This window comes from Geomonas ferrireducens (genome assembly GCF_004917065.1).
GTDB lineage: Bacteria > Desulfobacterota > Desulfuromonadia > Geobacterales > Geobacteraceae > Geomonas > Geomonas ferrireducens.
In genome coordinates this window covers 1672829-1899106 of record NZ_SSYA01000001.1, presented here as the reverse complement: position 1 = coordinate 1899106, position 226278 = coordinate 1672829, and the positions used below count along the sequence as shown (strand labels likewise).

Annotated in this window: 219 protein-coding genes, 1 tRNA gene and 2 riboswitches (2 of these 222 only partly in view); of the genes, 93 read left to right on the top strand and 127 right to left on the bottom strand. The window is 60.3% G+C overall.

The genetic code is table 11. The features are described 5' to 3' along the window. Positions 1-60, bottom strand: partial view of a heat-inducible transcriptional repressor HrcA gene (hrcA, locus tag E8L22_RS08365; RefSeq protein ID WP_135869462.1) — the 5' end (the start) only. It extends 975 nt beyond the left edge of the window; only the first 60 of its 1035 coding nucleotides appear in the window; its start codon is at positions 58-60; its stop codon lies off the left edge, out of view. 111 nt (positions 61-171) lie between these two features. Continuing rightward, positions 172-1317: a radical SAM family heme chaperone HemW gene (gene hemW, locus E8L22_RS08360; RefSeq protein WP_136524705.1), complete on the bottom strand. Its 1146-nt coding sequence runs from the start codon at positions 1315-1317 to the stop codon at positions 172-174. A gap of 309 nt (positions 1318-1626) precedes the next feature. Between hemW and E8L22_RS08355 the strand changes: the two genes are divergently transcribed. The 8 genes from E8L22_RS08355 to E8L22_RS08320 all read left to right on the top strand — a co-directional run bounded on the left by E8L22_RS08355 (position 1627) and on the right by E8L22_RS08320 (position 7783). Continuing rightward, complete coding sequence (locus E8L22_RS08355; protein WP_136524704.1) at positions 1627-2406, top strand: carbon-nitrogen family hydrolase; 780 nt, start codon at positions 1627-1629, stop codon at positions 2404-2406. A gap of 390 nt (positions 2407-2796) precedes the next feature. Further along, positions 2797-3468, top strand: a complete 672-nt coding sequence (tolQ, locus tag E8L22_RS08350) for a protein TolQ (RefSeq protein ID WP_129124575.1) — start codon at positions 2797-2799, stop codon at positions 3466-3468. Positions 3469-3471: 3 nt separating this feature from the next. Further along, on the top strand, positions 3472-3891 hold the full coding sequence (gene tolR, locus E8L22_RS08345; protein WP_129124576.1) for a protein TolR: 420 nt from the start codon (positions 3472-3474) through the stop codon (positions 3889-3891). Next, the gene (locus tag E8L22_RS08340) at positions 3888-4643 is read left to right on the top strand and encodes a TonB C-terminal domain-containing protein (RefSeq protein ID WP_136524703.1); all 756 of its coding nucleotides are present in this window, start codon (positions 3888-3890) and stop codon (positions 4641-4643) included. Before tolR ends, E8L22_RS08340 begins: the two co-directional genes overlap by 4 nt. After that, complete coding sequence (tolB, locus tag E8L22_RS08335; protein ID WP_136524702.1) at positions 4640-5854, top strand: Tol-Pal system beta propeller repeat protein TolB; 1215 nt, start codon at positions 4640-4642, stop codon at positions 5852-5854. Before E8L22_RS08340 ends, tolB begins: the two co-directional genes overlap by 4 nt. Before the next feature lie 121 nt (positions 5855-5975). Then, positions 5976-6566 (top strand): peptidoglycan-associated lipoprotein Pal, encoded by a 591-nt coding sequence (gene pal / locus E8L22_RS08330; protein WP_136524701.1) that lies wholly within the window; start codon positions 5976-5978, stop codon positions 6564-6566. A gap of 76 nt (positions 6567-6642) precedes the next feature. Further along, positions 6643-7494: a tol-pal system protein YbgF gene (gene ybgF / locus E8L22_RS08325; protein WP_136524700.1), complete on the top strand. Its 852-nt coding sequence runs from the start codon at positions 6643-6645 to the stop codon at positions 7492-7494. A gap of 97 nt (positions 7495-7591) precedes the next feature. Then, the gene (locus E8L22_RS08320; protein ID WP_136524699.1) at positions 7592-7783 is read left to right on the top strand and encodes a hypothetical protein; all 192 of its coding nucleotides are present in this window, start codon (positions 7592-7594) and stop codon (positions 7781-7783) included. A gap of 14 nt (positions 7784-7797) precedes the next feature. Here E8L22_RS08320 and E8L22_RS08315 read toward each other — a convergent pair whose 3' ends face one another. Then, positions 7798-8217 (bottom strand): hypothetical protein, encoded by a 420-nt coding sequence (locus tag E8L22_RS08315; protein WP_136524698.1) that lies wholly within the window; start codon positions 8215-8217, stop codon positions 7798-7800. A gap of 101 nt (positions 8218-8318) precedes the next feature. Beyond that, positions 8319-8645: a Sec-independent protein translocase protein TatB gene (tatB, locus tag E8L22_RS08310; protein WP_129124583.1), complete on the bottom strand. Its 327-nt coding sequence runs from the start codon at positions 8643-8645 to the stop codon at positions 8319-8321. A gap of 200 nt (positions 8646-8845) precedes the next feature. On the opposite strand from tatB, the gene nadA reads away from it, so the two are divergent. From nadA to E8L22_RS08290, 4 genes are read left to right on the top strand one after another with little or no spacing between them, the layout of a single operon-like run. Then, positions 8846-9760, top strand: coding sequence for a quinolinate synthase NadA (gene nadA / locus E8L22_RS08305; RefSeq protein WP_136524697.1), 915 nt, complete (start codon positions 8846-8848; stop codon positions 9758-9760). Between the two features lie 14 nt (positions 9761-9774). After that, on the top strand, positions 9775-10332 hold the full coding sequence (locus tag E8L22_RS08300) for a gamma carbonic anhydrase family protein (RefSeq protein WP_136524696.1): 558 nt from the start codon (positions 9775-9777) through the stop codon (positions 10330-10332). A gap of 43 nt (positions 10333-10375) precedes the next feature. Beyond that, positions 10376-11065, top strand: coding sequence for an endonuclease III domain-containing protein (locus E8L22_RS08295; protein ID WP_136524695.1), 690 nt, complete (start codon positions 10376-10378; stop codon positions 11063-11065). A gap of 8 nt (positions 11066-11073) precedes the next feature. Continuing rightward, positions 11074-12282 (top strand): TraB/GumN family protein, encoded by a 1209-nt coding sequence (locus tag E8L22_RS08290; RefSeq protein WP_136524694.1) that lies wholly within the window; start codon positions 11074-11076, stop codon positions 12280-12282. Here E8L22_RS08290 and E8L22_RS08285 read toward each other — a convergent pair whose 3' ends face one another. Genes E8L22_RS08285 through rsmB form a run of 3 tightly spaced genes read right to left on the bottom strand, consistent with a single transcriptional unit; the run spans position 12283 to position 14935 of the window. Then, positions 12283-12885, bottom strand: coding sequence for an NUDIX hydrolase (locus E8L22_RS08285; protein ID WP_246043805.1), 603 nt, complete (start codon positions 12883-12885; stop codon positions 12283-12285). A gap of 26 nt (positions 12886-12911) precedes the next feature. Next, positions 12912-13577, bottom strand: coding sequence for a ribulose-phosphate 3-epimerase (rpe, locus tag E8L22_RS08280; RefSeq protein WP_136524693.1), 666 nt, complete (start codon positions 13575-13577; stop codon positions 12912-12914). Positions 13578-13585: 8 nt separating this feature from the next. Beyond that, on the bottom strand, positions 13586-14935 hold the full coding sequence (rsmB, locus tag E8L22_RS08275) for a 16S rRNA (cytosine(967)-C(5))-methyltransferase RsmB (protein WP_136524692.1): 1350 nt from the start codon (positions 14933-14935) through the stop codon (positions 13586-13588). Positions 14936-15086: 151 nt separating this feature from the next. On the opposite strand from rsmB, the gene E8L22_RS08270 reads away from it, so the two are divergent. Beyond that, on the top strand, positions 15087-15647 hold the full coding sequence (locus E8L22_RS08270) for a thioredoxin fold domain-containing protein (protein ID WP_136524691.1): 561 nt from the start codon (positions 15087-15089) through the stop codon (positions 15645-15647). A 79-nt stretch (positions 15648-15726) separates the two neighbouring features. Next, complete coding sequence (cls, locus tag E8L22_RS08265) at positions 15727-17154, top strand: cardiolipin synthase (protein WP_136524852.1); 1428 nt, start codon at positions 15727-15729, stop codon at positions 17152-17154. Here the strand turns inward: cls and E8L22_RS08260 are convergent. From E8L22_RS08260 to E8L22_RS08240, 5 genes are all read right to left on the bottom strand, one after another. Further along, positions 17151-18206, bottom strand: coding sequence for a GGDEF domain-containing protein (locus E8L22_RS08260; protein WP_136524690.1), 1056 nt, complete (start codon positions 18204-18206; stop codon positions 17151-17153). The genes cls and E8L22_RS08260 overlap by 4 nt on opposite strands. A gap of 96 nt (positions 18207-18302) precedes the next feature. Next, entirely contained in the window at positions 18303-19127 is an 825-nt protein-coding gene (locus E8L22_RS08255; RefSeq protein ID WP_136524689.1) for a metal ABC transporter permease, read from the bottom strand. A 55-nt stretch (positions 19128-19182) separates the two neighbouring features. Beyond that, on the bottom strand, positions 19183-19935 hold the full coding sequence (locus tag E8L22_RS08250) for a metal ABC transporter ATP-binding protein (RefSeq protein WP_136524688.1): 753 nt from the start codon (positions 19933-19935) through the stop codon (positions 19183-19185). Continuing rightward, positions 19932-20858, bottom strand: coding sequence for a metal ABC transporter substrate-binding protein (locus tag E8L22_RS08245; protein WP_136524687.1), 927 nt, complete (start codon positions 20856-20858; stop codon positions 19932-19934). Before E8L22_RS08245 ends, E8L22_RS08250 begins: the two co-directional genes overlap by 4 nt. Next, positions 20855-21289, bottom strand: a complete 435-nt coding sequence (locus E8L22_RS08240; protein ID WP_136524686.1) for a Fur family transcriptional regulator — start codon at positions 21287-21289, stop codon at positions 20855-20857. The genes E8L22_RS08245 and E8L22_RS08240 overlap by 4 nt, the downstream gene beginning before the upstream one ends. 310 nt (positions 21290-21599) lie before the next feature. Between E8L22_RS08240 and E8L22_RS08235 the strand changes: the two genes are divergently transcribed. After that, positions 21600-22331 (top strand): PilZ-like domain-containing protein, encoded by a 732-nt coding sequence (locus tag E8L22_RS08235; RefSeq protein ID WP_136524685.1) that lies wholly within the window; start codon positions 21600-21602, stop codon positions 22329-22331. A gap of 263 nt (positions 22332-22594) precedes the next feature. Here E8L22_RS08235 and cobD read toward each other — a convergent pair whose 3' ends face one another. The 12 genes from cobD to E8L22_RS08175 form a co-directional block, all read right to left on the bottom strand. Then, on the bottom strand, positions 22595-23677 hold the full coding sequence (gene cobD, locus E8L22_RS08230) for a threonine-phosphate decarboxylase CobD (RefSeq protein ID WP_136524684.1): 1083 nt from the start codon (positions 23675-23677) through the stop codon (positions 22595-22597). A gap of 55 nt (positions 23678-23732) precedes the next feature. Next, positions 23733-24698: an adenosylcobinamide-phosphate synthase CbiB gene (cbiB, locus tag E8L22_RS08225; RefSeq protein WP_136524683.1), complete on the bottom strand. Its 966-nt coding sequence runs from the start codon at positions 24696-24698 to the stop codon at positions 23733-23735. After that, entirely contained in the window at positions 24685-27048 is a 2364-nt protein-coding gene (locus E8L22_RS08220; RefSeq protein WP_136524682.1) for a cobyric acid synthase, read from the bottom strand. Before E8L22_RS08220 ends, cbiB begins: the two co-directional genes overlap by 14 nt. 16 nt (positions 27049-27064) lie before the next feature. Continuing rightward, positions 27065-28126: a cobalt-precorrin 5A hydrolase gene (locus tag E8L22_RS08215; RefSeq protein ID WP_136524681.1), complete on the bottom strand. Its 1062-nt coding sequence runs from the start codon at positions 28124-28126 to the stop codon at positions 27065-27067. A 52-nt stretch (positions 28127-28178) separates the two neighbouring features. Then, a complete protein-coding gene (cobM, locus tag E8L22_RS08210; protein ID WP_136524680.1) occupies positions 28179-28952 on the bottom strand; it encodes a precorrin-4 C(11)-methyltransferase in 774 nt (257 codons plus the stop codon). Positions 28953-29131: 179 nt separating this feature from the next. Then, the gene (cobI, locus tag E8L22_RS08205) at positions 29132-29842 is read right to left on the bottom strand and encodes a precorrin-2 C(20)-methyltransferase (protein ID WP_136524679.1); all 711 of its coding nucleotides are present in this window, start codon (positions 29840-29842) and stop codon (positions 29132-29134) included. Then, entirely contained in the window at positions 29842-31059 is a 1218-nt protein-coding gene (cbiE, locus tag E8L22_RS08200) for a precorrin-6y C5,15-methyltransferase (decarboxylating) subunit CbiE (protein WP_136524678.1), read from the bottom strand. The genes cobI and cbiE overlap by 1 nt, the downstream gene beginning before the upstream one ends. A gap of 141 nt (positions 31060-31200) precedes the next feature. Then, a complete protein-coding gene (locus tag E8L22_RS08195) occupies positions 31201-32271 on the bottom strand; it encodes a cobalt-precorrin-5B (C(1))-methyltransferase (RefSeq protein ID WP_136524677.1) in 1071 nt (356 codons plus the stop codon). An 88-nt stretch (positions 32272-32359) separates the two neighbouring features. After that, complete coding sequence (locus E8L22_RS08190) at positions 32360-33007, bottom strand: precorrin-8X methylmutase (protein ID WP_136524676.1); 648 nt, start codon at positions 33005-33007, stop codon at positions 32360-32362. Then, on the bottom strand, positions 33007-33390 hold the full coding sequence (locus E8L22_RS08185; RefSeq protein ID WP_136524675.1) for a sirohydrochlorin chelatase: 384 nt from the start codon (positions 33388-33390) through the stop codon (positions 33007-33009). The genes E8L22_RS08190 and E8L22_RS08185 overlap by 1 nt, the downstream gene beginning before the upstream one ends. Before the next feature lie 142 nt (positions 33391-33532). Then, the gene (locus tag E8L22_RS08180; RefSeq protein WP_136524674.1) at positions 33533-34828 is read right to left on the bottom strand and encodes a M16 family metallopeptidase; all 1296 of its coding nucleotides are present in this window, start codon (positions 34826-34828) and stop codon (positions 33533-33535) included. Positions 34829-34842: 14 nt separating this feature from the next. Then, positions 34843-35292 carry a YqaA family protein gene (locus E8L22_RS08175; RefSeq protein WP_136514848.1) on the bottom strand — a complete coding sequence of 150 codons (450 nt, stop codon included), beginning with the start codon at positions 35290-35292 and terminating at the stop codon, positions 34843-34845. A gap of 382 nt (positions 35293-35674) precedes the next feature. On the opposite strand from E8L22_RS08175, the gene aroF reads away from it, so the two are divergent. From aroF to E8L22_RS08145, 6 genes are all read left to right on the top strand, one after another. Beyond that, positions 35675-36694, top strand: coding sequence for a 3-deoxy-7-phosphoheptulonate synthase (gene aroF, locus E8L22_RS08170; RefSeq protein WP_136524673.1), 1020 nt, complete (start codon positions 35675-35677; stop codon positions 36692-36694). Between the two features lie 163 nt (positions 36695-36857). Then, positions 36858-37361, top strand: a complete 504-nt coding sequence (locus E8L22_RS08165) for a hypothetical protein (protein WP_136524672.1) — start codon at positions 36858-36860, stop codon at positions 37359-37361. Between the two features lie 89 nt (positions 37362-37450). Next, positions 37451-39829, top strand: a complete 2379-nt coding sequence (locus tag E8L22_RS08160; RefSeq protein ID WP_136524671.1) for a peptidase U32 family protein — start codon at positions 37451-37453, stop codon at positions 39827-39829. Between the two features lie 3 nt (positions 39830-39832). Next, a complete protein-coding gene (locus E8L22_RS08155; RefSeq protein ID WP_136524670.1) occupies positions 39833-40390 on the top strand; it encodes a hypothetical protein in 558 nt (185 codons plus the stop codon). Then, the gene (hslO, locus tag E8L22_RS08150; RefSeq protein WP_136524669.1) at positions 40387-41262 is read left to right on the top strand and encodes an Hsp33 family molecular chaperone HslO; all 876 of its coding nucleotides are present in this window, start codon (positions 40387-40389) and stop codon (positions 41260-41262) included. Before E8L22_RS08155 ends, hslO begins: the two co-directional genes overlap by 4 nt. Before the next feature lie 257 nt (positions 41263-41519). Further along, on the top strand, positions 41520-42200 hold the full coding sequence (locus E8L22_RS08145; RefSeq protein ID WP_136524668.1) for a cyclase family protein: 681 nt from the start codon (positions 41520-41522) through the stop codon (positions 42198-42200). A 58-nt stretch (positions 42201-42258) separates the two neighbouring features. Here the strand turns inward: E8L22_RS08145 and E8L22_RS08140 are convergent, their stop codons facing one another. The 3 genes from E8L22_RS08140 to E8L22_RS08130 all read right to left on the bottom strand — a co-directional run bounded on the left by E8L22_RS08140 (position 42259) and on the right by E8L22_RS08130 (position 44292). Further along, the gene (locus E8L22_RS08140) at positions 42259-42717 is read right to left on the bottom strand and encodes a hypothetical protein (RefSeq protein WP_136524667.1); all 459 of its coding nucleotides are present in this window, start codon (positions 42715-42717) and stop codon (positions 42259-42261) included. A gap of 157 nt (positions 42718-42874) precedes the next feature. Next, positions 42875-43774: an RluA family pseudouridine synthase gene (locus E8L22_RS08135; RefSeq protein ID WP_136524666.1), complete on the bottom strand. Its 900-nt coding sequence runs from the start codon at positions 43772-43774 to the stop codon at positions 42875-42877. Beyond that, positions 43771-44292: an NUDIX hydrolase gene (locus tag E8L22_RS08130; RefSeq protein WP_136524665.1), complete on the bottom strand. Its 522-nt coding sequence runs from the start codon at positions 44290-44292 to the stop codon at positions 43771-43773. The genes E8L22_RS08135 and E8L22_RS08130 overlap by 4 nt, the downstream gene beginning before the upstream one ends. A 191-nt stretch (positions 44293-44483) precedes the next feature. Here E8L22_RS08130 and E8L22_RS08125 point away from each other — a divergent pair, with 191 nt between their 5' ends. Further along, positions 44484-44936: an FKBP-type peptidyl-prolyl cis-trans isomerase gene (locus tag E8L22_RS08125; RefSeq protein WP_136524664.1), complete on the top strand. Its 453-nt coding sequence runs from the start codon at positions 44484-44486 to the stop codon at positions 44934-44936. Positions 44937-45013: 77 nt separating this feature from the next. On the opposite strand, the gene E8L22_RS08120 is transcribed toward E8L22_RS08125, so the two are convergent. Further along, entirely contained in the window at positions 45014-45490 is a 477-nt protein-coding gene (locus E8L22_RS08120) for a ferritin family protein (protein WP_136524663.1), read from the bottom strand. A 183-nt stretch (positions 45491-45673) separates the two neighbouring features. Here E8L22_RS08120 and E8L22_RS08115 point away from each other — a divergent pair, with 183 nt between their 5' ends. The 6 genes from E8L22_RS08115 (at position 45674) to E8L22_RS08090 (ending at position 49048) form a co-directional block, all read left to right on the top strand. Beyond that, the gene (locus E8L22_RS08115; RefSeq protein ID WP_136524662.1) at positions 45674-46561 is read left to right on the top strand and encodes a complex I NDUFA9 subunit family protein; all 888 of its coding nucleotides are present in this window, start codon (positions 45674-45676) and stop codon (positions 46559-46561) included. Between the two features lie 263 nt (positions 46562-46824). Further along, the gene (gene nikR / locus E8L22_RS08110; RefSeq protein ID WP_136524661.1) at positions 46825-47244 is read left to right on the top strand and encodes a nickel-responsive transcriptional regulator NikR; all 420 of its coding nucleotides are present in this window, start codon (positions 46825-46827) and stop codon (positions 47242-47244) included. A 111-nt stretch (positions 47245-47355) separates the two neighbouring features. Then, entirely contained in the window at positions 47356-47844 is a 489-nt protein-coding gene (gene tadA, locus E8L22_RS08105) for a tRNA adenosine(34) deaminase TadA (protein WP_136524660.1), read from the top strand. An 80-nt stretch (positions 47845-47924) separates the two neighbouring features. Then, positions 47925-48185: a hypothetical protein gene (locus E8L22_RS08100; protein ID WP_135869418.1), complete on the top strand. Its 261-nt coding sequence runs from the start codon at positions 47925-47927 to the stop codon at positions 48183-48185. Between the two features lie 90 nt (positions 48186-48275). Further along, positions 48276-48363, top strand: a tRNA-Ser gene (locus E8L22_RS08095). Positions 48364-48454: 91 nt separating this feature from the next. Continuing rightward, entirely contained in the window at positions 48455-49048 is a 594-nt protein-coding gene (locus tag E8L22_RS08090) for a hypothetical protein (protein ID WP_136524659.1), read from the top strand. Between the two features lie 49 nt (positions 49049-49097). On the opposite strand, the gene E8L22_RS08085 is transcribed toward E8L22_RS08090, so the two are convergent. From E8L22_RS08085 to E8L22_RS08070, 4 genes are all read right to left on the bottom strand, one after another. After that, positions 49098-49280, bottom strand: a complete 183-nt coding sequence (locus E8L22_RS08085; RefSeq protein ID WP_136524658.1) for a hypothetical protein — start codon at positions 49278-49280, stop codon at positions 49098-49100. Positions 49281-49394: 114 nt separating this feature from the next. Then, a complete protein-coding gene (locus E8L22_RS08080; RefSeq protein ID WP_136524657.1) occupies positions 49395-49751 on the bottom strand; it encodes a hypothetical protein in 357 nt (118 codons plus the stop codon). 504 nt (positions 49752-50255) lie between these two features. Next, positions 50256-50585 carry a hypothetical protein gene (locus E8L22_RS08075; RefSeq protein ID WP_136524656.1) on the bottom strand — a complete coding sequence of 110 codons (330 nt, stop codon included), beginning with the start codon at positions 50583-50585 and terminating at the stop codon, positions 50256-50258. 30 nt (positions 50586-50615) lie between these two features. Continuing rightward, complete coding sequence (locus E8L22_RS08070) at positions 50616-51446, bottom strand: TIR domain-containing protein (protein ID WP_136524655.1); 831 nt, start codon at positions 51444-51446, stop codon at positions 50616-50618. 184 nt (positions 51447-51630) lie between these two features. Here E8L22_RS08070 and E8L22_RS08065 point away from each other — a divergent pair, with 184 nt between their 5' ends. Both E8L22_RS08065 and E8L22_RS08060 read left to right on the top strand, forming a co-directional pair. Next, a complete protein-coding gene (locus E8L22_RS08065; protein WP_136524654.1) occupies positions 51631-52107 on the top strand; it encodes a hypothetical protein in 477 nt (158 codons plus the stop codon). Positions 52108-52337: 230 nt separating this feature from the next. Beyond that, positions 52338-52595 carry a hypothetical protein gene (locus E8L22_RS08060; RefSeq protein ID WP_136524653.1) on the top strand — a complete coding sequence of 86 codons (258 nt, stop codon included), beginning with the start codon at positions 52338-52340 and terminating at the stop codon, positions 52593-52595. A gap of 95 nt (positions 52596-52690) precedes the next feature. Here E8L22_RS08060 and E8L22_RS08055 read toward each other — a convergent pair whose 3' ends face one another. The 7 genes from E8L22_RS08055 to E8L22_RS08030 all read right to left on the bottom strand — a co-directional run bounded on the left by E8L22_RS08055 (position 52691) and on the right by E8L22_RS08030 (position 57881). Further along, positions 52691-53914 (bottom strand): hypothetical protein, encoded by a 1224-nt coding sequence (locus tag E8L22_RS08055; RefSeq protein ID WP_136524652.1) that lies wholly within the window; start codon positions 53912-53914, stop codon positions 52691-52693. Next, positions 53895-54602, bottom strand: coding sequence for a hypothetical protein (locus tag E8L22_RS08050; RefSeq protein ID WP_136524651.1), 708 nt, complete (start codon positions 54600-54602; stop codon positions 53895-53897). The genes E8L22_RS08055 and E8L22_RS08050 overlap by 20 nt, the downstream gene beginning before the upstream one ends. Further along, on the bottom strand, positions 54599-54901 hold the full coding sequence (locus E8L22_RS08045; protein WP_136524650.1) for a transcriptional coactivator p15/PC4 family protein: 303 nt from the start codon (positions 54899-54901) through the stop codon (positions 54599-54601). Before E8L22_RS08045 ends, E8L22_RS08050 begins: the two co-directional genes overlap by 4 nt. Continuing rightward, positions 54898-55065, bottom strand: a complete 168-nt coding sequence (locus E8L22_RS21380) for a hypothetical protein (RefSeq protein WP_162604797.1) — start codon at positions 55063-55065, stop codon at positions 54898-54900. The genes E8L22_RS08045 and E8L22_RS21380 overlap by 4 nt, the downstream gene beginning before the upstream one ends. After that, positions 55043-55783, bottom strand: a complete 741-nt coding sequence (locus E8L22_RS08040) for a hypothetical protein (protein WP_136524649.1) — start codon at positions 55781-55783, stop codon at positions 55043-55045. The genes E8L22_RS21380 and E8L22_RS08040 overlap by 23 nt, the downstream gene beginning before the upstream one ends. Positions 55784-55968: 185 nt before the next feature. Beyond that, positions 55969-56199, bottom strand: coding sequence for a helix-turn-helix domain-containing protein (locus E8L22_RS08035; RefSeq protein WP_136524648.1), 231 nt, complete (start codon positions 56197-56199; stop codon positions 55969-55971). Between the two features lie 275 nt (positions 56200-56474). Continuing rightward, positions 56475-57881, bottom strand: a complete 1407-nt coding sequence (locus tag E8L22_RS08030) for a tyrosine-type recombinase/integrase (RefSeq protein WP_136524647.1) — start codon at positions 57879-57881, stop codon at positions 56475-56477. A 392-nt stretch (positions 57882-58273) separates the two neighbouring features. Between E8L22_RS08030 and E8L22_RS08025 the strand changes: the two genes are divergently transcribed. The 11 genes from E8L22_RS08025 (at position 58274) to E8L22_RS07970 (ending at position 66762) form a co-directional block, all read left to right on the top strand. Beyond that, complete coding sequence (locus E8L22_RS08025) at positions 58274-59533, top strand: tyrosine-type recombinase/integrase (protein WP_136524646.1); 1260 nt, start codon at positions 58274-58276, stop codon at positions 59531-59533. 40 nt (positions 59534-59573) lie between these two features. Next, positions 59574-60005 carry a hypothetical protein gene (locus tag E8L22_RS08020; protein ID WP_136524645.1) on the top strand — a complete coding sequence of 144 codons (432 nt, stop codon included), beginning with the start codon at positions 59574-59576 and terminating at the stop codon, positions 60003-60005. A 117-nt stretch (positions 60006-60122) separates the two neighbouring features. Next, positions 60123-60371: a helix-turn-helix transcriptional regulator gene (locus E8L22_RS08015; protein ID WP_136524644.1), complete on the top strand. Its 249-nt coding sequence runs from the start codon at positions 60123-60125 to the stop codon at positions 60369-60371. Between the two features lie 42 nt (positions 60372-60413). Beyond that, on the top strand, positions 60414-60680 hold the full coding sequence (locus E8L22_RS08010) for a hypothetical protein (protein WP_136524643.1): 267 nt from the start codon (positions 60414-60416) through the stop codon (positions 60678-60680). Beyond that, positions 60677-61462 (top strand): hypothetical protein, encoded by a 786-nt coding sequence (locus E8L22_RS08005; RefSeq protein ID WP_136524642.1) that lies wholly within the window; start codon positions 60677-60679, stop codon positions 61460-61462. The genes E8L22_RS08010 and E8L22_RS08005 overlap by 4 nt, the downstream gene beginning before the upstream one ends. Beyond that, on the top strand, positions 61452-61697 hold the full coding sequence (locus E8L22_RS08000; protein ID WP_136524641.1) for a hypothetical protein: 246 nt from the start codon (positions 61452-61454) through the stop codon (positions 61695-61697). Before E8L22_RS08005 ends, E8L22_RS08000 begins: the two co-directional genes overlap by 11 nt. Positions 61698-62007: 310 nt before the next feature. Continuing rightward, on the top strand, positions 62008-62256 hold the full coding sequence (locus tag E8L22_RS07990) for a hypothetical protein (protein ID WP_136524640.1): 249 nt from the start codon (positions 62008-62010) through the stop codon (positions 62254-62256). A 126-nt stretch (positions 62257-62382) separates the two neighbouring features. After that, positions 62383-62928, top strand: coding sequence for a hypothetical protein (locus E8L22_RS07985; protein WP_136524639.1), 546 nt, complete (start codon positions 62383-62385; stop codon positions 62926-62928). A gap of 412 nt (positions 62929-63340) precedes the next feature. Further along, positions 63341-63703: a hypothetical protein gene (locus E8L22_RS07980; RefSeq protein WP_136524638.1), complete on the top strand. Its 363-nt coding sequence runs from the start codon at positions 63341-63343 to the stop codon at positions 63701-63703. An 811-nt stretch (positions 63704-64514) separates the two neighbouring features. Next, positions 64515-65537, top strand: coding sequence for a nucleoid-associated protein (locus E8L22_RS07975; RefSeq protein ID WP_162604796.1), 1023 nt, complete (start codon positions 64515-64517; stop codon positions 65535-65537). Beyond that, positions 65512-66762, top strand: coding sequence for a hypothetical protein (locus E8L22_RS07970; RefSeq protein ID WP_136524636.1), 1251 nt, complete (start codon positions 65512-65514; stop codon positions 66760-66762). Before E8L22_RS07975 ends, E8L22_RS07970 begins: the two co-directional genes overlap by 26 nt. A gap of 344 nt (positions 66763-67106) precedes the next feature. Here the strand turns inward: E8L22_RS07970 and E8L22_RS07965 are convergent, their stop codons facing one another. From E8L22_RS07965 to E8L22_RS07930, 8 genes are all read right to left on the bottom strand, one after another. Then, positions 67107-68645 (bottom strand): right-handed parallel beta-helix repeat-containing protein, encoded by a 1539-nt coding sequence (locus tag E8L22_RS07965; protein ID WP_136524635.1) that lies wholly within the window; start codon positions 68643-68645, stop codon positions 67107-67109. Between the two features lie 265 nt (positions 68646-68910). After that, entirely contained in the window at positions 68911-69810 is a 900-nt protein-coding gene (locus tag E8L22_RS07960; RefSeq protein ID WP_136524634.1) for a YceI family protein, read from the bottom strand. Positions 69811-69956: 146 nt separating this feature from the next. Next, positions 69957-70649, bottom strand: coding sequence for a VIT1/CCC1 transporter family protein (locus E8L22_RS07955; protein ID WP_136524633.1), 693 nt, complete (start codon positions 70647-70649; stop codon positions 69957-69959). A 156-nt stretch (positions 70650-70805) separates the two neighbouring features. After that, positions 70806-71417 (bottom strand): NAD(P)H:quinone oxidoreductase, encoded by a 612-nt coding sequence (wrbA, locus tag E8L22_RS07950; protein ID WP_136524632.1) that lies wholly within the window; start codon positions 71415-71417, stop codon positions 70806-70808. 566 nt (positions 71418-71983) lie between these two features. Beyond that, positions 71984-72835: a MetQ/NlpA family ABC transporter substrate-binding protein gene (locus E8L22_RS07945; RefSeq protein WP_198420127.1), complete on the bottom strand. Its 852-nt coding sequence runs from the start codon at positions 72833-72835 to the stop codon at positions 71984-71986. A gap of 32 nt (positions 72836-72867) precedes the next feature. Then, positions 72868-73536: a methionine ABC transporter permease gene (locus E8L22_RS07940; RefSeq protein WP_136524631.1), complete on the bottom strand. Its 669-nt coding sequence runs from the start codon at positions 73534-73536 to the stop codon at positions 72868-72870. A gap of 24 nt (positions 73537-73560) precedes the next feature. After that, on the bottom strand, positions 73561-74325 hold the full coding sequence (locus E8L22_RS07935; RefSeq protein ID WP_136524630.1) for a methionine ABC transporter ATP-binding protein: 765 nt from the start codon (positions 74323-74325) through the stop codon (positions 73561-73563). Between the two features lie 288 nt (positions 74326-74613). Then, entirely contained in the window at positions 74614-74907 is a 294-nt protein-coding gene (locus tag E8L22_RS07930) for a hypothetical protein (protein ID WP_136514863.1), read from the bottom strand. Positions 74908-75047: 140 nt separating this feature from the next. Between E8L22_RS07930 and E8L22_RS07925 the strand changes: the two genes are divergently transcribed. Further along, positions 75048-76226 (top strand): class I SAM-dependent methyltransferase, encoded by a 1179-nt coding sequence (locus E8L22_RS07925; RefSeq protein ID WP_136524629.1) that lies wholly within the window; start codon positions 75048-75050, stop codon positions 76224-76226. A 41-nt stretch (positions 76227-76267) separates the two neighbouring features. Here the strand turns inward: E8L22_RS07925 and mgtA are convergent, their stop codons facing one another. Beyond that, entirely contained in the window at positions 76268-78832 is a 2565-nt protein-coding gene (gene mgtA / locus E8L22_RS07920) for a magnesium-translocating P-type ATPase (protein WP_136524628.1), read from the bottom strand. Between the two features lie 335 nt (positions 78833-79167). Between mgtA and E8L22_RS21375 the strand changes: the two genes are divergently transcribed. Beyond that, positions 79168-79341 (top strand): hypothetical protein, encoded by a 174-nt coding sequence (locus E8L22_RS21375; protein WP_162604795.1) that lies wholly within the window; start codon positions 79168-79170, stop codon positions 79339-79341. A 60-nt stretch (positions 79342-79401) separates the two neighbouring features. Next, a complete protein-coding gene (locus E8L22_RS07915; protein WP_136524627.1) occupies positions 79402-80037 on the top strand; it encodes a TMEM175 family protein in 636 nt (211 codons plus the stop codon). A 54-nt stretch (positions 80038-80091) separates the two neighbouring features. On the opposite strand, the gene ftsH is transcribed toward E8L22_RS07915, so the two are convergent. Next, positions 80092-81942: an ATP-dependent zinc metalloprotease FtsH gene (ftsH, locus tag E8L22_RS07910; RefSeq protein ID WP_136524626.1), complete on the bottom strand. Its 1851-nt coding sequence runs from the start codon at positions 81940-81942 to the stop codon at positions 80092-80094. A gap of 208 nt (positions 81943-82150) precedes the next feature. On the opposite strand from ftsH, the gene E8L22_RS07905 reads away from it, so the two are divergent. Both E8L22_RS07905 and E8L22_RS07900 read left to right on the top strand, forming a co-directional pair. Next, positions 82151-82609: a hypothetical protein gene (locus E8L22_RS07905; RefSeq protein WP_136524625.1), complete on the top strand. Its 459-nt coding sequence runs from the start codon at positions 82151-82153 to the stop codon at positions 82607-82609. 19 nt (positions 82610-82628) lie between these two features. Next, a complete protein-coding gene (locus E8L22_RS07900) occupies positions 82629-82874 on the top strand; it encodes a hypothetical protein (RefSeq protein WP_136524624.1) in 246 nt (81 codons plus the stop codon). 124 nt (positions 82875-82998) lie between these two features. Here the strand turns inward: E8L22_RS07900 and rsgA are convergent, their stop codons facing one another. Then, positions 82999-84054 carry a ribosome small subunit-dependent GTPase A gene (gene rsgA, locus E8L22_RS07895; protein ID WP_136524623.1) on the bottom strand — a complete coding sequence of 352 codons (1056 nt, stop codon included), beginning with the start codon at positions 84052-84054 and terminating at the stop codon, positions 82999-83001. Positions 84055-84793: 739 nt separating this feature from the next. On the opposite strand from rsgA, the gene E8L22_RS07890 reads away from it, so the two are divergent. From E8L22_RS07890 to E8L22_RS07875, 4 genes are all read left to right on the top strand, one after another. Next, positions 84794-85537 carry a hypothetical protein gene (locus E8L22_RS07890; RefSeq protein WP_136524622.1) on the top strand — a complete coding sequence of 248 codons (744 nt, stop codon included), beginning with the start codon at positions 84794-84796 and terminating at the stop codon, positions 85535-85537. Between the two features lie 79 nt (positions 85538-85616). Then, the gene (locus tag E8L22_RS07885; protein WP_135869395.1) at positions 85617-86420 is read left to right on the top strand and encodes an amino acid kinase family protein; all 804 of its coding nucleotides are present in this window, start codon (positions 85617-85619) and stop codon (positions 86418-86420) included. Positions 86421-86521: 101 nt separating this feature from the next. Next, on the top strand, positions 86522-86737 hold the full coding sequence (locus tag E8L22_RS07880; protein ID WP_136524621.1) for a hypothetical protein: 216 nt from the start codon (positions 86522-86524) through the stop codon (positions 86735-86737). Between the two features lie 172 nt (positions 86738-86909). Then, positions 86910-87047, top strand: a complete 138-nt coding sequence (locus tag E8L22_RS07875; protein ID WP_136524620.1) for an entericidin A/B family lipoprotein — start codon at positions 86910-86912, stop codon at positions 87045-87047. 245 nt (positions 87048-87292) lie between these two features. Here E8L22_RS07875 and mobA read toward each other — a convergent pair whose 3' ends face one another. From mobA to E8L22_RS07750, 25 genes are all read right to left on the bottom strand, one after another. Next, the gene (gene mobA, locus E8L22_RS07865; RefSeq protein WP_246044577.1) at positions 87293-87955 is read right to left on the bottom strand and encodes a molybdenum cofactor guanylyltransferase; all 663 of its coding nucleotides are present in this window, start codon (positions 87953-87955) and stop codon (positions 87293-87295) included. After that, entirely contained in the window at positions 87952-88899 is a 948-nt protein-coding gene (locus tag E8L22_RS07860) for a formate dehydrogenase accessory protein FdhE (RefSeq protein WP_136524619.1), read from the bottom strand. The genes mobA and E8L22_RS07860 overlap by 4 nt, the downstream gene beginning before the upstream one ends. 13 nt (positions 88900-88912) lie before the next feature. Then, complete coding sequence (gene nrfD / locus E8L22_RS07855) at positions 88913-89815, bottom strand: NrfD/PsrC family molybdoenzyme membrane anchor subunit (RefSeq protein WP_136524618.1); 903 nt, start codon at positions 89813-89815, stop codon at positions 88913-88915. Next, positions 89805-90626, bottom strand: a complete 822-nt coding sequence (locus tag E8L22_RS07850) for a 4Fe-4S dicluster domain-containing protein (protein WP_136524617.1) — start codon at positions 90624-90626, stop codon at positions 89805-89807. The genes nrfD and E8L22_RS07850 overlap by 11 nt, the downstream gene beginning before the upstream one ends. Next, a complete protein-coding gene (fdnG, locus tag E8L22_RS07845) occupies positions 90626-93871 on the bottom strand; it encodes a formate dehydrogenase-N subunit alpha (RefSeq protein WP_136524616.1) in 3246 nt (1081 codons plus the stop codon). The genes E8L22_RS07850 and fdnG overlap by 1 nt, the downstream gene beginning before the upstream one ends. Positions 93872-94121: 250 nt before the next feature. Continuing rightward, positions 94122-94943, bottom strand: coding sequence for a mechanosensitive ion channel family protein (locus E8L22_RS07840; RefSeq protein WP_136524615.1), 822 nt, complete (start codon positions 94941-94943; stop codon positions 94122-94124). A gap of 359 nt (positions 94944-95302) precedes the next feature. Next, on the bottom strand, positions 95303-95485 hold the full coding sequence (locus E8L22_RS07835; protein WP_136524614.1) for a hypothetical protein: 183 nt from the start codon (positions 95483-95485) through the stop codon (positions 95303-95305). A gap of 54 nt (positions 95486-95539) precedes the next feature. Continuing rightward, positions 95540-96049, bottom strand: a complete 510-nt coding sequence (locus tag E8L22_RS07830) for a hypothetical protein (RefSeq protein ID WP_136524613.1) — start codon at positions 96047-96049, stop codon at positions 95540-95542. Positions 96050-96143: 94 nt separating this feature from the next. Then, positions 96144-96737 (bottom strand): porin family protein, encoded by a 594-nt coding sequence (locus E8L22_RS07825; protein WP_136524848.1) that lies wholly within the window; start codon positions 96735-96737, stop codon positions 96144-96146. A 270-nt stretch (positions 96738-97007) separates the two neighbouring features. Continuing rightward, on the bottom strand, positions 97008-97271 hold the full coding sequence (locus E8L22_RS07820) for a hypothetical protein (RefSeq protein WP_136524612.1): 264 nt from the start codon (positions 97269-97271) through the stop codon (positions 97008-97010). Further along, positions 97268-97558, bottom strand: a complete 291-nt coding sequence (locus E8L22_RS07815; RefSeq protein WP_136524611.1) for a hypothetical protein — start codon at positions 97556-97558, stop codon at positions 97268-97270. The genes E8L22_RS07820 and E8L22_RS07815 overlap by 4 nt, the downstream gene beginning before the upstream one ends. 58 nt (positions 97559-97616) lie before the next feature. Next, positions 97617-99089, bottom strand: a complete 1473-nt coding sequence (locus E8L22_RS07810; RefSeq protein ID WP_246044575.1) for an AgmX/PglI C-terminal domain-containing protein — start codon at positions 99087-99089, stop codon at positions 97617-97619. Positions 99090-99099: 10 nt separating this feature from the next. Then, a complete protein-coding gene (locus E8L22_RS07805; protein WP_136524609.1) occupies positions 99100-99594 on the bottom strand; it encodes an ExbD/TolR family protein in 495 nt (164 codons plus the stop codon). Next, the gene (locus E8L22_RS07800) at positions 99591-100091 is read right to left on the bottom strand and encodes an ExbD/TolR family protein (RefSeq protein WP_135869379.1); all 501 of its coding nucleotides are present in this window, start codon (positions 100089-100091) and stop codon (positions 99591-99593) included. The genes E8L22_RS07805 and E8L22_RS07800 overlap by 4 nt, the downstream gene beginning before the upstream one ends. Before the next feature lie 35 nt (positions 100092-100126). Then, complete coding sequence (locus tag E8L22_RS07795) at positions 100127-100762, bottom strand: MotA/TolQ/ExbB proton channel family protein (protein WP_136524608.1); 636 nt, start codon at positions 100760-100762, stop codon at positions 100127-100129. 63 nt (positions 100763-100825) lie between these two features. Beyond that, positions 100826-101347: a hypothetical protein gene (locus E8L22_RS07790; RefSeq protein ID WP_246044574.1), complete on the bottom strand. Its 522-nt coding sequence runs from the start codon at positions 101345-101347 to the stop codon at positions 100826-100828. Positions 101348-101349: 2 nt separating this feature from the next. Beyond that, positions 101350-102087, bottom strand: a complete 738-nt coding sequence (locus E8L22_RS07785) for a tetratricopeptide repeat protein (RefSeq protein ID WP_136524607.1) — start codon at positions 102085-102087, stop codon at positions 101350-101352. Continuing rightward, entirely contained in the window at positions 102084-105296 is a 3213-nt protein-coding gene (locus E8L22_RS07780; protein WP_136524606.1) for a tetratricopeptide repeat protein, read from the bottom strand. Before E8L22_RS07780 ends, E8L22_RS07785 begins: the two co-directional genes overlap by 4 nt. After that, the gene (locus tag E8L22_RS07775; protein WP_136524605.1) at positions 105293-107194 is read right to left on the bottom strand and encodes a tetratricopeptide repeat protein; all 1902 of its coding nucleotides are present in this window, start codon (positions 107192-107194) and stop codon (positions 105293-105295) included. Before E8L22_RS07775 ends, E8L22_RS07780 begins: the two co-directional genes overlap by 4 nt. Before the next feature lie 3 nt (positions 107195-107197). Beyond that, complete coding sequence (locus tag E8L22_RS21720; RefSeq protein ID WP_246044573.1) at positions 107198-107947, bottom strand: hypothetical protein; 750 nt, start codon at positions 107945-107947, stop codon at positions 107198-107200. Positions 107948-107976: 29 nt separating this feature from the next. Next, a complete protein-coding gene (locus E8L22_RS07765; protein ID WP_136524604.1) occupies positions 107977-113106 on the bottom strand; it encodes an OmpA family protein in 5130 nt (1709 codons plus the stop codon). 65 nt (positions 113107-113171) lie between these two features. Further along, positions 113172-121802: an SdrD B-like domain-containing protein gene (locus E8L22_RS07760; protein WP_136524603.1), complete on the bottom strand. Its 8631-nt coding sequence runs from the start codon at positions 121800-121802 to the stop codon at positions 113172-113174. A 152-nt stretch (positions 121803-121954) separates the two neighbouring features. Continuing rightward, the gene (locus tag E8L22_RS21500) at positions 121955-122116 is read right to left on the bottom strand and encodes a hypothetical protein (RefSeq protein WP_198419389.1); all 162 of its coding nucleotides are present in this window, start codon (positions 122114-122116) and stop codon (positions 121955-121957) included. Positions 122117-122232: 116 nt separating this feature from the next. After that, positions 122233-122311: riboswitch (cyclic di-GMP riboswitch) on the bottom strand. A 142-nt stretch (positions 122312-122453) separates the two neighbouring features. Beyond that, positions 122454-122873 (bottom strand): bacteriohemerythrin, encoded by a 420-nt coding sequence (locus tag E8L22_RS07755; RefSeq protein ID WP_162604793.1) that lies wholly within the window; start codon positions 122871-122873, stop codon positions 122454-122456. A gap of 116 nt (positions 122874-122989) precedes the next feature. After that, positions 122990-123066: riboswitch (cyclic di-GMP riboswitch) on the bottom strand. A gap of 107 nt (positions 123067-123173) precedes the next feature. Then, positions 123174-123461, bottom strand: a complete 288-nt coding sequence (locus E8L22_RS07750; RefSeq protein WP_136524601.1) for a hypothetical protein — start codon at positions 123459-123461, stop codon at positions 123174-123176. 332 nt (positions 123462-123793) lie between these two features. On the opposite strand from E8L22_RS07750, the gene E8L22_RS07745 reads away from it, so the two are divergent. Both E8L22_RS07745 and E8L22_RS07740 read left to right on the top strand, forming a co-directional pair. Continuing rightward, positions 123794-124036 carry a hypothetical protein gene (locus tag E8L22_RS07745; protein ID WP_136524600.1) on the top strand — a complete coding sequence of 81 codons (243 nt, stop codon included), beginning with the start codon at positions 123794-123796 and terminating at the stop codon, positions 124034-124036. A gap of 124 nt (positions 124037-124160) precedes the next feature. Beyond that, entirely contained in the window at positions 124161-124490 is a 330-nt protein-coding gene (locus tag E8L22_RS07740; RefSeq protein WP_136524599.1) for a hypothetical protein, read from the top strand. A 4-nt stretch (positions 124491-124494) separates the two neighbouring features. Here E8L22_RS07740 and E8L22_RS07735 read toward each other — a convergent pair whose 3' ends face one another. Both E8L22_RS07735 and E8L22_RS07730 read right to left on the bottom strand, forming a co-directional pair. After that, positions 124495-125757, bottom strand: a complete 1263-nt coding sequence (locus E8L22_RS07735) for a glycerate kinase type-2 family protein (protein ID WP_136524598.1) — start codon at positions 125755-125757, stop codon at positions 124495-124497. Between the two features lie 303 nt (positions 125758-126060). After that, on the bottom strand, positions 126061-126459 hold the full coding sequence (locus E8L22_RS07730) for a hypothetical protein (protein ID WP_136524597.1): 399 nt from the start codon (positions 126457-126459) through the stop codon (positions 126061-126063). 533 nt (positions 126460-126992) lie between these two features. On the opposite strand from E8L22_RS07730, the gene E8L22_RS07725 reads away from it, so the two are divergent. From E8L22_RS07725 to E8L22_RS07700, 6 genes are all read left to right on the top strand, one after another. Then, positions 126993-127751 carry a substrate-binding domain-containing protein gene (locus tag E8L22_RS07725; protein WP_136524596.1) on the top strand — a complete coding sequence of 253 codons (759 nt, stop codon included), beginning with the start codon at positions 126993-126995 and terminating at the stop codon, positions 127749-127751. A 46-nt stretch (positions 127752-127797) separates the two neighbouring features. Then, on the top strand, positions 127798-130248 hold the full coding sequence (locus E8L22_RS07720; protein ID WP_136524595.1) for a methyl-accepting chemotaxis protein: 2451 nt from the start codon (positions 127798-127800) through the stop codon (positions 130246-130248). A gap of 69 nt (positions 130249-130317) precedes the next feature. Continuing rightward, positions 130318-130995, top strand: a complete 678-nt coding sequence (locus E8L22_RS07715; protein WP_135869365.1) for a heavy metal response regulator transcription factor — start codon at positions 130318-130320, stop codon at positions 130993-130995. Then, on the top strand, positions 130970-132424 hold the full coding sequence (locus tag E8L22_RS07710) for a heavy metal sensor histidine kinase (protein WP_136524594.1): 1455 nt from the start codon (positions 130970-130972) through the stop codon (positions 132422-132424). The genes E8L22_RS07715 and E8L22_RS07710 overlap by 26 nt, the downstream gene beginning before the upstream one ends. Positions 132425-132426: 2 nt before the next feature. After that, entirely contained in the window at positions 132427-134646 is a 2220-nt protein-coding gene (locus tag E8L22_RS07705) for a hybrid sensor histidine kinase/response regulator (RefSeq protein WP_136524593.1), read from the top strand. A gap of 112 nt (positions 134647-134758) precedes the next feature. Beyond that, positions 134759-136663, top strand: coding sequence for an LTA synthase family protein (locus E8L22_RS07700; RefSeq protein ID WP_136524592.1), 1905 nt, complete (start codon positions 134759-134761; stop codon positions 136661-136663). 215 nt (positions 136664-136878) lie between these two features. Here the strand turns inward: E8L22_RS07700 and E8L22_RS07695 are convergent, their stop codons facing one another. After that, entirely contained in the window at positions 136879-137631 is a 753-nt protein-coding gene (locus tag E8L22_RS07695) for an SDR family oxidoreductase (protein WP_136524591.1), read from the bottom strand. Positions 137632-137772: 141 nt separating this feature from the next. Here E8L22_RS07695 and E8L22_RS07690 point away from each other — a divergent pair, with 141 nt between their 5' ends. From E8L22_RS07690 to ybgC, 26 genes are all read left to right on the top strand, one after another. Next, entirely contained in the window at positions 137773-138066 is a 294-nt protein-coding gene (locus tag E8L22_RS07690) for a BrnT family toxin (RefSeq protein ID WP_136524846.1), read from the top strand. Next, positions 138014-138319, top strand: a complete 306-nt coding sequence (locus E8L22_RS07685) for a BrnA antitoxin family protein (RefSeq protein WP_136524590.1) — start codon at positions 138014-138016, stop codon at positions 138317-138319. The genes E8L22_RS07690 and E8L22_RS07685 overlap by 53 nt, the downstream gene beginning before the upstream one ends. A gap of 195 nt (positions 138320-138514) precedes the next feature. Beyond that, complete coding sequence (gene larB / locus E8L22_RS07680) at positions 138515-139270, top strand: nickel pincer cofactor biosynthesis protein LarB (protein WP_136524589.1); 756 nt, start codon at positions 138515-138517, stop codon at positions 139268-139270. Further along, positions 139267-140424 carry a nickel pincer cofactor biosynthesis protein LarC gene (gene larC / locus E8L22_RS07675; protein ID WP_136524588.1) on the top strand — a complete coding sequence of 386 codons (1158 nt, stop codon included), beginning with the start codon at positions 139267-139269 and terminating at the stop codon, positions 140422-140424. The genes larB and larC overlap by 4 nt, the downstream gene beginning before the upstream one ends. Next, positions 140421-140873, top strand: coding sequence for a phosphatidylglycerophosphatase A family protein (locus tag E8L22_RS07670; protein WP_136524587.1), 453 nt, complete (start codon positions 140421-140423; stop codon positions 140871-140873). Before larC ends, E8L22_RS07670 begins: the two co-directional genes overlap by 4 nt. Next, positions 140870-142096 (top strand): competence/damage-inducible protein A, encoded by a 1227-nt coding sequence (locus tag E8L22_RS07665; RefSeq protein WP_136524586.1) that lies wholly within the window; start codon positions 140870-140872, stop codon positions 142094-142096. The genes E8L22_RS07670 and E8L22_RS07665 overlap by 4 nt, the downstream gene beginning before the upstream one ends. A gap of 46 nt (positions 142097-142142) precedes the next feature. Then, on the top strand, positions 142143-144116 hold the full coding sequence (locus E8L22_RS07660) for a sensor histidine kinase (protein WP_136524585.1): 1974 nt from the start codon (positions 142143-142145) through the stop codon (positions 144114-144116). A gap of 252 nt (positions 144117-144368) precedes the next feature. After that, positions 144369-145382: a recombinase RecA gene (gene recA, locus E8L22_RS07655; protein ID WP_129124682.1), complete on the top strand. Its 1014-nt coding sequence runs from the start codon at positions 144369-144371 to the stop codon at positions 145380-145382. A gap of 3 nt (positions 145383-145385) precedes the next feature. Further along, positions 145386-146543: a type IV pilus twitching motility protein PilT gene (locus E8L22_RS07650; protein ID WP_136524584.1), complete on the top strand. Its 1158-nt coding sequence runs from the start codon at positions 145386-145388 to the stop codon at positions 146541-146543. Then, positions 146544-147005, top strand: coding sequence for a regulatory protein RecX (locus tag E8L22_RS07645; protein WP_136524583.1), 462 nt, complete (start codon positions 146544-146546; stop codon positions 147003-147005). A gap of 274 nt (positions 147006-147279) precedes the next feature. Then, the gene (gene alaS / locus E8L22_RS07640) at positions 147280-149907 is read left to right on the top strand and encodes an alanine--tRNA ligase (protein ID WP_136524582.1); all 2628 of its coding nucleotides are present in this window, start codon (positions 147280-147282) and stop codon (positions 149905-149907) included. Between the two features lie 47 nt (positions 149908-149954). Then, positions 149955-151094, top strand: coding sequence for a hybrid sensor histidine kinase/response regulator (locus E8L22_RS07635; protein ID WP_136524581.1), 1140 nt, complete (start codon positions 149955-149957; stop codon positions 151092-151094). Between the two features lie 97 nt (positions 151095-151191). Further along, entirely contained in the window at positions 151192-152070 is an 879-nt protein-coding gene (gene argB / locus E8L22_RS07630) for an acetylglutamate kinase (RefSeq protein WP_136524580.1), read from the top strand. Between the two features lie 231 nt (positions 152071-152301). Continuing rightward, a complete protein-coding gene (locus E8L22_RS07625; protein ID WP_136524579.1) occupies positions 152302-153495 on the top strand; it encodes an acetylornithine transaminase in 1194 nt (397 codons plus the stop codon). Positions 153496-153691: 196 nt separating this feature from the next. Beyond that, on the top strand, positions 153692-154603 hold the full coding sequence (gene argF / locus E8L22_RS07620) for an ornithine carbamoyltransferase (RefSeq protein WP_136524578.1): 912 nt from the start codon (positions 153692-153694) through the stop codon (positions 154601-154603). A 59-nt stretch (positions 154604-154662) separates the two neighbouring features. Then, positions 154663-155880 carry an argininosuccinate synthase gene (locus E8L22_RS07615; RefSeq protein ID WP_136524577.1) on the top strand — a complete coding sequence of 406 codons (1218 nt, stop codon included), beginning with the start codon at positions 154663-154665 and terminating at the stop codon, positions 155878-155880. 61 nt (positions 155881-155941) lie between these two features. Next, a complete protein-coding gene (locus E8L22_RS07610) occupies positions 155942-156370 on the top strand; it encodes an NUDIX domain-containing protein (RefSeq protein ID WP_136524845.1) in 429 nt (142 codons plus the stop codon). A gap of 126 nt (positions 156371-156496) precedes the next feature. Next, positions 156497-157639 carry a hypothetical protein gene (locus E8L22_RS07605; RefSeq protein WP_136524576.1) on the top strand — a complete coding sequence of 381 codons (1143 nt, stop codon included), beginning with the start codon at positions 156497-156499 and terminating at the stop codon, positions 157637-157639. 295 nt (positions 157640-157934) lie between these two features. Next, positions 157935-159311, top strand: a complete 1377-nt coding sequence (gene argH / locus E8L22_RS07600) for an argininosuccinate lyase (RefSeq protein ID WP_136524575.1) — start codon at positions 157935-157937, stop codon at positions 159309-159311. Between the two features lie 2 nt (positions 159312-159313). Next, complete coding sequence (locus E8L22_RS07595) at positions 159314-160084, top strand: fibronectin type III domain-containing protein (protein ID WP_136524574.1); 771 nt, start codon at positions 159314-159316, stop codon at positions 160082-160084. 89 nt (positions 160085-160173) lie between these two features. Further along, positions 160174-160461 (top strand): Asp-tRNA(Asn)/Glu-tRNA(Gln) amidotransferase subunit GatC, encoded by a 288-nt coding sequence (gatC, locus tag E8L22_RS07590; RefSeq protein ID WP_136514922.1) that lies wholly within the window; start codon positions 160174-160176, stop codon positions 160459-160461. A 63-nt stretch (positions 160462-160524) separates the two neighbouring features. After that, positions 160525-161982 carry an Asp-tRNA(Asn)/Glu-tRNA(Gln) amidotransferase subunit GatA gene (gene gatA / locus E8L22_RS07585; protein WP_136524573.1) on the top strand — a complete coding sequence of 486 codons (1458 nt, stop codon included), beginning with the start codon at positions 160525-160527 and terminating at the stop codon, positions 161980-161982. Positions 161983-162100: 118 nt separating this feature from the next. After that, entirely contained in the window at positions 162101-163591 is a 1491-nt protein-coding gene (gene gatB / locus E8L22_RS07580; RefSeq protein WP_281282939.1) for an Asp-tRNA(Asn)/Glu-tRNA(Gln) amidotransferase subunit GatB, read from the top strand. A gap of 153 nt (positions 163592-163744) precedes the next feature. Beyond that, on the top strand, positions 163745-164785 hold the full coding sequence (gene mtnA / locus E8L22_RS07575; protein ID WP_136524571.1) for an S-methyl-5-thioribose-1-phosphate isomerase: 1041 nt from the start codon (positions 163745-163747) through the stop codon (positions 164783-164785). Beyond that, on the top strand, positions 164782-167997 hold the full coding sequence (gene glnE / locus E8L22_RS07570) for a bifunctional [glutamate--ammonia ligase]-adenylyl-L-tyrosine phosphorylase/[glutamate--ammonia-ligase] adenylyltransferase (RefSeq protein ID WP_136524570.1): 3216 nt from the start codon (positions 164782-164784) through the stop codon (positions 167995-167997). Before mtnA ends, glnE begins: the two co-directional genes overlap by 4 nt. 135 nt (positions 167998-168132) lie before the next feature. Continuing rightward, on the top strand, positions 168133-168543 hold the full coding sequence (ybgC, locus tag E8L22_RS07565) for a tol-pal system-associated acyl-CoA thioesterase (protein ID WP_136524569.1): 411 nt from the start codon (positions 168133-168135) through the stop codon (positions 168541-168543). 347 nt (positions 168544-168890) lie between these two features. On the opposite strand, the gene lspA is transcribed toward ybgC, so the two are convergent. Both lspA and ileS read right to left on the bottom strand, forming a co-directional pair. Next, complete coding sequence (gene lspA / locus E8L22_RS07560) at positions 168891-169391, bottom strand: signal peptidase II (protein ID WP_136524568.1); 501 nt, start codon at positions 169389-169391, stop codon at positions 168891-168893. 111 nt (positions 169392-169502) lie between these two features. Next, positions 169503-172280 carry an isoleucine--tRNA ligase gene (gene ileS / locus E8L22_RS07555; RefSeq protein ID WP_136524567.1) on the bottom strand — a complete coding sequence of 926 codons (2778 nt, stop codon included), beginning with the start codon at positions 172278-172280 and terminating at the stop codon, positions 169503-169505. A gap of 321 nt (positions 172281-172601) precedes the next feature. Between ileS and E8L22_RS07550 the strand changes: the two genes are divergently transcribed. Further along, positions 172602-174419 carry a KUP/HAK/KT family potassium transporter gene (locus E8L22_RS07550; RefSeq protein ID WP_136524566.1) on the top strand — a complete coding sequence of 606 codons (1818 nt, stop codon included), beginning with the start codon at positions 172602-172604 and terminating at the stop codon, positions 174417-174419. Positions 174420-174518: 99 nt separating this feature from the next. Here E8L22_RS07550 and E8L22_RS07545 read toward each other — a convergent pair whose 3' ends face one another. The 3 genes from E8L22_RS07545 to E8L22_RS07535 form a co-directional block, all read right to left on the bottom strand. After that, the gene (locus tag E8L22_RS07545) at positions 174519-174860 is read right to left on the bottom strand and encodes a hypothetical protein (RefSeq protein WP_136524565.1); all 342 of its coding nucleotides are present in this window, start codon (positions 174858-174860) and stop codon (positions 174519-174521) included. A 98-nt stretch (positions 174861-174958) separates the two neighbouring features. Next, on the bottom strand, positions 174959-175735 hold the full coding sequence (locus tag E8L22_RS07540; protein ID WP_136524564.1) for an endonuclease/exonuclease/phosphatase family protein: 777 nt from the start codon (positions 175733-175735) through the stop codon (positions 174959-174961). A 337-nt stretch (positions 175736-176072) separates the two neighbouring features. Beyond that, positions 176073-178535 (bottom strand): methyl-accepting chemotaxis protein, encoded by a 2463-nt coding sequence (locus tag E8L22_RS07535; RefSeq protein WP_136524563.1) that lies wholly within the window; start codon positions 178533-178535, stop codon positions 176073-176075. Positions 178536-178785: 250 nt separating this feature from the next. Between E8L22_RS07535 and E8L22_RS07530 the strand changes: the two genes are divergently transcribed. Continuing rightward, positions 178786-180015: a bifunctional alpha/beta hydrolase/OsmC family protein gene (locus E8L22_RS07530; protein ID WP_136524562.1), complete on the top strand. Its 1230-nt coding sequence runs from the start codon at positions 178786-178788 to the stop codon at positions 180013-180015. Positions 180016-180117: 102 nt separating this feature from the next. Then, a complete protein-coding gene (locus tag E8L22_RS21495; RefSeq protein WP_198420124.1) occupies positions 180118-180294 on the top strand; it encodes a hypothetical protein in 177 nt (58 codons plus the stop codon). 71 nt (positions 180295-180365) lie between these two features. Here E8L22_RS21495 and E8L22_RS07525 read toward each other — a convergent pair whose 3' ends face one another. From E8L22_RS07525 to E8L22_RS07495, 7 genes are all read right to left on the bottom strand, one after another. After that, entirely contained in the window at positions 180366-180491 is a 126-nt protein-coding gene (locus E8L22_RS07525) for a FeoB-associated Cys-rich membrane protein (protein WP_136524561.1), read from the bottom strand. A gap of 1 nt (position 180492) precedes the next feature. Beyond that, positions 180493-182703: a ferrous iron transport protein B gene (feoB, locus tag E8L22_RS07520; RefSeq protein WP_136524560.1), complete on the bottom strand. Its 2211-nt coding sequence runs from the start codon at positions 182701-182703 to the stop codon at positions 180493-180495. After that, positions 182700-182927 (bottom strand): FeoA family protein, encoded by a 228-nt coding sequence (locus E8L22_RS07515; protein WP_136514936.1) that lies wholly within the window; start codon positions 182925-182927, stop codon positions 182700-182702. The genes feoB and E8L22_RS07515 overlap by 4 nt, the downstream gene beginning before the upstream one ends. Before the next feature lie 4 nt (positions 182928-182931). Next, the gene (locus tag E8L22_RS07510; RefSeq protein ID WP_136524559.1) at positions 182932-183180 is read right to left on the bottom strand and encodes a FeoA family protein; all 249 of its coding nucleotides are present in this window, start codon (positions 183178-183180) and stop codon (positions 182932-182934) included. A gap of 45 nt (positions 183181-183225) precedes the next feature. Continuing rightward, complete coding sequence (locus E8L22_RS07505) at positions 183226-184659, bottom strand: carbohydrate porin (RefSeq protein ID WP_136524558.1); 1434 nt, start codon at positions 184657-184659, stop codon at positions 183226-183228. A gap of 266 nt (positions 184660-184925) precedes the next feature. Continuing rightward, on the bottom strand, positions 184926-185375 hold the full coding sequence (locus E8L22_RS07500) for a Fur family transcriptional regulator (RefSeq protein ID WP_246044572.1): 450 nt from the start codon (positions 185373-185375) through the stop codon (positions 184926-184928). Between the two features lie 262 nt (positions 185376-185637). Beyond that, positions 185638-186126 carry a DNA-processing protein DprA gene (locus E8L22_RS07495; protein ID WP_342792563.1) on the bottom strand — a complete coding sequence of 163 codons (489 nt, stop codon included), beginning with the start codon at positions 186124-186126 and terminating at the stop codon, positions 185638-185640. Between the two features lie 137 nt (positions 186127-186263). Here E8L22_RS07495 and E8L22_RS07490 point away from each other — a divergent pair, with 137 nt between their 5' ends. Together E8L22_RS07490 and E8L22_RS07485 are read left to right on the top strand one after the other, a co-directional pair. Then, positions 186264-186710, top strand: a complete 447-nt coding sequence (locus E8L22_RS07490) for an Hsp20/alpha crystallin family protein (RefSeq protein ID WP_136524555.1) — start codon at positions 186264-186266, stop codon at positions 186708-186710. 30 nt (positions 186711-186740) lie between these two features. Beyond that, the gene (locus tag E8L22_RS07485) at positions 186741-187139 is read left to right on the top strand and encodes an Hsp20/alpha crystallin family protein (protein WP_136524554.1); all 399 of its coding nucleotides are present in this window, start codon (positions 186741-186743) and stop codon (positions 187137-187139) included. Between the two features lie 74 nt (positions 187140-187213). Here the strand turns inward: E8L22_RS07485 and E8L22_RS07480 are convergent, their stop codons facing one another. The 5 genes from E8L22_RS07480 to E8L22_RS07460 all read right to left on the bottom strand — a co-directional run bounded on the left by E8L22_RS07480 (position 187214) and on the right by E8L22_RS07460 (position 191667). Then, complete coding sequence (locus E8L22_RS07480; RefSeq protein ID WP_136524553.1) at positions 187214-188212, bottom strand: YhdH/YhfP family quinone oxidoreductase; 999 nt, start codon at positions 188210-188212, stop codon at positions 187214-187216. 207 nt (positions 188213-188419) lie between these two features. Then, positions 188420-189700, bottom strand: a complete 1281-nt coding sequence (locus tag E8L22_RS07475; protein WP_136524552.1) for a diguanylate cyclase — start codon at positions 189698-189700, stop codon at positions 188420-188422. A gap of 398 nt (positions 189701-190098) precedes the next feature. Next, positions 190099-190413 (bottom strand): helix-turn-helix domain-containing protein, encoded by a 315-nt coding sequence (locus E8L22_RS07470; protein ID WP_136524551.1) that lies wholly within the window; start codon positions 190411-190413, stop codon positions 190099-190101. After that, positions 190403-190648 carry a type II toxin-antitoxin system RelE/ParE family toxin gene (locus E8L22_RS21880; protein WP_281282938.1) on the bottom strand — a complete coding sequence of 82 codons (246 nt, stop codon included), beginning with the start codon at positions 190646-190648 and terminating at the stop codon, positions 190403-190405. The genes E8L22_RS07470 and E8L22_RS21880 overlap by 11 nt, the downstream gene beginning before the upstream one ends. 47 nt (positions 190649-190695) lie before the next feature. After that, complete coding sequence (locus E8L22_RS07460) at positions 190696-191667, bottom strand: transposase (protein ID WP_136524550.1); 972 nt, start codon at positions 191665-191667, stop codon at positions 190696-190698. Here E8L22_RS07460 and E8L22_RS07455 point away from each other — a divergent pair. Then, a complete protein-coding gene (locus tag E8L22_RS07455; protein ID WP_136524549.1) occupies positions 191666-191998 on the top strand; it encodes a CARDB domain-containing protein in 333 nt (110 codons plus the stop codon). The two genes, E8L22_RS07460 and E8L22_RS07455, sit on opposite strands and share 2 nt — an antisense overlap. Before the next feature lie 185 nt (positions 191999-192183). Here E8L22_RS07455 and E8L22_RS07450 read toward each other — a convergent pair whose 3' ends face one another. From E8L22_RS07450 to trxB, 11 genes are all read right to left on the bottom strand, one after another. Continuing rightward, positions 192184-192819, bottom strand: coding sequence for a DUF4124 domain-containing protein (locus E8L22_RS07450; RefSeq protein WP_136524548.1), 636 nt, complete (start codon positions 192817-192819; stop codon positions 192184-192186). A 611-nt stretch (positions 192820-193430) separates the two neighbouring features. After that, positions 193431-194381 carry a hypothetical protein gene (locus E8L22_RS07445; RefSeq protein ID WP_136524547.1) on the bottom strand — a complete coding sequence of 317 codons (951 nt, stop codon included), beginning with the start codon at positions 194379-194381 and terminating at the stop codon, positions 193431-193433. Between the two features lie 349 nt (positions 194382-194730). After that, positions 194731-195213 carry a hypothetical protein gene (locus E8L22_RS07440; protein WP_136524546.1) on the bottom strand — a complete coding sequence of 161 codons (483 nt, stop codon included), beginning with the start codon at positions 195211-195213 and terminating at the stop codon, positions 194731-194733. A 493-nt stretch (positions 195214-195706) separates the two neighbouring features. Then, the gene (locus E8L22_RS07435) at positions 195707-195976 is read right to left on the bottom strand and encodes a hypothetical protein (protein ID WP_136524545.1); all 270 of its coding nucleotides are present in this window, start codon (positions 195974-195976) and stop codon (positions 195707-195709) included. A gap of 171 nt (positions 195977-196147) precedes the next feature. Then, on the bottom strand, positions 196148-196426 hold the full coding sequence (locus E8L22_RS07430; protein ID WP_136524544.1) for a hypothetical protein: 279 nt from the start codon (positions 196424-196426) through the stop codon (positions 196148-196150). 148 nt (positions 196427-196574) lie between these two features. Further along, complete coding sequence (locus E8L22_RS07425) at positions 196575-197168, bottom strand: hypothetical protein (protein WP_136524543.1); 594 nt, start codon at positions 197166-197168, stop codon at positions 196575-196577. Positions 197169-197446: 278 nt separating this feature from the next. Next, positions 197447-198205 carry a hypothetical protein gene (locus E8L22_RS07420; protein WP_136524542.1) on the bottom strand — a complete coding sequence of 253 codons (759 nt, stop codon included), beginning with the start codon at positions 198203-198205 and terminating at the stop codon, positions 197447-197449. A gap of 62 nt (positions 198206-198267) precedes the next feature. Continuing rightward, entirely contained in the window at positions 198268-198960 is a 693-nt protein-coding gene (locus E8L22_RS07415; RefSeq protein WP_136524541.1) for a hypothetical protein, read from the bottom strand. 1008 nt (positions 198961-199968) lie between these two features. Then, positions 199969-200406, bottom strand: a complete 438-nt coding sequence (locus E8L22_RS07410; RefSeq protein WP_136524540.1) for a hypothetical protein — start codon at positions 200404-200406, stop codon at positions 199969-199971. Between the two features lie 413 nt (positions 200407-200819). Further along, on the bottom strand, positions 200820-202346 hold the full coding sequence (locus tag E8L22_RS07405) for a YifB family Mg chelatase-like AAA ATPase (RefSeq protein WP_136524539.1): 1527 nt from the start codon (positions 202344-202346) through the stop codon (positions 200820-200822). Between the two features lie 123 nt (positions 202347-202469). Further along, complete coding sequence (gene trxB / locus E8L22_RS07400; RefSeq protein WP_136524538.1) at positions 202470-203423, bottom strand: thioredoxin-disulfide reductase; 954 nt, start codon at positions 203421-203423, stop codon at positions 202470-202472. Between the two features lie 208 nt (positions 203424-203631). Between trxB and E8L22_RS07395 the strand changes: the two genes are divergently transcribed. From E8L22_RS07395 to ilvA, 3 genes are read left to right on the top strand one after another with little or no spacing between them, the layout of a single operon-like run. Further along, entirely contained in the window at positions 203632-204309 is a 678-nt protein-coding gene (locus E8L22_RS07395; RefSeq protein WP_246044571.1) for a hypothetical protein, read from the top strand. A gap of 46 nt (positions 204310-204355) precedes the next feature. After that, complete coding sequence (locus E8L22_RS07390; RefSeq protein ID WP_136524536.1) at positions 204356-205357, top strand: cation diffusion facilitator family transporter; 1002 nt, start codon at positions 204356-204358, stop codon at positions 205355-205357. Between the two features lie 16 nt (positions 205358-205373). Beyond that, positions 205374-206582 (top strand): threonine ammonia-lyase, encoded by a 1209-nt coding sequence (gene ilvA / locus E8L22_RS07385; protein WP_136524535.1) that lies wholly within the window; start codon positions 205374-205376, stop codon positions 206580-206582. Positions 206583-206624: 42 nt separating this feature from the next. On the opposite strand, the gene recQ is transcribed toward ilvA, so the two are convergent. The 21 genes from recQ to thyX all read right to left on the bottom strand — a co-directional run. Then, complete coding sequence (recQ, locus tag E8L22_RS07380) at positions 206625-208436, bottom strand: DNA helicase RecQ (RefSeq protein WP_136524534.1); 1812 nt, start codon at positions 208434-208436, stop codon at positions 206625-206627. An 82-nt stretch (positions 208437-208518) separates the two neighbouring features. Then, the gene (locus E8L22_RS07375) at positions 208519-209190 is read right to left on the bottom strand and encodes a TIGR04282 family arsenosugar biosynthesis glycosyltransferase (protein ID WP_136524533.1); all 672 of its coding nucleotides are present in this window, start codon (positions 209188-209190) and stop codon (positions 208519-208521) included. A 126-nt stretch (positions 209191-209316) separates the two neighbouring features. Further along, on the bottom strand, positions 209317-210117 hold the full coding sequence (gene folE2, locus E8L22_RS07370; protein WP_136524843.1) for a GTP cyclohydrolase FolE2: 801 nt from the start codon (positions 210115-210117) through the stop codon (positions 209317-209319). Positions 210118-210136: 19 nt separating this feature from the next. Then, complete coding sequence (queC, locus tag E8L22_RS07365; RefSeq protein ID WP_136524532.1) at positions 210137-210814, bottom strand: 7-cyano-7-deazaguanine synthase QueC; 678 nt, start codon at positions 210812-210814, stop codon at positions 210137-210139. 167 nt (positions 210815-210981) lie between these two features. Then, positions 210982-212733, bottom strand: coding sequence for an RNA polymerase sigma factor RpoD (rpoD, locus tag E8L22_RS07360; protein ID WP_136524531.1), 1752 nt, complete (start codon positions 212731-212733; stop codon positions 210982-210984). A gap of 52 nt (positions 212734-212785) precedes the next feature. Beyond that, on the bottom strand, positions 212786-214540 hold the full coding sequence (dnaG, locus tag E8L22_RS07355; protein ID WP_136524530.1) for a DNA primase: 1755 nt from the start codon (positions 214538-214540) through the stop codon (positions 212786-212788). A 13-nt stretch (positions 214541-214553) separates the two neighbouring features. Further along, positions 214554-215114 (bottom strand): CvpA family protein, encoded by a 561-nt coding sequence (locus E8L22_RS07350; RefSeq protein WP_246044570.1) that lies wholly within the window; start codon positions 215112-215114, stop codon positions 214554-214556. Positions 215115-215231: 117 nt separating this feature from the next. Continuing rightward, entirely contained in the window at positions 215232-215675 is a 444-nt protein-coding gene (locus E8L22_RS07345) for a GatB/YqeY domain-containing protein (protein ID WP_136524529.1), read from the bottom strand. Between the two features lie 9 nt (positions 215676-215684). Beyond that, positions 215685-215882 carry a 30S ribosomal protein S21 gene (gene rpsU, locus E8L22_RS07340; RefSeq protein WP_011940832.1) on the bottom strand — a complete coding sequence of 66 codons (198 nt, stop codon included), beginning with the start codon at positions 215880-215882 and terminating at the stop codon, positions 215685-215687. 132 nt (positions 215883-216014) lie between these two features. Continuing rightward, positions 216015-216341: a phosphoribosyl-ATP diphosphatase gene (locus E8L22_RS07335; RefSeq protein ID WP_135869306.1), complete on the bottom strand. Its 327-nt coding sequence runs from the start codon at positions 216339-216341 to the stop codon at positions 216015-216017. A 139-nt stretch (positions 216342-216480) separates the two neighbouring features. Beyond that, positions 216481-217239: an imidazole glycerol phosphate synthase subunit HisF gene (hisF, locus tag E8L22_RS07330; RefSeq protein ID WP_135869305.1), complete on the bottom strand. Its 759-nt coding sequence runs from the start codon at positions 217237-217239 to the stop codon at positions 216481-216483. Positions 217240-217293: 54 nt separating this feature from the next. Further along, positions 217294-218022 carry a 1-(5-phosphoribosyl)-5-[(5-phosphoribosylamino)methylideneamino]imidazole-4-carboxamide isomerase gene (gene hisA / locus E8L22_RS07325; protein WP_136514955.1) on the bottom strand — a complete coding sequence of 243 codons (729 nt, stop codon included), beginning with the start codon at positions 218020-218022 and terminating at the stop codon, positions 217294-217296. Positions 218023-218079: 57 nt separating this feature from the next. Beyond that, a complete protein-coding gene (gene hisH, locus E8L22_RS07320) occupies positions 218080-218703 on the bottom strand; it encodes an imidazole glycerol phosphate synthase subunit HisH (protein WP_136524528.1) in 624 nt (207 codons plus the stop codon). A gap of 12 nt (positions 218704-218715) precedes the next feature. Next, positions 218716-219303: an imidazoleglycerol-phosphate dehydratase HisB gene (gene hisB, locus E8L22_RS07315; protein ID WP_136524527.1), complete on the bottom strand. Its 588-nt coding sequence runs from the start codon at positions 219301-219303 to the stop codon at positions 218716-218718. A gap of 43 nt (positions 219304-219346) precedes the next feature. Continuing rightward, complete coding sequence (gene hisD / locus E8L22_RS07310) at positions 219347-220636, bottom strand: histidinol dehydrogenase (protein WP_136524526.1); 1290 nt, start codon at positions 220634-220636, stop codon at positions 219347-219349. A gap of 35 nt (positions 220637-220671) precedes the next feature. Next, positions 220672-221310, bottom strand: a complete 639-nt coding sequence (hisG, locus tag E8L22_RS07305; RefSeq protein WP_136514958.1) for an ATP phosphoribosyltransferase — start codon at positions 221308-221310, stop codon at positions 220672-220674. Positions 221311-221398: 88 nt separating this feature from the next. Then, a complete protein-coding gene (murA, locus tag E8L22_RS07300) occupies positions 221399-222664 on the bottom strand; it encodes a UDP-N-acetylglucosamine 1-carboxyvinyltransferase (RefSeq protein WP_136524525.1) in 1266 nt (421 codons plus the stop codon). A 27-nt stretch (positions 222665-222691) separates the two neighbouring features. After that, positions 222692-223561, bottom strand: coding sequence for a peptide chain release factor N(5)-glutamine methyltransferase (gene prmC / locus E8L22_RS07295; RefSeq protein ID WP_136524524.1), 870 nt, complete (start codon positions 223559-223561; stop codon positions 222692-222694). A gap of 69 nt (positions 223562-223630) precedes the next feature. Next, positions 223631-224704, bottom strand: a complete 1074-nt coding sequence (gene prfA / locus E8L22_RS07290) for a peptide chain release factor 1 (protein ID WP_136524842.1) — start codon at positions 224702-224704, stop codon at positions 223631-223633. Between the two features lie 105 nt (positions 224705-224809). Next, on the bottom strand, positions 224810-225715 hold the full coding sequence (locus E8L22_RS07285) for a DUF1385 domain-containing protein (protein ID WP_136524523.1): 906 nt from the start codon (positions 225713-225715) through the stop codon (positions 224810-224812). 31 nt (positions 225716-225746) lie between these two features. Then, a protein-coding gene (gene thyX / locus E8L22_RS07280; RefSeq protein ID WP_136524522.1) for an FAD-dependent thymidylate synthase crosses the window boundary here: on the bottom strand, positions 225747-226278 show its 3' portion. Its footprint extends 158 nt past the window's final position; only the last 532 of its 690 coding nucleotides appear in the window; its start codon lies off the right edge, out of view; its stop codon occupies positions 225747-225749.

The following is a 226278-nucleotide window of genomic DNA, read 5'->3' as shown; positions in this document are numbered from 1 at the left end:
ATAATCCTCGATGACTGCCTCGAGGATGCGTTTGCCGCGATCGGAAAGTTGTTCTTCCATGGCTTGTCCCTCAAAAGCGATTAGCACTCAAAAACTCAGAGTGCTAACGCGCTTCAAGTTAGCAACGCCCCTAAGGTTTGTCAAGGGTTCTCTAGCTGGGAAAAAGGGGATTTAGAGAAAGCGGGAGAAGATGCTGTTGGCGATGATCACGCTGCTGTCGGCGAGCCTTATGGTGTCACCTTGGGCGACTAGAAGGCCGTCGCGCAAAAGCTCGTCCACCTGCGCCAGGCGGGGTGCCAGCAGCTCGGCATCGAAGGAGGCCTTGAGCGGGGCGAGACCGAGACCGGTCAGGACGCGCAAGCCCAGGAAGAAGCTCTCCGCCACAGCTTCGTCCGGCGCGAGCTCCAGCCGGTCGCGCTCAGGGAGGACGGAAGCGGAAACTTCTTCCCGGTAGGAAGCCGCATCCACCGCGTTACTCCAGCGCAGGCCTATCCCGTCGGGGTTCCAGAAGGAGTGGGCTCCGCTGCCGAAACCCAGGTAGCTTTGACGGCTCCAGTAGGAGAGGTTGTGGCGGGAAAAGAGTCCGGGACGTGCGAAGTTGGAGATCTCGTAGTGCAGGTAGCCAGCAGCCTTGAGCATCTCCGAGGTTGCCTCGAACATGCGCGCCGCCTCCTCCTCGCCTGGAAGAACGAGCGCCCCTTCGTCGTAGAGGCGCTCAAACGGAGTCCCCTCTTCCACCGAGAGGGCGTAGGCGGAGATGTGCTCGGGTGCGAGCTCGATGGCACGACAGAGGGCGGCGCGCCACTCCTCAAGCGTCTGCCCGGGGAGGGAGTGCATGAGGTCGATGCTCAGGTTGTCGAACCCGGCACGGCGCGCCTCGTCGAAAGCGGAGATAGCCTGCTGGCGCGTGTGTACCCTGCCGAGCATTTGCAACAGGCGCTCGTCGAAGGATTGTATCCCCAGGGAGAGCCGGTTCACCCCCGCGGCGCGATACCCCGCAAGCCGCTCCGGGGTTATCGTACCCGGATTCGCCTCCAGGGTGACCTCGGCGTCACCGGCAAGTCCGAAGCGCCGCGCCGCCCTATCGATGATGCGGCCGACCTGCTCCGGTGCCATGAGTGAGGGAGTGCCCCCGCCGAAGTAGAGGGTCGGGGCCTGTACCGCTTCCGGGAGCGCCGCATAACGCAGCTCCATCTCGCGCAGCAGAAACTCTACGTAACGCTCCGCATCCTCCCCGGATCCGGCCGCGGAATTGAAGTCGCAGTAGAGGCATTTTTTCAGGCAGAAGGGGAAATGTACGTACAGACCTGCTCGCATGATTGGGCGCTCCTTGATACGCCAGCTAACTTTCTAACAGAAGTGCCTTCTCCTTGTCACGTAAAAGCGCCGCAACCCCACGAAACTGCTTGAAATAGTTTAATGCTCGGATTACACTCCGCTTCGCCGGGGTCGCAGCCGTCCATCCCCTCTCCCGAGGGAGAGGGTGCCCGGAGAGCGGGGAGGACTTAGCTGATTGCGGCATGTTGCCACTGGCAACGCCCTCACCCCGGCCCTCTCCCGAGGGGAGAGGGTGAATCGGTACTGACTGTGGGTGGGCAATCATCAGCATGACAGGAGGACCTAAATATGAATAAAAGCATCAAGGCCGCTGCGGTGCAGTTTACCATCGCGCTTGGGGATATCGAAACCAACGTCGCGTATGCGACTGAGAAGCTCCGCCAGTTGGCCCGGGAAGGGGTGGAGCTCGCCGTTTTGCCGGAGATGTGGAGCTGCGGCTTCGCCTACCGGGAGTTGAACAACCTGGCGCAACGCACCCCGGAAGTGCTTGAAAAGATACAGGCCCTCAGCGCGGAACTTTCCATGGTTATCGTTGGGAGCCTCCCTGAGCCGCACGGCGACAAGGTCTTCAATACCTCTTATATAATGGACCGCGGCAGGCTCGCCGGGAGCTATCGTAAGATGCACCTCTTCGGCATGATGGGCGAGGACCGCCACCTGGACCGCGGCGACTCCGTCTGCCTCCTGGATACCAGCGTAGGCAAAATCGGCGCCATGATCTGCTACGATCTCCGCTTCCCGGAGCTCGCCCGTCGCCTCGCGGTGGACGGCGCCGAAATCATCGTAGTACCTGGCGAATGGCCCAAGCCGCGCGAGGAGCACTGGCGCACGCTGATCCGGGCACGCGCCATCGAAAACCAGCTCTTCGTTGTCGCCGCCAACACCTGCGGCATAGTCGGCAAGCTCGACTTCTTCGGCTCCTCCCTCTTGGTGGGCCCGAAAGGTGAAATCCTCGCCGAAGGAGGTTACGAAAACTGCGAACCGACCGCGATCCTTGACCCGGCCGAGGTGACGGCCTGGCGCCAGAGCATCAACTGCTTTCAGGACAGACGGCCGGAGTGCTACTAAACGCGAGTTCATCCGACAAAACGGCTCGTATAGGCGAGACGACATCTATCGACGGGCACGGCCGCCACTTCGGCGGCCAAATTCAACGAACCTATCACTTCATTCAACGAACCTATCACTTCGTGCGTCGAACCGAACCGGACACTCAAGTTTCCAAACCTCAACTTCGTCCTCCGGACCTACACCTTCGTGCAGCGGATGACGAGCGGCAGCGAGGCTGCAACCCGGCTGACGGAGGGGAAACGCGCCTTGTCCAAGATGAATCGGTGACTTCAGGAGAAATAAGAGGTGTATAGCCGGGGGGCGAGGCATGTCTTTCCTGTTGACTTCGCCGAAGGTAAAGCATATTTTTTGCTGATTGATTTCAACCCAAACCGCGGAGGTTGCTACGTGGGCATGCTTGCTTCGACCGGCCTGGTCGTAAAACTGGTTCTTATGCTGTTGCTCTATTTCTCGGTCGTTTCTTGGGGCATCATCTTCTACAAGCTGCTTCAGGTGTACCGCGCCAACGGCGCCTCCGAGCGCTTCCTCGAATTCTTCTGGAAAGCCAAACGTTTCGACGCCATCAGCTCCCAGTTGGACCGCTTCGAGCATTCCCCTCTCACCGTCCTCTTCCAGGAAGGGTACGGCGAACTGAAAAGACTGCAGGAAAAGGTAGAGGAAAAGGCAGATCCCAACATCGTCAGCACCGATCTGGGCGGGGTGGACAACATAGCCCGCGCCCTGCGCCGCGCCACCACCTCCGAGATCACCAGGCTCGAGAAGTACCTCACCTTCCTCGCCACCACCGGCGCCACCGCCCCGTTCGTCGGGCTCTTCGGCACCGTCTGGGGCATCATGACCGCCTTCGAACAGATCGGCAAGAGCGGCTCCGCGTCGCTCGCCGTAGTCGCGCCGGGTATCGCCGAGGCGCTCATCGCCACCGCGATCGGCCTGGTAGCCGCCATCCCTGCCGTCATGGGTTACAACCATTTCCAGCACAAGATCAAGGTGCTCATCTCCGAGATGGACAGCTTCTCCACCGAATTCCTCAACATCGTGCAGCGCAACTTCGGGAGATAAACCATGGAGTTCGGCAACAGGGAAAACGGCGATCGCGGCACCATGTCGCAGATAAACGTCACCCCGCTGGTCGACGTCATGCTGGTGCTCCTGATCATCTTCATGGTCACCGCACCGATGATGCAGCAGGGGGTCCAGGTCAACCTTCCCAAGGCGGAGACGAAGTCTCTCGCGCCCAAGGAGGACACCCTGGTGGTCTCGATCGAACAGTCGGGGAAGACCTTCATCAACTCCTCGGAAATCTCTCCTGACCTTCTGAAGGAGAAACTCACCACCATGCTGGCCGGCAGGGAAAAACGCGAGGTTTTCCTCAAGGCCGACCGTGCCGTCCCTTACGGCGACGTGGTCAAGGTGATGGCCCAGATCAAGGGAGCCGGGGTTGAACGCCTCGGCATGGTGACGGAGTCCCCGCAGCGGCAATGATAAACGCGTTAAGGCGCAACTACCCGGGACCGGGGGGGATGTTCGCACTCTCCTTCATCTGCCACCTGGTCGTGTTCCTGGTCATCGCCTACTGGCACATCCTGCCCCAGTTCCATGAGGATGAAACCCCGGTCACGTACGTCGACATGGTTACCCTCCCGGTAGCCTCGCCGCAAAGCGGCACACCTGCACCCTCCCAACAGGAGAGCAAGGCCCCTGCCGCACCGGCTCCGGCCCCTCCCGCACCGGCCGCTCCGGCCATGGCTCTGCCCACCAAGCCCGCCGCAAAAGCACCAACGGCAAAAGCCAAGGCGGAACAGCAGAAGGAGGCGGCCGAAGCCAAGGCGTTCAACGAGCGCATGGCGAAGATGGAACGGCAGGCTGACGACCGGCGTCAAGCCGCAGCGCTGGACGCGCTGAAGAAAAAAGGGAGTGCCCGGACCGGGATGCCCGGCGGCAAAGGAACACAGGCGGGAAGCGACTATTCCTCGTACCTGCAGTCCCGCCTGAAGGACGCGCTCAAAGAGACCATGGCGATGCAGGCCAAGGCGCCGCAGGTGATGGCGACCATCACCGTGTCGCCAGACGGGTACATCGACTACCACGTGGAGAAACCATCAGGAGACCCGCTTTTCGACGACGCGGTGCGGCGCGCCGTGACGCTCGCCGGAAAGACGCTGGTCCCACCACCGAACGGCGCTTATTTCAAGCGGGTGTTCCGTTTCAGGCCTGAAGGGGTCGGTATAAAATGAGAACATTTTTCCTTCTGTTTTTCCTCCTCCTGGCGCCCCGGCTCTTCGCGGCCGAGGGATACATCGACGTAACGGCTCCGGTCTCCGGGAAGCTGAAGCTCTTCATCGCCCCGACCGCGGTGCTCTCCGGCCAGGCGCCGGCCGAAACGGCGAAGGAGCTCCCGGAGCTCTTCGGCTTCGACCTTGCCATCGCCGGTCCCTTCGAGATCAGTGCAGACGCGACGAGCCCGCTGGTGTTGAAGAGTTCCGTCGGCGTGCAGGGCGAAACGGCCACCATCGAATGTCGCCTGGTGGACCAGGTGCTGAACCGCGAGGTGGCCGCCAAGCGCTACACCGGCAGGGCCAAGGACCTGCGCCGCATGGGGCATGCCTTCTCGGACGAGGTGTTGCGCGTCTTAACCGGCCAGAAGGGCCCCTTCACCGGCAAGATAGCCTACGTCTCCAAGGTCTCCGGCAACAAAGAGATCTACATCATGGACTACGACGGGCACAACGCCCAGCGGCTCTCCAACAACGGCTCGATCAACCTCTATCCCGACTTCGCCCCTTCCGGCAAGGAAGTCATCTACACCTCATATAAGAAGGGGAACCCGGACCTCTACCGTCGCGAGCTCTTCACCGGCCTCGAGGCACGCGTCTCCTTCCGCAGCGGCCTGAACGCCATGGGGGTCTTCTCTCCCGACGGCAACAGGATCGCCCTCGTGCTCTCCAAGGACGGCAACTCCGAGATCTACGTCATCTCGCGAGACGGAAAGGAAGTTTCCCGGCTGACGAAAAACCACGCCATCGATGTTTCCCCGGCTTGGTCCCCCGACGGCTCCAAGATCGCCTTCGTCTCCGACCGTCTCGGCAAGCCGCAGATCTTCGTGATGGACTCTAACGGCGGCAACGTAAGACGCCTCACCACGAGCGGCTCCTACAACGTGACGCCGCGCTGGTCGCCCAAGGGGGACCGCATCGTCTACGCCCGCAAGGAAGGCGCCTTCCAGATCTACGCCATCAATCCGGACGGGACCCAGGACACCCAGCTCACCAGCGCCGGGAGCAACGAGCATCCCCGATTCTCCCCGGACGGCCGCTTCATCGTCTTCAGTTCCACCCGGGACGGTGGCGAAGGACTCTACCTGATGCGCGCAGACGGCAGCACTCAGACCAGGATCTCCCCCAACAAGGGACAGAACACCCATCCCACCTGGTCGGTGAACTGGTAGGATATGCTTCTTTGAATGTTCGTTGATTAACCGGTAAAAGATGGGTATACTTCTGTCGTTTTTTCCAAGGCACGAGGCGGCAGCCTACGGCCATATTCCATATGAGTAAAAGGAGTGGGGAATGCGCAATAAAATCACCGGATGCCTTGTTGTTCTCAGTTTAGGAGCGCTGGTAGCGGGAGGCTGCGCCAAGAAAGAGATCGTGAAGCCCGAGGAGCAGGCTCCGGCTGTTACGGCCCCCGCCCCAGAAGTGTCCAAACCGGCCCAGCCGCAGGCACAGCCGCAGGCTCCGGTCACCGAGCAGACCCCGGTACGCGAGCCGGTAGTGGCCCCGGAACCGACCAGGCAGACGACTGGTTCCACGGGCACCGACTTGCAGGGGCAGTTGCAGAAGATCTACTTCAACTTCGACTCTTCGGACCTCTCCGAAGACTCCCGCAGCACCCTCTCGAAAAACGCGGAATACCTCAGCAAACAGCAGGGGGCTAAGATCCGCATCGAAGGGAACTGCGACGAGCGCGGCTCCGACGACTACAACATGGCTCTTGGCGAGAGAAGGGCCAAGGCCGCGAAGGACTACCTCGTCAACCTGGGAATCGCCACCGACCGGATCAGCACCATCAGCTACGGTGAGGAAAAGCCCGTAGACCAGGGACACGACGAGGCTGCCTGGGCGAAGAACAGAAGGGACGAATTCGTGGTAGTCAAGTAACGCGTGCGCGCACCGACAAAAGGAGCCTACGGGCTCCTTTTTTTATCTTTTGTGCAGCTAACCAGGAGGTTCTGACATGTCAATGACGAGGGTGGCGCTGGGTGCGCTGGTTCTGCTCACCTTTTTCGGCTGCGCCAGCCAGAGTGATCTGGAATCGGTCCGCCGCGACACGGACGAGATGAAGAACCGCATCTTCACCTTGGACAAAGGGCTGAACGAAGTCCGCGGCGAGGTGAAGGAAGGGGTTGAGAAGTCGCTGGCCGGTTACCGGCAGAGTCTGGAGACGCTCCAGGCCGACGTCGCCGGCTACCAGAAGGATATGGCCTCCATTCGCAAGGGTGGCGCCGACCTGCAGGCAACGCTCGAGAGCGCTCGGGTGGACATGCAGCTTCTTACCGGCAAGATCGATGACGTCCGCATCATGGCTCAAAAGCCCGCCGACGATATCGCCCTTTTGAAGGAAGACCTGAACAAGCGCCTGTCCGCCATCGAAGAGCGCATGACGAAGCTGGAGAAAGGGCTCGAGGAGCAGAAGAAAAAGCAGCTCCCCGCACCGGTTACCCCGGAGGTGCTCTACCAGCAAGGCTATGACGCGCTGAAGGGGGGGGAGAGGGCGAAAGCGCGCGAGATCTTCGCTTCATTCCTGCTCCAGTTCCCCAAGCAGCCCCTGGCAGCCAACGCACAGTACTGGATCGGCGAGAGTTACTATTCCGAGAAGAACTGGGAACAGGCGGTGCTGGAATTCCAGGAAGTGATCAAGAACTACCCTTCGAGCGAGAAAACTCCGGCGGCGATGCTTAAGCAGGGTATGGCCTTCAGGGAACTTGGCGACAACAAAAGCGCAGCCTACATCATGAGAAAACTGGTGGAGGAGCACCCAAAGAGCGAAGAAGCCAAGGTCGCCAGGGAGAAATACAAAATCAAGTAAGCCGCAACACAGGAAGGACTCCGAGAAGGCCCTCCTGCCAAAAACGGGAGGGCCTTCCCGTTTCGGCACCACACGTACAAGAGCAAAGGAGACGACGATGTTCCTGGCCAGAGACAAAAACAACGACCTTTACCTTTTCGACAAGCTCCCGACCAAGGGGAAAGAGTGCTGGTGGGCTGAAACCGGCGTGGACGGCACCTACCTGAAGCTGGACAAATCCCTCTACCCGGAGATCACCTGGGAGACGGAGCCGGTCCCGGCCGAGCTTAAGCTCATGCATAAGGGATAAAAAAGAGAGGGGCGCTACAGCGGCCTGAAGGCGGGCTTGATGTTCTCGGGGGTGAAGTTCTCTCCGACGGCCCACCCCTTCCCCGTGACGAGCACGGGCTGCAGACGGCAGGCGATGTAGCCGATCAGGTTTGCGGGCTCTGGGAGATCGGAGGCGATGGTGACCACCCGGAAGCCTACAAAATCCCCCTCCTCAGGGTATCCTTGGGCCCCCTTCAAGGTGCAGCTCCAGAGCTTAAGCTCCCCTTCCGGGGCGGCCAAGCTCACCATGAAGGTACGCTCTCCGTCGCAGTTCATCCCGCCGGATTCCTCGACCAGCGCGGGGACCAGTCCGCCGATGAGAGGGGTGTAGCCGATCGAGCAGGCATGCGCGAAGGCGCTCCGGGCGTCGGGGAACTGCAACACCTCTTGCTTTTTTCTGAACCAGTTGAGCATGGCGTCACCTGCGGGATTGGGATGCTAGAGTATACCGGGTTTACGCATACAAAAAAAGGCGGGTCACCCCGCCTTTTCCAGTACGTTTATTTCCGATACGGCTAAGCCTTCTTTTCCGGCTCGGTTGCTGCCGCGGCGGCCACCGGCTCGGCGACGTTTCCTTCCACCTTTGCCCTGAGTTCCTCGGCCTCCTTGGCCTTCTCCTCCTCGGCCTTCTTCTTGGCCTCGGCGAGCTTCGCCAGGTGTTCCTTCTCCTCGTCGGTCCTGCTGTCCGCCTCGATGGTCTGCTTGAAATCGTCCGTCGCCTTCTTGAACTCGGCCAACCCCTTCCCAAGGGACTTCGCCAGGTCAGGGAGCTTCTGCGGCCCGATGACGATGAGCGCTATAACCAAAATGATGACCAGTTCAGGCATCCCGATTCCAAACATACTATTTACCTCGTGTGTGCGGCGTTTAAACGCCCGTCAGATATGTAAAATTTCGATGAAATAATAGTGGTTTTGCCTACCGGTGTCAAGCTCGCAAAGCCGCGGTCTTAATTGGTTTGACATGGACTCTAACATTGTCTACTATCGGTGCTGTTTACCATATATTTCAAATGAGAAACATTGCTTTGGTGGTGATAAACATGACGCAGGAAACTTTAAAGTCAGATATTAAATCTTTGCTCAGGAAGCGCAATGCCGTGCTCCTGGCACATAACTACATGCGCGACGAGGTACAGGAGATCGCCGACATTACCGGTGACTCCCTCGCCCTCTCGATGGAAGCAGCCAAGACTGACGCCGACGTGATCGTCTTCTGCGGCGTCCACTTCATGGCGGAGTCCGCCTCGATCCTCGCACCGGAAAAGACCGTGCTGCTCCCCCGCCTCGATGCCGGCTGCCCGATGGCCGACATGGTCACCGTGGAAGGGCTCAAGGAGCTCAAGGCTAGGTACCCGGGCGTACCGGTGGTGACCTACGTGAACTCCTCCGCCGCCGTGAAGGCCGAAAGCGACATCTGCTGCACCTCGGCGAACGCGCTCAAGGTGGTGCAGTCCATGAGCGAGAACGAGATCATCTTCGCGCCGGACAAAAACCTCGGCAGCTACGTCGCCCGTTTCACCGACAAGAAGTTCCACCTCTGGGAAGGGTACTGCCCGACCCACGAGCGGCTGAGGCCCGAGGTGGTCGTGGAGCTGAAGGACCAGCACCCGGACGCCCCGTTCGTCTGCCATCCTGAGTGCAATCCGGCCGTGGTGGCGCTGGCCGACCACGTCTGCTCCACCACCGGGATGTACGACTACTGCCGCAAATCGAGCGCGAAACGCTTCATCATCGGCACCGAGGCGGGCATCCTCTGGCGCCTCAAGCGCGAGAACCCGGACAAGGAGTTCATCCTCGCCTCCCCGGCCCTCATCTGTCCGAACATGAAGCTCACCTCCCTGGAGGACGTGCACGAGGCGCTCGTCAACATGCGCCCGGTGGTGAAGGTCCCCGAGGAGACCCGTGTCCCGGCCAAGCGTGCGCTGGACCGCATGCTCGCCATCCCGAGGGACTAAAACAGGAGAGAAGCATGATCCGATCCTTCAAAGGCATGAACCCCAAGATCGACCCTTCCGCCTTCATCGCCGAGGGCGCCGTCATCATCGGCGAGGTGAGTATCGGCAAGGAGGCGAGCATCTGGTACAACTGCGTGGTGCGCGGCGACGTGAACTCCATCACCATCGGGGACCGGACCAACATCCAGGATCTCTCCATGCTGCACGTAACGCATAAAAAACACGCCGAGGACCCGGGCGCTCCGCTCGTCATCGGCAACGACGTGACCGTAGGCCACAGCGTCACCCTGCACGGCTGCACCATCGAGGACGGCGCCTTCATCGGGATGCAGGCAATGATCATGGATAAGGCGGTCATCGGCAAGGGGGCGCTCGTAGGTGCCCGGGCTCTCGTCACCGAGGGGACCGTGATCCCCCCCGGCACCCTCTGGGTCGGCTCCCCCGCGAAATACAAGCGGGACCTGACCGAAAACGAGATCGCCTGGCTTGGGCGCTCGGCCGGGAACTACGTCCGCTACTCCCGCGAGTTCATGGAAGACCCGGCGACGCCGCGGCGCACCGACAACGAGTAGAAGTTTCACCGGGGCCCACCGCGGCCCGGAGACGATGCATACGATGGAAAACGACACGGGCGGGGAGGCGACTCCGCGCCGGCGCGAACAGCTCATGGAGCTCTTCGACGCGCTCTTCAAGCGCTACGGCGCCCTCAACTGGTGGCCTGCCGACACCCCCTTCGAGGTCTGCGTCGGCGCCATCCTCACCCAGAACACCAACTGGGGGAACGTAGAAAAGGCGATAGCGAACCTGAAACGGGAGGGGCTCCTCTCGGTCGAGGCGATCCGGGATACGCAACCGGAACGGCTCGCCGAGTTGATACGCCCCTCCGGCTTTTTCAACGTGAAAACGGTGCGGCTCAAGGGTTTCGTGGAGTGGCTTGTAACGCGCCACGGCAGCCTCGACGCCATGTTCACCGGAGAGTGGCGTCCGCTGCGCGAGGAGCTCGTCAGGGTCCCCGGGATAGGGCCGGAGACCTGCGATTCGATCCTCCTCTACGCCGGGCACAAACCGTCTTTCGTGGTGGACGCCTACACCCGCCGCCTCTTCTCGCGCCTGGGGCTGGTAGGCGAAAGGGACGACTATCACGAGGTGCGCGCCCTGTTCATGGAGCATCTCCCCCCCGACGTACCGCTGTTCAACGAATACCACGCCCAGATCGTGGAGCACTGCAAGCGACACTGCCGGAAAACGCCGGCCTGCGACGGATGCCCGCTGAAAGCCGCCTGCTGCCGCGCCACACCCTTATAGAGAGACACATGAGAAAATTCGCCAACGTCTTCCTGATCCTCTTCTTCGCCGACGGTTTCCTCTCCGTTCTGGACGAGATTTCCTCGCTCTTCGGACCGGTGGAGCCGCTCTCCCTGTTCCGGATGCAGGTCGCAAGCACGGTGCTCTTCTTCGCCGTGCTCCTCTACCTCTGCATGTGGGTGGACCGGCGCATCCCCAAGCGGCTCTTCATCCCGCTGATCGTCTTCCCGTTCGCCGTCCCTATGCTCGCGTGGCTAATACCGGCGCTCGGCGAGTCGCGGCTCTACTCGATACTCATGTCCTTGATCCAGGTAGGTGTACCTCCCCTGCTCATCGCGCAGTACCGCGATGGCAAGGAGCCGGGACTTACCCTCCCCTCCTGGCGCTTCGAAGGCCCCGTGTTCGGCCTTAAAAACACCCTTTTCTTCACCGCGGCGAACGTGGTGGCGCTCCCGGTCTTTCTCACCCTCTTCACCCTGAGCAGCACCGACGCCTGGGCCAACCTCAACACCGGGGGCTTCGTGCGCGTGGCGCCGGGCGGCCTGTACATGACCGAGCGCGTCTACAAGCGGGGGAGCCAGACCGTGAAGCTTTCCGGGATGATCCACGTGGGTGAGAAGGGTTACTACGAGGACGTGACCAGGGGGCCGGTGCAGGGGCGCACTATCGTGCTGGCGGAAGGGGTGACCGACCGGAGCCAGGTGCTGAAAAACCGTTTCGACTACCGTAAGGTCGCGGACTTCCTGGGGCTCGCCTCCCAGGAGAAGATGCTCTTTTCCGGCAACGTCATCGATGACAAGGCGCTCGACGCCGCGCGCCGCCCCGCAGGCAAAGGACCCGACATCATGCTCGCCGACACGGACCTCGCCACCTTCCGGCCGGAGACCCTGCTCTTTCTGAACCAGGTCGGCAAGGAACTCGGGAGCCACGGCTCCGTCGTCGACGGGGTCCTGAGCCTCAACCGCTGGGCCGAAAAGAACGTCACCCCGAAGATGTACGAAGTCATCAGGGAGGACATCCTCACCCGCCGCAACGAGGTGGTCCTCAGCTACCTGGATCGGGCCCTGAAGGGGTACGACACCGTGGTTATCCCTTGGGGCGCGCTGCACATGAAGGGAATCGAGGCCGGGGTGAAAGAGCGTGGCTTCGTGCTGAAGGAAGAAAAGAAGCGCCTCGGCGTGGACTTCAAAACCATCGCCGAGGCGAATAAGAAGTAGCTAGAACTGTTCGGAATCCTCACCCGCCTGCTCCACTCCCCAGAGCACGTCAAGGAAGTTCTTGAGGATGCGCGCGGTCAGTCCCCAGATCTCGTCCTCGCCGTAGAGGTAGAAGTACATCGGGTAGTTCTCTATTCCCTTGTGGTTCCAGTATTCGACGCGGTAGACGCCGGGCTTCGAGAAGTGCGACAGCGGCACCTCGATCAGCCGCTCGATCTCGGCGTCGTTCACGGTGAGGAGGTAGTTTTCCGGGAAGATCCCGACCACCGGGGTGACCAGGTAGTTGTGGATGGAATGGCAGTCGTCGAGTTCCCCAAGGATCTCGACGTCGCCGGGATCGATCCCCACCTCCTCCCACGCCTCGCGCGTCGCGGTGTCGGCGCTGTCGCGGTCGCTTTCCTCGCAGCGCCCCCCCGGAAAGGAGATCTCGCCGCTGTGGTGCGTCAGGTGGGTGGTCCTCTTGGTGAAGAGGACGTGGTACTCGCCGTCTTTCATAAAAAGCGGGATCAGGACGGCGGCGGGAACCGGCCCGGCCTCCATCGGGACGCGCCGGCGCTCGGCGAGAGAGCGCTTCAGCCTCTCCCGCACCTCGGCCGGTTCCAACGCCCTGTCCTGACCGCTTCCCGCGGTCAGAGCACCGGCTCCTTGGCCCTTTTCTTGAGCTCGGCGATGGTGGCGGCGTAGTCGGGCGAGTTGAAGACGGCGCTCCCCGCCACGAAGACGTCGGCACCGGCGTGGGCGATGCGGGCGATGTTGTCGATCTTCACGCCGCCGTCCACCTCGAGCTCCGCCTCGACGCCGCGACGGTCCATGGTGGAGCGGAGCGTCTGGATCTTCGGGATGCACGCCTCGATGAAGGACTGCCCCCCGAACCCGGGGTTCACCGTCATGAGCAGGATCAGGTCGAGCTCCTCCATGACGTAGTCAAGGACGTTCAGCGGCGTCGCCGGGTTGAGCGACACGCCCGCCTTCTTCCCGAATGACTTGATGAGCTGGACAGTGCGGTGCAAGTGGTTGGTCGCCTCGGCGTGAACGACGATGATGTCGCTCCCCGCCTTGGCGAAGTCCGGGATGTAGCGGTCCGGGTCGACGATCATCAGGTGTACGTCGAGCGGCAGGGTGGTCGCACGGCGCGCCGCCTCCACGATGAGCGGGCCGATGGTGATGTTGGGGACGAACTGGCCGTCCATGACATCGACGTGTACGTAATCGGCGCCTGCCGCCTCGATGGCCTTGATCTCCTCGCCCAGACGGGCGAAGTCGGCGGAAAGTATGGAGGGAGCGATCTTTTTCATGGTTTCTCCTACTTGATTTTCTTGAGCCGGGCGGCGAAGAAGCCGTCCATGCCGTCGCGGTGCGGCCAGCTTCTGAAGAAGCCGCGCTCCGTGAAAAGCGGGGTCAGTTCGGGGAAGAGACCGCGCAGGTCCTCGGCGACGAATTCGGGGTGGTCGCGCAGGAAGCTGTCCACCACGAACTCGTTCTCCTGGAGGCTCGTCGAGCAGGTCGCGTAGAGGAGCGCCCCCCCCTTCTCGAGGTACTTGCCGAGGTTTTCCAGGATGGTGATCTGGGTCCGGGCGAGCTGCAGGAGATCGTCGCCGGATTTGCTCCATTTTCCTTCCGGGTTGCGCCGGATCACTCCCAGGCCCGAGCAGGGGGCATCCACCAGGATCCTCTGGAAGGTGACCTCCTTGATCGCGGGGGAGGGGGAGGTGGCATCCATGGTGAAGGTACGCACCGAGGCGATGCCGAGACGGTCGCAGGTGTCCTTGATGAGCCTCAGCTTCTTGTGGTTCACGTCGCAGGCGTAGATCTCACCGGAGTCCCCCATGAGCTGGGCGATCTGCGTCGACTTGCCACCTGGGGCGGCGCAGGCATCGAGCACCCGGTCCCCCTTCTCCGGGGAGAGAAAGAGCGGGGCAAGCTGGCTCGATTCGTCCTGCACGGTGAAGAGGCCGTCGCGGAAGGAGGCAAGCCTCGTGATCTGCCCGGACTGGTTCAGCCTGATCCCGTCCGGAGACCAGCGGGTCGCACTGCAGCTCACTCCCTCAGCGGCCAGGCGCTCCAAAAGCGCCTCGCGCGAGACGCGCAGCGTGTTGACCCTCACGGTCAGCGGGGGGGGCTCCGACATGGCAGCAGCCAGCGCCTCGGCCTCCTCCACCCCCATCTGCTCGATCCACTGCCGGGTGAGCCAGGCGGGGTGCGAGTAACGCACGGCGAGGTACCCCGCCGGGTTCTCGGCACGGTCGGGGTAGCTGATGTTGTCGCGGTTTCGGTCCGCGTTTCTGAGAATCGCGTTGATGAAACCGGACGCGCGCGGCGCGAGCTCCTTGGCGAGCTTCACCGTCTCGTTCACCGCGGCGGAAACCGGGACGCGGTCGAGGAAGAAGCACTGGTATAGCCCAAGGCGCAGCAAGAGGAGCACGTAGAGCTCGAGCTTGTCGGTCCTCTGCTTGGAGAACTGCCCGATGATGTAATCCAGGGTTCCCTGGCGGCGCAGGACGCCGTACACCAGTTCGGTCAGAAGGCCTCGATCGGCCCCCTTTATGATGTCCTTGGAGAGCTCGTGGTCTATGAGGATGTCTGCGAAGGACTTTTCTTTTTCGATCCGGAGCAGGATATCGAAGGCGGCGCGGCGCGGGTTTTTGCTGGACAAATTACTTCCTTTCAGGGGTGAAGATCTGGGCGAGGCCGGAATCATTATATGCATTTCGCCCAAAATCGCAAGCGGTTAGGGCACTTGACATAGGAAATCCAGAGGCTACCCTTTAGCCTGGGTTTAATGATAACCGAGAGGAGGGTTTACCATGATACCTTGGGAAACGGACATGGGAAAAGCGCTGGCTCGGGGGAAGGCGGAACAGAAGACACTGCTGCTGGAGTTCTTCAGCCCGGAATGCATCGGCTGCAAACAGATGGAGGCGGTAACCTTCGCCGACCCGCAGGTCGTCAACTTCATCTCGGACCACGTCATACCCGTAAGGATTCCGGTCAGTTCCGTCACCCAAACCGCCGACTTCCGGGTGAGCTGGACCCCGACCCTCATCACCCTCGACCTGTACGGCCGCGAACACCAGCGCAGCGTCGGCTTCCTCCCCCCCTCCGATATGATCGGCTCGGTGCTCCTCGGCATGGGTAAGGTCTGCCTGGACAACGGGCAGTTCAACGAAGCGGTGATCCAGTTCAACACCCTTTTAAACGGTTGCCCGAAGAGCGCTGCGGCGCCCGAAGCGGTCTACCTGCGCGGCGTAGCGCGTTTCAGTGCGAGCCACGACCCGGCGGCCCTCAAAGACATCTACCAGCAGCTATCCAGCCAGTACCCCGAAAGCGACTGGACCAGGCGCGCCGAACCGTTCACCCTGCTTTGATCTTTCCAGCCGCACCAGGTTTTTATTCCACGTGGGGGGCGGCAGCCATGCCGCCCCCTTTTCATGATGTGATTCTATGATGCATGCCCTGGACCACATTTTCACCGGACTTCTCTTCGCCTCGTTGGCCGCGCTCGCGCTCCTCTCGGCAGGGCACGCCCTCGTCAACAAGCGCGATCCCCGCTCTGCGCTCGGCTGGATCCTCACCTGCCTCGCCATTCCGCTTTTCGGCCCCATCTTCTACTGGGGCATGGGCGTCAACCGCATCTACAGCCGCGCCAAGCGCTGGCACCGCGAGTCCGGCGCCCTCCCCATAATCACCCCGACGGTGAAAGACATCCCCTCGGCGCGCCTCCCGGGGGAGCTCGCCTACCTTAGGGAATTGAGAAACCTCTCCGAGCGGGTGGTGAGCACCAGGCTTCTCCCGGGCAACCATCTGGTTCCCCTGGAAAACGGCGAGGAGGCCTACCCGGCCATGCTGGCCGCCATAGACGCGGCCGTCTCTTCGGTGCACCTCTCCACCTACATCTTCGACGGTGACGACACCGGCAGACGCTTCGTTGCCGCCCTCGCCCGGGCGGCTGACCGCGGGGTCGAGGTGCGGGTGATCGTGGACAGCCTGGGGGAAAAGTACTCAAGACCTACGGCGCGGGAGCTTTTGAAGGGGAGCGGGGTGAAATTCCGTCATTTCCTGCCGCTGCGTCCGGGAGGGTACCTGAACCTGCGCAACCACAGAAAGATCCTGGTCGTGGACGGGCGCATCGGTTTTACCGGCGGCATGAACATCGGCAGCAGGCACATGGTGACCACGCCCGCACCGGTGGTGAAGGACCTGCACTTCCAGGTGCTCGGTCCGGTGGTGGCGGACCTGCAAAGGACCTTCGTCGAGGACTGGCACTTCGCCAAGGGGAAACAACTGACCGACGCGCGCTACTTCCCCGAGCTCGAAGAGGCGGGAAGCGCCCTCGTGCGGGCGGTGAGCGACGGGCCGGACAAGGACTTCCGCAAGCTCAACTGGATCATCCTCGGCGCTCTTTCCTGCGCCCGCAGGACGGTGACCATCGTCACTCCCTACTTCATCCCGGACCGCCCGCTCATCTCGGCGCTGATCACGGCAGCCTTGCGCGGTGTCGAGATCACCCTGGTGCTTCCCGAGGTGAACAACCTTCCCTATGTGCAGTGGGCGAGCAGCTCCTACCTGTGGGAGCTGCTGCAGCAGGGAGTGCACATCTATGCCCAGCCCGCCCCGTTCGTGCACACAAAGTTCATGGTGGTTGACCGAAGCTGGAGCCTGATCGGAAGCGCCAACCTTGACCCGAGGAGCCTCCGGCTCAACTTCGAGTTCAACCTCGAAGTCTACGACCTGGAGTTCGCCGCCACCCTCGAGGGGCGCTGCATGGCCACCCTCGCCCTCTCCCGCGAGATCACCCTCGCCGAGATGGACGCCCGCCCGCTCGCCGTGAAGCTGCGTGACGCCGGCGCGAAGCTCTTTTCCCCCTACCTTTAACCCGTTTCCTTCCCCCCGCCACCCGCCAGGGAGACCCGATTCTTGCCCATGCGCTTGCTCCGGTACATGGCGAGATCGGCCTGTTTCACAACGTTCCTCAGGTCGCTGCCGTCCGCCGGGTAAGAGGCGATTCCCGCGGAAAGGGTGCAGTCTATCAGTTCCCCCTCGTAACTGAAGGGACAGTTGTCCATGGCCCGGACGATCCGCTCCACGGCGGGACGGATCTGGTCCCTGTCGTGGTCGTTGTACATGACGATGAACTCGTCCCCCCCAAAGCGCGCCGCGACATCGCTCTCCCTTATGTTGGCCTTGATGATGCGGGCGGTCCACTTGATGAGCTCGGTCCCGGCCAGGTGCCCGTAGCGGTCGTTGATCTGCTTCAGGTTGTCCGCGTCAAGCATGCAGATGGCAAAGGGAGTGCCGTAGCGGCGCGAGATCTTCTCCTGCTGCAGGGCGAGAGTCTCGAAGCTGCGCATGTTGTTGAGCCCGGTGAGGTCGTCGGTGAGCGACAGGCGCTCCACGTTGGCCCGTGCCCCTTCCGCCTCGCCGGAAAGCATCGCCCCCACGTGCGCCATGAGTACGAAGGGGACCACCCTGATGAGGTGACCGGTGATGTTGCCCGAAAAGGCGGGCGATGCGCCGGCTAGAAGCAGGAAATAGCAGGCGACCGCGAGCCCCGCCATGAGATAGGTGGTCCGTCTCCCAAGAATCAGCGAAGTGGCCATAAGGATCAGGTAGATGACCGGGATGAAGGGGCTGTCTGCCTTCCCGGTGAACCAGCAGACCGCCACCAGGTAGATAAGCAGCAGGGCGAGGTCGAGGGAGGCCTTCATCTGGAAGCTTTTCAGGAAGATGCGGGTTAGCGTGAGGCTGCTGATGAGGGTGAGTGAGAAGAGCGATAAGAGCAGATTACCGCGCCCCGGGAGGGGGACCAGGTAGGAGTCTAGCAGCACCAGCCCGACCAGGAGCCAGGCGATGAGGCACAGCACCCGATTGTGGCCTGTGTGCCGTGCCATGTCATCCGTGCTGATCCAACCTTTTCCCTCTACCATCCCGGCCGCCTCGGTCATCGGTGTTACTGCTTCACCTTGAGCTTATCGGCAGAGCGTCGGGAAAGTTGACGGCAATCTTGCGGCGTCGCGGAACGGTTAGGGATGGCGCATCAGGCTGCGCACGGCAAGCGCTAGGAGGAAGACGATGAAGTTGATGATGACGATGGTGGCGCCGGTGGGGAGGTTGAGGACGAAGGATACCGAGATGCCGCAGATCACGGTGCCGACCCCGATGGCGGCCGCGGAGATGATGGCCGCCTTGAACCCCTTGGCTACCTGCAACGCCGAGACGGCGGGGAGGATGAGCAACGCCGAAATCAGCATGATCCCAACCACCTTCATGGCGAGCACCACGGTGAGTGCGGTCAGGAGCACGAGGACGGCGTTGATGCGGTCCGTGTCCAGGCCGGAGCTTTTGGCGAGCTCCTCGTCGAAGGTGCTGGCGAAGAGCTCGTTGTAGAACATGATGACACCGGCGATGACGATGATGAAGAGCCCGGCCGCGATGGCGAGCTCGCTCCAGCTGATGGAGAGTATGTTGCCGAAAAGGTAGCTGAAGAGGTCGACGTTGAAGCCCCCGGCGACGCTGGCCAAGAGGACGCCGGTGGCGATCCCGATGGCGGAGACCATGCCGATGGCGGCGTCGCCGTAGATGCGCGCCTTCTGGGCGAGTTTCAGGATCCCGAGGGCCGAGGCGAGCACCACCGGGATGACGGCGAGGGTCATGTAGACCGATTGGAGGCGAAAAAGGAGCGTGAGTGCGACGCTTCCGAAGGTGACGTGAGCGAGGCCGTCGCCGATCAGCGATAGCCTGCGCAGCACGAGGAACACGCCGAGCACCGAGCAGAGGATGGCGATCAGCGACCCTCCGATGAGCGCCCTCTGCATGAAGCCGTAACTTAGCATCTCGTTCAGATCCATATAAACCTCAAAAGGAGGGACGAATGATCATTCGCGCACCCAGCCTGTGCCGCCATTAGTGCCTGTGGCAAACAAGGTGCTGACCGTGCTCGCCGAAGAACCCGGTCATCTCGGTGGAATTGCAGAAATCGTCGAAACTGCCGTAGAAAATAACCTTCTTGTCCAGGTAAAGCAGGTGCGAGGCGTACTTCCCGATAGTTGCCGTATCGTGGGTCACCAGGAGTACCGTGGCCTTTTTCTCCCGGTTCATCTCGAAGATGAGCTTGTAGAAGCTCTCCCTGGTCTCCGGGTCGAGCGCCGTCGTCGGTTCGTCCATCACGAGCAGCGCCGGGTCGTTCACCAACGCCCGCGCCAGGAGCACCCGTTGCCTGAGTCCCCCGGAAAGCTCGCCGATCATCTTCCCCCTGATGTGGGAGATCCCCATCCACTCCATGGTCTGCTCCACGGCCCGGGTATCGTCCTTCGTGAAGCGCCGGGGAAATTTCTTCGCGGAAAGCCGACCGAGCCGGATCACCTCGTCGACCGTGGCCGGGAAGTGCGGGTTGAAGAACTGCAATCCCTGCGGCAGATACCCGATCCGGCGCCAGTCGTGGAAGCCCCCGAGGGGCTTACCGAGGACGGAAATGGCGCCGGCGGTGGGAGCGAGAAGTCCCAGGATGATCTTTATCATGGTGCTCTTCCCGGAGCCGTTCGGCCCGCAGATGCCCACGTAGTCGCCCGGATTGACCGTGAAAGAGACGTCCTGCAGCACCTCGGTCCCGTGATAGCCGGCGCAGAGGTTCTGCACGGTGAGAGCTTTGTCTGTCATTGCAGCCCCGTCTTCAAGTTCTTGAGGTTTTCTTCCATTAGGGAGACGAAAGTGACGCCCTTTTGCAACTCGTCCTTAGTGACGTTGTGCCCGGCTCGCAGCATGAGGACCTTGGCCCCGGTCTCGCGCGCTATGGTCTCGGCGACGCGGGGACTCAACAGCTCTTCGGTATAGACGTAACCCAAATGCTCGCGGCGCATTACCTGCACAAGTTCAGCGAGCTTAGCCGGAGTGGGTTCGGCATCGGCGTTCACCGCGGAGGCCGAGATGTACTTCAGGCCGTACCTTTTCGCCATATAGCCGAAGGCATAGTGTCCACCATGCAGCAGCACCTTCTTAGGGCAGTTGGCGAGGGTATCCTTGAAGCGCTGGTCCAGTGCAGCCAGCTGCCGGTCCAACCCGACGGCATTCTGCTCGTAGTACGCCTTGTTCGCGGGATCGCGTGTGATGTAGGCGGCAAGGATGTTTCTCACGATGGTGCGCGCGTTGTCGAAGTCGAGCCAGATGTGCGGGTCGCCCCCCTTCCCGTCGTGGGCATCATCGTGCGCTTCGCGGTGCTGGTCCGATACCGGCCCCTGCATGAGGTGAATCCCCCTTCCTCCTTCGACCACCGCCACCTTGCCCTTATCCAGCCCCGAGATGATGTTAGCCGCCCACGGTTCCATCACCGCATTGGTGTAGACGAAGAGGTCGGCCCGGTTCACCCGCACCACGTCTTCAGGCCGCGGTTCGAAGCTGTGCGGCTCGACTCCCGGCGGAAGGAGCAGCGTCACCTGCGCCTTATCGCCACCGATCGTCCTGGCGAAGTCGTAGAGAGGGAACAGGGTCGTCACCACCTGCAGCTTTCCGCTTTGACTTTCCTGACGACTGCACCCCGGTAGCAAAAGAACCAGGGCCAGCAGCAACACCGTTAGCCATTTCATGCCTTTTCTCCTTTTTTGGCGCAACCGCCGCACAGACCGTTCAACTGCAAGATGTGCGACAGCACCTTCCCGCCGTTACGGATGCTCACCTCACGCTCCAACGCATCGATGCCGCAAGAAGGAATGTCCTCAACCTTGCGGCACGAAAGGCATACGAAGTGGTGATGGTGTTCCGGGTTTCTGCAAAAGTAGTAGTACAGCTGGCGGTTAGGATGGATCACCTTGGTGAGGACGCCGCTCTCCGAAAGTTCCTCCAGGTTGCGGTACACCGTTGGTAGCCCGAGACGGTCGAAGCGTCCCTTCAACGTCTTCCAGAGTTCCTCGGGACTCGCGTACCCCGACTCAGCCTCAAGCAGCTCGAGAATGGCCAACCGTTTGGGGGTCGCTTTCATACCAGCCGCTTTGAGTACCGCCGCGTGACGCTGCTCCATACCAGCCTCTAAATAGAAATGATTTCGTTTTAAAATAGCGGGCGGGGTCTCAAAGTCAAGAAAATTTATGCAAGAGGGGAGGGCTTTGTGCTACCTTTCCGTGGTTATGACGGACAGGTTCGGTCAAATGACACAGGGGGACCGGCCTTGCACGGGAACTGCGCCACCAACATTAATCCCTTCAAAAGCGACATCTGTGACAGATCAGGGGGTTGCTAGCTGGGCGCGGAGCGGGGCGGTTATTGGCTTTTGTATTGCATAAAATTCATGATTCATCAAAGCGGTTATTTCACCAGTCGGACGGCGTCGTATGCGAAGAGAAACGTACAACTATAAGGATTACTTCCATGCCGGGCAGAAGGCCCGGGTAGAGGTGTCATTATCAGGGGATACGGTTTTCAACGATGGCGCCGTGGTAACGGAGATCGACGACACCGGCATCCGTCTGCGTCTTTCCCGGGAGAAGCTCCCCGAGGGGGTGCTGCTGCGTCGGGAGTCCCCCCTGGTGGTTCGCGTAGGGGTGAGCGGCAACAGCTACCGTTGCAAGTGCGTAGTCCTCGACGATCACGCCGAAGAGGACCTGCGGGTGGGGGTCGTGGAAAGGGTAACTCCGGAAGACCAGCGCGAATATTTCCGCCTCGGTACCGACATCCCGGTTATCCTGTTCAACGTGACTGCCGGCACCGCCGAAGAGAGCGGTGCCGCCGGACTGCGGGTAGCTGCGCAGAACAGCCTGCCGCGCATCGTGAACATCAGCGGCGGCGGTCTGCGCACCGAGACCGAGATGGAGATGACCCGCGACGACATCGTCTATGCCACCTTCCACCTGCCGCTGCCGGAGCCTAAGATCGTGCCTGTCGTCGCCCAGGTGATGCACAGTGAGGAGTTGCGCCGCAACGAAGGGATCGTGTTCAGCGCGGGTCTGCGTTTCATGCACATCAACGAGCGCGACCGCGACGCCATCGTCCGTTACGTCTGCAACGAAGAGATCAAGCGCATCAGGATGTGCCGGAAGGACTTCTACTCCATCCCGACCAGCTAACGCTTCACCAGACTGAGATATAGAATAGAGTGCAGTTGCAATGAATAAGGCCGACGGATCTTCCGCCGGCCTTTCTTTTTTGGTGAATTCGGAGGAAGCAGGGTACAACTGCCCACGAAGCGCGGTCTGAGCCCTAACGTCCCCCCCTTTGCGAAGGGGGGACAGGGGGGATTTTGCCTCTGCCAAGGTGCCAAAAATCCCCCTAAATCCCCCTTCGCAAAGGGGGACTTCAAACCATCCTGCGTTCCTCAAGGAGGGGGAGCCTATCCCGCAAAGACCGCCGCGAGTTTTTTCACCAGCCGGTCGTTTTCCTCATCAAGCCGCACCGCAACTCTGAAATAGCAGTCACCCAGCCCCTGAAAGTTGCTGCAGTCCCTGATCAGAATCCCCTTCCCTTTCAACGCCTCACGCAGTTGCCCTGCGGTCATCCCTTCACGCGTGATCCGCACCAGCAGGTAATTGGCCCGAGCCGGAAAGACCTCGAGACCGGGAAGCGCGGAGAGTGCCGCGGCAAAGCGTGACCGCTCCGCGTCAATGTAACTCCTCGTGCGGTGGCAATATTCCGACGCGGCAAGCGACGCGATCCCCGCCACCTGTGCCGCCGTGTTCACGTTCCAAGGGTCCTGATGCGCCGCGATCGCCGCGATGGTCTCCGGGCGGGCGAGCGCGTAACCGAGCCTCAGCCCCGGGATGCCGAAGAACTTGGTCATGGAGCGCAGCAAGACGGCGCGCGGCGCGGTCCGAATCAGGTCTTTAGCCGACTCCTCCTCGCAGAAGTCAATGAAGGCCTCGTCCAAAACCATAAAGGTGCCGCACTCGCGGCAGGCATCGACGATTCTAGCGACTTCACCCTTCTGCACCAGGTTTCCCGCAGGGTTTCCCGGATTGCAGATGAAGAGCATGTCGTAACCATGCCCAAGCCGCTCTTTCAGCGCATCGACCGACAGCGCCAAACCGTTGTCTGGCGAGAGGGTGAAGTAATCTGTCTGCCATCCCGCCCGCTCCAGGGCGAGCGCGTATTCTGCGAAGGCGGGAGCAACAACGAGGGCACGTCTACCGGGAAAGACGCGCGGGAGCAGGTGGATCAACTCGGTCGAACCGTTGCCGACGGCGATCTCATCCGGCGCGCAGCCGTGGTAGGCGGCCAGAGCAAGCTTAAGCTCCGTCGCCCCCTTGTCCGGGTAGTGCAGCAGACGCTCATAGCTCGCCGTCAGCGCCTCACGCACCCCCGGCGCCATCCCAAGCGGATTGATGCTGGCCGAGAAGTCCAGGAGCTGCTCCGGCGCAAGACCGAGGTCCCTTGCTACGGCAAAAACGTTGCCGCCATGTTCGTGTGGGATAGCCATACCTTGCCTTTTCTGATGTCCGCCCCCCCTCCCGTAAGGGGGAAGAAGAACCTATCTACAGAGGTCTGCGCAGCGCCAGCACGAGCGCCAACCACCCAAGCACCAACAGCGCTTCGCTGCCGTACATGAGGCGCACCACACCCGCGTATGCCTCAAGGGAGAGCGCCCGCACCGGGTCCCCGATGGTCGGCTTCTCCACGATCCTGCCGAAGTAGCGGTTCGCCCCGCCGAGCCTCACGCCGAGCGCACCGGCCGCTGCCGCTTCCGGATAACCGCTGTTCGGGGAGGCGTGGTTGCGGCAGTCCCGGCGCAGGATGCGCCAGCTCCCAGCACCGCTTAACCCGCAAAGGGGCGCCACGAGCACCATTAGCAGACCGGTGAGCCGGGCCGGGATGAAGTTGGCGAGATCATCGAAGCGCGCCGATGCCCAGCCGAATTCCAGGTAGCGCTCGTTTTTGTACCCCACCATGGAGTCGAGCGTGTTGACCGCCTTGTACGCGATCGCCAGCGCCGGACCGCCCAGCATCAGATAGAAAAGTGGGGCGACGACGCCGTCGCCGGTATTCTCGGCCACGGTCTCAACCGCCCCCCTGATGACCTCCGGCTCGTCCAACTGCGCAGTCTCGCGTCCCACGATGTAGGAGAGGGCAACCCTCGCGGCGGAAAGATCACCCCGCTCCAGGGCCTTCGCCACCTTTGCCGACTCGAGGTGCAGCGAGCGGGCCGCAATGGAGACCCAGGCGAGGTAAAGTGCGACCAGGAAGCCGACCGCCGGGGCAACCAGCGTCCCCAGGTAGATGAGCCCGGCGGCAACGAGATAGCTGACGCCGACGGTGATGACGAGCAGCGCCACACCTGCCAGGCGTGGATCGGAGATCCTTTGGCGCAGCGCCCCTTCTAGCCACGAAATCAACCATCCGATGATGACCACCGGATGCGGCAGGGTACGCGGGTCGCCAAGAACGAGGTCCATCACCACCGCGCCGAGCACTATCGCTATGTGCGGGTCAAGGAGCGCCATCACCGGCCGTACTGCTCATGGCGCGCAGTGGCGAGATGCCGCAGATCCGGAAGATCCTCTCCAGATCCAGGTGCCGCTCCATGTGCGCCGCAAGGGCATCGAATGGGTCGGGCATCTGGGCCGCTTCCGCCTGCTCCGGCAGTCCTTTCGCACGCCTGATTCGGTTCAAGAGGGCCGTCCTGAAACCGTGGTTATCGAAGATGCCGTGCAGGTAGGTACCGAAGACCCGTCCGTCGGCGGACACGGCGCCGTCATCCACGGTGACGCTCTCTCCTGAACGGCTGGTGATACGGGCGAAGGGAGTGACGCCACGTCCGAGGACGCTGTCGCCCATGTGGATCTCGTAGCCGGTCACCGAGGCTTTACAACCGGGTGCTACCGACTCCCCTGCAGCAAGGAGTGTGGCTTCCGCCTGGTGGGTCTGTTTCTCCTTCAGCATCGTGGTCACCACGTCGAGAAGTCCCAGCCCCTCGACGCGTTCGAGATCCGACTCCACCCTTTCCGGATCGAGCACAGCTTTCCCGAGCATCTGGTATCCGCCGCAGATGCCGACGACCGGTCCCTCGAAACGGGCGACCGCCTCAGCGATCCCCTCATCCCTGATCGACTCGAGATCCGCGAGGGTCGCCTTTGTACCCGGCAGGATCAGGAGGTCCATGGTCTCTACGAGCCAGGGGGAGCGGATGTAGTAAAGCTCAACGTCCGGCTCCGCCTCCAGCGCAGCGAAATCGGTGTAGTTTGAGATACGCGGAAGACGCAGTACCCCGACGCGCAGCTTGCCCCCCTCTTCCTTCTTTTGGGGACCGCCGTCTTTCCTCTGCAGGGCGACGCTGTCCTCCTCGGGAAGAGCCAGCCCTTTGTACCAGGGAAGCACCCCCAGCACGGGCACGCCGGTCCGCTCCTCGACGTACTTGATGCCAGAGGTCAGCAGCGAAGCATCGCCCCGAAACTTGTTGATGATGACACCCTTGACGAGCGCCTTCTCTTCCGGCCGCAGAAGTTCAATGGTGCCGACGATCTGTGCAAAGACGCCGCCCCGGTCGATGTCGGCAATGAGAATCACCGGAGCGCCCGCCATGCCCGCCACCTTGAGGTTAGCGATATCATGGTCGCGCAGGTTGATCTCGGCGATGCTGCCGGCGCCCTCGATGACGATGAAGGAGTAGCGGTCGCGCAACCTGGCGAAACTCTCCCGCGCCTTCAAAAAGGCCTTCGGCTTGTAGGCGTTGTACTCTTTCACCCCCATGTTGCGCACGACCTTGCCCTGCACGATCACCTGGCTTCCGGTATCGGAGTTGGGCTTCAACAGGATCGGGTTCATGTCGGTATGAGGTGCGATGCCGCAGGCGTCCGCCTGTACTCCCTGGGCGCGGCCGATCTCCCCTCCCTCGGGGGTGACCGCGGAGTTGAGCGCCATGTTTTGGGACTTGAAGGGTGCCACCGAGATGCCGCGACGCTTCAGGATGCGGCAGAAACCGGCCGCGAGCACGGACTTGCCGACGTCTGAGCCGGTGCCGCAGAACATCACCGCATGCGGGTCCTCGCTTACCTCTCCCAGGGACGCCACGGCGCTGCGCTTTTTGCGGTTGGGGTTCTGGTCCTCGCCGCGGGTGGCATAACCGCGCGGGGTGACGATCCGTCCATCACGGCAAAGGCGCGTCGAAGAATTCCCGATTATGACAAGGGAAAACATGTCGATGGGGTGCTGCAGCATCTCGCCGAGCGTGGTGATGATGCACTCCTCACCGTCGCGGCAGGCGTTGCGGACGATGCCGACGGGAACCTGCGGACCGCGTGCCGCGATCAGGATGTCCCTGGCCTCTTCGATCTGAGTGACGCGCCCCTTGCTGCGCGGGTTGTAAAGCGCCACCACGAAATCAGCACTCGCGGCGGCCTTCAGACGTTTCCGTATCTTCGGAAGCGGCGTGAGCAGGTCGGAGAGCGATATCACGGCGAAATCGTGCATGAGCGGCGCGCCCAGCACCGAGGCTGCAGCCTGCACCGCCGAGACGCCGGGGACCACCACGATCTCGACGTCCTGGAAGGGAGCGTCCGGCTCGTCGGCGAGCTCCATGGCGAGGCCGGCCATGCCGTAGATCCCCGCGTCGCCGCTGGAGATAAGGGCAACGGTCTTACCCGAAGCGGCGATGGCGAGCGCCTGGGAGCAGCGTTCCACCTCGCGCATCATCCCCGAGGAAAAGAGGGTCTTGTTGACAAGAAGGGGTTCGATGAATTCAAGGTAGGTCCGGTAGCCGACCACCACGTCCGCTTTCTCGATCGCCTCGCGCGCCTCGAAAGTCATGTGGTTGAGCCCGCCCGGGCCGATACCTACTACGAAAAGTTGTGACATGAAACGTGGTCCTCTATTACGAAATGCAGCGCAAGGCGCAGCGTGCGATGGCGATGGTGACGTTGCCGTCCTTCACCTTTTTCAAAATCAGCGCCCCCCCGTCCGAGGCGAGCAGCGCGGCCGGTTCGGCGACGCCGCGAGCCCCTATCGCGGCAAAGGCGTGCTCGGACGGCGGCGAGGGAACTGCGACCTTGTTCAACTCGTCGCTGCTGTAGAAAAGAAGCGGGAGGCTCTTACTTTTCGCGTAGGCCAGCAGCCCTTCCTCATCCGCCTTCGCCTCGGCGGAAGCCAGGCAACGGACGCTTTTGAGCGAAAGGGAAAGCTGAGCCAGATATCGATCCACCACCGCATCGATCTCGTCAGCGGAAGTCCCCCTGTTACAGCCGATGCCGAGGCAGAGTTCGACAGGGCGCAGCACCAGGGTCTGTGCAGCATCGAGCCCATGCGGCAGCGCACCGCTGGTGACGACGACCATGCCGTCCGCGCCGGCGGCAAGCGCGTCATCCGTGTCGCGGCAAAAGAGCAGGTTCCCCTTCCCCCCGCAGTAGTCCGCCACTTTGCCGGTCGGGTCGAGAACGGCGATGCGTTTTCCTTCGAGCAGCAGGGAGTTCAGCACCTTGACCCGGGAGAGGTCCTCGATGCACCAGCCGTTTTCCTTGGCGAGCATGTCGAAGGAGGGGAGTTCGTTCGCGTCGGTTGCGGTGGTGATCACCGGCGTGGCCCCGGTAAGTTCGGCGCAGCTTGCGGCAAGCGCGTTGGCGCCGCCCAAGTGACCGGAAAGAAGAGAGATGGCGAAGCGTCCTGCGTCATCGATCGCCACCACCGCCGGGTCCTCGTCCTTCCCTTTCAGTAGCGGCGCGATCGATCGGACTACGATTCCCGTCGCCATGAGGCAGACAAAGCCGTCGAAGTTAGGCCAAAGCCGCGCCATGAGTGCCGGCAACCGTTCCGCAAAAGGCACGGCCTCACCCGTCGCATGCTTCTCAAGGACGAAGAGCGAGCCAAGCGGTAGTCCGCTCTTAAGCGTCGCCCCCAGCTTCGCGCCGTTGGCGGTTATGGCGATAATGGCAACGCGCATGGTTTTTTAACCTAAAACGTAGAACGTTGAACGCAGAACGTTGAACGTGGTTTTACCCCCTGCACCCGTGCGTGAACCCCTTGTCGTAGAGAAGCGACTTTGCCTTCATCCCCTCGCTGCGGGCGCGTAGCACGTCGCCCACCACGATGAGGGCCTGCTTGACGATCCCCGCCTCAGCCACCTTCGCGGCGATGTCGGCGAGAGTCCCGGTGATCACCTGCTCGTCCGCCCAGGACGCCTTCGCCACCACGGCCACCGGCGTCTCCTCCGTGTAGGCACCGGAAAGAAGCTCCTCGACCACCTTCCCTATCATGGAGACGGAGAGGTAGATGACCAGGGTGGCGCCGATCCGCGCGATGCTGGAAAGCTGCTCCCGCTCCGGCACCGGCGTCCTTCCCGCGAGACGGGTGATGACCACCGTCTGCGACACCTCCGGCAGGGTCAGCTCCTGCTTCAGCGCGGCCGCAGCCGCGAAGGCGCTCGTGACGCCGGGCACGACCTCGTAGCCGATGCCGAGCCGGTCGAGTTCCTCCATCTGCTCCTGGATGGCGCCGTAGATCGAGGGATCGCCGGTGTGCAGCCGTACAACGCGTTGTCCCTCCACGATGGCTTCCGCCAGAACGGCGGTGGTCTCCTTGAGATCCATGCCGGCCGAATCCCAGACGCGGGCGTTCGGCGCGTAGGTGCGCACCAGTTCGCGGTCGACGAGGCTTCCGGCGTACACTACGACATCCGCTTCGCCCAAAAGGCGCGCTCCCTTAACGGTGATAAGCTCAGCGTCGCCGGGGCCGGCGCCGACAAAATGGACTATGTTCTCTTTCGACACGGGATACCTTTCAAAAGGGATCGTCCTTCCAACCCCAAATTCATTTAACGCAAAGCCGCCAAGCCGCCAAGAAAACCTTAAACAGGGACAAGACAAAGGCCTACACCCTTAGTATCGGTTACCTTTGCGCCTCCGCGCCTTTGCGTCTTTGCGTTGAAGATTCTTAGATTTACATCCGGTTACAGCGGGCTCTTCCTGACAATCAGCATGGAGAGGTAATCAAGCTTCTGCCCCAGGAGCGCCTCCAGGTCGTGGTGCACCTCTTCATCGGCGGAGCCGACCCGACGCACGAAGACGCCGCTTTTCTCGCGCCCCAGTTCCTTCAACGCCGCGTACACGGCATCGAAAACCCGACTTACCTTCATGAGCACCACGGTGTCGAACTCATCGAGGGTCCGCTTCAACTCGTCCTTCTCGTAGGTGGCGGGAAGGATGGCGATCCGCTCCGCCCCAAGCCCCAGCGGCAGTCCGGAAACGGCCGAGGAGGCGAGGATGCTGGAAATCCCCGGCACCACTTCTATCTTAATTTCGGGATACTTGGCGAGGAAGATCCGGTGGATGTAGAGGTAGGTGGAATAAAGAAACGGGTCGCCGATGGTGACGAAGGCCACGTCCTTCCCCTGGGCGATGCGCTGCGCGACCTGGTCCGCGGCCTCCTCCCAGTAGGGATCGAGCCCCTTCATATCCTTCACCATGGGGAAGAGCTGAACCAGCACCTCCTGCCGGCTGCGGTCGATGAACTCCTCGACGATGGAAAGCGCGTAGCTCCCGCCTTCCGCCGCCCCGGTCGGAGCGCAGATGACATCCACGCTCCTCAAAATCCGCTCCGCCTTCCTGGTCAACAGCTCCGGATCGCCCGGCCCTACCCCTACCGCGTAGACAACCGCCACTACTCCTCCCCTTTCCAGGCCGCGATGACGTAGACCGGGTTATGGGCGGCGAACATCTTGTACTCGGTGAGGCTGCGGGTCTTGGAGATGTTGACGCAGGTGACCTCGACGGTGTAGCCGTGGTCCTCGAGGAATTCCACCGACTTGGTGAGGGTGTCCAGGGTCACCGCGTTCAGCACGATGAAGCCGTCCGGCTTCAGGCGTTTGTCGACCGCCTCGATGATCTCCTCCAGCATACCGCCGGAGCCGCCGATGAAGACGCGGTCCGGGTCGGGGAGATCCTCAAGCCCTTCCGGAGCGTAGCTTTCCATAACGGTGACGTTTCTGGCCACGAACTTTTTGAGGTTTTCCTTCAGGAAGCTCAGGTACTGCGGGTTCTTTTCGAGGGCGAAGATGCGCCCGTTGGGCATCAGGTTCCCCGCCTCGATCGATACCGAGCCGCTCCCGGCGCCGATGTCCCACATCACCAGGTCGTCCTGGAGCTGCAGCTTGCCGAGCGTGATGGCGCGCACCTCTTCCTTGGTGATCAGCTTCTTGGCGGTGGCGAACTCGTCGTCCCTGATGCCGATCATCGGGTAGTTCTGGAGGTTCGGCTCCCAAGTCTTGATGAGGATGAGGATGTTGAGCGGCGAGCAGGAAACTTCAGCCAGCCCGCGGATGTCCGTTTTGGTGAACTTTTCGGTGGGAAGCCCCAGGTCCTCGCAGACCCAGGCCTCGTACCCCTCGGCGCCTCGCCCGATCAGCTCCTTGGCGAGGACGGCCGGGGTGTTGACGCTGTCCGTGAGGACGGCGATCTTTTCCGAGGCGATGATGCGGTCAAGGGCGGGTTTGATCCCCCTGCCGTGCACCGAGACGAAGGTCGCGTCGTCCCAGGGCTCCTTGATCCTCGCGAAGGCGTACTGGACGCTGGTGACGTTCGGGTAGATCTCGACCCGCTCCTTGGGGAGGTTTCTGAGCAGGAAGCGCGCGACACCGAAGAAGTTGGGATCGCCGGAGCCGAGAACGACGGTCCTCTTCTCCGTGTGCTTCAGGTACTCCAGCATGATGGAGAGGTCTTCCAGGGGACGTTTCTCCCCCTTGAAGTCGGGGAAGATGTCGAGGAGACGCTTGTGGCCGATCAGGACCTCGGCCTGGTCGATCACCTCGAGTGCCTGCTTGCCGAACCCTTCCCATCCTTCGATACCGGCGCCGACAAGATAGATCTTTTGCTCTGCCATGGCCCGCTCCTTTTTTCATCGCAATTCAAAGGTCTAACTTCATGCCGCTCCAGATGCCCCCTCCCCTTCGGTCACTCTCCCCTCCGCCGCAAAGCGAAGAGAGGAGAACCGACAGAGGGAAGCCGTACTGCGAGCGAAAAATCATTTGTCGAGGTAGAGTACCTCGCCCTGGTAACCCGCAAGGAGCACCCGGGCCTTCACCCAAGGCGCCAGCTCGGAGCAGGCCTGCGCCACCTTCCCGCAGACAAGTTCGATCAGCGCCGGGTCGCTCCCCGAAGCCTCGAGAACGTGGCGCGCCGTGTTCGCTCCGTGGGCCAGATGCTCTAGGTGCGCCGTCCGCGGATCAGCTTTCATCCACGATGCCAGCGTGACTAGGTCAAGCTCCGACGAGGTAACGTGGGTCTGTTCGTGCCCGCAGGCGATCTTCACCAGCTTAGCGAACTGCCCCGCAACCACGACTTCGGGCACCCCTTTCTTGGCACAGCTTTTCAACGAGTACCCGAAATGATCCCCCATCATGATGAAGGATTCCTCGGTGAGTTTAAGCTGCTGCTGGGCCACGAGCTCGGAGGTGCGACCCGTTGATAGGACCACGAGACGGGAGCCGCAGGCAAGCGCGACATCTATGGAGGCATCGACCGTATCGGTCCAGGCCCTGGTGGAAATAGGCTTGACGATCCCGGTGGTGCCGAGGATGGACAGCCCCCCCACGATTCCCAGCCGCTCGTTGAGCGTCTTCTTCGCGAGTTCCTCGCCGTTGGGGATGCTGATGGTGAAGGTGAGCGTCGCCGGAACGCAGCGCAGGGCGAACACCTCCTTGATCACCTCCATGATCATGCTGCGCGGCACCGGGTTGATGGCCCATTCACCCACCGGGACTGCGAGTCCCGGCTTAGTGACCTTCCCGATGCCGACGCCCCCCTTGACGACGATGCAGTTCTTGGTGAACATGTCCGCCTTCGCGGTGACATGGATCTCCGCGCCGTTGGTCACGTCCGGATCATCGCCGGCATCTTTCACCACGTAACAGGATGCCGTGTTGTCGCGCAGTACACCCCCGTGGATCCGGAAACGCGCCCCCTTGCCGCAGGGGAGCGTGAGCTGAACCTCCTCGATCAGGGTCTGATCGCGCAGCATCTGGGCGGCGCCCTTAACGGCAGCAGCGGCACAGGCTCCTGTCGTGTAGCCGTATCTCAATTCTTTCCCGCTCATATTTCATCCCATGTGAAGACGAAAAAATTTCAATTGAATTACATGGCAAATGCAGGCCGGTAACGGGTCCCGGCAAACTGCATCAAATTCACGATCCGGATACTTCCGCCTGGATCAGTATCGCATTCATCACCGCAGCGGCCACGTTGGAGCCCCCCTTGCGGCCGGTGTTGGAGACGAACTGCAGCTCCGGGAATTCCCGGGCCAGTTCCTTCAAGGCTTCCTTGCTTTCCGCGGCGCCGACGAAACCGACCGGCAGCGCCACGATTAGCCTAGGGCGAACCCCTTCCTCGCGCACGAGCCTGATCAACTCGAATAGTGCGGTCGGCGCGTTGCCTATGACGAAGATGCCGTTTGCCGCATCCCTTGCCGCCTTGCGCATGGCGAGGATGGAACGGGTGACACCCTGCTCTTTCGCTTCCTTCGCCACCTGCGGGTCCGCAACGAAGCAGGAGGCCTGCACCTTGAAGCGTCCGAGCCGTTCCTTGCTCATCCCGGAGATGATCATGTTGGTGTCGGTGACCACACCGAGTCCGTCGCGGAGCGCCGCGATGCCGCTTGCCACCGCCTTTTCTGTGATCACCATGCTGCGGGCGTAATCGAAATCGGCGCTCGTGTGGATGGCGCGGCGCACGAGGGGCCACATCTGGGCGTTCCAGTCGTGCTGCCCCAGTTCCTCCTCGATGATCCGGAAGGATTCCGCCTCGATCTCCTCGGGGCGCAGGTGCACCGACATCAGTGCCACCTCTGCTCGGTGAGGCTTTCCGCGACGCGCTCCACCACCACCTCGGCCAGCTTGTCGTGCACGCCGAGATGTTTGCCGAGCACCATCTCAACACCCGGGTGGCGCTTTCTCGCTTCTTCCAGTTCTTCCGGGAGGTCCTCCTGTACGTGGGCGCCCATGTAGAGGAAATAGGGGACGAGGAGGATGCGCTCCGCCCCTTGAGCCACGCAGGCATCGACCCCCTGCTGGATGTTCGGGAGGTGCTGTTCGCGGAACGAGACCTCGACGATCTCGAACTGGGTCATCTTCTTAACGCGGGCCGCGATCTCGTGTACCGCGTTGTTCGCCTCGGCGATCCTGCTGCCGTGCGCCATCAAAAGTAATGCCGTCTTCATATCTGCTCCATTCAAAAAGCCTTCAAATCCATAACGCAAAGTCGCCAAGCCGCAGAGGCGCAAAGAGACCGTTCAGGAATGTTTGGTCTCTCTTTGCGTCTTGGCGCCTCCGCGCCTTTGCGTTAAAGCTTTCGGGGGTTACCTAACTCCTCCAACCCTTCTGGTACTCACGGACCAGCTTCTCCACGGCGCGCTTCGCGCCGGCTTTCCACGGCCCGACCGCGGCCAAGGTCAGGTTCTTCGGCGCGAAGAGGGCGTGCGCTGTGTGCATGAGCTGCTCGCCCCCGATGGCACCGGCCTCGATGCGATCCTCATCGATGCTCCGGACAAGCGACATAAGCTCGCCCCAGCCGTAACGCACCTGCATTTCATAAGTGGAATCGGCACTGTACTCGAGATCGTAGAAGTATCCTTCCTTGACCCGCGCGAGCTCCGCCTCCCCAACTTCCTCGAAGGCAAGACTCTTCACCTCGCGCAGCACCTCGGATACGGCAAGCACCAGGTTCTCCGGCGCGGTGGCGAGCTCGATGGCGAACGCGCCGGTCTCCTCGTAGGCGGAAAGCGAAGCATCCACCGAGTAGACGATGCCGAGCTTCTCCCTCAATGAGAGGTGCAGCCGAGAGGTCCCGCCGCCGCAGAGGATGCGCCGCATGAGCCTTAAGCCCATGAGCCGCTTGTCCTGCCGCGCGAAACCGCGGAAGGCGATCTGCAGGTTCACCTGGCTGTCGGAATCCTTCACGAAGAGCGAGCGCGGCTCGTCCTGCTGCTCGACGGGCGGCAGCAACGCGGGAGGCCTGCCTCCTCCCCATCCTGCGAAGTGGCTATCGCAGGCGGCGAAGAAAGCATCGGAATCGTGCCTGCCGGCCGCGACAATCAAGGCGTTCCCCGGCACGTAATGGGCGGCGAGATAGGCGCGCAGGTCCTCGACTGTGATTCCCTTGATGCTCTCGAGATAACCGATGGTCGGGGTGCCAAGCGGATGGTCCGGCCACAACAGCTTGCTGCAGAGGTTGCTGGTGTTGGTCTCCTCGCCGCGCTCGTTGATGTCCTCGAGCGCCTCCTCGGTGATGATACGCTTCTCGATCTCCAGCCCCTCAAGGGTAGGAGTGAGCAGCATCGAGGAGAACAGGCGAATCCCCTCGCCGATCTGGTCGGGATGCACCCGCGAGAAGTAACAGGTGGTCTCCTCGTCGGTCGCCGCGTTCACGCTGCCGCCGATCGCCTCAAAGGCGATCTCGAGTTCGAGATTGGAGGCGAACTCGCTTGAGCCGCGAAAGAGCATGTGCTCGAGGAAGTGGGAGATACCAGCCTTGCCGGGAGTGTCGTTGCGCCCTCCCGCCTTAATGTAGATGGCGATCTCCGCGCTGTGCAGGTGCGGCATCTCGACCGAGACGAGGCGCAACCCGTTGGGGAGAACCTTCTTGGTACAGCTGAACATCTAACCTCCGAACTTCAGAGTGCCGCCCCCTTCAGGGTAAGCCAGGCAACCGCCGCGTAGCGGGCAAACTTGCCGGTCAGCACCAGTAGAGAAAAGCGGATAAAACCGACACGCAGCACGCCGCCGACCAGGCAGAGCGGGTCGCCGATGACCGGCAGGAAACTGAGGAGTAGCGACAACGAGCCGAAGCGTCGGTAGAACCGCTCCGCCCTGCGCGTACTCTCCTCGTCCATGCGCAACACCCGGTGCGTCAGGAAGTCGCCGCCGTAGATACCGATCCAGTAGGTGCTGAGCGCCCCGAGGTAGTTCCCGGCGGTGGCTACCAGCACGACGGCCGGCGGATTTTCCCGCGCGAGGAGGAGTGCAACCACCAGCCACTCGGAGCCGAGCGGCAAGAGGGTGGCGGCCAGAAAACTCAGCAGAAACAGGGAATAAAACCCGTAATTGACCAGCCACTCGTGCATTCCGGTCAAATTAGCGGAAAGGGTGCTGATTGTCAAACAGCATTCCATTAGAATGTGGTGGCAATGTATCGAAATTAATCAGGGTGACATTTTTGTGTTGACATTAGAGTCACGAGGTGGCATTTACGCTGACATGATCAACACCGGCTACTTTACCTTTACTAACTTTTACTTTTGGTACGGCTTTTATTTTAGGCCGTCGCCCCGGGTAGAGGTGTAATTTAGGTAGCAGGTACTAAATTCCGAACCGAAAGCTGGGGTGGCAGGACTCTCCTCCCCCTTTACGGTTCGAAGCAGATCAAAGTAAACATCGAACATCATACAAGGGCCGGGGGAGCAATCCTCCGGCCCTTTCGCTTTCGGGGACCAAAGGAGCGTGAGTATGATCGTGGTAATGAAGGCAGGAGCGGCCAAGAAGGACAGGGATGCGGTAACGAAGAGGATCAAGGAGCTGGGGTACACCGCGCACATCATCCGCGGTACGCTGCGCGACGTGATCGGCGCGGTCGGGGACGAGCGCGGCAAGAGCGTCCTGCAGACCATCGAGTCGATGCAGGGCGTGGAGAGCGTGGTTCCCATCCTGCAGCCGTACAAGCTCGCGTCGAAGGAAGTGAAGAAAGAGCCGAGTGTGGTGCGCATCTCCGACACGCTCGCCATCGGCGGCAAGGAACTGGTGGTGATGGCCGGTCCCTGTTCCGTGGAGAACGAGGAGCAGATCATCGAATCCGCCATCGCCGTCAAGGCGGCCGGAGCGCAGATGCTGAGGGGCGGCGCCTTCAAGCCGCGCACCTCCCCCTACTCCTTCCAGGGGCTTGAAGAAGAAGGGCTCAAGCTTCTCGCCAAGGCCCGCGAGATCACCGGGCTTCCCTTCGTCACCGAAGTCATCGATCCCGACTCCGTCGATCTCGTCGCCTCCTACTCCGACATGCTCCAGATCGGCGCCCGCAACGCCCAGAACTTCGCCCTTCTGAAGAAAGTGGGGCAGATCAACAAGCCGATACTTCTGAAGCGCGGCATGTCCATGACCATCCAGGAATTCCTGATGAGTGCCGAGTACGTGATGAGCGAGGGGAACCAGTCCGTGATCCTGTGCGAGCGCGGCATCAGGACCTTCGAGACCGCCACGAGGAACACCCTCGATCTCTCCGCGATCCCCGTGTTGAAGTCGAAGACCCATCTTCCCGTCGTCATCGACCCCTCCCACGGCACCGGGCATTACAACTACATCGCCCCGATGTCCTACGCAGCGGTAGCCGCCGGAGCCGACGGGCTCATCATCGAAGTGCATCCCGATCCCGAAAAAGCCTCGTCCGATGGTCCGCAGTCGTTGAAGCCGAAGAAGTTCCACGCCCTGATGGACCGCTTGAAGCTCTTCGCCGAAGCCGCCGAGAAGACGCTGTAAAACAGGAGATGGGGGCAGGAGGGGCCGTATTCCCCCTCCCAGCCCCCCCTCCGGGGGAAGGAGTTTCACACCCCCATCAGCACCGGGTCCACAGTTTTGGCCGGCGCTGGCGCAAGTTCCCATTCCGTGTATGCTTTCGGAGAACTTTGCCCGGAGGTGAACCATGTTACTGCGCCCCTTGACGCTTCTTGTGCTGGTCGTCTTCATGCTCGCCGCCGTCCCCGCCGCCGAAGCAGCAAGACGCGGCACCGGCTCCGCCGGTCAAACCGCAACCATCGGCCAGGCCGAGGTGCTCAGCGACTTCGAAACCATCCTCGACCTCTGGCGCGACGGCAAATACGAAGATCTTTACCAGCGCACCACCGGCGGCAAGGACAGCAAGGAAAAGTTCACCGCCAAGCTCTCCTCAGCGCCGCGCAAACCCGCCTGCTGCTGGGAAAAGATCCAGGAACCGCGGGTGACCATGAAAAGCGCCCATAGCGCCGTGGTGCACGCACGTCTGGGCTTCGAAGCGAGTACACCCGGCACCGAGTTCGTCACCAAGGGGATCAACCTCAAGAAGGAACCCTCCGGCTGGAGCATCTCGCAATCCGACCTCTACTCCCTGGCCGACCTGACGGGCAAGAAGCGCCGCTACCGCTACATCCCCGTCCAGCCCGTGAAGTGATCGCATTCGGCAGCCACTTGAACGGCTAAACGCCCGTCAAACTGATGATCCCGCTTGACCCGTGCCACCCCTTTAGGTACTCTAGGCGGATGTCATTAAAACAGAATAGCAACGTCACCAATAAACCCGAACTTCTCTCACCCGCCGGCTCCCTTGAGGCCTTTTTCGCAGCCATGGAAAAGGGAGCCGACGCGGTCTACGCAGGTCTCAAGGACTTCTCGGCACGCGCCAAAGCGAAGAACTTCAGCCTCTCCCAGATGGAGCGCATGACCGCCTACGCCCACGGCAATGGCAAGAAGGTCTACGTCACCCTCAACACGCTGGTAAAGGAAGCGGAGCTGCCGCTTCTCGTCGACAACCTGGCCGCCCTCGAGGCAATGCGGGTGGACGGCGTCATCCTGCAGGACCTGGCCGTTGCGCGTATCGCCCGTGAATACTTCCCCGGCATCCCGCTGCACGCCTCGACCCAGATGACCATCCACAACTCCCTCGGGGTGCGCCAGTTGGAGGAGCTCGGCTTCGAGCGCGTGGTGCTCGCCCGCGAACTGCACATCGACGAGATAAAGCACATCGTCTCCACCTGCAACGCCGAGATCGAATGCTTCATCCACGGCGCCCTCTGCTTCTCCATCTCGGGACAGTGCTTCTTCTCCTCCTTCCTCGGTGGCCACAGCGGCAACCGAGGACGCTGCGCGCAGCCCTGCCGACGCCAATATAAATATAAGGGGAAGGAAGGGTACTACCTTTCCACCAACGACTTCTCCAGCATCGAAATGATCCCGCACCTGATGGACGCCGGGGTCCACTCCCTGAAGATCGAGGGGCGGATGAAGTCAGCGGAGTACGTGGCGAGCGTCATCGGCGCCTACCGCATGGTGCTCGACGCGGCGCCGGGCGAGCACGCGGCGAAGGTCGCCGAGGCCAAGGAACTCTTGAAACGCTCCTTCGGACGGGTCCCCACCAAGGGGTTCCTCGCCTCGCAGCATCCGACCGACATCTCCACCCCTTCCATCAAAGGGGCGACCGGCCGCTACCTGGGGGACATCCGCGAGATCCGCGGCAACCGGATCAGCTTCGACACCCGCGACCGTCTGCACGTGGGGGACCGCATCAGGGTCCAGCCCAAAAGCGATATGGCGGGGCGCGCCTTCACCATCAAAGAGCTCTACCTGGGCGGGAAGAAGGTCATGAACGTGAAGGAGAACACCATGGTCTCCACACCGTCCCCCTTCCCGTTCAAGCTCGGCGACTCGGTGTTCAAGGTTTCCTCGGAGACCGCCTTCACCATGAGCGAAAACGCCTGCCTCAAACGCCTGGAGAACGTCAAGGGTGACAGCATCTCCTGTAAGCTGACCCTCTCATACGCGGACCAGAAGATGCGGGTAGACGCCCAGGTGCTGGGAAGCGAGCTCACCACCGAGTTCGAGCTGGGCGAACTGGAGCCTTCGCACACAAGCGACATGGAGGGGGTCCTGCGCGCACAGTTCTCAAGGTGCGGAGAAACGCGTTTCACCCTCGCCTCGTTCGCGGCCCCGGACTTCCCTGCGCTCATGATTCCGCCGCCCAAGCTCAAGGAGATCCGGCGCAACTTCTACACCTGGCTTGCCGAGCACGCACTCGGCTCCTTGAAGGAAAGAAGCGCCAAGGGACGCGAGCGGGCGCTCGCCGCGCTGGTCGCCAGACGTCCGGGACCGGCGCGGGGCAAAGAGGAACTCGCAGTCAAGGTCGAACAGGTAAAGGACTGGCACGAACTGCATCGCGACATGGTCGACGCCGTGATCCTGCCGGCGTCCAAGGCAAACATGCACCAGTTGGGCCCGTTCTCGAGAAAACTGAAGGGGAGCGAACAGAAGGTGATCTGGCAGCTTCCTTTCATCATCTTCGAGGCGGACGTACCCTTCTACCGTGAAGCCGTAGAGGCGATCATGCGCGCCGGGTTCCGCCGCTTCGAGCTGACCAACATCTCCCAGTTCCAGTTCTTCAAGGGGACCGACGCCGAGTTGAACACCGACTACCGGCTCTTCTCGCTGAACAGCCAGGCGCTTCTTTCCTGGCAGGAGATGGGGGTCACCCGCGCGACGCTCTACATCGAGGACGACAAGGAGAACCTCGCCCGGCTCCTGGCCTGCGACCTCAAGGTGAACCGCGCCGTGCTACTCTACGCGCCGGTCCCGGTGATCACCTCGAAGATCTCCATCAAGGATGTGAAGGGGGACGTCCCCATCGCCTCGGACCGCGGCGACCTATATTCCGTAAAAGTGAAGGACAACCTGACCGTGGTGAACGCGCAGACGCCGTTCGCCATCACGCAGCACCGAAACGAGCTGCGCCAGTTGGGGTGCGCAAGCTTCGTCCTCGACCTTTCGCTCTTGCAGCAGCAGGAGCGGGACCGTGTGCTGGAGGCGTTCCGCAAAGGTGTCGCGGTCCCCGGCGCTTCCGAGTTCAACTACACCGCGGGGCTCGTCTAGGCGATGGGGATCATCGACCGGATCAAGGGACGCATCCAGGACCGGCTCAACGATCCCGCTTTCATGGGGCTCGTCCAGGAGCAGAGCCTGAAAGATCTCCTGGTCCGCCGTGAATTCCGCATCACCGAAGAGTACCTGCAGCGCGAGTTCATGAAGAAGGCGCTCGACGACGAGCTCGTAGAGTTCAACCTCACCATCGGCGATGGCTACGGGGAGTTGTCCGGCAGGCTGAAGAAGCGGCTCGTCCCTTTCGCCATCCCGTTCTCGGTGAGCTTCACCATCGAGGGGCTCGAATTCAGCGCCGCGCGCAAGTGCGTCTTCCTGAAACTGGGACCGGTGGCACCGCTGAACCTCGAGTGGCTGACCAGGAAGGTGGTGGAACGGATTCCGTTCATGAGCCTGTCCGGTGAGATGCTTGTCTGCGATTTGAACCGGGTGCCCCGCCTCGCCGAGCTTTTCGCCCAGCGGGTCAAGGGGATCAGCATCTGGGATTACATTACATTGAAAGAGCTCTGGCTTAAGCGGGGCGAAATAGGAGGAAGGGTGGGGGTGGTTTTATGACGGATTATCTGGTACGGGCCATGGCCAAATCGGGGACGGTGAGGGCGTTGACCTGTGTCACAACGGCAACCGTAAGCGAGGTCTGCCGTCGTCACGGCACGCTTCCCACGGCCACCGCCGCCCTTGGGCGTGCGCTCACCGCGGGTGCCATGATGGGAGCGCTGATGAAGACCGGACAGCGGGTCGCACTGCGCTTCGAAGGTAACGGTCCCCTCAAGAAGATCGTCATAGAGGCTGACGCGAACGGCAGCGTGCGCGGCTATGTGGGCGACCCGCAGGTGCACCTGCTCCGTCCCGACGGGGCGCTCGACGTCCCCAACGCCCTCGGTCGCGCCGGCTTCATCACCGTTGCCAAGGACCTGGGTCTCAAGGAGCCGTACCGCGGCATGGTGCAGCTCTACACGGGCGGCATAGCCGAAGACCTGGCGCTCTACCTCGTGGAGTCCGAACAGATCCCGTCCGCCGTCGGTATCGCCGAGTTCATCGAACAGGACGGCGAGGTCGCCGCATGTGGCGGCTTCCTGATCCAGGCCATCCCCCCCATCGATCCGCTCGTGATCGAGGAACTGATGACCAGGATCGAGCAGCTCCCTTCGTTGAGCGATCTGCTGCATCAGGGAAAGACCCCGGAGGAGATCATGGCACTGCTTCTCGCCGGGATTGATTACGAGATCCTTGAGAAGCGCGCCGTCGGCTTTGCCTGCAGCTGTGACCGCGAGCGCATCGAGCGGGTGCTCATCTCCATGGGGAAGAAGGAACTTTCCGCCATGCTCGTCGAACAGCACGGCAGCGAGGTCACCTGCGAATTCTGCGGCGAGAAATACATCTTCAACGAGAGCGATCTCGAACGGCTCATCGACGAAACGGCCTGAAAGCCTGAAAGCTTTAACGCAAAGGCGCAAAGGCGCGGAGACGCAAAGAGAAGTCTCACCGCTTAATCCAGATGCACAATCCCTCGCTACCGATATACACACCCCTCTCCCTCCGGGAGAGGGGCAGGGTGAGGGAAGTTTACTTCGCGCCTTAGCGCCTCTGCGTCTTTGCGTTAATAGCCTTTCGGCTGCTCTTTTATTTTTGCGTTATACTTTCGCGGTACCGCCACACATTAAACCGATCCGGGAGGTGTTCCATGAGAATCCACGACATCACCGTCGCCCTGTCCCCCGATCTCCCCACCTATCCCGGTGATCCCCCCATGACCGTCGATCCTTGGCACCGCATCGCCAAGGGGGACGACGCTAACGTATCCCGCATCACCCTCGGTACCCACGCCGGAACACACATCGACCCCCCGCGCCATTTCAACGACACCGGCATAACAGTGGACGAAATCCCGCTCGACCTCCTGATCGGAAAGGCGCTGGTCGTGGAGATCAAGGGTGTGAAAAGGATCGGGGCGGAGGAACTGGAGAAGGCGGGCGTGAAGGGAGTGGAACGGCTTCTCATCAAGACCGACAACTCCACTTTCTGGGAAGATAAGAGGTTCCACGAGGATTTCGCTGCACTCACCGCGGACGGCGCCCACTACCTGCATAAGCACAAGGTGAAACTGGTGGCGGTCGACTATCTCTCCGTCGAACCGATGGACGGCGACGGCGAAGTGCACCGGATCCTTTTAAACGGAGGCGTCCCGGTGATCGAAGGGGTGAACCTGACCGGCGTAGCACCGGGAGAATACCAGTTGATTTGTCTGCCGATGAAGATTAAGGACGGGGACGGGGCGCCGGTACGGGCGCTTCTGGTAGGGAACCCCGCTGCGGCGTCACAGACGGAATTCGATCCGCACACAAGCAGGTGGCCCCTTTCGTAGGAGGGTGGACTGATGCAGGAGAAGGGGGACCATTGGTCCCCCTTCGTGTTTCCAAAAGTTACATAGCCTTCTTCTTGCAGCACTCCTTCGGGGCCGGCTGGCCGGCCGACTGATCGGGCTGCTGCATCTTGGCGCACTTCGCGCAACCGGCGGCCGTGGGAGCAACCTCGGCCCCTTTCATTTTGGGGCACTTGTCGCACGCAGGCATGGTCGCAGCACCCTTCGGGCATTTGTCACACGCGGGCTTCGCGTCGGCACCCTTCAACGGACAATTGGGGCACGGCGCTTCCTTGTCCATATTGGCCGTTTTCGGGCAGTTCGGACACGGAGCGGCGGCACCCTGCTCGATGGCGCCCGCCTTCGGGCAATTGGGGCACGGAGCCTGCTGAGCCTGGGCCATCTTCGCGCACTTGTTGCAGCCCGGCTGCATCGTACCCTGCTGCTCACCCCATACCGCGAAAGCCCCGGCCACCAGCAGCACGACCGGCAACAGCACCAGCAAAATTCTCTTCTTCATGTAACCTCCATTTTCTTATTCTTTCGCCTCGCAGGAGGCTGTCCTTATCTAACTCTAACAGCGGTCCCCTCTCCCTCGCCCCCCGGGAGAGGGAGAGGGGTGAGGGCTTTGGTCCGGGCAATGATTATTCGCCCCTACAGGCTGTCCACCTGGACCTTCACTCCGCCGGCTGTTCCTGCTGCTCGAAGACACCCTGCGGCGCAGCCTCTAGGAAATCCGCGTCGAGCGGCGCCACCGCCTCGATGACCTTCCCCTTGGGACCCGTGAAGCGCATGGCCCGGCAGTGCAGCATCATGCGTGCGGCCGGAACCCCGCCGTAGCTCTCGTCGCCGATGATCGGGAAACCGGAGTGGGCAAGATGCACGCGGATCTGGTGCGTGCGCCCGGTAAGCGGCTTCGCCTCAATGGCGCTCACCCCGTTACCTTCCCCCAACACGTAGAAGACGGTGCGGGCCGGCTTACCCTTCAGCGACACGCCGTAACGGAACTTGCTCACCTTATCGAGCGACGCATCCACCTTCCAGCTCTGCTCGTCGGGTGACCCGGAAACCAGTGCCCAGTAAGTCTTCTGCACCTTCCCCTCCTTCAGGAGGTTCGAGATGAGGGTCGCCGCCTGCTTGTGCTTTGGGAAAAACATGACGCCGCTCGTCCCACGGTCCAGCCGGTGCACCACGCGGGAAGGATCGCGCAGGCCGATGCTCTTCATGTAGCATTCGACCGCGTACTCCACGGTCCCCTTCAACTGGTACGGGGTACGCTGGCTGTTTACCCCGACCCCCTTGTACACGGCAAGGAAGTCCTTGTCCTCGTAGAGCAGCTCGTGCTTTTGATAGACGAGATCGATGCAGCGCTCGGCATCCATGATCCCCAGGGCAAGTTCCTCCCCTTCCTTCACCTGGCGCGACGCCACGCGGACCAGCGTCTGGTTCAGGTTGCAGCCGCCCCAGTCTATGACGCGGCGGATCTCCCCCTTGGAGAGTTGCGGGAAAATCGCCTTCGCGGCGTCATCGAGCCTCAGCCCGGCCTGTTCTGCATCTATGCGTGCGGTAAGTATCATTCGATATGTCTCTGGGCGCGCAGCAGCGCGGCTATGGTCTTTCCGTCGGTGATACGGCCGTCCGCCGCCATCGCCACGGCTTCGGCAAAGGGAACCTTCTCACAGGAGATTTCCTCGTAATCCTCGGGCTCGGCGTCACCTTGGGTAAGACCGGTGGCGAGGTAGAGGTGGATCTTCTCGTCGAACACCCCGGGGGATGGGTGCAAAAGGCCAAGCGATATCAGCTTCTCCGCCTTGAGACCCGTCTCCTCGAGGAGCTCGCGCTCCGCGCACAGTTGCGGGTCCTCTCCCTTGGAAAGTCGCCCGGCGGGGATCTCCAGCAGGAAGTCACCCACCGCTGGGCGCAACTGGCGGATAAGCGTGATGCAGCCGTCGTCGTGCAAAGCGAGAACGGCCGCGCCCCCGGGATGGCGCACGACCTGATAGGTGTACCACCCCTGGTTGCCGATCAGGACGTCCATCTGCTCGACATCCACAACGAGGCCGGTGAAAAGAAGGGATCGGTTCTTGGTTTCCATGGGCACCCCCGGGAAGATACATACCATTTCCCCGGGATTTTGGCCACGCAGAAATTGTGAGCCAGCGGCGGGAGTTTTGTTGCAGGCACGGCTGTCACTTCCCGAGTGCAGCGATGGAAGAAACGGTGGAAAATATCTTGGGCATCTGCTATCCTTTGGACTTTATCCAACAATATCAAGGAGAATAGAAAATGGCACAAGCTAAAGAAGGGGACCGCGTAAAGGTTCATTATACGGGCAGGCTCGATGACGGCACCGTATTCGACAGCTCCGAATGCGGCGAGGGCGAGTGCGGCCACGACCACGGTCCGTTCGAGTTCACCGTCGGCGCCGGCCAGGTCATCCCGGGCTTCGACGCAGGCGTTAAAGGGCTCGCCGTCGGCGAGAGCAAGACCGTCCACATCCCGGTCGACGAGGCGTACGGCGAGAGGATGGAAGAGATGATCGCGGTTGTGCCGCGCACCGAGCTTCCGCCGGAAATGAATCCGGAAGTGGGGCATCAGCTCGAGGTCACCCAACAGGACGGCCAGATCTTCAACGTAATAGTAACCGAGGTGACCGACGAATCGATCACCATCGACGCCAACCACCCGCTGGCAGGCCAGGCGCTCAACTTCGACATCAAACTGGTTGAGATCCTCTAGGCCCACCGGCCAGGCAATAAAAATCCCCTCCCCTTTACGAGGAGGGGATTTTTTTATCCCGTTTATCCCGGTGCCGCCTAGTTCTCGGTCATGAAGTACCGCTCGTAAAGGTCCTCGAGCTCCTGCAGGTGGCGGGATTCGTCGGCAAGCATCTTCTTGAAGAGCACCGCCATGGGCGCCCCTTCGCAACCGCGGGACATCCTGTCGTAGAAGTCGATGGACCCCTTCTCCAGATGGATGGCGTAAGCCATAGCGTCGCGCGCCGTCGACCCGGGGTGGAGTTCCTTCTTCGGCAGGACGTAGTCAAGGTTCATGGTAGGCACCGGCTGGTGCAGCCCATCCCCCCCCCTCATCTCGCCTTCCACGAGCGCCTTTTCCAACTGGTGCTTGTGCTCCAGTTCGTCGAACGCCGCCTCCTTGATGATTTCGCGCGCAGCCTTGTCTTTCACGACTTTCAGTGCGGCAAGATACGCACGGTACCCTTCGTTTTCCATCTGGGCGGCCATTTCTATCGCTGCTTCGAATGTGTAACAGACATCACCTTGCTCAGCCATGGACGGTCTCCTGTAGCGTTTGTTTGTGAAAGGCTTTTTAACACAAGAAACTCCGAAGCACAAGATCTTGTATACACTTTCCCCACCTAAATGGAGTTTGGAGAAAGAGCTGTTACACTAACGACGGTATTATGACTTTGAAAAGGGGAGCCTACAGCACTGTTCCCCGTACCGGAGGGGCATATGTTGATCTTTTTGACTGGTGGTACCGGCTTTATCGGCGGACACGTACGGGAGGCGCTGCTCGAGCGCGGGCACAGCATCCGGCTTCTCGTGCACCGTAGAAGTCCCGCCGCCGTCGAACCCGGTGTCGAGGAGATCGAGGGGGACGTGACGCGCCCCGAGACCTTCGAGGACGCGGTACGCGGCTGCGACGCCACAATAAACCTGGTCGGCATCATCCGGGAGTTCCGAGGGCGCGGCATCACCTTCCAGCGCCTTCACGTCGAAGCCACCCGTAACGTCATAGCCGCAGCCAAAAAGGCTAAGGTGCGCCGTCATCTGCAGATGTCCGCCCTCGGCACGCGTGCCGACAGCACCGCCCACTATTTCAAGAGCAAATACGAAGCGGAAGAAGAGGTCCGCCGCTCCGGACTCGACTACACCATCTTCCGGCCCTCCATCGTCTTCGGCCCGAAGGACGACTTCATCAACAAGCTCGCCGGATACCTGCGCAGTTTTCCCGCCATGCCGGTGATCGGCGACGGCGAGTACCAGTTGCAGCCCATTGCCGCCGACGACGTCGCCCGCTGCTTCGCCGATGCCCTTGAGCGTCCCGACGCCATAGGGCATGAGTACGACCTCTGCGGTCCGGACCGCTACACCTATAACCAGCTTCTGGACACCATCGGCAAGGTAATGGGGAAAAGTCACGTCGCCAAGATAAACAACCCGCTCCCACTCATGCGTCTCATCGTTCCCTTCTTCGAGGGGTTCTCCTTCTTTCCCGTCACCTCCGATCAGATCGCCATGCTCGTGCAAGGAAGCACCTGCGACGGCAGCTGGCGTGGCACCTTCAACTTCGAGCCGATAAGGTTCGAGCCCGGCATCCGCAGTTACCTAAGGCCATAGCCCCCTCAGGCCCTCTTTAGCCCTCTCCGCTTGCCCTCCTTCACAGGAGCGTCTTCGAAAAGAGCGGGCGAGCATTGAGTACGACCTCCCCACGAAGCACTGCATGCCCCCTCAGGTCCCCCCCTTTGCGAAGGGGGGACAGGGGGGATTTGCTTCTTGCGCCTCTCCTGTCACCCCAGTCCCGTCCCATAACTCCGCCGCATCTTTACTCCGCAGCCCCTTTCACGTATAGTGAGTCACCCTCATCAAGGAGAGTGCAACGCATGGGCGAGACAGTCAGATTCGGCATTTCCATGGACGACCAACTGCTGGAGAGCTTCGACCGGCTCATCGAACAGAAGGGGTACGCCAACCGCTCCGAGGCGATCCGCGACCTGATCCGGGCCGCCCAGGTCGAGCTCGACTGGGAGGAAGGCGAGAAGGAAGGGGTCGGGACCGTCACCCTGGTTTACAACCACCACGTGCGCGACCTCTCCGACAAGCTGACCGAGCACCAGCACGCGCACCACGACCAGATCATCTCCGCCCTGCACGTCCATCTCGACGCCCACAACTGCCTGGAAGTCCTGGTGGTCCGCGGCAAGGCCCGCGAAGTGCGCAGGATCGCGGACGAACTGATCGGCGTGAAAGGCGTCAAACACGGCAAGCTCGTCATGACCACCACCGGAGAAGGGCTGCACTAACGCTCAAACCGTTCAACGTTCTACGTTCTACGTTCAAGGCTGGCCTTCCTTTTCCGCGTCCGTTTTCGCGGCGGGGAAGGAAGTTTTGCACTCGTGGTACAAGAAGGAACCATGCTGAAAGACGATCACTACTGGATGGGCAAGGCGCTGGAGCAGGCCGGCAAAGCGGAATCGATAGGCGAAGTCCCCATCGGCGCCATCATTGTTAAAGATGGCGCCATTATCGCGCGGGGGCACAACCTGCGCGAGAGCAAGCAGGATCCCTCGGCACACGCCGAGATGATCGCCATACGCAAGGCCGCCAAGAAACTCGGCAGCTGGCGCCTCACCGGCGCGACCCTCTACGTCACCCTCGAACCCTGCACCATGTGCATGGGGGCCATCATCCTCTCCCGAATCGACCGCGTCGTCTTTGGAAGCTACGACCCCAAGGGAGGGGCAGCCGGCTCCCTCTTCGATTTTTCCGACGACAAACGACTGAACCACAGCGTGGTCCTCACCCCGGGTGTCCGCGGGGAAGAGACATCCTCCATCCTCTCCAGTTTTTTCGCCAAGTTGCGTACGCAGAAGAAAAAGAAAAAGGTCATCCCCGCCTGCTGAGAAAAAAAGTCTAAATCTCTGGTGCAGTTGAGCCGAAACTAAGAGTATTGAGATATTTTCACTCGCTCTGAGAGGGGCTTATGCAACTAGAAGAAATCACCCCCGACTCCATTATGGCGACCCATCACGAGATCTCCCGGCTGGCCGCCTATACGGAAGAACTCCTGCAGGGGACCATTGCGTCCGAGGAGCACGCCCGATACAAGCTGACCGCCGTGCTGCGGGTCTACAGCGAGCTCGGGCTCATCTGGCGCATTCTGTCCGAGATAGACACGAGAGGCGTACTCACAAAGACCCAGCGTCAGTATCTGCAGGACTTCTACGCCGGTCTCACATACTGACGAGGGTGCCAAACAAGGCTTGAATTTCTGTTTGGAATAAGGTATATCTTTCTGCTCCGACGAACACGAGTCGTCTGAAAGAGCATATCCGGAGAGATGTCCGAGTGGTCGATGGTGCCTGACTCGAAATCAGGTGTACCGAAAGGTACCTAGGGTTCGAATCCCTATCTCTCCGCCAACTTACAAAAGGGCCAGTCATTGCGACCGGCCTTTTTGTCTTTTTATGTAGCAGATATGTAGCAAGAGCAGACAAGGCAGGGGGGGCAGGGATGGCGGCAGTATCATTAGACTGGTTGGAGATCGGGAAGGTAGCGTTAAGCTCCGCCTTTGCTTCGGCACTTTTGACCGAAGGGCTTAAGGTGTGGCATGACCACAACAAGGAAAAGGCTTCTACAGCTAAGGCAGCCACCTATTCCGCCCTGAGACTGGCTGTTTTATTCGAAGAGTTTTCTATAAATTGCGCAGATGCGATTTACGATACTAAAAGGTATTTGACCTCAGACGGGCATACCGGGACCCGTCACAGCAAACTTCCAACTCTTCACCCCTTTCCGGACGACGTTGACTGGAGAGCGTTGGATGTATCTCTCAGCGCAAAGGCACTAGCGATTCGGAACGAGTTTCTTATGGAACAACAGGGAATCGACTTCTGGTACGATGAAGACGCTGATGAAATTCCCGCTGCCTGCCTTGAACGACTTGGGCTTTGTGGCTACCACGCCTGGGAGATGGCGTTTGAACTTCGCGCACACTACAAGATCCCCCCCTTTAACGTTGAGCATGTTGGTTGGGACTTTGAAGCCTTTCTAAAGGGACATCACGCTACCGCCATAAAAATGAGAGCAGCAATGAAGGGGGCGTAAAGCAAAAGGGCCAGTCTCCCGGCCCCCTTCCCCCTTGCTTGATCCGACGTCACCTCCGTTTTTTCTTTCGACTTGGATCAACCTCTGTCATCCTCCGCTTTACCTCTACAGACCATTCGAGCTTTCTGCTGATATCGCGGTGGTGCTGGTAGATTTCCTTTCGCACCCTCAAATATTCCTGACGAAGTTGCCACCAGTTCAGGCCCTCCAGCATATCAAGCCCTGCTTCCATGCTCCCCCTCCTGTCGAAGTTAACACGGCGATCAACCTGCGCCGTCGTAGCACCAAAGGAAAAGGCCGAACATCCACGCCCGGCCTTCCTCCATTCATTTCTTCGCCGCCTTGACTACGCTGCGGCCAGCGCCCCGACCCGATCCAGACAGTAGCCCCTTACCCGGTGCGCATCGCTGATCCTTTGACGGGCAACGTTCAGGCGGTCTAGCACGTCTCCCTTGGTTACGTTCTCCAGGTAGAAGCGGCCTTCTACAAAGTCCATATCTCTGCCCTTGCTGTGGCCTCCGTCCAATCGACGCATAAGGAAGCGTATCACGTGGAATTCATCAAGCATCGTCCGCCGCGCTCCCCTCGCCCGCGCCTTCAGTTCTCCAGTGGTCACTTCTGCACCGAGATAAGGCCCCTCTACGAAGTCTTCATTGAACGCTGCCCCTACCAACTGCTTCCCGAAGTTCGCTGTCTCTTGCATGGTCGCCCTCCATCACCGTAGTAAGATATGCTGCTCATGTGGGGAACGTATACCATCGAGTCCTTTGCCTTGCAAGAAAAAATTATCAATAATTTCAATTGTTTAGACAACTAAGTTGTAAGGGGTTTGCAACCAAGTTGGTTGTCGTCGCCATTGCTCCCCACCCTCATCGCCTCGCTCGTACTCTCTCCAAGGCCCCCGCCCCCCTCCCCCCCCGTACCCCTAGACCCCCTGCGCGGCATCGCGGTTACTCACGAGTCCTGCCCTCCAATAAGAGGACGTCCATTTTCAAAACTGGAACAGTCTCGCATGAGGGCACGCCCAGCACCTGAAAGCTATAGCGGCCCAGTTAATACCCCGGCATGGCTCCCTGATAGGCCGATCTCGATTTTTCCGGGCGGGTATTTCTGAAACTGGCAAAGGGGGGACGCAAAAAGGAGGGGCAATTGCTGTGGTTTTTCGAGAAACGGGGCGGCTAACTATCTGAATCCTCTTAAATCAGCTTCAAAAAACTTGCAAGTTACTTGTCATTCCCTTGCAAGTTATGACCTGCCCGGACAGGCTTGCCGCCAACCCTTCCAGCGTCTCGCCGTCCAGGTCGAACTTGTCCATCCGTAGCAGCATTTCCTTTGCCGCCTCGTCCTTGCTTGCTGTTTCCAGTAGGCCGTCCACTCTTCTCTTCAGCTCGCGGGCCGTTGTCGGATACGGGGTGTCCATCCCCGGCTGGTCGTTGATCATCTCGGCCATTTGATTCAGAAGGTCTGCTCTCTCCGGCCCCTGGTGCTGGTCCAGGAACCTCTGACACAGAGTTAACATCGCTTTGCCCGGATTCATCGGCCTACCTCCACTATTTGAGATTCAGCCTCAAACTAAGGGCTTGTACCACTCTGGCTCTGCTTGGGGTTCCCTGGTAACGAATAAAGGGAAATCAAAGGACCCAATTGGCAAAAATAATCTCAGTGTACAGTTTGTTTTATCTATAGTCCTCCTGTCCACACAATACTCGCCCCACTCATCAGGATAAATTTCTTCCTTGTAAGAGCCAATGTTTAAAACGGTTCCATCTGGCTGAGGTATCTGTTTTCTTTCAGACGAATAATAATCGATCTTACGATCACTGATGAACCCGATTCGTATTTGGTTCTTTGAGTATTTTTTATTAGATCTATTGTGGATATTAACATCTAAGGATTCAAAAGACCGAAGGTGTACATTGTTTATTTCATCGAGGGTTAGCTTTTGTCCGCTAACATATAATTCTATTGGACATGCAGTTTGATTAACCTCCATCTCAGGAGTTAGGATACACCACTTTAGCTTTTTAGTTAAAGGCTCAATTAAATCCACGACACGACCATTGTAAATAATGTGAGGGTAATCTTTAAGGTCAAACGGAATATCATCCGTGTTCTTGGTCAAAAGTATTACTCGCTTACCTAGACCATGTGAATACCCTGCTTCATAAAATACATTCGCATTACGTCCGCTCATATCTGCAACTATGATGTCAGCTTTAGATATTTGATTGTATATGCGGTCAAGGATTCTTTCGTTGAAAAGTTGTTCATCGACCCGCTCACAGTACATTCCAGCCTGCTTGCACGCTTCTTTAATTCCCAGCTGATATACATCATCAAAGGATGGATCGAAGGGCATAAGAACAAAGACAAAAGGTTTCGGTTTATTTGATGGCACCAGTACTCCCCCCTAGTGAAGCTACCGACAACAGTCCAGCTAACCCTGTGTCTCAATGGCAATACATAACATAACTAAGTAATTTGTAAAGCATAAACGTAGCACCACAATCATACTTCCCTTACTGGATTAAACCTGATACAAAACATAGCCGAGTGGGGCACGTAACCAAGGAGGGGATGCAATGCACAATAAAGAGTTGGCTCAAGAAGAATTGTTGCAGCTATTCCGCATGGACCAGGAAGTGATCGACGTTGAAGAACAGAATGGCCAGATTTTTCCTGTTGTGCGGACGTACGACGACGAAGAGTATCATCTGCGGTTCTGGTGTATTCATTGCCGGACGTGGCACCTTCATGGCCGTGGTGGCCCACAGGCTAAGTATCAGGAAGGACGCGGCGGAAATGCTGGACACAGATCCGCACATTGTACCACTGGCAACTCGCCATTCAAGGCGAATGGTGTCGTACTCCATGTTGTTGGTAAGTTCAGTGAGACGATAAGAAAGCAATACAGAAAGGGAACCTCGCTGTTTTGCCCTGTATGTCGCAATAGGTATTCGGCTGCTCTCAACGCCTGTAACTGCGGTGGATGCTTCATAAATAAAAAGCGCAGATCGAGCCACCCCGAGCTTGCCGAGAAGTACCAGAGCTTTTTATGAGCAACCGTTTTGCTGTCACATAGCAACAGAGTCGGTTAGCAGCGGATAGCATAGACCTAGAACCTGCATTGGCGTGGCTTTACGGGTAATCAGTAAATACGGGACATTCTAAAAGGGAAACTAAAGTGAGGGTACTGTTGGGGAGAAAGAAAGACTACAAAAGCCGCCCTCTGTGATAAACGACAATCGCTTTCGAAACTACAGCGGGCATTGCAAAGGAGAGTGGACGGTTGGACTACGACAAGGTGAAAATGGTTCTTATGATAGCCACTGCCGGGGCGGCCTTTTTCAGCGTGCCCTCAATTTTCTTCTTTGAAGACGCTTCTCTTGCCCGTCTCGGGAGGCGAGTGCGGGAAAGCGTGGTGGGATTCATCGGCCTGTTCGTTTTGATCGCCCTGGTTGCATCTGTTTCTGTGTTTTTCTGCCGACCAGACAGCATGACGGACGAGGGAGCCGACAGATACGAGCGGGCATCAAGCGGGCGCTAAAGGAGGGGCAGGTGTCCATTTCCCTCGAACACCTGCCGCTTTCCTCAGTAGCGCCCCCGCAGCCCTGTAGCGGCAGGGGCGGGTGGTCTCTCCGCCTACAGTTCGTCGGCCTCGAACCATTGGCCCTTCGAGTCCTTAAAGTAAGGGCGGTTTTCGAAGACCTTTGTTGCCCTGATGGGGCCGGGTGCAGGTTTGAGCGGGGCCTTCGATTGTTTGGTGTCCTTTGATGCTGGTACGCGGGTGCTTCCTTCGCTGCCGGGATCGAGGACGGTGATCGCTGAAGGTGCCCCCTCGACGCCGTTCCCGTACTTAAGAAGCGGGATAAGGGAGGATGAAAACACATCCTGCGTATCGGCGATGCTCGGCTTCGCTGTCGTGATCGCAGAGGGCTCCCCCATCGCCGATACCTTCTCTACCATAGAACGAGCTTCTTCCATGATCTCTTTTTCGGTCTTGTACCCCGGCATACCAGGGCGGAGGTAGGCGGCGGCCTGTGCCTTCATGGCAGCGGTGGCAAGCTTTGAAATCACCTCTACAGGGTTCTCCCTGCTCCGCTTAACCACGCCGTATGCTGTCTTCCGATCCGGTGCGATGCCACTAGCGACCAGATACTCCACCATCTGAGCATCAGCGGGTAGGTGGCCGATGCCGCCCCTGCCGCCCCCTCTTTCGGGCTTGATGTAGGCCGGGTCGTAGGTGGTCTTGTCACCCTTGGTCGTCATGTAGACGAGAGTGCCAGCCTTGACCGGGTTGCCCTGCGAATCCTTCGCCCCCTGCGGAGCCTTGGTAATGTTGGGGCTCGTGTGGATCGCGGCCTCTTTGGGCTCCCGTATTCCAAACTGCAAGATCGGCGCAAGCTCCCTGCCGGAGTCGCCGGTTTCGATAGCCGCCGCTGCCATTGCCGCCTTGTTTGCGCCGTATTCGTCGCCGGACGCCTTGAGCTGGGCGGCTTGCTTCTTGAGTTGTTCCACGATGGGCTTGTTTCTCGCTATCGCCTGTGTCCGGTCCCGCTCTTCGGCGGTCAGCTTGTCCATCCGGGAGATAACTTCCTTGTCGCCATACTTCGCCCGCGCCGCATCGAGCCCGGCAATCAGCGCCCGCTCCGCCGTGATGTGGTTCATCATCGCGTCAACGGGAAGGAACTTCACCCGGTCGTTCGGGTCGGCGCTCCTGTTCTCTGTTAACGGCGCATTGTAGGTAGTTCCGTCCTGCCGGGTGAACTCCGCTTCCAGCGCGACGCCCTTGCCGTCAGGGGAAGGGTGTATGTCCACAATCCGCGCATCCTTGGGCGCGTTGCCGTCATCCAGCTTGCCCTTCATCAGGTCTTCCCTGAAAAGCTCCGTCATGGAGGAAAGTAACTGGTTCTTGGCTACGACCTGGCTTCCCGGTTGCGGGGCGGATTCGGCAGCGGGCGGCAGCGGCAGCGGGCGGCAGCGGCGAGCGTCGGCGCTCCACGTTACTCAGGGGCGGTTGCTGGCTTGCGGCAATCGCAGACTGCTGGGGCTGCTGTTCCGCCCCCTGCGGCCCGAGAAGATCCCCAAGCGCAACCATCGCCTTGTCGATCTCGGCCTTGCGGAGGTCGGTGAACTTGGGGTCGCGGTAGATCTCCGGCACCGTCCCGGTGGCAAACGCCCTGTCAATGATGCCCGGCGTAGGGGCTCCGGCAGAGTAGGCGAGCGCCATCTTTATGCCAGCGTTCCCCAGGTGCTTCTGAGCGCGGTCAACAACTTCGTCCGGGATCGGCATACCCTGTGCCTGATAGGAACGCATTTCTGCCTGGAGAGCAGCCCCCTCGTTGACAAGGCGGGAGTCGTTGAACTTGGTAGCCTCCCTGTCGTTGGCCTCCTGGCGCAAAGACATCTCCTGATTGGCGATAGCCTTGCGCTGCTGGAACTCTTCGTCTTGCCTTTCCTGTTCCTTGTCTGCGCGTTGAGAAGCCCTGATCGCTGTGTAAGCGCCAATCGCCGACCCTACCGGGTTGCCGTAATCTAGTCCGTAACCTGTCATTGCTTCTTCTCCTTCGAGCCCTTGGCCCTTTGTTTGCTCTCCGTGTTAACATGGGTGGCTTGCTGTACAGTCGCTTCAGTCGGTCCCTCGTCTTCGATATCAAGCAGCCGCTCCAGTTCCGGGAGGATCTGCCGCCACCTCTGGACTGAAAGGTTGATTCCCTTCGTAGTCGGAAACCACTTTTGCTCGTAGGCGTTGAGGAACCACTTGCGGATTGAGAGAATTTCGACTCCCCTGTATTTCTTCACCCCAACCTTGATTTTCTCCCCGCCGTTTAAAGGCAGCTCAAATGCCGTCATTGTTTCTTCTCCTTATCCTGGTATGCCTTGTCCGGCGACAGTCTGTTAACTGCAGCCCTGATCGCCCCTGAACCTATTGGAGTAATCGCGTGCACCCTCTTCGCTCGTATCGCCTTCGCCAGTGCTTCGAGTTGAGCTTGCCTATCCAGTTTGCTGGTCTCCATCCGCCACCTCCTTGGGAATCCAGTCAGCCCAGTCATAGAAGAACGCGGCACCGCCTTTTATGTACTGTGGCTCCGTCTTGTTGACCTTCAGGTATTCGAGGTAGTCGCCGAGAGCGAAATCGATCAGGTCCATGTCGCTCTTGGTCTTCACGCTGGACCTGTAATACGCAAGTGCCTGCGCCTTTGTGCTCTCGTCCTTCTTTGGGTACACGTCCCAAAGGGTCTCAAAAAAAGCAATCCGCTCTCTATCACTCACGCCCCGCTTGGGGCGGGGAGGGTTTGTGTGTTTTTTCTTGTTGCCTTCTTCACTTCTTATTCCAGGTCCGTCTTCAGGTCCGTCTTCAGGTCCGCTTCCTTGGTATCTGGCGTAATTTGTCATTGTAATTAAGGATGTTACCTTGACGTTTTTCAGGACCGTTTCGATGCTAATTCGCCCATCAATCTTCATTTCCTTCAAGAAGCGCTTAACCTTGCCTACGCTCCACTTCCACCTGACCGCAAGTGCCTCTTGTGACCATCCTACCTGACCTCTGTGCACTGTTACCGGAATCCCACGCCGACGAATCTGCCCCGCCTGGTAGTTTGCTAGCCCGATAAGATCGAGCCATGCCTGCCCCCTGGTGAACGGTTCAGCGAGCCACATGTCGCTGTGGATAAGCGATCTATGTGCCTTGAACCATCCCCCCGAGTTTGCGCCTGCTTGTTCGTTGCTATTCACTGCGGCCCCCTTTCCCAGCCCGGCCAAGAATCCACAATGCAACCGGGAAAGGTAGAATATAAAGCCGGTGAAGTAGCAAGGTGATTGGCTTGACCCACTCACTACAGTTGCGTATTGTCATCTCACACCCCTGATAGTTGCACCCTGGAGCCCCCTGCCATTGCCCGTGGTTGGGGGCTTTCTCTTTATGCAGCCTTCTGGACGGCTCCCTTGTCGCTTCCCAACTCGCCAGCCATCCAGGCGTCAAATGCAGATTCCTTACAACGGACACTTCTACCAATGCCCACCATGGGCGGTAGTGATGCTGCCTTAAGCCCTTGATTAGCCAAGGAGCGGTTGCAGTAAAAGAAGCTCTTAGAGAACCCGCTTCTTTCCGCCATTTCCGAAATAGTCAGCCACTTTTCTACCGTTGCCATTTTGCTTCTCCTTTTCTCGTTGCCCTTGAGGTAAGTCCAGGGGTTGGTCGCCTATCAGCCCGAAACAAAAAATCCCGGACCAATAGAGCCTTTATCAGGTCTATCAGTCCGGGATTCAGTAACCCATGCAGGGATGAACTAACCGGGTGTGTAGCTGTTATTGAATGTTCTACAGGAGATTATTTCTGTGTTCAAGGCGTTTGCCATTTCTCTAAAAAAAGAAACGCCCAGGCAGGTAGTAACCGGGCGTTTCGAGGGGGATTTACAAATGCGGCTTATGCAGCCTTGCTCTTTCGGCGTTGTTCCAAACGCACGACCTTTGCTGTAGGCGCGGCAACTGTTGATAAAGGGGAAACAACCAGCTCTGCATGATCCAAGATGAACTTTGCCACGGATTCAACGTCACGCCGCAGGAATTCGATCTCATGTTGAACGTATCCTTGCGTCACATCATCCGGCTTCGCATGATTTACAAGGCGCTTCTGCGTCCACGCTGGAATCTGGATCGCATTACAGAAGGTCAAGAAGCTCCGCCGGAAGTCGTGCAGCATGAAGTTAACGCCGCTCTCCTGTGTCACCTTCTCAAGAGACTTGCGGGGGTCGCGTAGGTGGCCGGTCTGGCCGTGGGAGGGAAACACGTAGCCATCGGGGCCGGAGTATGACTGCGCTTGATACTCCTTGAGTGCGGCCACGGCATACTGTGCGATAGGCACCACCAGTGTCTTTCCGTTCTTCGTCTCCCTGAATGTGCCTATGCCCGTCTCAAGGTCGAGGTCGGACCACTTGAGCCGCAGTATCTCATTCTTCCGCGCTCCAGTGAATAGGCCAAGGATTAGGACGGTGCGGCTCGCCGGGCTGTCGAGTTTATCCAGCCCCTCGAACCACGCCTTGAGCTGGTCAGTGGCGATATAGCTCTCCCGGCGGTCAAGCTTGTACCATCCATCTGTTTTTGACAAGATCCCCACCGGGTTCTTGAGAAATACATCGTCATAAACGGCTACGCCATAGGAAAGGACCGCACGTAGTACCCGCATTGCAAGGTCAGCGGCACCCTTCCCGCCCCGTTGCCCTCTCCGTTCGTTCCCCTTCTTGGTCGTGTACTTCTGCGCGGTTTTCCCCTTGCCAATTTCAATGTGTCGGTCTTCAACCATTCCTGCCGTAATCTCTCTCGCCGGACGCTGGAGCCAATCAGCGAAGTGCGTCTCCATACTCATCTTGTACTGTGCGGCAGTTGATGCCTTGAGCTTCCCCTTGGCCGTCTTCATCGCAATGTAGCGTGTGAAGAGCGTTTCCAAGGTGATGTCCTTCTCCTCCTCAACCTTCCGCGCCCGTTCCTCTTGTTGGCGTTGCTCCCGCGCTTCTCTTTGCCGATCATCTGGCGTGATGCCACGCTCTGCATCTTTGATGATCTGCTGCGCCTGCTCTAAAGCCGCTTCGAATCCCTTAACGTCAACCTTGCTATTTTGGATCTGCACCTTCCCCAGCGACTCCTTGATTTCTAAAGGCCGTCCACTGGAGTTAACACGCCCCCTCACCCTGGTCTGGACAAAGTAGGTTTTCGAGTTAGCCGACACCCTGACGCCGAATCCGGCAACACGGGTGTCAAAGTAAACTTCCTGCTTCCCCTGCGGGGCGTAGGGCAGCTTCTGGATGACTGATGCTGATAGGGCTTTCTTGGGCATGGCTTCCCCCTTCTGGAAAATATGTAGCACATATGTAGCAGACAAGGGAACAATACCGTATAGAGCAGTATAAGTCAATCAACTAATAAAAGTAGCAATTACAGCTATTTGAACAGAGTGTGATATGAATATGTAGCAGCATAGAGGTTGGCACGTTAAACTCGAAATCAGGTGTACCGAAAGGTACCTAGGGTTCGAATCCCTATCTCTCCGCCACCTAAAAAACCAACGTCCTTCAACGTTGGACACGAAGCCCTGAGAAATCAGGGCTTTTTCTTTTTGGGTTGTTCAGCAACATTCATTTTGCTATGGTGTCATTCATCTATTTTGACGGCAGCCTTGGCGGTATCCCGCCAAAATCGCACCTCCGGTACCGTCAAAAAGGAGATCTGATGCCAAAACGGATTCAGCCGCTATCGGACATGCAGATTAGAAGCGCAAAGCCAAAGGAAAAGGATTACAAGCTCGCTGACGGCTTCGGCCTGTACCTCCTCCTCACCCCCACCAACGGAAAGCTGTGGCGCCTCGATTACCGCTTCGACGGAAAGCGCAAAACTCTAGCTCTCGGCGCCTACCCTGCTGTCTCCCTCTCCGACGCCCGCAAACGCCGGGATGATGCAAAAACTCTACTCGCCAACGACATTGACCCTTCGGACGCAAACAAAGCAAAGAAGGCTGCCCGCCAGGAGGCCGGAGCAAATAGCTTCGAAGTTGTCGCCCGGGAGTGGCATACCAAGTTTTCACCTACCTGGTCGGAGTCTCACTCCTATTGGGTCTTGCGTCGACTTGAGCAGTACGTCTTTCCCGATATTGGTGCAAGGCCGATCGCAGAGCTGAAGGCACCAGACGTGCTTAAGGTTCTTCGGAGGATAGAGGCGGTTGCGCTCGAAACGGCCCACCGGGTAAAGTTCATGATAGGGCAAATCTTCCGCTATGCTGTTGGAAGCGGTCGGGCGGAACGTGATCCGACAGCGGATCTCAAGGGATTACTGCCACCACGGAGCCAGAAACACCATGCGGCGATTACCGATCCTAAAGAGGTTGCCGGCCTACTCAGGGCTATCGATGGCTTCAACGGTACCTTTACAGTACAGTGCGCCCTGCGACTCGCTCCCCTTGTCTTCCTACGCCCGGGAGAGCTTCGGCAAGCTGAGTGGTCGGAGTTCGACCTGGAGGCGGCAGAGTGGAATATCCCGATCGAGCGCATGAAGCTGAAGAAGCGCGTAAAAGAAGATAGGAAGGGTGAAAAGCACCTCGTTCCCCTTTCAGCTCAGGCTGTGGCGATCCTGCAGGCCCTTCATGCGCTAACGGGACATAGCCGTTACGTCTTCCCTTCTGCACGCTCCTTTACCCGGCCGATGAGCAATATGGCGATCAATGCGGCCCTTGACCGCATGGGGTTCAAAGGCGAGATGACGGCCCACGGGTTCCGGGCCCTAGCGCGAACCATTCTCGACGAGGTCCTGCAATGCCGTGTCGACCTAGTGGAGCATCAGTTGGGGCACGCAGTCAAAGACCCGAACGGAAGGGCTTACAATAGAACCGCCCATCTCTCAGAGAGACGGAAGATGATGCAGACCTGGGCAGATTATTTGGATGGGCTGAAAGTCGGTGCCAAGGTGCTGCCACTTAAGAGGGTGGAAGGAGTGTAGCGAACAGGATTCGAGCACACCCTACAGGAGACACAACTCGATGAGTATTGATGACTTGAAAAAACTGGGCACCAAACTTGACTGGCAGAAAGCAATCATTGCCAACAAGATACTGAACGGCGACCAGCTAACACAGCAAGAAAGATTGAAGGCTGCGGAATGGATCGTCTGCAGGCCGCTTGATCTGCCAGAGAAGAAGGAAACACGAGGTAGGAAGAAAGGGGCCAAAGACGAGACAATAGAGAACGCCCTTCTGTTTCAAGAGTTGGCGTCAGAGTGCAAGACAAAGGATGAATGCTATCGAAAAATCCTAGAGCAGAAGGGAGAAGACAATTCCCCTGATAAAGTCGAAAAAATCCTGAAGTCAGTAAAGGCTGGGAATAAGGCCTTGGCAACTGCAGACGAAGAGGCTCGCACTGAAATAGGTAAATCCCTTGCCCGTATCTTCATAAATTCTGTGATGAAAGACTGAAGCACCGCCCCCCTTGCATCCCCCCACCTAGAAAACAATTCCCCACTTTTTCATTTCCATACTCACCTAAGCCTCCTTGCGGTATCAAGATTCAACCACGCGCAAGGAGGTACAATCATGAACGCATCGCTGTCCACGGACAACACCTTGTTGAGGCTCTCCCAAATCGTTGGAGACCCGAAGGCTAGCCCGCCCATCCCTCCGATCATCCCTATTTGCAAAACATCTTGGTGGAATGGCGTGAAGAGCGGGAAGTACCCGCAGCCGATCAAACTCGGCCCGCGCACCACCTGCTGGAGGAAGTCCGAAGTTCTTGCACTTCTGAACAAGAATCAAGAAGGAGGTGATAACAGCGTAACCAATTAAATCCAACGGTTTTATGTGCAAACGACTAAAACGAGGTGAAGGATGGTTCCGAGGATAACCACAAGGCAGATCTGGCACGCTGCAATATTGCAAGCGGCCGGGTTAAGCGTCGTTGTCGAAAAGCAGCCGTGCTCGGCCCGCTGTGTGATGTCAACTGAAGACACTCCGGAGGCGCGACTGCTAATTGACAACTTCGACAAGGGGAAAAGGCTGGACATTCCAGCCAAAAAGATCACTAACGTCTACATCAATATCGTGGGGGCGTGCCGTGCGCTGCAGGTCGAGCGGGTCAACGGAGTTGCAGAGTGAACCGCGGGGGATGGATCCCCATTTCGAAGGTGCTCGTCAAGGACCTCCCTCGCGACCGCCCGTTCACCCGACTGGAAGCGATTTTCTCTCTGACTTGCGACTATGACTTAGAAAACCCAGTCTCTGTTTGCGGCTATTCAAAGCTCTGGAGGTGGTCGGAAGGCAGAGTAAAGAGGTTCATAGAGGAGATTGGAGCCCACATCGAATACCCTGAAAACACTAGGAAGCGGCAAAATCAACGCGGGGTGATCGCGCTAGTGATAACGGAGGGATCGCAGAGGGATAGCAGAGGGATAAGGCTTATTGATTCTAAGCGGTTACCAGAACGGCCAGAGGGATCAAGAAGTGATAGTAGAGGGAAGCCGAAGGGATCACGCACGTCTACTAAAGAACCTAATCCAGATCCCAATCCAGAACCTCTAAAAAAACCTTTGCCGAAGCCGAAGAAACAGACTTTTGACTCACCGCTCTTCGCTCAATTCTGGGAGGCATACCCCAAAAAGGGGGCAAAGCTAGCAGCCCAAAAAACCTGGTTGAAGATCAACCCTGACGAGCATTTACTCGCCGGTATGCTCTCCGCTTTGGAACGGCAAAAACGCTCCGCCGGCTGGCAGAAGGACAGAGGCCAGTACATCCCTCTTCCGGAAAAGTGGCTGAACGGGCACAGGTGGGAGGATGAGGAGCCAGCGATGGAATCAGAGCAATACGATTATGCCGATTTTTTCGATCTTAATCGACGTATAGGAACCTATCAGGACAAGGAGGGCCACAATGAGGGCTGAAGTTGTGATTGAATCAAGCTACGAGGCTGCATGGTGTGAGCTTAAAGGGCTCAGTTGTCGGATGGTTCCCAGTCTCAACAGCCAAGAGACGGAATACATTTTTACTGACAACAAGACCCTGCGGGAGACCCGGCGCCAGTTCTCGGAGGACGTGGACCTACAGGAGTTTATTGAGGTGCACCGGCGGCTTAAGTGGAGTGTCAAAAAGGCCCTTCAGGATCGGGCTAGAAACTAGGCAGCAAGGAGCAGGTGATGCAACCGAAAACAAAAGCCACCCCTATGGGTAAAACCTTACCAGGCAAAGGAAAGTCGGGTAAATGCCTCAGCACCCCCCTCCCCCCTAAAGCAAGGAAGGCTCTTAGCAAGGTGGAACATTGCCGAGCAGAACTCGCGGCTGTGTACCGGGAAGCGAGAGCGGGGCGCCTTGATATAGCTGACGCCTCCAAGCTGGGCAACATTCTAAGCCTCTTGGCGCGAATGATCGAAAGTGGAGACGTGGAGCAGCGAGTCGAAGCACTTGAGCAACTCCTGAAGGGGGGAGATAAATGAGAAAAAGACTGCAGCGGCTGGAAAGAGGCCGGGAGAAACTCCTCGAAGCCACATTGCGAAACATCACAAACGGCGAGCTCGCCGCGCTGGCTATTCAGGCGGGCCTTGCCCCGAATGAGTACGAATGGCTCCTGAGGCATCCTGACGTGCGTGGGGTAAATTACGACTTTAGCAGCATGAGTGATAAAGAACTGTTGGCCGAATTGGCGGCGATGGGGCTGGATGATCGCCCCGCCTACAACTGAGGAGGGCATGCCGGAATTAATGGCCGCCACCACATGGGCCAGGGAGCCCCGTAGTGTCAGAACACCAGAAGAGTAGAACAGGGAGAGCGCAGACCAGACAACCAGAAAGTAGAGGAGACTGAAATCATGGAGAAATCTAGGCAGGAAAATTTGATGGCCCGCGGTCGTGCCTTTGTAAAAGCTGGGTACCCCCCACGTGAGGCGGCTAAACTGGCTCTAGAACTAGAGCAGAAAACAAGTCAAAATCGTCAGTCATCAACACCGCCGGCACCAAAGGCGAAGCAACCAGCTACACAGCCAGAGAAGCACCTTCGCTGGGGGGCCAAGCCAAGTGCTTGGGGTAACGAACGCCTGATGGTTGAGGATTCTTCCCCCATCATGCCGCGGGCTGCGCAGCCCCCCCCGAAAAAGCCGACTCATGGAATGGGTCCCACAGCCTGGAGGTCCGAGAAGAAGGATAATTCGAAGCTGACAGGGCATCAGCAGGCCGCCCTAAAACTCGGAGTAGACATCGACCGGGTTTCAACGACGGAGCTGGGCCGGATGAACAGTAGCGAGATGGCAGCACTGGCCCAGCAGCAAATGCTTGAAAAGGTCGCTGAACAGCTCACACCACAGCGGGTATACAATGTGTGGCGGTGGGGTGTCCCCAACGGTTTAGGCGATAGGTGATTCTCTTTAGGGGACGGCAGAGGGGCAGCAAGCAGAGCCAGGGTGAAACTTACCCTGGCTCTCGTTTTCTTAGCATCTGGAGGAGCCGTGGCATGATGAAAAAATAACAGTATTGGTACAGCCAAGTTGAATGACGATAGCATCCTGACTGCCCGTGGGAAGACTGGTGCCTGGACCGGACCTCGGTCAAAAATCTTATTTCTAGGCTCTAGTCGGGCCTCTCAGGTATCATTCTGTGCCGGCGTCTTTACCATCTAAGGCTCTGGTCACTAGTCGATGTCCCCTGGCTCAAGCTTTTCGCTGCTAGGACGGAGTGACCTACTTGGTCACGTGGAGCGGCGACAGTACACTTTAACCGACTGCGAGGGTGACGACCTTGCCAGGATCATTACCCAACCTTGAAGGAGGATCTATGCGTTTTCTGGTGTTTGCTGCCGTACTTTTATTGCCAGTTGTAAGCAATGCTGATCGCATCTCTGTCGCTATGTATGAAACGGTCCCACAATCTGAGGATCTGGTGACTGCCTATGTCCAGGGTGTAGGCGTAGGCTTAGAAGATGCGAATTATTATCTTGAAGTGTCACATCAGAAAAAGTTGTTTTGTGTGCCAGAAGGAAAAGATTTGAAATACAGAAAGATTCTAGATGCGTATTTGGCTTTACATGAAATGAAAGAGGATGCAAAACCATTATTTACAATCGATTCGGTATTATTCCTTGCTCTCAAAAGCATGTATCCATGCACAACCGCCAAAAAGGATAATAAAAGGAAGTAGTCGCTTCCTAGAATGCAACAAACGCACGCATTGCATGCTAGTTTGCTCAAGTTTGCCGCCTTTCGGGCCGTCGTCTATTCGTCTGCAGTCGGTTTTTCAGCGTTGGTGGGGACGCCTTTGACTGATCCAAGTCTTCTGCAAACCGGATCGCTTGCTTCAGTAGCGCTGCCTTCTGTAGGAACTTCTCCTCTTCGGTCATAATCGCTCCATGGCTGTCTACCAACGATCTCCTACTTGGTACTCTTCCTCTGTAAAGCCAGGGACCCTGGTACCGTCCCGGTGGTGGGTGCCGCGCCAAAAACCCGGCGGTGGCATTACTCCGTCGGAGAGGTCCCAGTCCGTATCAAGAGTATCCTCGCCCAGCAAAGCTTCGGTGCCATCGACCGTGGCGCACCCCACTGGAATCCCTTCATAAATTACCCTCGGCGTTTTGGCAGCGCAGCATTTCTTATTTTGGGTAGTCATGATGTTCACCACAACAGAACGATTTTCCGCTGACAATGCTTCTCCTCACGCCGTCCTAGTTTTCATGTATGAGAAGATAAAGGCGCCGCCACAGAATGATTTAGCGAGGTGCATGCCGGGCATCCACAAAGGGCTCTTCCACGACTTATTGTGTCCGTAGTCGGAGGTAGCTTGTTAAAGTGGTGAGAACCAAAATTAGTCGAGCTCAACGAAGATTCATTGCCATTTAACAGCCTGCATGCTACAAGCGTTTGTTCAAATGTTCCCCAGCGCGGCCAATCCGCTCAATCTAGGCTTGCAGGAGGGGAGCATCATTTATCCGACGTTAAGCGATGAGGAGACGGCTGTGATTGAAAACTTTATTATTCACAGAGTATTAAAAAAAGCAGGTGCGACAGAAGCAAGCATTAAGACCAGGGAAGAGGTTTTAAACGTTTCTGTAGAAGTCGAAGATTTAGTAAGAGATATATTGAACGTGTACAACAGTAAAAGTGCAAGGGCTTACGGAATTTTCAATCCTGACACTGAAAATTATCCCTTTTCCAAATATGTAAAGAGCTATTTATCTGACCAAGCTTTGTTTGTTAAATTCACACATAACTCAATGGTCAGATTGCAGAATAGAATTAAGGATGCTACACTTGCCACCGGTGGATATATAGCATTCATACACTACAAAACTGAGATGAAAAATTATGTAATGGTAGTGATGCTCAATGATAAAGGTGGCACAGCAATAGATGAAGCAACCTTAGAAGTAAACAAAACAATGCATCTGGACCTAGATAAACTACATTTTGCTGCTAGACTTAATGTAACCGACTGGGAAACTGATACCTCCAGTAAATATTTATCATTTATTAAAGGCCGGGGCACTGAAGGTATATCGAAGTATTTCAGAGAATTCCTAGGGTGCGATGAATTCACCGAGTCAAAGAGGTTAACCGAAAAACTTGTCCAAGCTGTTAAGGACTTTGGTGATGCCAAAAATCTTCTAGAAGAAGACAAACAGGCATTAAAAAAATTGTGCTTCGACTACTGCGAGAAGAAGAGGAAAAGCAGGGAGCCGGTCCTCTTAGACGAGTTGGCAAATCACGTATGGGAGATCGTCCCAAATGAATTCCTTGAATTTGTGAACGATGAGAAGTATCAGCTAACCAGCGGGTTCGAACCCCATGCCGGCAGCTTAAGGAGATTGTACAGATTTTCAGGGAAAGAGAAGGGACTAACTATTAGTTTTGACTCTGAGTTGCTTGGGAAACGGGTCCATTATGACAAAGCCAAACAGACCTTGACGATTAACGGACTACCACAAGATTTAAAGCAGGAACTGGACGATATCCATGCTGACAGCACAACAGAAACTTAAGCTTCTTGCGGTCGTTTACCGATCCATGGGCGACTCCAAATGGGGGCCGAGAACCGTAGCAGGATACCTGCCCCCCTTGACTCCGAACGTGCTCACGCAGCTTTCAGAACTTGAGGCTGCGGGCCTTACGGAGAGTGTTCACCTTGACGATCGCAGCATCCTTGTATCTGACATCAACCTCGACTTGCACAGCGGGAAGACGTTTCACATAGAGCTCAATACAAGCAATGGCCCCACCATCCCTTTTGTACGGACATTCCAGGAGCTCCTTGATCTCCCCACAGCTTTAACTAAAAAACCCATCGCGTTCTTTGTCGAGGATATCAACTACTGCTCAGAAGACGACGGAGCCCCACCCCAGATCGTCTCGAAATATCTCTCGATTCTCTCCTTTGTCCAGACCCTGCAACGACTTTCTGATTTTGCGGACATGTCAAGCTCGGGCGTCCTTACTTTGGTTTTTCTTTTGAAAGAGAAATATGAAGTGCGTGTAGAGTACGGTGCTGCAGATGTGGAAAAAGCATCTCAGTCTGAAACGCTGCTCCATTTTCTCGAATCCACGCCGCACGAGGCAAACAAGAGGGATATCCTTAAGGGAGTAGTGGTCGACACCATTAAGAGCAGCAGAACCCCATTCACATCCTTGATATCTTCGCTAGATGATGTTACCAGGAGAGCAACTGACAATTACGCAGTATTCGTCAGCGAGTTCTCGTTTGACAAGATTAGGGATGAGATCGAAAAAAGGAAATCCGAATTTATCCTCAGAATAAACAAGGTATTCTCCGACATTCAGGACAAACTTTTGGGAGTGCCACTGGCCCTCATAATCGCATCGACACAACTGGATACGAAGGGCGATTATGGTAAAAACACTTCCATCATCTGTGGTATATCCATTTTCACGATCCTGATGGCGTTGCTGCTCAAAAATCAAGTAGCCAACCTGGAAGCCATAAAGGAAGAGTACGCCTACCAGGAAGGCTTGCTGGAAAAGGAATACTCATCACTTCATGCAAAAATTGAGAAGGCTTTTAAAGTAATCCAGGGGCGTTGGCTTTACCTAGACCGGAAACTTCAGTTTGTCGCTGGGCTGGTGCTGGGTAACTATGCTTTTGCATGCTTTCTGTACTACCAATGGACCCCGCAATTCCGCGACACATTTGACGCTATATGTTATCTGTCGAAGCATTATTTTTTGTGGGGGTGGGCGTTGATAAGGTAAGCCAGAAAGATGGAGGTATTTTTGGAGGTTTATACTGAATCGCACCTCAAAACATACTCACACAAACAACTACTTACAGCGCCTGTTATACCGACTATCTCGCCAACTTACAAGGGCTTACAACTAATCACTGTGGGCCCTTTGTTTTTATGCAACCTCTGGTGCAACCTCCAAGCGTGAAATGAAACGTGTTGCGGCGCGGTGGTTTGGCACCAACTCGCGTGCAATTTGGCACTGAAAAGAATACCGACCCGACCTCGAAAACATCTACCAAAAACAATGCGGGTTCCGCCTCCTAAATTTTGAGTAAAACCCGCATCCACCACACGTTAGTTATAATCCATCTAGTACAATAGGTTTACAACCCCACCACCATCTTTGTATTTCAACTTCCCATCTGCTGAGTCTACGAATATCGAGTAGTTTGCAGCACTACCAGCAGGACACATGCCCATCTTTATCTGATTTCCGTTGTTTGTCCCTGGTGTACCGTTGGTCAGTGTACCGTTCATAAGAATGTGGGTAGCTGCTGTAACAGCACCTTTGGATGTCACCGAAGGAAACGTGTAATTCCCAGATATGTCTGCAAAAGTAGTTTCTGCGGTTCCTAGAGAGGAGTATGTTGCAACAGCATTACTGATGTTTGCTAAGATTCTGCTACCAGTATAAATTTGCCCCCTTGAGCCGTTATATATGCCGATCGATCCGGCCGGAGTAGAGCCATTAAAGGCATTATTCTCAACAATGGTAAAGCTTTCATAGTGAATGCACCTGATATTCTGTGTAGCATTAATTGCGAACTTACAGCCAGACACAACCGTCCCATATCCGGCTACTCGAAGCATAGCATTATTACCATACCCTACCGGGCCTTTTGACTCTTCAAAATAAACGCCCATAAGGGTAGCCGTACCATGCAGATACATCTCGTTGATAACGTTTGTCTCATACACCCCACCTATGATATTCAGCTGAGACGATGACCATTCTATTCCAATAACATTACTTTCCGCTTGGCAGTGAATAAATTCAGAAGCAGGGTTCGGATTCCCTGTAGTGTTTTCGTAGAACCCGTTGCCGTAGTTAGCCTTAGCGTAACAATTCACGAAACGCTGTGAGAAAGCAGTTCCATCCGTGCCATCGCAGTAGTAGCCGTGGTGGTTACCTGTCAAATAGACGTTTTCAAAATGCATCCAAGCTGCGGAGTTATGGACCCATATCCCATGACCGGATGTAGTACCATTGCCCTCTATCTTGAAGTTTGACAGTACTGACCTATTACATCCCGGCCAAGCACTCCCGTTGAAATATAATGCTGAACTGTTAGCACCTGTCAAATTATAAATACCAGAGTTCATCCCAGCACCGACAATCCTGATCGTTTTGGTTACAGTGATCTGTTTTGATACCGTATAGAAACCAGAGAGCCTGACATAGGCTGTCGTGCCCTCTGCAGCAGTAATTGCGGCCTGTATAGCTGGCGCACTTTCGGTGCCAGATGCAGCCCCCCACCATTCTGGGCGGACCTCGTTAACTGAACCTGAACTAAAAGTAACCGTTCCGGTGCCTCCAAAGGCCGAATGGTTATCGGCTAAAAAACTGGAATCAGAACTAAAGGTAAGAGTCTTGCCTGCGGCAATATCAATCCTACCTCCTGCAATCACTTTGACGGCACGGCTACCGCTTACGGTCATACTATTAATCGTCATCGGTTTAGAAATCACAATGGTTTTGCCAACAGTGCTCGGTGAAGCCAGCGCAGTGGAGAGATCCTGGAAACCCGCGGCGTCGATTCCCCAGGGGCCGCTAGTATTGGATGGCGCAGCAAAAGCACCTCCACTGGTAAACATGACTAGGAACAGAATCAGCGCTATTTTTCTCATTTCAATTTCTCCTCTTAAATTGTCTGCCAGTTAGTGCCGCCTTTTACTATTTCGGCCCTATCCCCGGGGAGCAAAGAAATACCTGCAACGCCATCTATCATAAGGACATCGGCCGCATCAATTATAGCTTCTCCTGGCCTATGTTTTGACTTTGTAACGCTTAAGCGCCCCGACTGAGCCATACACCGGGAGGTGATAAATCGTGGCACCTGCGGGTGATGCCTCATGGGCGAATTTATCCTGAGCGCTCCCCTAAAAGCCGCTATCACCATGTGCCCGCCACTACAAACAGTTCAAGACTGATCAAGTCATCCACGAAATGCATGCCAAGTCGCTCGAACAGCCTGCACGATCCGTAGCAGGCATTCCAGAGGGTACGATCGAGATCGAAGGCTGCATGAGCCTGGATGCCGCCGTCATCTTGCGGAGCGATCATCGCAGGGATGCGGATCTCTCGGGTGACATCTCTTATTTTCAACTTTCCTGTGACAATCCCTTTGACTGCGTTTAACGAATTCTCTTCCCTGGTTTCCCATCCCGTCGAGGTGAACGAAGCTGTCGGAAAACGATCCACAGCGAAGAAATCGTCAGATTTAAGGTGGCGGATCAGCATGTCGCGCCAACCATCATCCTGCAGATCCAGATTGGAAATGCTGGTCATGTCCAGTTCGATATGCCCTCGGGAGAGCTTTCCGCCTATGATGGACAGTTCTCCCCCCTTGATGCCGATGCGGCCGTAGTGCCGTTTGTTCAGGTTTCGGCCGATCCACTCCATGGTGCTTTTTTCTGTGTCGATCCGGTAGGTGCCATCCCGCAACCCCAATGGGGCCGCCTTTTCTTTTACCTCGAGCGGCAGTCCTTCCCTGCGCCAAGCGGCAAGCCCGCCGGCAAGCACCGAGACCTTGGCGTAACCGGCTTGCTGCAGCCGCTCATAGGCCAATTCGGCGGATCGGGTCGTGCCGGTAGCGTCGTAGAGGATCATTTCCTGATTTCGATCAGGGACCAGTTCGGCGATCTGATCGAGAAAGGCAACCTCATAGACACAGGCGTTCAGGGCGCCGGTCACATGACAGGCGGCATAATCCTCCGGCGTCATCACATCTATCACCACGGCACCGTTCTGGAGGCTCAGCATCATTTGGTTGGATGACAAGGTATGGCTCATAGCACTAGCTCCTTCTCGCGATGTTCAACTAGAACCTGCAGGTCAGTCGGGTCGTCACATAGTCAACATCCTCTCCGGGGCCCGTCTGTTTCAGGAAGGGGCCCGCAAAAAAATGACCGTGAATTGCTGCGAACAGCAGGTGACAATCAGACCACCGTACCGAAAAGGGCGCCTATTGCCGCGGTGACCGCCATTGCCAGGGCTCCCCACAGAGCAACACGAACTGCCCCGACAACAACGCTTGCCCCCCCGGCTCGTGCGGCCAAAGCGCCCAGAATCCCCAGACACAAAAGTGAGCCGCCTGCCACCACGGGAATGAAATAGGCAGATGGACTGAACAAGGCGATGAGTAGCGGCAAGGCGGCCCCCACTGAAAAAGTTACTGCAGATGCCAGTGCCGCCTGCAGGGGACGGGCGATGACTATTTCCGAAATTCCCAGTTCATCGCGCGCATGTGCCTCTAGCGCATCGTGTGCCATAAGCTGCTCGGCGACCTGCATGGCGAGTGAGGGATCAAGTCCTCTCCTGACATATATGGCCGCCAGCTCCCGGCACTCAGTCACAACGTCCGTCTTAAGCTCACGTCGCTCACGGTCAAGGTCGGCCTTCTCGGTGTCGGACTGTGAACTGACGGACACATACTCTCCCGCCGCCATTGACATGGCACCAGCCACCAAGCCCGCTACCCCCGCTAAGAACACATTACCGCGCACTGCGTTGGCGGCTGCCACCCCCACAACGAGGCTTGCAGTCGAAAGGATTCCGTCGTTTGCGCCAAGTACCGCTGCCCGCAGCCAACCGATCCGGGTTGCGTAGTGCTGCTCCAGATGTTTAGGCATCCTCCCCACCTTGGTTTTGTTATTGGTTCCATCGCACGCCAGGGTCCCGGAGTTTCCAAGCGTTCCTGCCGTGCTTTCGAGCCGGAACATAATAGGGGGGCAGGCCGGGCGCCTATCCCCCCACTGGGGACACATCTGACATTGGCGAAATACTAACTACGCGGAAAGCTTTGCGGCGATTGTGGCCACGTTTTTACCTTGGAAGCGCGCCGCGGCCAGTTCGTTGTCGGTCGGAAGCCGTTCTCCCTGCGTCCCAGCTATCGTGGAAGCCCCATAGGGAGAGCCGCCGGTGATTTCATCGTTGCGCATCTGACCGCCAAACGCATAGGGAAGACCGACGACCACCATACCCTGGTGGAGGAGGAAGGTATGGAACGTGAGAATGGTCGATTCCTGACCGCCATGCTGGGTAGCCGAGCTGGCGAAGACGCTTCCCGCCTTCCCGACCAGCTTCCCTTGCAGCCAGAGACCGCCAGTGGCATCCAGGAATTGCCGCATCTGTCCGCACATGTTGCCAAAACGGGTCGGGGTACCGAAGACTATCGCGTCGTAGTCGGGGAGTTCCTCGACGGTGCAGACCGGCACATGAGCAAATGCCTTCTGCGCCTCAATTGCTCCCATTTTCTCCAACACGTCATCAGGGAGGGTTTCAGGCACACGCTTTAACACTGCCACCCCTCCGGGCAATTCCCTGACCCCTTCGGCCACAGCCTCTGCCATCCGGTGTATGTGACCGTACATTGAATAGTAAAGCACGAGTACTTTCATAGTGTCCTCCGATCGTAAGATGTTTGATTGCAAATACGGATAAAACATAGACGGTTAACGGATATGGATTATACCATCCATAGACCTGCAGTCGAGGTGGGTATGGATTCTGGACTCCGGGTTTTGTAGCGATTTCTGACGAATGCTGCATAGCCCAAAGATCTGTTTGACAGCGTAACTAGGCACTGGAACAGTTGTTGCGGTGGCTTCCCTTTGGAAGCCAGTCACTATGACGTGATCTGGACGCAGATCGTCAAACTTAAACTGAAAACAGGCATAGCCACCAGCCGTTTGCCGGTTCAGGCGGACCGTGTGACCCGAACTCCGGACACCATTACCAGCGGCGCTGAGGCTGACGACACGGCCTGAACCATCCTCGGTGCACTAGGCCGTGCCGACATAAAAAGAGCTATAGACATAGAAAAGCCGGTCCCGGGTGCTCAAGCAGTTGCTCCCAGGGACCGGCTTTTGTCGCAATCTTTCAACTGTCCTTCACGGCCTTGACGAACCGGCCGAAGGCCTTGTTCTTCTTCCAACGACCAGACCGTACCTGCTCGCCAGTTGAGCTAGAACGCCGGGATGATCGCAGCCCCGTATTTCTCTTTGAGGAATTGCTTCAGCTCGGGGGACTGCAGTGCGGCAACCAGCTTCTTGATATCCTCGCGCGCCTCCTCTCCCTTGCGCACCACGATGATGTTGGCGTAGGGAGACTTGGCGTCCTCGCGCACGACGGCACTCTGCGGGTCGATCTTGGCGTCGAGGATGAAGTTGGTGTTGATCACCGCGCCGTCGACATCAGGAAGAGTCCGGGTAAGCTGCGCGGCCTCTACCTCGACAAACTTGATCTTCTTCGGATTCTCCACGATGTCCTTCGGCGTCGCCTGGAAGTTGGAGATGCCCGGTTTCAGCTTGATGAGCCCCTGCTTCTCCAAGAGTGCCAGGGCGCGGTACTCGTTGGAGGGATTGTTGGGAACCGCGATCTGCGCGCCGGTTTTCAGTTCGGCGATGCTCTTGATCTTATTCGAGTAAAGGCCGATCGGCTCCACGTGGATGCTGCCGGCCACCTGGAACTGGTACTTCTTCTCCTTCACTACGGCCTCCAGGTAGGGGACGTGCTGGAAGTAGTTGGCGTCGATTTGCTTCTCGGCGAGCGCCGGGTTTAGCTGCACCTCGTCGTCGAAGGTCACCACTTCGAGATTCACGCCCTGCTCCTTCAATTTCGGTACGACGAATTTGAGGATGTCCGCGTGCGGAACCACCGCCGCCCCTACCTTCAGGGTCTTTCCTGCCGTCGACGCCGCACCTTCGGCGCCCTTACCGGCCTCTCCTTCCTTTTTCTTGCAACCCGCCGCAGCCACTACAACCAGGGCCAGGGCGACCAAGGCAAGGCTCAGCCTGCCGTTAAATCTGCTCATCATCTTTGTGTTCCTCCGTTTGGATATAAGGCCCTTTAGCCGAGCCGGTGTTGGTTTCTATTGATCCGTCGCGCCAGTCGATCGCCGCTCCACTGCACCCCCTGGACAAAGATGACCAGAATGAGAACGGTCGCAAACATGACGTCTTCCCGATAGCGCATATAGCCGTAACGGATGGCGAGGCTGCCGAGCCCGCCGGCCCCGATCGCTCCTGCGGTCGCCGTGAACCCGGTTATGGTGATCACCGCGAGGGTCAGACCAAGCACAAGCGAGGAGAGCGCCTCGGGAATCAGTACCTTTCGCACGATCTGCAGCGGCGTGGCCCCCATGGCGAGGGCCGCTTCCACCTTGCCGCGATCAACCTCCTTCAGGCTGTTCTCGATGATGCGGGCGAGAAAAGGGGCTGCGGCGATGGAGAGCGGAACGGCAGCGGCCGTAGCCCCCAGCGTGGTCCCCACCAGAAAGCGGGACAAAGGCAGCAGCAGCACGATCATGATTATGAAGGGGAAGGACCGGGTGATGTTGATCACGGTGCCGAGGATGCGGTTCAGTCGCGGTGACTCCATGACGTGGCCGGTCGAGGTGATGACAACCAGCACCCCGAGAGGGAGTCCCAGCACGACGGCCGCGACGGTGGACAACACCACCATGTAAAGGGTTTCTCCGAAACCGGTCAGTAGCATCGGAATCAGGTCTTCATTCATCTTTACCACCTCCTCTCTCCTGCTCTAGATGCCGGCGCCGGATCCCTGCAGCAGCGTGCTGTGCTCCAGGAAAAGTCTCATGGTCGCGCTGGAGGGCGCGGAGAATACCGCATCTACGGGCCCGGACTCGACGATCTCGCCGCGGTCCAGGACCGCTACCTTCCCGCAGATCTGCCGGATCACGCTCATTTCATGGGTAATGAGGACGATGGTGAGGCCAAGTTTGCGATTGATGTCGGCCAGCAGCTCGAGGATTGCCCTGGTCGTCTGCGGGTCCAGCGCCGAGGTGGCCTCATCGCTTAGGAGCACTTCAGGGTGGTTGGCGAGGGCGCGGGCGATGCCGACCCGCTGCTTCTGCCCGCCGGACAACTGCGCCGGATAGCTGCCGGCCTTGTCTGAGAGCCCGACTAGATCAAGAATCTCCGCGACCCGCCGCGCGATCTCCTTGCGGGGGAAGCCGGCCAACTCAAGCGGGAAGGCGACGTTGCCCTGTACCGTCCTCGAATCGAGCAGATTGAAGTGCTGGAAGATCATGCCGATCTTCTTGCGGGCCTCCCGCAACTCGTGTGTTGCCAGCCCGGTGATCTCCCTTCCGTCGATGACGATACTACCGCTGTCCGGCTCTTCGAGGCGGCTCAGGCAGCGGATCAGGGTGGACTTCCCCGCTCCGCTCAGTCCGATGATGCCGAAGATGTCCCCTTTTTCTACCTGAAGGGTCACGTCGCGTAGCGCGTGATACGATCCTCGCGGCGTATGGTACTGCTTGTTCAGGCTGTCGATGGTAATCACTTGCCCCCCGTGACCGCGGGCTGACACAAAAAAGATGCCGAGGGAGGCTTTCTTCCACCTCCAGCTCTCTGTCCAGCTTCCGGCGTCTCCGACTTAAACTTTTAACTTCGGAGACTTATATCAAATTTGACAGAAGAACTCAACTTTTAATCAGAGCATAGTCCCTCTTCAGCGGCGTGATTTAGCGCCGTCCCGCGAAGGCGCGCCCGCGGCTCGACCACGTGCAGCATCGTTTGGCGGCAAAAACGGCGCCCCAAAGGCGTGACAGCCGCGATGACTGCGGAGCGGTTATCCAAATCCTCCCGCTTTGGTCTCCTTGAATTCTCTGTACTTAAAAACCCTACCATGGACATCAACAATGGCGGTAAGTTTAATATCACAGTGCATCTCGAGTTCTTGCAGTTGTTCGATCGCATAGTCTCCTACCGCGTCCTGCAATTCACTTATCGTGAAAAACAATGACAAACCTTCATCAAATTCTTCATTCGTTACACTATCAGACCATTTCATAAACTTCCGGCGCTCGCTTGGCGGCAGCTTCCTCGCCATGATTTCCGTGAGAATGGATTTGCTTCCTGCCATACCGTCCTCCCCTAATATTCAGTTGACTTCCGCTGTTTGATACGGTGCCCGCTTCCGAATCGACTGTGACGGGTCGCCATGGTGGAAAACCGCACTTCTCACGTTAAACTTTAACAACAATTTCATTCCAGGAGGATGCCATGCTCAAATCTTCCTCAGCTTCATACATACGGAGCTATGACAGGGCAATCAGACTGATTCAGAGGCATCTGGGCGACAGAATCAGTATACCATTCCGCCTCCAACTGCAGGGTTGTTCTTACCAATTCGGCGACGCCCCCCCGTTAATCTCATTCACGATCAACGACCGCAACGGGTTGGCTGCGCTTTGCAGTTTCGATGAGCTTAAGTTCTGTGAAGCATACATGTCCGGCAGCATCGATATCGAAGGGGACATGCTGCAGCTCCCGGGTTTCAGAAGCATCTTGACCGACAGGCATGTACTCGACTATCTGTTGAGCAGGATGCTTCCATTGTTCATCGGCCAGACGCACACAAACCAAAAGGCCATTGCACGCCACTACGAGCGCGATGAGGACTTTTTCCTTACCTTCATGGACGCAACCCGCTGCTATTCGCAGGCGGTGTTCGAGCGGGATGACGAAAAACTGGAGACCGCCCAGTTACGAAAACTCGAATTTGCCCTTTCCTCCTGTCTTGTGAAGCCGGGGGATCGGGTCCTCGATGTAGGTGGAGGATGGGGAACCTTTACGGAATATGCCGGCAAACGCGGAATCCGCGTCACCTCGCTGACAATTTCCGGACAGTCCGAGCAGTATATCAAGGATGTAATCCTGAAGTTCCAACTCCCCTGCAAGGTGATTTATCAGGATTTTTTCGACCACGCAGCAACCGAGCCCTACGATGCCATCGTCATTCTGGGTGTAATGGAACACCTCTCGGATTACCATGCCGTTATGCGGCAGTTCCGGAAGTTGCTGAAGCCTGGTGGAAGGGTGTATCTGGATGCCAGCGCCTATAGGGAAAAGTATTCAAAGCCTACTTTCATCTCACGGCACGTTTTCCCGGGCAATCACTCCTATTTCTGCTTGCGCGAGTTCATAAAGGAAGTTGATAAAACCGAATTTGAGGTCATGTCCGTCCACAATGATCGTCATAGCTACTACCTTACCTGTAAGGCATGGGCGGAAAACCTTGATGCTGCCAAAGATGTCATTGTGGAGCGCTGGGGAGAAAGGCTCTACCGTACGTTCAGACTTTACCTATGGGGCTCCGCTCATTCTTTCTTAAACCACGGATTGGAAGCCTACAGGGTGGTGTTGGAACGACCGGCCGAGGCGAACTTGCGTCGTCAGTAGCGTGCCCCCCCGGTTATGAGGAGCGTTGGCGCACCGGGGCGTCACACGGCGGGGCTTTTCAAGTTCCTGCCCATGTGGCGGAAAAACAGCCTCTTCACTACTTCCACAGACAGAAGATAGGCGAGCAATATGGAGGTCAGGATGAGAAAAAAGAACGCCGGCGGCGCCACAAAGCCAAGGTGAACCCCCATGGGGGTGAACGGCAACATCACGGCCACCGTCACCGTCATCAGCGCGAAAAACACGAGCCATGGATTGGGCCGGCTCAGGAAAGGGTTTTTGCGGGTGCGGATAATGAAGATAACCAACACCTGAGTGGCCATGGACTCCACGAACCAGCCTGTATGGAAGAGCGCTTCCCCGGCATGGAAAACTTCGAGCATCACGTAAAAGGTTAGGAAGTCGAAGATCGAGCTGACCGGTCCGACGGCCAACATGAAGTTGCGGATGAAGTTCATGTCCCAATGGCGCGGATGGCTCAGGTCGTCGTCATCCACCCGGTCCAGTGGAATCGGAAGCTCCGATACGTCGTAGAGGAGGTTGTTGAGCAGGATCTGCACCGGCAGCATCGGGAGGAAGGGGAGAAAAAGCGAAGCCCCGGCCATGCTGAACATGTTGCCGAAATTGGAACTGGTGCCCATCATGATGTATTTCATGATGTTGCCGAAGGTGCGGCGCCCTTCCAGGACGCCGGCGTGGAGGACCCCCAGGTCCTGCTCCAAAAGGATCATGTCGGCGGCCGCTTTCGCCACGTCCACGGCGCTTTCCACCGAAATACCGACGTCGGCGGAATGAAGCGACGGGGCGTCGTTGATGCCGTCCCCCAGATAACCCACCACATGCCCGCGCCTCTTCAGGGCGAGGATGATGCGGTTTTTCTGAGCCGGTGACACGCGGCAGAAGAGGTTCACCTGCTCCGCCCGAGCGGAGAGTGCCGGATCGTCCAGCCGCTGCATTTCCGCCCCGGTAAGCACGCCGGTTACGGGCAGCCCGAGTTGGGAGAAGATGTTCTGGGTCACCAGTTCGTTGTCGCCTGTTATGATCTTGACCGAGACGCGATCTGCCGCAAGTCCCGCCAGGGCAGCTTTCGCGCTGACTTTGGGCGGGTCGAGAAAAGCTGCGAACCCCGCAAAAACCAGTTCCGATTCATCGCCTACCACCGCATGAGGATGGTCCGGACCAACCTGCCGCGAAGCGATCCCCAAAACCCGGAACCCCTCCCGGCTCAGCGCCTCGAACTGCGCGTCGATGCCGGAGCGTGCCGCCGTATCGAGGGGATGCGACTGCGTCCCTCCATCCGTCTCATATCGCACCGAAAGCCGCAGGATATCCTCCGGGGCCCCCTTTACGACGAGCAGCCTGTTCGCGCCGTTGTCAAGGAGCACCGAAATCCGGCGACGCTCGAAGTCGAACTGCACCTCATCGATCTTCTTCCAGCCGCTGACCACGATCTCGCCATGCTCCAGGATGGCGTCATCCAACGTGCTCTTAAGCCCGGTCTCGAAATAACTGTTGTAGTAGGCCAACTCCAAAACCCGCTGGCTTTCTTTTCCAGATGGATCCAGATGGCGTTCCAGGTGGATTCGGGCCTCCGTCAAAGTGCCGGTCTTGTCGGTGCAAAAGACATCCATGCTCCCTAAGTTGTGGATCGAGCCGAGCCTTTTCACTATCACCTTGTTGGCCGCCATACGCAGCGCACCACGCGACAGGGTCACCGATACGACCATGGGCAGCAGTTCGGGGGTGAGCCCCACCGCGAGAGCCACGGCAAACAGGAACGATTCAAGCCAGGGGCGGTGGAAGTAGGCGTTCACCAGCAGCACGAACAGTACAAGAAGTACCGTCATGCGCATGATGAGGATCCCGAACCGGTGGGTTCCCTCCTCGAAGGCGGTGGGTGGCGCCTTTGCCAGCAGGGTATCGGCGATCCCGCCGAGCTCCGTCTCCTGTCCGGTGCTGCAAATCAGCACCTTGGCGGTGCCGCTTACAACCGACGTCCCCATAAGCACGCTGTTTACTGCGGCGAGCACTTCGGGCTCATCCGGCAACTCGGCCGGGGATTTTTCCACTGGAAATGCTTCCCCGGACAAAAGCGCCTGGTTTACGAAAAAGTCCTTTGCCTCCAGCAACCGCCCGTCACCCGGCACCAGATCCCCGGCGGCAAGCAGCACCACATCACCCGGCACCATCTCGGCAAATGCGATATCAAGCACCCCACCGTCGCGCAGCACCTGTCCGCGCACCGTCACCGACTGGCGCAACCGATCGGCCGCCTGCCCGGCCCGGTACTCCTGGACGAAGTCGAGCGTGACGCTGACAAGGACGATGATGCCTATGATGATGAAGCTTGTTGCGTCGCCGGTGAAGGCGGAGAGGGCGCTGGCGGTAAGGAGGATTATGACCAGGGGGTTCTTGAACTTGGAGATGAATTGCAGGAACAACGCCTTTTTGGGCTCACCATGGATGAGGTTGGGGCCGAACCGGGCCAGGCGTAAGGACGCCTCGGCGCGGTCTAGTCCGTCAGGGCTCGAACCCAGCGACTCTAAAAGCACCGGGATCGATAGTTGCCAGAAGGAGGGAACCGCTTTGACCGTAGGTGCAGGCATGATGAGTTTCTCCGTCCATCAAGGCTTCCACGCTCTTAAGACCGGCTGCGCTGCCACCAAAGTTTCGCCTTCTCGTCCCGGCGCTCCTGTAAATCGACTGTTCGGAGATCACTTACCGGGTAGCGCCTGCTCGTGAAAGTGTGCGCTCTTGTCACATTGAGAGCCCGCCACTCTCACGGCAGTCGCCGTGTACAATTGTAACATGTTCGCCGGCAGGTATAATCTAGTGAGGGTACAGTACATGAAAGCTTCACCCAATCGTACCACCACCTCTGCCTGCAAAAGCCTCCTGCAAATCCAAGCAGCACTACCGGCAATGAGAAAGGGGCCTCGAAATGACCAAGATCGAATTAACCGAGACGGAAGCCGGCATTCTGATGGAAATACTGGAGTCGTCTCTCTCAGAACTGAGAACTGAAAAGATCGGCACCGACAACAGGGCGTGGCACGTGGAAATGGCCGAACGCGAGAAATTCCTGATGCATCTTATCGATCGCCTCCAAAACTAACGATGAAAAGGGTGATCAGACCGGACAAACCGGAACCGTCCTTACGTGCAGTGAGGGCAAATGTCGAAATCGTCTGAAAGAAATGAGACCGGACGTCTTGAGGCCTTCAGCGATGGCGTCTTCGCTATCGCGATAACGCTTCTGGTTCTGACCATACAGGTGCCCAAGCCTTCCGCCCTGCATGCCGGCGACAGCCTCGGTTCCGCTTTGTTGGCTTTGTGGCCTCACTACCTCGCCTTCGTAACGAGCTTTGCCACAATCCTTGCGAAGTGGGTCAATCATCACCGCATCTTCACCTTTGTAAAACGAAGTGATCATACTTTCTTGTACTTGAACGGTTTAACACTTCTGCTCATCACGTTTCTCCCTTTTCCTACGGCTCTGGCCGCCGAGTACCTGCTCCATCCCGAAGCAAAAGTCGCCTCGGCGTTTTTTTCTGGGACTTTCTTCGCGATAGCGCTGGCCTTCAAGAGCTTGTGGCATTATGCGTCAAAAGGCGGGAGGCTGATTGGAACAGGTCGAAGCGCCGACGCTGCGCACGTCGAGCAAATCAGGAGGCAGTTGAGCTTCGGGCCTACCATGTATCTTGCGGCTTTCTCTATTTCTTTCGTTTCGGCGACGATGAGCGTTTTGTTCTGCCTCTGCATTGCGGTCTTCATAGGTTTCAAAGGGTGGCCCCAAAATATCCCCCCCTGATCCATGCACGTCTCGAACAGCGTGCCCGACCTACCTATCCGTTTTACGCCCGCCTCAAACCGACCTGATAATCTCCTCGACCCGTGCGCCATCGAGCGTTTCCTCTTCCTGCAATGCCGCCGCCAGAGCGTCAAGTAGAGCCCTGTTCTCAGACAAAAGCCGGTCGGCAAGTTTTTCACTGTTGCGGATGATGGCGGTGATCTCCTGGTCGATCTTCCAGGCCATCTCTTCAGAGAAGCCCTTCTCTTCGGCGAGTTTGCGTCCCAGAAAGGGGTGTTCTTCCCCGCGGGTGAAAGCCACCGGCCCGATCTTTTCACTCATGCCCCACTGGCAGACCATCTTTTCGGCGAGGTCGGTGACCACCTTCAGGTCGTTTTGGGCGCCGGTCGAGGCTTCGCCAAAGACCAGACGCTCGGCAGCCCTCCCCCCCAAGGTCACACAGATGCGGTTTTCCAGATAGCTGCGCGGGTAATAGTACCGGTCATCCTCCGGAAGTTGCTGGGTGACGCCCAACGCCATGCCGTGGGGGATTATGGTGACCTTGTGAATGGGATCGGTGCCCGGCAGCAGTTTGGCAAGCAGGGCATGCCCCGACTCATGGTAAGCGGTGAGTCGCTTCTCTTTCTCGGAAATGACCATTTTCCGTTCCCCCCCCATGAGGAGCTTGTCCTTCGCCTGCTCGAAATGGACCATGGCAACCGCCGGGGCCTTCTCCCGCGAAGCCAGAATGGCCGCTTCATTCACCAGGTTTTCCAGATCGGCTCCGGTCATGCCGGGGGTACCCTTGGCGATGGCTATGAAATCGATCCCCTCTGCCATGGTGATTTTGCGCGCATGAACCTTGAGGATCTTCTCCCGGTCACGCCAGTCCGGCCGCTCGATCACCACATGCCGGTCGAAGCGACCAGGCCGCAACAGCGCGGGATCAAGCACGTCCGGGCGGTTCGTCGCCGCCAGCACGATCACCTCTTCGTGCCGGTCAAAGCCGTCCATTTCGGAGAGGAGCTGGTTCAGTGTCTGCTCCCGTTCGTCGTGCCCACCGCCAAGGCCCGTGCCGCGGCTGCGACCCACCGCATCGATCTCGTCGATGAAGATGATGCTTGGAGCACCTTTCTTGGCATTGGTGAACAGGTCCCTGACCCGGCTGGCTCCGACTCCGACAAACATCTCGATAAACTGGGAGGCCGAGATCGTGAAGAAGTTGACCCCCGCCTCGCCTGCCACCGCCCGCGCCAGCAAGGTCTTGCCGGTACCGGGGGGGCCGACCAGGAGGATCCCTTTGGGCACCTTTCCACCAATTTTGCGGAACTGATCAGGATTTTTCAGGAAATCGACGACCTCCTTTAACTCGATCTTGCTGTTTTCCATGCCGGCGACGTCCTCAAACGTGACATCGACCTTCTCCCCGGTGCCGTACACCTTGGCACCTGATTTGGCGAAGCTGCCGAACATGCCTCCTGTCCCCATTTGCTTGCCGAGTTTGCGGGAGACGTACCACCAGACCCCGATGATGAGCACCCAGGGCAGCATGGAAATGAGAAATGTAACGAGCAACGATGACTCCTGAGAAACGGCACTGATTTCAACGTTGCGTGAGGCGAGCTCGCCAAGCAGCGCCGGATCAGCTACAGCAGGCATCGTAGTGGTAAAAGCGCCCACCTCCCGAGCGACCTCTTTACCTTGCACCATTTCAACAATCTTGATCTTGCGCAGGAATTCCCCGCGAACGCCGGTCCCCTTGAAGCTGACCTTCTTGAGGTTATTGCCGGTCAGTTCGGCACGAAAGCGGCTGTAGCTGATCTGGGCTGTCTGTCCGGCATCACGCAGCATGTAGCTGTAAAAGATGTTAAACAGCATGAAAACCGAAATTATGTAGATAACCGTGCGCCAGGATTGCTGTTTCATGGGCTTTCCTTCGGATGGCCAGTTTTTCTGTGTATGAAATTATATACCTACACATTCAATAAAACAGGGCTTTGTGAGAGAAGCGCGACAGAAGGAGCTGGACAAAGAAAATCAGCACCACCTGCAAACTGTGGCATTTCAGTGATTGACACAGGCACTTTTGGTATAATGAAGGCTTGGGACAGCAGTACTACGATGGAGGTGGGACATGAACATAGCCAAGACAGTCATCCGTTCGCTCTGTGTCCTAACGCTCGTCGCAAGTCTTTCAGGCGTGACTCCCGCACTTGCGGCTGAGGAGAACCCAGCGGGGGATCTCTCCAAGGACCTGAAGGAGATGCCGGTTCTTACCGGAGAAACGTGGCAGACCCTTCAGCCTGAGGCTAAGATCACTTTCGTATGGGGCATCGGACACGTGGTGACCATCGAGGAAAACGTGAACCAGCGGCACCCTGAGCTCAAAAGACAGGGATTCGCTGCAAAACTGGCTGAAGGTCTCCGTGGCGTCCCCATGGAGACCATCATCAAGGACATCGACGGTTACTATCTCGCAAATCCCGATGATCGCGATCTTCCGGTCATGCGGGTGATCTGGACGCAGATAGTCAGACCTAAACTGAAAACGGGCATAGCCGACCAGCCGTTCGCCGGTTCAGGCGGACCGTAGGCCGGCGAGGAGGCAGCGCATGAGAGCTATGAGATATCTGGCCGTCGTGCTGCTGGTGGCATTTAGCTTTGGGTGTGTGGGAATGTCGCGCCAGCAGCAAAGTACATTAAGCGGTGGCGCCATAGGTGCCGGCGGCGGCGCGTTGTTAGGTGGACTCTCGGGCGGAAGCCCCGCAGTCGGTGCGATTCTTGGCGGCGCAGCGGGCGCCCTGACAGGGTTCATCCTCGGAGACCCCAACTCCGGACACCGTTACCAGCGGCGCTGAGGCTAACGGCACGGCCTGATCCATATCCGGTGCATGCGGCCGTGCCGACATAAAAGAGCAACACACATAAAAAGCCGGTCCCGGGTGCTCAAGCAGTTGCTCCCCGGGACCGGCTTTTGTCACTTCAGTCTTTCAACTGCTCCTTCACCGATTTGATGAACCGGCCGAAGGCTTTGTCCTTTTTTCTCTTCTCTTCGTACGACATGCCGTAGAAGTCAGATTCCTTCTTGAGCTTGAAGTAACTTGCATAGCGCTCTTCACTCAGGTCACCGCGCTCGACGGCAGCGCGGACGGCACAGCCCGGTTCGCGCTCATGGGTGCAATCCGCGAAACGGCAAGCTCCAGAGAGGGATTCGACGTCGGCGAAACCTCCGGCCACCCCGTCGTCGGCACCTAGAAGCCCCAGTTCGCGCATGCCGGGCGTGTCGATGAGCATGGCTCCTCCGTCCAGAAGGATTAGCTGCCGTCGCGTGGTGGTGTGCCTTCCCTCCCCCGTACCGCTGACCGTTTTCGTGTCGAAGGCCTCCCGCCCCATGAGGTTGTTGATGAGCGTAGTCTTCCCGACACCGGATGAACCGAGCAGGCAATAGGTTTTGCCGGGAGTGAGCATCTGCCGCAGTTCGTCCAGGCCGGTGCCGGTGATGTTACTGAGGGGGAACACCCGTGTCCCGGTTTCGGCTGAAACCGCCTGGAGTTTTTGCTCCAACTCGTCCTGGGGGACCAAGTCAGCCTTCGTAAGCAGGATAACCGATTCGACGCCGCCGTCTGCGGCCATGACCAGGTACCGGTCCAGCCGACGCGGGTTGAAATCGAACCGGCAGGACTGGACGATGAAGGCAATGTCTATGTTGGCTGCGATCATCTGGAAGTCGGCACGGGTGCCGGGCGCCTTGCGCCGCAGGAAAGTCTTGCGCGGAAGGACCTCGTGGATCACCGCCGAGGCACCGTCGTCATAGTACTGCACGACCACCCAGTCCCCCACGCACGGCAGGTCGACGGTGCTCTCGACTTGGTAGGAAAGCTTGCCGGTCAGCTCCGCAGTCGCTTCCCCCGCCTGGCTTCTGATCATGTAGGAACCGCGGTCCACGGCCGTGACCCTGGCGAAGCTCCATCCGTCGGGAAGAGGACTTCCGTCGTGAGTTTCCAGCCATCCTGCTGGTCCCATAGGGTTGCTTTCCATAAAAACCGCCTCTTATCGTTAACTTTCCGGCACTTTAGACCAGTTGCGTTGGCCTATCAAGTTGATTTCGTCGCCCTACCCTCTCCTTCCAATGCTTTCCCCCGAGGCTGCACAGTCACACCACCACGATGATGACCTTCCCGAACACTGCATTTTTTTGCAGGTTAAACCAACTTTTATTCTTGTTATCGCGACTTCAAGCATGATTTTCCCAAAATCACGCGTGTGAACGCGACTTCAAGCATGATTCTGCAAAAATCAAGCATGAGATCGCGTTCTCAAGCTTGATTTTGAGGCTCGCAAGCTCGTTTTTGGACGTTTTGCACATTTTTCAGACCAGAACCGTGCCAACAGCCCTTAAAGCTGCCTTGATTTCCTCTTTTTCATGCTTGTTGAAGCAACGTTTACGCTTGTTTCCCCGATTTCATGCATGATTTTCAGAAAATCACGCTTGAGATTGCGACATCAAGCATGATTTTGCCAATAACAAGCGTGAAGTCGCGTTCTCAAGCTTGAAATCGCGTTCTCAAGCGTGAAGGCGGCCTGCTCCTCGGTGCCAAGGACGCAACCCATATCGGGTTCCGCGAAAAACAAGTTCACAGAGATGAGAGAAGAAGACGGGGAATGAAAAACACAATTCCAATCTTGAACCGACATAGACAGCCAGACTTTCTCTTAGAGACTTTCATGCTATAGTTTGTGCGTCAAACACACTCATCCTGCCGCCAGCAAGGCTCACATGCGCATTCTCTTAGCCATCGACGATACTGACAACGCCCACAGCAGGGGAACTGGAGAACTAGCGGCTCTGATCGCGGACGCCGTGCTGACGAACCGCTGGGGGAAACCCGGCTTCGTCACCCGCCACCAGTTGCTCGTTCACCCGGACATCCCATACACCTCCCACAACAGCGCCATGTGCTTTCCCGCCGAGATACCTGAGGGGTCTCTGGATCAGGTCGTGCGGTTTGCCTGCGACTTCCTGGAGCGGGAATGCGCCGAAGGTTCCGATCCCGGGCTCTGCGTCGCCGTACCGGACCGCATCGGGTCCACGGCCGACCTCATCGCCTTCGGGCGGCAGGCGAAGCTCCAAGTCCTCGACAAGGAGCAGGCGTTGAATCTCGCGCGGAGGCTCGGCATCCACCTCTCCGAGCACGGGGGGACCGGCCACGGCATCATCGGCGCCCTCGCGGGAGTCGGACTCAGGCTGTGGGGAAACGACGGGCGCATGCGGGGGAGTCTCGCAGGCGTCCTTCCCGGGCAAAGGCTGCGGGTGCGCGAGCTACTCGACCAGCCCGACGTGGATGCTGTGCAGACCGCGGACGGCTCCGCCCCGGATGAAGAGGAGTCTGTATTGATCGGAGACAAGCCCAAAACGGTCATGCGCGACGGGCTCTCAGTGCTGCTGGTCTGCGCCGCCGTGGACGACGGCGGAACACCGGCCTGGCATACCCTGCCAAGAAAGCTTCTGCGTGATTACTGAACGATGGATGGGACTGGCTCCGCAGTGCCTGTCCCCTTCACCGATGTGTTGTTATGCCCAATTCCTAGGAGGTCGTTGCATGAATTCCAGACATGAAATTGAATCGCACCTGAAGGGGGAGACCCTGGTACGCAAGGGTCTGAAGCACAGGCACGCGGGAGGCACGTTGCGGCTCGTGCCCGAGTTGAACGTAGTGAAGATCGGGGGGCACGGCATCATCGACTACGGAAGCCAAGTGGTCCTGCCGCTTCTCGAGGAGATCGGCGAGCTCTCCAGGGAAAACCAGATCATGGTGGTCACCGGCGGCGGGGTGCGGGTGCGCCACATCCTCGACATCGGCATCGACCTCGGCATGCCTACCGGGGTGCTCGCGGAACTGGCCGGTAAGATCAGCGAGCAGAACGCCGAGATCGTCACCCTGCTTCTCTCCAAGTGGGGCGGCAGCCGGGTGAAGACGGGAGATCTCCTCGACCTTCCCACCATGCTCCACCTGAAGCTACTCCCGGTGATCCACGGCACGCCGCCGTATGGCCTTTACGAACACCCGCCGGAGACCGGGCTCATCCCTCCGCACCGGACCGACACCGGGGCTCTCCTCATGGCGGAGGTGTTGGGGGCCAAGAGCTGCATCCTCGTGAAGAACGTGGACGGGCTCTTCACCGAGGACCCGAGGATCAATCCCGATGCCGAACTGATCGAGGACATCACCGTGGATGAGTTGATAAAGCTCGACATGGAGGACCTGGTCCTGGAAAGAAAGATGCTTTACCTTATGCGCGACATGACCAACGTGAAGGAGATACGCATCGTGAACGGCCACAAGCGCGGCACGGTCGGGATGGCGATCAGGAAGGAGAAGGTTGGCACGGTGATCCGGGTGTAAGAAAATCACCTGACGTGACTGGCAGTTATCCGGGTCAATCTGTATAATGAAAGTGTACCCCCTCCACCAGGGAGGAATAAAAGGAAAGGAGGCACCCTTTCATGGCAGGAAAGATCTTTTATCGTCACAGGACCAAGATGCAGGATGGAGCCCACCAGCCGCGCCACGTACTGGTGGCGGTAGCCGACCTCGATCTCAAGGTGTACGGCCAGCACATGCGTATGTGCGAGCTTAAGTGCATCGCAGAGGCGCTGGGGGCTGAGTTGGTCGAGTTGCCCCGCGGGCCGAAGCACCAGGGTGAAGAGGACGAAGACTAGCGGTTCGGGAACGGATCGCCGACGCAGTAAAGAACGGGGGCTGGCAACAGCCCCTGTTTTGTTTATATGGCCACATGATGCGACGTCTCCTCATACTGTTTGCAGGCTTTTTGCCTATCGGTTACAATGCAATAAGTAGCAACCAATAAAGCCGACCCAAAAGGAGGACGATATGAAACGTCGAATTGCTGCTGCAGTGGTCGTTGTCATGGCATCCATGTGGGCTCTGGCTGGCTGTCACACCGTGAAGGGCGTCGGTGAAGACATGCAAAGCGGAGGAAAGGCAATAGAGAATTCATCGGGGCGGTGAGTGGAGCCGTACCCGATAAAGGTATCCAACTGGGAAAAGGGGCAGATCCGGGCGACCGACGGACTGCCCTTTTCTGTGGTCACGCAACGGCAAATCCCCCCTGTCCCCCCTTCGCAAAGGGGGGAACGTCGCGGCTCATGCAGCGCTTCGTGGGCGGCTGCGCTCCGCGTTCCCTCTAATTCCCGGATCAACCCGCGCCAATGGGGAGGGGCGTCTGGTCTCATCTTCGGTAGAGGGAGTGGGAGCTATGGCGTCGCTTCAACGGAAAGTCCCGTCGTGAGCGGTTCGGGCCGAGCGGTTCGGCGCAGGGTATGGTATTCGGCGGGGGTATTGACGTTGCGAAAGCAGGTGAAGCACGGGTCAAACGCGGCAACCCAGGCGGGAGAGAGGCGAAGCACCTGCACCCGCGGAAAGAAGGAGACCAAACGGCAGTGGCTCTCATTGAGCGCGGCCTCGATGTGCGGCAGACAGGCCGTCGAGTAGGTTGCGTGCAGCGGCTCCACCCCCTTGTCTCCTTCCGGAATCACGACGTCGGCGCGGTGGCGCAGGGCGACCTGCTCGCGGATCAGGGCGAGGTTCAAGGAGGGCATGTCGCAGGCGACGGCGAATATGTACGGGGTGCGGCTTCCGGCAAGGGCGGCATGGAGCCCGGCAAGAGCACCGGCGCCGGGATAGCGGTCGGTTACCACCCGCCCCCCGACGAAGCCGTAGGTCGCCGGATCGTTCGCCGCGATGATGATCTCGCCGAAAAGCGATGCGAGCTGACGGTAGATGATCTCGATGAGAAGTCCGTCGCGATACGGCAGCAGTGCCTTGTTGCTTCCCATACGACTGGAGAGTCCGCCCGCCAGGATGACGCCGGTCACGTCGGGAAAGGGGATATGCCCCGCAAGCGCCTTGCTTCTCACAGGGCTACCCCACGGCACGGCCTGCAGTACCCTTTGTGCTGCGCCAGGAAGTCGAGGTCCAGGGTGGCAAGGTCCTCGACCACGAGCAAGTCGGTGGAGGTCGGGGTGAAGGAGGCGATCACCTTTAGGTAACTGCGGCAGACGTCGCAGACCTCCACGCGGCGGTGGTCGCTTCCGTCGACGTAGAGATACCTGAGGGTCGCATGGTCCTCGTTGCCGCAGTGATGACACTGCAGCCGCGGGTGGTGCCAGTCGGCGCCGCACTCGGTGCAGCGCAGGTGCTTCACCTGGTCGTCGTCCTGCAGCTCCGCGAAGGTGGCGGCAGCGCCGCAGACGTAGCACTCGCCGCGCTGCCACACCCCGATCTCCACGAGGGGAGCCCGGCTGCGCACTTCGTGCAGGAAGGGCCTCAGAGCGTGGTGCGCCACAGTCCAGGGTAGCTCCCAATCCGCAGTTCCCCTGGCAACCCGGGCGCTGAACCCTGCAAGATCGCCCGACGCCGCCAGTGCAAGCAACTCAGCAGGGTCAATCTCTCCCGCGTCGATGCCGCCAAGCAGCTCCCGGGCTGAACGGCGCAGCGCCGCCAGAGACGCCGCCTCACTTTCGCTCCACACCTCGGCAGGCCGTCCCCAACGACGCCAGATGCTCCGCCGCACCGCAGGCGGTTCCAGTTCCCCGACGGCACGCAGCATGGCAAGCAGCACCGCCGCCCCGCCGTCTAAGTCCACCTCGATGTCGGCGGCGGCAAGCAGCGGTGTCCCACCTTTCAGCACTTGGCCCAGTTTGATTCCGTCGAACGGCGCGACGGCACCGGCCACCTCCGCCTTCTGCCACGCGGGAAGCAACGCCTCGTACAGTCGGGCCGTGACCCGTAGTTCCGGCGACTTCGTCGCTATCTCTTCCAGGCGCCGCAGCACTTGGTCGGCGTTTCGTTCCGCAGTCATGCCCCCTCCGTACTCACAACTGTCCCGCCTGCAGCAGGCTGATCCTCAAAAGGAGCCCTCCCGCCAGGATGCACAGGTAATGCGCCAGCACCGGTGCGTCCCCGAAGGGATGCCGGCGGAAGCGGTACTTGAACCACAGAGGCGCCACGATGCCGAGCGCCACGGTACCCAACCAGAACATGGCCACGAAGGGGAGCGTCATCAGCGGAAGCGCGGTGCGACCGGCAAGAATCAGGAGCAGCGCGATGAGCACGAGCTCGGAGACCATGACGACGCGGTCGAACGCCTCCAGTCTTTCCACCTCGCCGCCGGAGTTGCGCCTGCGCCAGATGAGGTAGAGCGAAATGGCGGCGGCCCCGGTCGAAGCGCCGGAGACGATGAAGAGTGCCCCCATGAAGGGTGAGGTGGCAGCCCAGAAGGGGCTCGCGGTGACGTTCAGGAGAACGCCGGTGTACCCCGCGATGAAAAAACCGGCCAGGGAGCCGAAGACGGCGTAGAGGCGCCTCGGGATGCGGTTGTAGTACCTGGAGAAGAGGGGGAAGGAGATCACCCGGTCTGCCACCAGGTTGTCCAGAAAGGAGAGCAGGGTGCAGACGCTGAAGATCAGCAGGACCCAGGACCCCACCGACATGGGGGAGATGAGGTTCAGGTACGGGTATCCCCCCTGGTTGTAGATGAACAGGTGCCAGAAGCGCTCCGGCCGTCCCAGGTCCGCGATGAGCGGGATGGGGACGAGGATGAGGAGCGGGAAGGCGATGTAGCAGGCGGCGCGGCTCACCTCGCGCTCCCTGCCGCTGCCGAACAGCTCCTCCATGGCGCCGATGAAGTAGGCACCGGCCGAGGTGCCTGCCACGAAGAAGTAGACCGCGATGTAGTACCAGGCCCATTCCGGGGGCTGAATGATCTCAGGACTCATGGTTTTCCTCCTCGTCTCTGCCGTTCAGCCTTTCCCTGAAGCTCACCAGGGCGGCCGCCCCCACGCCGAGCGCGGTGAGGATGGTCACCAGGGAACAAAGCACCAGGCGGCGCTGCGGCACCACCGGGTCTTCCGGCTGCCCGTAGACCTTCGGGCGGTCCGCGAAGAGGTAGAAGACATTGAGTCCGTCCGCCTCCTCGTAACCGTAAATGCGCGCCTGCTCCCCTTTCCCCTTCAACTGGGCCAGGCGCGCGTCGGCCCTCTTTTTCAGGTCGGCGAGTTCGCCGAACCGGATCGACCCGGTAGGGCACGCCTTGGCGCATGCGGTGCCGAGGCCGTTGTGGATGCGGTCGTTGCACAGGGTGCACTTGTGCGCCGTCCCGGTCTCCTCGCTGAATGAGATGACCCCGTATGGGCAGGAAGGGATGCAGAACTTGCAACCGATGCAGGTTTCCTGCTGCACCACCACGTTGCCGAGGTCGGTGCGTACGATCGCCTTCGTGGGGCAGGCGTTAAGGCAACCGGCATCGCTGCAGTGCTTGCAGGAGTCGCTCGAGAAAAGCCAGCGCTTCTCACGGCGCGACTCGTCGATCTGCTCGATGAACCGGACGTGGCGCCAGTCGGTGGCGCTCAGGGTCCCAGTGTTGTCGTAAGAATCGCCGGTGAAGTTGTCGGCGACGGGGTAGGGAACCCCGGGCCTCTTCCCGAAGTGCGCCGGCTCTGCGGAGAGGCCGTTCCACTGCTTGCAGGCCACCTGGCACGCCTTGCACCCGGTGCAGATGGTCGTGTCGACGAACATGCCCTTTGCCATCAGCTCCGCCCTCCTTTCCTGCCCGCCCTGATGTCGCAGGTGAACACCTTACCCTCGTGGATGGAGACGTTGGGGTCCCCAACCATGGCGCTCAGGTCGTTGGCGACGTCCCCTTTCGCGTTCCCCTGCCACCCCCAGTGCCAGGGGAGGCCGATCTCGTGCACCTTCTTCCCGTCGATGACGAAGGGCTTGATGCGCCGGGTCACCAGGGCGCGCGCCTCGATCTCGCCGCGCGCGGTGACGATGGTCACGTAACCCGCGTTCTTGATCCCCTTCTCGGCGGCAAGCTCAGGAGAGACCTCGCAGAAGAGTTCCGGCATCAGTTCGGCGAGCCAGGGGAGCCAGCGGCTCATGGTGCCGCTTAGGTGGTGTTCGGTCACCCGGTAGGTGGAGACGACGATCGGGTACTTGGGATCGGCGACGCCGTGGTAGACGTTGCCGTCGGTGCGCCAGACCTTCGCCACCGGGTTTGACTGCTGCCGGTAGACCCGGTTCGCCACCGGTGATTCGTACGGCTCGTAGTGGGCGGGAAGCGGGCCGTCCACAAGCCCTGCCGGCGCGAAGAGCCAGGCCTTGCCGTCGGCGCGCATGATGAACGCGTCGTTGCCGCTCAGCCAGTCGAAGCCAAGCGCGGCGTCCTTCCCGACCATGGCGGGAGCCTTGGTCGGCTGGAAGTCGATCCCCTCGCCGGAGGGGGCGACCCACTTGCCGCGCACCGGGTTTCCGGCCGGATCCTTGGTGCCGCTGTCGGCGTCCGGGTCCCACAGGACGAGCTTCTTGGCCTCGGACCACGGACGTCCCTGGCTGTCCGCCGAGGCGCGGTTGTACATGATGTGCCGGTTCGCCGGCCAGGCGAAGCCCCAGTTGGGGGAGATCCACTCGTCGGGCTTTCGGCGCGCCGCGTTGTTCTTCCCCTCCTCCGGGACGACGCCGGTGTAGATCCAGGCGCCGCAGATCGTGGTACCGTCCTCCTTCAGATTCGCGAAGGTGGCGAGGGGCTTGCCGTCGGCTACCGTGTAGCCGTTGATCTCCTTCAGCACCCGGTAGGCCGAGGGCTCGTCCTTGATGCGCCAGGGAGCGACCTCCTTCGCATCAGGCTCGTAATCCCAGGCGAGATTTTTGATGCCCCAGTCGAGGGTGTTCGCCGAGTCGCGGTACATCGCCTGGAGCCTCTTGCCGAGGTGATAGGTGAACCAGCTGTCGCTGCGCGCGTCCCCGGGGGGATCGGCGGCCTTGTCGTGCTGCTGCAACAACCGCTGCGTGTTCGTGAAGGACCCCTCCATCTCGGCAACGGCGGCGGCCGGGAGGAAGAAGACCTCGGTCTTTATGTCGGCTGACTTCAGCTCACCGGAGAGGATCTCCGGGGAGTTGCGCCAGAAGGAGGCGGTTTCGGTTTCGAAGTAGTCCCGCACCACCATCCAGTCGAGCTTCGCCAGGGCCTTGCGCTGCAGGCGGGCGTTCTGCCCCCCCACCGCCGGGTTTTGCCCCATGACGAAGAACCCCTTTATCTTGCCGGCACCCATGTCGAGCATCATCGGCATATGGGAATGGTCGCCGGTGATCTTGGGGTGGTAGTCGTAGCCGTAGTCGTTTTCCGCGGTGGCCGCGGCGCCGAACTGGGCCTTGAAGTAGGAGACTGCGAACTTCGGGTAATTCCCCCAGTAGCTCGTGGCGACCGGCCCCGCCTCGGTCAGGATGAAGTCCTTGAGGGAGTCGTGCTTCTTGCGGCCGTCCGGCATGTTGAGGTATGCGGGTAGCGAGTGGTACAGGGTGGCGATGTCCGTTGACCCCTGGATGGTGGCGTGACCGCGCAGCGCGAGCACCCCTCCCCCCGGCCGGCCGATGTTGCCTAAAAGCGCCTGCAGCATGCCCGCCGCGCGGATGATCTGCACCCCGACGGTGTGCTGGGTCCACCCCACGGCGTAGGTGATGTTGGCGGTCCTGTCACGCCCGGAGTTCTCAAGCATGGTCTGCGCCACCTTGGTGAACTGCTCGGCGCTGCAGCCGCAGACCTTTTCCACCAGGGCGGGGGTGTAGCGTGCGTAGTGCCTTTTGATGATCTGCAGCACGCAGTGCGGGTCCTGCATGGTGGGGTCCGTTTTGGGGCGCCCGGGGAGTTGCTGCAGCAAAAGGTCGCTGAAGGGTCCCAAGCCCCCCTTTCCCTTGCCGGGGGCGGGGTTTCGCTGATAGGACCAGGTCGCGTTGGCATAGGATTTACCGTCCGGGGCGAGACCGGAGAAGACGCCGTCCAGTTCCTCGGTCCCCTTGAAGTCCGGGTTGACCAGGGTGGCGGCGTTGGTGTAGTTCACCACGAACTCACGGTAAAAGGGATCCTCATTCCAGCGCCTGCTGTTGATCACGTAGTTTATGATGGCGCCCAGGAAGACGATGTCGCTCCCGGCGCGGATCGGGACATGGACATCGCAGGCGGCCGAGGTGCGGGTGAAGCGGGGATCGACGTGCATGAGCACGGCCCCATGGTCGGTCTTCGCCTTGAGCGGCCAGCGGAAGGCGACGGGGTGGCACTCCGCCATGTTCGAGCCCATGATGAGGACGGCGTTGGAGCGCTCCAGGTCGCGCGGGAAGGTGGTGGAGCCGCCGCGGCCGAACGTGGTCCCCAGACCGGGGACCGTCGAGGAGTGTCAAATGCGGGCCTGGTTTTCCAGGTAAACGACCCCGAGCGCGTGCATGAGCTTTTGGTGCAGATAGTTCCACTCGTTGTCCATGGTGGCGCCGCCCAGGGAGGCGATGGCGTAGGTGTTCATCACCCGCTTCCGGATGGTCCCCCCCTTGCCGTCGGGCATGTCCTGGAACTCATTGAAATTCGCGTCGCGGGTTTTCTTCGTCAGCTCCGCGATCCGGCTCATCGCCCAGTCGAGTGGCTTCTCCTCCCAACGGTCGCTCCCCGGAGCGCGGTATTTCACCGTGTTCCAGCGCTGTTCGTTCTTTACGAGCTGGAGCGTCGCGGCGCCTTTGGGACAGAGGGTCCCCTGGTTGATCGGGGAGTCGGGGTTGCCCTGGATGTCGACGATGACGCCGGCATCGTCCACGGTGACGATCTGGCCGCAGCCGACCGCGCAGTAGGGACAGATGCTGGGTATCTGCCTGCCGCTTTTTATCGGCACCTTGCCCGCTTTTGCCGCGGCAGCGGCCGTATCGACGTTCAAGATTCCGAGTTCCGCGGCGACACCGCCGCCAACGATGCCGGAAGTGACCTTCAGGAACTTGCGCCGGCTGATTCCCATATAGCGACCTCCTGTTCTCTTACAGCGATCCATTTTTGGCTTAAACCGTGCCAATAACTGTACAAGCTCGTAGGAGATTTTCCAGCCACTGTCATAAATTTACTCATAGTAATTTTGTGACAGGGAGGTGGGTGGCAAAAGGGGGAGCCTAAGGCTCGGGCAGCGCTTTGCAGCTACAACAAGAAAGCCCCCGGGATCGGGGGCTTTCGGTGCGGCGCTTGGGTTACGGGTACACGAAGGGGGAGAGGTTTCAGGGGAAGGTTTTCTGCACGAACACCATCTGCGCCGGCATCGGTGCCGGGAAACCAGCTTCCGCCAGGCTCTCCCGTATCACCTTGTTGCCGTCGAAGTAGACCTGCCAGTAGTGATCGTTGTGGCAGAACGGACGCACCGCCAGCACCGGCCCTGCCGCGACGAACTCGAGGATCTCCACCTGCACCGACGGCTCGGCAAGAACGTTGGGGACCCCGGCAATCTTCTCCCTTAACAGTTGCATCGCCGCCACGTGGTCCGCACCGCCGGCCAACTGGCACTTGAGCTCGACTCGGCGAAAGGCGTTGGCGGAAAAGTTCTGGATGGTGTCCCCGAAGATCTTGCTGTTGCCGACCATGGCCAGTACGTTTTCGGGGGTGTCTATGGTGGTGATGAAAAGGCCGATCTCCTTGACCGTTCCGGTCACGCCGCCTGCACTTATGAAGTCTCCCACCTTGAACGGGTGCAGCACGATGAGGAAGATACCGGCCGCCAGGTTGGAAAGAAGTCCTCCCCATGCGGCGCCTATCGCGATGCCGATGCCTGCCACGAGGGCGGCGAAGGTCGTGGTCTGGATGCCGCAGTAACCGAGGATGGCGACGACGAGGATTATGTTCAGGGTGACAGAGAGGAAATTGCCGATGTAGCGCATGAGGGTGGGATCGACTTTCTGCCTCTCGAGCACACCATGCAGCATGCGGCCAACCAACCCGATGAGCCAGCGTCCCACCAACCAGAAAAGAATCACCGCCAGGAGCTTGGTTCCGTACTCCGTTGCATAAGCGACCGCGAGCTTGTTGAACTCCGCCATGTTGTCCATGCTTTCCCTCCCGGTTAAGACTGGTTGCACAACGTTGAGTTAACCTCTCTGTCATCTCGGCATTTCACAACTTTACATCTATTCTTACATAGTGCCAGCTAGGACACTCATAGATGATGTAGGGGGACTGTCATAGAGGGATTTGAGGCATTTTGAGACGGCAAATCCCCGCCTTCGCCAAGGAGTCCCAACTGTCGGATCAAGGCAAATCCCCCCTGTCCCCCCTTCGCAAAGGGGGGGACGTAGGGCCTCATGCAGTGCTTTGTGGAGAACAGCACCCGACTTCCGAGGAATTTCCGAAAGACCCCACGAAAAAGGGGCGCCGCTTTTGCGGCGCCCCTTGGCGCTTTACTTCGTGGTCACCGGTCCAGCTTCTTGACCACCTCTCCCATTCGGTCACCGGCTTTTCCCAGCTCGATGCCGACCCGCTCGACCGCCCGGTCGACATCCCTGCCGGCTCGCTCCGCGGGCCCTTCCTTGCGACAGCCGCAGATGCCGGCAAGGCTGCCGAACACCACTACTGCAACGATACCTTTGCTCATGTTCACCCTCCGGCATCTCCTTCAGCGAACGGGAAGCGCCGCCCGCCGTCAGCTTCAGGACTTGTTGTGCCCCTTGCCGTGTCCGCCGCCATGGCCGTTACCACCACCATGTCCCTTCCCACCGCCGTTGCCGTGGTCGCTCCCCCCAACCTCGCCGCGATCTCCGCCGCGACCGGCGTTACGTCCGGTGAAGTGCAGGTCCCCGTTCTTGAGGGCGTGGAATTCGGCGGAACCGGGCTTTATCCCCAGGTCCTTGGCAATGGCTCCCCATCCCTTCTTCCGGTTGGGCTGGTACACGGCAAGGACGGACTCGGGCGGGCGGTGTGACATCTGACCGAGTTGCAGGACCATGAAAGCGTCGGCAGGTTCGTGAACGGTCCGGAGCACCGCCTGGACCTGGGTCACCGGGACGCCGAACTGGGTGCTGAGCCCGACGGAAAAGCCGGGCATGTCGGCCCGGGCCTGTACGTTCACGTTGGAGAGGAAGACTTCGAGTCCCCCGGCAAAGGCGGCAGCGGGGACAAGAAGGGCCACTACCGCGAGTATCGACAAGATGCGTTTCATAAAATGCCTCCGTTTTGATTTCTGGTCAGGATAATCTCCCGCCGGGAGAGGGAACCGGCGGAAGATCATCGGTGCTGCAAGTGACGCGGCTCAATCAGTTGAAGAAATAACGTACGCCGACGGTCCCGGAAAAGCTCGAGGGATCGAAATCGCCGGTGTGGATCCCCTGGTAGGTGATGTCGGTATCGGGGGCGAACACGAACTTCGCCTCCGCGTTGAGGGCCAGGTTCTTGGTTACGAAGTAGTCGAGTCCACCTTTCAGGTGGGCGCCGAGGGCGGTGTCGACGTCGAGGGAGGCCCCGTCGTAGGGATCGTAGTCGGCTACCAGGATGTCCAGCCCGGCACCGAGGTAGGGAACACCCCTACCGGGGACCCTGAAGCGGTACTGTGCACCTAGGGAGATATCGGTGACGTTGAAATCGCCGGTGTCCGATTCGAAGCTTGAGTGGGTGACGTCGAACTCCATCGCCCAGTTGTTGTCGATGCCGTAGATGAGCCCGACACCGCCTACGAAACCGGCGTCGGTCTTGTTGTTCCCCCAGCCGAATTCGGCTTCGTTGTCCGCTGGAATCTGGAAACCGACCCTGCCGGTGACGCCTACCCGTCCCTTGATGCTTTCCGCCATGGCGGTTCCCGATGCGAGCGCTATGATCGCCGCAAGGACTCCGCAAACTATGATCTGCTTCACTTTCATCTGTTTTCCTTCCTCCTTCGTTGTTTCCGTAATTCGCGGCTTTAAAAGCCGCGTTTCCCCCTTCGCCAAGGCTACGGGGGACAAGCCCCTAACGGCCTTCGCCAAGGCTGCGGGGGACAAGCCCCAAGCGGCCTTCGTCAAGGCTACGGGGGGCAAGCTCCCCCTTCGCAAAGGTGGGAAAGTCTGGGCTCGTGCTGTGCTTCGCGGGGAGGGTACGCCACGTTCCCGGTATTGGGCGCACCCAGGGGTCCCCGGAAGTCCTGGTCAGACGAGCTTTCTCTTCCTGATCCTTTCCGAAAAGATCTTGTCGATCTTCACCCTGTAATAAAAGTTGTGCGACGACATCGCCATGCGGTTATCCAGCAGGAAGTTGTAGTAGGAGCTCTCCTCTTCCAGTTCGAATGTGATCCGGTACTGCTGGATCAGCGTGTCCGAACTGCTGAGCCTATCTACCTTGCAATCTGGGAATTCTTCGCACACGATCTGGAGCTCTTCGGGCCCCAGGATCAGTACATCGGTAAGCTTCATCGCATCCTCCCGCCGCTTCTGACGCCGGCGAGTCTCGCCTTCATCCTTTCCGCAAAAACCTGATCGTTCTTCATCCTGAAATAGAACCTGTTCGACGTCATCGCGATGCAGTTGTCCTGGAGGAAATCGAAGTACCGCTCCTCATCCTCGCTTTTGAGGGTGACCCGATACCGCTGGAGCATTGCATCCCCCCTCGTCAGTCGTGTGATCTCGCAGGCCGGAAAGGCCCTCGACAATATGGTCGGTTCGCCCAGGCCGATTATCAGGGTGTCGATGATTACGCCCATCTGGTGATCCTCCATGTCGTTTTATTCATCTGCTGCCATTTCAGTCCTTTGAGCCTTCTCAGCGCGCCGGGAGGAAGTCTATCGGGTACAGGATGGTCGTCTTCGGTACCCCGTCTTTGGGGCCAAAGTTGAACTTCCTGACCCGGTCCACGATCTGCTCGCAGAACTCGTTTGCGTTGATGTTGGTCGAGTCCACGGAGCAGGCGGAGACCGCGCCGTTTGGTTCGATGGCGATCTTCAGCACCATCTTGCCGCGCAGGGTGGGGTCCTTGCGCAACTGGGTGTTGTAGATGCGGTAGAGCGCCGCCTTGTAGCGGTCGAAGAGGATCTGGATCTCCTCGTCGGTGCGGGAAGCGCGTGCGTTCGAGCTGAGCGGCCTTCCTTCTTTGGCCCCTCCCGCCCCGGCGATGCCGCTTTGCACTTTAGAGAAGCCCGCGTTGCCGCGCCCGAGCCTACCCTCCTTGCCGCCGCCGACACCCCGGCCGACTGCGGCGCCGCCGATCCCGCCGCTGCCGCCGTTACCGACGTTGCGACTCACGGCACCGTACCCGCCGCCTCCCGCGCCGGCCTGCATCGCCACCAGCGAGCGGCTGGCGACGGCCTGTCCGGCGGCGTTCGCGTTGCTGAGGCGCGCCTCGGCGCCGAGTTTGGGGACCGGCGTCTCGTCGATCAGGTCCTTGAAGCTGTCCTTGAAGGCAAGCACCCCGGTGTTGCGGGAACGCGTAGGTGCCGCGGCCTGTTCCGACGACGCCTGGGCCGGATGTTCCTGTGCGCGCTCCTGCTGCGCCACGGCCTGCTTTTTCTCCGTCTTCTCGGTGGCGTTTTCCTTCTTCGCCTGCTCCTTCTCCTCTTTCTTCTCTTCCCGCGCCTTCTTCGGCGGGACCGGCTTCGGGATCTCCTTGCGCACCATCATCGCAAGCCTATCCGGCACCTCGGCAATGACCGGATGCACCGGCGGCGGGAGGGTCACCAGCCTGGTGATGATGAAAAGCAGAAGACTCAGGAGCATGGCGGTGGACATGGTGCGGCGGTAGCGTCGCTCCACCTCGGGCTCGTTGCTCCAAGGCATCACCGGGACGTGCTCCGGCACGCAAAGTTCCCGCTCGACGAGGAATTCCTCCTCGCGCCGCTCTTCACGCGCATGCGCGTCGTGGATCGCTTCGTAGAGCGACTCAAGATCATCGTGGCGCCGGTCCAGCTGCGCCTTGAGCCCCGCCCTTTTCTCGAGGGACCCGCGGATCTCCTCGTCGAACCTGTCGACGCTCTCCCTGATCTTCGTAAGGCGCGCCTCCGGGTCGCCGACCTCCGGCATTGCCCCCCAGAAGAGACCGCCGACCTCGAGCTGGGCGAGCCGGTCGAGGGCGTTGCACGCGTCCCTCAAGGCATCGAAGCGGAGCTGGTCCGTGGAGAACATGTCGAGCTCCGACTGCGCCACGCTCATCTGCATATCGAGGTCGTTGATGGCCGTCTTGACCTCTTTGACCCTGGCGTTAAGCGGCGCCAGCTCCTGTTCCAGTAACGATGTATTCACAGTGCACCCGCTAGGCATGCGAGGCCTTCTGGATGACGGCGAGAGAGATCCTGCCGTAGCCGGAAGCCGTGCAGCTCGTCATTATTTTTTTAAGCACCTTGAACGGTATGTTCTTGTCCGCGAGAAGGGTGACCTCCCTCGACTCGCTCTCCGCAACCGTTCCTCCGCTTGCGGCGATCCGGTTCTGGATCTCGTTCAGCCGGTCCGTCACTTCGCGCACCGTGGCTACCTGGTCGTCGTAGAGCTCGGCGGTCCTCGCCACCGGCTGCCCCTGTACCACGATCGCCTCCGGGGTGACCGAAACCACCACGGTCCCCCTAGGCTTCGTCTCGACGACGGAGTTCGGGAGGGTGAGGCGCTGTTCGGGCATGTCGCCGTTGAACGAGTGGAAAAGGAGGAAGAACACCAGGACCGAAAGTACGTCCAGCATCGGTATGAGGTTCAGATATGCCTGACGGCGATGGTTGTTGCGCTCCAGCCGCTTCATGCGCCTGCTCTGTCTCATGGTGCGTCTCCTATCGATATCTTCGGGAAGAGGGTCACCCTCGCCCCCAGCGTGCTCCCCGGCGTCTTGACCACGGCGCTGCGCACCACGTCCATCACCTGGACCAGGTAGTCGTATTCGACCTTTGGCTCCATGAGGACGGTGGCGTCCTCCTTGTCCGGGTACTGGGCCTTGATGCCGCGCATCACCTCGGAGAGCTTCTCAAGATCGTACTTGTCCCCCTTTTTCGGGATGACGGCCTCCACCGACTTGCCATTGGCGATCTCGAGCCCCGCCTTGCGGACTATCACCTCGATGGCGAAGTTCGGCTTGCCGGCGGCGGCCGCTCCCGCCCCGGTCGGGACGCTCAGTTCCATGATGGTGATACTCGTGAAGACCGCGGTGATGAGCAGAAAGACGACGAGAACGGTGAACACGTCCATCATAGGGGTGAGGTTCAGAACCTCCATGATGTCCATGTCCAGTTCTTCCTTCTGCCTTCTTTTACGTCTTGCCATAACCGGCTCCTGTCAGTTTTCTCGTGTTCGGGATCTCAGTACGCGCGCTTGGCGAAGGTGGAGATGCTGTTCAGCGCCTTCACCGAAACCATCTCCAGGCTCCCGACGATCTGCCCTGTGGTCGAGGTGAGGCGGGCGTGGATCAAAAGAAGCGGAATGGCGGACATGAGGCCGAAGGCGGTGCAGTTCATCGCCTCGGAGATGCTCGCGGCAAGGAGCGCAGCCTTCTCGGCCGGGCTCGCCGTTGCGACCGCGGTGAAGGCCGCGATGAGGCCCATGATGGTGCCCAGAAGTCCGAAGAGGGTGGCGATGTTCGAGAGAAGCGCGAGGTACGGGGTGCGCTTCTCCAACTGCGGGATGATCTCCATGAGGCTCTCCTCCATGGCGATCTCGATGTCCTCACGCCTTCTCACCGCACCCTGGCGCGCAAGCCCCATGGAGAGCATCTGCGCGATGGTTGAGCCGTCCTCGTTGACCATGTCGCGCGCCCGGTCGAAATCCCCCGCCGCCAGCACCGGCTGCAGTTGATCCCAGGTCTGGCTGTTGTCCTTCTTGACCCGGGTCAGATGGAGCCAGCGCTCCACCGAAATGGCGATCCCTGCCGCCAGCACCATGAGAATCGGGAACATGAAGAACCCACCCATCTGGAAAAACCTTACGATTGTGTGCATCACTTGCCTCCTTGCCTGTAGACCTTAAGGTCGATTGATCCGCTATCGCGGTATTTGATTAACTTACGGCGTGCCGGAACCCGCCGGGACGTCCGACTTGCCGGTGCTCACCTCATAGAAGGCGACCTCGCGACGAAAGACCTCCCGGTCCACCGCCGCCGGACGCTCGTTCAGGGTCCTCGTGAGGCTAGTCTCCGCCCCGAGCTCCGAGACCTTCCACGGCACGATGAAGAGGGACATGGGCGCCTCCTTGTTCCCGAGTACCGACATCCCCGAGACCATCTTCGGCTCGGCGTCGCCCGGGTCGGCGGGCTTCGCCGCCGCCACGTTCGCGTTCGGATCGTCGGGCGCCGCCGGTTTATCGTCCTGTGCTAGAACGATGGCGACGGGAAAAAGGACCAGAAAGATGAAGAAAACCAGTTTGGGCCACATGCGCTCCTCCTTGTGACGGCGATGCCTCAGGCAAAACGTGATCTGCCGGTAACGGTGGTGCCTCCATGCCTGAGAAGGGGTTCCCGCCTCCTGCATGGAAAGCCGCTCCCTTCTTTCTTCCGGAACGGCAATGTCGGTGTAGTCGAACTTCATGGCTACTGCCCTGCCTCCTTGTGCATCGCGAGATGGCCGGTACGCCCCTGCAGGTCGGCGATCCAGAGTTTCACCTGCTTGTCCTCGGGCATCGCCTTGCTGTAGGCCTCGTAATGGGCCTGCGCGCAGGAGAGATCCTTCAGGTACAGGTCGCAGAGAATGGCAAGGTTGCGCTCCAGCGGGTGATACTCGGGGAACAGGGCGAGCGATTTTTCGTAGACCTCGCGGGCTTCGGCGAAGCGCCCGGCCTTGCGCAGCTGGAGGGCATACTCGTTGCTCACCGCCGGATGGCCGGGAACGGCCTTGAGCGCCGCCTTCAGATGTGCCTCTGCCAGTTCGGGCTTTTTCAAGGCAGCGTACGCCTTGGCCGCGTTGATGCGCGGGGCGGTGAGCGAGGGGGCCGCGGCGATCACCTTTTCAAAGAGCTCCGTGCTTTTCTGGTATTCCCCATCCTTTAGCAGGGCGGTCCCCTTCTCGAAATCGCGGCGCGCATCGGAGCCGACCTGGGCGGGCTCGCTGATGACGAAGCCGGTTTTCTCACCGGAGAGGTGCGTGACCGACGGGGTCGTCGGTGCGGCCGCCGGGGCGGGGGAAGCGGCCGCGGCGACGGGCTTCTCAACTCCCGCGTTCTTCACTCCCCCTCCCGTCGCGCAACCGGCAAGGGCCAGAAGGGCTGCGGCCAGAACGAACCGACCGGTGTTGCTCGCTACGCGTGAACACGTTTCAGGCTGTCGCTTCATTTCTTCTCTCCTTTCGCACGGCGTTTCGCTTTTTTACCCTTGGAGGTACTGGTCGTTTTCTTTTTGGTCGGAGCGGGTGCCGCCTCCGGCGCCGGTTTCTCCTCAGGAGCAGGTGCCTTGGCCGCCGCGTCTGCCTCGGCCGGAGCGCCTTCTACCTTCTCCGACTTTTCCGCCTGTGGCGCGGGGGTCCCTTCGCCCGGCTGCGCCACGGCATCGCTTACAACCGGGGGAGGAGCCGGGGCGGGCGGCGCCGCCACCGGGGTCGCTATCTCGTAGCCGAAGCTGTCCAGCGAGGCGACGATGTCGGTCGCGGCCTCCGGCTTGTCGTAGCGCGCGGGGAGGAGCTTCGCGAGCCGCCCGAGGCTCTTGTCGACCCAGTCGTTGTAGATGCCGACGGAGATGAGCTCCATGTTCTTCTCGTGCACCGAGATCGCCTTTTCCTCGAAGGGGAAGGCCTGCTCTTCCAGGGCCATTTCGTACTCCTGCAGCTCCTGGGGGTTCAGGTCGCCCGGGCGCTCCGAGCCGGTGAGCGACTTGCTGAACTCGCCGTAGATTTCGGCGAGGTAGAAGGTGGCGGCGGCGGTTACCTCGCCCACCTCGTACTCGGGGAGCTTGCCGAAGGACTGCATGGCGACCTTCATGAGCTCCTTTTTCCGGCGCAGCTTCTCCTCGAACGGCTGCACCAGCTTGACCTCGGCGAAGCGCTCGTAGTCCCCTTCGGCGAACACCAGGGCGCCCTTGCCCGCGAGGTAGCGGGTGCGCGGGGTGCGCTTGTCCCCGGCGGCGGCGTCGATGGCGATGATCTCCTTCAGCTCGTTCAGATAGGCGGCACGGTCCTCGTCCTTCACGAAGGTGCAGATCTTGTCGCGCATCTCGAGGTTCACCTCCACCGGCTCGGGGAAGTAACCGACGTAGCGGCGGTACACGGCGAGGGCCTGCTTTTTGTTGCCGCTTTGCTGGTGCAGCTCGGCCGCCAGCATGAGGGCTTCGCGCCTCACCTCCTCGTCCTTGAACTCGCTCTCCACCCGCTCGTACTCGCCGGCGGCCTCGGACAGGCGGCCGTCCTCGCGGTAGACGAAGGCAAGCTTCCTCGTTACTTCGGGCTGCAGCTCGTGGCCGGGGAAGAGTTCGCGGAAGGAGGCAAGCACGGCGGTCGCTTCCTTCCACGCCTTGAGCTGGATGAGCGCGACGGAAGCGTCGTACTCGGCGTTCACCCGGATCTTCGAGCCTGCGGCGACCCGGCCGACGCGCAGGAAGTGATCGGCGGCGGCGCGGTAGTTGGCCGCGGCGTTCGCCTCCTCCCCCTGCTTGTAGATCGAGGCGGCCAGGTTGTCGGTGAACCCGGTGCGGCTTGCGTCCCCTTCCGGGATGAGGGCCAACACCTGCGCGTATCCCGCTTCCGCCTCCGGGTAGCGCTTCAACTCGTAGCAGGAGTGCCCGACCACGATCCAGGCCGACTTGAGCACCTCCTTGTCGGCGGCGGGAAAGGTCGCGATCAGCTTGCGCGCCACGGTTAGCCCCTGTTCGTAATCCTTCAGCTCGTAGAGGTCGTCGGCCGCCGCTCCCATGACGACCGCCGCCTTCTCGTGTTCAGGGAAGGTCTCGGCGAACTTGAGCGAGCTTCTAACCGCCTCGCGCTTCACCGGGTCCTTCTCCTCCGCCTTTGCCTCGCGCAACTGTTCGCGGTAGGCGAATACGGCGGCGTAGCCTGCGGCGGAGGACTTCTCGTAACGCGGGTATTCGTAGGCGGTCCGCTCGTACTCTTTCGCCGCCCGCGCAAAGGAGCGGTTCTCCATGAGGAGGTCGGCCATCTGGTAGTTGATGCTCGCCGACTCCGCCTCTTTCGGGAAGGAATCCAGGAAGTCGCCGTACCACTGCAGCGCCTCCTTGAAGTTCTCCTCCTTCTCCTTCACGTGCTCCGGCGCCTGGTACAGGGCGTGGTAGTGGTGGGCTAGGTCGGTCAAGTTGGTCTTCAGGAAACCGAGCACCTCGGGACGGGAGGCGGGTTCGAAGTGCTTCCAGTACTCGGACTTGAGCCCGTAGTTCCTGGCGAACTCCTTCTTCGCCTCGATGACGAGGGTCGGGAAGCCGCCGGCTATGTGGATCTCGATCACGCGCATGCTGAACTGCGGGGAGGCGCGGTGGAACGGGTTGCGGGTCACGAAGGCGTTGTAGGCCGCCGCGGCGTCGCTGTAGCGGCGCTTCTCGTAGTAGAACTCGCCCAAGTTCGAGTAGACGCGGTCCTCGTAGCCGCGCTTGCCGTTCTTCTCGAAGTACTCGACGGCCGAGGCGGCGCCGTGCAGGTAGGAGAAGCTCTGGCTGATGACCCGGAAGGTGTCGTCCACCCGCTTTCTCTCCAGGTCGTCACCGGTGGCGGCGAAGTCGTACCCGGCCGCCACCTTGTGGTCCAGGAGTGCGATGAAGCGGTCGAGCCCTTCCTCGTAGAGTTCCTGCTTGTAGAAGGTCCAGCCCAGTTTGTAGAGGGCGAGCTCGTAGAAGGAGGTCTCAGGGCCGGCTTCGACGAGCCCCTTGTACACCCCTTCCGCCTCGATGTACTGGCGGTGCGTGAAGAAGTACTCGGCGCGGCGGAACTGGACCTCGTTCATGTAGCGCGATCCAGGATAATCCTTGACCATGCGCTGCATGACCGCCATCGCCTCCTCGGTCTCGCCCAGTTCCTCGTAGGCGCGCGACATCTGGTAGAGCACCTGGTCGTTACCCTGGTAGTGCGGGTACTTGTCCAGGAGCTTGCGGTAAAGGGCGATCGCCTCGCGTGCCCCGGCCCGCTCCTCTCCGTCATGTCCCTCTTTCGCCTTCAGGGTCCTCTTCTCGAAATCGGCATCGGACTCGCCCGGCGCGCGGCTCGGGACAGCCGCGGCGGCAGACGAGGCGACCTCGGCGCGCTCCGGAGCGGGAAGCACCGCCTCGCCCCCCGGCACACGGGGGGTGGCGGCGACATAGCCGTATTCCTTTTCGATCTTCAGGTCGGCCAGGCGACGGATCGCGGCCGGGGTGAGCGACGACTCCGGCGTCTCGTCGAGGAAGTGCTGGTACCCTTCCATCGCCTTCTCGAGGCCGCCTTCGATCGGCACTTCCTTGATCTCGACCTTCACGTCTTTAAGCTGCGCGATGGTCTCCCTGCCGCCGCCGGACTGGCACGCGGCGAGGAGCGCGAAAAGCGCCATGAGCAGGAATCGGGTCCGTTTCATTCTCCCACCTTCTTCTGTGCCTGGGCCTTGTTGGCCCGGTCGTAGCTGTCCGCGATGGCGAAGCGCGCGGTGACCTGGAAACCTTCGAGGCGCGTCCGGCGCTTCGACAGCTCATCCACCGCCATGGCCTCGAGTACCTTTCCCTGGCGCGGCATGAGGGCCGCCACCTTTTCCCGTGCCGTCGCGATCTCGGCGCGGCGGGCGCGGATCGCCTCGTCGTAACCCTGGTAGCTCTGCGTCGCCGCCTGTCTCGTGCGGACGAAGGAGTCGTATTCCTCTTTCATGCGCCGCATCTCCTCGTTCAGGCGATCGAGATCGTCGAAGGTGTTGGTGAGGCGCTGGTGGTAGCCGGTGGCGATGTTCCAGGCGATGACACCTTTGAGGCGGGCGATGCGCCGGGCAATTTCCTCCTCACCGGGGGCGCCGGCGGTGATCGATTTCTCCAGGCGCGCGAGTTCCTCCTTGGCGAGGCGCTCGTCCGCGGTGGCGAGGTGCTCGGGGCGCGGCGAGGTCAGCATGGCGTGGAGCCTTTTGCCGATGCGGTCGCGCTGCTCGCTGCGCAGACGTATCTGGGAGTCAAGCTCCTTGAAGGAGGCGTCGACCCCGGGGAGCAGCGGCTCGTAGTAGGCGCGACGCAGCCCGATCATCTCCTCGAAGGCGTTCAGGTCCCCCTCCCAGGTGGCGAGCTTCTGCGCGAGATCCCTGAGGTCGAGGTAGTTTTTCAGCGCCTCCTGAAAGTCGTGCGAGGCCATCAGGTCCATAAGGTAGTAGGTCTCGGGCGCCTTGGGGAGGTTGCGAAGCTTCACCACCCACTCGGCGTCCTGCTTCAGTTCCTCTTGTTCCAGCGCCTTCAGAAGCCTCCCCTCCTTCACCGACGCGATGGAGCCGGAAAGCTTCTCGATCTCCTTGCCGAAGGACTCCAGGGCGCTGCCGTACAGGAGTGCGGCTTTGCCGTAGGCCTTGAGCTTGCCGTAGGCAAAGGGAAGCGCGAGCATCGCCTCCTGCACCGCGGGGTCGGTCACCTCGCGCCCGGCGAGGATGCTCCAGGGAACGAGGGCGCGTTCGAAGCTCCCCTGGTTCGCGTCGGCCCAGCCGGAACCGAGCAGGGCCCGGTTCGAGAAGGGGCCGGAGAGGCGCACACGGTCGAGGGCGAGCTTCGCCTGGTCTGCCGCGTTGTCGTCCAGAAGCCGGTACCCTAAAACGAGGTTCGCCTTGTCCCTGATGGCCATGATCTCGGCTGCGGTTCCCGGCATCTGCCCGGTGCGCTCCAGGTATGCGCGTCCGTCCTGCACTTTGCCCTGCTGCATGAGCGACACCCCCAGGTTGTAGCCGGCGAATCCTTCCACACCCTTCTCGTCCCGGATCTCCTTCAGCACGACTGAGGCCTCCTCGAAGCGGCCGAGGGCCATGAGGAGCTGCGCGCGCAGGAACTCGACGTCGACGCTGAGCGTCCCGGGGAGCTTCCCGCTGATGCGCTCCAGGGCCTTGAGGGCCTCCTGGGGCTGGTCTTTGCGGAAGTAAAGCCGCGCGAGCCGGTAGATCGCGGCGTTGCGCTGCGGCTCGTCGACCTTCCCGTCGATCACCGCCTTGATGGAGCGCCCGGCGCGCAGGTGCATGCGGTAACCGAGCTCGAAGTCGCCGACGTTGAACTCAGCCTGGCCCACGTACGGGTAGAGCGGGTCGAGGACGGGCTCGTCGAGTCGACGGTGCTGGCCGAGCTCCGTGTCGAGCCGCGCCACCGCCTCGAACCACTCCCCCTGGTAGGCGTGGTAGAGCGCCTCGCCGAAGTAGACGTCCGTCGGGGAGGAGGCTGCGGGACCGCCCCCGCCGGATCTCTCGGCGGCCGGGGCCTGCGTCGCCATCAAGAGGCAGAGCAGTATGAGAAGGGGCCTTAGCATGGCTTACCAGTCCTTGACGGTGATGCTCTTGCTGCCGGAAAGGACGACGCCGACGAGTTTCGGCCCTACCCCCTTGGCTACCTTGAAGCTCTCATCCTTGCGGAAATCGGTTCCCCCCTCGGTCTTGCCGGTGACGGTGACGTGCAGCGGGTGCTCTCCTGTCATCGCGTTGCCGACGTGGATGCGTTGCACGCCACCCTTTCTGAGCGCCTCGATCTCGTTGTAGGTGTAGAGGTGATGCGCGACCTCCTTGCCGTCGAGCTCCACGGAGACCGAGTCGAGGCGGAACTTCTCCTCGCCCGCAAGCGAAACGAAGAGGGCGACCTGGGTGTCGGACGGGTACAGGAGCTTCTCCTCGAGACGGCTCAACTGCGCCGCGATGGAGAGGACGTCCGCCTTGATCTCCTGGACCTGCTCGTCGAGCCCCTTCACCTGCTCCGCAGTCTGCCGGGCCGCCGCCGTCTCCGGTTTGGCCACTGCCACCGCTGCCGACGCTTCAACCGGTTTGGCCGCCTGCACCGCTTCGGCCGGCTCCGCCGCGTCAACGGCGTCCGCCGGTTCCGCCGCGTCAGCCTCATCCGACGCTTGCGCGAAACGGCAGTCCGCGCCGTCGACGCAGACCGTCTCCTCGCCCGTCGCCTGCCGTGAAGCCTCCGTTTCTACCTGCACCGGGGCCGCTTCCAGCCCGAACGCCGCGCCGGTCATCAAAAAGAGCGCGATCCCTGCGATGACTGCCTTAAGTAATTTCCCCATACCCCCCACCTCTCCTTGGTTTTCCATATCTAGATCATCCCCACCATGTTGACGAACACCCCCTGGCGCCGGTAGCTCAGGTCGGTCAGATCGTCGGAGAAATCGCTGAAGTTGTAGCCGGCGCCGATCTTGAAGTGGTTCCCGAGGTGACGGTAGACCCCGAGGAGCACGCCGGTGCGGCTGTCCTGGGCGTCCGGGAGATCGAGCCACCGCCCCTCGACGAGGGCATCCCACTTGTGCAGGAAGCGCCAGTCCACCCGCGCCACCACGAGATGGGCACGGCTGTCGAAGTACTCCGGGTTCACCCGGTCCATGCTCACCTGCCCGAGCCGGTAGGCGTACTTGCCCCCGACGGTCCAGCGCGGGGTCAGGTCGTACATGGCGTCGATGGAGGCGATGTGGCTGCGCTGCATGAAGCTAGCCCCCGTCGTCGTGCCGGCGATCTGGTCCGCCGACGGCATGTTGTAGAAATAGGTGTACTTGACGAGGGCGTTCAGCCGGTCGTTCATGACCGGACGATAGGCGTAGCCGACCACCGCCTCGGTGTATCCACCGTCGCGCAAGTCCCCCTCGGAGCTCGTGCTCTTCGAGTAGTTGAACTTGCCGATCAGGCGCCAGTCCGGGGTCATCTGGTACTTCAAGCTGTTCTTGAAAAGCCAGGTGGTGCGCTTCTCGCGGCTCAAATCGGTCTGCTCGGCGTCGTCCTCCCGGTATTCCACGGCGCTTGCGAGCTTTACCTTGTCGAAACCGTAGCCTGCGTTCACACCGACCGCCGTTCTTTTGAGTTCGGCGCCGGTCAGGTTGTCCGTGAGGGTCCCGACTTCACCCTTGGCGCCCAGGTTCAGGCGGTCGGTGGGGGTGAGGTCGACGCCGTAGGAGTGCAGAAGACCGCTGGGGGTGTCGCCGTGGGTGTAGCGCTCCTCGCCGTAGACGCTCGTCGTGTCCGAGTAGCGGGAGCGGAACCCGGAGGTCATGGTCCCCTTTCTCGCCTGCACGCCGTTGTCGCTACGCTCGTTCTCGAGGGCGTAGTTCATGTAGAGGGTGGTCCGATCGCTGTAGAGGTACTCCGCGCCGAAGCGCCCGGCACCACCTTGGTCGCCGGCGGAGAGTTCGCCGTTCACCTTGAAGCGGTCGGTCACACGGTAGGTGCCCCCCGCGCCGGTCCGGGCGTTGTCTTCGCGGTTCCCAGAGGTCTGCACCGACTGCTGGGTGAAGAGGTACCCCATCCATCTCGCCTTCGAGTCGTAGGCGACCTTCCCGACGAGGTCGGTGCGGGTCCCGGTTTCCTGGGTGAGGGGAACCACGAGGGACTCATCCCTTCTGTGATCGACGCGCCCCCCGATCGAGGCCGTCCAGTGCTCGTCCACCTGGTACTGGGCATCCGCCTCGGCGGCCGTGGTCTGAAGCCCCTGGTCCACCTCGCGACGGTCTCCCTTGAAGGTGAGCTTCACGCGGTCGTTCACCGGGATTTCTGCGCTTCCACCGACCTGGAGCGTCTCCCTGTCCGCGACCTGGCCGGGAGCGGAATAACCCGCCTCGAGGAGCTGGCTGTACAGGGTGATCCGCCCGCGCCAATCCTTGCCGAGGTCGGCAAGCCCCAGGCTCGCATCCACCCGGTAGGCACCCGCGCTGACCGCCGCATCATCCGGCGTCTGCACCGTGCCGTACTTGAAGCCGCCGTCCTGCGAGGTCGAGGTGAAGAGCCCGGTCCCCTTGCTGCGCCCGGTCTCGAGTTTCAGCCAGGTGGTGGCGGACTTGCGCAGGGTGAGGTCCGCACCGACGAGGCTCTCCCCGGCGTCGCCGTCGTCTCCCTTGCTGCCGGTGACGCCGAGCTTCACGTAGTCCCCGAACCAGTAGTGGGCGTGCCCGCCGAAGGTAACGGAATCGAGCTCGGCCACCCCCGGGGTGTACTCGTAGCGGGCGACCAGGTAGACAGGGTTCCCCCCGATGGCGTCACTGTGTACAAGGAGGTTGTCCGAGGCGGTCGACTCAAGGGGCTCCCTGAGCACCAAGCGCCCCTGCAGGTAGTCGACGTCGTAGTCCTGCACCGCGGTCAGGTCCTTCGCGGCGAGGACGATGCCGCTGTCCTTGTCCCTCACCTCGACGCGCACCCGCTCCGAGCCCTGCAGGACGTCCTGGCGGCGCAGGTAGTAGAGCGATCCCCCGGTGCCGCGGAACTCGTCGCGTCCCGCCATGGTCCCCGGCTCGGCGGCGAAGCCGTCCACCACGAAGCGTTTCTCGCCGAAGCCGGTCACGCCCGGAAGCTGGTAATGGAGGTTTCCGCCGTAGAGGCCGCGGTCCACGTGGGCGAGATCGTTGTCGGTGTAGCCGACCCTGAAGTTCCCCCACAGACCGTAGTTCTGGTTTTTGGCGAGCTTCGCGTAGAACTTGCCGCTGGTCGGCGCGTCCTCGGTCACCGTGCCGTCGTCGCCATAGGTCGGGAAGTGGTAGTCCTGGTCCATGCGGCGGAAAAGCGCCTCGGGGGACTTCTCCAGGAAGTTGGAGAAGATCTCGTTCAGCGGACCCTCGCGGGTGTCGGCGCTGGCGGTGAGCCCCCAGCCGTCGCCGAAGCTCCCTTTGGTGTAGAAGGCCAGGCGCCCTTCGGCGTCGAGGGTGCGGCCGTACTGCGGCCGGTCCGGCGCGAGGAGTTCGGCCGGGCCGCTCGTCTTGTTGGCGGAGAGGGTCAGATCGGCGATCCCCACGGTGAACCAGTCGTTTTTCTTCATGGCGAGGTCGCGCAGGTAGAGCTGGCCGTTCCCCGCCTGGTCGAGCACCGCCACCTCGACGGTGTGCGTCCCCTTGGGAAGGATCTCCTCGGCGATGAAGCGCCCCTTGGCGTCCACCGGTGCCGGGTAGCCGGCAAGCCAGACGCGGTGCCCCGCAGGAATCGCGCTGCCGTGGGCGAGGACGCTGCCGCCGGCGACCGGGATGTTCTTAGCCGCGATGCGGCTTCCCCCGTATCCCGCCAGAAGCTCGCGCTCCGGGTCCGCCTTCGCGGCGGCGGGGTCGGCATGGTCGATCACCCAAAGCGGCTGGGGGACCGTCTCGTCGAAGTTCCCCTCTGCGTCGTAGACCCGGACCAGGTACTTGAGCTCCCGAACCGGTGCGGCAAGGGTGTCAAACGATGCGCGCCACTCCCCCACCCCTTCGCCGTCCAGGGGAACCACGGCGAGCGGCAGGTCGCGCTCCGAGACGGCCGCGTCGAAGATGCGCACCTCGCCCCGCTTGATGAAGCTGTGGTAGTTCGTGTAGAGGCGGAAGCGGACCAGGTTCCCGTCGCCCTCCCCCCCCTCTTCCCGGTAGGCGATGCTGCGCGGCCAGGCGGTGACGTTCAACCTCGGCTCCGCCTTCAGGTCGTCGTAGCGGAACTGAATCTCGGCGCGGTCAAGCGCCAGGTCGGTGCAGCGCTGCAGGTCGGGGACGCTCTTGTTCAGGTCGTCGACCGGTTTTCCGTCCACCGAGATGCGCATGAGGTTCAGGGCGAGGGGATCGACGGTGTTCACCTCGCGGGTCATGCGCAGGATGTCCACCCCCTCGTAGTCGTTCACCGGGACCTTCTCGTCGTAGATCACCTGCACCTCGACGCGGGAGGCGCCGGTCCCGGTGAAGCCAGTGGCGACCACGTCGTCGGACTGGACATAGCCGCGCCCCTCGAACTCCGCCCTTGCCGGGGGGAGTCCCATCTTCTCGCTCACCGAGAGCATGCTGCGGCGGGCGCGCGCCGTGGCCCAGCCGACGTCGTCGCCGTAGATGGCGGCGTTACGCCGGTCGAGCCGCTCGTTCTCGATGTAACCGGTGAAACGAAGCCGTACGTTGGCCCTCTCGCGGATCTGCGCCATCAGCTCGGTCAGGTGCTCGGTGTAACCCGCCGGGAGGACGGGGTTGCCGTCCGCAAAGAGGATCGGGGCGACCGGGCCGGAGGGGGGATCGTAGACCCGCGTCACCGTCTCGCTTCCTGCGTCCTCGGGGCAGAGCTGGGGCTCGTCGGGAAGCTCCTGCAGGGGGTCGTCGTGCAGGAACTCGACCTCGACGCGCCGGTTGAGCCCCCTCCCCTGCTGGGTGTCGTTGGTGGCGACCGGCTGCACGCTCCCCTTGCCGTCGCTCTCGAAGACCGTCTTCTTTTCCTTCAGGGTGTCCTGGACCGCTAGGGCAACGCGCCGCGCCACCGCCCGCGAGAGGCCGATCTGGTCGCCGTAGATGCGCTCGTCGCGCGCCTCCAAGGGTGCCGTGTCGCTGTAGGCGGTGAAGCGGACCACGACGTTTTGCTTGTCCTTCAGGTTGTCGAGTCCCTGGCGCACCTGCCTTAGAAACTCCTCCGGGACGGTGACGAGCGCCGCATCGTAGTGCATCGGGGCCACGAGGTGCTTTAGCCTCACCCGGTGCGCAAGCCCCTCCTTGTAGCGCATCTTGCAGACCGTTTCGGTGCGGCAGACCTTTACGCGGTTCACCGTGGCGGGAACGATGACCTCCTTCTCCACCATCTTCTCGCCGATCTCGTCGTACCAGACCTCCACCTCGACGCGGCGGTTCTGGGCCCGCCCCTCTTCGGTCAGGTTCGAGGCGACCGGGCGGGTGTCCCCGAGCCCCTCGTAGGAGATCGCCTCGGGGGGAAGCCCCAGGGCGCGCTGGCAGTATTCGGCCGTGGTCCCGGCGCGCTCGCGGGATAGCCCGGTGTTGTCGGTGAATTTCCCCTGGAGGGTGGGGCTCAGCCGCTGGCTGTCCGCATGTCCCACGAAGTGGAGCCGGACGTTCTGGCGCCCGCGCATCTTCTCCAGCACGCCGCGCAAAAGGTCGAGGTATTCCCTGGTGATCTCCGCGTCGCCGGTGCGGAAGTGGATCGGCGGGACGAGGTTCGCCACCTTGACCGTCTTCACATCCTTCTCGGGGACCTGGCGCTTCTCGGTGCGGTCCCCCTGGTCCTCACCGAAGACGGCGGGGTCGAGGAGCCACGGCGTATAGCTCACGTCCTTCGGGAGGTGTCCCTCGGTGGTCTCGCCGGGGCCGGCTGCCTCGCGGACGCCCGGGGCGGCACCCGCCGGGGCGGATGCGGCCGGAGTCGGCGCCTTGGTCGCGGCGGTCGCAACGGTCTCTTGCGCGGCGGCGGAGCCTGCCATGCAAACCAGGAACAAGCATGTAAGGGCGATACTTTGCTTCACCATTTCTCCCATCCATCCGGTCCAAAGGGTCGGGTTGCCTTGTTCTCTTCTCTTCCAGTCGGCAGGCATCACGGCGGTGCCCCCCGGCGCCAGAAGACCTCGGTTTCCACGGTGAGGGGATAGCCGTCGCCCCAGCGTTCCGTGATCTCCTTCTTGAGCGCCTTCAGGCGGCCCTGCACCAGCGAATCCTTCTCGATCTCAGCCAGGTAGGAGAGGCGCAGGACGGCCGGAGACTTCTCCAGTTCCTTCATGAGAAGCTCTATGCGCGGCCGCCACTGGCGGCGCAGTTCGGTCTTGCCCGGCTCGAAGGCGCCGTCGGCAACGTCCATGGAGATGACGCGGTGGATGGCGGCGCCGAAGTTGAAGCGGAGCATCTTGCCGCGGGTGGCGCGCTCCACCTGCGGGTTCTCCGTGGTGACCCGGTAGCCGGTGGGGAGGGTGCGCTCGTCGAGTTTCAGGATGAAGTTGCTGCCGCGCTCCTCGTCCGGGACGACGGCGCAGGTGATGTGGAAGCGCCCGAACTGGTCAGTGCCGGCGATGAGCCCTCGAGCGGTAACGATGCGCACGCCGGCAAGCCCCTTCTCCCCCTCGTCCTGGTAGCCGTTGCCGTTACCGTCGTCGAAGACCTTGCCGATGACGTCGGTGCAGTCGAGGTCGGCATCCGGGACGACGCGCACCGTGGCGGAATCCACCAGCGAGGCGACGCTGTCGGTGACCGTGCTGAGCACCTGGGCCCGGTTCACGTACTCCCCTTCCGAGACGCCGGAGCCGACGATCATGAGGAAGGTGATGCTGTGGCTTGTTTTCGTCGCGAGCTCGCCCACGTTCCAGACCATCTGCCGCGCGTTGAGCGCGGGCTCCGCCTTCACGCCGTCCATGCGTGCCGATCCGGCGACGTATTTGAAGCCGAGCGGGAAGGTGTCCACCACGGTCAGTCCCCTGAGTGCCGCGCCGAGCGTGTTGCTCAGGGTGATGGTGTAGGGGACCAGCTGGCCGCGCGTCACGTTGGTCACCGACACGCTCTTCTTGATGGTGATGGCGGTGTCGAGGGTCGGGTCGACGGCGATGTGGTTGTTGTAGATCTGGCCGTAGCCCGGCTGCTGGTTGTCCAGGGTGAGGCGCAGGTAGTAGGCGGTCGCCGGACCCGCAAGCACCGAGACACCAGGCGCCAGCTCGGAGGACTGCGCCTCGCAGTACCCCGGGGGAGTTGGGACGGCGTCCAGGCCGCTTCCCGGGCAGGCGGGGACCGAGAAGGTTGCCGTGGTCTCGCCAGAGGCGGGAGGAACGAGCCTCGACTCGCCGGTCATGTACCCCGAGGCGGGCGGGGTCACCCGGATCAGGTATTCACCGCCGGAGGGGCAGGAGGGATCGGAGAAGTTCAAGTCGAACTTGTAGAAGCCCCCCGCCGGGGTGACCTGCCCCTGCTGGGCGGGATCGTTGAAGCAGGCGCTCGAGACGGGGGTCATCCCCTTCGCCTCCACCATGACGAGCGTCGCGCCCGGCACAGGTGTGCGCACGACGGAGTTGTAGACCACGCCGTTGGGGGTGAGCGGGAGGTCGAGCCCCCCGAGGAGCGTCCCGCCGTCCGCCACGATGGCCGAGATGCGCTGCATCGCGTTCGTGAAGGGGGAGTTGCACCAGCCGAGCATCGCCGTGGAAGCGGTGGCACCGGGCGCGGTGAAGCGGAGCTCGTAGGCGGGGACCCCTCCCGGGTTGGGGGCGACGCCGCTGAAGCGGTAGGAGCCGTCGGCGGCGCTTTGCACCGTCCCGACCACGCGGCCGTCCTGGTAGAGGTCGACGGACCAGCCGGCAGCCGGGGTCTCGCCGCCGTTCATCGTCTTGTCGTGGTTTGCGTCCTGCCAGACCGTGCCGGCGAGGGTGGCGCTTCCCGGCGTCCCGCCGACGGTGACCGAGGTCCCCGCGTTGGCCAGTTGGGACGGGGTGTCCCAGGAGGCCTGGGCGGTGTTGGCGACGACGCTTCCGCTTGGGACGGTCGCGTTCAGTTTCACCTGGAAGCGGAGCACGACGGCGGCGCCGGGAGCGAGCGCCCCGTAGGCGGTACCGTAGTCGGCGAGGAGGACCGGAGCGGTGTAGCTCACCCCGTTGGCGGAGCCGTTCATGAGCGCACTCCCCGCCACGTAGCTTCCTTTCCCGGAGAGCTGCGTCAGGTCGTCACTCAAGACCACGGCGGTCGCCGGGACGAGCCCGACGTTCGCGGCGCGGATGGTGTACTCGAGGACGCTTCCGGCAAGGGCGGCGCCACCACCCACCACCGCGACCGACTTGGTGAGCGTAAGCCGCTGCGCGTTCCCCACCACGATCACGGTCGGCTGGTAGCCGTTGCTCGGATTGCCGTCGGCGTCCGTCTTCACCGCGGGGAGCTGCGCCGAGGCGACATTTCCCTGGTTGCTGATCACGGTCCCGGATGCGACGCCGGGATCGACCAGGACTTTGAAGGTGACGACGCCGGTGCCTCCAGCCGCGAGGGTGCCACCGGGGGAGGAGGACACGGAGAGCCCCGCGGAGTAGACACCGACGCCGTCGGTAAGCGGTGAACGGCCGGCGGGGGGATCCGCCATAGCCTGACCGTTCAGCCGCGTGGAACCCGCAACGTAACTCGTGTTGGCGGGGATCGCATCGGTTAAGACCACACCGGTCGCGTCGACGCCGCCGGAGTTGGTCATGGTGATGGTGTACTGCAGCTCGTCACCCGGATCGACGAGGCCGTTGCCGTTGCCGTCCGTTGCAAGCCGCACCGTCTTCAGCGCGTAGATGAGCGGCAGGCTCCCCACCACCACGGTGGTCGGGTCGTCCGCGGCCGGGGTCGCCGGGTCGTCGGAGACCTCCTCGGGGAAGGCACCGCTCGCGGCGCCGGTTCCGTCCACCACGCCCTGGTTCGAAATGAGGGTTCCCGCGACGACGCTCTTGTTCACCTGCACCTGGAAGGTGACGGTGGCGACGTTGGTCGCGGTTCCGGCTGCCGCGGGCATCGTACCCGGGGTGAGGTTCGCCGGGGAGTTAACAGCGATCCCCCCCTGCAGCGGGCTCACCCCGGCGGCGGGATCGGCGACCGGCTTGCCGTTCAACGTGGTGGAGTTCGGGAGATAGGTGGTGTTCGCCGGGACCTGGTCGCGCAGCGTCACCCCTGTCGCGTTCTCGGTGCCGTCGTTTTTCAGGGTGAGGGTGTAGCTGAGCGTGTCACCCGCCTTCACGATGCCGGTCCCGGAGGTTACGTCCCGCACCGTCTTCTGGAAGGTGAAGGAGGGGGCGGAGGCGATCACGGTCCGGGTCGGATCGGTGCTGCCGGAAAGGGACGGGTCGTCGCTTAGTTGGACAGGAAGAAGCGGCGAGGCGATCTGCGCCTGGTTCGCAACGAGCGAGCCGTTGTCGAGGACCGGTGCGAGGGTCGCCTGGAACTCAACCACCACCGTGTCTCCCGCCTCCCCCTGCGGTGCTATGTTCAGGTTGCCGATGCTCACGACGCCGGTTCCCTTGAGGCCGCCGGTCGCCGAGGTCGCGGAGGTCGTCGCACCGGCCGGGACGGTGAGGAGCTTCAGGCTCCCCGGCGCGAACATGGCGCTCTGGTTCAGCCTGTCGAGCTCGTCGGTCAGGGTGAAGTTCGCCGATCCCAAGGCACCTACGTTCTTCACGGTCAGCGTGTATTTAAGGATGTCGCCCGGCTTCGCGGTGGCGCCCGTCCCGCCGGTGGTCGCGTTCGCCACCGTCTTCGCGAAGGTTAAAAGCGGCGCCTGGGTGGTCACGGTGAAGGCATCCTGGGTGTCGACGACCCCGGGAGTGCCGTTGGTGAGCGCTCCGGTCAAGGTCTGGATGTTCCCCGGTGCGGTGACCGCGGGGTCGGCGCTCAGCCAGCTCGCGGCTCCCGCGACGTTGGTGAGGGTGATGCCACCCGCGGTGTACGGGTCGAGTGCGGCGGCATAGGTGACGATCAGGCGCTGGTTCGGCGCGAGCGCCGCCTGGGCCGACTTCATGGTGACGGTCATGGTGCAGGCGGGCGCGGGCGCGAAGCTCACCGTGAAGTCGGTGCCGTTCACAAGCGTCCCCGAGACCGGGGTGACCCCGTCCGCCTGGTAGATGCGCGCCGTCACGTTCGTGGGGGCCGAGCCGCACATGCTCCCCGGTGCCGGGGTGGTCACGTTGGGGAGGACGTCGGAGATGACGGTCTGCCAGGCCGTGCTCCCCCCCATATTCTTTATATCCAGGGTGAAATTACCCGGGGCGAGCGCGTTGATGGTGGCGCCCCCGCTCTTTTGCAGCGTGAGTGCGGGGGCGACGATGGTCACCGCGCCGCTGGCACCCGGAGCGCCGTTGGCCCTGGTCGCCGGGGTGGCGTTCACACCGTTGTAGGTGTAGCTCGCCGTATTCTGGAACTGTTTGCCCGGCGCGTTCATCGCCGCGTTGGTGAGCACGACGGTGACGTCGAGGACCGCCTGCTGACCGGCAGGGATGTCGATGCCTGCGGCGGCATCCTCGATGACGAGGCTCGTGGCGCTCCCCGTATTCACCGGGGTGAAGGCGGGGCCGGAGACCCGCTGCGCGCTGACGAAGCGGAGATCGACGCCGGTCGCCGCGGAACCGAGCTCGTCCAGGACGCGCACGTCGTACATGGCGGTCGACTGCGGCACGGCGGGGACGGTGATCCGGTAGGTGAAGGGCTGGCCGATGGCCGCCTTGTCGACGAGTGCGCTCTTGCCGAGGGCGGTCGCCGCCGCCGTGGTGAGCTGCACCGTGGCCGGGGGGGTGGCCTGGTAGGGCTGGCGCTGGTCGAGAACGCTTCCCGCGGGGACGTCCTGGCTGTCGAAGGAATAGTAGGTGGTGACCTGCGCCTGGTTGTTGAGGGTCACCCCGGCGCCAAGCCCCGCGTCAGCCTTCAGGGTGTAGACCACCTGCAGCGTCTTGCCGGCCGGGATGGCGTAGAGCGAGGCGGAGCCCGCGACGTCGAAGTTCCAGGTCGCGACGCCGGTGGCCTGGTTGTAGCTCGGGGGGAGGATCGGGAGCGTAGCGCTCACCGCACCCGTGGCGCTGTCGACAAGGGTCACCGAAGTCGTGCTGACACCCCCCTGGCGCAGACCTAAGGGGAGCGTGTCGGCAAGCACCGCGTTGTAGGCCGGGGCGGTGCCGGCGTTCACCAGCTTGACCGTATAGGTGACGTTTTCTCCGGCGGCGATCACCGTGCCGCCGCTTGCCGTCGCGGCGCTCTTGGAGACGCTCAAAAGCGGTTGCCAGAGGTTAAGGGTCGCCTCCGATTTCCTCGGCGTCGCGGCAACGCCGTTGATCGCGTAGGAGAGGGTCGCTCCGTTCACGAGCTGCTGCGCCGTCGGGGACTGCGCCAGCGTGTTCTTCAGGACGCGCGCACGGTACTGGATGGTCAGGGTGTTGTTGGCCTGGTTGTTGTCGGCGAGGTTGGTCACGTTACCCAGGTTCCAGGTGACGCTGCCGGTGGTACCAGGCGCGGGCTGGGAGACGAGCGTATAGCTGAAGTTCCCCCCCGAGGCGGGGGCCACGCTCACCAGCGAGTCGAAGGCGAGCCCCGGCGGGAGCAGGTCGGTGAGCACCACGTTTCCGGTCACCCCCTCGCGCAGGTTAAGCGCGAGGTTGTAGACCACGGTGTCCCCCACGCGCAGGGTCGCGTCGGTGGCGCTCGCACCCGCACCGCTCCAGGAGTCGGAAACGACGCTCTTTACGAGGGTGGTGGGGTCGAACGAGGCGAGCTCTGTGGTGACCGGGCCGGTGCAGTAGTTGTTGGGCGCGGTGACGTTCGGGCACCCGGCGCCGGTGCGCTCTGCCGCGACGGCGCCGGAGAGAGAGGTCCAGTCGGCGTAGACGCGGTTCACGATGGGGGCGCCGTCGGTCGCGAGCACGGTGGCCAGGTAGCTTATTACCAGGGTGCCGCCGGCGGGGATGTCGAGGCTCGCGTCGCCGTTTTGCGCACCCCATACCACCTCTCCACCGGCGCGGGCCGCTGGCGTGGTGACGAAGCCGCTCACGGTGGCGCCGTCGATCTGGGCCGAGGCGGAGCCGGGGACGAGAGAGAGGTTCGCGGGGAGGAAGTCCATCACGTCGGCGTCGTAGGCCCTAGAGGTGCCGTCGTTCTTGACGGTGACCGTGTAGCGCACCACGTCGCCCGGCACCGCGGGCGCCGAGGCGTCCTTCCCGGCCGGGGAGGCGTAGGTCGCCGCCTTGGTCGCGGTGAGATGTGGTTCGACGACGGTCATGGCGGCCGTGGTCGCGGCCCCTCCCGCCGCCTGGCTCAGGCTGTCGCCGTTAATCTTGTTGTAGGTGTAAGACGCGGTGTTCGCGAAGCCGAGCCCGTTTTTGTTGGCGGCGGCGTTTTGCAGCGCGACCGTCACCTGGACCACCACCTGTCCCCCTGCCGGTATGTCCACCCCGGTGGCCAAGTCCTGGAGGATGACGTTGCCGGCCGTTCCCGTGTTGGTGAGGTTCCACGCCCCTCCCGAGATCACCTCGGCGTTCACGAAGCTCATCCCGGCGGCGGAGAGTCCCAGGTTGTCCAAGATCCTCACGTCGTAAAGCGGCACCTCGGCCGGGACGGCAGGGACCTTCACGAGGTAGCTGAACTGCTGGCCGATGGTGGCAGTTGCCTGGGCGGGGTTCGCCTTGGAGAGCGCCCCCGGCGCCTGGACCGTCACCCGGGTCGGGTCCCCCCCGGAACCGAGGAGCACGGTGCCGTTCACGTAGGGGTCGTCGGACACCCCCGCCCATCTGGTCGCCGGGACGGTGGTGTTGTCGATGCCGGTGACGCTCGCCTGGTTGGAAAGGACGGCGCCGTTTTGAAGTGTCGCGTCCACGGTGGCGTCGAACTCGATCATGAGCTGAGCGTTGGCGGTGGCCCCGCCGGGGAGGGTGAGCCCGGTCACGGTGATCGCACCCTGGGAGGTGCCCGAGGGCTGGAGGACCCTGGTGCTCCCTCCGGCCGGGGTGACGGTCACGTTGGCGATGGAACCGAGCCCGACGGGGAGGACGTCACTTATGCTCACGTTGGAGAGCGGGGGCCAGGTGAAGTTCTGCAGAAGAAGCGTATAGTGCAGCCGATCGCCCGGGAAGGCGGCGGCGGCCGGGTTGGTCCCGGTGGTTGCGTCGCGGACCGTCTTCTGGAAGTAGTAGCCGGCAAGCGCCGCGGTCACCGTGTAGGCGTCCTGGAAATCGATGGTACCCGGGGTGCCGTCGGTGATGGCGCGGTCGTACTCGCGGCGCCCGGCGAAGCTGCTCCCCGCGCTGTACCACCTGGTCGCGCCGGCGATGTTGGTGAAGGTAGCCCCCGAGGCGACGCCGGTGGAGTCGACCTGGGCCTGGTAGTTCACGATGAGTCGCTGGGTGGGGGCGATCTTCACCGTGTCGAGCAGGGTCAGGGTCAAAAGCCCCGGGTTGCCGCTTCCGCCGCTCCAGGTGAATGTGTAGTCGGTGCCGCTCACAAGCGGTGCGGTAACCGGGGTGATCCCGTCGGAGGCGTATATCCGGGCGGAGAGAGTTCCCACTGGGGACACCCCCGCCATGCCCGCCGGGATGCGGTCGGTGATGGTCGCGTTCCAGGCATCCCCCCCGCCGGTGTTCTGCACGTTCAGGGTGTATTGCACCTGCGAGTCGACGTTCACCGTTGCGGCCGAGCCGGTTTTCACGAGGGTGAGTTCCGGCTCCACCACGGTCATCGGCGGGGTGGTGCCGGGCCAGGCCTGGAGGTCGACCATGCTCGTCGTGTTGATCGGCTTGTCGAACCACATCTTCGCCGTGTTGGAGAACTGGGTCCCGGCGAGGTTCGCGTTCGCGGGGGCGTTGTCGAGGACGACGGTGACCTGGATCTCCAGGTTGTAACCCGCCGGAAGCGACGCGAGTGCCGCGTTGTTCTCGTAGGAGAAGACCAGGTGCTTTCTGCCGTCGGAGAGGATGCCGGGGTGGCTGGAAAGCCAGGAGGCGCTGGCACCCGGCACAAGGGGGGCGCCGCCGTTCAGCAGGGTTCTTGCGCCGGTCGACGGGTTCACCAGGTATGCGGTGTTGGTCACGTAGCTGAGTGCCGCCCCGGTCGCGGTGAGATCGTCCGGGATGACCACGTTGGTGACCGTCGCGTCGTCGGCGTTGGAGATGTACTGGAAGGTGCCGGAGGCGTCGAGTTTCCCGAGGAGCGGCACGCTGATGGTGTAGGTGAAGGGGGCGCCGACCGCTGCGGTGGTCTGCCCCAACGGGTTCTTCTTGGAGACCGCGTCCACCGGCACCATGAAGGCCTGGCAGGAGGGGCTTATGTTGTTGTACCCGCCCGGCGCCCAGTAGATCCAGAAGTCGGACTGGGTCGGGTCGTTGCACGACATGTTGCCGTAGTAAAAGACGTCCAGGAAAGCGATGTAGTAGGACTGATGCTGCGGGAAGTTGAAGTTTATATTGGTGATGGGGAAGCCGCCGATGGAATCGGGGAAGTTCTTGATGGTGCAGTTCGTGTCGATCCCGAAGGTGGAAGCGCCGCGCACCGCCGCCAGGGTGGCCGGGTTGTTGCCGTCGACGACGCCGCCGAACTGGGAGCAGAAGATCCCCGCGGCGAAAGCGGTCGAACCCGTGCCGAGTGCGGCAAGGAGCAGGAGCGCGGTTAGAGTCAGGCGGAGACGGGAGGAAGTCCGAAGCAGCAGCCCTGCGACCATCGATACCGTCAGCTTTATCCGGATAAGATTTCTCACTTCAGCCCTCGACGAAGAAATTGCACCACATCACGTAAAAAATAAAAAAACCCGCGCCACAGCCGTGCTTCGGCTGTTGACGCGGGTTTCACTTGCCCCGTAGGGATGAGACTTACCGCTTTTTCGATTTTATGGCGGCCCGAAGGCCGGTGTTACTTCATCCGCTCGTTTCTCACCGCATCGCAGACGCGGTAATCAGCGATGTTCACCGTGACCTGCAGATGCGGCGCGGAGAGAAGGCCTATCTCCTTCATGCACTCGGTGAGCTTCTTCTTCCACTCAGGATCGAGGGTTCGTATCGTCATCTCTTTCATCGCATGCCTCCCGGAACTGCCATAACACAAAATAAAAAAAGGGCGCTCACATCTGCCAAAGATGAGAGCGCCCCTTGAGTCGGTATAAGCCGGATGCCAAGATGGTAACTCATCTCTTCGGCAACCCGGCTATCCTTTATGTCAGGACCCGTGGCTTTGCGTCACCAGATCACTCTGGTTTTGCCCGTTCGGAGAACTTTACTTAAAGTTTTGTAACGACGGGTCACCTTTTAGCAGATGACTTTATCGATTGCAACATTTTTTTTACATACCTTTACTTTTTTTGCCTCCCCTCTTTTGCCTACGCAGCACAGCCCGCAGCACCCTTCTCCCCGTTTCACGCCGTACGGCACATCCCTTCAGGCGCCGAGAACTCCGCCACATACTCCCCGAGCTTCGCGTCGCACTCCCTTATATGACGGTTGACCCAGTGGTCCAGGATGACCAGCAGGTCGATGGTCAGGTTCCCCTCTTTGTTGCGGCGACTGTGCACGTCTATCATCCTCTGCCTGAAAAGCTCGTGCTCGTCCCGGTGCGCGAGGAAATCTGGATAACAGTTCTCCATCATCAGCATCTGCTCGTAGTCGAAGCACTGTGACATGCAGACCAGGATCTCATCGAGGATGTAACTCTCAGGGTTGATGCCGACCACGAAGCCGTCGTACGCGTCGTTTATCATCCTGACGATGTACTGGTGACACTGGTCGACGTCATCGATGCCGATCACCAGATCTGGGGTCCATTTCGTGTTAAACATAAGCCCTCCGTACATGGCGTCATGCCAGTCACCGGAATGTTAACGCTGCAAGCTTGATACGTTTCGCACGCCCCATGAACGCAAAAAAGCCGGGGCCTCGATATCTTAAGTGATATTTCGGCGACCCGGCTGTCTCGGTGAGACCCTGTAGGCTTTCCGTCCCATCCTCGCGGATGGTTTAGTATTGTCGTCTATCCTTCTCTGGTATTGCGAACGAAAACATATCTCACGTCGAAAAGCATGTCAATGAGATTTCCTGCATATGTTGATACGTCCGGCGAACAGGCAGGCGTGCCGCTCCTATTTGCCCCCCAAAGCCGCCTTCACCTTTTTCAGGGTGTCGATGTTCTTCTGCAGACCGCTCACGTTCTTCTCCATGTCGGAGATGGTGGTGCCCAGTTGCGCGACGCTGCCGATCACGCCGCCGCTGCCGGCGGCTCTTTGCAGCAATTCCGAACCGAGGTCGCCCATCTGCGCGTCGGCCCTGTGCTCGGTAACCGAACCGCACAGATAGCCACCGGCGAATACGAGGGCAAAAGCTGCAACGCGCAAGGTTAAGACAACGTTTTTGTGTGCTATGAGTTTCATCCTGTTCCCTCCTTGAGTTCTTTTGACTGACAAACGTCTTATTGAATAGCACCTTGCAGCCCCAAGTCAAACGTGTCCCCTGCCGGTCCCCTCCGGGCTGCCGCCACGGCACAGTCCGTGGCAGGGAGCGACTGACTCATTTGCGAGATACTATGCCTCATTTGAGGTATCGCCCGAGGCTCCCGGCATCGCTGCGCGCTCCCCGTTCTCGCTCTGGATGAGATCTATTGTTGCAATTTCTGCAACTTGCATCACGGCTGCAAGACTTGGCACGGGGAATGCTAAGGGAGAAGACAGAAGTTCAAACCACAACAAACTTTAGGAGATCCACAATGAAAAAGATCGTTTCCTCCGTAGTCGCTGCTCTCGTTGCTGTTGCTTTCGCTGGTGTTGTTTTCGCTGCTGACGCTGCTCCGGCTGCTGCTCCGGCCGCTCCGGAAGCTAAGAAAGAAGAAAAAGCTCCGGCTAAGAAAGTTGCCAAGAAGAAAGCTGTTAAGAAAGCAAAGAAAGCAAAGAAAGCCGAGAAAAAAGACGAGAAAGCTCCGGCCGCTGAAGCTGCTCCGGCTGCGAAGTAATCAGGTCTTAACCTGTAACGTTAAAGCCGCCCCTTGGATTACCATCGGGCGGCTTTTTCAGTTGATGCCGTGCCGTAAACCTGAGCCCGCTCGGGCGGGAGTGCAATGACAACACGGGGGGCTGATGCGCAAAGTCGCTTACAGCTGGGAAGGGCTGGTAACCTGCGGGTATCTGCTGGTGATCGTCCTTGGCTACGTCGATTACGTGACGGGGGACTACTCGCTGCTTCTTTTCTACCTCGGACCGGTCGCCCTGGTCTCCTGGCTTAACGGCGCGCGCGGCGCCGTCCTCGTTTCCCTGTTGTCCGGCCTTGCCCGCTACTTCTCCGACTACTACAGCCATTCCGCACTCACCTTCAAGCCATGGAACTCCCTCGAGGACATGGCCCTCATCGCCGCGGTCGCCTTCCTCGTTCTCGTGATGAAAAAGATGATGACCGAACCGCAGCGCTGACCTGCTACCCGGTCACCAGTATCGCCCTGAAGTCGTTCACGTTGGTGAGGGTGGGGCCGGTGACCAGACTTTCCCCCAGAGCCTCGAAGAAACCGTGTCCGTCGTTGTCGTCCAGGCGCGCCCTCGGGTTGATCCCCAAACTCCATGCCCTTTTAAGCAGTTCCGGCGTCACGAATCCCCCCGCGACCTCCTCCTGCCCGTCCACACCATCGGTGTCACCGGCGAGGGCATAGATCCCTTTCGCGCCATCAAGTGCCACCGCCAGGGCGAGCAGGAACTCCACGTTGCGCCCGCCGCGCCCTTTACCCTTCACCGTAACCGTCGTTTCGCCTCCGGAGAGGAGCACGCAGGGGGCTTGAAAAGGTTCGGCGCGACGCGCGACCTGCAGGGCAAGCCCGGCCATGACCTTGCCGACCTCGCGCGCCTCCCCCTCTATCCTGTCGCTCAGGATGTACGCGGCGACCCCCTCCCGGCGCGCCGTTTCCGCCGCTGCTTCCAAGGCGCCCTGCGGCGTGGCGACGAGCCGGAATTCCGCGCGCGCAAGGCGCGGGTCCCCCGGCTTGACCGACTCGCCGCGCGCGGAGCCGAGGCATTGAAGCAGGTGGTCGGGCAGCTTGATGCCGTAGCGGTCGATGACGGCAAGCGCATCGGCGCAGGTGGTCGGATCTGCAACGGTGGGGCCGGAGGCGATGTCGGTCGGGCCGTCGCCCGGCACGTCGGAGATGGCAAGGGTAACGACGCGCGCCGGATGACAGGCGGCGGCAAGCCGTCCCCCTTTGACGGCGGAGAGATGACGCCGGACGCAGTTGATCTCGGAGATGCTCGCGCCGCAGGCGAGCAGGGCGCGACCCAACTCCTGTTTTTCCTCGAGGGTCACGCCCGGGAGGGGGAGCGGCAGGAGCGCGGAGCCGCCGCCGGAGATGAGGCAGACGACGAGGTCGTCGGGGGTAAGGCGGTCCACCAGTTCGAGCATGCGCCTTGCGGCGCCTCGGCCGGCCTCGTCCGGAACGGGGTGTGCGGCGCTCACGATCTCGATGCGGAGACAGGGGACCTCGTAGCCGTAGCGCGTGACCACGAGGCCGGCGGAGATCTCGCCGGGCCATGCCTCCTCGAAGGCGCGCGCCATGGCGGCGGACGCCTTGCCGGCACCGATCACGACAACTCTCCCGCGGGGAAGCTCGGGGAGATGGGCCTTCAGGCAATGCTCCGGCAGAGCGGAACGGACGGCGGCTTGGAACATCCTCTCAAGCAGTTGGCGCGGCTCCATCGTCTCCTCCTAGGGTCGGATTGAGCATAGATACAACAGCGGGGCGCGCTGTGCAACTGCTAACGCGCTGCCGTGGCGCGCTGCTACCCGTCAGCGGCGTGCCTCTGCTTGTGGACCTTATGGACCTTGTGGACCTTGTGGACCTTATGGACCTTGTGGACCTTGTGGACCTTGTGGACCTTGTGGACCTTGTGGACGGTGGACCAGGTGCAGGTGCGGGTGCAGAGTGCTGGGGGGGGGGGGAGGCGGAGAAGAGGCCTGCCGCGCTTTCGGCAGGCCTCGCGCAAGGGGAACACTACCGCGTCAGTAACTCTCCTTCCTGATCCAGCCGTACTTCTCGCCGGCGTAGAAATGTCCGTGGCAGGAGCACGGCCCGTTGTCGTAGATGGCCACCACCTGCACCTCGCCGCATACCGGGCATGGGGGGGTAGGACGTTCTCTTCTTTTCGCCTCCTCCCTGAGTCCTGCAAGCTGCCCCTCCAGCATCTCGATACGAGTAACCAGCTCCCGGTCAAGCAGGTGTTCCAGACAGCCCTGCACGCCGCATATCCCCTCTTTGCCGTCGATCAGAACGGGATGCGGGCAATCGGTACAGGTGCAGTCGGCCCTGAAGTTCCCGCACAGAGGGCAGCGGTTTTCCTTGATCTCCGGCAAGGAGAAACATCCCGCCGGGTAGATCCAGCTCATTATGGAACGGCTCATGGCTCTCCTCCTGGCCTAAAGGGCATCCGTCAACAACATTAGAATCCTTGCATAAAAACACTTAAATGCAACCAGAGCCTGCATCGACAGCATCAAAAGCGGAACTCGACTCGTCCCCGTACCCAGGCACGCAGCAATCGCCCGCTTTTTCAGCCATGTCGCAGATACACGATTGACGCCTGCAGGTCGAGATAAAGTGCTGCAGCGCTGTCAGTTTCAGGCGTCTGAATAAAGAAGTCACCCTCCCCGCTTTGCCGCATCACCGTATACGCTATCAGATGATATTAATATTTCTAAAGTCTCACTATACCAATGACGAATAGCTTTTAGTCATCCCGCTGGCGGCCTCATTCACACACCGCACCAAATCATTCAGAGAGAGGAGCAGCTATGAGAACAAAGCCAAACCGGCAGTCGTGTTGCCTTCCGTGCCGGCCGCCCTCTCATGATCATCAAAGTCAGGCCATCGGACAAGATCCGGCGGCTCGAGGAGCAGCACACACCTGCAATACAAAACCATAAGGAGGGAAGCGATGAAGAAAAGGTTGATCAGTCTCACTGTCGCAGCATCGATGGTCTTTTGCGGAGCCGCCTTCGGCGAGGAAATCAAGGTGGGTGGAGGGGGCGCCCCGATCGACGGCTATCTGAAGCCGGTGAAGGAGGCCTTCGAGAAGAGCACCGGCATCACCATCAACCTGAACTTCAGCAGCGCAACCCTCGCCTTGAAGCAGTTGATGGCTGGCGAACTGGACGCTTCCGCAGCCGGGCTCGCCTACGAAGACCTAGTGAAGACAGCCGGTAAGGAGAACATCCAGGTTCCCCAGCCCTCCGCGTACGTCGCGAGCGTGATCGGCGCAAGCAAGATCTACACGGTCACCCACAAGGACAACCCGGTCGCCGCCCTTTCCATGGAGCAACTGAAGGGGATCTTCACCGGCAAGATCACCAACTGGAAGGAGGTAGGGGGCAACGACGCCCCAGTGCTGATCGTACTTTCCTCGATCAACCCCGCCACCAACGCCGCCTTCAAAAAGCTCGCCATGGCAGACGCCCCGTTCGCCGCGGACGTGGTGGATGCGGGGCGTTTCGAGGACGTGCGCGAGAAGGTTGCCGCGAATCCCGAGGCCATAGCCTTCGGACCGGTCACCATGGTGGACGCCACCATCAAGACGGTGAAGACCCCAGACGTGGCGCGCCCGGTCATCCTGGTCACCAAGGGGGAACCGACCCCGAAGGTCCGCAAGCTCATCGCCTTCATAAACGGCGAGGGGCAGAAGTACATCAGGCAGTAGGGTGATGCACCAGGGAGAGGACTTCAGCGCAAGGACGGAGTGAATGATGACCATCAAGACCAAACTTACCCTCAACGTAATCATCGTGATCCTGATCGTCGCCGGGGTCGCCATCGCCAGCATCGTCGGCATGCGCTTCGTCGATAGCAAACTGAAGGACCTCACCCAGCGCAGCACCCCGTTCCAGATGAGAACCGTGGAGTTCCAGCGCCAGATCCAGGAAGCAACGGCTGACCTCATCAAGGTCAGCGCATCCAGAAACCGCAGCGAGTTCCAGAACGCGAAGGCAGAGGCGGAGAAGACGCTCGCACAGGTGGCGACCGGGCAGGAGGCGCTGCAGGCCCTCTCCGGCGACGTGAAGCTGGAGGCTCACGAGGCCTTGGCCGGCATAGCCACGGAACTCTTCACGGTTACCTCTGGGAAATTGAAGGCAGAAGAGGACGCCACCACGGCCAACAAGGCGATAAACGATCGGCTCCTTGAGGCAACTACCCGCCTCAAGGAGCTCGATGCCAAGATCAAGGGGCTACAGTCGACGAGCTCCAGTTCCTACAGCAGATCGGTGACGGAAACAAAGAACGTCTCGGACCGCGCCCGCAGCGTGGAGGCGCTGAAGCTTACCATGAAGGACTTCCACCTCGGGCTTTTGGAAGTCAGCAAGGCGTCCACCAGAAAAGGCGTCCTCATCTCCCAGGCAAAGTGCAACACCGCCATGAGCAAGGCCCTGCAAAACGAAGCCGCCAAAAGTTCCAGCGGCATCTCGAACGACCTCAAATACCTGAACGCCAGGATCGTCCCGTTCGGCAAGGCCCAAGGCGCGACCCTCGACCCCGGCGTCACCGATACCTCGGCGCGGGACCAGCTCTTCTCCGAGATTATCCAGAAGATGAATGCGGTGAACCTGGTGCTCGAGCAGGAGTCCGCCATGGCCACCGATACCCTCGGCTCGGAGACACGCAAGCAGGCCTCCTATTTCGGTAACTCCACCGTCGCCACCGGGGTGATGGCGAACAACTCGGAACTCCTTTCCCTTGGCCTCAAGGTGGACGGCCTCGCCTCGCGCCTTTTCACCGCGACGAGCGCCAAGGACGTCGACGCGATCGAAGGCGAATTGAACGGGCTGTTCAGCCGCATAGGACAGGTGGACGCCCAGCTCTCCCGGTCGCTCGTAAAACTGAACGCGCGCACCGAGACCGCGCTGCTGCACCAGGCGGAGGGGGCCCTCGGCACGGTGAAGGGACTCCTCTTCGTGAAGGACGGGGTGCTCTCGAAGATCCGCAACCGCCTGGACATGGAGGTAAAGGCGACGGCCGCCATGGGCAAGCTGCGCGAGATCGTTCAGAAACAGGCGGAAAGCGGGCAAAAGACGGTGAGCGTGGCCCAGGTGGACCAGGAAAAGGCGATCACGACGGTGAACAGGATGGTCCGCTTCTCGACCCTGCTGATCGGCGCCATCAGCCTCGGGGCCATCCTCTTCGGGATCGTCTTCGGTGTTTGGGTCTACCGCTCCATATCGCAGCCGCTCGCCCAACTGCTCGGGGTGTCTCAGGCGGTGGCCAAGGGTGACCTGTCGGTCCGCATCGACACCAACAACGGCGACGAGGTGGGCAAGGTCCAGCTCGCCATGGGAGAGATGGTGAACAACCTGCGCGGCATGGTCGGGAAGATAAAGGACGCGACCCAAAGCCTCGCCAGCAGCTCCGAGGAACTTTCCGCGACGGCCGTTGCCCTCGAGCGGGGCGCCGAAGAGCAGAGCACGCGCATCGACCAGTCCGCCACCGCCATGACCGAGATGACGCAGACCACGGTGGAGGTGGCGAAGAATTCGACGGATACCTCCGACGCCGCGGTGCAGATGAAGGGGATCGCCGACCGGGGCAAGGTGGCGATGCAGACAACGGCGCGGGAGCTCGACCGGTTCGCCGAATCGGTGAAGGAGGCCGCCCAGAAGGTGGAATCTCTCGGCAAACAGTCCGAGGAAATCAGCGACGTGGTGACCCTCATAAACGACATCGCGAACCAGACGAACCTCCTTGCGCTCAACGCGGCGATCGAGGCGGCGCGCGCCGGCGAACAGGGGCGCGGCTTCGCGGTGGTGGCCGACAACGTGCGCGAACTCGCCGAACGGACCGCGACGGCGACCCAGGAGATATCGCAGACCGTCAAGACCATGCAGAACAGCGTCAGGGACTCCGTCGCCTTCATGCACGAAGAGCGGGAGTCGGTGGTGACGGTGCAGGGGCAGGTGCAGCAGACCCTGGTCGCCATCGGGGAGATCGTGAACTACGTCGAGCAGGTGGCCGACATGGTGCAGAGGATCGCCGTAGCCGCCGAGGAGCAGTCGTCGACCAGCGAGGAGGTCTCGAAAAACATGGACGGCATCCACACCATCGCCAGGGAGCTCAGGAGTTCCTTCACCGACATAAGCCATTCGTCGGGGGGGCTGTCGCAACTCGCCACGGAGTTGAACGGCATGGTGGGATGGTTCAGGGTGTAAGAAGTTATCGCTCTCCGCGCGCCGATGATATATACTCGACCGGCAAACTCATGAAAGGCTGGGAGTAAGATGCGCATCCTCATCATCGAAGACGAGCAAAAGGCCGCCAATTACCTCAAGAAAGGCCTTACCGAAAACGGCTTCAGCGTCGACATCGCCAACGACGGCGAGGACGGGCTGCACCTCGCCATGACGGAAAGTTACGACCTCATCATCCTGGACGTCATGCTCCCGGTAAAGGGTGGCTGGGCCATCATCGAGGAGCTGCGCGCGGCGGGCAACGACGTCCCGGTCATCTTCCTTTCCGCGCGCGACGCGGTGCATGACCGGGTGCACGGCCTGGAGCTCGGGGCGGACGACTACCTGGTGAAGCCGTACGCCTTCTCGGAGCTGCTTGCCCGCATCAGGATCATACTGCGCCGCCACCCGCTGCAACAGTCCGAACTTTTGAGGATGGCAGACCTCGAACTCGACATGGTACGCCACAAGGCACGTCGGGCGGGTCAATCGCTCGACCTCACCGCAAAGGAGTTCCAACTGCTTACCCTTATGCTGCGGCGCCGCAGCGAGGTACTCTCGCGCACCACGATATCGGAGCAGGTCTGGGGGATCAATTTCGACAGCGACACCAACGTGGTCGACGTCGCCATCAGAAGGCTCAGGAAGAAGGTGGATGACCCCTTCACGCTGAAGCTCATCCACACCATCAGGGGGGTCGGCTATGTCATCGACGAAGAAGCGTCCTGACCGCCCCCGCGCCATCTCGCTTACCGCCCGCCTGGTCGGCTTCTACTTCGTCGCGACGCTTTTGATCCTTTTGTGCACGAACTGGTTCCAGTTCAAGCGGCTATCCAAGGACCTCGACTACGAGGACAACGACTTCCTTGTCGAGCGCATCGTCAACTTGAGGGACATCATCGCCCGTCATCCCGACGCGCTCAAAGACCAGATGCCCGCCAACAAGCCGGGACAGCAAAGCCACCACCTGGTGCGCATCCAGGACGCGGAGGGGCGTACCCTGCTGCAGTCCCACGGGATAGAGACCATTCCGGTGGACCTCTTCCCGCCTGCGGTGACCAGCAGCGAGAAGATCGGCCGCGGCGTCAAGTATCGCGCCGGGAAAAAGAAGCACTACCTGCTGAACGCCGCCTGGGCCGGGCGCAACGACGACCCACATTACCGGCTGGTACAGGTCGCCCTGGACATCACCGAGGACGACGCCCTCATGTCCAAGTACCTGATCCGGACCGCGTCTTCGGTGGTGATCGGGCTGGTGCTCGCCGCCGTGCTCGGGGTCATCATCGCGCACAGGGGGCTCAGACCTCTCAAGGAGATGGCGGACAAGCTCTCCGGCATCACCGAGGCCGACCTGCACCAGCGCACCCGGATGGTGGGCTCGCCGCGTGAACTGGAAGAACTTGCGGTCGCCCTGGACGCGATGCTGGAGCGGCTCGAGGAATCCTTCGGCCGCCTATCGGAATTTTCCGCCAACCTCGCCCACGAACTGCGCACCCCGATCAACAACCTGCGCGGCGAGGCGGAGGTCGCCCTTTCCCGTGCCCGCTCCGAGGACGAGTACCGCCGCATCATCGAGTCCGCCATTGAAGAGTACGAGCGGCTCTCCCGCATGGTGGTGGACATCCTGTTCCTGGCGCGCCCGGACCGTTCCTATCAGCCGGAGCTGATCGACGTCCGCGCCGAGGTGGAGCGGCTGGCAGACTACTACGGCAACGTGGCGGACGAGGATAACACCGTCATCGTCATCGAGGGGGAGGGGGAGGCCTGCGTCGACCCGCACCTGTTCCAGCGCGCCGTGGGGAACCTGATCTCAAACGCCCTGCATTACACGAAGAAGTTCGGCGAGATCAGGGTGATGCTAAGGCCGCTCTCCGACGGGGGGCTCGAGCTGATCATCGAGGACGACGGCATGGGAGTGGACCCGGCTGAGCTCCCGCGCGTCTTCGACCGTTTCTACCGCTCGCCCCAGGCACGCCAGGTCTACAACCAGGGAAGCGGGCTGGGGCTCGCCATCGTCCGCTCCATCATGAGCCTGCACGGCGGCACCGTCTCGATGGCGAGCGCTCCCGGCAAGGGAACGGCGGTTACCCTCGGCTTTCCTCCTCCCCGCCCGGGGTGCCGCGCGCATGAATGCGCACCGGCAGCACAGGAAGTATGACGATGTTCACGCGCCTGCGCCAAAATCGAAGGGAAACGGTACGGATCGTCGCCATCTACGCCGTCTTCGGCCTCGCCTGGATCTACGGATCGGACACGGTCCTTGACTGGCTCTTCGACGACCGGCAGATGCTGATGCGGATCGCCGTCGCCAAGGGCTTTCTCTTCATCCTCTGCACCGCGACCCTTCTCTACGTCTTAATCGACCGATACCTCAACGCCGTGGCTGCGGCCGACGGCGCCCGCCTGCAAAGCCTGGAAACCCTGAACCAGAGAAACGCCCACCTGCGACTGTTCTTCGAGTACGCCCCGGTGTCGCTGGCGATGTTCGACCGCGAGATGCGCTACCTGCAGGTGAGCCGCCGCTGGCTCGCCATGTACGGCCTGGGTGACGGCGACGTCCTCGGTCGCTCGCACTACGAGGTGTTCCCCGAGATCTCCGAACGCTGGAAGGAGTTCCACCGCCGCGGACTCGCCGGCGAGATCCTCTCGGAGGAAGCTGATGAATTCGTCAGGGGGGACGGGGCGGTACAGTACGTGAGGTGGGAGATCCGCCCCTGGTATGACGCGGCCGGAGAGGTCGGCGGCATCCTCATCTTCACCGAGGACATCACCGAAAGAAAGCGCTTCGAAAACGCCCTGAGCGCGAACGAGCGCTTCCTGCGCCTTATGACCGAGCAGTTGCCGGGCATGGTCTGCTACTGGGACAGCGATCTCACCTGCCGCTTCGCGAACCGCGAATACCGGCAGTGGGTCGGTAAAGACGCCGAAGATATCATCGGCAAGGGGATGAACGAAATCCTCGGGCCGGAGCTCGCCGGGCAGAACGAGCCGCATGCGCGAGCCGCCCTCGCGGGGGAGCCGCAGCACTTCCAGAGGACCACCGTCCGGGGAGGGGAGACCTGGTACCACTGGGCCCATTACATCCCCGACACCGTGGATGGGAACGTCCGCGGTTTCTACGTTTTGATCTCGGACCTGACCGAGCTGAAACGCGCCGAGAAGGAGAAGGCTGCCCTGGAGGCGCAGTTGCAGCAGGCCCAGAAGATGGAGTCGGTGGGAAGGCTTGCAGGCGGTGTGGCCCACGACTTCAACAACCTCCTTACCGTCATCATGGGGCTCGCCCAGTTGGGGGCACGGGAACTGCCGCCCGAGCATCCGGCACGGTCCCGCTTCGAAGGCATCCGTCAGGCCGCGGACAAATCGGCGGCTCTTACCAGCCAGCTCCTCGGTTTCGCCCGCAGGCAGACCATCGCGCCGAGGGTTCTGGACCTGAACGGGGCCGTGGAGCAGATGCTCAAGATGCTGAAGCGCCTGGTGGGTGAGGACATTGACCTCGCCTGGGGACCCGGGGCGGAGCTGTGGCGGGTCTGCATGGACCCTTCCCAACTGGACCAGATTGTCGCCAACCTCTGCGTCAACGCCCGCGACGCCATCGTCGACGTCGGCAAGATCACCATCGAAACCCGCAACGTCGTCTTCGACACCGACTACTGCAACGCCCACTTCGGCTTCGTCCCCGGCGACTACGTCATGCTCGCCGTGAGCGACGACGGCTGCGGCATGGACCACGAGACCCTCTCCCACATCTTCGAACCGTTCTTCTCGACTAAGGACGTGGGACGCGGGACCGGGCTGGGCCTCGCCACCGTGTACGGCATAGTCAGGCAAAACAGCGGCTTCATCAACACTTACAGCGAGCCGGGCAAGGGAACCACCTTCAAGATTTACATGCCGCGGCACCGGGGGGACGAGGCGGGACCGCTCGCCGAGCCGACCGCCGCCAAGGAGACCCGGGGGAACGAGACCATCCTGATCGTGGAGGACGAGCCGAGCATCCGCGACGTGGCGGTGTCGTTCCTCGCCTTGCAGGGGTACCAGGTCATCTCCGCCAAGACCCCTTCCGAGGCGCTGGAATTAGCCGGCGAGAACGGGCGGCAGATCGACCTCATCGTCACCGACGTGGTCATGCCCGAGATGAACGGGCGGGAGCTGGCGCGCAGGCTGCAGCCGCTCTGCCCGAAAGCTAAGTGCCTCTTCATGTCCGGCTACACCGCCAACGTGATTGCCCACCATGGCGTGCTGGAGAAGGGGGTGAACTTCATCTCGAAGCCTTTCTCCATGACCGACCTCGCCGTGAAGGTGCGTGAAGTGATCGATGCGTCCCCGCCCCCCCCTGCGGATGCCCCTTCGCTGGGCGAGGGGCCGGAAGGGGAAGCATAAGGGCGCAAGGGGCCGCACAGATGACAAAAATGTCATCTCTCTGCAATCTTTCGGAAAGGCGCCTTGTCGTATGCTTTGTGGCGCAGTATCACGACAATTGTGAGGTTAATACATGCCGCAACGCCGACTGGGCCTTGTCGCCCTTGTCTCCTGCACCTTCCTTTCAGTAAACGCCGCTATCCGCATCATGCTCCTCAGCATGGCCCCCAAAGGGTCGGGCCTGAAGCTTTCCCTCATCCTCAAGGCCGCCTGCACCGGGTTCTACTTCGACCTGGCTACGCTCGCTTACGCCCTCATACCGCTGGCGCTCTACTTAATCGTCATGCCGCGCCGGGTGACGACGCACCGCTGGCATGTCTGGGGCGTGCGGGTGCTCTTCGCGCTGTTCGTAAGCGTGCTGGTCTTCGACATCTGCGCCGAGTACCTCTTCTTCGATGAATTCGGTACACGCTTCAACTTCATCGCCGTCGACTACCTGCTCTACACCACCGAGGTTATCGGCAACATCAAGGAGTCGTATCCCCTCCCGGTGATCTTCTCGGGCATCGCAACGGTCGCCGTTGCGGCTTCCTGGTTTCTGCGCAGGGCCATCGCCCGTGGCGCCGAGGTCACCTTCAACGGCACATACCACAAGATCGGCGCCGTGCTGCTCATCGCTCCGCTTCTCTCCTACGGCGTGGTCAACATCTCGCAATCGGCGATCTCACAGAACAACTTCGCCAACGAGATCGCCGGCAACGGGGTCTACAACCTCTTCGCCGCGTTCGTGAACAACGAGCTTTCCTTTACGAGGTTCTACCGCACCCTGCCTCAGGACAAGGTGAACGCGCGCTTGAGGACCCTGGTGGCCGAGAGAAACAACCGCTTCGCCGACCCTAAGTCCGAGCGCTTCACCAGGGAGATCCGCGGCGAAGGTCCGGAAAAACGGCTTAACCTGGTGGTGATCACCGAGGAGAGCCTCTCCGGCGAATACCTGGGCGTCTTCGGCAACAAAGACCACCTGACGCCGAACCTGGACCGCCTTGCCTCCCAGTCGCTTCTTTTCACCAACCTCTACGCCAACGGCACCCGCACCATCCGCGGCCTGGAGGCGCTCACCCTCTCCATCCCCCCCCTGCCGGGGACGTCGATCGTCAAACGTCCGAACAACGGCGGGTTCCGCTCCTGGGGTGAAATCCTGAACGGCAAGGGATACGAGTCCAAGTTCATCTACGCGGGGCACGGCTACTTCGACAACATGAACGCCTTCTTCTCCGGCAACGGTTACTCGATCGTGGACCGTCAGGACTTCGCCAAGAACGAGGTGACCTTTTCCAACGTCTGGGGGGTATGCGACGAGGACCTCTTCCGCAAGGTGATCCGCGAGGGGGACAAATCTTACGCCGCGAAGAAGCCCTTCTTCTCCATGGTGATGACCACCTCGAACCATCGCCCCTTCACCTACCCCGCCGGCCGCATCGACATCCCTTCGAAAAGCGGTGGCAGAAAGGGCGGGGTCAAATACGCCGATTACGCGATCGGCAGGCTCGTGGCCGAAGCGAGCAGCAAGCCGTGGTTCAAGGACACCGTCTTCGTCATCGTCGCGGACCACTGCGCGAGCAGCGCGGGGAAAACGGACATCCCGATCAAGAAGTACGAGATCCCGCTCCTCGTCTACTCCCCGGCCCACGTGAAACCCGCGCGCGTCGACAGGATGATGAGCCAGATCGACGTGGCACCGACCGTCCTCGGCCTGATGAATATGAGCTATAAGAGTGACTTCCTTGGGCGGGACGTACTGAAGGATTCCAAAGAGGCCCCGCGCGCCTTTGTGTCGACCTATCAGAAGCTTGGGTACCTCACCGAGGACAGGCTCCTCGTGCTCGGCCCCCAGCAGTACGCGGCACAATACAAGGTGGACAGAAAGAGCGGCAAAGCGCAAGCAGAGCCGGTCTCGGACGCCATGCTGACCGACATGCTCGCCTACTACCAGGGGGCGGATTACCTCTACCAGCACAGGCTGAACCGGATACGCTAGCGGAATCGAAACTGGATGGAAACTTCTGGGTACGGCATCTAGCCGTACCCTTTTTTCTTTTCCTCGGCACCGCCATTTATTGTGAAGTTACCGACGTGGACCTCGGTCTCGCCGACCGCTTCTTCGATTTCTCCGCCGCCCCTGTACCTGCCGTACGGGTATCTGCCGACCGCACCACAGGCTAAAGTTCCCCTTGCTGCGGCGCCACTGAGGCGCTAGTCGGCGTAGATCATCTTGCGGGTCATGCCGCCGTCGACGACGAAGTTCTGGCCGGTGATGAAGCCCGCCCGGGTCGAGGCAAGGCAAGCGACCAGTTCCGCGATGTCGTCAGCGCGTCCCACCCGGCCGACCGGGTGCTGGGCGTGATCGGCGGGGCTTAGCTCCGACTCCGCACCGTTGTGGATCCACCCCGGACTGACGCAGTTCACCCGCACCTCCGGCCCGAGGCTCATGGCAAGGGCGTGGGTGAGCGCCACGACGCCCCCCTTGCTTGCCGAGTACGCCTCGGTGTCCGCCTCCGACTGCAGGGCACGGGTCGAAGAGATGTTGACGATGCTGCCGCGGCTTTTCTTCAAATGCGGCACCGCGTGCTTCGCGCAGAGGAACACGCCGGTCAGGTTGGTGGCGATGACCCGGCTCCACTGCTCAAGCGGTAGCTCGTGCACGGGAGCGGCGTGGGCGCCCGCGAGCGCGGCGTTGTTCACCAGCAGATCGAGCAGGCCGAAGCGGGCGACGCTCCGCTCTACCATGGAGAGCACCGACTGCTCGTCCGAGACGTCCGCCTGCAGGGCAAGCAGACGCTCCGGCGCGGCGAGGCCATCCGCGGCAGCATCCGCCGACGCCCCGTCGATATCCGCCAGCACCACCGCATACCCCTCCGAAAGCAGCTTTTTAGCGATCCCGTAACCGATACCGCGCCCCGCACCCGTCACGAGCGCCACCTTCATCCCGTTTTCCTTGTCTCCCATATCCCTCCTCCTTTCCGGCTCAAACAGGCTCAAAAGCTACAACAGGGGGAGCCGGTTCGCAAACATAAATGCGATATAACCCCTTCCCAGGGTAGCCGCCACTTGACTGTAATTACACACGTACATACAATAAGGCAGGGAATGAAGCTCGATTGGGATGAGAGAAAAGGCGCGCTAAACCTGGTGAAGCATGGCTGCGACTTTGCCGACGCAGCTGAGATCTTTCAGGGAAACCACCTCGAGATCAGGGATGAACGCAGAGACTATGGAGAACCCCGCTTCATTGTCATGGGCTGCATCAAAAACCGCGTAATGGTTGCCGTGTACACTTGCAGGGGCACCGACACCATACGGATAATTTCACTGAGAAAGGCGAACATACGTGAAAAAGAGAGATTCGAAAACGCCGTCGCAAACAGACTGGGCAAGGGTTGATGCAATCAGGGAAGAGGAAATCGACTACTCGGACATTCCGGAACTGGGAGATGATTTCTTCGAGAAAGCTACCTTGACCCCCGCCAAGCAGGCCATCACGATACGGCTTGATTCCGACGTGGTGACATGGCTCAAGGAAGGCGGAAAAGGGTATCAGACGCGGGCCAACCGGATCCTGCGCAGCGTGATGGAGGCACAGAGAAAGAGAGACGGCGTGAGTGCGCCTTCCAGGAAAGGAACAAGGCCTTCCTGAGTCTGGCATCGGCCCCATCCCCATAGGCATTTCCCCTTTTAGCACGGCGATTTGTCACACCACCCCCGTATCAGCGGCCTGCTTTGTCAGAAAAATCCCCCATCCCTGCCAAAATCACATTTTTTAGCAGCGTAGCGGCAGTTTCTATGCTAGCCTTAATGCTATTTTCCAACCTGCGGAGGCAGTACCAGATTCATGCAAAGCAAAACGATTGAGAAGATACTGCAGGACGTGCGAGACGGCTCGGTAGACGTAGCGAACGCCCTGGAGAAACTGAAGCACCTCCCCTTCGAGGACCTGGGCTGCGCCACGGTGGACCACCACCGCACGTTGCGCCAGGGCTTCCCTGAAGTCATCTTCGGACAGGGCAAGAGTATCCCCCAGATGCGCACCATCATCCAGGCGCTGCTCGAGAAAGGCGGCAACGTCCTCGCGACGCGGGTGAACCGCGCCAAAGGGGCGAAGCTCATGGAGTCCTTCCCCCAGGCGGTCTACCATGCCGACGCGCGCGCGCTCACCATCGAGCAGCACCCGGTGGAGCGGCGCGGAAGGGGCAAGGTGCTCGTGGTCTGCGCCGGCACCTCCGACATCCCGGTGGCGGCCGAGGCGGTGCTCACCGCAGAGCTCATGGGGAACGAGGTGGAGAAGGTCTACGACGTGGGGGTGGCCGGCCTGCACCGGCTGCTGGCGCGCCGTGGGACGCTCTCCGAGGCCGCGGTGATCATCGTGGTGGCCGGCATGGAGGGGGCGCTCCCCTCGGTGGTGGGTGGGCTCGTGGACAAGCCGGTAATCGCCGTCCCTACCTCGGTCGGCTACGGCGCCTCCTTCGGCGGGGTCGCCGCCCTGCTCGGGATGCTGAACTCCTGCGCCGCCGGGGTGACCGTGGTGAACATAGACAACGGCTTCGGGGCGGCCTACGCCGCGAGCCTCATGAACAGGGTGCACGGATGAGGGTTCTATATTTCGACTGTTTCGCCGGTATCGCAGGCGACATGACCGTGGCCGCCATGATCGAGCTCGGGCTTCCCCTAGAGACGCTGCAACGGGAGCTCTCCGCGCTCCCCCTCTCGGGTTACACCCTGGAGTCGCACAAAACGGAACGCCACGGCGTCGCCGGCACCTCCTTCAAGGTGACCTGCATCGAGTCGGATCAACCGCACCGCCACTACAGCGGCATCGCAGCGATGATCGATAAATCCGGGCTGAAGCCCCGGGTGAAGGAGCTTGCCGGGCGCATCTTCCTCAAACTCGCCCAGGCCGAGTCCGCCGTGCATGGGGTGCCTCTCGAACGGGTGCACTTCCACGAGGTGGGCGCCATCGACTCCATCGTGGACATCGTCGGAACCGCCATCGGCCTCGACTACCTCGGGATCGAACGGGTCTGCGCCTCGGCGCTCCCCTACGGGCGCGGCTTCGTGAAGACGGCGCACGGCCTTCTCCCGGTACCAGCCCCGGCCACCGCGAGGCTCATGGAGGGGATTCCCGTCGGCCCGGACATCGGCGAAGGTGAGCGGGTGACGCCGACCGGCGCTGCCATCGTCGCGGCACTCGCCGACCGCTTCGGCGCCCCACCGGCTATGACCGTGAAAGGGACCGGCTACGGTGCTGGGGAGAAGGATTTTCCGGAACTGCCGAACCTGCTTCGTCTGGTGCTCGGTGAGGAGGCAACGCCCGGCGCGGCGCAGGAGGTGCTGGTCCTCGAGACCCACATCGACGACATGCCCGCAGAGATCTTCGGCTTCCTGATGGAGCGGCTCATGGAGGCCGGCGCCCTCGACGTCGCCTTCTCCCCTCTGCAGATGAAGAAGAACCGCCCGGGGACCCGGCTCACCGTCATCGCGAAACCGGCCGACCTCGAGCGCCTCTCAGCAATCGTGTTATCCGAGTCGAGCGCCATCGGCCTTCGCTACTATCCCGCGAACCGCATCGTCGCGCAGCGCCGCGTGGAGAGCCGCGAGACCTCCGTCGGGCGCGTGTCCGTCAAGGTGCTGGGGGACGGGCGGGTGACGCCGGAATACGATTCGTGCCGCGCCGTCGCGCTGGAAAAGGGGATGCCGCTCATCGACGTGTACCGCATCGTGGAAAGGGAGTGCAGCAAGGGATGAAAAAATTCGTAATCGTTTCAGCCACCTGGTTCGGCACCGGCTTCGCCCCCTTTGCCTCGGGGACGGTCGGGACCGCGGGGGCGATCCCTTTCTTCCTGCTCCTGTCGCGCATGCCGCTGTCGCTCTACCTTCTGACCACGGTGGCCTTCACCGTTTTCGCCTGCTGGGCCGCCGGTTTCGGCGAGGAGCTTTGGGGCGAGCACGACTCCGGAAAGATCGTCATCGACGAGGTGGCGGGGTATCTCGTCACCATGATCGCGGTCCCCGCCACCTGGATCGGGGTGCTCACCGGCTTCGTCATGTTCCGCATCTTCGACATCGTCAAGCCGCAGCCGGCGCGCTGGTTCGACCGGTCGCTCAAAAACGGCTACGGCGTGGTGATGGACGACATCGTGGCCGGGATCTACGCCTGCGCTGCGACGCACCTCGCACTGAGGTTCCTGCCGTGAGGGTATCCGTCCTCTCCATAGGCGACGAGCTCCTCTCCGGCGAGGTGGTGGACACGAACGCGGCCCACATCGCGGACCGGCTCTACGAAGCCGGCGCGCGCGTTTTCCGGCACGTCACCGTCCCGGACGACGAGGATGCCATCGTTGAGGCGATTCTCGAGCTTGCCGGGTCAAGTGACGCGGTGATCGCCACCGGCGGACTCGGCCCCACCCCTGACGACTACACGGCGCAGGCGGCGGCCCGTGCCGCGGGGGTACCGCTCGAGCTCTCGCAGGAGGCCCTCGACCATCTCGCCCGCTTCGAGGAAAGGATCGCCAGGCCGCTGCACCCGTCCAACAAGCGCCAGGCCCTTGTGCCGCGCGGGTGCCGCCTGATCCCGAACCCACTCGGCACCGCCTGCGGTTTCACGGTTGGCATCAGGGGCGCGGAGATCTCCTTCCTCCCCGGTGTCCCGTTCGAGATGGAGCGGATGCTTGCCGACACGGTCCTCCCGGCGTTGGGGAAAAGGCTTCCCGCGCCGTGGCGGCGGATCACCCTGAGACTTTTCGGCATTCCCGAGGCGGCCATAGCGGAGCGCCTGGAAGGGGCCTTGTCCGGCGGCGGCCCGGTGCAGCTTGCCTACTGCGTGAAGTACCCGGAGATCCACGTGATCCTGCGGGCCGCGGCAGCCGACGCGGCGCTTCTCGAGACGACGGCGGCTGCGGTGCGGGAGCGCCTTGCGGAATTTCTTTTCGCCGAAGACGGCGACACCATGGACTGCGTACTCGCACGGCTTTTCCGGGAGAAGAAGGTGACGCTCTCCCTCGCCGAATCCTGCACCGGCGGGATGATCGCCTCCCGGATCACCGCCATGGCAGGGAGCTCCGCGTACTTCCTCGAGGGGAACGTAACCTACAGCAACGAGGCGAAGACACGCATGCTCGGCGTGCCGGCCGAGCTCATCGAACAGCACGGCGCCGTGAGCGCGGAAGTGGCGCGCGCCATGGCCGAAGGTGCCCGAAAGGCTGCGGGCAGCGACCTCGCCGTTTCGGTGACCGGCATCGCCGGCCCCGATGGCGGCACGGCGGAAAAACCGGTCGGCACCGTGTACATCGGCATCGCCGACGCCACCGGCTGCCGCGCCGAACGTTTCAATTTCCAGGGAGACCGGACCCGCGTCCGCTCCATCACCACCTTTACCGCGCTGGATTGGCTGCGCAAACACCTCCTCACCCTCCATTAGGTAAACCGGGCGCCGACAAGCGTCCCATCACACCAGGGGGATCGCCGTGCACTTTGCACCGCTCCTACTCATAGTCGCCTGCGAGCTGCTGCTCCTTTTGATCGAGCAGTACACGCCGCTGCCGGGGTGGCTCCACTTCAGCGTCTCCGTGTCGCTGGCGACGGTGCTCCTTTGCTTCGTGGCGCTATTCAGGCAGCGCCAGGCGAGCATGGTGGACGGGCTGCGCCGCGAGATCGACGAGATGCAGCAGGAGGCGCTAAAGAGCGCCCGGCGCTACAAGAGCCTCCTCGAGGGGGCGGGCAACGCGATATTCATCTTCCACGTGAAGACGGGGCTGCTGCAGGAAGAAAACCGCCTTGGGCGTGAGCTCATCGGTTTCAGCAAGGAGGAGCTCGCCTCCATGGAGGTGCGCGACATCTTCGCCACTTCCGAACACGACCGGCTGCGCACCTTCATCTATCAGCTCGTGCGCCAGGGGGAGGCGGACTGGGACTGCGCCCAGATGAAGAGAAAGGACGGCTCCCTCTTCATGGGCGAGATAAACGCCCGCCTCATCGACCTGGGCGACGAGCAGGTGGCGCACTGTCTTTTGCGCGACATCACGGAAAAGCGGCGCACCGAGCACGAGATCTGGCAGAGAAACCGCGAGCTCTCCATCCTCAACAACATGCTTGCCAGCATGAGCCAGGGGACCGACCTGAAAACGATGCAGGAGGAGACCCTCCTCGAGCTGATGGAGCGTTTCGATGCCGAGGGTGGGACGCTGCACCTCTCAACGCCGGAGGCCCCCTCCCCCGCCCTTTGCGCCTCGCGACAGGCCCCAGCCGAACTGGAGCGGGTCATCACGGAGAGCGTGGAGGGTGGCCCTGAACGGTTGAGCGAAGTCAGCGTCGCGCCGCTTCAGGACGCCTGCAACGGCTGGGGGAGCCTCACCTCGATCCCGATCCGCTCGCAGGAGCGCCTTTTGGGCTTCATCCATCTCATCCACCGCGTCCCGCACAACTACGGCCCGAAGGAGCTCCGCTTCCTTGAGAGCGTCGGCAGGCAGATGGGGAACATCATCGAGCAGGTGCGGCTTTTCGACGAGCTCAAGTGGAAGAGCGAGGAGCTGCTCCGCTCGCACCGCCTTTTGGAGAGGAGCAGCCACAGCCTTTCCCTCTCTGAGACGAAACTCAAGCAGAACCTCGCCCTCATTGAACAGGCGCATCAGGAGCAGACCCGCCTGGATCGCATGAAGAACCAGTTCCTCGGGATGGTTTCCCACGAGTTCAACACGCCGCTCACCAGCATCGTGGCGGGCGTCGACCACCTGCTGCAGCAGGAATGGGTCTCCCAGGAAGACGCCTGCCAGGTGCTCGAGATGGTGCGCGACGGGAGCCTGCGCCTGAAGGCCCTGGTCGCCGATCTTTTGAAGCTGATCCGACTGGAGGCGCGCAGGGATGGGCTCGAGACGAGCGCCATCCACCTGCGCATGCTGCTCGAAAATCTCCTGGACCAGCTCCAGCCGCTCTTCGAGGAGCGCGGGCAGGCGATCACCCTGCGCGAACTCGATCATCTCCCCTTCTTCCAGGGGGACTGCACCTACCTGGAGCGGGTCTTCTACGAGCTTTTGCTGAACGCGATCCGCTTCAGCCCCGAAGGGGGCGAGATCGTGGTGACCGGCCGCGTCGTCGACCACGAGGCCCTCTCGGTGCGCTCCGGCACGCTCACCCGCTTCAACCCCGAGTTCCTGAGGCGCTGCGGCGAACGCTGCTATCTGGAGGTCGAGGTGCGCGACGGCGGCATCGGCATTCCGCTGGACGAGCAGCAGCGCGTCTTCGAGATCTTCTACGAGGTAGGCGAGATCCGGCACCACTCGAGCGGGCGGCGGCAGGGACGCGGGGCCGGGCTGGGGCTTGCCATCGTCAAGGGGATGGTCGAGGCGCACGGCGGCATGGTCTGGGTGGAGAGCGGCGATGGGAGTTCCTTCTTCCTCGTGCTCCCGCTCGAGCAGGAACTTATCCAGCCTGCTTTGTTTTAGAACCCGTTCTATGTTCTACGTCTAAGTTCTACGTTGCAGGCTCGTGGGGCAAGCGCGCAGGAAAATGGACGCCGACGCAAAGCGGAACCCCGATTTTTTAAGGTTCAACGTAGAACGTAGAACATAGAACGTAGAACCATGTCGTCGATCGTGCCCTTGAACCTTGCGTTTGCGGTTTTACTTGTGCTATGTGTGATGGGCTGAAAACCCAGACCCAAAAACCGCCTGGAAAGGCGAAGGAGATATAAAACGATGCTCGATAAGGAAAAAGCGGAAAAGGCCCTGGACCTGGCGATGAGCCAGATTGAGAAACAGTTCGGCAAAGGGGCCATCATGAGGCTGGGCAACGAGGAGGCGCTCCCGGACGTGGCGGCCATCCCGACCGGCTCCCTCTCTCTGGACCTGGCGCTTGGGGTGGGGGGCGTCCCCCGCGGCCGCGTCATCGAGATCTTCGGACCGGAATCCTCCGGTAAAACCACCCTCGCCCTGCACGTCATCGCCGAGGCCCAGAAACTGGGCGGCATCGCCGCCTTCGTCGACGCGGAGCACGCCCTCGACATCGGCTACGCGAGAAAGCTCGGCGTCAAGACCGACGACCTCCTCGTCTCGCAGCCGGACACCGGCGAGCAGGCACTCGAGATCGCCGAGACCCTGGTGCGCTCCGGCGCCATCGACGTCCTCGTCGTCGACTCCGTCGCCGCGCTGGTTCCGAAGGCGGAGATCGAGGGGGACATGGGTGACTCGCACATGGGCCTGCAGGCACGCCTCATGTCCCAGGCGCTCAGGAAACTCACCGGCATCATCTCGAAGTCAAACTGCTGCGTCATCTTCATCAACCAGATCAGGATGAAGATCGGCGTCATGTTCGGCAACCCCGAGACCACCACCGGCGGCAACGCCCTCAAGTTCTACGCCTCCGTGCGCATGGACATCAGGAAGATCGCGGCGCTCAAGCAGGGCAACGACATGATCGGCTCGAGAACCCGCGTGAAGGTGGTGAAGAACAAGGTGGCCCCCCCGTTCAAGGAGGTCGAATTCGACATCCTCTACGGCGAGGGTATCTCCAAGGAAGGCGACGTCCTCGACTTAGCCGTTGAGCGCAACGTCGTCGAAAAGAGTGGCGCCTGGTTCTCATACGGCAAGGAGCGCATCGGCCAGGGTCGCGAGAACTCCCGACTGTTCCTAAAGGAGCACCCGGAGATCCTCGCCGAGATCAGGGAAAAACTCACCGCACCGCAACAAGACGCCGCGTCCGGCGCAGCCTAAGCCATGACCCTCAACGAGATCCTCGGCATAGCCATGAAGGCCAAGGGGTCCGACATCCACCTGAAGGCGGGGCTTCCCCCCATCGTCAGGATCGACGGATCCCTGCGCGCCATCCCCAACGCGGAACGCCTCTCCAGCGAGGCGGTCAGGAACATGGCGTTCTCCATCATGAACGATCGCCAGAAGCGGATCTTCGAGGAGAACTACGAGGTCGACCTCTCCTACGGGGTCCCGGGGCTCGGGCGTTTCCGCGTCAACACCTTCGCCCAACGCGGCACGGTCGCCATGGTGCTGCGCGCCATCCCGATCGCCATCCCCACGCTGGAATCGCTGAACCTGCCGCCGGTCCTTAAAAAGCTCTCCCTCGAGCAGCGCGGCCTGATCCTCGTCACCGGCACCACCGGCTCCGGCAAGTCCACAACGCTCGCCTCCATGATCGACTACATCAACGAGCACAGGACCTGCAACATCATCACCATCGAGGACCCGGTCGAGTACCTGCACAAGGACAAGAAGAGCCTCATCAGCCAGCGCGAGGTCGGCTTCGACACGCTCACCTTCGGCAAGGCGCTGACCTCGGCCTTGAGGCAGGACCCGGACGTCATCCTGGTCGGCGAGATGCGCGATTACGAGACCATCGAGACGGCACTCACCGCGGCCGAGACGGGGCACCTGGTGCTCTCCACGCTGCACACCCTGGACGCCGCAGAGACCGTCAACCGCGTCATCTCCGTCTTCCCCCCCTTCCACCAGAGACAGGTGAGGATGCAGCTCGCGGGGATCCTGAGAGGGGTCATCTCGCAGCGCCTGGTGCCGCGCATGGACGGCAAGGGGCGCGTCCCCGCGGTCGAGGTCATGATCGGCACCGCCCGCATCAGGGACTGCATCGACGACAAGGAGAAGACGAAGCAGATCCCGGAGGCCATCGCCCAGGGGCATACGACCTACGGCATGCAGACCTTCGACCAGTCGCTCATGCAGCTCTTGACCAGGAAACTCATCACCTACGAAGAGGCCATGCGCCAGTCGAGCAACCCCGACGACTTCGCCCTCAAGGTATCCGGCATCTCGTCCACCTCGGACTCCAACTGGGACACCTTCACCGACGAGGCAGCTCCGGCGGAGGGTGGCGACAAGGAGCTGGTCATCGAGAAGTACTAGGTGCAGCGCGGCACGGCGCTCGACTGCTGTCTGCGGCTTCTCACCCTGCGCGACCACTCCGAGGCGGAGCTTAGAAAGAAGCTTTCCGGCAAGGGGTACGAGGAAGGGGAGAGCGAGGCGGCGGTGGCCCGGATGAAGGAGCTCGGCTACCTGGACGATCTGCGCTTCGCGCGCACCTTCGCCTCGTCGGCGCTTCGAAACGGCAGAGGGGTCGGCCCGCGGCTCAAGCTGGAACTAGCCAAGCGCGGCGTGGCCGGACCAATCGTGAGCCAGGTGCTTGAAGAGCTTTCCGGTGAGTACAGCGAGCGGGAGCTCCTGGTACAGACCATCGAGCGGCGCTATCCCGGCTTCGACCCGGCGTCCGCAAGCGACAAGGAAAAGCGGCGCATCATCGGTTACCTGCAGAGGAAGGGGTTTTCCCTCTCCGCGATCTTCAGGGAGCTGAGGGCGCAGGAGGATTGAAAGGCGGGAAGGTTCTTCAGGGAATAGCGGGGATCGCTGATTACAGCTGCCACTAAGCGCTGCTCGCGCCGAAGCGTCCCCCCCTTTGCGAAGGGGGAGCCTGCCCCCCGTAGCCTTTGCGAAGGGGGGACAGGGGGGATTTGCCTCTGCCGCCCCCGCAAAATCCCCCTAAATCCCCCTTCGCAAAGGGGGACTTTAACCTTCCCTTCCCAAGGTGAGAGAAGGCTGCTTGAACAAACATGGTTTAGATATTCCATTTCAGTTGAGGTTTTTTATGACAGGCAAAGAGATCCGGGCGCAGTTCTTCAACTTTTTTCAGAAAAAGGGTCACACCCTGGTGGAGAGCTCGAACCTCATCCCCAAAAACGATCCCACCCTGCTTTTCACCAACGCGGGGATGAACCAGTTCAAGGACGTCTTCCTGGGCCTTGAAAAACGCGACTACATCCGCGCCGTATCCTCGCAGAAATGCGTCCGTGCCGGCGGCAAACATAACGACCTCGAAAACGTCGGCCGCACCGCACGCCACCACACCTTCTTCGAGATGCTCGGCAACTTTTCCTTCGGCGACTACTTCAAGAAGGACGCGATCGCCTATGCCTGGGAATTCCTCACCGTTGAGCTCGGCCTTTCCAAGGACCGCCTCTACGTGACGGTGTACAACGACGACGACGAGGCGGCGGACATCTGGCACAACCAGGAAGGGGTGCCGCGCGAGCGCATCTACCGTTTCGGCGAGAAGGACAACTTCTGGTCCATGGGGGACACCGGCCCCTGCGGCCCCTGCTCCGAGATCTTCTGGGACAACGGCCCCGGCACCGGATGCGGCTCCCCCGACTGCGCCGTCGGCTGCGACTGCGACCGTTACATGGAGATCTGGAACAACGTCTTCATGCAGTTCAACCGCGACAAGGATGGCACCATGACGCCGCTCCCCAAACCCTCGGTCGATACCGGCATGGGCCTTGAGCGCATCTCCGCGGTCATGCAGGGGGTCACCTCCAACTACGACACCGATCTGCTGCAGGGGATCATCCGCCACATCGAGACCATCTGCGGCAAGAAGTACCGCGACGACGAGAAAGACGACGTCTCCATGCGCGTCATCGCCGACCACTCCCGCGCCACCACCTTCCTCATCTGCGACGGCGTGCTTCCCTCCAACGAGGGGCGCGGCTACGTGCTGCGCCGCATCATGCGCCGCGCCGCCCGCCACGGTAAGATGCTGGGGGTCTCCGAGCCGATGCTCTACCGCGTGGTCGACGCCGTCAACATGATGATGGGCGATGCGTACCCGGAACTGCTCGAGCGCGAGAATTACGTCAAGAAGGTGATCAAGGCCGAGGAAGAGCGCTTCATCGAGACCCTCGACCGCGGCCTCGCCATACTGAACGAGGAGACCGCTGCGCTCAGGGCCAAGGGTGACAAGGTCCTCTCCGGCGAGGTGATCTTCAAGCTGTACGACACCTTCGGCTTCCCGGTCGACCTCACTGCCGACATCGTCGAGGCTGAAGGGCTCACCCTGGACGAGGACGGCTTCGCCCTCTGCATGGAGAAGCAGCGCGTCAAGGCGAGGGAGAACTGGAAGGGGTCGGGCGAGCAGGGCCTTGCCTCCATCTACAAGGAACTGCACGGCTCCGGCATCGCGAGCGACTTCGTAGGCTACACCGAGCAGACCACCTACTCCACCATCAGCGCCATCGTAAAGGGTGGCGTCCTTGTCGAGGAGGCGAACGCCGGCGACGAGGTCGAGATCATCACCGCGAAGACCCCCTTCTACGGCGAGTCCGGCGGCCAGGCCGGCGATACCGGCAGCATCTCCACCGGTGCCGCGCACATCGAGGTGGAAAGCACCAGCCGCCCCTTCACCGACCTCATCGTGCACCGCGGCAAGGTGGTCTCCGGCAACATCCGTAACGGCGAGGCGGTCGACCTGAAGGTCGCTACCGCAGGGCGCGCCGCCACCGCGCGCAACCACACCGCGACGCACCTTCTGCAGGCAGCCTTAAGGGAAGTGCTGGGCGACCACGTGAAGCAGGCAGGCTCTCTGGTGACCCCGGACCGCCTCCGCTTCGACTTCACCCACTTCAGCCCGATGACCGCCGAGGAGATCCGCAGGGTCGAAACTATCGTGAACGGGCACGTCATGGGTAACGCGCCCGTAGACGCCCGCGAGATGGCGGCAGCCGAGGCGCTTGCCGGCGGGGCCACCGCGCTTTTCGGCGAGAAGTACGGCGACGTGGTGCGCGTGGTACGCGTGGGCGACGTGTCGATGGAGCTTTGCGGCGGCACCCACGTGCACGGCGCGGGCGAGATCGGCTTATTCAAGATCATCTCCGAGGCAGGGATCGCCGCCGGGGTGAGAAGGATCGAGGCGCAGACCGGCAACGGCGCGCTCGCCGTGGTGCACCAGATGGAAGACGAGCAGAGAAGCGTCGCCGCTCTCCTGAAGGCCGAAGGGGTGAGCGTTCTCGACCGCGTCGAGAAGCTCCTCGCGGCCCAGCGCGAACTGCAAAAAGAGCTCGAGGGGCTGCAGGCGAAGATGAACGCCTCCAAGTCCGCCGACCTCATTCAGCAGGTACGCGAGCAAAACGGCGTCAAGATCCTCTCCGTGAAGGTGGACGGCGATGCCAAGGCGATGCGCGAGCTCTCCGACACGCTGAAGGACAGGATCGGCTCCGGTATCATCGTGCTCGGGACCGCCGACGGCGTCAAGGCGAACCTCCTGGTCGCGGTCACCGCCGACCTCACCGCGCGCTGGAAGGCCGGTGACATCATCAAGGCGATCGCACCGATCGTCGGCGGCAACGGCGGCGGCAAGCCCGAGCTCGCCCAGGCCGGCGGCACCAAGCCCGAGAACCTCGCCGAGGCGCTCGAGGCCGTGTACAACATCGTAGGGTAGCAATTACGCACGCAGGTCGATAAATCCAGTAAAAGCGGGACATGCCGATGCTCGAACTGACCTCCAACCAAAGTCTCGCCCCCCTGCAGGACAGGGAAAGGAAAACCGTCCTCCTCGTCGACGATGAAGCGGTGATCCGCGACCTGTGCAAGAGGGTCCTGAACGGCTACGACATCGTTGAGGCGGCGGACGGCCAGGAGGCGTACGAGATCTTCCTGCGCGGCGGCATCGACGTGATCCTGACCGACGTGATGATGCCGAGGCTGGACGGCATCGAACTGCTGAAGAAACTCAAGGAGCGTGAGCCGACCATGGTGGTGATCATCATGACCGGCTTCGCCGATAAAGACCTCATCCTGAAGGCGCTCAAGGCGGATGCGGACGACTTCATCACCAAGCCGCTCAACCTCCTGCAGCTCAAAAGCGCCATCGAAAAGGCCCTCGTCAAGAAGGCACTCAAGGAAGAGATCGCCAACCTGAGAAACCTCGACCGCTTCAAAACGGTCTTTCTCTCGCTCATCTCCCACAAGTTCCGCACGCCGATCACCTCGATCTCGCTTTTCCTGCAGAACTTAGCCTCGGGCATCATCGATCCTTCCGACGACGGTGCCAAAGAGCACATCAAGCTGATCTACAACGAGGCTTGCTACTTGGGGAACCTCGTCACCGACCTCCTCACCTTCTCCTCGGTCATGGACAGCGGCGGCGGCCTGCATCTGGAGCCGTGCACCTTGAACCTGCTCCTCCCCAAGATCCTGAGCGAGGCCTACATCATCGCCGCCCGCCCCGGTGTCACGACGCACATCACACAGCAGACGATCCCGGAGCTTATGCTGGACCGCGACAAGATCAGCTTCGCCCTGCGCCAGGTGATCGACAATGCCATCAAGTTTTCCAGGGAAGACGGCGTGGTATGCGTCAACATGCGAAACGCCGATGGCCAGTGCGAGATCAGCGTCGAAGACAACGGCATCGGCATCTCCAAGGATCAGTTACCCAAGCTCTTCGAGAAGTTCTACCAGGTCGACGCCGACCGGACCGGCCAGGTGCGCGGCTTCGGGCTCGGTCTCTTTTACGCCCGCGAGTTCATCCGCATGCACGGCGGCAGTATCAGCATCGAGAGCGAAGAGAACCAGGGGACCCGCGTCCTGATCACCCTTCCCAACACAGCAAGCCAAAGCCCCTGATAACCTTCAGTCTTAGCCCTGTTTCAAGTTGATTATTTCCCTCTATCTGCTATATTAACGTCTTTCTGTGCACTAATTAACGCTGGAAGAGGCACCTATGCAGCATCTCATAGAAAAGGCGAGCACTCTCATGGAGGCGCTCCCCTACATCAGACGTTTTTCCGGAAAGACCATCGTCATCAAGTATGGCGGTCACGCCATGGCAGAAGAGAAGCTCAGAAAGTCTTTTGCCCTAGACATAATCCTACTCAAATACATCGGCATCAACACCGTGGTAGTGCACGGCGGCGGTCCCCAGATCAACGAGACACTGAAGCGCTACGGCATCGTGTCGGAGTTCGTTCAAGGGATGCGTGTGACGGACGCGGAGACCATGGGGGTCGTCGAGATGGTGCTCACCGGCCAGGTGAACCGCGAGGTGGTCGGCTACATCAACCAGCACGGCGGCCGTGCCGCCGGTCTCTCCGGCAAGGACGGCAGCCTCCTTGTTTGCGAAAAACTGCTCCAGGAAATCCGACGACAGGACGGCGGGGTCGAGATGGTCGACATCGGCTTCGTGGGAGATGTCGTCGAAGTGAATCCCGCCATTTTGCAGGCATTGGAGAAGGGTGGCTTCATCCCGGTGATCGCACCGGTAGGTGTGGGGCGCGACGGGCAGAGTTACAACATCAACGCGGACGTGGTGGCCGGCAAGGTTGCCGCGGCGCTCGGGGCGGAGAAGTTGATCCTTTTGACCGACGTCTCCGGTGTGAAGGACAAGGAAGGGGAGTTGCTTTCCAGCATCCCGCTTGCCGACGTCCCCGCGCTGATCGAAAACGGCACCGTGACCGGGGGGATGATACCGAAGGTCACCTGCTGCACCGACGCGCTCGCCGCAGGCGTGAAGAAGGCCCACATCGTCGACGGCAGGATCGAGCACGCCATCCTTTTGGAGATCTTCACCAACGTCGGAATAGGGACGGAGATACAGGCTTAACGCTTAACTGCCGTTCAACGTTCAACGTTCGACGTTAAACAAGTGTTGTGCCGATGGTCATCTGACCGGTACGGCACGGGACTGCCGTTCAAGATTCAAAAGTCGATGTTCAACAACTGCCGCGCCTATGGCCTTTAACCGGTACGGCGCAGCCAAGGTGGAGACGCTTCTTACGGAGGTCTTCCATCGAACGTTGAACGCTGAACGTTGAACGGGGTTTCAGGAGGTTTTATGAATTCATCAGCATGGATCGAGAAGGGCGACAAATATATCATGAAGACGTACGGCCGGTACCCGCTGGTGCCGGTTAAGGGCGAGGGGTGCTACCTCTGGGATGCGGACGGCAAACGCTACCTCGACTTCCTGGCCGGGGTGGCCGTCAACAACCTGGGGCACTGCCACCCGAAGGTGACGGCAGCACTCGCCAAACAGGCCGCGGAGCTGATCCACTGCTCCAACTACTACAATATCCCGACCCAGATCGAGCTCGCCGAGCTCCTTTGCAACCTCTCCTTCGCCAACAAGGCCTTCTTCTGCAACTCGGGCGCTGAGGCGAACGAGGCGGCCATCAAGCTCGCCAGGAAGTACAGCCGTGAGAAGTACGGCGTCGACCGCTACGAGATCATCACCGCCATCTCCTCCTTCCACGGCCGGACCATGGCGACCGTCTCGGCCACCGGCCAGGAGAAGGTGCAGAAATTCTTCGATCCGCTCCTGCACGGCTTCCGTCACATCCCCTTCAACGACGCCCAGGCGCTCAGGGAGGCCATCGGCCCCTGCACCTGCGCCGTGATGCTGGAGCCGATCCAGGGCGAAGGGGGCGTGGTGGTCCCCGACGCGGCCTACTTCCAGGAAGTGCGCAAGATCTGCGACGAGAACAACCTCATCCTCATCTTCGACGAGGTGCAGGTCGGCATGGGGCGTACCGGCAAGATGTTTGCCCACGAACACTTCGGCATAACCCCTGACATCATGACGCTCGCCAAGGCGCTGGCAGGCGGCGCCCCGATCGGCGCCATGCTCGCCACCGACCGGCTTGCCGAATCCTTCACCCCGGGCACCCACGGCTCCACCTTCGGCGGCAACCCGCTCGTGACCGCCGCGGCAGTCGCCACGATCCGCGCGATCCAGGAGGAAGGGATCCTGAACCGGACCGAGGAGATGGGCGAGTACCTGATGGGCGAACTGGAAGCGCTGCACAAGAAGTTCCCGAGCCTCATCAAGGATGTGCGCGGTATCGGCCTCATGATCGGCGTCGAGCTCGCCATCCCCGGCGGCGACATCGTGAAGACGGCACTCTCGCGCGGGCTTCTTTTGAACTGCGCCCAAGAGAAGGTGCTCCGCTTCGTTCCGCCGCTCATCGTCGGCAAGAAGGAAGTGGACGACATGATCGCCGGGCTGACCGAGATCCTGGCCGCGCTATAAAGCTTTGATTTCTCCCTCACCCTGTCCACTCTCCTCCCCCCGGAGGGGGGAGGCAGGGAGGGGGGATTTCGCCGGCACCCTTCCCCCTCCCCTACCCTCCCCCTCCGGGAGAGGGAGAGTTTGCGGAAGAGGGAAATGACGTTTCAAGGTGCCCACATCCGGCACTATCAAAACAGAGAAGCGAGAACCGCATACCATGAAAAAAGACTTCCTGGCCCTGAGCCAGTTCACCAAAGCCGAGCTGGACGCCATGTTCGTCCTCTGCAAGGACCTCAAAGCCAAGACGAAGAGCGGCGTCGAGCATCACCTCTTGAAGGGCAAGTCGCTCGCCATGATCTTCGAGAAGTCCTCGACCCGCACCAGGATCTCCTTCGAGGTCGGCATGTACCAACTGGGCGGGCACCCGCTCTTCATCTCCAGCAAGGACTCCCAGATGGGTCGCGGCGAGCCGATCAAGGACACCGCCCGCGTCATGGCACGCTACTGCGACGGCGTCATGATCCGTACCTTCGCCCAGGAGACCGTCGAAGAGTTCGCGAAATACGCCTCCATCCCGGTCATCAACGGCTTGACCGACCTGCACCACCCCTGCCAGATCATGGCGGACGTCTTCACTGTGATCGAGCACAAAGGGAGCTACGACGGGCTCAAGTTCGCCTGGATCGGCGACGGAAACAACATGGCCAACTCCTGGATCGAGGCGGCCGCCATCTTCGGCTTCGACCTGACGCTTGCCTGCCCGGAAGGTTACGACCCGAACCCGCAGGTGCTCGAGTGGGCGAAGAATAACGGCTCATCCAAGATCGTGGTCGTCCGCGACCCCAAAGAGGCCGCGAAAGACGCCGACGTCCTCAACACCGACGTCTGGGCCAGCATGGGGCAGGAAGAGGAGCAGAAGATCCGCGAAAAGGCCTTCGCAGGCTATCAGCTCGACGAGAAGCTCCTCGCCCTCGCCAAGAAGGACGCCCTCGTACTGCACTGCCTCCCCGCGCACCGCGGCGAGGAGATCAGCGACGGCGTGATCGAAGGCCCCAACTCCGTCGTATGGGACGAAGCAGAGAACCGCCTGCACGTGCAAAAGGCCATCATGGCCACCTTGATGAAATAAAGAACAGACGGCCATACCCGAAAGGGACGGCCCGCCGATCAACGACCAAAGGAGAACCCATGGCAAAGAAAGAAGTGAAAAAGATCGTCCTCGCCTACTCGGGCGGGCTTGACACCTCCATCATCCTCAAGTGGCTCAAGAACGAGTACGGCTGCGAGGTGGTGACGTTCTCCGCAGACCTCGGCCAGGGCGACGAGCTCGAGCCGGTACGCGAGAAGGCATTCAAGACCGGCGCCGACAAGGTGTATATCGACGATCTGCGCGAGGAGTTCGTGCGCGACTTCGTGTACCCGATGTTCCGCGCCAACGCGATCTACGAGGGTTCCTACCTGCTCGGCACCTCCATCGCCCGCCCGCTCATCGCCAAGCGCCAGATGGAAATCGCGCAGATCGAGGGTTGCGACGCCGTTTCCCATGGCGCGACCGGCAAGGGCAACGACCAGGTGCGCTTCGAGCTTGCCTACTATCACTTCAACCCAGCCATCACCGTGGTCGCACCGTGGAGGGAGTGGAAGCTCAACTCCCGCCAGGCGCTGATCAACTACGCGAAGAGAAACGACATCCCGATCCCGATCACCAAGAAGCGTCCCTGGTCTTCCGACAGGAACCTCCTGCACATCTCCTTCGAGGGCGGCATCCTGGAAGACACCTGGCTGGAGCCGCCCGAGAACATGTACGTGCTCACCAAGTCGCCGGAGAAGGCCCCCAACAAGCCGCAGTACATCGAGATCGAGTTCGAGAAGGGTAACGCGGTCGCCGTCGACGGCGTGCGCATGTCCCCGGCGGAGCTTCTGGCCCACCTGAACACCATCGGCGGCGAGCACGGCATCGGCCGTGTCGACCTCCTCGAGAACCGCTCGGTCGGCATGAAGTCCCGCGGCGTCTACGAGACCCCGGGCGGCACCATCCTGCGCGAAGCCCACATGGCGGTCGAGCAGATCACCATGGACCGCGAAGTCATGCACCTGAGGGATTCCCTGATCCCGCGCTACGCCGAGATGATCTACAACGGCTACTGGTTCTCGCCTGAGCGCGAGATGATGCAGTGCATGATCGACGACTCGCAGAAGACCGTGAACGGCGTCGCACGCCTCAAGCTCTACAAGGGTCACGTGCGCACCGTGGGCAGGAAGTCGGAGTCCGACTCCCTCTTCAACCTCGACTTCGCGACCTTCGAGAAGGACCAGGTTTACAACCAGGCGGATGCCGAGGGCTTCATCAAGCTGAACTCGCTCAGGCTCAGGATCCGCTCCCTGATGCTGGCCAACAAGAAGTAGGTAAAGGGAAGTATCTGGAGGCTCATAGGGGCACGAGACACTCGTGCCCCTATCCGTGTATATGGAGCAAAACGGTTTCAAGGCGAGTCACATCGTCACTTCGGTGGTCGCGGTCATAATCGACAACGACGGCCGGGTGCTCCTCACCAAGAGGAACGTACCCCCTTTCCAGGGGGAATGGGTGATGCCCGGCGGCAAGATCGACCTCGGTGAACCGATCGTGGCGGCCCTCAAGCGCGAGGTCCGGGAAGAGGTCGGCCTCGAGGTGGAAGTGGGAGACCTGATCGACGTCTTCGAACACGTGACGCCGGGAGAGGACAACTATCACTTCATCATCATCTATTACCGGTGCACGCCGCTTTACTGCGACGTGAACCACAACAAGGACGAAGTGGCCGAGGCCCGCTGGGTCGAACCGGGCGAACTGGAGCAGTACAAGATCCCCGCCGGCGCCCGCTTCATCCTTACGAAGATCTTTGAAAGCAATTGACGATTGACAATTGATACGGCGACCTGCCACTTCATACCGGCAAAGCGCAGCGTCGTGACAATTGGCACTTGTCTCCGGGCGTTAATTGTCAATTAGTCAATTTTCCATTGTCAATCGGGGTGCTGCTTGGTCAAGATCGTCGAGAAACAGGTCCAGCTTGATTTCCCCCTCGGGCATCACCTGCACTGCCTCATCGCGCAGATACCGAACCGATTGCAGCGCCGCGATCACCTGTTCACGCTCGCCGACGTCGAGGAGCAGTGGCGCCTGGTGCGCAGCGTGCTCGACCTGGTCGCCGAAGGCTCCGGCAACCTGAAGCGACTGCACTTCCTGATGTTCCCCGAGACCTCGGTACCGCTCTCCCGGTTCGACGACCTTCTGAACATCATCGGCGAGCGTTTCCGCCCCAACACGGTCACCATGTTCGGGCTGGAACAGATCCGCCTGGAGCAGTACCGGGCGCTGCTCAGACGCTTCGAGGAGGACAACGCCGAGGCGCTCGACTGCGTGGAACGCGACATCGACTCGGGCGACATCCTGGGTATGCCGGTCAACTGGTGCTGCATCGCCATCAAGGAGCGTGACGGGCGGCTCAGGGTCTTTCTGGAGGCGAAGACGCACCCTTTCCGGGGCGAGGAGTTCCTGGACAAGGACCACGACCTGTACCGGGGGCGGCACTTCTACCTGTTCCGCGCCCAGCCGGCCTGCTTCAATTTCATGACGGTCATCTGCCTTGATTACCTGTACCGGGACCTCTACTCCTCCAACATCAAGCAGATCATCGATCACGCGGACCGGCTCTTCTTCACCATGAGGCAGTCGCTCGACGCCCTCTTCGTGATCCAGTGCAACCCGAAGCCCGAGCACCGCTCCTATCGCGAGGTGCTCACCGGCTTCTACGGCGAGTTCTTGGAGGACACCCCCGGCGTGCGGGAGACGGTGACCGTCTTCGGCAACTGCTCGGACGAAAGCGAGATCGAAGGGGTGCGTTGCCAGAGCTGTTACGGGGTTTCCTTCGTGGCGATCAGCGCGCGCCACAAGATGTCCCCCTTCCAGGACCGTGAGTTCGCCAGCGACGACTTCGAGGGCGCACCGGTCTGCCGCCTGCGCTTCGGCACGGGAACGAGGCTTTACTACTTCAACCTGCCGCTCTACCACGAACTCGACCCGAGAAGCTCGCGGGTCCCCTTGAAGGTGCACTCGGTGCTGCGCTGGGCCGACGATGCCGGATGGGTCAAGGTGGGCGACGGCGAGGGGCAGGTTTTGTAAAAAGCTATTCAACGCAAAGACGCAAAGGCGCGGAGACGCAAAGAAAGTCTTAGAGGGTTAAAACCTTTGCCTGTTCCTGGTTTCCTAGCGTCTTGGCGGCTTTGCGCCTTTGCGTTAGGTCGTTAATGTTTTACGGGATTCAAAGGCAAAGGCTTCAACGCAAGGGCGCGGAGACGCAAAGTAAAAACTAGGGACGGGTAAAACTAATGTTTTTCTTTGCGCCTTAGCGCCTTAGCGTCTTTGCGTTAAAGAAGTTGCAGTTCCACCAAAAATCAGCAGCAGGAGACCGAAAGACATGTCCAAAGACAAACTGTGGGGCGGACGCTTCACCCAGCCCACCGACAAGTTCGTAGAAGAGTTCACCGCCTCCATCAACTTCGACAAGCGCCTGTACCACCAGGACATCCGCGGCTCCATCGCCCACGCCACCATGCTCGGCAAGCAGGGGATCATCCCGGTTGCGGACGTCGAGGCAATCGTGCACGGCCTCAGGGAAATCCTGGACAAAATCGAGGCGGGCGATTTCGACTTCTCGGTCTCCCTGGAAGACATCCACATGAACATCGAGGCGCGCCTCTCCGAGAAGATCGGCGACGCAGGCAAGAGGCTCCACACCGGCCGCTCCAGAAACGACCAGGTCGCCCTCGACATCCGCCTCTACATGCGTGACGAGCTGGTGGAGATCTCCGCCTACATCGACCTCCTGATCGACTCTCTCATCTACCAGGCAGAAGAGAACCTGGGCGTTATCATGCCCGGCTTCACCCACCTGCAGACCGCGCAGCCGATCCTCTTCTCGCACCACATGATGGCCTACCACGAGATGCTCAAGCGCGACAAGGGGCGCATGGAAGACTGCCTGAAGCGCACCAACGTGCTGCCGCTCGGCGCGGGCGCCCTGGCCGGGACCACCTTCCCGATCGACCGCGAACACGTGGCGGAGCTTCTGGAGTTCCCCGAGGTGAGCAGAAACTCCCTCGACTCGGTCTCCGACCGCGACTTCGCCCTCGAATTCTGCGCCGCCGCCTCGATCCTGATGATGCACCTCTCCCGCTTCGCCGAGGAGCTCATCCTCTGGTCCACGAGCGAGTTCAAGTTCGTTGATCTCTCCGATTCCTTCTGCACCGGCTCCTCCATCATGCCGCAGAAGAAAAACCCGGACGTCCCGGAGCTCGTGCGCGGCAAGACCGGCCGTGTCTACGGCAACCTCATGTCCCTGCTCACGCTGATGAAGTCGCTCCCGCTCGCCTACAACAAGGACATGCAGGAGGACAAGGAGCCGCTCTTCGACACCATCGACACCGTGAAAGGGTCGCTGAAGATCTTCGCGGACATGGTGCGCGAGATGCAGGTGAACGCGGAGCGTATGAAGGTCGCGGCCGCCGCCGGGTTCTCCACCGCGACCGACGTGGCGGACTACCTGGTCAGGAAGGGGATCCCGTTCCGCGATGCGCACGAGATCGTGGGCAAGGCGGTGCGTTACTGCATCGAGAACGAGATGGACATCCCGGAGCTCTCCCTCGCCGAATGGCAGATCTTCTCCGGGCGCATCGAGGACGACATCTTTGACGCAATCACCCTCGAAGCATCAGTCAACGCACGCAAGGCGACCGGCGGCACCGCACTCGAGAGGGTGAAGGCCGAAATCGCCCGGGCGAAGGAAGGACGTTAGCCGTGGCGGCATCGCGTCGACTCCTTCCCGCCGTGGCAGTTGCGGCGTCGCTTGCCATCCTTGCCGGATGCGGCAAAAAAGGAACGCTCGTCCCCCCCGAGGCGCTGGTCCCGGCACCGATCACCTCGCTCGCCGTGGCGCAAAAGGGAGGAGAACTCCAGGTGAGCTGGAGCGGACCCGGCAAGCAGGAGGGAGGCGGTAAGCTCGAGAACCTCGCCGGCTTTCTACTGTTCCGGCGCAACGTGCTCCCACCCAGCGAGGACTGCGAGGAGTGCCCCGGCGCCTACAGCCAGCTCACCAAGGTGGATCTGGAGCTTCCCGAAAAGGTACGCCGTGCCGGCGGGCTCTGGATCTACGACGACTTCGACCTGCAGAAGGGGCGGACCTACCAGTACAAGGTGCGCTCTTACAGCAAGGACGGGGCGCAGAGCAAGGACTCCAACAAGGTGCGGCGCTCCGCGGTCACGCCCCCGCTTCCTCCGGTGCTCGAGGCGCACGGCTCTCCCAACGAAGTGGAACTGACCTACGTCGCCCTCCCCCCCGAGGAGGGAACCTTCGTCGGCTACAACATCTACAAGAGCAAGAAGGACGAACCGGTGCCGCTCGCTCCGGTCAACAAGGAGCCGCTTGCCGGTACCACCTACCGGGACCAGGAGCTGGTGCTCGGGTTGACCTACCGCTACACGGTGACGAGCGTTGCCAAGGTCGGCGCCGACACCGTCGAGAGCGCCCCCTCCAATGTCGTAGAAGCCGGGCTCGTGCTGCCGGAGTAGGCACGTTGCCTTTTCAGGTGGTTCATGATAATAACCGGGAACGCTAAATAACATGAAGACGCCCTTCGCGGGGCGTATTTGGAGCAGGCATGAAGATTACAAGAGCAGAGGTCGAACACGTAGCACGGCTCGCCCGACTGGAGCTTACCGACGCGGAGCTGGATACCTTCACCGGCCAGATGGACGGCATCCTCGCCTACGTCGAGAAGCTGAACGCACTGGACACCGACGGCATCGTCCCCACCTCGCACGCGGTCCCCATGGAGAACGCCTTCAGGGCCGACGAGCCGACCGGCTCGATCGGCGTGGAAAACGCCCTCGCCAACGCGCCGCAGCGCGCCGAGAGCTTCTTCAGGGTGCCGAAGGTCATCGAATAGTCAGTCTAGTCTGACCAGTCCGACAGGTCCGACTGGTCGGACACTACAAGATCGGAGTGTTTAATGGAAATTTTCGACCTTACCATACACGAGCTGCACGACAAGCTTAAGGCGAAGGAGGTCTCCTCGGTGGAGGCTACCCGCGCCATGCTGGACCGCATCGAGGCCGTGGACGGCCAGGTGAACGCCTACATCACGGTGACCCCGGAGCAGGCACTAGTCGAGGCGGAAGCCGCGGACCGCCGCATCGCTGCAGGCGACATCGCCCCCCTCACCGGTATCCCGATGGGGCTCAAGGACATCTTCATCACCAAGGGGATCCGCACCACCTGCGGCTCCCGCATCCTGGAAAACTTCGTCCCTCCCTACGACGGCACCGCGGTCGCCAAGCTGAAGGAACAGGGCGCGGTCATCGTGGGGAAGCTGAACCAGGATGAATTCGCCATGGGGAGCTCCAACGAGTCCTCCTATTTCGGCCCGGTGAAAAACCCCTGGAACCTCGAGTGCACCCCGGGCGGCTCCTCCGGCGGCTCCGCCGCTGCCATCGCCGCGCGCACCGCTACCGCGACGCTTGGCACCGACACCGGCGGGTCCATCCGCCAGCCGGCCTCGCACTGCTCCTGCGTCGGCGTGAAGCCGACCTACGGCCGCGTCTCCCGCTACGGAGTCATCGCCTACGCCTCCTCGCTCGACCAGGTTGGCCCGCTCACCCGCGACGTTACCGATGCCGCCCTGCTCCTCGGTGCGGTCGCCGGCTACGATCCCAAGGACTCCACCTCGGTCAACACCCCGGTGCCGGACTACCTCGCGGGGCTTAAGAGCGGCGGCAAGGGGCTCAAGATCGGCCTTCCCAAGCAGTACTTCATCGAAGGACTCGACCCGGACGTGAAGCGCGCCATGGACGAGGCGATCGCGCTGTACAAGAGCCTGGGCGCCGAACTGCGCGAGGTGAGCCTGCCGCACACCGAGTACGCCGTCGCCACCTACTACCTGATCGCCACCGCCGAGGCATCCTCGAACCTCGCCCGTTACGACGGCGTCCGCTTCGGCCACCGCGCCGATGAGATCCGGGGCCTGAAGGAGATGTACGCGAAGACCCGCGCCGAAGGGTTCGGCTCGGAGGTGAAGCGCAGGATCATGCTCGGCACCTACGCGCTTTCCTCCGGCTACTACGACGCCTACTACGTAAAGGCCCAGAAGGTCCGGACACTGATCATGCAGGACTTCCTGAACGCCTTCAACGAGGTGGACGTGCTGCTCACCCCGATCGCGCCGACCCCGCCCTTCAAGATCGGCGAGAAGCTGGCCGACCCGCTGCAGATGTATCTTTCCGACATCTTCACCATTCCGGTGAACCTGGCCGGGACCTGCGGCATCAGCATCCCCGCCGGTTTCAGTGCGGCGGGACTTCCCATCGGGCTGCAGCTGATCGGCAAACCGTTCGGCGAAGCGACCATCCTCTCCACCGCGTACGCGTTCGAGCAGGAGACCCAGTGGCACCTGAAGAAGGCGCCGCTGTAAAACCAAAACCTGAAAGCTCAACACGGAGTACTCGGAGGTACACAGAGGTTCACAGAGGAAAGGCAAACTTCAGGGTTTTAAACCAAAACCTTTTTGCTTCTCCTCTGTGCCCTCCGTGATCCTCGGTGCCCTCTGTGTTCATGCTTTTGCTTTAGACGGAGCCACTATGAAATATCAGGTCGTCATCGGGCTTGAGGTACACACCCAGCTCACCACCAACACCAAGATCTTCTGCGGCTGCTCGACGAAGTTCGGCTCGGAGCCGAACTCCCAGACTTGCCCGGTTTGCCTAGGCTTCCCCGGCGCGCTTCCGGTCCTGAACCGGCAGGTGGTGGAATACGCCATCCGCGCGGGCCTCGCCACCAACTGCTCCATCACCCAGAGAAACGTCTTCGCCCGGAAGAACTACTTCTACCCGGACCTCCCCAAGGGGTACCAGATCAGCCAGTTCGACCTCCCCATCTGCCAGCACGGTCACCTCGACATCGAGGTTGAAGGGGAAACGAAGCGGATCGGCATCACCCGCATCCACATGGAGGAGGACGCCGGCAAGCTGGTGCACGCCGACATCTCCGAGGTGGGGGACGATTCCTGTGTCGACCTGAACCGCGCCTGCACGCCGCTTCTCGAGATCGTCTCCGAGCCGGACATGCGCTCCCCGGACGAGGCGATCGCGTATCTCAAGAAGCTGCACCAGATCGTCATGTACCTCGGCATCTGCGACGGCAACCTCGAGGAGGGAAGCTTCCGCTGCGACGCGAACGTCTCGCTCATGCCGGTAGGCTCCACCGTCTTCGGCACCCGCGCGGAGCTCAAGAACATCAACTCCTTCAAGTTCATCAAGCAGGCGATCGAGTACGAGATCGAGCGTCAGGCCGAGATCCTCGACGATGGCGGCAAGGTGATCCAGGAGACCCGCCTCTTCGACCCGAACACCGGCACCACCCGCTCCATGCGCGGCAAAGAGGAGGCCCACGACTACCGCTACTTCCCGGACCCGGACCTCGTCCCGGTGCTGATCGCGGACCAGTGGATCGAGGACGTGCGCGCCGAGCTCCCCGAGCTTCCGGAGGCGAAGCGTGCCCGCTACGTCGCCGAGCTTGGGCTTCCCGAGTACGACGCCGAGGTGCTTGCATCGAGCCGCGAACTCGCCCAGTACTACGAGGAGACCGTCGCCCTCTTCCCGCAGGCTAAGATCGTTTCCAACTGGGTCATGGGCGAGGTGGCACGCGCCCTGAACGACGACAACAACCGCTCCATCACCGACTGCCCGGTCACCCCTGCCCTCCTCGCCGACCTTCTGAAGCTCATGGAGAAGGGAACCATCTCCGGCAAGATCGCGAAGACCGTCTTCGACGAGATGTACAAGACCGGCAAGGCGCCGGAGAAGATCGTCGAGGAGAAGGGGCTGGTGCAGGTCTCCGACACCGGTGCCATCGAGGCCATGGTCGACGAGGTGCTGAACAACAACCCCGGCCAGGTCGAGCAGTACCGCGGCGGCAAGGAGACCGTTTTCGGCTTCTTCGTAGGCCAGGTGATGCGCGCCTCCAAAGGGAAGGCGAACCCGGCGGTGGTGAACGAGCTGCTGCTTAAGAAACTGAAAGCATAAAGACCAGACAAGGCAATTAACGCAAAGACGCCAAGGCGCGAAGACGCGGAGAAAAGCTATTCGGGATTAAGGCCTTAAACCCGTTTTCCGGTTTACCCTTTGCGTCTCTGCGGCTTTGCGTCTTTGCGTTAAAGCTTTAAAACGAGGTGGACGATGTCCTTCAGAACCATAGAGTGGCGCGACAACAAGGTGATCATGATAGACCAGACGAGGCTCCCCGCCGAGGAGGTCTACAACGAGTACACCGACTTCCAGGGGGTCGCCGAAGCGATCCGCGGCATGGTGGTTCGTGGAGCCCCGGCCATCGGCATCGCCGCCGCCATGGGGGTCGCCCTCGGCGCCCGCGAGATCATCGCCGACGGCTTCGACACCTTCTACCGCCAGCTCGAAAACGTCTGCGACGTGTTAGGCCGCACCCGCCCCACCGCGGTCAACCTCTTCTGGGGACTGGAGCGCATGAAGCGCGTGGCGCTGCAGCACAAGGAACTGGACCTGCACTCGATCCGCGAGCTTCTGAAGGCCGAGGCGATCAGCATTGAGGCGGAGGACCTCGCCATCTGCAAGGAGATCGGCCGCCACGGCGCCGCCCTCGTCAAGGAGGGGGCTTCCATTCTCACCCACTGCAACGCCGGAGGGCTTGCCACCGCGGGCTACGGTACCGCGCTCGGCGTGATCCGCGGCGCCCACGAGGCGGGCAAGAACATCCGCGTCTTCGCCGACGAAACCCGCCCCTGGCTCCAGGGTGCGCGCCTCACCGCCTGGGAGCTGATGAAGGACTCCATTCCTGTCACCCTCATCTCGGACAACATGGCCGGCTGGCTCATGAAGAGCGGGCAGATCGACTTCTGCGTCGTCGGCGCCGACCGCATCGCCGCAAACGGCGACACGGCGAACAAGATCGGCACCTACAGCGTCGCCGTCCTCGCCAAGGAGAACCGGATCCCGTTCTACGTCGCGGCCCCCATCTCCACCCTCGACCTGAAACTTTCCAACGGCGACCAGATCCCGATAGAGGAACGCGCCCCGGAAGAGGTGACCAAGGTGCAGGGGGTAACCATCGCGCCCGAAGGGGTCAAGGTCAGAAACCCTGCCTTCGACGTCACCCCCGCCCGCTACATCACCGGCATCATCACCGAAAAAGGGGTGGTGCGCGGCGATTACGAGAAGGAACTCAGAGCACTGGTCGGGCTATGAGCCGCCTTTCCGACCTCGCCGCACTGCTGCTGTCCGCCCTGTCGCAGCCGGACAAAGGTGACCTCCCACATCTCCTGGAGCAGGGAGGCTTCAGCTACGGTGCACGCACGGTCGAGAACCTTAGGCTTCTTTCCGAAGTACTGCCGGGCGAGCGGCTTGTCGAGGTGGCCATCGCCTCGCTCGCCGCTCCCATGCCTGACATGGCGTTGAACGGCCTCGAGCGCATCAGCACCATCGTCACGCGCGACATGCTCGTCAACCTCTGCTCACGCCGCGCGCTCACCGCGCAGCTCATGAACATCTGCGGTTCCTCCCCCTTCCTCACCACCATCATCTGCCGCGATCCCTCGGCACTGCAGCGACTCTTCATGGACCGCGAGATCATGATCCGGCGCACCGAAGAGGAGATGCTGGAGGCCCTGCGCCTGCGCATCCCGGAAGGGACCGGGTACGCCGAGATCTTCTCCCACCTGCGCCGTTTCAAGTACGCCGAGATGCTGCGCATAGCCGCCCGCGACCTGAACGGCCTCGCCCCGCTGGAGGAAGTCACCGCGGAGCTTTCCTCCCTTGCGGCCGCGACGCTGCAGATCGCCTACGAGACCGCCTACCGCGAGCTCGTGCGCGAACACGGCACCCCGATGGAAGAGGGGGCCGACGGACCGGTGCCGGCGGAGTTCACCATCATCGGCATGGGGAAATTCGGCGGGCGGGAACTCAACTTCTCCTCCGACATCGACCTCATCTACTTCTACTCGTCCGACAAGGGAGAATGCACCGGCGTCCCCGACGGACGCGGCGGCTTCAGGAACAAGCTGTCCCTGCACGCCTTCTTCGTGAAACTCTCCGAGATGGTGAGCCGCGCCATCTCCCAGGTCACCGAGGACGGCTTCGTCTTCCGCGTCGACATGGGATTACGACCCGACGGCAAGGGTGGGGACCTCGCCACCTCGATGCGCTCCGCCGAGGTGTACTACGAGGCTTGGGGACAGTCGTGGGAGCGCGCCGCCATGATGAAAGCGCGTCCCGTGGCGGGTTCCATCGAGCTTGGTGAGCGCCTGCTCGCCGCGCTCACCCCATTCGTCTACCGCCGCTACCTCGATTACAACCTGATCGAGGACATGATGGCGATGAAGAAGAAGATCGACGCCTCGCTCGCCAGGAAGCAGGAGGGCGAGGTCAACATCAAGCTCGGCCGCGGCGGCATCCGCGAGATCGAGTTCTTCATCCAGGCCCTGCAACTGGTCTACGCCGGGAAGAACCCGCAGTTGAGGGAGCGCAACTCGCTCAAGGCCCTGAAGACCCTGTACCAGGCCCGCCTCATCAAGGAGATCGATTGCGCCTCGCTCTCCGACGCCTACCGCTTCCTGCGCACCGTCGAGCACCGCATCCAGGTGGTGCAGGAGCGCCAGACCCACGCCCTGCCGCGCAAGGACGAGGAGCTTTTGGCCCTGGCGCGGCGCTGCGGTTACCTTAGAAAGGACGGGCTGCAGCGTTTCAGCGAGACGCTGGAGCGGCACCGCCGCGCCGTCTCCGCCATCTACGGCGACCTCTTCCTGTCCCGCGACGAGAAGATCAAGGAGGAGGTCCTCCCCGAGGTCCACTTCTTCTTCGACCATAACGCCGACCCCGACCTCATCAAGGACATGCTCGAGGAGCGTCGCTTCGAGCACCCGGACGCCGGCTACGAGAACCTCCTCGTGCTGCGCGACGGTCCGGCCAAGGTGAACCTCACCGAACAGGGGCGCCGCACCCTGGAGAAGATCGCGCCGCTCTTTTTGCAGGAGGTCTTCTCGGCTCCCGACCCCGACCTCGCCCTCACCAACCTGGAGCGTTTCCTCTCCTCGCAGCGCACCAGGTCCTCGATATACGCCCTGCTGGCCGAGAACCGGGACATCCTGAAACTACTCACCTCGCTTTTCGGGATGTCCGAGTTCCTCTCCAAGATCTTCATCGGGCACCCGGAACTGCTCGACAGCATGGCCTCGCACGGCTACGCCTACCTGCAAAAGGAACGCGCTGCCATGGCGAAGGAGCTGGATACCTTTCTCACCCAGGCGGACGGATTCGAGGAGCAGTTGGACGCCATGCGAAGCTACCGTCACGAGGAGTTCCTGCGCATCGGCATGAACGACATCTACGGCAAGATGAAGCAGCCGGAAGTAGCGCAGCAGCTGACCGATCTCGCCGACGTGACCCTCGCCGCCGCCTGCTGCATGGCGACCGGAGAACTCGCCCGTTTCGGGCGTCCGATGGTGGTCGAGGAGGACGGCACGAAGCACGAAGCCTCCTTCGCCATCGTCGCCATGGGGAAACTGGGGGGCTTCGAGCTCAACTACCACTCCGACCTCGATATCATCTATATCTACGACGGACAGGGGTTCACCGACGGCGAAAAGAGCATCACCAACCGCGAGTACTTCGCCAAACTGGGTCAGAAGATCATCCTGGTACTCACCACGCAGACCCGCGAGGGGTACGCCTACAAGATAGATACAAGGTTGCGCCCTTCCGGCAATGCAGGACCTCTCGTCACCTCGCTGGAATCCTTCCAGAGCTACCATGCCGACGAGGCGCAGATCTGGGAGCGCCAGGCGCTCACCAAGGCGCGGGTGACCTACGGCGATCCGCGCCTCAAGGCGGCCATCGAGCGGGTCATCGAGCAGACGGTGTACGGCGCGAGCGCCGACGAAGGAGTGCGCACGGAGATCCACCGGCTCAGGATGCGTATGGAGAACGAGCTCGCCAAGGAGTCGACCGGCAGCTACAACATCAAGACCGGGCGCGGCGGCATGGTGGACGTCGAGTTCATTATCCAGTTCCTGCAGCTCAAATACGGCTGCGAGCACGGTGAGATCCGCTGTCCCAACACCCTTGAAGCGATGGACGCCATGCGCATGCAAGGGCTTCTCAGCGAGCCGGATTACCAGGCCTTAGCCGAGGGGTACCGCTTCCTGCGCCGCCTGGAAAACCGGCTGAGGATCATCCACGACTACTCGATGAACGATCTGGGTGGACCACTCAAGTACCTGAACAAGCTGGCGCGACGTCTTGGTTACGATCCGATGCTCAAGAACCCGGGACAGGCTCTCATGGCCGATTACGAGCGGGTGACCGAGGCGGTACGCGAGGTGTACGGCAGGATACTCGGAGGCGAAGCTGGTGGACCGGCCGTTTCCGTTCCCAATTCCCCGCCCCAGGAGGGGGAGGGTTAGGGAGGGGGAGCGCAGCCTCTTTGACCGGCTCATCCCCCCTCCCAGCCTCCCCCCTCCGGGGGGAGGCGCAAGCGTCCTCAGGACCGAGGGCAATGGACCGACCCCGGCATGGGGTCTTTTTATTTAGGAGGCAACATGGAAGTAAGAATCTACTACGAGGATACCGACGCGGGCGGGGTGGTGTACCACTCCAATTACATAAGCTACATGGAGCGGGCGAGGACCGAATTTCTCAGGACGCACGGGCTTTCGGTGAGAGAGATGCACGACAAGGGAATCATCTTCCCCGTGGTGCACATCGACGCCAACTTCCGCGCACCGGCTCGGCTGGACGACCTGCTGGTGGTGCGTACCCAGATCGCGGTGCTGAAAAACAGCTCTTTCACGGTGGCGCAGCAGGTGGTTCGGAAGGATGACGAAAAACTGCTCGTGGAGGCGAGGGTGACGCTTGCCTGCGTCAGCCCGGAGATGAAGGCAAAGCGTTTGCCGAACGAGATCAGGGAACTGTTCACGAGGCTTCTGGAGGAGAACCCGCAGGAAGGTTGAGGCATCGATGACAGCCGTGCACTCACCCTCTGCGGAATGTATAGCAGTAATTCAGGGGAACCTAGCGACTCAGCCCCTCTTTCTGGAAAAAGAAGCCTTCATGCTCCCCCCTTTGCGAAGGGGGGACGGGGGGGATTTGCTTTTCCTCGACACATCAAACTATCTCTTCAAACCGCAGCCTCTTCCAGCTCCCTGTCTGTCTCGAATCTAACGATATGATCCTGGACCGCCATTTACCAACCAAGGCAAATCCCCCCTGCAAAGGGGGGGACGCAAGGCCGACTATGGTACTTCGTGGTCAGGCATGTATTTACGGACAGCTGCGCTTAGAAGGGAGTGAGTGTGCGTTAGTTGGCGGGGGGCGTCTTCTGCTTTTCCCGGCGCTCCTCGAGCAGCATGTCGATGGCCAGGATGAAAACGCCGACGCAGATGGCGGAATCGGCGATGTTGAAGGCGGGCCAGTGGTGCCCCTTCCAGTGCACGTCGAGGAAGTCGATCACCTCACCCAGACGGACGCGGTCGATCATGTTGCCGAGCGCGCCGGAGAAGATGAGCGACAACGAGGCCACGTTCAGCTTCTGGTCGTCGCGCAGCTTGCTGACCGCCACCAGGATGACCACGACGGCAACGGTCGACACCAGCAGGAAGAAGGGAAGCCGGTAGGCCGACGAGGAGAGTATGCCGAAGGCCGCCCCCTTGTTGCGCAGATAGGTGATGTTGAAGAGCCCCTCGATGACGGGGAAGGAGCTGTGCAGGGTCATGGACTTGTCGATGTAGACCTTGCTCACCTGGTCCAGCACCAGCACCAGCGCAGAGATCGCCGCGAGGATGATGTATTTGAGTTTCATAGGGTCCTTTAGGTCTGATATCCCCTCTTCGACTTCCGGACCTTCGCCAAGGCTTCAGTCCGCAGGTGGGAAGAGGGACAGGGTGAGGGAGTAGCCCCCTCACCCGCCCAATTATTTCACCGCCGCAAGGCACTTCGGGCAGATCGCCGGATGCTCGGCGTCCTTGCCCAGCTCTTCGCTGTAGCACCAGCAGCGCTCGCACTTCTCGCCGGGGGCGGCGGAAACCGCCACCTCAAGCCCTTCGATCCCCTCCGCCTGGTACACCTCACCGGAAAGACTGTCGCAAAGCTCAGCCTTCGAGACGATGAAGATCTCCGGAAGCTGCGCCGCATACTCCTTGAGGAATGCCTCGGTGTCGCCGCTTGCCTTCAGCGAGACGGCGGCGTCGAGCGAGTGCCCGATCACCTTCTTCACACGGGCAAGCTCGAGCGCCTTGGAGACCTCAGAGCGGATCTTGATGATCTTCTCCCAGCGGACGGCAAGCGCATCGTCCTTGACCTCGGGGGTGAGCGCCGGGAAGAGCGCCAGGTGCACGCTCGACTCGCGGTTGCCGGGCATCTCCGCCCAGACCTCTTCGGCGGTGAAGGAGAGCACCGGCGCCACCATGCGCACCAGGGCGTCGAGCACCTTGTACATCACGGTCTGGCCGCTTCTCCTTGCCGCTGAATCCTTCTTCGAGGTGTAGACGCGGTCCTTCAGGATGTCGAGGTAGAAGGCGCTCATCTCGACGGTGCAGAAGCCGTTCACGGCATGGTACAGGATGTGGAACTCGCTGTCGTTGTAAGAGGCGAGCACCTTCTCCTTCAGAAGCTCCAACTGGTGCATGGCCCAGCGGTCGAGCTCCGGCATGTCGGCGTACGCCACGCAATCCGTTTCCGGGTTGAAGTCGTTGATGCTGCCCAGGATGTAGCGGCAGGTGTTCCTGATGCGGCGGTAGCTCTCGGAGAGACGGGTCAGGATCTCCTGGGAGATGCGCAGGTCGTCGCGGTAGTCCTGTGCCGCCACCCAGAGGCGGAGCACGTCGCCGCCGAACTTCTTGATGACGTCCTCGGGGGCGACCACGTTGCCCACCGACTTGCTCATCTTGCGGCCGGCGCCGTCCATGACGAAGCCGTGGGTGAGTACGTTCTTGTAGGGAGCGCGCCCACGGGTGCCGACGCTTGCAAGCAGCGAGGAGTGGAACCAGCCGCGGTGCTGGTCGCTCCCTTCCAGGTACATGTCCGCCGGGGAACCCAGGTTCTCGCGCAGCTCAAGGACGGCTGCGTGCGAGGTGCCGGAGTCGAACCAGACGTCGAGGATATCCCCTTCCTTCTCGAACTCGTTCTTGCCGCAGGAGGGGCAGGTGGTCCCTTCCGGCAGGAATTTCGCGGCATCCCAGTCGTACCAGATGTCGGAGGTGTGCTCGGCGAAGAGGTCCGCCACGTGGTGCATGACCTTGCCGTCCGCCATCACGTTGCCGCAGCTCTTGCAGTAGAAGGCGGCGATGGGGACGCCCCAGGAGCGCTGACGGGAGACGCACCAGTCGGGACGGTTCTCGATCATGCCGTAGATGCGCTCGCGACCCCACTTCGGGATCCAGTTCACGTTGTTGATCTCGGAAAGCGCCTTGCCGCGCAGATCGTTCTTCTCCATGGAGATGAACCACTGCTCGGTGGCGCGGAAGATGACCGGCTTCTTGCAGCGCCAGCAGTGCGGGTAGGAGTGGGAAATCTCCTTGGAGCCCAAGAGCGCACCGACCTCGATCAGCTTCTCGATCACGTTCTTGTTGGCGTCGAAGACGAACTGGCCGGCGAAGAACTCGATGTTCTCGTAGAAGCGGCCGCGGTTGTCGACCGGGTTGTAGATGTCGAGCCCCGCCTGCAGGCCGAGTTCGTAGTCCTCCTGGCCGTGGCCCGGCGCGGTGTGGACGCAGCCGGTACCGGCTTCGAGGGTCACGTGCTCACCCAAGAGGATGATGGAGTCCTGGTCGTAGAACGGGTGGCGGGCCAGCTTCTTCTCCAGGATCTTGGAGGGGAACTTGGCCAGCACCTCGCCTTCCGCGCCGATCTCCTTAAGGAAGCTCTCCTTCAGGCCGTCTGCCACGATGACCACGTCACCGCTGTTGAGCGCAAGCGCCACGTAGTCGAGTTCCGGGTGCAGCGCGATGGCGAGGTTCGCGGGAAGGGTCCAGGGGGTGGTGGTCCAGATCACCATGGAGGCCTTTTTGCCGGAAAGCGCGGGCACCGCGCTCCCCAGGTCCTCCTTCAGGGCGAACTTCACGAACACGGAGGGGGACTTGTGGTCGGCGTACTCGACCTCGGCCTCGGCGAGCGCCGTGCCGCAGGAAGAGCACCAGTGTACCGGCTTCTTACCCTTGTAGAGGCCGCCGTTCTCGGCGAAGCGCGCCAGTTCGCGGGCGGTCGCCCCTTCGTAGCTCGCGTTCATGGTCAGGTAGGGCTCGTCCCAGTCGCCGAAGATCCCGAGGCGCTCGAACTCCTCGCGCTGGATGCCGACGAACTTGGCGGCGTACTCGCGGCAGAGCTTGCGCATCTCGAGCTTGGAGATCTCGTGCTTCTTGGAGCCCAGGTTCTTCTCGACCTGCAACTCGATGGGGAGGCCGTGGCAATCCCACCCCGGCACGTAAGGAGCGGCGAAGCCTTCCATCCGCTTGCTCTTGAGGACGATGTCCTTGAGGATCTTGTTCAGCGCGTGGCCGATATGGATGTGACCGTTGGCGTACGGAGGACCGTCGTGCAGAATGTAACGCGGGCGGTTCGCCCCCGCCTCTTCGATCTTCTGGTTTATGTCGATCTCGTTCCAGTGCTTGAGCATCTCGGGCTCGCGCTGGGGAAGATTGCCCTTCATAGGGAAATTGGTACTGGGGAGATTGAGAGTATCCTTGTAATCCATGTAAACGGCCTCCAAGCTGTCTGATTAAGCCATGAGAGAAACGACTTAAGCTACAAGCTATAACGAGTAATGTCAAGCGCAAACAGGGATTTCCGCTGTTTAGACAGCGCTGCGCGCTCTTTATCCGGCGATGTCCAGCGTTTCATCCAGCTCCAGGAGCGACCGCTCAGGACGAGTCCGAAGCAGATGCGCTTCACACACAACGAGGCGAGCGGGACGCCGCTTGTATTGCCGATACAACGGCAATTTTTCCGGTTTTTCTTGTGTCAGGCTGAGAGCGGTGCTATAAGTTGCGCCGCTAGAATAACTGGAGGCCTCTCCATGCAAAAACACGAACAATCATACTGGGGCGGGATAGTCAAATCGATGGGCCTCGTCTTTGGCGACATCGGCACGAGCCCCATCTATACCCTCTCCGTCATTTTCGCCATCACCCCTCCGAAGCCGGAGAACATCTTCGGCATCCTGTCGCTTATCGTCTGGACCCTGATCATCCTGGTCACCGTCGAGTACGCCTGGCTCGCCATGAGCCTTGGGAGAAAAGGGGAAGGCGGCACCATCGTTTTGAAGGAGATCCTGGTCCGCCTGCTCAAGGGGGGGCGTGCCATGGGCTTCATCGCCCTGCTCTCCTTCATCGGCGTTTCGCTGCTCCTGGGTGACGGCGTCATCACGCCGGCCATTTCCATCCTCTCCGCGGTGGAAGGTCTCGTGCTGATCCCGACGTTCTCAGGTCTGTCGCAGGGCGTTCTGATCTTCATCGCGGCAGTCATAGCCATAACCCTCTTCATCTTCCAATCGCGGGGAACCGACAAGGTGGCGGGGGCTTTCGGTCCGCTCATGGTGCTCTGGTTCGCATCACTCACCGTGACAGGCCTCATCGCCATCGCCGGGCACCCGGAGGTCGTCAAGGCGATCTCCCCCTGGTACGCCATAAAGTTCTTCCTGGACAACGGCCTCTCGGGTTTCTTCGTCCTATCGGAAGTCATCCTGTGCGCCACCGGCGGTGAAGCTCTTTACGCCGACATGGGACATCTGGGCAGAAAGCCGATCGTCAGGGCCTGGTACTTCGTCTTCGTGGCTTTGGTGATCAACTACCTTGGCCAGGGGGCGTTCCTGCTGGAGCACCCGCACGAGAAGAACACCCTTTTCGGGATGGTGCAGGGGGAATCCCAGTTCCTCTACATCCCGTTCCTGATCCTCACCATCCTCGCGACCGTCATCGCCTCACAGGCCCTCATCAGCGGGGTGTTCTCGATCGTCTATCAGGGAATCACCACGCGCATCATGCCGCTCATGAAGGTTGATTACACCTCGAGCCATCTCAAGTCACAGATCTACATCAGCTCGGTGAACTGGTCGCTCATGGTGCTGGTCATCTTCATCATGCTTTTGTTCGGCAAGTCGGAGAACCTGGCAGCCGCATACGGTCTTGCCGTCACCGGGACCATGACCATCACCGGCATCATGATGACCTGGATCTTCGCCAACACCACCAAGAAGTGGAAGGCACCCATCGCTCTTGCGGTCACCCTCATCGATGCCGTCTTCCTGATCGCGAACCTGAACAAGTTGCCCCACGGCGGCTACTGGTCCATCATCCTCGCCTCCGTCCCCTTCATGACCATTCTGATCTGGACCAAGGGACAGCGGGCGCTTTACAAGGCACTCAAGCCGTTGGACGTGGAGACCTTCCTCCTCTCCTACGAGCAGATCTTCGCCAAGGGACGCACCATCCCGGGCACCGGGCTCTTCTTCACCCGTGAATGGGCCGTGGTCCCCCCCTACGTGGTGCACTGCATCATCCGGAGCAACATCATCTACGAGCGCAACGTCTTCATCTCCATCATCAGGACCGACGAACCGTTCGGAGTCTCCTACAAGCTGACCGAGAAGCGCGGCAGCGGCCTTGACTCCTTCGAGATCTTCGCCGGATACATGGAGGTGATCGACATCGAGGCCCTGCTCAAGAAGAACAACATCAACGAGAAGGTCATTTTCTACGGCGTGGAGGACATCACGACCCCCAACCCGATCTGGAAGATCTTCAGCGGCATCAAGAAGCTGAGCCCGAACTTCGTGCAGTTCAACCAGCTTCCCGCGAGCAAGCTGCAGGGCGTTCTGACCCGGGTAGAGATGTAACCGTCCGCCCCTCACTCCGCCGTCCATCCGGAAACAAGAAAAGGGCCGCTTCCCTCACGGGAGCGGCCCTTTTCACATCGTTGAGGATTCGGTGCCTGACTAGACGGCGTCCAGCAGACTTCCCCAGGTATCCTTCATCGTGATGCGGTGCAGAGCGTTCACGCCCTGGACCTCGTAGATGATTTTTTCGGTCTCCTCCTGCGAGAGCCCGACCTTGGGACGGACCCCCATCCAGTGGGTGGCCTGGCCGGAGGGGGACTCCAGCGGACGGGGCAGCGGGGGGCCCGGTTTGTACTTCTTGTCTACGAAAATGGCCGCTTCATACTGTTTGCCGTGTTTGACCAAGCAGATTTCCAGCAAAGCCCCCGTGTTCTGCAGGACCCGATCGAGGATCACTTCCTGTACTTCCATATCTGCCGGCATCTCGGTGTATTCGCTCATGGCACCTCTCCATTCCCAGTGTTGGACGTTGTCCTATTCTGACTCCTCATCGGCCGATCACGGTTCCGACTTTAGGCCTTTTGCCCCCCTCGATGCAACTATCTCCCAACGCCGTTTTTCCCATTGGCGCCAAAGCGAAGCGTCACGATCAGGGGCAGGTGGTCTGAAGCCACGGCAGTCAGCTTGGTGCGCGGGATCAGCTCGTTTTCCACGCTCAGGTCCGGCGAGATGAAGATGTGATCGAACCTGACGATCGGCATGTTGCTCGGGAAAGTGAACTGTGTGTGCCCGAACTTCAGCCGCTCCTGCTCATCCTGTAGTGCGTTCCGGAGGCGCTTGTGAATGCTCCAGCTCGGCATGGCGTTGAAGTCGCCGCATAAGACCACCGGCGGGCGGCACTCGGGATGGGCGAGCCAGTCTGCCCCGGTCAGCACCTTCGCCTGGTAGCTGCGCTCCTGCGGGGTGAGCCCGAGGTGGGTGTTCACCAACTGCAGCTTCTGTCCGTTGACGTCGATCTCCACCCACATCGCGCCCCGCGGCACCATGGTCCGGTACCGGTTCTCCGGGTGGAGCCCCCCCGCCCGAACCAGCCGCATGGGAAACCGGCTGAAGACCACGTTGCCCCAGCGCTCACGCTCGAGGTCGTAGCGGACGTCCCGTCTTACCACCAACGCCAATTCGTGCGCCAAATCCTGACAAGCGCCACCGATTTCCGGGCGAAAGCGCGCCCCCGGGAGTTCCTGAAGAGCAACGATGTCGGGCTGGTAAGTTTCGATGACCTGTGCGATGCGCGCGGCTGAAGTATGGCGATCATTGCCGGTCAGCCGGTGCACGTTGTAGGTCATGACGGTGAAGGTGCCATTGTTTTGGGTCATACGGACTGCCGCCCTTTCTTGCCGCGAGGGAGCCATAGGAAAAACAACGACAGGAATTATACCCGGTTTTCAGGAAGGCGCAGGCAAAGGGGGCGGGAACTTTTGATTTGAAAAAGCAACGGTAGATGAGAGGGGCAAGCCACGGAAAGAGTGCTGCTGTGCGGAAGGGGTTTCGCACAGTGCGCAAGGGGCCCCGCGCAGTATGCAAGAGGTCTCGCACAGTGTGCAAAGGGTCTTGCGCAGTGTGCAAAGGGTCTCGCGCACTGTGCAAAGGGTTTCGCGCAGTGTGCAAAGGGTCTCGCGCAGTGTGCAAGTGGCTCCCCGCGCGCGATCCCCGTTAAGACGATGAAACGTCGAAGCGGTCGATCTCCTGCTGCAGGCCCTCGATCTGGGCCGCCAGTGCCGACATGCTTTCGCCCAGCACCTTGACCGCCCCGAGGTTGCTCTCGGTGGCGCTCTTGATGCTCTCAACCGCGGGCAACACCAAGTCCGCCCCCTTGCTCTGCTCGTCGCAGGCCCTCTGGATGTGACGGATCATTTCGGTGATGTTCTCGGTCGACTTCGCGATGAAGTTACCCACGTTACTCTGTTCGCGCGTCGAATTCTTCACCTGTTCGGTCAGGGTCCTCATCTTCTCCACCGATGAGAGGACGAGGGTGCTGCCTTCACCCTGCTCGCGCGTGGCGGTGGCGATCTGACGCACCATGGAGGTAACCTTCTCCGTCGTATCCCTGATCATCATGCTGCCATGCGCCTGCTCGGCGGTGGCGCGGGCGATGCCGTTGACCTGCTCGGTCGCCATCTGGACGCCGCTCACGATCTTCTCGAGCGCCTCACCGGATTTCCTGGACAGCTCTTCCCCTTGGGCAATGTTCTGTTCCGCCTGCGATATCGCGACCACCGCGCGGTCGGTCTCCGCGAGAACCCCGTTCACCACATCGGCTATCTTGCGGGTCGAGGCGCTGGTCCGTTCGGCAAGCTGCTTGATCTCCCCTGCCACGACCGCGAAGCCCTTGCCGTGCTCCCCGGCCTGGGCGGCGATGATGGCCGCGTTCAGCGCCAGAAGGTTTGTCTGCTCCGCGACGTCGTCGATGACGGAGAGGATCGCCCCGATGTCGCCTGCGCGCTGGGAGAGGTTCGCTATCACTTCGGAGGTGATGCGCGAAGATTGCTTGATGGCGTTGATCCCCAGGATGGTCGACTCCACCGCTCCCTTGCCGAATTCCGCGTCCTGCTTCACCGACTCCGAGATCTTCACCGTGTTCAGGGCGTTTTTCTCCACTTCCTTTATCGTGCTGTCCATCTCTACGATGGAGGAGGAGTTGATGCTCGCCTCTTCGAGCAGGAGATCCGCGTTTCTCCCCACCTGTTTGATGGAAGCAGCCATCTCGATGATGGCCGATCCCACTTCATCAACCTGGTGGGCGAGCGCCTCGGCGTTCAGGGCCACCTCCTCGACACTCGAGGCCATCTCCAGAATCGACGATGAGCTCTCCGAGGCCGACTGGGACAGTCCCTCGACTGCCTTCGCAACGCCCTTGATCGAGCCGGTTATCTGGGTCATGGCGCTGGACGCCTCATGCACCGAGGTAGACTGCTGCTCGGCCGCACCCATCACCGTGCTGGAAACCTGAACCAGGTTGCCCGAGACGGATCCCAACTCGTCGCTGGAGACGTTCACCTGGCGCACCATCAGCGCAAGCTTCTCGGTCATGGTATTGAAGTCTGCGGCAAGCTCGCCGATCTCGTCCTGGGTGTCCACCTGAAGGCGTTTGTTGAGATCCCAGTCCGTGGTCACGGAGACGATGTGCTTCTTGAGGGTCTCGAAGAGAGCGATGCTCGGTTTGAGCGACAGGTAAAGGAAGGTTACACCGGCCAAGAGAATGGCGATGAAGATACTCATCTGAGCCGCCACCCCTTTCCACATGGTGGCGAACAGGGGTCCGATCTCCTTGTGCGAGAAGAGAACCCCGACGGTTTCACCCGACGCATCCTTGACAGGCCCGATGCCGACCAAGTACTTGCCCCCCTTGTAGGAGATGATGGAGAGTTGCGGTTCCTTGAGCGCCTGGTTCATTTCGGTAGCCAGTCCGGCGGCGAGCCCCAAGGCCACCTCCTTCTGCGTCGGGTAAAGGATCCGGAAGTTCCCTGCCTGCTCGGTCTTGACGTCGGTCCCCTTGCTCTTCAGGAAATCGTTGGTGAGAAAGAGACTCATCTCTTTCCCGGTGATCTGCTTCATCTGCTGGAAGACGTGGTCGATCTCTTCGGCGACCTCCATGTACCCCAGCGCCCTACCCTGGTAGGAGACGGGTTTCACGCAGCGCAAGGAGAAGAAGTTCTTGCCCATCTCCAAGCCCCACGACATCTGCTTGGTCGCCTGCGCCTTCAGGAAGGTCTCCCGCTTCAGGATGTCACCGTCCTGTTCGGGCTTGTGCGCCCGCAAAAGCACCTTGCCGTCGGGCTGTATGAAATACATGTGCGTTATGTTGTTGTTCTGCTTGATCTCGCTGAAGACGGGCTTCGCCACGGCGAGCAGCGCGTCCTTGTTGCCGGCGGCGAACGGGGCGAGCAGGAAGTCAAGCCGGTCCAGTCCCGTGTGGGCCCTTGCGAGTCCCTCGGCGTCCCCCTTCAGGATCGCTTCGAAGAGGCGACCGTTGTTGCTGGCCTCATCTTTGAGCCCCTCACGCATCTGGTGCATCTGATATTGGTAGGCGAAGATTCCGAGTATGGTGATACTGGCGAGACAGAGAGTGAGGACGGATACTACAACGCGCTTCTTTATAGACCACATGGCAAACATCTATAACTCCCAGGATGGCATTGCATTTAATAATATTCCTACAAGATCTTGTTATATATCCTATTCATCGGAAAGAGAAAAGAGATAAAGCACAGGCATTTGTGATTTAGATCGCATTATCTACATTTGCAAACACACGGGCCGACATCCCGGCCATCCATCTTCACAGCTAATCGGCAAGTTGTTGACGTGTCACTGGCGGGTACTATGATTGTTACCTATGGGTCACAACCAACGAAAGGAGTTCCGCATGGATACCAGGAAGGTCACTTTTACCAACAGCAGCGGTCTACAGCTTGCTGCGCGTCTGGAACTGCCGGATGGGGAGCCGCCTGTCGCCTATGCCATCTTCGCCCACTGCTTCACCTGCTCGAAGAACATAAAAGCGGCAGTCAACATAAGCCGCGCCATGAGCAACCGGCGCATCGCAGTACTGCGTTTCGACTTTACCGGCCTCGGGGAGAGCGAGGGCGACTTCTCCAGCACCACGTTCACGACCCAGGTGAGCGACCTGGTAGCGGCGGCGCAGTTCCTGGAACGCGAGTACCAGGCACCGAGCCTTCTGGTCGGCCACTCTCTGGGAGGCTCCGCCGTCCTTGTCGCGGCAGCAGAGATACCTTCGGCGGCCGCTATCGTCACCATCGCCGCCCCTTACAACCCGGCCCATCTGCGCAGGCTGCTCGGGGACTCGACCGACCAGATCGAGCGCCATGGCGAGGCAACCGTGCATCTTGGCGAGAACTACTTCACCATCAGGAAGGAACTCCTGGAGGACCTGGAGACGCAACGCCCGGCGGAAACGCTCGCCCGGCTCCAGGGAGCGCTCCTCGTCATGCACTCGCCTGCCGACAGCATCGTGCAGATAGAAAACGCCACGCAGATCTTTCAGGCCGCGCGGCACCCGAAGAGCTTCATCTCCCTCGGCGAGGCCGACCATCTCTTGTCCAACGCCGTCGACTCGAGGTACGCGGGCGAGGTCATCGCCAGCTGGGCCGCACGGTATCTCGACGTCGTCGACAAGGCCCCTATGGGCCAGCCCGAATTCCAGGCCTCGGACAACCGGGTCACCGCCCGCACCGGTGAAGAAGGGTTCCGCACCGAGATCTCCGCCAACGGGTTCAGCCTGGTGGCGGACGAACCGGTGAGTTACGGCGGCACCAACGAGGGGCCGTCCCCCTACGAATTCCTCATGTCCGCCCTCGGGGCGTGCACCACGATGACGGTGCAGATGTACGCCCGGCGCAAGGGATGGCCGCTCACTTACGCCATGGCGCGCCTTTCCCATCACAAGATCCACGCCGAGGACTGCCGCGACTGCGAGTCGCAGGACACGCGCATCGACAAGTTCACCCGCGAGCTAGAGCTCATAGGAGATCTGGACCAGGACCAGCGCCAAAAGCTCCTGGAGATTGCCGAGAAGTGCCCGGTGCACCGCACCCTCACCAGCGAGATCCGGGTCGACACCACGTTGAAGGAATAGCAAGGGGGAGAGCCCCGGAGGACCATGTTCCCCTAAAGTTTCGGCATGCCAGGCCGATAAGTGTTGCAACGGCCGAGGTAGACGAGGCAGGAGGTAAGAATCATGGATGTCAGTACCATAGCAGCCGCCCAGGTAGCAGGCGCCGCATCACTCACCCAGCAGGCAATTTCCGTGGAACTGGTCAAAAACGCTGCCGCAGCGCAGATGCAGATGGCCAACATACTCGCCCAGCAGGCGGCGACGGTGAACCCGCAGGAAGGCTTTTCCACCTACGCCTGAGCCACGCAGCAGCCACCCGAAACAGCACGGGCCGGAGGGAATCCCCTCCGGCCCGTAGCCTTTTCACCTGATCATTTCTTGCAGCAGCTCCCACCCTCGCAACCGCAGCACCCCTTCTTCTTCCAAAGCGTCGCGTAAAGGATGTAGCATGCCCCGGCCACGATCACGGCCGCAATGACAAAGTCGGCAATTCCCATATCAACCTCCCAATCCCAGGAGACGTCCCCCCTGGTAGACGATGAGCGCTGCGCCCCAGGCGAGCGCCGTTTGGTACAAAAGCCCCACCGCGGCCCATTTCCAAGTCCCGAATTCCTGCCGCATAGCCGCGATGGCCACAACGCACGGCATGTAGAGGAGAACGAACACCATGAAGGCGTAGGCGGTGAGCGGCGTGAAGGCCCCGCCAATGGCGAGTTTCAGCCCGCCTTGGTCCTCCTCCTTCTCTTCCGGCTGTGGGAGGTAGAGAAGCGTCTTCACTGCCTTAACCGAAGCCTCCCCGAAAGAGGTAACTATCTCCTTGAGATCTTCCTGCAGGGTGGGGATCTCCTTTTTTTCCTCGCCGTGCTTCGGCGCGTAGATCTCGCCCATGGTGCCGACGACGATCTCCTTGGCGATGACGCCGGTGATGAGGGAGGAGGCCGCCTCCCAGTTGCCGAAGCCGACCGGCTCGAAGATGGGAGCCACCGCCGCACCCGCCTGCCCGAGGTAGGAGTCGCGCTTGTGCTCGACGCCCCAGGGGAGGTTCAAAAGGAACCAGACGAGGACCGAGACGGCGAATATGTAGGTACCGGCCTTGAAAAGGAAGTGTTTCCCCTTCTCCCAGGTGTGTACGCACAGGCTGCTGAAGGACGGCATGCGGTACGGGGGGAGCTCCATGATGAACATGGGCGCCTCGCCGCGAAACAGGGTCTTCTTGAAGACGAGCCCCATGAGCACCGCCAGCAGTATCCCCATGATGTACAGCGACCAGATCACCGTGCCCGAGTTGTTCGGGAAGAAGATCCCGACGAAGAGCACGTACACCGGCAGGCGCGCCCCGCAGGACATGAGCGGCACGAGGAGCGCGGTCAGCACCTTGTCCTTCGGGTTCTCCAGGGTGCGCGTCGCGTAGATCCCCGGCACGTTGCAGCCGAACCCGAGCAGCATCGGGATGAACGACTTGCCGTGCAGGCCGATGGAGTGCATGGTGCGGTCCATGACGAAGGCGGCGCGCGCCATGTAGCCGCTTCCCTCCAGGAAGGTGATGAAGAACATCATCGCGAAGATCACCGGCACGAAGACGATGACGGAGCCGACCCCGGCGATGACGCCGTCGTTCACGAGCGACACCGTCCAGTCCGGCGCGCCCAGCGGCGTGAGGATGGCGGAGGCCCAGCGCTTGAAGGGACCCTCGGTCATCGCGCGGAGCCAGTCCCCATAGGGGGAGGAGAGGTCGAAGGTGAGCTTGAACAACAGCCACATGGCCGCCATGAAGATCGGTATCCCGAGGAAGCGGTTCAGCACGATGCGGTCGATCTTCTCGGTCAGTTCGGTCTGGCGCAGCTCCGGTTTCTCCAGGATCTCCCGCGTGAGCCCTGAGGCGAGCGAGTAGCGGACGTCGGCCATGATCGACTCGATATCCTCGCCGTGAGCGCGCTTTAAGTGGTGCAGCGCCTCATCCAGGAAACCCTCGTCGGAAAGGTTCACCTTTTCCAGCACCTGGCTGTCCTGCTCCATGAGCTTCAAAAGGAGCCAGCGCTTCGGGTAACGCTCCAGGAGGGACGGGTAGTTCCGCTCGAGCGCCTCGGCGACGTAATCGGCGGCGGTCTCGACGTCCTCGCCGTAATTGAGCTTTCTCGGCGCGCTGCCGGTCGGGGAGTCCGCCACGGCAAGCGCCCTGCTGAGGAGCTCGTCCAGGCCGGTCTTCTTGGTGGCCGAGGTGGGAACCACGGCGATCCCCAGCATCTCCTCGATTCCCTTTACGTCGATCCGGTATCCCTTTTCCTGCGCCTCGTCGTAGATGTTGAGCGCCATCACCACCGGGATGCCGAGTTCCATGATCTGCACGGTGAGGTAGAGGTTACGCTCCAGGTTGGTGGCATCGACCACGTTCACGATCAGGTCGGGACGCTCGTGCACCAGGTAGTCCCGGGCGACGATCTCCTCCTGCGAGTAGGGTGAGAGCGAATAGGTGCCGGGGAGGTCGACGAGCCGGATCTTCCTGCCGCCGAAGTCGAAGAGTGCCTCCTTTTTCTCAACGGTCACCCCCGCCCAGTTGCCGACGTGAAGCCTCGTCCCGGCGATGGCGTTGATGAGGGTCGACTTCCCGGAGTTCGGGTTCCCGGCCACCGCCACGGTGATGGTGCGTGCCGCCGCCGGAGCGCCGCCTGCCGTTTCCTCTTCTTCCTTGTATTTGAGCTGCGTACTCACCCTGCCACCTCCACCGCGATCCCTTCCGCCTCTTTTTTCCTGAGGGAAAGGTTGTAGCTCTTGATGCTGACCTCGATAGGGTCCCCCATGGGGGCGACCTTCAGTACCTTCACGTCTTCCCCGACCAACACGCCCATGTCCATGAGCCGCCGCTTCAGGGGGCCTATCGACCCGATGGAGGTTATTCTCCCCTTCTGCCCCGGCTTAAGCTTTGCCAGATTCATCGCATTATCTCCTCACCATGATTTTCATCGCCATGCGGCGGGTCAAGGCGATACGCGCCTCGTCCACCCTGAGCAGGATGGTGTTGCCCCCGTTGGTCAGCATTTCCACGTTCTTGCCTATGCGCAGCCCCATTTCCTCCACGCGGACCGAGGTCTTGTCCTGCCCGGCGCCGCTCACGCCTTCTCCCTTGCCGAGCATGATCTCGACGATCTCGCCGTTTTCTCCTGCGCTCAAAAGTCCCAGTGGAATCATGACTGCTCCTTTTCCTTTATGCTTGAGCCGGTAACCGGTCTCTCTTTAGAAGCTGATCTTTGTGCGCAAGGCGAGTGCCACCACATCGTCGTTCGCGCTGATCCCCGCAGGGTTCGCCAGGTACTGCACCACCGGCGAGATCTCGATCTGCTCGCTCACCTTGTAGTTGTAGTAAAGCTCGGCGAGCTTTTCCTGGGCGTCGGCCGCCGCGCCTGCCCCCTTCACTTGCCCGTAGGCGAAGCCGAGGACGTCGTCCTTGCGTCCGGGAATCGCCCCCTGGTAATGCCCGCCCACGCTCCATGCCTGGTTGACGGCATAGACGTCCCGGTCACGCTCGCCGTAGCGTGCGAACAGGGTCAGCTTGTCGGTAACCTGCTGATCGAAGCTCACGCCGAAGCTGTAGGCGTTATTTTTGGTCAGCTTGCTTGCACCGTCCGGCTCGGCGCCATCCACCGCGGCATAGACGCGGTAGTTACCCTCGAGCTCCCCCACCTTGTGCTTGTAGGCAAGCTCGGCGATGCCGAAGCCGTGGTCGAAGATGTTGGCGCTGTCGGAGTTGTCCGCACTGTCGGCGTCTCCGGAGCCGTAGCCGATCCCGAGGGTGAGCGGCTCGGCGAGCTTCGCCAGGATTCTCGCGCCGGGGCCGTTGGCCGGGAACGGGAGCACCGCGGAGTGTACGAATGCGGCGGAGAGGAACTGGCTGTTCTCGTCGTTGGCGACCAGGTTGGAGTCGAAATAGTTGGAGAGGTCCACCTTGCCGGCGGTCAGCAGCAGGTGGTCGTTCAGCGCGGAGTGCTCGATCCAGGCCTCGCGGAAGCGGACCCGGTCTCCGGTGGAACCGGCAACGCCGTTCAGCCCCGAGAAGGAGGGGACCTTGGCGTCGATGCCGTCGCCGCCGGTGGCTTCCACGTCGATCACGGCGATCGTGTTGTCCCCCACCTTGAAGTTGAAGACGAGGTCGGCACGCCCCACGACATCGGTGCTGTCCTTGGGCCTGTTGCCGATGGAGCCCTGCAGCACGCCGACCATGCCGCCGGAAAGGGCTATGTTCCTTGTGAGGGCGGTGAACTTGGTGCCGAGATCCTCGTGGCGGTTCTGGAAGGTTCTCGTGTTGACCAGCAGCATCTCGGCGCGCAGCTCTTCCTTGAGGTCGCTAAGCAGCACCAGGTCCTCCTTGTCCACCGCCTGGTTCCCTTCCTTCAGTACCTTCTCCGCCATTTTCTCGGTCAGAAGATGCACGGCGAGCGCCACGTCCATGCGGGTGCACTCCGCCTTCCCCTCCTGGAACTCCTTGGAGAAGAGGCCCTCGACCTGGTACTTGTTCCCGAGACGCAGGATCTCCTGGCATGCCTTATGTTTGCACTCCACCTTTTCCGGAACGACAAGATCCGGGTGCAGGGCGAAGGCAGCCCCGGAGCTTAGGAACAGGTTCCCCAAAAGGAACGCGGCGGCGACACTCATCTTCTTCATCTGGAACATAGATTCCCTCCTCTTTCTCTTTGTTACTCACGCTGCTGCATCGAATGTAGAGCAAGCACGATAATTACTGGATCAGCTTGTGACGTATGCCTTTTAACAGCTATCGGATCCAGTTTCTAAAACTGAATGCCAATTTCATTAGCGGGTTAAAAAAACAGTTGTCCCTTTATCAGTGTCGCGGTTCTTCCAAAAGAAGAGACCGTGATACTGCACATGTGCCGTGAAACATAGATTACCGTTATGGCTATGACCGTATGACTAGACTTTCAGTCCGACTGTGTCAGGCAGCGGCTGCACAAACCGCGCAGTTCGATCTTCAGCGCCTCCACCGTAAAGCCCATGCTGCGGGCGACCGCCAACTGACGCTCCTCGATGGAGCTGTTGTCGAATTCGGTGACGGTGCCGCAGTCGCTGCAGACCAGGTAGTCATGCCGTTTGCCGTGCCCCGCGAGTTCGTAGCGGGTGAGCCCGTCGCCCAGGCTGAATTCCCGGGCGATGCCAGCGGCGGCGAAGAGCCGCAGCGCCCGGTAAACGGTCGCATGCCCTATGTGGGAGTGCTTGCTGCGCAAGATAAGGTACAACTCGTCCATATGAGTGGGGCGATCAAGGTCCACGAACGCATCCAGGATCAGGTTGCGCTGCAGGGTCGCCTTGAGCCTTTTCTTGGTGAGAAAAAGGTGGAACTGCTCTTTCACCTTCTGTTTTTTCTGCGTCACTACCGCCTCGGTTTGAAGGAGGCTTCCCTCCCGGCATTCAAATACAATGACATCCACTTTCATCGAAGACGCAAAAGCTCACAGAGCCGGAACGTCTTCCACCACTACCGCTCAGCTGCAGGCAAAACCTGACTGGAAATCGGTTACTTGATGCGATGCTCGGGTGGGATCATGCGTTGGTTTTGAAAATTGAATTCGTTTATAAAGGAGGGAGTCAGAGTTGTCAATATTTTTATTTTTAGGATTCTCAGAGAGTGCTTTGCTAGAGAAGGATGATCTTGTCGGGATAATCCATACACAGCCGCTCCAGGCTCCCGCCAGACGCGACGTGCGCTATGACAATAGTGTCGGCTAGTTCCGCCATCATCAGGTTGCGCTGATAGCATTTCGACTCGCATGGATGGCTGACGCTCTGCGCGTAGCGGGAGATGACCAGCAGGCGTCCGGCATCGATCGCCCGCTCCCATTCCGGGGCCAGCCTGTTAAGCCCCCGCGCCATCGCGATGATGACGGGCTGGGCACCCTGCAACAGCCTGCAGAGCACCTCCTTCTCGACGGGGGAGTGGTATCCGGAGATTACACAGGTTCCCGCCTCGCGCTGCTCGTCCGCCCACCGATATGCCCTCTCCGCCGCCTCGCGGGGAAAGCGCCGTGAGCACAGGAAAGCGATCTTGTGCAGGTTCAGTAATTCCGCGTTGCCCACCGAGTGCATGTGCCACCCCCTTTGCTTGATGCGGGGAGTATACCGCACACCGCACGGGTGCGCCTCTCCGCAAGCAGCCGGACGAGCGTCATTTTCCGCGCCAGGCACCCCCTTGACACCGCAAAAATGATGATTATTTTAGGCGCAGAAACGGATCACACCGATCACGAAAGGAGGTATTCCACATGGCAAGTTGGGATGTTTTCAGAGAGCTGGACAACCTTAGGAGAGAGATTGACGAAGCGTTCCGTGGCGTAGGCTTCAGCCGGCCGTTTGGACCGACGTTCCTTTCCCCGACGACCGCCCGTCGCTTCCCGATGGTCAATTTCAGCGAGGATGAGGGCAACGTCTACGTGCAGGCGTTGATCCCGGGCGTCGACCCGAAGGACGTCGATCTCTCCGTGCTCAGGAACACGTTGACCATCAGCGGCGAGCGCCGGCCCTTCGCGGAAATGAAGGGGATCATCCACCGCACCGAGCTCGGCTCCGGCAAGTTCAGCCGCACTCTCGAGCTCCCGGTCGACATCGACCCGAACAGGATCGCCGCTCAGTGCAGGGACGGCATCATGACCGTCACCATGGCCAAGGCGGAACACGCGAAACCGAAGAAGATCGAGATCAAGCTATCGTAACGATAAATAATGACGAAGGAGGTCATGACTATGGCACCCAACAGCTTGACGGAAAGAAACGACGCAATGAACGTGCAGCCCCGTGAGGAAACGAGGTCCAACGAGAGGTTCATACGCCCCGCAGTCAACATAATCGAAACAGAGGAAGGCCTTTTCGTTACCGCCGACCTCCCCGGTGCCGCGAAGGACAGTATCGACGTGAACGTGGAGAAAGGGGTGCTCACCATCAGCGCACCCGCTGAGGTCTCCATGCCGGGAAGCACCGTGTACCGCGAGTTCGAGCTGGGGAGCTACTTCCGGCAGTTCACCATCCCGGAAACCCTCGACCACGGCAAGGCGAAAGCCGATTTCGTGAACGGCATCCTGACCCTGCGCATACCGAAGGCCGAGATCGCGAAGCCGCGGCGCATCGAGGTGCAGGTGAGCTGAGAAAAGGTCGGAGACAAAAGACGCAAAGAGGGCCGCTCACGCGGCCCTCGACGTTTCCAAACTAGCTCGCGGCTTCACAGCCGCACAACCACCCTCCCCCTGACACCGCCTTGCAGGATCAGCCCGATCTTCTCCTCTAGCCCGTCCAGCGTCACCTCCGTCGCCATGCTATCGAGCATTTGCGGCTCCCAAGGGCCGGCCAAGCGGCGCCACACCTCCTGCCGAGGGACGGATGGGCAACGCGAGGAGTCGATGCCGATGAGCGTCACGGCGCGGAGGATGAAGGGATGAACGTTCACCGGGAGCTCCGCCGAGCCTACCAGGCCGCAGCAGGTGACGGTTCCGCCGTAGCGCGTGGATTTGAGCACCGCGGAGAGGGTCTCCCCCCCCACCACGTCCACCGCCCCGGCCCAGCGCTCCTTCATCAGGGCCCGCTCCACGCCCGCCGTCACCTCCTCACGGGAGATGACCTGTGCCGCACCCAACTCCTTGAGAAACGCCTCGTCGGCCGCCTTGCCGGTCGCCGCCACCACCCGGTAACCCGCCTTGGCGAGGATGCTGACCGCGATGCTCCCGACGCCGCCGGTGGCCCCGGTGACGAGGATCTCGCCGCTTTCCGGCCTCACCCCCGCCCACTCGAGCTTCAACACCGAGAGCCCCGCGGTGAACCCCGCAGTCCCGAGCATCATGCTCCGGCGCATAGAAAGCCCCTGCGGGAGGTGCACCGCCCACTTCGACGGAACCCTTATGTACTCCCCCCAGCCGCCGTCGGTCTCCATCCCGAGGTCGAACCCGGTAACGATCACTTCGTCTCCCGGCGCGAAGGTGTCATCGCTGCAGGAAACGACCTCCCCCGCGGCATCGATCCCTGGGGTGTGCGGGAACTGCCTGGTCACCCCCGGATGCCCGGTGGCCGAAAGGGCGTCCTTGTAGTTGAGCGAAGAGTAGCGCACCCGCACCAGGAGTTCCCCCTCGGGGAGTTCGCCCACGCTTCGTTGCGCGATGCTCCTGGTAAAAGAGCCGTCCGGCGCCTTCTCGACCACCAGCGCCTTGAACCGTACCTCCGAATCCATGCCTGCCCCCTATCCGACCGCCGCTCCGCCTGCCGGTTGGCAACGATGAAGCGCTCGTCCGCGATGATGAATTGATGTGCCGTTTGAGACTCATGAATGATAATGGTTCAGGCGACAAGGTCAAGCGAGGGGGGGAAACAAGCTGGGAAGGGAAAACGCATGGGCGATAAGGACGCATCCACAAGGGGGAAGGGAAGCTAATTGTCTTTACACGGCAGCATGGGGGTAAGTTTGGGGGGAGTAGTGCTGTTCACCGTCCCAGCAGACGACACGGTTTCTACCTTTGGTCTTGGCACGGTACAGCGCCTTGTCCGCCGCCTCGACAAGATCCAGCCTGTTTGCTTCACGCTGCGGCACAATGGACGCCACTCCTGCGCTGACGGTCACCACCTCGGCGGCCTCGGAATGGCCGTGTGTGGTGTGAAGCGCCTCAACGGCGCGCCGGCAATCTTCGGCGACGGCTGCCGCGTCCTTCAGTGCGAGCCCAGGCAGAAGCAGCACGAACTCCTCACCGCCGTAACGTGCAGCGGTATCCGCCGACCGACGGGCATGGGCGCCGATGGCTTCGGCCACCGCCTTCAGGCAGTTGTCTCCGGCCTGATGACCGTAGTTGTCGTTGAAGTTCTTGAAGAAGTCTATGTCGAGGAGGATGAGCGAGATCGGCATCTCGGTACGCATGGCGCGCGCCCATTCCTGGTCGAGCATCACCTCAAAGTGCCTGCGGTTGCCGAGGTTGGTCAGAGCATCGGAAATCGACAGTCGTCGCAATTCGAGGGTCGCCTTCTGGAGCTGGCGGTTTTCATGTTCCAAAAGGTTGGCGTTCAGGAAGTCGCGGCGCAGGTAGTTCTCCATGAGAGAGTTCGAGAAGGCGCCGATGATGATGGTTGCGATGATGCTGAAACTGTTCTGGATCAGGATGGTTTCATCCGTCTTGTTGATTAAGATCGCCACCGCCTCGTAAGCGAGCGTCGTCACCACCGCCCAACTGACGGCGTAGCGGAGCCTCAGGCTCACGAAGGTGAAGGCGCCCATGATGAGGAGCAAGAGTCCGGAGTAGTAATAATTCTTGGCGGGGCTCGGGTCGAAGTAGACCATCCCGACGACACCGAGGCTTCCCACCAGCATCACCAGCCAGAGGACCGGCTGGGTGAAGCGTCTCAGGTTGGCGAAATAGGTGAAGGCAAGACCCGCGACAACGGTGGGGCAGACGACGGCGTACCTTATGGTCCACATGTGCGCCCGGTCGGCAGGCAAAAGCATAAGGTCGACGACGCCGAACACAGCGTAGAGGATGAGACCGGTGAGGAGGGCGACCCGCACGTGCTTCAGGGTCTTTTCACAGTAGTACCTGTCGAAGGTGGACTCCAGCGGTTCCGGGAACCGCGCGGAGCAGAGTCCTCCCTCTCCCAGCGCTTTCTTCGCTGCGGCAACCATCTCCATTTCAGGATTCGGTTCGACCATGTGCACGTTTATGTCTATGTTATGCATAGCTCACTCACAGGCGCAGCTCAGGGAAGTATGAAAATTGCAATGAACTGTCATAAATGACAGCTAACAGTATACCAGCCGTCCACCATACGCAACCGTTGATGCGATCACATTGTGTGAGTTCAGTCACAAAATACAGAGAATAAGCAAATGTCTTACAAAGAGAACTTTTGAGACCATTTCCCCATCTGACAACAGATTTTCGCCCCGATGGCAGAAGGGGACTGGGTCCGTAGGCGCCACTCCCCCTTTTGCCGTAACGGCTGCAGTCGGCCGGGCGGATTCTCGAACTGGTCGAACTACCCGATTTGTGAGATAATCGGCCGCTTTTGTTGATAACACCGTAGGATACCGTAAGATGACCCGGCACAGAGGCTTCCTCGGAATTGATGTGCCCCTTAGGAAGGATTGCGTACAAGCCTGATTTCCAGCTTGCAGTTCACGGCGGCAGCATATTTGCGGAGCATCTCCAGGGAGGGGGAATGGCGGTGAGAGCCGAGAGATCCTTCTACTCTGGCTAGCGACGGCTGCGAAATCCCCATTCTCGTCGCCACTTCTTCCTGGGTCAATCCCGCCTGCTTCCGAGCAGCTAGCAGCGCATCCAAAGTTGCAAACTCATCCTCCAACGCATCCCAAGCCTCTTTGAACTCGGGAGCCTCAAGTTCTTTTGCCAACGTCTTTTCAGGGTTATAGGAAACCGGCTTATAGCTCATTTCCCTGGACCTCCATTTGTCGTACGCGTGCCTTCTCTATTTCCTGCTTTGGTGTCTTCTCTGTCTTCTTGATGAACCCATGCAAGATGATGATTTTGCGCCCGACTAAGGTGCAAAAAAAAGCTCGACCGATTCCTTCTTCACCCTTAGCACGTATCTCGAAAAGCCCGTTGCCTAACGCGGGACCGGGGGGACCGGGGGGACCGGGGGGACAGTGGTAAGTTGTGTAAGTTATTGGCCTCCAGATCTGGGGACCGGGGGGACAGTGGTAAGTTGTGTAAGTTATTGGCCTCCAGATCTGTCCTTCTTCGCCTCCTCTATTGCCAGGAACACAGCAACGTGGGTGCGCCCAGTCATCTTTGCCAACGCTGCTAGAGTGGCTCCTGTCTTTTCGTGAGCACAAAGATAAAACTCACGTCGGGCCTTGGCAATTATATGGCTGCGACTAGCACCGATGATCTCTTCAGAACTTACTCCCGTTCTAACCGAAACCTCTGATAAAACTTCATCGATCGAGATGCTGTTGGAAGGTTCCTCAGGCTCGCATTGTCCTAAAATAGACTCAACGAAATCACCGCTGCCTAAAATCCTTTCGTCCGATGCCTCACGATCCTCTACATCTCTAAGAAGCAGCTTGGACACACCGCCAGCACTACGGATTAAGCCTCCGCCTCGTAGTTCATCCCTCGTCCCCTGTGCAAACCGTACCGCCACGAAATCCTCGTATTCAGCTCTCGCCTTGGGTAGAGTCGCAGAGAACCGTTCAAGGACAGGCCCTAAATCTTGAATAGGATACTGCCTTCTCCCCATGATAACAGCGTGACCTGTGTACCGGTAGTGTGCTAACGCTGCCATGCTGTTCACAATGCCAACACGAGCAGGATTCAGATGAATGTAAGCTAGCAGCTCCAGAAAGTAGGTTTCCTCTTCCACAACGATACTTTTGAATCGGTTTTGAAAAAGATGCCCCTTCCTTCGATAACGATTGTTGTAGCTGACGGCGTGTCCCGTCATCAACCGCTGCATGATTGGTGACAACAAGTGTTCACCTGTGCGGATCAACAAATGAAAATGGTTGGACATAAGTGCCCAGGCATAAAGATTGGCGCCGCCCGCTGAACTCACAATTTCTGCTAAACGTGCGAGAAAACATTCCCGATCTTTGTCGTCGCGGAAAATCAATTGATCTTCGATACCACGTGCCATGACGTGATGAACTAAACCAGGGGCATCCAGTCGAGCTTGTCTCGGCATACACCCTCCAGGGCCTTACAACTTACACAACTTACCACTGTCCCCCCCTGCCATCTACGACGGCAGCACGGCCGACGCCGGGACTTCCACCACCAAGTTGTACTTTTCCACCAACAACACGCTTGACGCCAGCGACATTTACCTCGGGAACCGTTTCGTGCCCGCGATCGCTGCAGGCAGCAGTCAAAACGGCAGCACCAACGTGACGATCCCCGCCGGAATCGCGGTGGGAACCTATTACATCATCGCCGTGGCCGATTCCGACAACACGGTTGCCGAGAAGAACGAGACAAACAATATCTACGCCCGGAGCATAAGTATTACCCAGTAACTATTCGAGAGACTGCAAAAAAGACTTTTAAGTTGGATAAAGAAAGGGGCTGATTCTAGAAATCAGCCCCTTTTGATTCCATCACTTTTTCCAACGCCATAAAAACAGCGGAGTGAGTTGTTAATATTTGAACCTTTTCTCTACTTTCCCACCGAATGTATCAATAACGTCTGCCCCTGCCATGGTTATAGCCTATTGACTTTCCAATTTCCGAACAGATTAATTATTTCTACAGTCCCAACTTCAACTTCTTGACCATTTAGGGTGTCTATAAGCGCAAATATGACATAATGTTCAGTTTGTTCTTTCTTCTCCATTTTGCGTTTTGAAATTAATTTTTCGAAGTCAGAGAATTGCTTAGCACTAAGTTTGTTAAAAAGGTTGCCAGAACTATTCCACAGACGGCTAGTGATAGAAGCTCTGATGTCATTCAGATTTCTTTGTCTTAGCCCTGACAGGAATAATCTTAAAGTTCCTTCAGGTGTACTCAACCTTGAATCTGGCTTTTGATCTGGATCATCATATTTTTCTTTATAACTGGAACTAAAGTCTTTCAGTGTTTTCTTAAATTCGGTAATATTTTTAACTGGTGCGTCCTTTGTTCCATCTTTCTCCATTAAGTGCTTAACCATGTTCTTATCACTTAAAGACAAAGAGGGCTCATTCTGTTTCACATCTCTATGTCTGGCGGGTACTTTCGCCGGATCATCAGTGAAATGGATAACCCCATTATTATCAGTGTACTGATATAGCTCTGCGAAACACATCTGGGTACCCAAAAGCCAGAGAACAATCCCAAGCAGACATTTTGCTCTAGACATAGATGGTCCTTTACCGTTCGTAACGGACTGCTGGTGGTTGGCGAAGCGAACCGTCCCTTGCAGACTGTTACCAACTCTTGCCGACTGCGGAGTCTGTCTCTACCAGTTTTTGTTGGGACATGCTGTCGCTCTGGAAGTCGAGAGCACCATCACATTCTCCGGGTGCCCCCCCTAAACGTATCAAGGGGATCTCTCAGCAAATAAAGCTAAACACAATTATGACAACGCCAAGAACAAAGAGAACCTTTGCGTAAATTGGTCGTCTAACTTCGTAAACATGCACTTCCCGTTTCAACTGGTCAAATTTTCGTGAATCTGCCTGGACTTCCTGATCCTCCATCATGCACTTCCGAATCTCCATAGACCAGCGCACCATGCTAATATGAGGGAGCCAGTGCAAAAGCAGCGCAAGACTGACCAAGCTAAAACCGACCGCACCTAAAACTTCACTCGAACTTAACAAAACTAGCCTCGGTTTCTTTCAAGTAGTTTACGCTCAAGAGGGGGTAAGACAATCCAACAATGAGACAGGCATTTACCAAATAATGAATTTGCTGCTGACTGTGCCGGGCCTTGAAAAATCAGTCCCCCCGACGGCAAGACCTCATATTTCAAGACCTGGCACCGCACCTACGATACGGCTCACCGTTGAGCGCCTGTGTGCCGCCAATTGGTTGGCAATTCCTTTTCTGATTATAGTCCGCTGCACCCTCATCCTTCACAGGGCCTTTGGAATATAAAGCGGTTGAAGTTCGAAACATTTCGAGTAGGAACAGCTTATCAATGTCCCGTCTTGATAGTACATACACGTCGGATTCCCAGTCCCCAAGTATTGCGAAATGCACTTTATTTGCGTCAAGGCCGGCAAAGGCCTGCATGAGCTGACTTTCTTCCTGCCTTATGTCAGTGACGATCCACGCTCCTTGAAGCTGCAAGTCAGGATCAGCCGGGATAAACTTTTGTTCCACACTTCGGAATAACAGCTCCGGGTTATGGCTCGGCTCTGGTGCTACTTTTCCCGAATCAATTCTTTCAGTTTGTTCGATGAAATCGGCTGTCCGTCTCTTCACATCGAGTAATACGATGCGACCATCCTGTGGTCCGATTACCCAATCCACTGTGCGATTTCCGGATCCTAGTCCAGACACCTCAAAATCAATCGGTGCATTGGAACCTACTTTGGCTACCGGAATCATCTCCACAAGCTTGTTCTGGTGTTTCATAGGGTCTGCCAATTCCGCAAGGTAGGTGACCCGCTTGCCTTCCGGAATGTGAAAGTGAGCACAAAGAAGTGTTGTGAATAGGTTCTCTATGGGAATCCACATGTGTGTACCCCAAACAAGATTTCCCGCGATGTCATATGGCACTCCAAACTCATAGCGCCACAATCCTGTCATCTTGTCTAAGAAAGCACCTGCATCAACAAGGGTTTTGGGAACCATGGATACAATTGCTTCTGTGTCTTCGTTCGAAAAGCCACGTTTTTCTCCTTCCTCGAACAGGCATTTGAGCAATGTGCATTTTTCGCCTACCACAGCAGGAAAGATTTTTTCGATGAGCATAGGATATGTCCATTTGCGCCATGGGTCAGTAGGGTCAGGCTCGACATTTGGACATTCCAATCCGCTCAAATGTCCAAAAGTATGGCCTGCCCCCGCCTTTTCTTCATTTGTTCCTGGCCAACGTCTTCAGGGTGAGCGGCGCGTAGCCGTCTGTCTCTACCCGTCTGGTTGGACATCACTTATTGTCAGGTCCAAGAATGGCGTCCTCCGCCTGCTTGTGCAGTGGTTCGCTCTCAGATTGGAGTAGCCTCTGAACTGTCCCTTTCGTGGCTTCAATTGTCGACCGTTTCAATAACACTTGTGCCAGTCGCCACTGTTCATCAGCCTCTTCTCTTCTTCCTATCTGTTCCTAAGCGACTGCGAGTTTTCCTCGATCGAGTCCTTCTACGATTTTTCTACCTTTTTTCATTTTTTCGTCTCTCGACATCAAGTTCAACACCGGGAGCGCAAACGGATACGTGTAAGGTTTGCAGTCAATGTCATTGGGGTCAGGCTCGACATTCGGACGTTCCAATCCGCTCAAATGTCCAAAAGTCTGGCCTGACCCCGCCTTTCCCCCCGCCTCCGTCAGTCCGAGTTCCGCCAATAAGGAATTCTGAAAACTCACATCACCTGAGATGGCCTTACGCCAAAAATGCTTTCCACGGGTATCAGCGAAAAGCTTGCACCACTCAAGAACAGCGATGTCAAGGAAGTTGCTATTTACGTTCCGCCCAAATTGGCCTTTTAATTTTGATTTTCCATTATGCCATCCAGCTTTGTAGAAGGCTAAGTTACGAAGGCAGTGACAACAGAGAATCGCTACGCGTCGAAGATGCTGACTTCGTGTCATATACTTAACCTCAGACCTATCAGAACAGTCATACTCTCAATATTTTGGGTTCTCTGACATAACGGGCTGCGGGTGAGCGGCGGAGCGTCAAACCTTCTGAAACATCCATCAGCTTTATGCCGACCAGCGTAGTCCGTCTCCACCCGTTTTAGTTGGTCGCTCCCTACCCTTAGCATATTCATGACTAATCAAAACCCGAACTTGCCAAGTGTTACGAAATCTTAGATTGCCCCGCTTATTACAATGACAACGAGCAGCAGGATTATTATGAGCATCGCGTGCGCATGCAAAAATGCTGGTCCTATGGTAAGTGCTGTGACACACAGAATCAGAAGGGCAAGGCCGAACGCTTCGCCTACGTATTTGTTTTTCAGAAAGTTTTTTACTTTATCTAAACAACCTCTGCACATTTCAATCCTTGTCTTCTGTGTTTATCTGAAGCCCCCCCACCAAAACAATAAGACCCACCAGTTCTGGTTGGGCTCACTCCTGCTCAATTCTTCTTGCTGCTCCGGAAAATCAAAGCGGCTAGTCGCAGAAAAATAATTCCGAAACCGCAATAGATGCCACCCAGTGCAACTGCCATAAATCCTTTTACAGTTCCGACTTTTCCAGCTTTTGTTGTGTACTGAATTTCTTTATTGATGATGCCCTTTACCACGCCATAGTACATGATTCCGAACGCGACAATAACAACCAACACGCCGCAGAGTTTGCCGATCCAAGAAGGCAGGTAAATTTCATCTTGATGTTGAAGACTCATTTCAGTCCATTACCTGTCCAACGGGTTGCGGGTGAGCGGCGGAGCGACCTTGCTCTCACAGGCTTCTCCTCGCTCCTACTGACTCGCGGAATCCGTCTCCACCCGTTGTGGTTGGGATCCGTAATTTATTCCTCTTATGGGTATCGTGTCCCCGGAACTTCTTGTTGTGCATCATTTCTGCATTATCACTTGAAATCCCATGTACAGCGCCAAAATGATCACGATCACAAAGAAAAATAGTCCGTAAAGAAGGTAGAAATGCTTTGGTCTTAGGTAAGAGCGTGAAACAGTGGAAAGCTTTACAAAGTGCCAAAATCGCTTGCAATCCGTTTTCCCACAGAAAGGGCAGATGAACGGTTGGCTCCATTGGCTGAATCTCTCCTGCAGGAGCCTTTCAAACTCGTCCACATCCGGAACTTTTTCATCCTGTTTCGGTTTTTCTGCATCCATTATCTTCGCCTTTTTGAGATCTCAGTTCCTGTCCAACGGAGGCGGCCTTGACCGGCGGCGTTAGCCGTCCAAGTCTAAGGTCGTTGTTGGGCTCTCGCCTCCGCCATCTGTGGCGATACGCCTTTTTACCCACCCATCCTGGATTACGTTACTCTGGACCGGCGCCTTTCCTTTGTATTTTTGTAAAAAGGCCGGCAGCGACACTGAAGAAAGTTATCGCAAGCCAGCAATAGAAGGTTGGGCGCGCGAGCCCTTGAGCAATTTTGATAATCCAATCTAATCTTGCAATATTATCTCTGGACTCGATATCCTCTTTTGTCGGCTGGTACGGAGTAGACTTTCCGGTTTCAGTCAAATAGTTAACTAATACCCCATCGTTTTTGTACACGTCGCTCGCATACAGCTGTGAAATTTTAGATTTTAGCTTTAGGTCGTATTTGTGACTCTTCATATTTCGTTTTATGATATCAGCATTGGATTTTGTAAAGGTGGGATCTATGGACATTACCCAATATGATGCAGTCAAAATAAACAAACTTATCACAGCCCCAGCAACCAATAAAATGAGCCCTTTCATGGGCTGCAATCTCTGCCTCAGCAATCTGATACCAATAGTTATCAAGCTAATGGTCAAAAAACCCAAGGCAAGCAAGGACAAAAGACTTTCTGTAAATGCGGTGGAAACCAACAGGGCGACTCCTGCAAAGATAATCCAATTGCTTTTTTGGCTAACTACTCTCATCTAGCCTTTTCCTTTTGTTTCGCCAACGGGCTGCTGGTGAGCGGCGGAGCGAACCAACGCTTGCAGGCTGTTATCAACTCTTACCGACTGCGGAGTCCGTCTCTACCAGTTTTTGTTGGGAAAAGTAGCCTGTCCCCTTTTACCTCTGTCCGCTCCTACTGAATCGTGCAGTCCGTCTCCACCCGTTGTGGTTGAGATCAACGCTCATTATGCCTCTCATGTGTCAGCTACTTATAGGTAATGTGTCACCGGAACCTCTCCGCCTCGCTCCCGACAATTTATGGCCTTGTTAGACCTTTTGCCTTATACACAATCGGTTTGGTAGTTGTCTCCCACTCCGACTTGAAAATCTCCTTGCCATCCTCTCGGATAATCAGTTGGATCTCTCCGCCTGGCGAAGTCTTCCGCACGGTGCAGGACTTGATGCGGTCGCCCCAAAATGACTTGGACAGATTACCGATATGAAATTCATCCCTTATGGCTTCTTTGATTTCTTTGCCTCCTTTCAAATATATGTACGAACCTTCAAACGCTGGCGCAGGGGAGGTCGTTCCACCAACACCGACGATTAACATTTTTTCTTTCACGGCGGGTACAGGAGAAAATCTTTTTTCCGTGATGCCAGGCAGATAGAAAGCGTTTTTCTTCTTGCCGTAAGGTATCTGCAGGGAGTTACCTGCTTTTACGTATTGCACATATATGACGCCAACAATCGTGACATTTGGACGATACCGGATGCCGTCCTGTTCAAATCCAACCTGGAAACCCGCCGGTAAAGGTCGGAGTTCCACGCTTTTCGCTTCTTCGGAACAAAACGCCCGAATGGACTTCTCTCCTATGGCCCTCATCTTCGCGGAGACGCCTTGCCAGTTGTAAAGCTCAATTATCGCCTGGCTGTCTTTAGCTTTCAGCGCCGCCTCAAATCGTCTCAACAAATGTTCAGCGCTCGTCGGCGGCGATTTTTGTGCAGATACGATGGAAGTAGGCTGTGCAGTCATTAGCGTCGCAAGGACAAAGATTACCCAGAAGTGTTTCACTGTTGTCCTCCCTGGATTTGAACGGCAATAGGCTGACCCACGGAGCGTCAGCGGAGCTGGGTCTAGCCGGGTGTTGGGTGTTCCTTCTTGACAGGAGTAAGGAGGCCGGCAGTCAGACTGACCGCAATGACAACTATCCAAAAGTAAAACGACAAATAGAGGCTTCTTGTCATCCAGTTGATAAGTTGTTGTGCCTTTAGAATGTCTTCACGTTCTTTCTTCTCTTTTTCTGTTGGTTTGTACTGTTCTTCCTTGCCATCTGGGCTGAAGTAATTGATTTGAACTCCGTCCTCTTGAAATCGTATGTATGCATACATCTTGCTTCTTTTAGCTTTATTTTCTTGGCTGAGCGTTCCAGATTTTATGTTTGCTTCCATTTTATTTCGAGTTTCGACGGTGGTTCCGCTCAAAGCCGGTAGTTTGATAAAGGTTTGATAACCTTGGTAGCTTATCAAAAAACAGCCGCCAGCGATGCAAATTCCCAATGCCGGTAATATTAGGCGCTTGAATGTAAATCCTTCTTTTCGGATAAGTCTTAGCCCAGCAATAATCATTGTTGCTATGGCAATGGTAAGCCCGAAATCGCGTAATGCACGAAGCATCCACTCAATCAGTGCAACTTTGGTGGTCAGATTTTCCAGATCAAATTTATACCTGCCATGCGCAAGGTCTGTGATGAAATAGGTCAGGAAGCCCAATAGGATGATCCATTCGCTCTTGTTTTTTGGTAGTAGTTTCCTTCTCAGATTTTTCATCATTCCTTCTCACCCAACATGTTATTGACCGGTTAGGAAAGTTACCTATATAGGGTGCTGGCTACCTATATAAGCAACTTGTTACCTATAAAGGTAACCACCATCGATTACCTATATAAGTAACTTTCCGTGTCAGAGGATTCCACATTCGTCTTTAATACAAGATGAGCCTCCAGTCGCGAGCGCCATCCGTAGAGGGCGTCATTGGCGTCCAGCAGGTTAGCATCACGGTTAATTACGATCAATGTAAAAATCTTGTCGTTCGCTCTCCCCTGTATCGCTCAGGGTAGAGTACCGTGCGTGCGGAAATGCCCAACCCAACCTCTTGCCTCCTCGTTGCCTGACACATTCATGTGACACCCCATGGATAATCTCACTCGCGTCGGTGCAAATTTGCAACGACCTCGTGGTAACCTGAAACGCCTCCGTTGAAGTTCGCAGCGTGGACGTACCAACTTGAAACGTCGTCGTGGTAACTTGTAACCTTGACATACTCAGTTGAAACGCGGTCATTGCGACTTTCAACACGGACATACAACGTTAATACGTGTCCGTGCAAATTTGCGACGTGGACGTACTAACCTGCAACATGGACGTACTAACCTGCAACATGGACGTACTAACCTGCAACATGGACGTACTAACCTGCAACATGGACGTACTAACCTGCAACATGGACGTACTAACTTGGAACATTGACGTACAAACTTCAAACATGGACGTACTAATTTCCAACGTGGTCGTGGGAATTTTAAACGCGCGCGTGCAAACCTGAAACCTGCCCGTTGCAGTTTGAAACACGGGCAGGTCAATCCGGAACGCCTTCATGCGATTTAGAAACGTGCACGCCTGGGGGATGGGATGGTGCGTAGGTAAACGATGGGAGAACGTGGGTGATAAATAGAGGGGGGTACTTGGCCGGTACCCCCCAAAGCTTGCGTTCGTTTGGATTGGCACTGCTTGCGACCGTGAGGCGACGGATCGGCGTCCTCCGGTCGGACAACGTGATCAGGATTGAGCCTGCTCCGCATCCTGAGCCTGAACATCTTCAGACGGCGCCTGGGACGCGCCCACCCTGGAGATGCTCCTCCGTTCCTTAGCGAGATCGAACCCCGAAGTGATAAGCGCCTCGGGGTTACGGACGGCAGCCGCCTCCAATAGCGACGCAATCTCGTCCATGTACTGGGTCAACTGCGCCTGGAGAGCCTCTCGCTCCGCAATATCAAGCTTGCTGGAGTAGAGCCAGGCCCTTTGGTACACCTCGTGGTACTTCGCCGCCAAGGACAAAAACAACGATGACAATTCCGGATTCGCCGCCCATACCGATGCCGGGATCTTCGGGTTGTCGGTCAGGCACTTCCACACCCTCAGCAAGATGCTGTAGAACTTGCTCGGAGTCTTGCATCGGTAGGTTCTCAGGATTCTACATTGCGCTGGCCTTACCATGTCGCTACCTCCTTTAGCTGGGTTGGGTGCAGCTTTCTGCGCATACGAACATCAGCAAAACACATGCGCCAGTATATGAGGCATCGCTAATTTTGCAAGGGAGTGGAGCACATTATTTCCCGGCGCTTCGACCGGGCGCCGACTCCGGCTAGGTCCAGGCGCGTAATAGGACGCCCCTCCATGTGGAACCAAAAGAAAAAGGTTAACCGCAGCATGCGCGATGGCTGGGGCAGCAGGAACTTGTATGGTCTGACCAAGACAAATCCCCCCCTGCCCCCCCTTCGCAAAGGGGGGAACTTTAGGCTCATGCAGCGCTTAATCCACTGTCCCCGGAATTTCCTGAAGAACCAAGAAAAAGGGGACTGGCTCCTGCGGGTGCCAATCCCCTTTTACGTCTCCACTGCAGTCTGCGTTCAGGTCTTGCGGTCCAGGCTGCGGTACTGGATCGCCTCGGAGATGTGGTGCTCCAGGATATTCTCTACGCCCTCGAGATCGGCTATCGTCCTTGCTACCTTGAGGATCCTCGTGTAGCTCCTGGCGCTGAGACCGAGGCGGTCGGTAACCACTTCCAGCATGCGGTTTCCGGCTGCATCCGGTTCGCAGAACTTGCGGATCATTCTGGCGGTCATCTGTGCATTGCTCCTGACGCGCGTTCCCTTGAAGCGCTCCTTCTGGACTTCCCTCGACCTCGACACGCGCAGGGCGATCTCGGCCGAGCTCTCGGTCTCGCCCCGGTCGGCAAGGTCTCGGTACTTGACGGCGGGCACCTCGATATGGATGTCGATCCGGTCGAGGAGAGGCCCGGAAACCCTGGAACGGTAGCGATGGATCATGAGGGGGGTGCAGGAACACTGGTGCACCGGATCGGAAAGGTAGCCGCAGGGGCACGGGTTCATGGCGGCAACGAGCATGATCCGGCTTGGATAGGTAACCGAGGAGAGCGCCCGGGAGATGGTGACGCGGCCGTCCTCCATCGGCTGGCGCAAGACCTCGAGGACGTGCTGCTTGAACTCGGGGAGCTCGTCCAGAAAGAGCACCCCGTTGTGCGAAAGCGACACCTCGCCGGGCTTCGGTGTGTTGCTGCCGCCGATCAGCCCGACGTCGGAGATGGTGTGGTGCGGGGAGCGGAAGGGGCGGGTCGAGATGAGCGCGTGGTCCCGCTCCAAAAGCCCCATCACGCTGTAGACCTTGGTCGTCTCGATCGCCTCCTCGAAGAGCATGGGAGGGAGGATGGAGGGGATGCGCCGGGCCAGCATGGTCTTGCCGGAACCGGGCGGGCCTATCATCAAAAGATTATGGCTTCCGGCCGCGGCTACCTCCAGGGCGCGCTTGGCGTGCTCCTGACCGCGCACCTCGCTGAAGTCGTCACCGGGATCCCCTCCCTGGCTGAAGAGAGCGTCGATGTCGGCGCGGTACGGGGCAATGTCCCGGTTGCCGTTCAGAAATTCCACCACCTCGGCAAGCTCCGTCACGCCGATCACGTCGACCCCCTCGACGACACCTCCCTCGGCAACGTTCTCGGCCGGGATGATGATCCCCGCGAGTCCCGCCTCGCGCGCGGCGACGGCGACGGAGAGACAGCCCCGGACCGGTTTCACTCCTCCGTCCAGCGACAGCTCACCCAATAGGATGTAGCGCTTTAAAAGCCCTTCCTTGATGACGCCGGTCGCTGCGAGTATGCCGATGGAAATGGGGAGGTCGAAGGAGGCCCCTTCCTTCTTGACGTCTGCGGGGGCGAGGTTGACGGTGATCTTGCGGTTGGGGAAATCGTAGCCGGAGTTTTTGAGGGCGGCCTTGACGCGGTCCTTGCTTTCCTTGACCGCGCCGTCGGGTAGGCCGACGGTGGAGAGTTGGGGAAGCCCCTGGGCGATGTCCACCTCGACGTCGACGAGAATGGCATCTATACCCACAAGCGCGCTGGAAAAGACCTTGGCAAGCATGAGAACCCCCAACTGAAGGTGAAGGGTGAGTTCCTGCGGTGGCTGCGGTGGTGCGCTGCTTCTGGTTCGGCGACCCTCTTGCCTTCTCCCTCCCCCCGGAAGGGGAGGGAAAAGGAAGGGTAATTAGGCTTTCAGCATTTCGAGGTAGCGATCGGCGTCGAGAGCGGCCATGCAGCCGGTACCGGCCGAGGTGATCGCCTGCTTGTAGTTTCTGTCCTGCACGTCGCCGGCGGCGAAGACCCCGGGGGTGCTGGTCGCGGTGGAGTTACCTTCGTAACCGCAGGCGGTGCGGATGTAACCCTCGTCCATGTCGAGCTGCCCCTCGAAGAGATGGGTGTTCGGCTGGTGTCCGATGGCGATGAAGCAGCCATGCACGTCGATAACCTTGTCCGAACCGCTCTTGTGGCGCAGCCTCACACCGGTCACGCCGGACGCGTCCCCCAGCACCTCTTCCAGCTGATGGTTCCACTCGATGGTGACGTTGCCGCCGTTCTTGGTCTTCTCGATCAGCCGGTCGGCGAGGATCTTTTCGGCGCGGAACTTGTCCCTTCTGTGCACCACGGTAACGTGGCTTGCGATGTTGGAGAGGTAGAGTGCCTCCTCTACGGCCGTGCTGCCGCCGCCGATTACGGCGACCGGCTTGCCGCGATAGAAGAAGCCGTCGCAGGTGGCGCAGGCGGAAACGCCCTTACCTTTAAAGGCGTGTTCAGTCGGAAGCCCCAGGTATTTCGCCGAGGCGCCCGTGGCGATGATCAGGGCGTCGCAGGTGTACACGCCGCTGTCCCCTTCGAGGACGAAGGGAGGCTTCATCACCTGTGCCTTGTTGATGTGGTCGAAGATGAACTGGGTGCCGAAGCGCTCGGCGTGCTGGCGCATCCGCTCCATGAGATCGGGGCCCATGACCCCATCAACATCGCCCGGCCAGTTGTCCACATCAGTCGTCGTCATCAACTGCCCCCCCGCCTGCAGCCCGGTAATGAGGACGGGGTTCAGGTTCGCACGTGCCGCGTAGATCGCTGCTGTGTAGCCGGCGGGACCTGATCCTAAGATGATGAGACGATGGTGCATCGGTTCCATTTGTAAAAACCTCCGACTGAAATTTAGCCGGAAAGATAGCAGTATATATTCAAAATTGCAAGGTACCACACCGCTAACGCATTGACCCCAATAGCCAGCTCTGTTAAGATTCAGGGCATTGTTCCGTATAATGAAAAGGAGGCGAATTGTGAAAAAAATCGTAGCTTTACTTGCATTATCCCTGTCCATTTTGGGGGGCACCCAGGCCATGGCCAGAGATATAAACTTCTCCAGCGCCATCTCCCAGAAAGCCTTCAAGGACCTCACCAGGGAGGCGGGTGCCGCCCTCTCCTACCGTAATACCGCACCCGCGGAGCCGCTCGGCATCACCGGTTTCGACGCCGGGATAGAGGTTTCGGCCATCGACATCAGCGGCAGCGGCTACTGGGAAGCAGCCTTCGGCAATGATGCACCGTCGTACCTCGTGATTCCGAAACTGCGTGCTAGGAAGGGGCTTCCCTTCGGCATCGATGTCGGCGCCATGTACTCTTATGTTCCCGACTCCAACATCAAGCTCTGGGGCATCGAGGTGAGCAAGGCGATTCTGGAAGGGACCGCTGCGACGCCGGCGCTCGGCGTACGCGCCACCTACACCAGGCTCTCCGGCGTCAGCGACCTCGATCTGCAGACCACAGGGATCGATGCCTCCATCAGCAAAGGTTTCCTGTTCCTCACGCCGTACGCCGGGGCAGGTGGGGTCTGGGTGAACAGCGAGGCAAAGGGCCACTTGAAGAGTATCGCCCCGACGCTCGACACCGAAAATGTGTTCCAGCCGCGCATCTTCGGCGGCGTAAAGATCACTCCGTTCCCGCTTCTCGGCATCACCGCCGAGGTCGAATATCAGGAGCGCCCCATCTACTCGCTGAAGGGAGCCATTAGTTTCTAACTACTGCACCAGGGAGGGGCTAAAGCCCCTCCCGCCGGGGTACACCATGCACGCCCACGCCGACACCCATCTCGACCAGAGCATCACCGGACGCTTCAAGTACGCCATAGTCCTCACCTCGCTGACCCTGGTGGCGGAACTGGTCGGAGGCATCTGGACCAACTCGCTCGCACTCCTATCCGACGCGGCGCACGTGTTCCTCGATCTCTTCGCCCTGCTCCTCTCCTTGGGGGCCATCAAGCTCGCCTCCTACCCGGTGAGCGACACCCGCACCTTCGGCTGGCACCGCACCGAGGTCTTCGCCTCCTTCATCAACGGCAGCACCGTCTTCATCATCGCCGGCATCATCTGCTACGAGGCGGTCGGCCGTTTCATGCATCCCGAAGCGGTGAAGAGCCTGGAGATGCTGATCATCGCCGCGGTAGGCCTGGTTGCGAACCTGCTCTCCGCCAGCGCCCTTCACTCGCATTCCCACGACGACCTCAACGTGCACAGCGCGTTTTTGCACGTGATCGGGGACGCGGCGGCCTCGGTCGGCGTCATCGTCGGCGGTATCATCATGTACTTCACCGACTGGTACCTTCTCGACGCGATCATCTCCATGGGCATCGGCTTCATCATCTTCTGGGGCTCGTGGCGCGTGATGCGGGAGTCGGTGCACATCCTGCTGGAAGGTGTGCCGCGCGGGATAGACGTGAACCAGGTGGCCGTTGCCATCCGGGAGGTTGAGGGGGTCGAAGAGGTGCATCACCTCAACATCTGGACCATCTGCTCCCACATCATCGCGCTCTCCGCACACGTGGTGGTGCCGGATACGTCCCTGGGGGAGCATGGCAGGATCATCGAGAAGATCGAGGAGAAGCTATTCCAGCACTTCCACATCTCCCACACCACGCTGCAACTGGAGAACACCCGCTGCGCCGAAGCGCAGAGCATGAAACAGTTCCGGCACCGGCCGCGCGCCTCCGCAGTGGCGCACGCCCATGCGCACCCGCACCAGCACCCACACGGCTGTTGTTCGGGGCACCATCACGACCATACACATTGACCGGACGGTAGACTAGATGCTTGATTACGAATTGATCCTCGACGCGGCCCAGCGGCTCAAGAAAAGGGTGCGTCGCACGGAACTGATCCACGCCCAACACTTCAGCGAGCGGCTCGGCTTCCCCCTCTATTTCAAATGTGAGAACCTGCAGCGCACCGGCGCCTTCAAGATACGCGGCGCGCTCAACTTCATGACGGCACAGCCCCGCGAGGCTCTGGCCGGCGGCGTGATCACCGCCTCGGCGGGTAACCATGCCCAAGGTGTCGCCTTCTCCGCCGATCTGCTCGGCGTGAAGGCGGTGGTCTACATGCCGGAGAGCACGCCTCCACAAAAGGTATTCGCCACCCGCGACTACGGCGCGGAAGTCGTGCTGGAGGGGAAGAACTTCGACGAGGCGTGTGCCGCGGCGCTAAGGCAGGCGGAAAAGACCGGGGCCCTCTTCGTGCACCCCTTCAACGACCCGCTCGTAATGGCGGGCCAGGGGACCATAGCCCTCGAGATCCTCGAGGATATACCGGACGTGGCGAACGTGCTGGTACCGATCGGGGGGGGAGGTCTGATCGCTGGGATCGCCCGTGCCATAAAAGAGACGCATCCCCATGTCAGGGTGATCGGCGTGGAATCGGCCGCAGCCCCCTCGATGCGTCACGCCGTGAAGGCGGGCGAAGTCGTCACCATTCCGATCCGGGCGAGCCTTGCCGACGGCATCGCGGTGAAGACGGCGGGGAGCGATACTTTTCCCGTTGTGAAGGAGTACGTCGACGAGATCGTGCTGGTGGACGAGGAGGAGATCGCCCTTGCCATCGTCTCGCTCATGGAGCGGAACAAGCTGATGGTGGAGGGAGCCGGTGCGGTGGGCCTTGCGGCACTTCTGAACGGGAAGGTGAAGAAGATTTCCGGGAAGACGGTGGCGCTCCTCTCGGGGGGAAACATCGACGTGAAGACCATCGCGGTGGTGGTCGAGCGCGGTCTTCTGGCGGCGGGGCGCTACCTGAAGCTCAAGGTGGAACTGGACGACGTGCCGGGTGCACTGGCGCGGCTCGCCACCGAAATCGCAGAGGCGCGGGCCAACATCTCCATCATCACCCACGACCGGCGCTCAGAATCGTTGCCGATCGGGAAGACCGAGGTGCTGGTGGAGTTGGAAACGCGCGGTGCCGAGCACATCCAGGAGGTGATCCGTCACCTGGGCAAGTGCGGATACCAGATCGAGGTCATGAGGTAACCTGCTCCGGCTGCCACAGCGCCAGTTGCGGCGGCCGGTTACTCAACCGCCGCCCTGCGGCTCCCCCGCCTGCCCGTGTTCCTTTATCACCCGTAAAAACGCATCCCCGTAGCGCGCAAGCTTGTGCTGCCCCACGCCGGTAATCTTTAGAAGCTCCCACTTGTCCTTGGGCATCTGCGCCGCCATCTCGGCAAGGGTCGCATCGGGGAAGACAACGTATGGGGGCACCTGCTGCTCGTCCGCGATATGCTTGCGCAGCTCCCGCAACTCCTGGAAGAGCGCTCCGTCGTAGCTCGGCTTCTTCGCCGCACTCTTCTTCTCGACCACCCTCGTGTCCCTGGGCTTCGCAAGCTCAAGCCTCACCTCACCCCGCAACAGGGGACGCGCCGATTCCGTCAGTTTCAGCACCGAAAAATTCGCCATGTCCTGCTCAAGGTAGCCAAGGTGTATCAGCTGGCGCAGAAGGCTCCCCCAAACATCCTGTGCATGATGCTTCCCTATTCCGAAGGTGGAAAGGCGGTCGTGCTTCAGCTCCAGGATCCTCTGGTTCTGCGAGCCGCGCAGCACGTCGATGACGTGCCCCATGCCGAAGCGCTGCCCCACCCGGTAGACGCAGGAAAGGGCCTTTTGCGCGTCCTCGGTGGCGTCGAAGCGCTCGGGCGGGCTCTCGCAGATGTCGCAGTTGCCGCAGTCGTGCTCCAGCTTGTCCCCGAAGTAGCCGAGCAGGACGCGGCGACGGCAGGTCTGCGCCTCGGCGAACCCCACCATGCAGTTCAGCTTGTGCAGCTCGATCCGGTTCTGCTCCTCGTTGCCGCCGTTGCCGATCAGCCCGCGGGCGACCGCGATGTCGCCGTAGCCAAAGAGCAGGAGCGCGTCGGCGGGAAGTCCGTCGCGCCCGGCACGGCCGGTCTCCTGATAGTAACTCTCGATGCTCTTGGGCATGTCGTAGTGCACGACGAATCGGACGTTGGACTTGTCGATCCCCATCCCGAAGGCGACCGTCGCCACCACGACCTTGAAGTCGTCGCGCAGAAACGCCTCCTGGACCTCGTGGCGCTCACGGTCCGGCAACCCAGCGTGGTACGCCGCGGCCTTGACGCCGGCCTCGCACAGTTTCCTCGCCACCTCCTCGACCCTTTTCCTAGAGAGGGCGTAGACGATTCCGGCCTCGTCCTTGCGGCTGGCGAGAAAACCCATCAACTGGCTGAAGGGCTTGTTCTTTTCCACGACGGTGTAGCGGATGTTGGGGCGATCAAAGCCGGTGAAGAAACAGGTGGCGTCGTTGAGCCCCAGGCGCGAGAGGATGTTGCCCCGGGTCTGCGCGTCGGCGGTCGCGGTGAGTGCGACCATCGGGATCTGCGGGAAGATCTCGCGCAGGATGCCGAGCTGGGCGTACTCGGGCCTGAAGTCGTGCCCCCACTGGGAGACGCAGTGCGCCTCGTCAATGGCGAAGAGGGAGATGTCGAGGCTCTTGATCCGGTCGATGAAACCGTCGGAAAGAAGCCGCTCGGGCGCCACGTAAAGGAGCTTCAGCTCCCCCGCGTGCAGCTCCGCCAGGACGCGGCGCGCCTCGGCCTCGCCGAGTGAGGAGTTGTAGCAGGCAGCGGCGATGCCGTTTTCACGCAACGCGTCGACCTGGTCCTTCATCAGCGAGATGAGGGGGGATACCACGATGGCCGTGCCGGGAAGGCAGAGGGCGGGGACCTGGAAGCAAAGCGACTTGCCGCCGCCGGTCGGCATGAGCACGAAGGCGTCCCTGCCGGAGATAACGGTATCCACGATCTCCTGCTGCCGGGGACGGAAGGCCTTGTAGCCGAAGATGTCGTTCAGGATCTGTATGGGGGAGAGTGGCATGGTCAAGCCTTTTGCAGGCGGGGAAGTTTTGCCGGCCGCATAGATGAAAACAGGTATGGGAACCTTGTCAAGCCGTGGCCGGTCAGAGGGCGCCGGCTGCCGTCGGAAGGGCGAGGTCGAGTCCGGCGATAAAGGCCTGAGTCCTGACGGCCCCGTTCCCCGGATCCATGAGGTCCGGGCGCAGCAGGTCCTCGTAGCAGTCCAGGTCGTGCCAGGGGGGAAGCAGCGGGGCGGAGAACCCGGAGGCCTTCGCCTGCGCGAGGCTCTTCTCAAGCACCTTCTCGCTGGACCAAGGGATGTCCCGAAACAGGGAACCGTACCCTCCCCGCAAGCCGACCAGGTAGTAACCGCCGTCCCCCGCCGGGCCGAACACCGTGTCGCTCCCCCGCTCCAGCGTCCTGAAGGCCTCCTCGATGTAAGCGACGGGAAGGTCGGGGGCATCGGTGCCGATCACCACGCAGGGCCCGTACCCCATCGACCTGAGCGTGTCGCAGGCGTGCTCAAGCTTTGTCCCGAGCCCACCGGCTGCCTGGGCAACCAAAGGTACTTCCGGCGTCGCCTCCTTGAAGAATGCGGCGGAGCCCTCGTGGAAGAGGATCTTATCGGCGTCGAGCACCGCCACCCGCTCCATGGTGTCCAGGAGCATGCAGCGGTAAAGGTCGGCGGCCTGCTGCGGCGACAGGGACGGAGACAGACGTGTCTTCACCCTTCCGGCGAGTGGAGCTTTGGCGAAGATGGCGAGCGCGCGTTTCATTAGATGGGTGAACCTTAAGCAGGTTAAATGAAGGATTAAAAGCTAGGGTTGTCCACAGTTTTCCGGCTTATCAACAAAGTTATCCACAGCACGACCACGTCAAGCCGTTGACTTGGCCGCCGCACATTACCGTTTGTCGCGTTCAATGGCGGCGTAGGCGGAGTGCTTGTGGATCGACTCGAAGTTTTCGGCCTCGATGGAAAACCATGTGATATTTTCCATAGATAGCAGCCGCACTGTCGCCTCGCGCACCATATCCTCGACGAAGCGCGGATTCTCGTAGGCGCGCTCGGTGACGAACTTCTCGTCCTCCCGTTTCAACAGGGAGTAAACCGGCGAGGAACCGCACTCCTCGATCACCTCGATCAGGTCCTCGATCCAGATGAACTCGCTGTAGCGCACCTGCACCGTCATGATCGAGCGCTGGTTGTGGGCGCCGTAAATGGAGAGCTCCTTGCTGCAGGGGCAAAGCGAGGTGACCGGCACCTTGATGCCGAGCACGAAGTCGAATGTATCGGAAAGGGACGCACTGAAGGTGCAGGTATATTCCATCAGGCTCTTCGCCTTGGACACCGGGGCCTTTTTCTCTACGAAGTAGGGGAACTCCATCTCCAGGTGTGCGTTCGATGCGCCGAGTTTCTCCTTCATGGTGGCGAGGATGAGTTCGAGCTTGTCGAGGGCGATCTCCTCCCGGTACTTGTTCAGGATCTCCACGAAACGGCTCATGTGGGTTCCCTTGAAGTGGTGCGGCAGGTCGACGTACATGTTGATCCGGGCGATGGTGTTCTGGAACTTCTTGTTCTTGTCCATCACCACGATGGGATAGGAGACGTCCTTCACGCCAACCTTGCTGATCGGGATGTTGCGGGTGTCGCGGGTCAGCTGTACGTCGGTGAGTGGTTTTGCTTCTTTATTCTGATCGGTCATTTTGCTCATGCCTTTTTCCTCAGCGCTTCGCGTAACGGACCGGGTCGGTCACGCCCAGCTCCGAGAAGCCTTTCAGGCGCAGCCGGCAGGAGTCGCACAGGCCGCAGGCGGCGCCGTCTTCGGTCGGATCGTAGCAGGAATGGGTCTTGCCGTAATCGACGCCCAGGGTGAGCCCGGTCCTGATGATCTCCGCCTTGCTGAGGCTGATGAGAGGGGTGTGGATGGTCATCTTCTTACCTTCCACGCCCGCCTTGGTGGCGAGGTTCGCCATCGTCTCGTATGCCGCGATGTATTCCGGGCGGCAGTCGGGGTAGCCCGAGTAGTCGAGCGCGTTCACGCCGATGAATATGTCGAAGGCGCCCAGCGTTTCGGCCCAGCCGAGTGCGAAGGAAAGGAAGATGGTGTTCCTCGCCGGCACGTAGGTGACCGGGATCTCCTCGCCCACCCCTTCCTTCGGGACCGCGATATCGGAGGTGAGGGCGCTGCCCCCCATCATCCTCAGGTCGAACTCGACCAGCATGTGGTCCACCGCCCCCATGGGGCGCGCGTTCTGCTTGCATACCGCCAGTTCGTGCTGGTGGCGCTGACCGTAGCTGAAGCTCATGGCGTAGGGCTCGAAGCCCTGGTGCTTGGCGATGGCCATGCAGGTCGTTGAATCAAGCCCGCCGCTGTAAAGGATTACTGCTTTTTTCTTCATGGTGCACCTCTATCTGGTTGCCCGGAGGGCAAGGTTTCGTCAGTGTTTGCCGTTAAGGATTCACTCTGTGGCCGCTCTGGCTTTTCCTCAGTGTCCTCTGTGTCCCGGGTTTGCGATTTTCAGCAAATAAAAAGGCCGCGCCGGCGATTCCGGTGCGGCCTTGTCGACTACTCCACGAAGCTCTTCAGCTTCTTCGCCCGGCTCGGGTGCCTGAGCTTCCTGAGCGCCTTGGCCTCGATCTGCCGGATCCTCTCGCGGGTGACTTCGAAGTCCTGACCCACCTCTTCCAGGGTGTGGTCGCTCTTCTCGCCGATCCCGAAACGCATCCTGAGGACCTTCTCCTCACGCGGCGTCAGGGTGGAAAGCACGCGGGAGGTCTGCTCGGAGAGGTTCGCCTTGATGACCGCCTCGAGGGGGGATACCACACCCTTGTCCTCGATGAAGTCGCCAAGATGGGAATCCTCCTCCTCGCCGATCGGAGTCTCCAGGGAGATCGGCTCCTTGGCGATCTTCAGGACCTTTCTCACCTTGTCCAGCGGCAGCGCCATGCGCTCGGCGATCTCCTCCGGGGAGGGCTCGCGGCCGATCTCCTGGACCAACTGGCGGCTGGTGCGGATCAGCTTGTTGATGGTCTCGATCATGTGCACTGGGATACGGATGGTGCGGGCCTGGTCCGCGATGGCGCGGGTGATGGCCTGACGGATCCACCAGGTGGCGTAGGTGGAGAACTTGTAGCCGCGCTGGTACTCGAACTTGTCCACCGCCTTCATGAGGCCGATGTTCCCTTCCTGGATCAGGTCGAGGAACTGCAGACCGCGGTTCGTGTACTTCTTGGCGATGGAAACGACCAGGCGGAGGTTCGCCTCGACGAGCTCGCTCTTCGCGAGCTTAGCCTTGTGCTCACCTTCCTCGATGGCAAGAAGCGCGTTGGCAAGCTCGCTCGCCTTGAAGCCCGATTCCTGCTCGATCTTCTTGAGCTTCGCCTCACTGGTGCGGTAACGCTTCTCGAGCTTCTGCCCCTCTTCCAGCGTCATGTTCATCTTCTTGGAGAAGTCCGCATCGGAAGCACCTTTCAGTCCCTCGAAAGCGGGAAGGAAGACGTCCTTGACGGTGCTGGTTTCCCTCTCGAGCTCGGTGATCTCCTGCATCACCGTGTCGACCTTGCAGGAAAGTTCCTTCAGGCGCTGGGCGATCTTCTCGATGTGGCGGTCCTTCAGACGCAGCGACTTGAGGGTCTCAGCCATCTTCACCTTGAGCTCGCCGTGCTCGGCGTTGAGCGCCTCGCTCTCCTTGGCGGAAACCTTCCCTTCGAGCGTGGTCTGGATCTGCTCCATGCGCTGGGACATCTCGCTGATCTCGTCGATGATGCCGAGCACGCGCATGGCCTGAAGATCCTCTTCACCCTCTTCGAGAACCTCTTCCTCGACGTCCTTGGAGATCTCGATGGCGCCGATCTGCAGCTTGCGCAGACGCTCACCAAGGTTGATGACCTCGCGCACGGTGATGGGGGTGTTCAGGATGACGCTGGCGACGTCGCGCTCGCCTACTTCGATCCTCTTGGCGATCTCGACTTCGCCCTCGCGGGTAAGCAGGGAAACGGAACCCATCTCGCGCAGGTACATGCGCACGGGATCGCTGGTGCGGCCGAGGGTGCCGGGTTCGAACTCGACCTCCTCTTCGTTACCTTCGTGCTCTTCCTCTTCCTCGAGGTCCATCTTGATCTTCGGGATCTTCACCTTCTGGGCGGAGTCCACGATCTCGATGTCCATATCGCCGAACATGCTCATCACGTCGTCGATCTGGTCGGAAGAGACGATGTCGGGCGGAAGCAGGTCGTTCACTTCCTCATAGGTGAGGAAACCCTTTTCCTTGCCCAGGTCGATGAGCTGTTTCACTTCGTCCATGCTTTTCTTGGCCATTTACCACGCTCCGCTACAGCTTGAATCCAGCTCCGCTACCGCTTGAATCCTACTATAGTAATTTCGATTTTTTATTACGCAACCGCTCAAGTTCAGCCAGGATCTCCAGGTAGCGCGGAGAATCCGGATCGACCGTGGCAAGCTCCCTCGCCAGGGCCTTGCCGTCCCCCTTGAGCGCCCTCCGTTCCAGAGCCTGGCGGCACTGTTCGAAGGCCTTGACCGGGTCAAGGTCCTCGAGGTGCGCGTCCTCCACGAACAGTGAGTAGAGACGGCTTCTTTCCTCGTGCGATTCGATCTGCTCCAACAACAGGGGGAGATCGATATCCCCATCCTCCGGCTGCGCCAGGATGGACTCGGCGAGCTTTAGGTGGCTGGCGCTGAAGAGCTTATCGGCGCCATGTTCCCTAACCCTTAACACCACTTCGGGGTACTTCGCCATCAGGGTCAAAAGCACCTCTTCGGTGCCGATTTTCTGCGGCGCCCCCTTTTGCGGGGGACGCGGGGCCTGCCGCGCGGGGATGCCGACCTTCTGAAGCAGCATGGCGCGGTCGATGCCGAGGGCCCGGCAGATCTCCTTCTCGTAGAGCCCGCGCTCCACAGGATCGACGATCTTTTGCAGTCTTGGGGAAACCTCGTTCACGAAGGCGACCTTCCCCTCCACGCTTCTCACGTCCAGGCGCTTCAAAAGCCCCTTGTAGAACGACTCGAAGATGGGAAGCGCCTTGTCCAAAAGCGGCTGGAACGCCTCGCCCCCCTCGCGGTTGATGAAGGTGTCCGGGTCGTCTCCCGAGGGAACCTCGACCACCCGCGCCGGGAACGCCTCCTCCAGGAAGAGCTCCATGGAGCGGACCGTCGCCTTGCGCCCGGCCTCGTCGCCGTCAAAGAGCATGAAGGTACGGTCGGCGTAGCGGCGCAAAAGCTTCACGTGCGGCTGGGTCAGCGCGGTGCCGCAGGTGGCGACCACGTTGGTGAACCCTGCCTTGTACAGCGCCAAGTGGTCGAAATACCCCTCGACGACGATGGCGCTTCCCTTCTCCCGCATCCCCTTCTTGGCCAGGTCGACCCCGAAGAGGACCTCGCTTTTGCGGTAGATGATGGATTCGGGCGAGTTGATGTACTTGGGGAGCGAGTCGTCCATGACCCTCCCCCCGAAGCCGATCGGGCGTCCGTGCAGATCGGCTATGGTGAAGAGGAGACGGTTTCGGAAGGTGTCGTAGTAGCCGTCCTTTCCTTCCCGCTTCCTCAGTAATCCCAACTTCTCCGCATCCGCCGCGGCTATTCCCTTTCTCTGCAGGTAGCGCGTGAGGCTGTCCCACCCGGCTGGGGCGAACCCCATGCGGTAGACGGCGGCGATCTCCGGGCTCACCCCGCGCTTCTCCAGGTAGGCCCTTCCGGCGGCACCCGCCTCGTCCGATTCCAGCACGCCGCGGTAAAACTCGCAGGCCAACTCGTTGATCCGGTAGGCCTGTTCCTGCTCGTCAACCTTGCGCTTCTCTTCCCTCGTCATGGGACGTTCCGGGATCTCGACGCCGACCCTTTTGGCGAGGAACTTGACCGCCTGCGGGAAGGAAAGCCCCTCGATGCGCATGACGAAGTCGAAGGCGTTTCCGCCCACGCCGCAACCAAAGCAATGGAAGATGCCGCGCGCCGGGTTCACGTTGAACGACGCGGTCTTCTCGCCATGGAAGGGGCACATCCCCTGGTAGTTCGCCCCGGACTTCTTGAGGCTCATGTAGTCGGAGATTACCTGGAGGATGGGAGCCCTCTCGCGTACCTCCCTGACCTTGTCGTCCGGTATCATCGACACTGCTGCGGATCCTTTATTTCTTATGCGCTCCGTGCGAGGCCTGCGCCCCGGGCGTTGCACTGCCGTTTTCCTTTACCCTGTCCGCGGCGTTTCTCGCCACGGCCCCTTCCCAGCCTGCCGCTATGTCCGCTCCCGTCGTGGCGAAGGCGGCCGCGGTCTTGGAGCTTCCAATCCACCCCTTCACCTTCTCCGGCATCGGCTTCGTCGTGGCGAGGTACAGGATCACGCAGAGAATGAAGCCTCCCTGCAGGAAGCCGAAGACGATGCCGCCGGCCCGGTTGATCCCGCCCAGAAGCATGACCTTGAGGACGACGGTTAGCAGATGCCCGAGGAAATAGAAGAGCATGCCGAGCAGCATGAAGATGAGGAGGAACGCCAGCGGCTGCGCCACCTGCGGGGGGAGGTTGATGAAATGCCTGATCCCCAGGCTGAGAGAGGAATAGTATCGGAAGGCGGCCCAGCCGCCCGTGACGAGCCCCAAGAGAGAACAGGCCTCGCGGACCAGCCCCTTGGAGAATCCCTTTGCCACGAAGAAAATCAGTACTACCCAGATAAGGATGTCGAGAAGGATCATGCAAACACCTGGTCAGCAGCCACAAAGCAAAAGAAGGGGGAATCGCTGCGATTCGCCCCTACTCATGACATCCGAACCCGCTGAAGTTCCCCCGGGAACGAGTCCCGGGGATTCTTTTCACGCGAGTTTTTCCTTCACAACTTCGCTCACCAATTTACCATCTGCACGGCCGGCGACCTGGGGCTGGATGGTCTTCATGACCTTGCCCATATCCTTGCCGCCGGTAGCGCCGACTTCCGCGATGACTTTCATCACCAGGGCTTCCAGCTCTTCCCGTGTCAGCTGCTGGGGGAGGTAGCCCATCAGGAGCGCGAGCTCCGCTTCCTCTTTATCCACCAACTCTTGTCTGCCTGCTTCCTTAAAGAGTCGGATGGATTCCCTGCGCTGCTTGCAGAGGGTAACGATGGTTTCGGTGATCTCGCTATCGTTCAGTTCACGCCTGAGTTCGATGTCGCGGTTTTTCACCGAGGAGAGTACCATGCGGATCGTTGATAAACGCAGGGTGTCGCGACTTCTCATCGCCTCCTTCAGTTCCGCGTTAAGTCTCTCCCTCAGTTGCATGAAACCCTCTTAGTCGACCATCTTGCGCTGTTTTTTCAGAGCGCGTTTGCGAGCAGCGATAGCCTTTTTCTTCTTCTTGATGCTCGGCTTCTCGTAGTGCTCTCTTTTACGGACCTCAGAAAGGATCCCGGCTTTTTCACACTGCTTTTTGAATTTCTTCAGTGCAAGCTCAAACGGTTCAGCTTCTTTTACCTTTACTCCCGGCATTCATATTCCCCCCCCTTCTCTAGCAAGATTTACAAACTTTGTGTGGGTACGGGCCGGCAGACAATATTCAAGGAACCAGCAATATACCATTGCCGTCTTTTTTGTCAAGGCAATTGTGCCAGAGTGGAACAGTTATCCGCGGGAGTTCTTCTCTTCTATGCCGGACATGCCGAAGCGGCGCCTCAGTTCTGAGTACACCTCTTCGGGATCTATGTCATAGAAGCCGAGCAGGACGAGGCTGTGGAAGATAAGGTCGGCCGTCTCGTAGACGATCTCCTCGCGCTTGCCCCCCTTGCCTGCGATGACCACCTCGGTCGCCTCCTCGCCAAGCTTCTTGAGGATCTTGTCGATCCCCTTGGCCATGAGGCTTGCCGTGTAGGAGTTCTCGCTCGGGTTCGCCTTGCGCTCCTGGATGACGCGGTAGACCGCGGCGATGATGTCGTCTTTGGGATCTTGCATGATGCTGCTCCTTGGTGATTTAGCTCCTCCCCCTGGAGGGGGGAGGCCGGGAGGGGGGAAAAGGGTTCGTGCGCCAAACCTTCCCCCTCCCTAACCCTCCCCCTCCTGGGGAGGGGACTGAACCGGAGGTAGTGCGGCGCTACAGCCTTACCGGGACGCCGCGGCCGCGGAGGTAGGTCTTCGCCTCTTCGATGGTGTACTCGCGGTAGTGGAAGATCGAGGCGGCGAGACAGGCGCTAGCACCCGCTTCGGTGAAGCCGTCGTAGAGATGCGAAAGCCCGCCGACGCCGCCGGAGGCGATCACCGGGATGCTGACCGCATCGACCACGGCGCGGGTGAGCGGCAGGTCGTAGCCGTCCTTGGTGCCGTCGCGGTCCATGCTGGTGAGCAGGATCTCTCCCGCACCGAGCTCTTCCATGCGCTGCGCCCACTCGACCGCGTCGATGCCGGTCGGATTGCGGCCGCCGTGGGTGTAGACCTCCCAGCCGCCGTTGGCCTTGGAGCGTGCGTCGATGGCGACCACGGTGCACTGCGAGCCGAACTTCTCCGCCGCCTCGTTCACGAACTCGGGACGGTGTACCGCCGCCGTGTTGATGGAGACCTTGTCCGCCCCGGCGTTCAGAAGGCGCCGGATGTCGTCCACGGTGCGCACCCCGCCGCCGACGGTGAGCGGCATGAAGACGCGCTCCGCGGTGCGGCGCACCACGTCGATGATGATGTCGCGCTCGTCCGAGGAAGCTGTGATGTCGAGGAAGGTGAGTTCGTCGGCGCCCTGCTGGTCGTAAAGCTCGGCGATCTCGACCGGGTCCCCCGCGTCGCGCAGGCCGAGGAACTGGACCCCTTTCACTACCCGCCCGCCCTTCACGTCAAGGCAGGGGATGATTCTCTTAGTCAGCATCTGGAACTCCGGATAACTTATTCCCCCTCCCCTTGCGGGCGGGGGTAGGGGTGGTTACCGCCTCTTGGTCAGCGCGATGGCTTCCGCGAGGTTGATGGCGCCGGAATAGATGGCCTTGCCGGTGATGACGCCGGTGACGCCGGAGGACTCGATGGCGATGAGGTTCTCGATGTCCTTCAGCGAGGAAAGGCCGCCGGACGCGATCACCGGGATGTTGATCGACTCGGCCAGCGCCTTGGTCGCCTCGATGTTCGGCCCCTGCATCATGCCGTCGCGGCTGATGTCGGTGTAGATGATGGCGGAGACGCCGTCACCCTCGAACTGCCTGGCGAGCTCGGTCGCGGTGATGCCGGTAACCTCGGCCCACCCCTGCACAGCGACCATGCCGTTCTTGGCATCGATGCCGACCACGATCTTGCCGGGGAATTTGGCGCACGCCTCTTTTACGAAGGCGGGGTTACGCTGGGCCGCGGTGCCGATGATGACCCGGCCGATGCCGAGGGAAAGGTAGGCTTCGATGGTGGCTATATCGCGGATGCCGCCCCCCAACTGGGTCGGGATGGTGACGGATTTGACGATGGACTCGATGGCGGTCCGGTTCTTGGGCTCGCCGGCGAAGGCACCGTCGAGGTCGACGATGTGGAGGATCTCGCCCCCCTGGCGCTGCCACTCGGCCGCCTGCGCACCCGGATCGTCGTTGAAAACGGTGTCCTTCTCCATCAGCCCCTGCTCAAGACGCACGCAGCAGCCGTTCTTCAGATCTATTGCCGGAATAATGATCATTTCAATTCCTCATCGATATTTCAATATTCACTCGCCGTCCACCAACGGGGGAGGAGACTACTTCATAGCCGCGAAGTTTTTCAGCATCGCAAGTCCCTTATCCTGGGACTTCTCGGGGTGGAACTGGGCGGCGACGACGTTGTCGCGCCAGATGGCGGCGCAGAAGTCGATGCCGTAATTGGTGGTCGCCGCGACGACACTCTCATCCTCGGGCTTCACGTAGTAGGAGTGCACGAAATAGACGTTGGAGCCGCTGTCGATCCCGTTGAAGAGCGGGGAGGGACGCTTGATGTCGAGCTGGTTCCACCCCATGTGCGGGACCTTCAGCTCCTCGCCGGCCTCCTGCATCCCTTCCGGGAAGCGGAGCACCTTGCCGGGGATGACGTTCAGCCCCTTGTGGATGCCGAACTCCTCGCTCTCGGTGAAGAGAAGCTGCAGCCCGAGGCAGATGCCGAGAAAGGGCTTTCCTTCCTTGATGACCTTGAGGATCGGCTCGACGAAGCCCCCCTCCTCGAGGTTCCTGATGCAGTCGCGGAACGCACCCACACCCGGAAGCACGACGCGCTCGGCGTCCAGGAGCACTTTGGGATCGGAGGTGACGACGGCATCGCAGCCGACCTTCTCGAACCCCTTCTGCACGGAGCGGAGATTCCCCATGCCGTAATCTATGATCGCGATCATCTCGTTCCTTCCTTAAAGCTTGCCCTTGGTGGACATGACCCCTTCGATACGGGGGTCCATCTGGGTCGCCATATCGAGGGCGCGGGCGGCGGCCTTGAAGCAGGCCTCGACGATGTGGTGCACGTTGTCGCCGTACATCACGTTCAGGTGTAGGTTCGCGCCGCAGTGGTTCACGAAGGCCTGGAAGAACTCACGTACCAGCTCGACATCGAAGTCGCCGATCTTCACCTTGGGAAGGTTGACGTTGTAGACCAGGTAGGGACGGCCGGAGAGGTCGGTGGCAACACTCGCCAGGGTCTCGTCCATCGGAACGGTGGCCTGGCCGTAACGGCGGATGCCGCACTTGTCGCCGAGCGCCTCCTTGAAAGCGCTGCCGAGCACGATGCCGATGTCCTCCACGGTGTGGTGGAAGTCGATGTCGATGTCGCCGTGGGCTTCGACCTTCAGGTTGAAGAGGCCGTGCCTGGCGAAGAGGTCCAGCATGTGATCCAGGAAGGGAACCGAAGTGCAGACCTGCGCGTCGCCCTTGCCGTCGATTTCGAGGGAGAGCTTGATCTGGGTCTCCCTGGTGATCCGTTCGATACTTGCCGATCTAGCCATGCCGCCTCCTTGCATGAATGTCAAAGCTGCAATGAATTGAAAATCAGTCTTCGAGCCTGAAGCTGACCGACCTGCCGTGGGCGTCGAGCCCTTCGAGCTTGGCGATCCTGACCACGTCCTCGCCGACCCGTTTCAAGCCACCCTTGGTGAAGTAGATGAGGGAGCTTTTCTTCACGAAGTCGTCCACGGAAAGGGGCGAGAAGAAGCGCGCGGTGCCGCCGGTGGGGAGGGTGTGGTTGGGGCCGGCAAGATAATCGCCGGAGGCCTCCGGGGTGTAGTGCCCCATGAAGATGGCGCCCGCGTTGGTGATGAGCGGCATCACCTCGAAGGGGTTCTCCACGGCGAGTTCCAGGTGCTCGGGCGCGATGCGGTTGGAGAAGGCGACGGCCTCCTCGAGGTTGCCGGCCACGATGATGACGCCGAAGGACTCCCAGGACTTGCGGGCAATCGCCTCGCGGGAGAGTTCCTTCAACTGGCGCTCCACCTCGGCGGCCACCTTCTCACCGAAGGAGCGGTCCGTGGTGATGAGCACCGAGGAGGCGAGCTCGTCGTGCTCGGCCTGGGATAGGAGGTCGGCAGCGATGTGGACCGGGTTGCCGCTGCCGTCGTTGATGACGAGGATCTCGCTCGGGCCCGCGATCATGTCGATGCCGACCTGGCCGAAGACGAGCTTCTTGGCGGTGGCGACGTAGATGTTGCCCGGGCCGGTGATCTTGTCGACCCTGGGGACGGTGGAGGTGCCGTAGGCGAGAGCGGCGACGGCCTGCGCGCCGCCGATGCGGAAGACGCGGTCGACGCCGGAGAGTTTGGCAGCCACAAGGACGTGCGGGTTCGTTTCGCCCCCCGGGGTCGGGACGACCATGACGATCTCGCCGACACCGGCGACCTTCGCGGGAACCGCGTTCATGATGACGCTGGAGGGGTAGCAGGCCTTGCCGCCCGGGACGTAGATGCCGACCTTGGCGAGCGGGGTCACCTTCTGCCCCAGCATGATGTCGGCTTCCTCGGTGGAAAGCCAGGTCTGCTGCTTCTGCTTTTCGTGGAAGCGGGCGACCCGCTCGACAGCGACCTTCAGCGCCGCGAGGTCGCGCTCGTCGACCTGGGCGAAGGCCTTTTCGAACTCGGCATCGGTGATCTCGAGACCGGCGGCGTCGCACTCCAGGCGGTCGAAGCGATGCGTGTACTCAAGGAGCGCCTCGTCGCCGCGCTTGCGCACGTCCGAGATGATGCCGAGCACCACCTCTTCCACCTCGCGGCCCGACTCCTCGCCGCGCTCGACGATGGCGTCGAACTTCGCCTGAAAACCTGCTTCCCTAATGTCGAGGAACTGCATCTTTAAACCTCGCAAATCATGGCATTGAAAAGTGATTAGATGTGCTGTTCGAGCCCTTCGATGATCTTGGAGATCCTGTCGTGCTTGGTCTTGAGGCTCGCCCGGTTGACGATGAGACGGCAGGTGATCTCCGCGATGGTCTCGATCTCCGCCAGGCCGTTTTGCTTCAGCGTCTCTCCGGTGGAAACGAGGTCGACGATGCGTTCGGAAAGCCCGACGAGCGGGGCCAGCTCTATGGAGCCGTAGAGCTTGATCAGCTCGACCTGTACGCCCTTGGCCGCGAAATACTTCTCGGTGACGTTGGGGTACTTGGTGGCGATCCTGATGTTGTTCCAGGCGGCGGGGTCGTCCTTGCTGGAGAGTTCGACCGGCTCGGCGACCATCAGGCGGCAGTAGCCGAACTTCAGGTCGAGCGGTTCGTACAGATCCTTTTCGGCCTCCATCAGGGTGTCTTTGCCGACGATGCCGAGGTCGGCGCAGCCGTACTCGACGTAGGTGGGAACGTCGGTCGCGCGCACGATCATGTAGCGCATCTTCTGCTCGTGGTTCACGAAGACGAGTTTGCGGGTGTCGGACAAAAGCTCTTCGCAGTCGATGCCGATCTTCTTGAAGAGGGCAACGGAGTCCTGAAGGATGCGGCCTTTGGGGATGGCTATGGTGACGTAATCGGTCATTTTAAAAACTCCGGTGGAGCATGGCATTAAAACTGTGGACCTGATGAACATGGAGCCTTGAGGCTTGGGGGCGGATGCCCCCTCCGAACTAGGGACCTTCGGTGTCGGGGACGCGGACGATGTCGGCACCGAGAGCGGCAAGCTTCTTCTCGATGTTCTCGTACCCGCGGTCCAGATGGTAGATCCTCGAGATCTCGCTGGTGTTGTCGGCGGCAAGGGCGGCCAGGATCAACGAGGCGGAGGCCCTCAGGTCGGTCGCCATGACGGGCGCACCGGAGAGCTTCTTGACGCCTTTTACGGTGGCGCTGTTCCCTTCACAGATGATGTCGGCGCCGAAACGCAGCAGCTCGGAGACGTGCATGAAGCGGTTCTCGAAGATGTTCTCGGAGATCACGCTGGCGCCTTCGGCGATGCACATAAGGGCCATGAACTGGGCCTGCATGTCGGTCGGGAAGCCCGGATAGGGACGGGTCTTGATGTTGACGTTCCTGATCTTCTTGGGCCCTTTGACGCGAACCACGTTGTCCTTGTTGGTGATCTCGACGCCGGCGTCCTGCAGCTTGAAGGTCAGGGCGTCCAGATGCTCAAGGCGCATGTTCTTGATCTTGATGTCGCCGCCGGTGATGGCCGAGGCGATCATGAAGGTCCCGGCCTCGATGCGGTCCGGCATGACGGCGTGCTCGGCGGCGGTCAGCTGCTCGACCCCCTTGATCCGGATCGTGTCGGTACCGGCGCCCTCGATGTCGGCGCCCATCTTGGTGAGAATTTCGGCAAGGTCGACGATCTCCGGCTCGCGCGCCGCGTTCTCGAGGATGGTCTCCCCCTGCGCGGTGGCGGCGGCCATGAGGAGTTGCTCGGTGCCGCCGACGGTGGAGATGTCGAAGTTGATGCGGGCGCCTTTGAGCTTCTTGGCCTTCGCCTCGACGTAGCCGTGCTCAAGGGTGATCTCGGCACCAAGCGCGGCGAGACCCTTCAGGTGCAGGTTGATCGGACGGGCGCCGATGGCGCAGCCGCCGGGGAGCGACACGCGGGCCTGGCCGAAGCGGGCGAGGAGCGGTCCGAGCACCAGGACGGAGGCGCGCATGGTGCGCACCAGGTCGTAGGTGGCCTCCCAGCTGTTCAGGTCGGTGGTGTCGATCTTCACCACGTTGCCGCGGCCGTCGACACTGGCACCGAGCTTCTCGAGCACCTTGATGGTGGTGTTGATATCCCGCAGGAAGGGGACATTGCTGATGGTGTGGCACCCGGGTGCCAGGATGGTCGAGATGAATATGGGGAGGGCGGCGTTCTTCGACCCGCTGACGGTCACTTCTCCGGAGAGTTTGTTGCCACCTTTGATTACCAGTTTTTCCACTGTTACCTCTGTCTGTTTCTTCGTTTATTAGGCGGTACGGCCTGCCAGCCTGCCGCCGACAACCCGCTCGATTCCGGCGGGATCGGTCTGCGTAAAAGTCTCCTCGGTGAAGCCGCCTCCCTTCAGAAGGCCAAGAACCTGCGGGGCCTGACCGGCGCCCACCTCGAAGATGAGCCATCCTGCGGCGTTCAGGTGTTCGGGAGCCGCACCGACGATACTGCGGTAAAAATCGAGGCCGTCGGCCCCTCCGTCCAGCGCTCCGGCCGGTTCGAAGCCGCGCACCTCGGGCTGCAATGTCGCCATTTCGTGTTTGGGGATGTAAGGCGGGTTGGATACTACCATGTCGAAGCGGCGTCCGGCAAACGGTTCAAACAGGGAACCCTGAAAAAATTGCACTGCGGCACCGTTGGCCTCGGCGTTGCCACGGGCGACCTCAAGGGCCTCACCGGAGACGTCGACGCTGCTCACCTCGCATTGCGGCAGCGCTTTCGCGAGCGCGACGGCAACGCAGCCGCTCCCGGTGCCGATGTCGAGGATGCTTGCAGCGGCTCCTCCCCTCGCGATCGCCTCGGTCACCAGGACTTCGGTGTCGTGACGCGGGATCAGCACCGCCGGGGTGACGCGGAACTCGAGGCCCATGAACTCCTGGGTTCCGAGGATGTACTGCAGAGGCTCGCGCTTGCCGCGCCGCGCCACCATGCCGCGGTATGCGGTGAGTTCGGCGTCGGACAGCGGCTTGTCGAAGTTTAGGTAGAGGCCGACCCGGTCCAGGGAAAGTGCATCGCAGAGCATCCACTCCGCTTCGAGGCGCGGGTTTTCAACGCCTTTTTCGGCAAGGTACCCCTTGGTCCAGTTGAGAACCTTGAGGACATCCCATTTTTCCGGGTTGGTGGTCATGGCAACCTGCTTGTTGTGGACCTGGTGGACCGGTGAGGCCGGCGGGCTCAAGGGGCCGTGACGGCTTAGTTACATCCCTTCGCTCTGCGCTTGCAAGGCTTCCATCTGGTAATGGGCACGCAGGGCATTGGCGATCTCGGTGATGTCACCGGCCATGATGGAGTCGAGACGGTAAAGGGTGAGTCCGATGCGGTGATCGGTCATGCGCCCCTGCGGGAAGTTGTAGGTCCTGATGCGCTCGCTGCGGTCGCCGCTGCCTACCTGGCTCTTCCTGTCGGCGGCAAGCTTCGCGTTCTGCTCCATCACGATGTTGTCCAGGATCCTGGACTTCAACACCTTCATGGCCTTCGCACGGTTCTTGATCTGGCTGCGCTCTTCCTGGCAGGCAACCACGGTCCCGGTCGGAAGGTGGGTGATCCTGACGGCGGAGTCCGTTGTGTTGACGTGCTGCCCACCCGCACCGGAGGAGCGGTACACATCGATCTTCAGATCGGTGGGATTGATGTCGATATCGATGTCTTCGGCCTCGGGCATGACCGCCACGGTGCAGGCGCTCGTGTGGATGCGCCCCTGCGCCTCGGTCTCGGGAACGCGCTGCACGCGGTGGGTGCCGGACTCGTACTTAAGCTTCGCGAAGACGCCATCACCTTCAACGAGCGCAATGACCTCCTTGAAGCCCCCGCGTTCGGACTCGGAGGCGGAGATAACTTCCACCTTCCAGCGGTTGGTTTCGGCGAAGCGGCTGTACATGCGGAAGAGGTCGCCGGCAAAGAGGGCGGACTCGTCACCGCCGGTACCGGCACGGATCTCGAGGACGACGCTCTTGTCGTCGTTGGGGTCCTTGGGCAGCAGCAGGACCTTGATCTCGGCTTCCAGTTGCTCGCGGCGCTCTTCGAGGCTCTCCAGTTCGGCCTGAGCCATCTCGCGCATCTCCTGGTCCGGCTCCTTAAGGAGTTCTTTGTTCCCCTCGATGTCGGCAAGCACCTTCTTGTACTCGCGGTAGGCCGCGATCAGCTCGGCGAGGCCGGCGTGCTCCTTGGAGAGCTTCCGGAACTCGGTCTGGTTCGCGAGCACCTCGGGATCGGAAAGGAGCGATTCCAGCTCGCCGAAACGGGTTTCAAGATCTGCTATTTTGTCGAACATGGACATCTAAAACACCTCAATACGTTCAACGTTCAACGTTCAACGTTAAAAGCAAACAGGGCAGGCCCAAAGTCTCTTAACGCGGAACGTTGAACGTGTTTTTAGTTAAACCACCAGCCGGTCGTCCTTGTGGCCGCCGTTCAGCTCGAGCGCCACCTGCATGGACTTGATGGCGACCTCGATCTGGCTGTCGTCCGGCTCCCGGGTGGTCAGGCGCTGCAGGGCGAGCCCCGGCGCGATGATCATCTTCACCAGCGGGTGGTTATCATGCTTCGCGGTCCACCTGAGGACCTCGTAGGAAAGCCCGGCGATCATCGGCAGCAGGACGATCCTCGAACCGGCCTTGAAATAGAACGGCCAGAGCTTCGGGATCAGGGAGAACACCACGATGCTCACCAGCATGACGATGAGAAGAAAGCTCGTGCCGCAACGCGGGTGGAGGCAGCTGTACTTGCGCACGTTCTCGACGGTGAGTTCTTCGCCCGCCTCGAAGGTGAAGATCGATTTGTGCTCGGCGCCGTGGTACTGGAACACCCGCTGGATGTCCTTCATCCTCGAGATGCCGACGATGTAGATGAGGAACACGGCAACGCGGATCACGCCATCGACCAGGTTGAAGACGATGTTGGAGTCGCCGATCACCGGAACGAGCAGCTTGGTGAGGTAGAGCGGCAGGATGAAGAAAAGCAGGATACCGAAACCGAAGGCGGCACCCATGGTGCCGGCGATCGCCCAGTTGTTTACCTCTTCCTTCTCCTCGCCCTCGGCAAGCGCCTCGTTCGCTGAGAAGTTGAGCGCCTTGATGCCGGTAGCCAGCGAGGAGAAGAGCGCCACCGCGCCGCGCACGATGGGGAGCTTGGTGATGGGGAACCGCTCGGAGAGGGGGATCACCGTCTCGCTCTTAACGGATATGTCGCCGTCCGGGCGACGTACCGCAATGGCCAGCGAGCGCGGAGCCCGCATCATGACACCTTCCAGAACCGCCTGTCCGCCAATGTTGATCTTTGACACGTGTTACCTCGTGTGTTGAAACGAAGGAAAACTACATTTCCCGGAAAAACTCTCTGACTTTTGCCATCTTCCCGCAGCACATGGCGCCTTCGGGGCAGGGACCGCCGAGGCAACCTGGACCGGCCTTCTCGAAGACGGTCGGCGCCACCGGCTTCACCAGCCGGAGCATCTCGATCGCCATGGCACGGATCTCCCACTGCGCCCTTTCACAGCAGCGCACCGCGAAGAAGTGCAGAAGCTCCCTGGCGTTCATGGTGATGATGATCTTGGTTTCGGTTGCGTTCGGGAGCAGGTAACGCGCATCCTCAGCCGGAACGCCCGCCTCTACCAGCGCGGCATAGGCAGCATGCACCGCGGCCACCTGCGCTTCGAAAAGTCTCAGGTGCTCCGGGTTGCCGGCGATGGAATCGGGGGTAACGACCGCGAAACGCTCCTTGTGGGAGACGTAGCGCTGGGACTGCTGAGAAAAGGAGGCTACCCGGTGCCGCACCAGCTGATGGCTGGTGACGCGCGAGATCCCGTCCACGCCGAAGGTGAACGAGGCGTGCTCCAGCACCGACTGG

What these genes read in the sequence shown, in the direction of transcription:
- E8L22_RS08030 (WP_136524647.1), bottom strand. Translation starts at nt 57,881, where the DNA reads ATGCCCAAGAAAGCCCTATCAGCATCAGTCATCCAGAAGCTGCCCTAC.
- E8L22_RS08160 (WP_136524671.1), top strand. Translation starts at nt 37,451, where the DNA reads ATGTCATTAAAACAGAATAGCAACGTCACCAATAAACCCGAACTTCTC.
- E8L22_RS07390 (WP_136524536.1), top strand. Translation starts at nt 204,356, where the DNA reads ATGCACGCCCACGCCGACACCCATCTCGACCAGAGCATCACCGGACGC.
- E8L22_RS07880 (WP_136524621.1), top strand. Translation starts at nt 86,522, where the DNA reads ATGGCAGGAAAGATCTTTTATCGTCACAGGACCAAGATGCAGGATGGA.
- E8L22_RS07900 (WP_136524624.1), top strand. Translation starts at nt 82,629, where the DNA reads ATGAGAGCTATGAGATATCTGGCCGTCGTGCTGCTGGTGGCATTTAGC.
- E8L22_RS07615 (WP_136524577.1), top strand. Translation starts at nt 154,663, where the DNA reads ATGGCAAAGAAAGAAGTGAAAAAGATCGTCCTCGCCTACTCGGGCGGG.
- E8L22_RS07695 (WP_136524591.1), bottom strand. Translation starts at nt 137,631, where the DNA reads ATGGGAGACAAGGAAAACGGGATGAAGGTGGCGCTCGTGACGGGTGCG.
- E8L22_RS07860 (WP_136524619.1), bottom strand. Translation starts at nt 88,899, where the DNA reads ATGACTGCGGAACGAAACGCCGACCAAGTGCTGCGGCGCCTGGAAGAG.
- E8L22_RS07670 (WP_136524587.1), top strand. Translation starts at nt 140,421, where the DNA reads ATGAAAAAATTCGTAATCGTTTCAGCCACCTGGTTCGGCACCGGCTTC.
- argF (WP_136524578.1), top strand. Translation starts at nt 153,692, where the DNA reads ATGAAAAAAGACTTCCTGGCCCTGAGCCAGTTCACCAAAGCCGAGCTG.
- E8L22_RS07990 (WP_136524640.1), top strand. Translation starts at nt 62,008, where the DNA reads ATGAGAAAAAGACTGCAGCGGCTGGAAAGAGGCCGGGAGAAACTCCTC.
- larC (WP_136524588.1), top strand. Translation starts at nt 139,267, where the DNA reads ATGAGGGTTCTATATTTCGACTGTTTCGCCGGTATCGCAGGCGACATG.
- E8L22_RS08025 (WP_136524646.1), top strand. Translation starts at nt 58,274, where the DNA reads ATGCCAAAACGGATTCAGCCGCTATCGGACATGCAGATTAGAAGCGCA.
- gatC (WP_136514922.1), top strand. Translation starts at nt 160,174, where the DNA reads ATGAAGATTACAAGAGCAGAGGTCGAACACGTAGCACGGCTCGCCCGA.
- E8L22_RS07450 (WP_136524548.1), bottom strand. Translation starts at nt 192,819, where the DNA reads ATGTCTAGAGCAAAATGTCTGCTTGGGATTGTTCTCTGGCTTTTGGGT.
- E8L22_RS07940 (WP_136524631.1), bottom strand. Translation starts at nt 73,536, where the DNA reads ATGAATGAAGACCTGATTCCGATGCTACTGACCGGTTTCGGAGAAACC.
- E8L22_RS07830 (WP_136524613.1), bottom strand. Translation starts at nt 96,049, where the DNA reads ATGAAACGCATCTTGTCGATACTCGCGGTAGTGGCCCTTCTTGTCCCC.
- E8L22_RS07965 (WP_136524635.1), bottom strand. Translation starts at nt 68,645, where the DNA reads ATGAGAAAAATAGCGCTGATTCTGTTCCTAGTCATGTTTACCAGTGGA.
- recA (WP_129124682.1), top strand. Translation starts at nt 144,369, where the DNA reads ATGCTCGATAAGGAAAAAGCGGAAAAGGCCCTGGACCTGGCGATGAGC.
- E8L22_RS08075 (WP_136524656.1), bottom strand. Translation starts at nt 50,585, where the DNA reads ATGAATCCGGGCAAAGCGATGTTAACTCTGTGTCAGAGGTTCCTGGAC.
- E8L22_RS07755 (WP_162604793.1), bottom strand. Translation starts at nt 122,873, where the DNA reads ATGTTTAACACGAAATGGACCCCAGATCTGGTGATCGGCATCGATGAC.
- E8L22_RS08290 (WP_136524694.1), top strand. Translation starts at nt 11,074, where the DNA reads ATGAGAAAATTCGCCAACGTCTTCCTGATCCTCTTCTTCGCCGACGGT.
- E8L22_RS08215 (WP_136524681.1), bottom strand. Translation starts at nt 28,126, where the DNA reads ATGCGCGTTGCCATTATCGCCATAACCGCCAACGGCGCGAAGCTGGGG.
- nikR (WP_136524661.1), top strand. Translation starts at nt 46,825, where the DNA reads ATGGGCGAGACAGTCAGATTCGGCATTTCCATGGACGACCAACTGCTG.
- argB (WP_136524580.1), top strand. Translation starts at nt 151,192, where the DNA reads ATGCAGCATCTCATAGAAAAGGCGAGCACTCTCATGGAGGCGCTCCCC.
- E8L22_RS07490 (WP_136524555.1), top strand. Translation starts at nt 186,264, where the DNA reads ATGGCAAGTTGGGATGTTTTCAGAGAGCTGGACAACCTTAGGAGAGAG.
- E8L22_RS07850 (WP_136524617.1), bottom strand. Translation starts at nt 90,626, where the DNA reads ATGGCAAAGGGCATGTTCGTCGACACGACCATCTGCACCGGGTGCAAG.
- E8L22_RS07610 (WP_136524845.1), top strand. Translation starts at nt 155,942, where the DNA reads ATGGAGCAAAACGGTTTCAAGGCGAGTCACATCGTCACTTCGGTGGTC.
- hemW (WP_136524705.1), bottom strand. Translation starts at nt 1,317, where the DNA reads ATGCGAGCAGGTCTGTACGTACATTTCCCCTTCTGCCTGAAAAAATGC.
- hisH (WP_136524528.1), bottom strand. Translation starts at nt 218,703, where the DNA reads ATGATCGCGATCATAGATTACGGCATGGGGAATCTCCGCTCCGTGCAG.
- E8L22_RS07780 (WP_136524606.1), bottom strand. Translation starts at nt 105,296, where the DNA reads ATGAAACGGACCCGATTCCTGCTCATGGCGCTTTTCGCGCTCCTCGCC.
- cbiE (WP_136524678.1), bottom strand. Translation starts at nt 31,059, where the DNA reads ATGGCAGAGCAAAAGATCTATCTTGTCGGCGCCGGTATCGAAGGATGG.
- E8L22_RS08020 (WP_136524645.1), top strand. Translation starts at nt 59,574, where the DNA reads ATGAGTATTGATGACTTGAAAAAACTGGGCACCAAACTTGACTGGCAG.
- E8L22_RS08260 (WP_136524690.1), bottom strand. Translation starts at nt 18,206, where the DNA reads ATGGTAGAGGGAAAAGGTTGGATCAGCACGGATGACATGGCACGGCAC.
- E8L22_RS07980 (WP_136524638.1), top strand. Translation starts at nt 63,341, where the DNA reads ATGCGTTTTCTGGTGTTTGCTGCCGTACTTTTATTGCCAGTTGTAAGC.
- prmC (WP_136524524.1), bottom strand. Translation starts at nt 223,561, where the DNA reads ATGACCACCAACCCGGAAAAATGGGATGTCCTCAAGGTTCTCAACTGG.
- E8L22_RS07765 (WP_136524604.1), bottom strand. Translation starts at nt 113,106, where the DNA reads ATGGTGAAGCAAAGTATCGCCCTTACATGCTTGTTCCTGGTTTGCATG.
- E8L22_RS07650 (WP_136524584.1), top strand. Translation starts at nt 145,386, where the DNA reads ATGACCCTCAACGAGATCCTCGGCATAGCCATGAAGGCCAAGGGGTCC.
- E8L22_RS08045 (WP_136524650.1), bottom strand. Translation starts at nt 54,901, where the DNA reads ATGACGGCATTTGAGCTGCCTTTAAACGGCGGGGAGAAAATCAAGGTT.
- E8L22_RS07700 (WP_136524592.1), top strand. Translation starts at nt 134,759, where the DNA reads ATGCCGCAACGCCGACTGGGCCTTGTCGCCCTTGTCTCCTGCACCTTC.
- E8L22_RS08165 (WP_136524672.1), top strand. Translation starts at nt 36,858, where the DNA reads ATGTTACTGCGCCCCTTGACGCTTCTTGTGCTGGTCGTCTTCATGCTC.
- E8L22_RS07485 (WP_136524554.1), top strand. Translation starts at nt 186,741, where the DNA reads ATGGCACCCAACAGCTTGACGGAAAGAAACGACGCAATGAACGTGCAG.
- E8L22_RS07750 (WP_136524601.1), bottom strand. Translation starts at nt 123,461, where the DNA reads ATGAAACTCATAGCACACAAAAACGTTGTCTTAACCTTGCGCGTTGCA.
- E8L22_RS08140 (WP_136524667.1), bottom strand. Translation starts at nt 42,717, where the DNA reads ATGAAGAAGAGAATTTTGCTGGTGCTGTTGCCGGTCGTGCTGCTGGTG.
- E8L22_RS08125 (WP_136524664.1), top strand. Translation starts at nt 44,484, where the DNA reads ATGGCACAAGCTAAAGAAGGGGACCGCGTAAAGGTTCATTATACGGGC.
- E8L22_RS07970 (WP_136524636.1), top strand. Translation starts at nt 65,512, where the DNA reads ATGCTGACAGCACAACAGAAACTTAAGCTTCTTGCGGTCGTTTACCGA.
- rsgA (WP_136524623.1), bottom strand. Translation starts at nt 84,054, where the DNA reads ATGGAAAGCAACCCTATGGGACCAGCAGGATGGCTGGAAACTCACGAC.
- E8L22_RS08035 (WP_136524648.1), bottom strand. Translation starts at nt 56,199, where the DNA reads ATGGCAACGGTAGAAAAGTGGCTGACTATTTCGGAAATGGCGGAAAGA.
- E8L22_RS07715 (WP_135869365.1), top strand. Translation starts at nt 130,318, where the DNA reads ATGCGCATCCTCATCATCGAAGACGAGCAAAAGGCCGCCAATTACCTC.
- E8L22_RS07820 (WP_136524612.1), bottom strand. Translation starts at nt 97,271, where the DNA reads ATGAAGCTTACCGATGTACTGATCCTGGGGCCCGAAGAGCTCCAGATC.
- E8L22_RS07460 (WP_136524550.1), bottom strand. Translation starts at nt 191,667, where the DNA reads ATGCCGAGACAAGCTCGACTGGATGCCCCTGGTTTAGTTCATCACGTC.
- E8L22_RS07985 (WP_136524639.1), top strand. Translation starts at nt 62,383, where the DNA reads ATGGAGAAATCTAGGCAGGAAAATTTGATGGCCCGCGGTCGTGCCTTT.
- E8L22_RS07885 (WP_135869395.1), top strand. Translation starts at nt 85,617, where the DNA reads ATGAATTCCAGACATGAAATTGAATCGCACCTGAAGGGGGAGACCCTG.
- E8L22_RS07725 (WP_136524596.1), top strand. Translation starts at nt 126,993, where the DNA reads ATGAAGAAAAGGTTGATCAGTCTCACTGTCGCAGCATCGATGGTCTTT.
- ilvA (WP_136524535.1), top strand. Translation starts at nt 205,374, where the DNA reads ATGCTTGATTACGAATTGATCCTCGACGCGGCCCAGCGGCTCAAGAAA.
- E8L22_RS08220 (WP_136524682.1), bottom strand. Translation starts at nt 27,048, where the DNA reads ATGTCACAACTTTTCGTAGTAGGTATCGGCCCGGGCGGGCTCAACCAC.
- E8L22_RS07735 (WP_136524598.1), bottom strand. Translation starts at nt 125,757, where the DNA reads ATGGAGCCGCGCCAACTGCTTGAGAGGATGTTCCAAGCCGCCGTCCGT.
- glnE (WP_136524570.1), top strand. Translation starts at nt 164,782, where the DNA reads ATGAGCCGCCTTTCCGACCTCGCCGCACTGCTGCTGTCCGCCCTGTCG.
- E8L22_RS07930 (WP_136514863.1), bottom strand. Translation starts at nt 74,907, where the DNA reads ATGGCAGGAAGCAAATCCATTCTCACGGAAATCATGGCGAGGAAGCTG.
- tadA (WP_136524660.1), top strand. Translation starts at nt 47,356, where the DNA reads ATGCTGAAAGACGATCACTACTGGATGGGCAAGGCGCTGGAGCAGGCC.
- E8L22_RS08115 (WP_136524662.1), top strand. Translation starts at nt 45,674, where the DNA reads ATGTTGATCTTTTTGACTGGTGGTACCGGCTTTATCGGCGGACACGTA.
- E8L22_RS08315 (WP_136524698.1), bottom strand. Translation starts at nt 8,217, where the DNA reads ATGCTCAACTGGTTCAGAAAAAAGCAAGAGGTGTTGCAGTTCCCCGAC.
- E8L22_RS08320 (WP_136524699.1), top strand. Translation starts at nt 7,592, where the DNA reads ATGTTCCTGGCCAGAGACAAAAACAACGACCTTTACCTTTTCGACAAG.
- E8L22_RS07775 (WP_136524605.1), bottom strand. Translation starts at nt 107,194, where the DNA reads ATGCTAAGGCCCCTTCTCATACTGCTCTGCCTCTTGATGGCGACGCAG.
- E8L22_RS07545 (WP_136524565.1), bottom strand. Translation starts at nt 174,860, where the DNA reads ATGAGCGAATACACCGAGATGCCGGCAGATATGGAAGTACAGGAAGTG.
- E8L22_RS07730 (WP_136524597.1), bottom strand. Translation starts at nt 126,459, where the DNA reads ATGAGCCGTTCCATAATGAGCTGGATCTACCCGGCGGGATGTTTCTCC.
- E8L22_RS07800 (WP_135869379.1), bottom strand. Translation starts at nt 100,091, where the DNA reads ATGGCAAGACGTAAAAGAAGGCAGAAGGAAGAACTGGACATGGACATC.
- prfA (WP_136524842.1), bottom strand. Translation starts at nt 224,704, where the DNA reads ATGTTCGACAAAATAGCAGATCTTGAAACCCGTTTCGGCGAGCTGGAA.
- E8L22_RS07625 (WP_136524579.1), top strand. Translation starts at nt 152,302, where the DNA reads ATGAATTCATCAGCATGGATCGAGAAGGGCGACAAATATATCATGAAG.
- E8L22_RS08085 (WP_136524658.1), bottom strand. Translation starts at nt 49,280, where the DNA reads ATGGAAGCAGGGCTTGATATGCTGGAGGGCCTGAACTGGTGGCAACTT.
- E8L22_RS07425 (WP_136524543.1), bottom strand. Translation starts at nt 197,168, where the DNA reads ATGAGAGTAGTTAGCCAAAAAAGCAATTGGATTATCTTTGCAGGAGTC.
- E8L22_RS07475 (WP_136524552.1), bottom strand. Translation starts at nt 189,700, where the DNA reads ATGCATAACATAGACATAAACGTGCACATGGTCGAACCGAATCCTGAA.
- E8L22_RS08010 (WP_136524643.1), top strand. Translation starts at nt 60,414, where the DNA reads ATGGTTCCGAGGATAACCACAAGGCAGATCTGGCACGCTGCAATATTG.
- E8L22_RS08340 (WP_136524703.1), top strand. Translation starts at nt 3,888, where the DNA reads ATGATAAACGCGTTAAGGCGCAACTACCCGGGACCGGGGGGGATGTTC.
- E8L22_RS08245 (WP_136524687.1), bottom strand. Translation starts at nt 20,858, where the DNA reads ATGAAATGGCTAACGGTGTTGCTGCTGGCCCTGGTTCTTTTGCTACCG.
- E8L22_RS07525 (WP_136524561.1), bottom strand. Translation starts at nt 180,491, where the DNA reads ATGGGAATTGCCGACTTTGTCATTGCGGCCGTGATCGTGGCCGGGGCA.
- tolB (WP_136524702.1), top strand. Translation starts at nt 4,640, where the DNA reads ATGAGAACATTTTTCCTTCTGTTTTTCCTCCTCCTGGCGCCCCGGCTC.
- E8L22_RS07335 (WP_135869306.1), bottom strand. Translation starts at nt 216,341, where the DNA reads ATGCAAGATCCCAAAGACGACATCATCGCCGCGGTCTACCGCGTCATC.
- cobD (WP_136524684.1), bottom strand. Translation starts at nt 23,677, where the DNA reads ATGGCTATCCCACACGAACATGGCGGCAACGTTTTTGCCGTAGCAAGG.
- aroF (WP_136524673.1), top strand. Translation starts at nt 35,675, where the DNA reads ATGATCGTGGTAATGAAGGCAGGAGCGGCCAAGAAGGACAGGGATGCG.
- E8L22_RS07835 (WP_136524614.1), bottom strand. Translation starts at nt 95,485, where the DNA reads ATGAGCAAAGGTATCGTTGCAGTAGTGGTGTTCGGCAGCCTTGCCGGC.
- E8L22_RS07510 (WP_136524559.1), bottom strand. Translation starts at nt 183,180, where the DNA reads ATGATTCCACTGGGACTTTTGAGCGCAGGAGAAAACGGCGAGATCGTC.
- E8L22_RS07960 (WP_136524634.1), bottom strand. Translation starts at nt 69,810, where the DNA reads ATGAGCCATACCTTGTCATCCAACCAAATGATGCTGAGCCTCCAGAAC.
- E8L22_RS07875 (WP_136524620.1), top strand. Translation starts at nt 86,910, where the DNA reads ATGAAACGTCGAATTGCTGCTGCAGTGGTCGTTGTCATGGCATCCATG.
- ileS (WP_136524567.1), bottom strand. Translation starts at nt 172,280, where the DNA reads ATGGATTACAAGGATACTCTCAATCTCCCCAGTACCAATTTCCCTATG.
- E8L22_RS08270 (WP_136524691.1), top strand. Translation starts at nt 15,087, where the DNA reads ATGATACCTTGGGAAACGGACATGGGAAAAGCGCTGGCTCGGGGGAAG.
- folE2 (WP_136524843.1), bottom strand. Translation starts at nt 210,117, where the DNA reads ATGACCGATCAGAATAAAGAAGCAAAACCACTCACCGACGTACAGCTG.
- wrbA (WP_136524632.1), bottom strand. Translation starts at nt 71,417, where the DNA reads ATGAAAGTACTCGTGCTTTACTATTCAATGTACGGTCACATACACCGG.
- E8L22_RS07805 (WP_136524609.1), bottom strand. Translation starts at nt 99,594, where the DNA reads ATGAGACAGAGCAGGCGCATGAAGCGGCTGGAGCGCAACAACCATCGC.
- E8L22_RS08120 (WP_136524663.1), bottom strand. Translation starts at nt 45,490, where the DNA reads ATGGCTGAGCAAGGTGATGTCTGTTACACATTCGAAGCAGCGATAGAA.
- E8L22_RS07515 (WP_136514936.1), bottom strand. Translation starts at nt 182,927, where the DNA reads ATGAATCTGGCAAAGCTTAAGCCGGGGCAGAAGGGGAGAATAACCTCC.
- E8L22_RS08195 (WP_136524677.1), bottom strand. Translation starts at nt 32,271, where the DNA reads ATGAGCGGGAAAGAATTGAGATACGGCTACACGACAGGAGCCTGTGCC.
- E8L22_RS08175 (WP_136514848.1), bottom strand. Translation starts at nt 35,292, where the DNA reads ATGCACGAGTGGCTGGTCAATTACGGGTTTTATTCCCTGTTTCTGCTG.
- E8L22_RS08065 (WP_136524654.1), top strand. Translation starts at nt 51,631, where the DNA reads ATGCACAATAAAGAGTTGGCTCAAGAAGAATTGTTGCAGCTATTCCGC.
- hisF (WP_135869305.1), bottom strand. Translation starts at nt 217,239, where the DNA reads ATGCTGACTAAGAGAATCATCCCCTGCCTTGACGTGAAGGGCGGGCGG.
- E8L22_RS07410 (WP_136524540.1), bottom strand. Translation starts at nt 200,406, where the DNA reads ATGGTAAGGCCAGCGCAATGTAGAATCCTGAGAACCTACCGATGCAAG.
- E8L22_RS07795 (WP_136524608.1), bottom strand. Translation starts at nt 100,762, where the DNA reads ATGCACACAATCGTAAGGTTTTTCCAGATGGGTGGGTTCTTCATGTTC.
- E8L22_RS08190 (WP_136524676.1), bottom strand. Translation starts at nt 33,007, where the DNA reads ATGTCGGTGCACCTGCGCCCCGAGGAGATCGAGGCGGAATCCTTCCGG.
- E8L22_RS07470 (WP_136524551.1), bottom strand. Translation starts at nt 190,413, where the DNA reads ATGAGCTATAAGCCGGTTTCCTATAACCCTGAAAAGACGTTGGCAAAA.
- ftsH (WP_136524626.1), bottom strand. Translation starts at nt 81,942, where the DNA reads ATGAAACAGCAATCCTGGCGCACGGTTATCTACATAATTTCGGTTTTC.
- E8L22_RS07505 (WP_136524558.1), bottom strand. Translation starts at nt 184,659, where the DNA reads ATGTTCCAGATGAAGAAGATGAGTGTCGCCGCCGCGTTCCTTTTGGGG.
- E8L22_RS08000 (WP_136524641.1), top strand. Translation starts at nt 61,452, where the DNA reads ATGAGGGCTGAAGTTGTGATTGAATCAAGCTACGAGGCTGCATGGTGT.
- E8L22_RS07690 (WP_136524846.1), top strand. Translation starts at nt 137,773, where the DNA reads ATGAAGCTCGATTGGGATGAGAGAAAAGGCGCGCTAAACCTGGTGAAG.
- rpsU (WP_011940832.1), bottom strand. Translation starts at nt 215,882, where the DNA reads ATGCCGGGAGTAAAGGTAAAAGAAGCTGAACCGTTTGAGCTTGCACTG.
- E8L22_RS07535 (WP_136524563.1), bottom strand. Translation starts at nt 178,535, where the DNA reads ATGTTTGCCATGTGGTCTATAAAGAAGCGCGTTGTAGTATCCGTCCTC.
- E8L22_RS07635 (WP_136524581.1), top strand. Translation starts at nt 149,955, where the DNA reads ATGCTCGAACTGACCTCCAACCAAAGTCTCGCCCCCCTGCAGGACAGG.
- E8L22_RS08235 (WP_136524685.1), top strand. Translation starts at nt 21,600, where the DNA reads ATGCGAAGAGAAACGTACAACTATAAGGATTACTTCCATGCCGGGCAG.
- E8L22_RS08055 (WP_136524652.1), bottom strand. Translation starts at nt 53,914, where the DNA reads ATGAAGGGCAAGCTGGATGACGGCAACGCGCCCAAGGATGCGCGGATT.
- larB (WP_136524589.1), top strand. Translation starts at nt 138,515, where the DNA reads ATGCAAAGCAAAACGATTGAGAAGATACTGCAGGACGTGCGAGACGGC.
- nrfD (WP_136524618.1), bottom strand. Translation starts at nt 89,815, where the DNA reads ATGAGTCCTGAGATCATTCAGCCCCCGGAATGGGCCTGGTACTACATC.
- E8L22_RS07905 (WP_136524625.1), top strand. Translation starts at nt 82,151, where the DNA reads ATGAACATAGCCAAGACAGTCATCCGTTCGCTCTGTGTCCTAACGCTC.
- E8L22_RS07790 (WP_246044574.1), bottom strand. Translation starts at nt 101,347, where the DNA reads ATGAAGTTCGACTACACCGACATTGCCGTTCCGGAAGAAAGAAGGGAG.
- E8L22_RS07705 (WP_136524593.1), top strand. Translation starts at nt 132,427, where the DNA reads ATGTTCACGCGCCTGCGCCAAAATCGAAGGGAAACGGTACGGATCGTC.
- hisB (WP_136524527.1), bottom strand. Translation starts at nt 219,303, where the DNA reads ATGGCTAGATCGGCAAGTATCGAACGGATCACCAGGGAGACCCAGATC.
- E8L22_RS07430 (WP_136524544.1), bottom strand. Translation starts at nt 196,426, where the DNA reads ATGGATGCAGAAAAACCGAAACAGGATGAAAAAGTTCCGGATGTGGAC.
- E8L22_RS21495 (WP_198420124.1), top strand. Translation starts at nt 180,118, where the DNA reads ATGGATGTCAGTACCATAGCAGCCGCCCAGGTAGCAGGCGCCGCATCA.
- E8L22_RS07955 (WP_136524633.1), bottom strand. Translation starts at nt 70,649, where the DNA reads ATGCCTAAACATCTGGAGCAGCACTACGCAACCCGGATCGGTTGGCTG.
- mgtA (WP_136524628.1), bottom strand. Translation starts at nt 78,832, where the DNA reads ATGCCTGCACCTACGGTCAAAGCGGTTCCCTCCTTCTGGCAACTATCG.
- E8L22_RS08080 (WP_136524657.1), bottom strand. Translation starts at nt 49,751, where the DNA reads ATGCAAGAGACAGCGAACTTCGGGAAGCAGTTGGTAGGGGCAGCGTTC.
- E8L22_RS08015 (WP_136524644.1), top strand. Translation starts at nt 60,123, where the DNA reads ATGAACGCATCGCTGTCCACGGACAACACCTTGTTGAGGCTCTCCCAA.
- E8L22_RS07375 (WP_136524533.1), bottom strand. Translation starts at nt 209,190, where the DNA reads ATGAAACGCGCGCTCGCCATCTTCGCCAAAGCTCCACTCGCCGGAAGG.
- mtnA (WP_136524571.1), top strand. Translation starts at nt 163,745, where the DNA reads ATGTCCTTCAGAACCATAGAGTGGCGCGACAACAAGGTGATCATGATA.
- nadA (WP_136524697.1), top strand. Translation starts at nt 8,846, where the DNA reads ATGACGCAGGAAACTTTAAAGTCAGATATTAAATCTTTGCTCAGGAAG.
- E8L22_RS08050 (WP_136524651.1), bottom strand. Translation starts at nt 54,602, where the DNA reads ATGACAGGTTACGGACTAGATTACGGCAACCCGGTAGGGTCGGCGATT.
- E8L22_RS07915 (WP_136524627.1), top strand. Translation starts at nt 79,402, where the DNA reads ATGTCGAAATCGTCTGAAAGAAATGAGACCGGACGTCTTGAGGCCTTC.
- E8L22_RS08090 (WP_136524659.1), top strand. Translation starts at nt 48,455, where the DNA reads ATGGCGGCAGTATCATTAGACTGGTTGGAGATCGGGAAGGTAGCGTTA.
- E8L22_RS07530 (WP_136524562.1), top strand. Translation starts at nt 178,786, where the DNA reads ATGGATACCAGGAAGGTCACTTTTACCAACAGCAGCGGTCTACAGCTT.
- E8L22_RS08295 (WP_136524695.1), top strand. Translation starts at nt 10,376, where the DNA reads ATGGAAAACGACACGGGCGGGGAGGCGACTCCGCGCCGGCGCGAACAG.
- ybgF (WP_136524700.1), top strand. Translation starts at nt 6,643, where the DNA reads ATGTCAATGACGAGGGTGGCGCTGGGTGCGCTGGTTCTGCTCACCTTT.
- E8L22_RS08240 (WP_136524686.1), bottom strand. Translation starts at nt 21,289, where the DNA reads ATGGAGCAGCGTCACGCGGCGGTACTCAAAGCGGCTGGTATGAAAGCG.
- hisD (WP_136524526.1), bottom strand. Translation starts at nt 220,636, where the DNA reads ATGCAGTTCCTCGACATTAGGGAAGCAGGTTTTCAGGCGAAGTTCGAC.
- E8L22_RS08300 (WP_136524696.1), top strand. Translation starts at nt 9,775, where the DNA reads ATGATCCGATCCTTCAAAGGCATGAACCCCAAGATCGACCCTTCCGCC.
- E8L22_RS08155 (WP_136524670.1), top strand. Translation starts at nt 39,833, where the DNA reads ATGGGGATCATCGACCGGATCAAGGGACGCATCCAGGACCGGCTCAAC.
- E8L22_RS07745 (WP_136524600.1), top strand. Translation starts at nt 123,794, where the DNA reads ATGAAAAAGATCGTTTCCTCCGTAGTCGCTGCTCTCGTTGCTGTTGCT.
- argH (WP_136524575.1), top strand. Translation starts at nt 157,935, where the DNA reads ATGTCCAAAGACAAACTGTGGGGCGGACGCTTCACCCAGCCCACCGAC.
- E8L22_RS07480 (WP_136524553.1), bottom strand. Translation starts at nt 188,212, where the DNA reads ATGGATTCGGAGGTACGGTTCAAGGCGCTGGTGGTCGAGAAGGCGCCG.
- hisG (WP_136514958.1), bottom strand. Translation starts at nt 221,310, where the DNA reads ATGACCGATTACGTCACCATAGCCATCCCCAAAGGCCGCATCCTTCAG.
- tatB (WP_129124583.1), bottom strand. Translation starts at nt 8,645, where the DNA reads ATGTTTGGAATCGGGATGCCTGAACTGGTCATCATTTTGGTTATAGCG.
- E8L22_RS08180 (WP_136524674.1), bottom strand. Translation starts at nt 34,828, where the DNA reads ATGTTCAGCTGTACCAAGAAGGTTCTCCCCAACGGGTTGCGCCTCGTC.
- cbiB (WP_136524683.1), bottom strand. Translation starts at nt 24,698, where the DNA reads ATGGCGCTCCTTGACCCGCACATAGCGATAGTGCTCGGCGCGGTGGTG.
- pal (WP_136524701.1), top strand. Translation starts at nt 5,976, where the DNA reads ATGCGCAATAAAATCACCGGATGCCTTGTTGTTCTCAGTTTAGGAGCG.
- E8L22_RS08100 (WP_135869418.1), top strand. Translation starts at nt 47,925, where the DNA reads ATGCAACTAGAAGAAATCACCCCCGACTCCATTATGGCGACCCATCAC.
- E8L22_RS07550 (WP_136524566.1), top strand. Translation starts at nt 172,602, where the DNA reads ATGCAAAAACACGAACAATCATACTGGGGCGGGATAGTCAAATCGATG.
- lspA (WP_136524568.1), bottom strand. Translation starts at nt 169,391, where the DNA reads ATGAAACTCAAATACATCATCCTCGCGGCGATCTCTGCGCTGGTGCTG.
- E8L22_RS07925 (WP_136524629.1), top strand. Translation starts at nt 75,048, where the DNA reads ATGCTCAAATCTTCCTCAGCTTCATACATACGGAGCTATGACAGGGCA.
- E8L22_RS07395 (WP_246044571.1), top strand. Translation starts at nt 203,632, where the DNA reads ATGGCCAGAGATATAAACTTCTCCAGCGCCATCTCCCAGAAAGCCTTC.
- gatA (WP_136524573.1), top strand. Translation starts at nt 160,525, where the DNA reads ATGGAAATTTTCGACCTTACCATACACGAGCTGCACGACAAGCTTAAG.
- E8L22_RS08255 (WP_136524689.1), bottom strand. Translation starts at nt 19,127, where the DNA reads ATGGATCTGAACGAGATGCTAAGTTACGGCTTCATGCAGAGGGCGCTC.
- E8L22_RS07740 (WP_136524599.1), top strand. Translation starts at nt 124,161, where the DNA reads ATGCGCAAAGTCGCTTACAGCTGGGAAGGGCTGGTAACCTGCGGGTAT.
- E8L22_RS07405 (WP_136524539.1), bottom strand. Translation starts at nt 202,346, where the DNA reads ATGCTTGCCAAGGTCTTTTCCAGCGCGCTTGTGGGTATAGATGCCATT.
- tolR (WP_129124576.1), top strand. Translation starts at nt 3,472, where the DNA reads ATGGAGTTCGGCAACAGGGAAAACGGCGATCGCGGCACCATGTCGCAG.
- E8L22_RS21375 (WP_162604795.1), top strand. Translation starts at nt 79,168, where the DNA reads ATGACCAAGATCGAATTAACCGAGACGGAAGCCGGCATTCTGATGGAA.
- rpe (WP_136524693.1), bottom strand. Translation starts at nt 13,577, where the DNA reads ATGAAAAAGATCGCTCCCTCCATACTTTCCGCCGACTTCGCCCGTCTG.
- alaS (WP_136524582.1), top strand. Translation starts at nt 147,280, where the DNA reads ATGACAGGCAAAGAGATCCGGGCGCAGTTCTTCAACTTTTTTCAGAAA.
- E8L22_RS07785 (WP_136524607.1), bottom strand. Translation starts at nt 102,087, where the DNA reads ATGAAGCGACAGCCTGAAACGTGTTCACGCGTAGCGAGCAACACCGGT.
- E8L22_RS07945 (WP_198420127.1), bottom strand. Translation starts at nt 72,835, where the DNA reads ATGATGAGCAGATTTAACGGCAGGCTGAGCCTTGCCTTGGTCGCCCTG.
- E8L22_RS07720 (WP_136524595.1), top strand. Translation starts at nt 127,798, where the DNA reads ATGACCATCAAGACCAAACTTACCCTCAACGTAATCATCGTGATCCTG.
- E8L22_RS08355 (WP_136524704.1), top strand. Translation starts at nt 1,627, where the DNA reads ATGAATAAAAGCATCAAGGCCGCTGCGGTGCAGTTTACCATCGCGCTT.
- E8L22_RS07445 (WP_136524547.1), bottom strand. Translation starts at nt 194,381, where the DNA reads ATGCTCATCGAAAAAATCTTTCCTGCTGTGGTAGGCGAAAAATGCACA.
- hisA (WP_136514955.1), bottom strand. Translation starts at nt 218,022, where the DNA reads ATGATCATTATTCCGGCAATAGATCTGAAGAACGGCTGCTGCGTGCGT.
- E8L22_RS07890 (WP_136524622.1), top strand. Translation starts at nt 84,794, where the DNA reads ATGCGCATTCTCTTAGCCATCGACGATACTGACAACGCCCACAGCAGG.
- E8L22_RS08130 (WP_136524665.1), bottom strand. Translation starts at nt 44,292, where the DNA reads ATGGAAACCAAGAACCGATCCCTTCTTTTCACCGGCCTCGTTGTGGAT.
- cls (WP_136524852.1), top strand. Translation starts at nt 15,727, where the DNA reads ATGCATGCCCTGGACCACATTTTCACCGGACTTCTCTTCGCCTCGTTG.
- E8L22_RS07350 (WP_246044570.1), bottom strand. Translation starts at nt 215,114, where the DNA reads ATGATCCTTCTCGACATCCTTATCTGGGTAGTACTGATTTTCTTCGTG.
- E8L22_RS07415 (WP_136524541.1), bottom strand. Translation starts at nt 198,960, where the DNA reads ATGAAAAATCTGAGAAGGAAACTACTACCAAAAAACAAGAGCGAATGG.
- trxB (WP_136524538.1), bottom strand. Translation starts at nt 203,423, where the DNA reads ATGGAACCGATGCACCATCGTCTCATCATCTTAGGATCAGGTCCCGCC.
- E8L22_RS08185 (WP_136524675.1), bottom strand. Translation starts at nt 33,390, where the DNA reads ATGAAGACGGCATTACTTTTGATGGCGCACGGCAGCAGGATCGCCGAG.
- E8L22_RS07815 (WP_136524611.1), bottom strand. Translation starts at nt 97,558, where the DNA reads ATGGGCGTAATCATCGACACCCTGATAATCGGCCTGGGCGAACCGACC.
- E8L22_RS08145 (WP_136524668.1), top strand. Translation starts at nt 41,520, where the DNA reads ATGAGAATCCACGACATCACCGTCGCCCTGTCCCCCGATCTCCCCACC.
- ybgC (WP_136524569.1), top strand. Translation starts at nt 168,133, where the DNA reads ATGGAAGTAAGAATCTACTACGAGGATACCGACGCGGGCGGGGTGGTG.
- recQ (WP_136524534.1), bottom strand. Translation starts at nt 208,436, where the DNA reads ATGCCACTCTCCCCCATACAGATCCTGAACGACATCTTCGGCTACAAG.
- E8L22_RS08135 (WP_136524666.1), bottom strand. Translation starts at nt 43,774, where the DNA reads ATGATACTTACCGCACGCATAGATGCAGAACAGGCCGGGCTGAGGCTC.
- E8L22_RS21720 (WP_246044573.1), bottom strand. Translation starts at nt 107,947, where the DNA reads ATGGGGAAATTACTTAAGGCAGTCATCGCAGGGATCGCGCTCTTTTTG.
- hslO (WP_136524669.1), top strand. Translation starts at nt 40,387, where the DNA reads ATGACGGATTATCTGGTACGGGCCATGGCCAAATCGGGGACGGTGAGG.
- E8L22_RS07435 (WP_136524545.1), bottom strand. Translation starts at nt 195,976, where the DNA reads ATGAGTCTTCAACATCAAGATGAAATTTACCTGCCTTCTTGGATCGGC.
- E8L22_RS07840 (WP_136524615.1), bottom strand. Translation starts at nt 94,943, where the DNA reads ATGGACAACATGGCGGAGTTCAACAAGCTCGCGGTCGCTTATGCAACG.
- E8L22_RS07440 (WP_136524546.1), bottom strand. Translation starts at nt 195,213, where the DNA reads ATGACACGAAGTCAGCATCTTCGACGCGTAGCGATTCTCTGTTGTCAC.
- E8L22_RS07345 (WP_136524529.1), bottom strand. Translation starts at nt 215,675, where the DNA reads ATGCAACTGAGGGAGAGACTTAACGCGGAACTGAAGGAGGCGATGAGA.
- E8L22_RS07540 (WP_136524564.1), bottom strand. Translation starts at nt 175,735, where the DNA reads ATGACCCAAAACAATGGCACCTTCACCGTCATGACCTACAACGTGCAC.
- queC (WP_136524532.1), bottom strand. Translation starts at nt 210,814, where the DNA reads ATGAAGAAAAAAGCAGTAATCCTTTACAGCGGCGGGCTTGATTCAACG.
- rpoD (WP_136524531.1), bottom strand. Translation starts at nt 212,733, where the DNA reads ATGGCCAAGAAAAGCATGGACGAAGTGAAACAGCTCATCGACCTGGGC.
- E8L22_RS21500 (WP_198419389.1), bottom strand. Translation starts at nt 122,116, where the DNA reads ATGAAAGAGATGACGATACGAACCCTCGATCCTGAGTGGAAGAAGAAG.
- E8L22_RS21380 (WP_162604797.1), bottom strand. Translation starts at nt 55,065, where the DNA reads ATGGAGACCAGCAAACTGGATAGGCAAGCTCAACTCGAAGCACTGGCG.
- E8L22_RS07710 (WP_136524594.1), top strand. Translation starts at nt 130,970, where the DNA reads ATGTCATCGACGAAGAAGCGTCCTGACCGCCCCCGCGCCATCTCGCTT.
- E8L22_RS08250 (WP_136524688.1), bottom strand. Translation starts at nt 19,935, where the DNA reads ATGACAGACAAAGCTCTCACCGTGCAGAACCTCTGCGCCGGCTATCAC.